Source organism: Mediterraneibacter glycyrrhizinilyticus, from assembly GCF_015560805.1.
Classification (GTDB): Bacteria; Bacillota; Clostridia; order Lachnospirales; family Lachnospiraceae; genus Schaedlerella; species Schaedlerella glycyrrhizinilytica_A.
On sequence record NZ_JADMSO010000001.1, the window covers coordinates 1 to 230,686 of the forward strand.

Genomic DNA, 230,686 nt, shown 5'->3' on the forward strand with positions numbered 1-230,686 from the left:
GGAAAGTAATGATTTTGATTCATTTATGAAATTCGCAGTGTAGTTTTGTGCAATTTTTTAAATTTGCTCATTTATAGATCATAGCATGTCTTGTCCGGAGGGTCAAAGACAAAATGACGAAAATTTCCACGGAATACGGTTATTTTTTTCACATATCGTCGTTGACATTTCGTGAAAAAGGTTTAGAATATTATCAGCGATTAAGGATTACAGGAGGAAAAAATATGGACTCTATTGTAAAGAAATTATCGGAAATAGAATCTGCCGCCGCAGCGATCGTGAGACATGCGGAGGAGCAGAAAGAAGTCCTGGATCATGAATTTCGTGAGAAACGGAATCAATTTGACGAAGAACTTGAAAAAAAGACGATGGAGAAGATCAATGAGATCCGTTCAGAACTGGAAAAGACAACTTCTTCACTTCTGGATGAACAGAGCGGAGAGAACAATGATTCGATCGCACTGTTGAAACAGCAATATGAGATAAATCACACAAAGTACGCGAAGGACATTTTAAAACGGATTACAGAGGTATAAGCCATGGGAAATCTACTTACTTACAGTGGAATCGTAACCAAGATCCGTGCGATGGAAGCAAGACTTTTAAGAGAAGAGAATTTCGTGGAGATTGCGAACCTGCACAGCGTACCGGAAGTCGTGAATTATCTGAGAGATAATTCTTCCTATGCGTTTGTGCTGGGAAATCTGGATGAAAGTCAGCTACACCGTGGAGATATCGAAAAGATTCTGATCGGGCAGCTTTATTATGACTATTCCAAGATTTATCGTTTCTGCAATCTGGAACAGAGGAAGTTCCTGAAATTGTATATCAAGCGATATGAGATCGATCTGATCAATTATTGTTTCCGGATCGTGATCAACCATTATGAACAGCCGTTTGACCTGAACTATAAGAAACAGTTTTTTGACCGCTATTCGCAGATTTCGATCGAGAAGCTGATCACGTCCAGAACGACCGATGAACTGGTTGAGAATCTGAAAGGTACGGAGTATTACGAACCACTCAGCAGACTCAGGGACAAACCGTCGATTACTTTGTTCGACTATGACCTGACGCTGGATCAATATTATTTTTCACAGGTCTGGAAAGACCGGAAGAAGGTACTGAAAAAGAAAGAATTGGAACTGTATACGCGTGACTGCGGCACGAAACTGGATCTTTTGAATCTGCAGTGGATCTACCGTGCGAAAAAGTATTACCATATGCAGGCGGCAGATATTTATTCGCTGCTTGTTCCGATTCACTACAAATTAAAAACAGAACAGGTAAAAGATCTGGTTGAATCTCCGTCATTGGACGAATTTGAAGTGCAGATCCAGAAGACATATTATGGAAAACGCTATCAGTTCAGCGGGGAACTTACGATCGAGCAGACCTATACGGAGTGTCTGCATAAGCTTTATGTATTAGACAAGCGCAGAAATCCGTATTCGATCGCGGCGATCAATACCTACCTGTTTTTGAAGGAAGAAGAACTCAGAAAGCTGACTACTGTCATCGAGTGTATCCGCTACAATCTTACACCGGGCGAGACGTTGGCCTACGTGGGAGGGAAAGCTATATGATCGTAAAAATGAAATTTATCAACATCTCCGGACCGCGGGATGACATTGACCGGGTAACGGATCAATACCTCTCCCGATATGAGATTCAGTTGGAGTCGGCGCTCTCTGAATTGAAATCGGTCCAGAATCTCCGTCCGTTTGTGGAACTGAATCCATACAGAGATTCGCTTGCGTTAGCCAATCAATTCGTAAGTCTTCTGGAAAATGCGGACGATGTGACGCCGGATGCTTCGATGGGACTGGATGATATGTTTGAACTCGTCCGGATGACCAACGACGATTATCTGGAGATTCAGGAAAAGAAAGAAAAATTAAAGCGCAGGATCGAAGAAAACCGCGGGAAACAGCAGATCATCGCACCGTTTCGACCGCTGGACTGCAATCTGCAGGATGTACTCGATTACAAGTATATCAACTTCCGTTTTGGTAAGATCCCGATCGAATACTATCATAAGATGCAGAAATATCTGATGGACGATCTGGGAGCGATCTTCGTGGAGGGAGAGCGGGATGAAAGTTCCGTATATGGCGCGTATTTCGTATCTCCCGGGGAATCACTGAAAGTCGATGCGGTATTCCGCTCTCTTCATTTTGAGCGGGTAGCGCTGCAGGGCGGATTTGACGGTACGCCGACGGAAGCATTTATGCGTCTCGACCGTGAGATCAGCAAGATGGAAGATCAGATTCGGGATCTGGATAAAGAAGCGGCAGAAATGCTGACAGAACGCGCTCCGCAGCTTGTCGCGGCGCAGAAACGTCTGGAAGAACTGACCAACAACTTTGACGTTCGTAAACTTGCGGCGCGCATGCAGGATAACGAGGAAGATTTCTACATTTTGTGCGGATGGATGGCAGAGGATGACGTCGCCAAATTCCTTGATGAGATCAAGAATGACGAGAAAGTCTTTGTTGTTGTGGAAGATGACAGGGACAGTTACTTTGGCGAGCCGCCAACCAAACTGAAGAACCCGAAACTGTTCAAACCATTTGAGATGTATGTACAGATGTACGGACTTCCGGCTCACAATGAGATGGATCCGACGGTCTTCGTCGGACTGACGTATTCCTTTATTTTCGGCGCGATGTTTGGAGATGTGGGACAGGGACTTCTGCTCGCGATCGGCGGCGGACTTCTCTACTGGCTGAAAAAGATCCCGTTGGCGGGAATCATCGGCTGCGCGGGAGTGTTCTCCACATTCTTCGGATTTATGTTTGGAAGTATCTTTGGATTTGAAGATATCATTGAACCGATGTGGCTTCGTCCAATCGACAGTATGATGACGCTTCCGTTTATCGGAAAGCTGAACACGGTGTTTATCGTGGCGGTCGCATTTGGTATGGGCGTGATCATCTTGGCGATGATCCTTCATATTATAAATGCGGCGCGCAGTAAAGACATCGAGGGAACATGGTTCGATGTCAACGGTGTGGCGGGATTGGTGTTCTATGCATCGGTTGTCGCAACGGTCGTACTGTTCATGACAGGACATAAGACTCCGGGAGCGGTCGTTCTTGCAGTGATGTTCGGTGTGCCGCTGCTTTTGATCTTGTTCAAAGAACCTTTGACAAAGAAGATCCAGAAGCGTGCGGACAAAATGGAAGAGAGTAAAGCGATGTTCCTTGTACAGGGATTCTTTGAATTGTTCGAGACATTGCTCAGCTACTTTTCTAATACACTTTCATTCGTCCGTATCGGAGCGTTTGCCGTCAGCCATGCGGCAATGATGGAAGTAGTACTGATGCTTGCAGGTGCAGAGGAGGGAAATCCGAACTGGATCATCATAATCCTCGGAAACTTGTTTGTCTGCGGTATGGAGGGACTGATCGTCGGTATCCAGGTACTTCGTCTGGAATACTATGAGATGTTCAGCCGGTTCTATCGCGGTTCCGGTCGGGAGTTCCATCCATATACAAAGACGGCTCCGAAGAAAAAGAAAAAAGGAGCTGCCAGATAACGGTATTTTGCGGTGAAAGCCGCTGAATCAAATCCTTGTATGCGTAAAAGCGTACAAAAAGATATATATTTCAGAAAGATACACATTTCAGAAAAGAACAGGAATCAAAGGAGGATTTCATTATGACTTTAGCAACAAAAATCATCTTAATCACAGCATTGATCTTAAGCATCATCATTCCTTTCGGATATTATCTGATTGGAGAGAAAAACAAGAAACGCTATAAAAGAACGATCGGCGTGAACGCATTCTTCTTCTTTGGCGCATTTGCGATCGCATCTGTAATGCTTCTCGGCGGACCGCAGGTAAACGCAGCCGCAGCAGCAGATACAAGCGCAGCATTGTCAACAGGTCTTGGCTATATCGCAGCCGCTCTGGTTACCGGTTTATCCTGTATCGGTGGTGGTATTGCCGTAGCGAGCGCAGCAAGCGCAGCCCTTGGCGCAATCAGCGAGGACTCCAGTGTGCTCGGTAAATCCTTGATCTTCGTAGGTCTTGCGGAAGGTGTATGTCTGTACGGACTGATCATCTCCTTCATGATCTTAGGTAAATTATAATATGAAAATGTATTTGATCAGTGATAATGTCGACACATACACAGGGATGCGGCTTGCAGGCGTGGACGGAGTTGTCGTGCATGAGCGTGACGAACTCCGCGAAGCGCTGGAGAAGGTACTGACCGACAAGACGGTAGGAGTTGTTCTTCTGACCGAGAAATTCGGACGGGAATTCCCGGACATTCTCGATCAGTTCCGCCTGGATAGAAAACTTCCCCTGCTGGTCGAGATTCCTGACCGACACGGAACCGGCCGTAAGAAAGACTTTATCACATCTTATGTTACAGAAGCGATTGGCTTGAAATTGTAGGAAAAGGAGGAAACCCTCTTGACGCTGGAAGAAAAAATCGCACATCTGCAGGCCACTTCGATGGAGGAGGCCCGCGCGGAGGGAAATGCAATCATTGATTCTTACCGCGAAGCGCTGCAGAAAGTGTTTGATGATCATAAAGAGGAAGCGATGCTTCAGTCTGAAACACGCATCAAAGCGGAGACTGTCAATGCAAGACAGCAAATCAATCAGGCATCCGCAAAGGCTCAGTTGGAGTTGAAACGCAGACAGAGTAAGATTCAGCTGGAACTGAAAGACAAGGTGTTTGAGGAAGCCTGTGCGCTTGTGCAGGACTATATGAAGACAGACGCATATGAAGATTATCTGCTTAAATGTATCCGCAAAGCGGTTGCATTTGCAGATGGAGATCAGATGACAATTTATATTAACCCATCCGATGAGAATTGCCGTTTTTCACTGGAAGACGCGAGCGGCGTTCAACTGACTGTCAGTTCGGAAGATTTTATCGGGGGGATCCGCGCGGTCATCCGCGAACGGAATATTCTGATCGACAATTCATTTAAGACACAGCTGCGCAATGAATACGACAGCTTTTTATTCTCGGGAGGTGACGGAATTGCTTAAAACTGGTACTATTTACGGAATCAACGGTCCCGTCATTTACCTGAAAGGAAATACCGGTTTCCGTATGTCGGAGATGGTTTATGTGGGACATGAGAAACTGGTCGGAGAAGTGATCTCTCTGGACAAGGATCTGACAACGATCCAGGTATATGAAGAGACGACGGGGCTTCGTCCGGGCGAGGAAGTGACCGCAACAGGAAGCGCGGTTTCTGTTACGCTTGCACCGGGAATCCTGAACAATATTTTTGATGGAATCGAGCGTCCGCTGGAAAAGATCGCAGAGACCGGCGGCGCGTTTATCACACGCGGTGTCAGTGTGGATAACCTGGACCGCACAAAGAAATGGTCGGCGCATCTGACCGTTTCTGTCGGAGACTATCTGCACGGCGGCGACATCATCGCCGAAGTGCCGGAGACACGCGCGATCGTGCACAAATGTATGGTTCCGCCGGATCTGGAGGGAACGGTTCTTTCGGTTGTCCCGGACGGCGAGTATACGATCGACGAGGTGCTCGTTGTGATCGAGACTTCGGAGGGTGTGAAAAAAGAGCTGACGATGACGCAGCGCTGGCCGATCCGTGTGGCTCGTCCGACGCATCACCGTTTCCCGGCATCCATCCCGCTTGTAACCGGACAGCGTATCATCGATACGATGTTCCCGATCGCAAAAGGCGGTACGGCTGCGATCCCGGGAGGGTTCGGAACAGGAAAGACAATGACGCAGCACCAGATCGCAAAATGGTCTGACGCTGATATCATCATTTATATCGGATGTGGAGAGCGTGGAAACGAGATGACACAGGTTCTCGAAGAGTTCAGTGAACTGACAGATCCGAAGAGCGGAAATCCGCTGATGGATCGGACGACACTGATCGCCAACACATCCAACATGCCGGTTGCTGCCCGTGAGGCAAGTATTTACACCGGACTGACATTGGCAGAATACTATCGTGATATGGGATATGACGTGGCGATCATGGCAGACTCCACATCCCGTTGGGCAGAGGCCTTGCGTGAGTTGTCCGGACGTCTGGAAGAGATGCCTGCGGAAGAGGGATTCCCGGCATATCTGGCATCCAAGCTGTCCGCGTTCTACGAGAGAGCCGGAATGATGCACAACTTAAACGGAACCGACGGTTCGGTTACGATCATCGGAGCGGTATCTCCGCAGGGCGGTGACTTCTCCGAGCCGGTGACACAGAACACGAAGCGTTTCGTGCGCTGCTTCTGGGGACTGGATAAGAGCCTTGCCTATGCGAGACATTTCCCGGCGATCCACTGGCTGACAAGTTACAGCGAGTATCTCGGCGATCTTGCGCCGTGGTATCAGGATCATGTATCTCCGAAGTTCGTTGATTACCGGAACCGCCTGATGGCGCTTCTGAACTCCGAGAGCAGTCTTTTAGAGATCGTAAAACTGATCGGAAGCGATGTGCTTCCGGATGATCAGAAGCTGATCCTTGAGATCGCCCGTGTGATCCGTCTTGGATTTTTGCAGCAGAATGCGTTCCACAAGGACGATACCTGCGTTTCTATGGAGAAGCAGTTCCTGATGATGGACACGATTTTGTATCTTTATAAACAATGCCGTGCACTTGTGACGATGGGACATCCGATGTCCGTACTGAAGTCGGAAAATATTTTCGAGAAAGTCATCGCGATCAAATATGACGTGCCGAATGACCGTCTGGAAATGTTCGCGCAGTACCACAAGGATATTGATGAATTCTATCAGCGTGTGCTGGAGAAAAATGCGTAAGGAGGGAATTTGCGATGTCAATTGAATATTTAGGACTGAGCAGTATCAATGGTCCTCTGATCGCGTTGGAGGGCGTGCAGGATGCTTTTTACGATGAGATCGTGGAATTTGTCGTAGACGGCACAGAGCGCAAGATCGGACGTATTGTCGAGATTTACGAGGACAAAGCCGTGATCCAGGTGTTCGAGGGATCCGAGAATATGTCTCTGAAAAATACACATACCCGTCTGACCGGACATCCGATGGAGATCGCACTCTCCCCGGATATGCTGGGACGGACGTTCAACGGAATCGGTCAGCCGATCGACGATCTGGGACCGATCACTTCCACATTGAAGCGGGACGTCAACGGTCTGCCGCTGAACCCGGTGGAACGTGAGTATCCGCGTAACTATATCCACACCGGAATTTCCGCGATCGACGGTCTGACAACACTGATCCGTGGTCAGAAGCTGCCGATCTTCTCCGGAAACGGTCTTCCGCATGACCAGCTTGCAGCGCAGATCGTAAAACAGGCTTCCCTCGGTGAAAATTCCGACGAGCAGTTCGCGATCGTATTTGCCGCGATGGGCGTCAAGCATGACGTTGCGGATTTCTTCCGCCGTACGTTTGAGGACAGCGGTGTTGCCGATCACGTTGCGATGTTTTTGAACCTTGCAAACGATCCGGTCGTAGAGCGTCTGATCACGCCGAAAGTGGCGCTTACCGTTGCGGAATATCTGGCGTTTGAACAGAACATGCACATTCTGGTCATTCTGACGGATATGACTTCTTTTGCGGAGGCGATGCGTGAGGTATCTTCTTCCAAGGGAGAGATTCCAAGCCGTAAAGGTTTCCCGGGATATCTGTACAGTGAACTGGCAACGATCTACGAGCGTGCCGGAATCGTGCAGGGCGTGAACGGATCTGTGACACAGCTTCCGATCCTGACCATGCCGAACGATGATATCACACATCCGATCCCTGACCTGACCGGATATATCACGGAGGGACAGATCGTACTGGATCGTGAGTTGAACGGACAGTCGATTTACCCGCCGATCAATATCCTGCCGTCACTGTCCCGTCTGATGAAAGACGGTATCGGAGCCGGATATACGAGAGAGGATCATCAGGATCTGGCGAACCAGTTGTTCTCCGCTTACGCAAAAGTAGGAGACGCAAGAAACCTTGCATCCGTTATCGGTGAGGACGAACTGTCTCCGATCGACAAGAAATATCTGGAGTTCGGAAAAGAATTTGAGACACGTTATATCGGACAGGGCATGAACGAGAACCGAAGCATGGAAGAGACTCTGGATCTTGGATGGGAGCTGCTGGGACTTCTTCCGAGAGAAGAACTTGACCGTGTGGATACGAAGATACTGGATAAGTATTATAAGGCAAAACCGGAAGACTGATCTTCCGGCGGCGCCTGATTTCACAACGATCACGAGAGGAGGCATTCTATGGATCCGCGTACGTTTCCCACAAAAGGAAATCTTATGCTTGCAAAGAATTCCCTGACGCTTGCGAAACAGGGATACGATCTGATGGATAAGAAACGTAATATTCTGATCCGGGAGCTGATGGATCTGATCGATGAAGCCCGGGACATTCAGAACGAGATTGACAGTACATTTACTCATGCGTATGAATGTCTGCAGCGTGCCAATATCGAGCATGGGATCAATATGGTCGCGCAGCTTGCTTATACGGTGCCGATCGAAAATTCCATCACGATCCAGACACGAAGCATCATGGGAACCGAGATTCCGCATGTGCGTTATACCCCGGCAAATGAGATGCCGACTTATTCGTTCAGCACAACGAGAGAATCGATTGACCAGGCGACAAAAGCATTTCAGAAAGTAAAAGACCTGACGGTGAAGCTTTCGATGGTGGAAAATGCCGCGTACCGTCTGGCTACGAATATCAAGAAGACACAGAAGCGTGCGAATGCGCTTCAGAATATTACCATTCCGATGTACACACAGCTTGTATACAACATTACCAATGCGCTGGAAGAAAAAGAGCGTGAAGAGTTTACGAGACTGAAAGTCATCAAACGAATGAAACAGAAGAAAGAGGCGAGAGCAGCCGGCTGAGATATAAAAACCCCTCACAGAGATCTGAAGGCAGAGGAAGCCGGATCTTCGGTGAGGGGCTTTGTTGTACCGGGGCAGATCACGTTTCTTTTGGTATGTCGATCAGGTTGCTTGTGTATGGGATCTTTCCGGACAGGACGTCGTCGTAAAATTGCTGTTTTCCGTCGATATAGTCAATACAGTTCTCAACTTCACGCAGTTTCCTTTCCAATAATTCTTTCTTTTTAGCCAAAATCTGTTTGCGTTCGGGAATGGAACGCTCGCCTTTGAAGCACAAGGCGACGTATTCTTTCATTTCCACGATTCCCATGCCGCATCGTTTCAGACAAGACAGGCTGTTGATCCATGCCACATCCCTGTCGTCGAAAACTCTGTAATTGTTTTCATTTCGTTTTACATTGGGAACCAAACCCTCATTGCAGTAATATTTTAATGTCTCATATTTCATACCGGTCAGATCACAGACTTCTTTCATCGAATACATCAAGCTAGTTTCCTCCTGTCAGTTTTTACACACGGATGTGATAGATTTTGGCAATGTGTTTTTGAAATAAAATTTTTGAAACAGATTCAAAAAAAGGTTGACCGGTAGTTACTACCGGGTATTACAATATCATTGTAATAAAAAAAGAGATCAATTGCAAGGAGTGACAGAGAATGGATCATGGTATGGAATATGTAACATTAAATAATAGAGTGAAAATGCCGAAATTAGGATTTGGCGTGTTTCAGATCGCAAAGGAGGACTGTGAACGCTGTGTGTTAGATGCGATCGAAGTCGGGTACAGACATATCGATACTGCGCAGTCTTACCGCAATGAAGAAGAAGTAGGAAATGCCATTATGAAATGTGGCGTTCCACGGGAAGAGCTTTTTATTACTACGAAAGTATGGATCGATAATTATGGTTATGAAAAAGCAAAGCATTCCGTATTGGATTCCATGAAAAAGTTAAAAACAGAATATCTGGATCTGGTATTGCTTCATCAGCCGTTTGGAGATTATTATGGGGCATACAGGGCTTTGCAGGAATTATATAAAGAGGGAAAAATCCGGGCGATTGGTGTCAGCAATTTTTATCCGGATCGGCTGGCGGATATGGTTGCGTTTAACGAGATCGTTCCGCAGGTAAACCAGGTGGAGACAAATCCGCTTCACCAGCAGATCGACGCGCAGGCGAATATGGTAAAAAGAAATGTACAGATGGAAGCTTGGGCGCCTTTTGGCGAGGGGCGGAATCATATGTTTTCCAATCCGGTTCTTTTGGCGATCGGAGAGAAATACGGAAAATCTGTCGCTCAGGTAATCCTGCGCTGGTTAATGCAGAGGAATATTGTCGCTTTGGCGAAATCAACGCATATAGAAAGAATGAAAGAGAATCTTGATATTTTTGATTTCAAATTGTCGGAGCAGGACATGGCATCGATCAGTAAATTGGATGCAAAAGAGAGCTTATTCTTTGATCATCAAACACCGGAGGCAGTGGATATGTTTGTCAGTATGATCGGTGAGAGACGGAAGACTGAAGAGAAGTAGATAAATTGATATAGATGAAAAAACAGGCATTTTGGCGAAAATCTCTGAAAAGATTTCAGGGGGAAAACGCGGAGATGTCTGTTTTTTATTGCTTAGAGACAAACTGTATATATAGTATATTGACAGATAGTACATGATAAGATATACTGTACTTGTAACTTAAGTACAGTATATACGTATATCATACTCAAAGTGAATTTTTCCTTTGAAATAATGAAAAAGGAAGACCGTATTATGGAAATTATTTTAAGTAATGTGAGCAGCAAGCCGATTTATGAACAGATCACAGTTCAGATCAAAGGGATGATCATGAGCGGGGAGCTGAAGCCGGGAGATGCGATGCCATCGATGAGAAAGCTGGCAAAGGAGCTGCATGTCAGCGTGATCACGACACAGCGGGCATATGACGATCTTGTAAAAGACGGCTTTATCGTGACGGTTCCGGCGAAAGGGACATTTGTTTCGGCTCAGAATCAGGATTTTATAAGGGAGGAAAATCTCCGGAAGATCGAAACGCTTCTGACGGAAACGGTTGAGATCGCAAAGCAGAATAACGTGTCGGAGGAGACATTGAAAAATACATTGGAATTGTTGTATCGGGAGGGATAAAGAGTGGAAAATGCAGTTCAGATTAAAAATTTGACAAAAGAATACAAAGATTTTTCTTTAAAACAGATCACAATGAATATTCCGAAAGGTTGTGTGATGGGATTGATCGGAGCAAACGGAGCGGGAAAGTCCACATTGATCCAGTCAATTCTCGGACTGCTCAAGGCGGATTACGATGAAATTTTTATACTTGGAAAGGATTTGAAGACGAAGGAGCGGGAGATCAAAGAGGATATTGCGGTGATCTTCGATGTAAGCCATTACAACTTGCAGTATACGCCGGCATTTATCGGGAAAATATTAAGCGGTGTGTACAAGAACTGGGATATGGGTCTGTATACACAATATTTGAAACGGTTTGATCTGCCGAAAGATAAAAAGATTAAAAAGTTCTCCAAAGGAATGAAGATGAAATTGGAGTTTGCGATCGCATTCAGTCATGCGCCGAAGTTATTGATTTTAGATGAGGCGACCAGCGGTCTGGATCCGATCTTCCGGGATGAGATACTGGAACTGATCCGGGAGTTTACGGAGGACGAAGACCATACGGTACTGTTGTCATCCCATATTACAAGTGATCTGGATAAGATTGCGGATTACATTGCATTTATCCATGAGGGTGAACTTCAGTTTGTAAAGACGTATGATGAACTGCGGGATCATTACGGGATTCTGCATTGTGGCAAAGATTTCTTTGAATCGATGCGGGAGGAAGATATCGTATCCTTTAAAAAGGAGCCGTATGAGTATAAAGTACTTGTAAAAAATAAGAGCGAGATTTTAAACGTATTTCCGGAACTGGAGATCGAGCGGGCGTCGATTGAAGACATCATGTTATTTTATGTAAAAGGAGAGATGTGAAATGCTGGGGATTTTGAGAAAAGATTTGTATGATACATTTTTGATTCCGAAAAATATACTGTCCAATGGATTCGGGTATTTATTTATGTTCTTGTTCGCCTATCTTTTAGGACCGAATTATTATATGATGATGGTGTTTATTATGCTTGCGATTCCGGCAACCTCGGTGATGGTTTTGCAGGCGGCGATCGAACAGGATGAAAGTGTGAGGTTTGACGATGTGCTGCTTACCTATCCGATCAGTAAAAAGCAGATCATCCTGACCCGATTCTGTGGCAATCTGATCGGGATCCTGCTGAACATGGCGCTTTCTTTTCTGCTGATGCTGGGCTATGTATATGGCGGAAAAACAACGGATATTCAGAACGGTATCTTTATCTGGCTGGCGGGCTGTGTGATCTCCTTATATGCGGTGGCTGTATTCAGCGTAGGTTTTTATCTGCTTGGAAATAAAAAAGGAACGATCGTGTATGTTGTTTCTATTTTAATCTGGGCATTTCTATATGTAATCCTACGTTTTGTAGCGCCGTGGGAGAAGATACTGGCATTTGGGCGGTGGAATCTGCTTGGAATTGCTTTTGCAGTCGCGATCCCTTTGCTGGCGCTTAGTTATTGGGGATGTCTGAAAATCTATGAGAAAAAGCATTCCTGAAAGGAGGCGAAAGGATATGTATCGGATCTTGATCGTGGAAGATGACAGAGGGATTGCGGAATCCATACGGGAACAGGCGAATATGTGGGGATTTACAGCGAAATGTGCGGCAAAATTCAGCAATATCATGGAAGAGTTTGCCGCATTTGATCCGCAGCTTGTACTTCTGGATATTTCGCTTCCTTTTTATAATGGTTATCATTGGTGCGCGGAAATCCGTAAGGTTTCAAAAGTTCCGGTGATCTTCATCTCTTCGGCGTCGGATAATATGAATATCGTAATGGCGATGAATATGGGCGCCGATGATTTTATTGCGAAGCCGTTTGATCTGAACGTGTTGATCGCGAAGATCCAGGCGCTTCTCCGACGAACCTATGATTTTGGAAATACGGTTCCGGTGCTGGAGCACCGCGGCGCGATCTTAAATACCGGAGACAATACGCTGACCTATCGGGAGGAGAAGATCTCACTGACCAAAAATGAATACCGGATCTTATTGGCGCTGATGGAGAATAAGGGGAAAGTAGTCAGCCGCGAACGATTGATGGAGCGTCTGTGGGAAACGGACTGTTTTGTAGATGACAATACGCTGACCGTGAATATCAACCGGCTTCGGAAGAAGCTGGATGGGGCGGGACTGGAAGAGTTTATCGTGACGAAATTCGGCAGGGGGTATTTGGTTGAGTAGAGAGAAGTTTGAATATTTGCATTTGAGTTTTCTAACCGTTTTTCTAACCAAAATTTGACAAGAATGGTTAGAAAGAATAGAATATGGGTAGAATATTTTGAGGGGGAGGCGATCAGATGAATTTTCAAGAAAGCGAAACCGTGGAATTGAAATCTATTGTAGTGGATGATATAAAGAAAGAGATTATAGCGTTTGCTAATTGTGAAGGTGGGATATTGTATATTGGGGTTCAGTATGACGGTATGGTGCTTGGCGTGGATGATCCGGATGAAACTGCTTTGCAGATCAGCAACATGGTTCGGGATGCGATCAAACCGGATCTCACGATGTTTCTGCATTATGAAACGATTGATGTAGATGAAAAAAAGATTGTCGCGGTTTCCGTACAACAGGGAACAGAGCGCCCCTATTATATTGCGAAAAAAGGACTTCGCCCCGAGGGTGTTTATGTTCGGCAAGGATATTCATCGGTGCCTGCAACGAATACGGTGATCCGATACATGATCAAAGAAACCGATGGAGATCATTTTGAGGAAAGGCGGTCTTTGGAACAGAATTTGACTTTTGAAGCGGCAGAAAAAGAGTTTTCCGAGCGGGATATTTTATTTGGAACGGCGCAGATGAAAACATTGGGAATCATGACACAAGATGGAGTTTATACCAATTTAGGACTTTTATTGTCGGATCAATGTGTGCATACAATCAAAGCGGCAGTTTTTGAGGGAACGACTCAAAATGAGTTTAAAGACCGAAAAGAATTTTCCGGTTCACTGTTTCGGCAAATGGAAGATGTATATGAATATATTGATTTTCGTAATCAAATGCATTCAACATTTCAAAAATTACGCCGGATCGATCAAAGGGATTATCCGGAAACCGCTGTCAGAGAAGCGCTGCTGAACTTGCTTGTACATCGTGAATATTCATTTCGGGCGAGCACATTTATCAGTATTTATACCGATCGGATTGAGTTTACATCAATCGGAGGTTTGGTAAATGGCGTGACATTAAAGGACGTATTGATGGGGATTTCCGTATGCAGGAATGTGAAATTAGCAAATGTATTTTATCGTTTGGAACTAATTGAAGCATATGGGACGGGAATGCGAAAAATCCAGGAATCTTATGCCGGAACCGGAAAGGAACCGAAGATCGAAGTCTCAGACAATGCGTTTAAGATTGTACTTCCTAATTTGAATTTATGTACGCAACAAAAGGATATGAATATGGAAAATACGACAGAAAGTCTGCGGGAGAATGTTGTGATCAATCTGGCAAAAGAGTTGGGAACTTTTACACGAAAAGATCTGGAAAAGCGATTAGATATCAGTCAGACATCGTGTGGACGGCTGATAAAACAGATGATAGAAAGCGGAGAGATCGTTCAGGTGGGAAAAGGAAGAAGTACACGTTATCAGCTTGTACGGCAGAATAAAATGTAACAGAGGGCGAAATCTTTTCATCGTGACGAAATTCGGCAGGGGGTATTTGGTTGAGTAGAGAGCAGTTTTTTAAGATTTATCTGCGGCAGAGCCGGAAAGGTATCGGGATCTTTTTCCTGTTTTGTGCCGTTTTTCTTTGTATTTTTCTTTTGTATGATTTGCCGGCAGGCGCGGTTGTATATCCGGCTTTGATCTGTTCGGTACTTGGCGCGGGTGTTTTGGTGCGTGGTTACTACAGTGCGTATCAAAAACATCGGGAACTGGACAGGATTGCACAACTGTCTTCTGAATTGATGGAACATTTTCCGGAAAAGAGAACGGCGGCGGATTGGGATTATCAGGAGGTGATCGGACACCTCCGTGAAGAGCAGAGCAGTCTGAAGAATCAGTTGGATATGCGTTATACCGACATGATGGAATATTATACGGTCTGGGTGCATCAGATCAAGACTCCGATCGCATCCATGCGTCTGATGCTACAGAATGAGGATTCCGATCAGGCGAGACGGCTTTCGGAGGAGCTGTCGAGGATCGAGCAGTATGTGGAAATGGTGCTTGTATATCTGCGTCTGGATTCCGAATCGAAAGATCATGTATTTCGTAAATGTGATCTGGATCAGATCGTGCGCGGAGAAGTGAAGAAATTTGCGGGACAGTTTATCCGGAGAAAGATCGGGCTGCGGTATGAACCGCTTGGCTGTGAAGTGTTGACGGATGAGAAATGGCTGGCGTTTGTCGTGGAGCAGGTGATCTCCAATGCGCTGAAATATACCGAAGAGGGGGAGATCACGATCACATTGGAGGAACCGAAGACGCTCTGTATCCGGGATACCGGGATCGGGATCGCTCCGGAAGATCTGCCGCGTATTTTTGAAAAGGGATATACCGGATACAATGGACGCGCCGATAAAAAAGCAAGCGGTATCGGCCTCTATCTTTGCCGGCGGATCTGCACACAGCTCGGACATCGGATCTGGGCGGAATCTGCGCCCGGCGTTGGAACTGTGATCAAGATCGATCTGGAACGGGAAGAATTACAGGTGGAATAGCATTGGCACGAAAAAGTTCTTACACAAATGTAAGAAATGAGATGGGAAATGTAAGCGGATTCGATGGAGCTGCATTTCCCGTTTCTGCTATACTGGGTAACGTAAGAAGAACAAGGATGACAGGAGGATGAAAAAAGAATGAGTATTCTGGAAGTAAATGGATTGAAGAAAGTATATACAACCCGGTTTGGCGGAAATAAAGTGGAAGCGCTCCGAAACGTGAATTTTTCCGTGGAGGAGGGAGAGTATGTCGCGATCATGGGGGAGTCGGGAAGCGGAAAGACAACGCTTTTAAACATTCTCGCGGCGCTTGACAGACCGACCGGGGGAACCGTGCAGTTGGACGGAAAGAATCTTGCGTCGATCAAAGATTCGGCGATCGCATCATTTCGGCGGGAACACCTTGGATTTGTATTTCAGGATTTTAATCTGTTAGATACATTTTCATTGGAGGACAATATTTATCTGCCGCTTGTACTGGCGGGAAAACAGTATCAGGAAATGCACTCCCGACTGGAACCGTTGGCGAAGAAACTGGGGATCATATCGCTTCTGAAGAAATATCCGTACGAGGTATCGGGAGGACAGAAGCAGCGCGCGGCAGTGGCGCGGGCGCTGATCACGGATCCGCGTCTGGTGCTGGCAGACGAACCGACCGGAGCGTTGGATTCCCGGGCAACCGACGAACTGCTCCGTCTGTTCAATACGATCAATGAGGACGGACAGACGATTTTGATGGTCACACATTCGGTGAAAGCGGCAAGCCATGCAGGACGGGTGTTATTCATCAAAGACGGAGAAGTGTATCATCAGATCTACCGTGGCGACAGTACGGAGGAACAGATGTACCAGAAAATCTCCGACACGCTGACCGTGCTGACGACCGGAGGTGAGAACCGATGAAAATGACATTTTATCCAAAGATGGCGTGGATGGGGATTCGGAAAAACAGCCGGATGTACGTTCCGTATCTGCTGACCTGCGCGGGAATGATCGCGATGTACTATATCATGGCATTTCTGGCATTCAGCAATGTGCTGTTAAAGGTAGAGGGCGGAGAAATTTTAAATTCGATCATGGGACTTGGCAGTATTGTGATCGGAGTGTTCGCACTGATCTTCTTATTTTACACAAACTCTTTTTTGATCCGGAGAAGAAAAAAGGAGTTCGGTCTTTATAACATTTTAGGCATGGGAAAAGCGAATCTGGCGCATGTACTGATCTGGGAAAATGTGATGAGTTTTCTGATCTCGCTTGGAGGCGGACTGACGGTCGGCATATTGCTGTCCAAATTTTCGGAACTTTGTCTTTTGAAGCTGGTGCATATGGAGACGGGATTTTCCATGCAGATTGACTGGGAAGCATTATGCAGGACAGTGACGTTGTTTGCGGTTATTTTCCTGCTGCTTTTACTCAATGCGCTGCGTCAGGTACGTCTGGCAAATCCGATCGAGCTTCTGCACAGCGAGCAGGTCGGTGAAAAACCGCCGAGGGCGAATTGGATCCTGGCGATCGCAGGGGCGGTGATTCTGGCAGGGGCGTATTACATCGCAGTTTCCATTGAGGATCCGATCACGGCGATGCTCTGGTTCTTCGTGGCGGTCGTAATGGTGATCATCGCAACGTATCTGCTGTTTATTGCCGGTTCGGTGACATTGTGCCGGATTCTGCAGAGAAAGAAGAAATATTATTATAAGACACAGCATTTTATTTCGGTATCTTCGATGATGTACCGGATGAAACGGAACGGAGCGGGACTTGCGTCAATCTGCATCCTCGGAACAATGGTGCTTGTTATGCTTTCCTCTACGATCTGTATGTATGTGGGAGCGGAGGACGCTCTCCGGGGACAGTATCCGAGAAATATCAATATTACAGTGGCAACTTATGATCAGGCAGGATTGGAGAGTGGGATCTGTGAAGACCTGACAGGGCAGGCCGAAGACGCGGCGAAAGCTTTGGGACAAAAACCGGAAAATGTGATCGATTACAAGACGGCAGCGATCGCAGGATCGATCAACGAGGGGCAGATCAGCCTTTCCAAGACAACATTGGAGCAGTATCAGGTAGATAGTTATTCCGATCTGTGGCAGTTCTTTGTTGTGTCACTGGATCAATATAACCGCGTGATGGGAACAAAAGAGACATTAAAAGAAGATGAGGCGATGATCTGCACGATAAAGGCGGACTACAAAGAAGATACGATCGCAGTGGAGGGCGGAAAGACTTACAAGATCAAAAAAGAAGTGGAGCAGTTTGTACCGCTTGCCAGCGATGCGATGTCGATCTTTGCGTCGATGTTTTTGATCGTGCCGGATTTTGACGCGTGGACACAGGAGACGGAAGCGCTGCTTGCGGCAATCCCGCCGGAAGAATTTTCGCTGATGCTGGATCGGAAAATCCAGTATTGCTGGATTTACGGTTATGATTTGGACTGTGAGGATGAAATACAGAATCAGATCATTGCCGGACTGAAAAATTCGATCGAGACGTATAAAGGACAACATCCGGGAACAAACGGGGAAGTATTCGAGATCTATTCCGGCGGTGTGGCGACGGCAAGGGAATCGTTTTACACATTGTACGGCGGAATCTTTTTCCTTGGCATCATGCTCGGAATCGTCTTTGTGTTTGCGGCTGTTTTGATCGTGTACTACAAGCAGATCTCGGAGGGATATGAAGATCAGTCCCGGTTTGAGATCATGCAGAAAGTCGGAATGACAAAACGGGAAATCCGAAAGAGTATCAATTCACAGATGCTGACGGTATTTTTCCTGCCGCTGGTGACGGCAGGCGTTCATCTGGCGTTTGCTTTCCCGCTGATCTACAAATTGATCCAGTTATTCGGGATCGACAATCTGCAGCTTTTGATCTGTGCGGCGGGCATCTGCTTCGTGATCTTCGGTCTGTTCTATGTCCTTGTATACCGGCTGACATCAGAGGCTTATTACTCGATCGTGAGCGGTGCGAGAGAGCGGTGATCTACTCGGTGACGGAAAAGAATAAAAGCAATGACGGCGCGCCAAATCCGTGATATAATTTTTCCGGATGGCGGGTTCGAGCGTATAAAACCACTTTGTGTCTGCACATAAGTGGTTTTATACGTTTGTGGACATACTGACTGAAAAGAGTCGGATCGGCACAGGAGGTGAGCGCGTGTTAAGTTCCAGAGACCACAGGATCCTGCGGTTATTATCGAAAAGAGAATATACGACAGCGGCGAGTCTGGCGGAAGAACTGGAGATCGGTGTGAAAACTGTGCGGACACGGATCAAGGAGATGAACCCGGAGATTCGCAAAAGCGGTGTGGAGATCCTCTCAAAGCCCCGGTATGGATATTATATCGTAAGCAGTACGCCCGGAGGGCTCGAGAGACTTTTAGAAGAGAACGGCGGCGAGGAAAAGAAGATTCCCGAGACCGGAGCAGAGCGCGTCAATTATCTTCTGGCATATCTGCTCAATCAAAAAGAATATGTGAAAGCGGAAAATTTGTGCGAATTTTTGTATATTTCCAGAGGAACTTTGACGGCGGCGCTGCGGGAAGTGGAAAAAACCTATCAGCAGTATGGTCTTGCGTTGGAAAAGAAACCGGGATATGGAATGAAAGTGACCGGAACGGAATTTCAGATCCGGCAGTGCATGACCGAACTTTTTGTGAAGCATGACGGATTGGAGGGAATCGGAAGTACGCGGCGGGCGGATAAAATGCGTCTGCTCGGACAGCTCGTATACGAATGCGTAAGAAGTTATGATGTGACGCTGTCGGAAAGCGGATATCATGATTTTGTGGAACATCTGTATGTGGCGCTCCGCAGGATCTGGAGAGGATGTCTGGTGGAGGAGCAGGAAGTGGATTTTCTCGGAAGCAGAGAGATCGGATTTGCGGAAGAGTTGTCGAAACGGATCGAAGAAGCGCTGGGAATCCGTATCCCAAGCTGTGAGCGGACGTATTTTGCTTTGCAGCTGGCCGGGAAAAGCGGAATCTCCGTCCCGGATTCCGGAAAGGAATGTGCGGAAAATGACAGAACGAACCGTGAGATGGAGCGGCTGATTGACCGGATGCTCGATATGGTGAATCAGGAATTCGGTGTGGATCTGCGTGGAAACCGGGAGCTTCGACGGGCGCTTTTGCGACATATGATCCCGTTTGCGATCCGGATGCGCTATCAGATCGGACAGCATAATCCCATGCTCTCAGAGATCAAAGAGCATTACATCTTTGCGTATACGATCGCGTCGCAGGCAGCGGGGATCTTGCGGGAATATTTTAAGGCGGAGATTTCCGATGATGAGATCGGAGAACTGGCAGAGATTTTTGAACTGGCATTGGAACAGCGGGAAGCGGCGAAACGGAAGTTTTCGATTTTGATCGTGTGCGCGTCGGGGGCGAGCAGTTCCCAGCTGTTAAAATATAAATACAGCCGGGAGTTCCGGGAGAATATCGATCAGATTTATGTGTGCAACCGGTATGAACTGGCAGGGTTCGATTTTGCAAAAGTAGATTATGTATTTACGACGGTCCCGCTGGAAATGCCTGTGCCTGTTCCGGTATTGGAAGTCAGTTCCTTTTTGAAAGAGGGGGATGTGGCTGCGGTTCGGGGATTGTTTGAGCGTGAGAGCAGGGATTGTCTGGACGAATATTATCAAAGAGAGTTGTTTTTCCCGGGCATTGCCGGAGAAAGCCGGGAGGAAGTGTTGAACAATCTGTGTGAATGTGTACGGGAGAAGCAGGGGCTTCCGGAAGATTTTTATGGATCGGTGATCCGGAGAGAGCAGATTTCACCGACAGATTACGGCGGTCTGGTGGCGATTCCCCATCCGGATCAGGTATACAGCGCGCGGACGTTCGCTGCGGTGGCAGTGCTTCAAAAACCGGTATGGTGGTCACGGAATGAAGTACAGGTTGTGATCCTGACCGTGGTCGGAAGCGAGGAAGATCCGAAACTGGAGAAATTCTATGAGGCGACGACAGATCTGATCCTGCGTCCGGGGGATATCAGGTATCTCGTGGAACATCCGGACTATGATACGTTTTTGCGGATGCTGAGGAAATGAGGAGTTATAATTTTTGCCAGATTGAATGTGCCCTTTTTTGGGCTGGAGATGCAGTGGGAAATATGTTACTATAAACCTAAGCTGCGAGGGCTTGGAAAGGGGCGGCAAGATGAAACGGATTGTACTGATCTGTATGAGCGGACTGTCGACGAATCTTCTTGTAAATAAGATGAAGCGGACGGCAAAGGAGCGCGGGATCGAAGCGGAGATCTGCGCGATGTCGGAACTTGCTTTTACACGTTATGAAAAACCGACGGACGTTTTGCTTCTCGGACCGCAGGTTTCGTTTCGGTTGGAAGAGATGAAGCAGAAGCTTTGTCCGGCAGGTGTACGGGTCGCGCTGATCGAACCGGAGACCTTTGCAAGGATGGATGCGGAAGCTGTATTGCAGCAGGCGATGGAAGCATAAACAGGATATTTTAAGATAATTAAAGGAGGAAAATCAAATGAAACAGTTTAAGTATGTGATCACAGACGAGGTAGGACTTCACGCAAGACCGGCAGGACTTCTTGCAAAGAAAGCAAAAGAGATGAAAGGCGCAGACGTGACAGTGACGGTATCCTGCAACGGAAAAAGCGCGGACGCTACAAAACTGATGGCGATCATGGGCATGGGCGTAAAGAAAGATATGGAAGTAGAAGTAACCGTAGAGGGCGGAGACGAGGAAGCTGCGGCAGCAGAGATGGAAGCATTCTTCAAAGAGAATTTATAATTTCGTTTTTATAATTTCATTTAGCAGAGGAACAGGAGAGAGGCAATGGAAGTCATTCAGGGAAAATCCATTTTCGGCGGAATTGCGATCGGACCGATTTACTTTTTTACAAAAGAACAGAAACAGGTAAAGCGTACAAAGATCGAGGATGCCGCGGCGGAGATCAAACGTTACGAAGATGCGTGCGAGGCGGCAAAAGAACAGTTGGGAGAGCTTTATGAGAAAGCGCTCAAAGAAGTTGGCGAATCCGGCGCGCAGATTTTTGAAGTACATCAGATGATGCTGGAAGATGATGATTACAATGATTCGGTAAAAAGTATCATTGAGACACAGATGGTAAATGCAGAATATGCCGTCGCAACAACGGGAGATAATTTTGCGGCGATGTTCGCGGCGATGGAAGATGAATATTTTCAGGCGAGAGCCGTTGACATGAAAGATATTTCCGAGCGGGTGATCGATGTCCTGATGGGAATCGGAGAGGCGAAGAGCTGGGACGAGCCGTCGATCATCGTGGCGGAAGATCTGGCGCCGAGCGAGACCGTTCAGTTTGATAAGAGTAAACTTCTTGGGTTTGTGACGAAGCTTGGCTCTTCCAATTCCCACACTGCGATCCTGGCAAGAACGATGAATATTCCGGCACTGATCCAGATAGACATTCAGGAAGAATGGAATGGGAAAATGGCAGTGATCGACGGATTCAGCGGAGAATTTTATATTGATCCGGAACCGGAGATTTTGGAAAAATATCAGGCAAAAAAAGAAGAGCAGGAGGCACACAGACGTCTTCTTGCAGAGCAAAAAGGAAAACCGACGGTCACAAAGGGCGGAAAGGCGATCAAATTGTTTGCCAATATCGGTTCTGTGTCCGATCTTCCGGCAGCGATGAGCAATGACGCCGGCGGAATCGGTCTGTTTCGGAGCGAATTTCTGTATTTGGAAAGCGAGACTTATCCGACAGAAGATGAACAGTTTAAGGCTTATAAGATGGTAGCGGAGACAATGGCGGGAAAAAAAGTCATTATCCGTACGCTTGACATCGGTGCAGATAAACAGGTTGATTATTTTGACCTGGATAAGGAAGAGAATCCGGCGATGGGACTTCGGGCGATCCGTATCTGCCTGACAAGACCGGAGATCTTTAAGACGCAGCTTCGGGCGCTTTTGCGTGCAAGCGCATATGGAAATATTGCCGTGATGTATCCGATGATCATTTCTGTCGAGGAAGTGCGGCAGATCAAAGCGATCATGGAGGATGTGAAGAAAGAACTCGACGACGCCGGCATCGCATACGGCAATGTGGAGCAGGGTATCATGATCGAGACGCCGGCAGCAGCCATAATCAGCGATCTGCTCGCGAAAGAAGTTGATTTCTTCAGTATCGGAACCAATGACCTGACACAGTATACATTGGCGATCGACCGTCAGAACGCAAAGCTGGACGAGTTCTATGATCCGCATCATGAGGCGGTACTGCGTATGATCGAGATGGTTGTAGATAACGCGCATAAGGCAGGGATCTGGGCAGGAATCTGCGGAGAACTGGGTGCAGATATGGAACTGACCGAGCGCTTTCTGGCAATGGGCGTAGACGAACTGTCCGTTTCACCGACATTTATCTATCCGGTGAGACAGATCATCCGTGAATACGATGGACCGACAAAATAAAGAAACTTAAGGCAGATCGTAAGATTTTGAGAAGATCAAAGTCTTACGGTCTGTTTTTGTTGTGCGTCTGCATGTATAGCGTCAGTGTACAAGGGGGACGTATTTTCCCTTGTACATTGACACTATGTTGGTGGAAAGAAGAACGGGAAGAAGAAAATGAATTTTATTATTGACATATGCTAATAACAGGAGTATTATAAAAATAAAGTTAGCATATGCCAATAACGATGTAGCTTTTTGATGCATTATTTGGTGGTTTATTTTCAGACAGGGAGGAGCAAGGATGCCGAGAGCCGAGAAGAAAAGACGGGTATGCCGTATGCCGAAGAGTATTCATTTTTATGCGGCAGGAGCGGAAAAAGAGCATGGAATTACGATGACCGTGGAAGAATATGAGACGATCCGTCTGATCGACCATCTGGCATTTACACAGGAAGCGTGTGCGGCGCGCATGCAGGTGAGCAGAGCGACGGTGCAGATGATCTACGCGGGAGCCAGAAAGAAGCTGGCGCGGTTTCTGATCGAGGGGATCCCCCTTCAGATCGACGGTGGAGATTACATTTTGTGTAGCACTCCCGGCAGTTGTGAAGACTGCAAAGAATATGGGAGAGAGCGTCAAAAAAGCATATGCGAGACAGAAAATAAGAAAAAGGAGAATCAGATCATGAAAATTGCGGTAACGTATGAAAACGGACAGATATTTCAGCATTTTGGACACACAAAACAGTTTAAAGTATACGAAGTGGAAGACGGAAAGATCGTAAAATCCGAGATCGTTGACACAGAGGGACAGGGACATGGCGCGTTGGCAGGATTCTTGTTCAATGGCGGTGTAGACGTACTGATCTGCGGAGGAATCGGCGGCGGTGCCAGAAATGCACTTGCAGAAGCGAACATCCGGCTTTACCCGGGCGCACAGGGAGACGCAGATGCACAGGTAGAATCTTTTATCGCCGGAACATTGAACTACGATCCGGATACCGTATGCAGCCATCATGAGCATCACGATCATGAGGGCGGAGACTGCGGTCATCATGGAGATGGATGCGGACATCACTGTGGAGAATAGGAAGAGAAAGAAATAATTTTTGCTGAGGAAAAATAATGGAAAGTAGGGTACAGCCGACGGGGTTCCGTAAGCTGTGCCCTTTCTCTCATACTCCAACAGGCGTATCTTGTCTTGTGGCAATTTCAAGCGCGGGAAAATGTAACTCTCCTGCTTCGGCTGATCCCGATCCAGAGCAGGATGCCCAGAACCGACAGTATCTTCCCGATTTTCAATCCGGGGGCATGATACACGATCCGAACGTCGTGCGTTTCGTTCTCCGACGGTGTTGGTTCTGGAGCGATTGTTTCAGATGATACTTTTTCCGACGATACTCTGTCCAATGACACCCCGAGAAACGCGGTGTTTACTTTTTCATTTTCTATAAGCTGCCCGTCGACGTACACTTCAAAGCTTTTATCATATGGAATGGAAGTGATCAAATATCCGCTGCTTTCTGTATTTATTGTACCGGCGATCACGTTTCCCGTTGTCTTTTCTTCATCCGGGAAAAATTCACCCTCACAAAGAATTTCTCTACCGATTTCATCTGTATTATTTCCGGGATGCCACATATAACTTTGCAGATCGGAAATCTTATAGGAGCCGCCGCCCCAGACGATCCGGATGGAATCCTGCCCCTCCTGTAATGGAACTGCGTAGGTAAACAGCTCGTTTTCATTGTAATAAATATGCTCTTCGGAAGTTAATTTATTGCGGATTCCCTCGACCCACACGGACACATCCCGGGATGGCTTCAGATTTTTTACGCGAAACTGCAGGAACAGGATATCCCCGTCTTGCGCTTGTGGAATGGAAATATTTTTCCGGATGTTTTTCTTTGTTTGGATCTTGGGCTCCAGTGGCAAAGCAAGAGTCTGTATATGTGCCGCCTGTTCCTGTATCAGATCTTCTGCAGTGACATCCGAATCGTTTTTGGTCACCGCGTAAGATAAAAATGCAGTCTGATTGTACGGGAACGGAAGCTTTTCATATTCTTTCTGTGAAATGGTCCGCCGAGTTGTGTAGACGATTGGAAGAGCCTCTTTGTTTTCGTAGATGCTCACTGCGTTTTTTTCCGCGTTGTAGGCTGTGACTTTTTCATATCCCGCAACCGGTTCAGCAGAGAGCACATATTTCACACCCATCAGATTTTGAAAAAAAGGATTTTTTGCCTGTGCCTGCATCAGGAGATTGCGGTAGGGCTGATCGACGCCGAATATATTTTGACGGAAATTCTGATAATCTTTGTTGTAGGCGGAGGAATAGAGCGAGGAACTATATTGATCCGTTGACCAGATACGGTTTAAATTGGCAGCATTTTCCGTATCCGTTCCAAGCTGTTCCGTCCGGTAAAATCCGTTTTCACTGTCTAACACCTGTTCCGCTGTCTTTTTGATGTTTTTATCTGTTACCTGATGATAAAAAGCCGCATCCAACATATGATCCGCTCGGATCTGATAGACAGTTCCGAACAAAATCAGAAAGCCGATCGGAATGATAACGATCAGTTTTTCTATGTGTTTCCAATAGAAAAAGAGGGCGCACAACAACATCACTATCGCATCCGCAATGAGAAAACAGCGAAGCGACTGCTTATTTTCGTTGAGCTGTCCAAACGATACGATTCCAAGCGTTATTACATAAGGAACGACCCCTTGAAAAAACGGGATCTCCAGATGTCTTTGTTTTTCCAGATAGATTGCGGTCAGGTAACAAAGAAGCGGAATCATCGGGATCAGTACTTTTCCGCGGATATAGAGACCGCCGTTCAATATATATAGAAAGAACGGGATCGAGATCACAAGGATACAGACAATATGGATGTATTTTTCCCGCCATGTACGGTAAGTAAGTCCGGTCAGAAGTACTGTGATCACAAGTGTGGTAAGCCCGATGCCGTACGGATGGTAGAGAACGCGCAGCAGGTCGGAGTCGGGAAGAAATAAAGACGCAAATGAGAGCGCCGTTTCTTCTGTCTGAGTCCCCTGTGACCGAGTTCCCTGTATCAGCGTCAGCGCCGTCGGTACGAGGAGAAATCCGCTCATCAGCACAGCGCTCAGAATCGGCAGACAGAACTTGATTCCGTCCGGTAAAAAACTGCGGCACGTCACTTTTTGAGAGGAATAAGCCTGTGATTGCGGTAGCGTTCTGTCTGCGGGAGACGCTTGCACCGTCAAATAACGGTAAATCCCATAAAGTATTAGGACGAGGATCCCGCCGATACTGAAATAAAAACTGGTCATGATCATAAGAAAAACACTGACCGTAAACAAACCGCTCTTTTTTCGGTAAAAATACCGGTCGACTCCGAGCAGTCCGAGAAGAAGAAACGGCATATAATTGACAAACATGGTCTGATTGTAGGAATGAAAGATCAAAGGTCCTGATAAAAGGAATAAAAGCGAAGTCAGGCAGGCATTGCCTTTCGAGACGTCATTTTGGCGGAGCCATTTAAAAAAAAGCAGGACGTCCGCGAGCAGGCAGAGGAGACTGACCGCGATCATATAGTCGCTCATTTTCAAAAAGGGCAGGAAGTAGGACGGCAGGATCAGCGGACTGTAAAGTCCGTAATAGGAAAAGTTGTAAATATTCTGTCCGCCGCCGATATTTGCCGCAAATTCAGGGAAGAGCTGCCCTGTGTCATAAAACTGCTGTCTGAAATATTCCGGCAGCACGCTATGCTGACTGATCCAGTCCACATTTGCTCCAAATACTTTCCCGAACATGCGCGGCTCCTTTCTCTTTTTCACTGCTGTCCTTTATAATATAGATCGGGCGGTGTTTCGTCTCCAGATAAGTTTTGGAGAGATATTGCCCGACGATCCCGGTGCAAAGAAGCTGGATCCCTCCGACAAAAAAGATGATGCATGCAAGAGACGGCCAGCCGGAAACCGGATCTCCCCAGATCAGCGTACGAAAAATGATCACGCCGATCATAAGAAAGGAGAGAATACAAAATGCAATTCCCATGACCGAGGCAAAGGAAAGCGGCGCCACGGAGAAACCGGTGATCCCCTCCAGAGAATAACAAAATAATTTCTTCATCGACCATTTTGTTTCTCCGGCGGAACGTTCATGGTTTTCAAATTCCAGCCATTTTGTGCGGAATCCGACCCATTCAAAAATACCTTTTGAAAAACGGTTGTATTCGCTCATAGAAAGCACGGCGTCCACCATGTTCCGTTTCATCAGACGGTAATCTCTCGCACCGTTTACGATCTCGGTTTTGGAGAGCCGGTTGATCACGTTATAGAAACTCTTCGACAAAAAGGAGCGGATTTTCGGCTCTCCGGTTCTCGTGGATCGCTTTGTGGCAACGCTGTCATAGCCTTCTTCTTCCAAAATGCGATACATTTTCGGCAGAAGCGCCGGGGGATCCTGCAGATCCACATCCATGATCGCCACATAATCTCCGTCGGCATTTTGAAGTCCGGCATAAATCGCCGCTTCTTTTCCGAAATTTCTTGAGAAAGACAGATAATGGCATCTTCCATCCAGCTCATGCAGATCTTTCATGACCGAAAGCGTCCGGTCTGTGGAACCGTCGTCGACGAATAACAATTCGATTTCAGTCTCTTTCATTTGTTTCATGATCTTTGACATTTCTTTATAATAAATGGGAAGCGCGTCTTCCTCATTCAGACATGGTATGATCACGGTTATTTTCTTCATTGAGATGTCCTCCTTTGAACACATAACATTTACTTATCACATAATTCATAGCGATGATCACAGCCTGCAGCAAAATCTTCGCCGCAATATCCGGGACAGACAACATGGTCAATATCTGCATTCCGAATACTTCCACGGCAAGAGAGACTCCGCGCATTCCTGTAAACCGCAGAAATTCTTTCCACACTGATCCGGAGTCGTCTGCGCGGAATACAAATTTTTTATTCACGATAAATGCGAATAAGATCGCGGTGATGATCGAGAGGATGTTCGCCGCCTGCATTCTCATGTCCAGACCATATCGCAGAATGCCGAATATAGAGAGATTGACAAGTGTTGTACCGATTCCGCCGATCAGGTAACGGATCATTTCATATTGCATTTTTCTCACCTCGCTTTGAGTAGTCTAACAAACATATCTTAAGTTTACCCAAAATGAAACTTTAAGAATCCTTAAGTTTGCGTTCAGCGGGCAGGATATTTGTTATAATAAAGAGCAGACAACGACGGAAGATGGCAGGAGGAAGTATGATGGAAAATTCGACAATTTTGATCGTGGACGACAATCAGGAGATCCGGGAGATCATAGAGATATTACTGACGGGCGAGGGATTTCAGGCGGTGCAGGCGAAAGACGGCATGACGGCGCTGGAACTGTTAAAAGAGCGGGAATTTGACCTGATCATTCTGGATATTATGATGCCGGGGATGAACGGCTATCAGACGTGTCTGGAAATCCGCAAAATGAGCAATGCGCCGATCTTGTTTTTGAGCGCCAGAACAAAGGACAGCGACAAGACGCTGGGATTTTCAAGCGGCGGAGACGATTATCTTCCGAAACCGTTTTCTTATAATGAATTGCTGAACCGTGTAAAAGCTTTGATCCGCCGTTATCATGTATATAAAGGAAAAGAAGAGACAGACGACAGATCCCGTACATTACAGTACCAGCAGTTAAAGATCGACGAATCGGTCGGACAGGTCACGAAAAACGGGATTTCCATCGAACTTACCGACACCGAATACCGGATCCTTTTACTTTTTCTGAAGAACCGGGGGCAGATTTTTTCAGCCGAACGACTCTATGAAGCAATCTGGGAAGAACCATATTATTACGGAGCCAACAATACCGTGATGGTGCATATCCGGAATCTGCGAAAGAAGATCGAGGACGACGCGAATAAGCCGGGGGTGATCAAAACAGTATGGGGAAAGGGGTACCGATGTGACTGAGAGACTGAAAAATGTAAAGATACGCACGAAGTTTGCGGGACTTTTGATCCTTACGGGGGTCGTCAGCGTTACGTTGTTTGAGTTTATGTGGTATAAGAAATGGAATGTATACGAATTTTTAAAACCGGTTTTTCATCTGGCTTCTCCACATGGCGATTATGATTTTTTTGATCTTCTCGTAGAGGAAGCGCCGAAATATGATGTTCCAAAATCGGAAGAGGATACTGAAGCCATTGAGAAGATCCAGCCGTTTTTAGAACTTGCCGATGATTATACAAGTCTCTATATCTATGGAAGCGATGGGACTTTTCGCGCAGGAAAATGGGCAAAGATCATGGATGACAGTCTTTTCCGGGCATTTTTTGATCTTGGTTATCAGCTTACAGGCGGTGTCGGAGAGGGATACAGAGAACTGAATCTGGAATTTCGTAACGGAAAAGCAAATGTTATGATCTTCTACTATCACAATATCGGATTCCTTTATCCGTATGCGGTTTTTTGTGTTCTGCTGTCGGGGCTGCTGTTTTTGATCGTGATCTTATATTTTATTTCCCGGAAAATGAAGCAGGTTTCACAGATCGAGACGAGTATCCTGCAGATGGCTTCCGGAGATCTGACAACGCCTACGCCGAAATACGGCGGAGATGAGATCGGAATTTTGTCGTCGGAACTGGACAAACTCCGGATCACATTGAACGATACGCTCAGGCAGGAGCAGGAGAGCCGGCAGGCGAATCAGGATCTGATCACCGCGATGTCCCACGACCTGCGGACGCCGCTTACGATCCTGAACGGGTATCTGGAAGTCTTAAAATTAGGGAAAATGCCGGATATGCAGGACGAGTATCTGGATCGGTGCCTGCAAAAGACAAAAGATATCAAAGAACTGACAGACCGGATGTTTGAATATGCGCTCGTATTTGAAGAAATAGAAATCCCAAAGACCGTTCCTGTTCCGTATACATTTTTCCGGGAATGTCTTTGGGAAAATTGCGATTTTATCCAGCTTGCCGGATTTCAGTGTTCCGTTGAAGAAAAATGTCCGGACTGCACGCTTTCGTTTGCCGGAGATGAGACGATGCTGAAACGGATCTTCAATAATTTATTCTCCAACATTTTAAAATATGGTGAAAAAGCAGTCCCAGTCTCACTTTCCCTTACGATCGAGGAGGGAGAACTGAAAATCCAGCTGAAAAATAAAGTGAAAAAAGTAAGCGCCGATATTGAAAGCAACCACATCGGATTAAAAAGTGTGGAAAAAATGATGGCGCTTCTCGGCGGCAGAATGCTTTGCTCGGAAAACGCTCAGGAGTTTACCGTGCGGCTTTCGTTTCTCTCATCACATTCCGAATGACTTCCTGCCGGATCGCTTCTTCCGGGCAGGATACACTCCGGTAGTCGCTGTACCGGGCCGCTACATACAGATAGTCGGACAGGCGGTTTAAATACTGCATCGCTTTATTGTCTGCGCCGTAGTACTGTGCCACTTTCCGGAAACGACGTTCGGCGCGTCTTGTAATGGCGCGCGCCATATCCAGTCGGGCGGAAAGTTCACATCCGCCGTACAGAACAAATTCTTTCGCGCGGGGGAACGAGGCTTCCATATGGTCGATCCCCTCTTCCAGTGCGAGGATCTCCTCTTTCGGGCATCGGTAGTCCAGATTCCGGGGATCGGCGATCCCTGCCATGATCTGCATGAGCTGTCTTTGGATCTGGGATAAATGTTCTTTGAGACTGTCTTCGCTGATGACTTTTGCAAGTCCGAGCGCGCTGTTCAATTCGTCGATCGTTCCCAGCAGTTCGATGCGGTCGTCGGATTTGGAAACGCTGATGCCGTTCATCAGCGACGTTGTTCCGCTGTCTCCACGTTTGGTATAAATACTCATTTTTGATTGACTCCCCTTATGAAATCGGTTGGTTTTTATGTTATATGAAACGTATACTATTTAAAAGGCATTTTTTTGATCGCCCGGGCGCTGTTGGCGCCAAGTTTCCGGCACTGCGCCTGAGTCGGTACATGATAGGATTCAACGCAGCGGTCGACGGAAAGTCCGCGCATCTGCAAGGCGGCGTCTCTTTGGCTGACGCCGATCCCGGAGCCGAGCATCGAATCCTGCGCTGCCTGCCAGGCAAAACGGGCGGCAGTACTGCGGGCATCCTTAGGAACAAGAGTTTGCTCTTTGATCTCATAGAAAACACCCTCTTCTTCTATTCCGGCACAGATTTCCCGGAGGATTTCTCTGTCCGGTTCCGATGTATAGATGAAAATGGCAGGTTTTTTGACGATCATTTCTGTTCTCCTATATATGAAAGTACGAGTCCGGTCGCAACGGCGTTGCGCGGTCCCTCGCTGCCCCGGACGTTTCCGCGTCCGCAGACGATCCGGTATCCGGCAAATTCTTCCATCAGCATTTCCGGGATCTCGAAATCTTCCGCCGATCCGCCCACGAGTACGACGTTGGAAATCTTGCGGAGATCGTGACCGGGCGCGACTTTTTTCAGTGCGCGGAATGCATTGGTCACAAATACTTTTCGTTTTGCTTCACGGCGCACTGCCGCGATTTTTTCCATCGGAATATCCTGCTCGATACGGATCAGCCCGTCTTCGGCGAGCAATACGACCCGTCCGTAGAACCGGGGATCGATGGAATCTTCCACAAATGTCATCTGTCCGTTTTCCATGCGCATATGGAACAGACTTTCCACTTTGGCGAGCGGATATTTTTTAATCTGCTCTGCCATATGGCGGTCGCCCAGTCCGAGTTCGGTCTCGATCAGCATGGAAACAAGTTCGCCCGCGCCTGCCTGATGGGTCATCGTGACTTCTCCGGTCTCGGAAATGACGGCGGCATCGGTAGAGCCTCCGCCCATATCGAGGATTGCCAGAGGAAGTTTGGTTCCCGGGGTTGTCAGCGCGCCAAGGCTTGCCATGACTGCTTCCACACCCGCAACCGTGACGGCGACTCCGAGTTCTGCGCGGAGCCGGTCCGCGATTTCCTGCATCGGAAGTTTTTGGGTTTTTACCATCGCTGCAATGCCGACGGCTTTTTCCAGACAGGTTTCCCCGGCCAGCGCACCGGAGATCAGAACCGGCGCAAGCGTGTCCACTGCCAGCAGATCGGTAATACGCACATCGGCATCCGCAGTCGGATCCAGTTCGCTCATTCCTTTGCGGATGCGGTTTAACATGTTTCCGACATTGGTATCGGGCTGTCCGCTGATGTCCTGAATATCTCCGGCATCTGCAAGCGCCTGCATGATCTTTTCCGCGCCCTCGTCCAGATTGACCGAGGTTACGGCTCCTGCATGGAAATAAAGTTCCCCGGCAGGGAGGATATTTTCATGGACGTCGCCGCCCGGCGTCTTCAACACAACGGCGCTTCGTTTTCCGATCAGGCTTTTGGCGATCGGTGTGACTGTGCGCGTCTCTTCGGCATTTAGCCCAAGCAGGGTCGCGATCCCGTATGGATTGGAGAGCATCCGGACCGTCTGTCCCGGCAACGCCACTTCGATGGCGGCGGATACGCCGTTCGGCAGTTTGTCGATCCGCGCCACCTCGTCGACGATCGGCAGTTTCTTGTTCAGACGGTTCTCAACAAGAACCGCTTCGTCCGCCTGGAGGATCACGCCGGTAATGGTGATTTCATCGGACACGGCGTTGATCTTTGCTGCGATTTCTTCATATGTATATGTAGCGGATGCGGCAACGATATATGGAACGCCGCGCTCGGCACGGGAGAGATCCTCCAGAAGAAGAATCTTTCCCACAGCCTGTCCGGCTCCGGCGGGGGTGGAGGGATTGTGCCCGATCATCGATGAATCGGTGATGATCGTCTCGGTCAGCGTCTCCATCGCGGTATCGCCGATGACCGGCGCGGCCTCGTTGAGACGGATGCAGGAAAGCGCGTCGATCTCCTGACCAATCTGTGCCATCGCCTGCTTCAGCGCGGCTTTGATCCCATGCACATTGGCAGGGGTTCCCTTTGTCCCGGTGGTCGGGCAGGAAGCGCTCGTCAGGAAATGAACGGTCCCGGCAGCGCCGACTTCTCCGACACATACTTCAGTTGTTGAATTTCCGATATCGATTCCGGCAATATAACTCAACGTAAGATCCCTCTCTTTTCATACACTTCGGCTGCTTCCATTACGAGTTTCGCACAGTTCTTTGCATTGTATTTTTCCAGAAGTTCCTGCGCCATCATGACCAGTTCCAGCTTGGTAGAACGGTTCGGGCGGAGTTTGTCGTACATTTTCAAAATGACTTCGTCGGGCACGTCGACTAACTCAGCGGCGCGCTCAAAATTCTTTTCCATCGGATCGTTTCCGGCTTCTTTGGCTACCTGACCCTGTGCCTTTAACATTTCCCGGGAAATCTTGATGTCATCGGCGGAAATGTGGTTCTTCATCACTTCATCGAGTGTGATATCGGTCAGTTTCATTCCGGTCTTGGAAGTGATCCGTTCTTTTTCGTGTTCGCCTAAAGGATACTGCATCTTATTTTCCCTCCCATTCGATATTGCCGTTTTCCGGATCCAATTGTTCCGTCTCCGCAATGTGCATCAGGGCGGCTTTGACCTGATATTTCGGACGGGACATCGGATCGTTCGTACAAGGGATCGGCACAACCTGTTCGCCTTTGACATATTTGGCGGCGTTCTGTCCGATCTTTCGGTAAGTAGCGAGGTCCATCAGCGGCGCCTGTGGAAACAATTCCAGATTGGAGAGCGGATAGAGATCTCTCTGGTGAATGACGGTCGTTCCTTTGGACTGGATGCCGATGCCGATTCCGGAACCGGACAGTTTGGCAGCTTCCAGCGCCATAAAGCAGACGTCCGAGGTGTCGAGGATCTTGACCACGCGGGCGTTCATCCCCTCTTCTTCGATGCCGGCTTTGACATTGGTAAGTACGTCGTCCAACGGGATCCCGCAGATGGTCTTTTTGATCTCACGCTGAAATGCGGCGCCGACTCCGATCACGACTTCTTTCGGATCGCTTCCCTGCGCGGCTTTTGGATATCCGGAGTAGTCGGTCTTTTCCGGGTTGATGCGGTCTCTTCCCGCCATGGACGGAACCGGGGCGGAAGCGGCAGTGGATGCACAGTCCGAAGAGCTGACGCATGGATCTTCACTGCGCCGCTGCATTTCGGTCATAACGGCATTGGTTATCTGTTTGATTAAATCTTCACTGATCTGCATAATCGGGCTCCTCCTATATATCCTGCGGGTTGATGATGTGCGGGATCCGCTTGATCTCTTCCCAGCGTTCTCCCTCTACACGATAGCCGGTTCCCGGTCCCATGTAGTCGTTCGGTGTGTTGACGCCGGAGAGAACGTGGAAATCGCGGTCCAGAATCGCGGAAGTCTGCATATAGTCGCCGACGACGCGCTGCTTTAACATGTTCAATACACTCTCGGCGAGGTCTTCGTATCCGGTCTCGGCAAGTGCTTTGACAATGTCCACGCCCGTGATGCCGCGTTTGAGTACGTCCTCCGCGGCCATCAGATCGGCGGTGACGTCGCGGGGCAGGGTGTCTTTGCTGCCGTGCGCGTAAGTCACGGCTTCCACCTGCTCGTCCGAGATCGGGGAAAGTCCCAGCTGACGGAAGACAGCCTGCACGGCTTTTCCGGCTTTGCGGCGGACGCGGATCACTTCCTCCTCCGTAACCGGACGGAGACCGCCGTCAACCTGCATATCTCTCTGCAATACATTGTAATCGTCAAAATCTTCCGCATCAAAGTTAGAACCCGCGAACATGTTGTCGTAGTTCGGCTCTGCGGCATATCCCGAGAAAATGAAATCCGTACCCGGCAAAAACTGCAGCATCGTGCGCGCAGTCCTGCGCATATCGGAATTGGAGAAGCTCTGGTCGTTGGAAGAAGCGCATTCCAATCCTAACAGTGCTGCGACGAGATTCTCTCCGATGACTTCGCGGATTCCGCCCGGTACTGCGCCCGGCACACCGATACAGCTTACGGAACCGTTCTGGATGCCCTGGCTTCCCGCGCCTTTTGTCGCATAGAGACAGCGGCATTCGAGATAGAGCATGGATTTCTTCTCGCTGTTGCCCATCAGAACTTCGGAACCGGAACCGGAGGTGAAACGGACCTTCAGACCTCTGGATGCATACGCGGAATTTAAAAATGCCTTGGAATACGGTGTGTCGTCTCCGTCGATGAATACTTTTTCCGTACCGTAGACAGAAAGGGTCTCGGCATAGGTCGTCAGACCGCGGATCCCGAGCTCCAATTCGGTCGCTTCCTCGGCGGAGCACTGGGTCAGCACGCCCGGACGTCCGGCTTGCGAACCGATCAGCAACGCGATCGAACTAAGCGGCGCATACCGTGCTACGCCCATGGTCGTCTCTTCCTCGGCAAATCCACGGAGCGCGCCCTCCGCCGCGTCGGCTGCGATCTGCACCGGATCGTCTTTTAAGTTGGTGATGTGCGCCTGATTTCCGGGCGTCTTTCTTGCACGCATTTTCTGCATCCCCATCATCAGTTCCACGACATTGAGATGATTGATCACTTCGGTCATGCGCGCCGGGGTGATACCGGAGATCAGGGTGAGGATTTCCTTTCTGGAAACGTGGATGTCCACGATCATCCGCGCAATGTCTAAAGCCGGGACGCTCATGGAACGTTCTGCCAGCTCGATGTTGATCGCGTAATCGGCGATAAACTGGTCGATAAAGTCAAAATCTTCTCTCTTTTTTCCGTCAAGTTCTACGATTTTTCCGTTTTCGACCCGCACGGACGGTTCCGGATCATAAGGACTGGACATGGCGGCAAACCCCATCTCCGGCCATTCATTGATGTAGCCGTCCAGATTGACAGGTCGCTTGTCCAGGGTCTCGATTCGTTTTGATCTTTTCATGCTTTTTACTCCCTCTTTGTTGGATTCTGCCGTATGTTCGATATAGGTCAGATGCCGGATTGCGGGAACGGAATGCGCGGAGCAGTCCGTCAGGCATCTCTTACTCCCTATTATATATTAAAACCAAGGAAATAGCAATGTTATGTTGGAAAAAATGAGCACGAAACCACAAAAGCGAAAGATAAAAACCACATAAAACCACATTTTTGAATGAAATACGGAAAATTTTGTTCCGGTCTTTCGGAAATGGGATGCGAAAAGGGCAGAAATCCGTCTCTCCGATTGAGAAATCCGGGGGATTGTGTTATAAAGATGTATAGAGATTGGAGGAATCATGATGGGAACACTTGCAGCAGAGATGATCGGAAAATGGATGAAAGAATATGAGGGAAAACTTCTGGACACGGCAGATTTTATTTTCTGTCATCCGGAAGTTTCTTTGAAAGAGAAAGCGTCATCCCGCGCTCTTGCCGGATGTCTGGAACAGATGGGATTCTCGGTACAGTGGGAGCTTGCCGGATTTGAGACGGCGTTTGCCGCACAATGGGGAAGCGGACATCCGGTGATCGGATTTCTTGCGGAATACGATGCGCTTCCGGGACTGGGACAGGAAGTAACTGCGACACATGCGCCGACCGGGGAGGCAGGTCACGGATGCGGGCACAATCTGCTCGGAACGGCTTGCGCCGGAGCGGCAGGAGCATTGAAAGCGTGGATGGAAAAAGAGCGGATTCCGGGAACGATCCGGGTTTACGGCTGTCCGGCGGAAGAGATCGTGGTCGGAAAGATCCGGATGAACGAAGCCGGAGTGTTTGATGATCTGGACGTGGCGGTGACGTGGCATCCGTTTGATCGGAACCGGGTCAGCTACGATATCTGGCAGGCGCAGGACATCAAGAACTATCGGTTCTACGGGACGGCGGCGCATGCGTCAAAGCATCCCGAGCTGGGGCGGAGCGCGCTGGATGCGGCGGAACTGATGAATGTGGGCGTGAATTATTTGCGGGAACATGTGGCGGACGATGTGCGGATGCATTATACTTATACGAATACAGACGGTCCGGCGAATATCGTGCCGGATCATGCGGCGACGAATTATTTTATCCGCTCTTCCAAATGGGAACGCACCGAAGATGCGTCGAGCCGTGTGGACGATTGTGCCCGCGGAGCGGCGATCATGACCGGAACCCGGGTGGAGATCGAGCGCGTGACGAAGAACAAGGAGATGAAAGTGAACCGGACGCTTGCCGAAACATTTTACCATGCAATGGAGGAAGTACCTGTTCCGGAATATACCGGAGAAGAACTGGAATTTGCGGCGAAGATCAGCAAGGAAGCCGGGCTTGCCAACGACGGTGTTTATTTTACCGGGCTGGAACCGCTGGAGGCGGAACCGGTACGGCTCGCGATCGGTACGGATGTGTCGGATGTCAGCCATACAGTGCCGACCGTGATGCTGAGCGCGGCGGCAATGTGTAAGGGGACGCCGCTGCATCATTGGGCGGCAACGGCGCAGGCAGGAATGAGTATCGGTACAAAGGGAATGCTTTATGCGGCGGAATGTATGGCGCTGGGATGCGCAAAATTACTGGAAGATCCGAAATGTCTGGAAAAAGTATGGGAGGAACACAGGAAATGAAATTTTACGATATTACAAGAGAATTGTTCAGTACGCCGGTGTACCCGGGAGATCCGGTGCCGGAGCATGAATGGCTGAAACAGATCAAGAACGGAGATTCGTCTAATTTAACGTATTTGAAGTTATGCGCACATAATGCGACACATATGGATGCGCCGAGGCACTTTGTGGAGGGAGGACGCACGATCGATGAGCTGGAACTCTCTCAGGTGATGGGAATGTGTAGCGTTGTGGAGTATGATGGAATGCTGGATGCAAATACTGCGCGGGCATTGATCTGCGGAAAAGAAAAAAAGATACTTCTCAAAGGAAATCGTTGTGTATTTCATGAGGAAACGGCACAGGTATTTGCCGACGCGGGAATCGAACTTCTAGGAGTGGAACGGCAGACCGTAGGTCCGGACGGGGATACAAAAGGCGTGCATGAGATTTTGCTCGGGGCGGATATGGCGCTGATCGAGGGACTTTGTCTCGACGGAGTCGAACCGGGGGATTATTTCCTGTGCGCACAGCCGCTCAAACTGGCAGGCGTGGAGGGATCGCCGTGCCGCGCGGTTCTGATAAAAGAAGTAGAATGATGCAGTGACGGGAGAAATCTATGAAAAAAATTATTTTAGGATCGGCGTCCCCGAGACGGCGGGAACTGCTGGAACAGATCGGGATAGAATTTGAGGTAAAAGTCAGCAGCAGGGAAGAGATTTACACGGCGACAGAGCCGGAAGCGATCGTTAAAGAGCTGGCATTGGAGAAAGCAAGCCATGTGTCGGAAGATATCCGGGAAAGCAAAGAAGCGCGGAAAAAGATGCTCGTCATCGGCGCAGATACGGTCGTGGTGCTGGATGGGAAAATACTCGGGAAGCCGAAAGACGAGGCGGATGCATTTCAGATGCTCTCAGCGCTTCAGGGGCGTGCGCATCAGGTGTACACCGGAGTGGCGATGCTGGATTATGATGAAAACGGGAACAGCAGGAGTATTTGTGACGCAAAAAGGACGGACGTATATGTCCATGCGATGACGGAAGCGGAAATCCGCTGTTACATTGACACAGGGGAACCGATGGACAAGGCGGGAAGCTACGGGATCCAAGGGAAATTTGCTCCGTTTATCGACCGGATCGAGGGAGACTATTATAATGTGGTCGGTCTGCCGGTTGCCTATGTATATCAGACGTTCAAGGAACTGGGGGTATTCGGGCAGGCAGACGAAAGTGAGAAGAGATGAAAAATCCGGAAAAGTCCGGAAAAATCGGAAAAGAGCACTTATTTTCGCAGCCAGAGCTGATGACCGTTTTCGCGGAGCCATTTTTGCGAAGAACGGTAGTCCGGAAGAACTTGTTCGACGATGGCATAAAAAGCGGCGGAGTGGTTCATCTCTTTGCGGTGAGCCAGTTCGTGTACGACGACATAATCGAGCACTGCAGGGGGTGCGAAGATCAGCCGCCAGTTAAAATTTAAGTTGCCGGCGCTGCTGCAGCTTCCCCAGCGTGTTTTCTGCTCGCGGATGGAGATACGACCGTAAGAGACGTTCATCCGGTCGGCATAGAAGCACACTTGTCTTGTGAAGATCTCGCGCGCCATGTGGATGTAACGGCGGCGTTCTGAATCGGAAAGCGGCGCAGATGCCGGATCGGAAGCGGAGGTGCCAGTCTGCGTCATGTTGCGCAGATGCTTCAATACCCAGGATTCTTTTTCCGTGAGAAAGGATTCGATCTCGGCGCGGGACATCTGCCGCGGGGCGCGTACACGCACCCGGCTGTCCGATGTGATCTGGATCGCCAGTGTTTTGCGGTTACTGTATATGATTTCGTAAGGAAATGGATGCTGATACATGAAATATTCTCCTGTCTGTGGGATGGAATCTTTAGGGATGACGGATCGTATGGGAATCCGATATCCCAGTGAGGAGTGTAGCAGGGAATATAAGGAAATGCAATGAGAAATCAAGTAGCAAAGTGTGAAAAAATAGTAAAAAAAGGAATAGACGGAAATGATAAAATTACTTGCAGTAGATATGGATGGAACCTGTCTGGATCCAAAGAGCCGGATGACGGATGCGACGCTCGGCGCGTTGTCTCTGGCGGCGAAAGCCGGAATCCGGGTTGTTCCGACAACCGGGCGTACATTGGGGTGTCTTCCCCACCGATTGGTCGGACGGAGTGATATATTCCGTTATGTGATCACGTCTAACGGTGCGAAAGTGACCGATCTTCAGACGAAACGGACGGTATTTCGGGCGGATATCAAAAAAGAGAGTGCGCTTTCTCTGTTGGAGGAAGTAAAAAATACGAAAGGGCTGCATGTTGGGATCACTTCCCATGTGCATCACGAGTATCTTTTACAGGGACAGATCCTCGTGCTTCTCGGGAGAGTGATTTACGGAAAAGATGCCCGTCAGGTGAGGCGGGTTACAGATATGATGAAAGAAATTGCCGGAACACGGCACGGTATTGAGGAGATCCAGTTTTATTTTCTCGGAAAAAATGCGCGGGAGATGACAAAGGGGATCTTGGCGCGTTATGCGGATCTGTCGGCGGCTTATACCGACCAATATGTGGAGATTTTTTCAAAACAGGCGTCCAAAGGAACGGCGCTGTGTGCATTGGCACAGGAGCTGGGCATAGAACGCTCGGAGATCGCATGTATCGGAGACGGAGAAAATGATCTGACGATGTTTCGGGCAGCAGGCATGAAGATGGCGATGGGAAACGCGGTTGAGGAATTAAAACGGGCGGCAGATATCGTGCTTCCGTCTAATGAAAAAGACGGCGCGGCGGAGGGGATTTTGCGATGTGTGAACGACAGATGATCCTTTTGGATGGAAGAAGATGCTTATTTGATGAAAATCGTTGCTTCTGAAACTATAAAATGTTAAAATACGATGAAATTCTTAATGGTGTATGTGATGAGTTGAATCTGTGGAAGAATCAAAGAGATGAGGGAGGACGTCCATATGGGGAAGCAGAAAAAAGGAACGAAACAAAATCGTTTCCGTACGATTTTAAAGGCGCTTAAAATGGAGCTTCGGGAGCACCGGAGTTCCTTTCTTGTGTATTTTGTACTGCGGATCCTGGTGATCGTGATGCTAGTTCTGCAAATTCTGAACCGGAATTATGAGAATGCTTTTTTGTGTATTTTGACGTTGATCCTTTTGATCATGCCAAGTCTTGTACAGGTGACATTTAAGATCGAATTGCCGTCGGCGCTGGAAATTACGATCCTGATCTTTATTTTTGCGGCGGAAATCTTAGGGGAGATCCAGGAGTTTTACCTCGCATTTCCGTTTTGGGATACGGTGCTGCATACGCTCAATGGATTTCTGGCTGCGGCGATCGGATTTTCGATGGTAGATCTGCTGAACCGGAGCGACCGGCTGAAATTTGAACTGTCGCCGCTCTTTATGGCGATCGTTGCGTTCTGTTTTTCGATGACGATCGGCGTGGTCTGGGAATTTTTTGAATTCGGGATGGATCAGATCCTCGGATTCGATATGCAGAAAGACACCGTGATCCAGACGATCCGTTCTGTCAGCCTGCATCCGGAGGGGCGAAACTCTGTCGTTGTTCTTGACGGGATCCGCAGTGTGACGGTGAATGGTCAGGAACTGGGATTGGGAGGTTATCTTGATATCGGGCTGATCGATACGATGAAAGATCTGATCGTTAATTTCATCGGTGCGGTCGTATTTTCTTGTATCGGATTCGTATATGTCAAGAACCGTGGAAAAGGAAGACTTGTTCGCGGATTTGTGCCGAGCAGGAAAAAAGCGGAACGGGATTTTCTGCGGATCGCGCAGGAGACGGAAGCGCAGACCAAAGTGCGGACACAAGCTCGGAAAGAGGAGTGGACGGAAGTTCGGACAGAGGAAAAAACAGCCGGAGAACGCGTGGAAAACAGGATGGAAAACAGAGAGGAAAACGGCGGAAAAACGGAATGAAAACGAAGGAAAGCCCGATTCTTTCTGGTTGCATTTTGAAAGGCTTTATACTACAATAAGTATGGTTAAGTGACTCAAAACAGATTTGTGTGGGAGAGGTTTTATGAGTGAAAAACAGAAGGTTCCGTCTTTGCTGGAGATCATGAATGATGTTCTCAGTACAGTCAGGGACTATTATGATTCAGAATATGTTTATTATATAGAGAGAGACGAGGACGAGATCCTGACGATCTATGAGTGGTGTGCGGAATTCATTCCGTGGCAGAGAGACCGCATCAAGATGATGGATCCGGAGCAGTGGCCAAAGTGGCTGAAGCAGGAACTTTTGAATACAACGGAGGAAAGTTACAGCGTGCACCGGCAGCTTGATGACGGTGTGACCGCTGTTCTTGCGGCTGTGAAAGTGCATCGCGGAGGCTGTGAATTATCGCTTCTTCATGCGGTCATCCCGTATGTGACGCAGGTGATCATCTCGCAGAAGATGCAGAAACAGCAGGAATATCTGTGCTACCATGACAGCCTGACAGGACTGATGAACCGCAACAGTTTTGTCGTGTATCTGTCAGAGGCGGAGGAGCGCGAACTGCAGTCGCTCGGCGCGCTTTCCGTGGACATTAACGGACTGAAGAATTTTAACAAAGAGTTCGGACGGGAATATGGCGACGAAGTGGTGAGTCGTGTCGGTGAAGTTCTGGAAGAATATTTCCGACCGGGATCGGTGTATCGGCTGACCGGCGACGAATATCTTGCGGTGGCGGAAGATATTTCTTATGAAAAGTTCATGAAGCTGGTTCATGGCGCGCATGATAAACTGGAGAATATCAGTCTTGGTCTCGCTACATTCGGGTATGCGTGGGAAAAAGTAGATATCGATGCAGGCAGTCTTGTTTCCGCTGCGGAAAATATGATGCGGGAGGAAAAGCAGAAGTATTACAAGAATCTGAAAAAAGGACATCATGAGCCGATCATCAAAGAAGATCTGCTCTCCGATATTGAGAACGAACGTTTTATCGTCTGCCTGCTTCCGATGCTGGATACGGCTACTGAGGAAGTCATCGGCGCGGAAGCGGTTGTGAGATACCATCATAAAGATCTCGGGATCATGAATCCGGGACGATATATCACACTTCTTGAAGAGACGAAGCTTTCTCATTATCTGGATTTATATGTATTTGAAGAAGTTTGCAGAACATTGGCCAGGTGGGAGGAAGAGGGGCTTCCAATGATCCCGGTTTCCGTGAATTTTGCGGGAGCGACTCTCCGTCAGGAAAGTATTGCGGAGAAGATGCTTGAGATCGTCAACAAATATCAGGTTCCTTGTGAATATCTGGAAGTGGAGGTTTCGGAATCCAGTCATGAGATGAATCAGGAGATGCTGGCAGAGACAAGCAACAAGATCCGCAAAGAAAATATCCGGGTTGTGCTGGATCATTTCGGTGCGAAAGATTCCAGTTTCGCAATCCTTGCATTGATGGAGTTTGACGGGCTCAAGATGGATTCCAGTCTGGTGACGAATATTGTAGGGAACAGCAGAAGCCAGATCGTAGCAAAAGCGGTGATCGATGTGTGCAGACGTCTCGGAGCGCGGGTATCGGCGGCAGGCGTTGAGACACAGGATCAGTTGAATGTGCTCAAAGAGCTTGGCTGCGAAAGTGTGCAGGGATCGCTGTTTAACAAGGCGATCACGATCGATACGTTTGAAGTGCGTTACATGAGGCGATAAGATGATACGGACATGGGTTGCGGATATCAGACCGCTGTTAGATGAGACGTGTTATCAGGAATATTATGAACATATGCCGAAGTTCCGTCAAAAAAAGGCGGATGCGCTGAAACTTGTACAGGGAAAAGCACAGAGTATCGGCGTATGGTATCTGTATGAACAGATGAAAAAAGAATATGGGATTCAAAAGGATGCAGCATATAATCTTTCACATTCGGGAGAATATGTGCTGTGTTCTGTTCATGAGGGAAAGGATCCGAAGATTCGTGTGGGATGCGATATTGAGGAGATCGGGATCTGCAACATGAAGATCGCGCGCCGATTTTTCTGCCGGTCGGAATATGAAAAGATCGATTCGGAGACGAATGAGGAGCGCAGGCGGGAGTTGTTCTTCCGGTATTGGGTATTGAAAGAGAGTTTTATCAAGGCGACCAGAGAGGGGATGGCGATGGGATTGGATACGTTTGAGATCGCATTGGGTGAGAACGGAAATCCGTCGGTGCTGTTGGAACGTCCGAGCCGCTACCGGGAGCCTTTTTATTATATGGAATCGGCAACAGAAGATCAAAAGTACCGGATCGCGGTCTGCTCGACGGACGAGGAGATCGATCCGAAGATAAGAGTGATGGAGTTTGTGTGATGGCATTGAATCATAAGATTGAATCGAGAATGAAAAAAATAATGGCAGCCGGGCTTGCAGGCGGGCTGATCGTCGGTGTGGCTGCTACCGGGATTTTTACAACGGTGACGGGAAATACGAAAGAAAAAGAGTATCAGGACAAGATCACATCGCTGGAAAAAGAGTTGAAAAATGCACAGAAAGAAGAGGAAGAAACCGGGACGGATCTGGAAGTGATGGCGCAGACTAGCGCACAGCAGCTTTCGGAGCAGGGGGATGCATGGCAGATGGTGCTTGTCAATGAATCCCATCCGCTGGATGCTTCCTACGTGCCGGAACTTGCGGAACTGGAACCGGATCGTCAGGTAGATGTGAGGATTTTAGAAGACGCGCAGCAGATGCTGGCGGACGCAAGGAATGCGGGATTGAACCCGTATGTTTGTTCGGCATACCGGAATTATGACTATCAGAGAAGCGTGTTCAACGATACGATGGTTGATTGGATCACGCAGGGATATACGCCGTTGGATGCTTATGATGAGACGAAGAAATCGGTGGCTGTTCCGGGAACAAGCGAACATGCAACCGGACTGGCGCTGGATATTACTTCCGCAGATTATGCACAGCTGGATGACGCGCAGGCAGACACCGCGGAGGCGAAATGGTTTGCCGAGAATTGCTGGAAGTATGGATTTATCCTCCGGTATCCCCCGGAGAAATCTGACGTGACCGGAATTATTTATGAGCCGTGGCATTACCGTTATGTCGGAAAAGAAGCGGCAAAAGAGATCACGGAAAGCGGGCTGACTCTGGAAGAATATCTGGAGCAGTCAGGTGTGAAGTGAGCGGGGATGAACCAGAAATCCGAGGAAACAGACCCGGGAGAAACAGGTTCGGGAGAATGGTTTCCGGCTTTACATTTAAAATGAGATTTGTTAAAATATAAAAGGAAAAACTTAAATTTATCAAGAAATAAAAAAATTTCTTTTATATTATGAACTTCAAGGAGGAAGACGATGGACGGGTTATCGTTTGGCGAACAGGTGAAGATCATTCTCAGCCGGAAAAATATGACGATCAAAGAATTGGCGGAATTGATCGAAGAAAAGACGGGAAAAGCAATGTCCAGACAGAATCTGACACAGCGGCTCGGACGGGATAATTTTCAGGAACAGGATATGCGTATGATCGCGACGATCTTAGGGTGTCCGTTCCGACTGAGTATTTTTCCGGAGGATGCCCAGGAAGATGCGCATATGATGCAGTATGCCAATCTGGTCGGCGGTCCGAAACGGAGCCGGAAACAGAAAGCGGAGAATGAGACGGAAGAGATGTACCAGCAGACATTGGTATTTGATGAAAAGCTGGAACCGGTGATCGAGCCGGAACCGATCGGGATGCAGCCGAAAGCGGATCTGTCAGACAAGGATCTCATGACAAAAGAGGACGAGATGCCGGCAGAAGAGCCGGAAGAACTGCCGGAAGAAGATGAACGCGACATGACGATCGGGGAGCTTTATGATATCCACGAAGAACTTTCTGAATTGGAAGAGCAGAAACCAAAAGCGGAGACAGAGAAGCGCGGCACGGACCGTTTCCGTACCGGAGGTCTTTTCTTCCGCAGAAAAGGAAAACATGGGGAAGACCGTGAGCGGGAAGAAGCGGAACGCTTAGAGCGGATCGCGAAAGAGCAGGCGGAAAAGAAAGAAGAGGAAGAACGGCTGGCAAAGCAGCGCGCCGAGGAAGAACGCCGGGAAGAAGAGCGATTGGTAGAGGAAGCAAAGCGTGCGGAAGCATTGCGGCGCGCCGAAGAAGAGCGCCGTATGGCAGCCAATAAAAAGCATGCGAGAACGGCACAGTCTTCGGCAGCGGAAGATTTTGAGCCGGTGATCAAGCATGAAGATGCAGAGGAAGACTTAAGTGTCGGGGAAGTGAATCCATATACCGGAAGAGAGTACCAGACAAACAGTGTGAGAATGCATCCGTCCAGAATCGGGTATGTTCAGGTATACGACCGGAGTCATCATCAGTGGACAGATATGACGGAGTGGGCATTTTTGGGATATCAGGAGAGGAAAAAAGCACTGCTTGGAAAGGATTACGAACCGCCGATCTATCTGGACTGAGATGCGGATGATTTTTCCGGATCTGTGACAGAGCGTGAAATAGAAACAAGAAGAGAAAGCGGATTTCGGAGCGGGAAATCCGCTTTCCTTTCTTAAACAGAAGAGGTAAAGCTGATTGGAGGGATGAAAATGGAATGGAACAGATTGCTTTCCAAAAGGAGAATGCGTGGGAATTACGGAAACACGGTCCACAGAAGCGCAGACTTGAGAAGTGAGTTTGAGAAAGACTATCACCGGATCATCGGCAGTGCGTCGTTTCGCAGACTTCAGGATAAGACGCAGGTATTTCCGCTGGATAAAAGTGATTTTATCCGCACAAGGCTGACCCATTCATTGGAAGTCTCTTCTTTCGGGAAATCATTGGGACAGAATATTGGTGAAAATATTTTGAAATACCGTAAAGATTCCGGGTTCACGATGCAGATGAAAGAAGATATCTGTCATATTCTGGAATGTGCGGGCTTGATCCATGATATTGGAAATCCGCCGTTCGGACATTTTGGGGAGACTGCGATCCGGGAATGGTTTAAACGGAATCTCAGTCAGATCCGATTTGAGGGAAGAGCGGTATCCGAGATCCTTACCGAACAGATGCGGGAAGACCTGTATCATTTTGAGGGAAATGCACAGGCGCTCCGTCTCGTGACAAAGCTTCATTATCTGGTTGATGAAAACGGGATGAACCTGACGTATGCGCTTTTAAATACGATCATCAAATATCCGGTATCTTCTATGGAGATACGAGAGGAGTCCGGCGATATCAAAGAGAAAAAGATGGGGTATTATCTGGCGGAGCAGAAGATTTTTGAAGACGTGTCAAAAGAGACCGGGACGAATGGAAAGCGGCATCCGTTGACGTATATCCTGGAGGCGGCAGATGATCTGGCATATAAGACGGCGGATATTGAAGACGCGTTTGTGAAAGGATATATTTCTTATCCGATGTTGGAATCCGAGTTAAAGAAACTAAAAAAACAGTGTCCGGACGCGGCGTTTGACGGACTGGAAAAATTGCAGAGTCTGTATACGCGCGGGAAAGAAAAGGGTGTGCGGAATCCGGAGAGTTATGCGCTCAAAAACTGGATCGTCCGGGTTCAGGGATTTTTGATCAACTGCGCCACGTTTGGATTTACGTCAAATTATGAGGCGATCATGAGCGGAACATATAAAAAGGACTTGTTTTATGGAACATTTGGCGAGCAGCTGATGGATCTGCTCGGAAGAATGGCATATGAAAATGTATTCTGTTCCCGGGACATTTACCGGATGGAAATCTCGGAATCGGTGATGCTGGATTTTCTGATGGATCAGTTTGTCGGAGCGGTTCTCTATTATGATACGAATCATCCGCTCGGAACAATTGACGAGAGACTTGTCTCGTTTATTTCCGATAATTACCGCAATGCCTACCGGCTTCAGACAGAGGGGAAGAATGAAGCGGAGAAGCTGTATCTCCGCCTGCTTCTTGTGACAGATTTTGTCTGCGGCATGACAGACGGCTATGCAAAACGGCTGTATCAGGAAATGAAAGCGATGCTGTAAATGTGAATCTTTTGGAGACGGATCGTTTGAAAGCGGATCGTTTGAAAGCAGATCGTTTCAGAAACAGAGCGGGGACGCGGCGTCGGGAAAGACAGCGCGGCACCAGTAGCCGAATGTTCCGTAGGAATTTTCTTCATCTTCGGTCCGGGGAATCTGGTCGTTGTATGAATCTGTGAATTTTGGGAAACCGAACATTTCCGCGGCGCGTGCTTCTTTCGGATCGTAGATGCCGGGAACGCCGAGCCAGTAGCGATCCTCTTCTTTGAACAGGATCAGGTGTCCGTAATTGTGGCAGCCGTGGAGCAGGAAACTATTGTTGGCGAGATACCATTGTTTCCGGGGAAGACCCGAGAGGTCGCAGCGGTGGAGTTTCCGCACATTGGAAGTGCTGTTCGGGGATGGTTTTGGATCGGGAGTTATCTCTTCCGCGGAAATTTCAGACGTGTGCGTGTCGATATCGCTCAGGATATTTCGTTCGTTCCGGTCATTCTGTTTGTCTTGTTCATGCGGCTCATTAGGGAGATCGTTGTCGTCGGCAATGTCTTCTGTGTCGGCAGCATCTGTACTTGTGACATCTGTGTCGGTGTTTTCCGGGCTCGTGTCACCGGTGTCGATGCTATTCGCATCAATACCGTCCATGCTCGTGTCCGCTTGTCCGGACTTTTGGATATTGCGGGTGTCGAAAGCGATGTCAGGAGCGACAGCAGCAAGTAGAGTCTGATCCGGGAGAACGAGGAAAAATCCGTCAATCTGCGAGAGTGAGGACGCGGTGAGAAACGGATATTCTGCCGAGGAAAGCCTGACGCAGAGATTTCCGGAAAGGGCGTTCATTTCTGTCAAAAATTCTGGTAAAATAACGGTGTCGTTTGTATGGAAAGAACATAATTTCAGAGATTCATTTCGTGTGGGGGGAAGCCCCCGTGCGTGAAGCTGAAGCTGTGAGCCGGCAGCGGCGCAGGTCAGTTTCAGAAATCCGGCGGTGCGAATCCGCCGGTCGTGTTTATATTCGTATAGATAGTAAGTTCCGCTGTTCATGATACCCTCCTTTTGTCTGTTCTGGTATTATTGTATTCGGACAGGTAGGGAAAAAGAACGGGAAAGCAGAAAGTGAAAAGAATAGAAGAAAATGCCGTGGAAGGAGAAAGCAATGGATCAAAAAACAGAAGATTTGAAGTGTGCCGATCAGGAAGCGATCGATCAGAAATATATGCGGGAAGCGATCAAACAGGCGAAAAAGGCGTATACGCTGGAAGAGGTTCCGATCGGCTGTGTCATTGTATATGACGGGAAGATCATCGGACGGGGATATAATCGTCGGACGATCGACAAAAATCCTCTGGCACATGCGGAGATCCAGGCAATCCGGAAAGCGAGCCGAAAGATGGGCGACTGGCGGCTGGAAGACTGCACATTGTATGTAACATTGGAACCGTGTCAAATGTGTTCCGGCGCGATTGTGCAGGCGCGGATCAAGCGGGTGGTCGTCGGCTGTATGAATCCGAAAGCGGGATGCGCCGGTTCGATTTTAAATTTGTTGGATGTAAAAGAATTTAATCATCAGGTGGAACTTACGACCGGAGTGCGGGAAGAGGAGTGCAGCCGGATGATGAAAGAGTTTTTCAGGGAGCTGAGAGAGAAGAGGAAGAATGGGGAGTTTTGAGAATGCAGTTAATCAGTTTGTTCAGCGGATGCGGAGGGCTCGATCTCGGTTTTGAGAGAGCCGGATTCGAGATTCCGGTTGCAAATGAGATCGATAAGAAAATATGGGCAACCTTTCGAGCGAATCATCCGAAGACACATTTGATCGAAGGGGACATTCGAAAAGTGAATAAAGAAGACCTCCAGGAATTTCTGAGCGGAGAAGTGGACGGGATCATCGGGGGACCGCCGTGTCAGTCATGGTCGGAGGCCGGCTCTCTCAAAGGAATCGAGGATGCAAGAGGACAGCTGTTTTTCGACTATATCCGGATCCTGAAAGAATTTCAGCCGAAATTTTTTCTCGCGGAAAATGTAAGCGGGATGTTGGCAAACCGCCATTCGGAAGCCGTCCAGAATATCTTCCGGCTGTTTGAGAGCGCGGGATATGACGTGACATTTACGATGGTAAATGCGAAAGACTACGGTGTGGCGGAAGAGCGGAAGCGTGTGTTCTATATTGGATTTCGACATGATCTCAATATCCGGTTTGGATTTCCGAAAGGATCAACGAAAGAGGATGAGAAAAAGCTGACGCTTCGGGATGTGATCTGGGATCTGCAGGAGAGTGCGGTTCCGGCGGGACCGAAGAACCACCACAATCCGGATGCGGTCAATAACAATGAATATTTTACCGGGGCGTATTCCCCGATCTTTATGAGTAGAAACCGGGTGAAATCATGGGATGAGCAGGCGTTTACCGTGCAGGCGTCCGGCAGACAGTGTCAGCTCCATCCGCAGGCGCCGAAAATGGAGAAACTCGGGAATAATGCGTGTCGGTTCGTCGAGGGAAAAGAACACCTTTACCGTCGCATGACGATCCGGGAAGTGGCGCGGGTGCAGGGATTTCCGGATGAATTCCAGTTCCTATATGAAGATACGAATACCGCGTATAAGATGATCGGCAACGCAGTTCCGGTGAATCTTGCATATGAAATTGCGGTGGCGATCCGGAAATATCTGGAGGGAAACGGAGAACATGTGGAGATCGACGCGGAGGCGATCGATGCAAAGGAAGTGACGAGCAAGAAGCTGAGTACACAAAAAAGGAGCGGAAAGAAAGCGACGAAAACCGCAATATTACAGAAAGTGTCGGCAAAGGATACGACGGTAAAGGACGCGGCAGATCGGGAAGCCGCGCCGGCAGTCCCCGGGGAGAAAACGCAAGTTCAGACGATAAAAGGAAAAACAACGAGCAACGGACAGGGACGCGCCTACGAATATGCATGGATGCAGGCATTATACGGCAAACTGCGGAAAGTCAGAAAGACCCGGATGACCGGCAATTCCAGTCTTGCGGTGAACAAAAAAGCGTGGTCGGAGATGGATGAAGCGATGCGGAAAAGTTTTCGGACTTCTGCGAATGCCGCGGTGGAAGCTGTTCTTGCGATGGAACCGAAACTTTCGGAAAACAGCGGAGACGAGCTGATCCTGGAGTTCCAGAAAGACGAGGCGGGCATGAAAGGCGATGTCCGGGATATTGTCGCGAAGCGCCCGAAGATCGGCTGGGAAGTCGGATTCAGCATCAAACATAATCACGATGCGGTGAAGCACAGCCGCCTCAGTTACAAGCTGGATTTCGGGGAAGAATGGTTTCAGATTCCTTGCAGCAGTCAATATTGGAATGTGGTGGATCCCATTTTCACGATGTTGAAAGAGGAAAAGAAAAATCAGGCAAAATGGTCTGAAATCGGAGACAAAGGTCTGAAAGTCTATCAGCCGCTTCTGCGTGCATTTATGGATGAAGTGGAACGGGCGTATGCGAAAGATGCGGACGTTCCGCGGAAGATGGTGGAGTATCTTGTGGGCGTAAAGGATTATTATAAGATCGTCAGTAAAGACAAGCAAAGGCTCACAGTTATCCATACGTTCAATATGCACAAAACATTGAATCAGGAGACTCCGGACTGTGCCAAGGTTCAGGTGGTTCCGGAGGTGGAATGGCCGACAAAGATGCTCGGTCTTCAATTCCGGAATGGCAGCAAGAACACGCTGGAAATGCATTTGGATAAAGGGTGGAAGCTGAGTTTCCGGATCCACAATGCCAGATCCGCGGTGGAACCGAGTCTGAAATTTGACGTACAGTTTCTCCAGATGCCGGAGTCGGTGCTGAATCTGGAATGTCGTTGGAAATGAAACCGTGTTAAAAAAAGCAGAAGACATATCATTTTATGGTTGTCATCTGCTTTTTCTTATGTTATCATAAATGAAAGTTAGCCAAGACTAACTTAGAAGCGATAAAGTAGGAGGAGAGAAATGGAAGAAATCTATATTATTTACTGGTCTCAGACAGGGAATACGCAGACGATGGCGGAGGCAATCGGAAAAGGTGTGGAAAAGGCAGGAAAGACGGCGCAAGTACTTTCGGTAGAGGATGCAGCGTTAGATGTTTTAAAACAGGCACCTTGCTTTGCGCTTGGATGCCCGGCGATGGGGGCAGAGGTTTTGGAAGAAGAGGAGATGGAACCATTTGTTTCGGAAGTAGAGAAGTTTGCCGAGGGTAAGACGATCGCACTTTTTGGTTCTTATGGATGGGGAGATGGAGAGTGGATGCGTGATTGGGAAGAAAGAATGGCAAATGTCGGAGCGGTTATCTGGCATGGAGAAGGGCTGATCTGTTGTGAAGAGCCGGATGAAGATATGTTGATGGAATGCGAAAAGCTTGGGGAAGAACTTGGCGGACTGTAACTATGAGAATCAAGAGTATGGAAGAAAAATTAATCGCACATTGTGCGCCTACATTAGCCGGAATGAAGAGCGCCGGGCTGTTCAGTTATTTCTATAAAGAGGAAGAAAAGGTAAGAGAAGAACTCGATCAGATCAATGCGCTTTTGAATCCGCGCGGTTTGTATGTGGACGCATTGGTATGGCGTGAAAAATCCGTGTTGATTTATGCGTATCGCCCTCTCATGCTGCGATATGACTGGGAAGATACGACAGCGAGGAAAATTTTAAAAGATTATGGATACCCATGCGGAGAAGCAACGGAGATTACAGACTGTATTCGATTTTTACGAAAACGTGTATGTGAATGCGCCTGCTTTCCGCATGAGATCGGAATTTTTCTCGGTTATCCGCCGGAAGATGTAAAAGGTTTTATAGAGAACGGCGGACAGAACTGCAAAAGCTGCGGTTTATGGAAAGTATATTGTGAGGAAGAAAAAAAGTCTGTAATGTTTCAGCGATTCCGAAAATGTACAGAAGTGTATCAAAAAGTGTTTCAGAACGGCAGAACCATTGCACAGATGACTGTTATGGGCGGCTCAGGCGGAAATTTCCGCCCGGCTTCCGCCACTTTTTTCTTTTGTGACTAAGATCTGTTTTTCGATGCGTGTTTTGAGTTCTCCCACATGGGAAATGATGCCGACAAGGCGGTTTCCGTCCGTGAGGTTGGAGAGCGCTTTCATCGCCTGCTCCAAGGATTCTTCGTCGAGGGAGCCGAAGCCCTCGTCTACGAACATCGTATCCAAGCGGATACCGCCGGCGGAGGACTGGATCTCATCGGACAGTCCAAGCGCCAGAGAAAGTGAGGCTTTGAACGATTCTCCGCCGGAAAGTGTGCGGACGCTCCGTTCCGTGCCGTTGTAGTGGTCGATGACGTTGAGATCCAGACCACTCTGGGTTTTATTGTTGCCCGCTTCCCGGCGGCGTTTCAATTCGTATTGCCCGTCGGACATGATCATGAGCCGCGTGTTGGCACGGGCGATGATCTTGTCGAAAAATGTCATCTGAATGTAAGTTTCCAGCATGATCTTTTCTTTTCCGGCAAGGGAACCGTTGGCGGTGTTGGAAAGCGCCTTGACCCATGTGTAATTTTCTTCCAGCTCGATCAGTTGCTTCGATTTCCGGGAAATGTTCTCCAGAATGGTGCCGTTCGTGGAAATACGTACATTTGCCTGATTGCGCTGTGCCTCAGTTTCTTCCTTTTGAGAATGGAGCGCGCGAAGTGTTTCGTTTTCCGATTCGGGATCGATCTCGGGCAGTTGTTCGTACTGTGCTTTTTGTTGATCCAGAATGGAATGGAGACGGACGATCGTTTTCGCCTGTTCATTCTCTTCGTTTTGTGCTTGTTCTAATCTCTTTTTCATAATGCTGCACTGTTCTTCGAGTTGCGACAGATGGAGAAGCGCGTCCTTTTTATTTTCAAAAGACAGTGTCTGAGACAGGTTTTGCGTCTGTTCTTCCAAGGCAGCATTTGCCGCTTTGGAGGCTGCGATCCGATTGTCCAGTCCGGTAAGTATATTCTGTACGGTCTGCACGGTTTCTTCCGCGTTGGGCAACAAACGATCGACTTCCTGTCTGCGGCGCTGTTTTTCTTTCAACTGATCCAGTTCGGACTGCAGTGCGGGGAGTTTTTCGTTCCAGTCGTTGTAGAACCGGTATGTTTTGGAATTGAAAGACGGATCATCGGATGCAAGATTTAAAATGGTCTGTACTTGTTCTTTTGTCCGTTCCCACGCTGCCCGCTCCTCGGTAAAAGTCTGTTCCAGCTCCCGGTAAGTACGCTCTGCCTGTTGGAGTCCGGTTTGTTTTTGCTGTAATGTTTGTTGTTTTTGGCGCAGCTCTTTGGCGGCAATGGATTCCGATGCAAAGGAAAGTGCGTTCTGTTGTTTTTGGATTTGCCCGGAAAGCGCCGAAAGTCCGGTCTCGGCGGAAGCTGTTCTTTGCTCCAGTTCGGTAAGTTCTGTACGGAGCCGGTCGAACTGTTCTTCTCTCTCTGGGAGGTTTTGCTCTAACTGCCGGAAGCGTTTGAACCGCTGTTCTTCGTCCGCAAGCAGGGCTTCCAGCTCAGATAAACGCTCGGTTTCTTCGGAAATCCATATGGACAGATGCGTTCTTGCGGATTCGATTGTTTCTTCGGGCAGAAGTTCCGAGAGAGAACGCTGGATCGCTGTTTCGGCGGAATCCACCTGCGCCTTGTGAGATGCGCATTGTTTGCTGAGCGACTGCATTGCGGTATTCGTTTCAGCTGCATAGGCGCGGGCTTCTTCGACGTCCTCTTTTGTCGGAGCCTGTGCGGATTTGCATGCAGGATGCGGATGTGTCAGCGAACCGCATACCGGGCAGGGCATGTTGTCTTTTAATGTTTCCGCAAGGATCCCGGCTTGTTCGTTGAGAAATGCCTGATGTTTCTGCTGATAGATTTTATCCGCGCAGGCGGCGGTTTCCGAAGCGCTGAGGTAGGAAGTCTGAAGTTTCTTCAAGGCGGCGGCAAGCGTATCATAATGTGATAATTCTTTCGATAATGCCTGCATGGAATGAATTCTTGTATTTTGCACCGCTTTTTGTGCCGCCAGCTTTTCTCTTTCGGCAGCGGCGGTAAGCAAACGTTCTTTTTCCTGTTTTTCATTTCTGATTTGTGTTTCCAGCCGCCGGAACAGCGCTTTTTTTTCTGCTCCTACATTTTGGAATCGGGTAAGTTCCTGCTCTTTTTCCGCGAATTGTTTTTGAAGTTCGGACAATTCTTTGTAATGTGGCAACTCGGCTTCCAGCAATGTGATCTCCTGTGTGAGACGATCCCGTTCCGATTTTTGAGCATCCAATGTTTCCCACGTTTGTTTGGCTTTCTCTTTGTCCGGATACAATGTTTTTAAATGGTTGTATTGGCGGAGGAAAGCGTATAAAAGGTCGCAGTTTGAACGGAGTTCTTTTTGTTCGTTGCTTTTCCGCTCCAGAAGTTCTCCGACCGGAGACAATTCGGTCTGTTCCGCTTTCAGGCAGTCCAGAACTTGCTTTGCCTGTTCAAATTGTCTGCAATGCTGTTTCTGTTCTGTGTTTAATTGTTCCAACTGGCGGATTTGTTCTTGAAGTAAATTCCGTTTTTGTTCCAGCTCGTCATATCTCGGCAGATCCGCGCGCAGCAGCGTTACCTTTTCTTCCAGTTGAAGCCGTTCGGGTTCTTGATCCTGTGCTTCTTTTAAACGATCGGCAGCTTCTTTTTGAAGAAGCTGATGCCGTTGTAATAACTGTTCGTTTTGTTCCAGTTGTTTGAAAATTTTCTGACGTTCTTCCCATTGTTCCAGCCGACGGTGAACGTCATTTTGTTTTTCATTTAATGCGGTCAATGTGCGGTTCAGAGTTTCTAATTGAGATCGGTCCTGCCCCAGAAGCTGTTCCAGCAGATCCATGACGTCGATCATAGGAAGTTCCCCCGACTTGGCAGCGTTGACTTTCTGTGTAAATGGGGAAGCAGCGTCGCAGAGGATCCCGCCGACATATTGTTCAAGACTGTTACGGGCGGCGGTACATTTGTCATGGAGTGTGCCGGAATGTTGCTTTAATTTTTCCTGCAGTTCATAAAAATGCTTCGTCTGAAACAATTGCCGGAAGATTTTTTTCCGTTCTTCGGTGGAGGCAAGCAAAAGTTTCAGAAAATCTCCCTGTGCGATCATCGCGATCTGGAGAAACTGGCTGCGGTCGATCCCGAGGATCTCTTTGATCTTAGCATCCACTTCTTTTGGCTTGGTGAGGATCGTCCCGTCCGGAAGTGTAAGTTCTGCATCGGCTTTCTGCGTAGTCATCCCCTCCCCGCGTGTTTTCGGGCGGAGATATTCGGGATTGCGCCGCACGGTGTATTGCCGGTCAAAGCAGGTGAAAGTAAGGATCACTTCGGTGGGGGTGTTTTCCGCGGCATATTTGGAGCGGAACATGGACGGCTGCCTCTGGCTTCCGCTTGCTTCCCCGTAAAGCGCATAGGTGATGGCGTCAAAAATTGTTGTCTTTCCGGCGCCGGTATCGCCGGTGATCAGATAAAGTCCGCTTGTTCCGAGCTGATCCAGATCCAGTATGATCCGGTCAGCGTAAGGTCCGAAAGCGGAGATAGTCAGTTGATTTGGTCTCATACGTCCTCCTCCCAGATTGTTTCGATCAGTCCATTCAAAAATGTAGCCTGTTCTTCGTTCAATGGCTGATTGTTTTGTAATTCGTAGAAATCGGAAAAGAGCTGGATTGGCGTCTTTTCTTCCACGGCAAGATCGGCTGTGATCTCAGACGAAGAGCGGGTCCGTTTGTTGTCGTAGTCGAGTTTCATCAGATGATGGTAGATCGCACGGAGTTTTCCGATCGCGTCGGGAATATCTTCCTCATCGGTCAGCGTAATATGGGTATAGTCCTCCTGCCAGGAAGTTCCCTCATAAAAAGAGCGGGCGGTGACAGTGTCATAAGTTCCTTTTAATTCTACAAGATCGTGCAGTGGTTTTAAAGGAACCGTGTGAATATGAAGATTTCCCTTTTCGTATAGTTCGATGACGGTCACCGATTTCTGGACTTTTGCTTCGGAAAAGGAATATTTCAGCGGCGTGCCGCAGTAGCGGATGCGCGGCGCATCCGCCTGTTCGTTCGCGGAAGATTCCGTGTCGTGCGGCGCGCCGATTTGGTCGACTGCAGAAAGTTCCGTATCGCGCGGAGAGCCTGCTTGTGCATCCGCGGAAGATTCTGCAGCGGTTGTCGGTGCAGTCTGCCTGCAGTTCTGCGGCGTGTGGAGATGTCCGAGAGCAACATAATCAAACGGTGCGAATACGGAAGCGTCGATGTTGTCGGAACCGCCGACGGAGATCTCTTCGGATTCGGCGCGGACGGATCCGGTCACAAATTGATGGGTGATCAGAACGTTCCGGTGTGTGTGATTCAGCGGCAGATGAGAGAGCGCGGTCTGCATGGCATCGGTGTAGGACTGGATCTGCTCCGTTTCCGTTTCATAAAAACGGCGGACATGCGCGGGTTTGATGAACGGCAGCATATAAACGTCGACAACCCCGTATGCATCGTGCAGAGAAACCGGCGTCACCGTACCGTCGTAAACCGGAGACAGATAGATTCCGCTTGCATCCATCAGACGGGAGCCGAAAGCGATCCGTTCCGGGGAGTCATGATTTCCACTGATCACAAATACTTTGAGTCCCAATCGGGAGAGCTGTACAAGAAAATCGTCAAACAGGCGGACGGCTTCCGCGGGCGGAACCGGTTTGTCGTAGACGTCTCCGGCGATCAGAACGGCGTCCGGCGCTTCCGCTGTGATGACCGCTTTGATCTCATTTAAAATATATTCCTGATCTTCCAGCATGGAATAGCCGTTGACACGTTTTCCGAGGTGAAGATCGGAGAGATGGATGAATTTCATATTCAGAAGTTTCCTTTCCGTTCTGCCGGTACAGCAGAGTATTTGCGTCGGTGTACAAGGGGAACGGTCGATGAAGAGGATTAGATTTGCTCTTCATCGACCGTTTTCCCCCTTGTACACCGACGCTACCAAAAGCATACAGCCAAATAATTCTTCACACAATACTTTTTGCGAAAATGTTTTTGTGAAAATCTCGTAAAAACTCTGGAACAAATAAAACAAATTCGGTAAAATAAAAAGATATGGAGGTTGATAAAATGAATAAGAAACAGAAAAAAATGCTTACGCGGATTCTGATCGCGGCAGTGATGATGGTGGTACTGGAATTGCTTCCGACAACGGGAATCCTGCGTTTTGTATTGTACATGATCCCATATCTGGTGATCGGATATGACATTTTACGAAAGGCATTCCGCGGGATTTTGAACCGTCGGATTTTCGATGAGAATTTCCTGATGGTTGTCGCAACGCTGGGGGCGATCGCCGTGGGGCTTGCGGGAACAGGTGATTATACCGAAGCGATCGCGGTGATGCTGTTCTATCAGATCGGAGAATTGTTCCAGAGTTATGCGGTCGGAAAGAGCCGGAAGAATATCAGCGAACTGATGGACATCCGACCGGATTATGCAAATGTGGAACAAGAGGGCGAACTGGTGAGAGTCGATCCCGATGAAGTGGCGGTCGGAACGGAGATCATCGTACAGCCGGGAGAGAAAGTGCCGATCGACGGTATCGTTGTGGAGGGATATTCGACGCTGAACACAAGTGCATTGACCGGGGAGTGCCTGCCGCGGGAGATCGTGGAGGGCGAGGAGATCATCAGCGGATGTATCAATATGACCCGTGTTTTGCGTGTGAAGACGACAAAGGAGTTTGGCGAATCTACGGTATCGAAGATTCTGGAACTGGTGGAGAATTCCACATCGCACAAATCCAGATCGGAAGCGTTTATCACGAAATTTGCCAAATATTATACGCCGGTCGTCTGTTACGGTGCATTGGCTTTGGCGCTTCTGCCGCCGCTTGCCAGAATGTTGTTTTTCGGGCTTCCGGCGGACTGGGGAACCTGGGTATACCGTGCCCTGACATTTCTTGTGATCAGCTGTCCGTGCGCGCTGGTCATCAGTATTCCGCTTAGTTTCTTTGCGGGGATTGGCGGCGCGAGCAATGCGGGAATTTTGATCAAAGGATCGAATTATCTGGAAACATTGGCGAAGACAAAGCTGGTTGTATTTGACAAGACAGGGACGCTCACCAAAGGCGTATTTGAAGTCAACGGGATCCACCACAGTGAGTTGGAGAATCAGAAGCTTCTGGAATATGCGGCACTGGCGGAGAGCGCGTCCTCGCACCCGATCAGCAAGAGCATTCGCCGGGCTTACGGACAGGAACTGGATCATTCCCGGGTGCGGGATATTGAGGAAATCAGCGGCAGCGGCGTGACCGCGGTCGTGGATGGGATGTCTGTAGCGGCGGGAAACGACAAGCTGATGAAAAAGCTGAATGTTCCTTATATTGAATGCCGTTCCATCGGAACGATCGTGCATATGGCGATCGACGGAAAATATGCGGGGCATATCGTGATCTCGGATATTGAAAAACCGCATGCGGTGGAAGCGGTTGCGGAATTGAGAAAGACCGGGATCGAGCGGACGGTGATGCTGACCGGAGACAAACAGCGCGTTGCCGAGCAGGTGGCGGCGCATCTTGGTATCGATCAGGTATTCAGTGAGATGCTTCCTGCGGATAAGGTGGAGAAGATCGAAGAAATGCTGGCGAAGAAACCGGAGAATCAGAAGCTTGCGTTTGTCGGCGACGGGATCAACGACGCGCCGGTGCTCCGCCGGGCCGATATCGGGATCGCAATGGGGGCGATGGGATCGGACGCGGCGATCGAGGCGGCGGATATAGTATTGATGGACGACGAGCCTTTGAAGATCGCGAAAGCGATCCGTATTTCCAGAAAATGTCTTCGCATCGTACACGAAAATATCGTGTTCGCACTTGGGGTAAAGATCCTTTGTCTGATCCTCGGTGCATTCGGCATCGCAAATATGTGGCTTGCGATCTTTGCCGACGTGGGCGTGATGATCCTGGCAGTTTTGAATGCGATCCGCGCATTGTTTGTGAAAAAATTATAAATCTCGCATTACCCAAAGCGAACACTTGGGTATTGAAAGTGTTCACTTTGGATATTTAAAGAAACAAAATTTTATTTCAGAGGGAATCCGGTTTCGGGACGGAGCCTGAAAAAGGAGGAAATATATGTTACAGATTCAGCATATATGCAAAGAGTACAGAACCGGGGATCTGGTGCAGAAAGCGCTGGATGACGTCAGTCTGAATCTGCGCGACAACGAGTTTGTGGCGATTCTGGGACCAAGCGGCTCGGGAAAGACGACGCTTTTGAATATCATCGGAGGATTGGATCGCTATGACAGCGGAGACCTGATCATCAACGGCATTTCGACAAAAAAATACAAAGACAGAGACTGGGATTCCTACCGGAACCATACGATTGGATTTGTCTTTCAAAGTTACAACCTGATCCCACACCAGACCGTTCTGGCAAATGTGGAACTGGCGCTGACGATCTCGGGCATCGGGAAAAGTGAGCGGCGGGAGCGCGCGGTCAAGGCGTTGGAAAAGGTAGGGCTCGGAAGCCAGCTCCACAAAAAACCGAACCAGATGTCCGGCGGACAGATGCAGAGGGTGGCGATCGCCCGGGCGCTTGTCAACGATCCGGATATTCTGCTTGCCGATGAGCCGACCGGGGCGTTGGACAGCGAGACGAGTATTCAGGTCATGGAACTTCTGCAGGAAGTGGCGCGAGACCGGCTCGTCGTGATGGTCACCCACAATCCGGAACTGGCGGAGGAATATGCTACCCGGATCGTCAACTTGAAAGACGGAAAGATCCGCTCGGATACGGATGAATTTATCGTGGATGAAACGACGCTTGCCGAGCCGGAACATCAGAACATGGGAAAATCGTCGATGTCATTTTTGACGGCGTTGTCCTTGAGCTTTAACAATCTGCGGACGAAGAAAGCACGGACGCTTCTGACTTCATTTGCGGGATCGATCGGAATCATCGGGATTGCGGCGATCCTGTCGCTGTCCGCGGGAGTAGACGGATACATTCAGTCGGTGGAGGAAGAGACGCTGTCGGAATATCCGCTCCAGATCCAGAGTACCGGAGTGGACATGACGGCGATGCTGGCGGTCGATCCGACGAACACGAAAGAAGAGGTGGGAGAACAAGACGTCCGTGTGATCGAGATGGTGACGGATATGTTTTCCACGATGGATTCCAATGATCTCGGTTCTCTGAAATCTTATCTGGAAAGCGGAAAAAGCGGGATCGAGTCATACACGAATGCGGTGGAATATTCTTACGGCGTGACGCCGCAGATCTTCCGTCAGGACGGAGACGGCATCCGGCAGGTACATCCGGACAAATCTTTTTCCGCAATGGGACTTGGCTCGTCTGCAAGTACCAACAGTATGATGTCGTCGATGATGAGCACCAATACCTTTTATGAAATGCCGGAAAACGAGAACCTGTATAAAGAACAATACGACGTGCGTGCGGGACGCTGGCCGGAAGCCTACAACGAATGCGTCGTCGTACTGACATCCGGCGGCAGTGTCAGCGATATGCTGCTTTATACGATGGGACTGCGGGATTCCAAAGAACTGGATACGATGGTACAGCAGTTCTTAAAGGAGGAGGACGTCGAGACGCCGGAGGAATTGGGCACTTATATATACGATGATTTCCTCGGAAAAGAATTTAAACTGGTCAACAGCTCCGATTATTATGAGTATGATCCGGAATATCAGGTATGGAAAGATAAATCGGACAATCAGACGTATATGAAACAGCTTGTTGCAGACGGCGAGGATATCCGGATCGTCGGCGTGGTACAGCCGGCGGAGGATGCCAACGCGTCCGCGCTGACACCGGGAATCGCATATCCGGCGTCGCTTACAAAGCATGTGGCGGAAAAAGCGGAGAAGAGCGAGATCGTAAAACAACAACTTGCCAATAAAAATACCGACGTCTTCACGAATGAAGAATTTGGAGCAGAGAACGGCAATAAAGCGCTGGATATGAATTCTTTATTTACCGTCAATGAAGATGCTTTGAAAAATGCATTTACATTTGATGAGAGCGCATTGGCAGGAGGGCTTGGAAATCCGGACTTCTCCGATGCATTTCAGACAGGGGCGGCGTCTCTGGATCTGTCCGGCGCGATCGATTTAAGCGCGGTGGAGATCGATCTTTCCAGCCTTCCGCCGTTTGATCTCGGAGAATTGATGTCGGGGATCCAGTTAAATGTATCTGCTGAGGGTATGGCGCAGACGGCGCAGAAGCTGATGGAGGGCTATCAGGCGTATGCGGCAGAGAATCCGCAGGCGGATTATTCGGGACTTGGCGAAGCGTTCCTGAATTATCTGACGACCGACGATGCGAAAGCGATCCTCTCCAAACATATCGGAGAGATCATCAAAAACAGTGGATCTGTCCATGTTTCGGTCGAAAATATGCAGGCGATGCAGCAGGAACTGATGAGCGGCTATCTGGAATATGTCGCCGGAAAAGAAGACGTGGAAAATCAGGCGGACAAATATATGATGGAATATCTGCAGACCGAGGGCGCTTTGCAGATCATGGCAAAATGGTCGGATCAGATTTTTGAGATCGAGGGAGATATTTCAATCCCGTTCGAGCAGTTGGAGATGCTTGCGGCAGATCTGGCAGCAGGCTATCAGGGATATGCGGAAGCGAACGGACTTCCGGATCCATTGAAGATGGATGATCATTTTACCGAATATCTGAACACGGAATCCGGCAAACAGATTTTGACGGAGGGGATCGCAGGGATCGTCGATATGCAGAGTGTGGAGGAACAAGTGACCGCCTCCCTGCAGAATTACATGGGAGAAGTGATGGGAACATTTTCGACGGAAGTCGGTCAGGCATTGCAGACACAGATCACCACCGCGATGCAGCAGATCGCCGCGCAGATCACCGGAAATCTGGAAAATGTGATGCGTCAGGCGATGACACAGGTCGGAAGCCAGCTGCAGAGCGCGATGGGAAATGCATTGTCGATCAATGCGGATGCATTTGCAGGCGCGTTTGAGATGGGCATGGATGAGGAAGAGTTAAAAGAACTTCTGATGTCCATGGGCACTGCGGAGGAAGCTTCTTATGACGGCAACCTGAAAAAACTGGGATATATCGATTTTGCGGTTCCGAGCGGCATCAACATTTACCCGAAAGATTTTGAGAGCAAGGAACAGGTCGTACAGATCCTTGATGATTACAATCAGAAGATGGAGAAAGCCGGAAAAGAGGAGCAGGTCATCACTTACACCGATACGGTCGGAACATTAATGTCTTCCGTTACCAATATCATCGATATCATCAGTTATGTGCTGATCGCATTTGTGGCAATCTCGCTGATCGTCTCGTCGATCATGATCGGAGTCATCACATATATCAGCGTGCTGGAGCGGAAAAAGGAAATCGGAATCCTGCGCGCGATCGGGGCATCCAAAGGAAATGTGTCTCAGGTATTTAATGCGGAGACATTTATCATCGGACTGTGCGCCGGAGTGATCGGGATCGTGGTGACGCTTCTGCTGTTGATTCCGGGAAATGCGCTGATCCATCATCTGGCAGGAAACAATGATGTGAGCGCGGTACTTCCGGTCGTTCCGGCGATCATTCTGATCTTACTCAGCGTCGTATTGACCCTTTTGGGCGGTTTGATCCCGTCGCGGACAGCGGCGAAGAGCGATCCGGTGACAGCGCTGCGGACAGAGTAAAACGCAGCGAGCGGTAATATGTTTTATACAGAGGAAAGAGGAGTGGGGAAAATGGAGGACTATGTTCCGGAAATCGTTAGACTGGTCAAGGAGTCGGCGGAGATCGAATTCCGTGAGTCCGGATTTTCATACGAACGTTTTGTGCAGCATATGCGGTGTCTGATTGCCCGCGCAGAGAAAAAAGAAGCATATCAGGGGGCGGGCGAGCGCTGGGCAAAGGAGATCAAAAAGGATTATCCGGAAGCATTTGAGGTCGCGCAGGAGGTGCGGAGCTATCTTAGAAAGAAAACGAACTATCGGATCTCCGATGAGGAAACGGCATACGTTGCGATCCATATCCAGCGGCTGATCGACAGAGGGGAAAAACGAAAATGAATTGGGATCCGTTGTAGGGGGGAAATCCCCGACATTTCCCGGGATGTTAAATTTCGTTGCTTGTAATTTTTCTCTTTTTTGTATACCATCAGTGTGCAAGGAGAGCGTAGCTTTCTTGGCTCACCGGTGGCAGGAACTGTGTATCGGAGCAGAAAGATACTTCCGGTACTGTATTTTTAAGTGAGAGGAAGAGAAGATATGATCAACGATAATATAAGAAAATACCGGAAAGAAAAAGGGATCAGTCAGGAAGAAATGGCGGTGCGGCTTCATGTGGTGCGCCAGACGGTCTCGAAGTGGGAAACTGGAGTTTCCCAAACAAAAGGATATTGAGAAATAACCTGTGTTTACCTGCTTGCAAATAGAAGAATATCGCTACTAAGTAAGCTAAGAGATACTACATAAACGTGTTGGTATCTCTTTTTCTATGTAGTGAAACAGCAGGCTATTTCATTTCTGCTTGATTGTCCTAAAACTTATTAGTCTGTGGGTTGTCAAGGGCTTGTTGCGTAAGCAATGCTTTAGCACCCTTTACAAATCATAGACGGATAAGTAGCTTTTCAAAAGCAGAAAAGAAATGACGATATTGAAGGGGTATGATATAATGTACATAAAGATAAATTGGAAGATGCGGAGGTGGTCGATTGTGGAAAAGACTAAAAAGAAAAATTGGATAATAGCAATCATTGTTGCTATCTTTTATTTAGCAGTAAGTATTCTCTTTGATTTATGGGCTTATTCTTGGATTATATGGATTGCCTATGCACTTTATAGATTTATCGTCAAATAGACAATTCCAGTTTATATAGAGAGCAATAAATTTGAAGTTGTGGAGGTACATAACGATGATGAAAAAAATGATTGCATATTGTGGACTAGATTGTGAAAAATGCGACGCATATATTGCAACAATCAATGACGATCAAAAATTGCGAAAAAAAACTGCAAAACTATGGGCTGAATTAAATAATGCTCCTATTCTTCCAGAGCACATTAACTGTCAAGGTTGTCGTGTGGACGGACTTAAAACCGTATTTTGTGATAGTATCTGTGGTATTCGCCAGTGTGCAATGAAAAAAGGTGTTACTAGTTGTGCCAACTGTTCAAATTTAGAAAATTGTCCTACTGTTAGGGCAATCCATGAGAATAATCCGTCTGCTTTGAAAAACTTGAAAGGATAAATTTGAAGTTGTCAAGTTTTTTCAAACAGCCTCATTGCATAGGAATGCCAAACAGATTATCCTTAAAGTAGGAGGTGGCAGAAATGGCAAACGAAGATAAAAAAGATTTTAATGCTATGTTGCACGATAATAAGGATATGCCAAAATTTCAAATCATTAAAGATCAGAAAAGCATTGAAAAATATGGTGGAAGTAAAATGTATTTTGCACCGCCAATCGACTATGACAAAGTAATGAAAAAAATTCCGTATGGTAAAGTGATTACCGTCGGGAAAATACGAGAATACTTTGCGGAGTTAAGTGGTGCAGATTTTACAGAACCGATTACAGCAGGAATTTTTGTTTCTATTGTGGCATGGGCGAGTTATCAGCGTTCAGAAGATGAAACGCCTTATTGGAGAACATTGAAAGCGAACGGAGAACTAAATGCTAAATATCCAAATGGTATTGAAGCACAAAAAGAAAAATTAGAAGCAGAAGGACACACCATTATTCAAAAAGGGCGGAAAAATGTACGGTACTATGTAAAGGACTATGAAAATTCTCTCTTTGATTTGAAATAGGTAAATCCCAGTTTGCAAAGAGGAAAAGAGTTTTATATAATTAGCAGTTAAAAAGGTGGAAAAATTATGGAAAAAGATAAAATTAGGTTTATATGTTTTTTATTTGCCTCAATATGTTTCTTTATAGTGTCAATAATGAAATTTATGGATAAGAATACTGCCTCAGCAATAATATTTTTATTATTAGGTATTTCTTTTTTACTTTTATCAACTACACATTTGAAAAATGATAAATAAGTACAACCCCAGTTTATGTGGAAGATGACCTAAAATCTCTTACAAAGACGGAGTGATCCAGACATGGTGGCGGGAAAATCCCCAAGATTTTTCCGCCATGCTTGCAAGTGGCTGGTTCACTTCATCTGTGAGCGAGCTTGCGAGCGAACATCAAGCCCCCGTTATCTAACAAGGGGGGCACAAAAAACAAGAGTCAATATACATTAACAAGCGGAAAACGCTGTATTTACAAGGCGAAACTGCATTTTACATGGTGTGATATAAATTATGCCATTATCACTTGGGAAAATAGAATATAACATTAAGAAAGACAGTTGATTTCAAATAAGAAATTGATTGTCTTTTTCTTTTGTAGAAATGTAGGCAATTATCAGTAAACGGTAGTTGCTTTTTTTTGATTGGAGGAATTAAAGAATGAATGATAAAGATTTTATTGAAGAATTAAAACGTAAACGTGACGAATACGGAGTTACACAAACAAGACTTGCCGTTGCCTGTGGTATCAGTCGAGAGCATTATAACCGCATTGAGAAAGAAAAACTTCCATTGACGGAAGAACTAAAAGAAACATTAGAAAAACAGATTGAGTGTTTTAATCCGCAAGAACCGTTGTTTTTGCTGATTGATTACTTCCGTGTCCGTTTTCCTACTACTACGGACGCATTAAAGATTATCCGTGATGTATTACAACTGAAAGCAGACTATATGCTTTATGAAGATTATGGAAAATACGGCTATGAAAGCAAATATGTGCTTGGCGACATCAACATCATGTGTTCCATGCAGGAGCATTTAGGGGTTCTGTTGGAACTGAAAGGCAGAGGTTGTCGGCAAATGGAAAGTTATCTGCTGGCACAGGAACGCTCATGGTATGACTTCATGCTGGATTGTATGACGGCTGGCGGTGTGATGAAACGGCTTGACTTGGCTATCAATGACCGAGTAGGGATATTAGATATTCCAAAATTAAAGGAAAAATACAAGGCAGGCGAATGTATTTCCTACTTCCGTATGCAGAAAGATTACAGCGGTACGGAGAAATGCGGTAATGATACACCGAAGAATACAGGCGAAACCTTATATTTAGGCTCAACAAGTAGCGAATTATATATGTGTGCTTATCAGAAGAATTATGAGCAGTATGTCAAGAATGGCACAGAGATTGAAGATACGGAGATTAAGAACCGTTTTGAAATACGTATGAAGAATGAACGAGCCTATTATGCGGTTGTAGATTTACTGACCTATCGGGACGCTGAACGTACCGCTTTTTCTATTATCAATCATTATGTACGCTTTGTTGATAGAGAGGACGATAAGCCAAAAAGTCAATATCTTTGAGGGAAAACCCGAAAGTAAACGTTATGAGTGGACGATTGCTCATGTCAAGGCAATATTGAAAAGTGAGGTTTATATCGGAAACAGTGTTCACAATATGCAGTCTACGGTATCGTTCAAGAGCAAAAAGAAAGTGCGTAAACCCGAAAGTGAATGGTTTCGAGTAGAAAACACTCACGAGCCGATTATTGACAAGGAAGTGTTCTATCGTGTGCAGGAGCAGATAAAATCAAGACGCAGACAGACAAAGGAAAAGGCAACGCCGATATTTGCAGGGCTTGTCAAGTGTGCGGATTGTGGCTGGTCTATGAGATTTGGAACGAATAAGGCAAATAAAACGCCATACAGTTATTATGCTTGCAGTTACTACGGACAGTTTGGCAAGGTAGATATGGTGTCGGTAGATTTGGAAATAGTTTTGCAGGTTTTTGAGAACCTGCTTTCTAATGCCATGCGATATGCGGATACTGCAGTTTCAGTTGCATGCCGTACAAAAGGCAAAAAACTTCTGATTACGGTCGCCGATGATGGTAAAGGATTTAATAGTAATGCCTTAAAGATTGCAACAGATCCATTCTATACCACTGAGAAAAAGTCTGAAGGAGAACATTTCGGATTGGGTCTTAATATCAGCAAGGTTTTGTGTCAGCGCCATGGTGGTGGCATTACCCTAAAGAACCAAAAAAATGGCGGAGCCTCCATTACGGTATGCTTTGGAATGAGAAGCCAAAAGTGAATGGGAAAGAAATATATTGAATTATTGCAATACTTTGACCTTTTTGTAAATATTTGTGGAGATTATTGCAATTAAAGGATAATGGGTGTATAATGTCAGCGACAATTATACAGACGGGAGCTTGTAAACAGGCTGAGAGGAAGGTGTGACCTTCGACCGAGAACCTGATTTGGATAATGCCAACGTAGGGATGCCTGATACAAGGATATTAGGAATAACAGAGTACGTTTTAGGAAGTTACCAAATCGGTAGCTTCCTTTTTTTATTGTCATGGAGGTGATTTGTATGGTGAAAATCAATGGTGAAAAGTTGGATGTTGCAGGCAAGACAATCGCAGAGTATCTTGCAACAACGAAATACGATCCCAAACGGATCGCTGTAGAACGAAACGGTGATATTGTTCCCAAGGCTCAGTATCCTGACACCGTTCTGGAGGATGGTGACAGTGTTGAGGTCGTTAGCTTTGTGGGAGGTGGTTAATCTGATACCGACAAAAGAAGCTTGGGACGTGGCACTAAAAGAACGACATGGCGAAGAGCTGCAGGAAAAGTTTTCGGCAGCGACAGTTGCTATATGTGGACTTGGTGGCCTTGGCTCCAATATTGCCGTTTCACTTGCCAGAGCCGGCATTGGAAAACTGATCCTCATTGACTTCGACCATGTGGACATTTCCAATTTGCACCGCCAGCAGTACAAAGCAGATCAGATTGGAATATATAAAACGGAAGCGTTGTGTGAGAACCTGAAAGAGGTTGCACCGTATGTTGTGATTGAAACACATACCGTTCGTATCACAGAGGATAGTGCTGTGGAGCTTCTCAAAGATGCCGATATCATCTGTGAGGCTTTTGATGGTGCTGAAGCCAAGGCAATGCTGACAAACCTTGTTCTTGAGGTGATGCCCAAGAAATATCTTGTAGCGGCATCAGGGATGGCGGGACTTGGCAGTGCCAATACGATCAAAACGCGAAAAGTGACCAACAAATTTTATTTGTGCGGTGATGAAGTCAGCGATGTGAAAGACGGGATAGGTCTTGTCTCTTCCCGTGTGATGCTTTGTGCCGCACATCAGGCACATATCGTTTTGCGAATCTTAGCAGAAGAATATGAAGTTTAACTGATATAAGGAGAATGAAAATCATGTCTTACAAGAAAATTTTAACGATTCAGGATATCTCATGTGTCGGTCAGTGTTCGCTGACCGTTGCGCTGCCAATCCTTTCTGCGTGCGGAATGGAAACCTGTATTTTGCCATCTGCGATCCTTTCTACCCATACTGCAGGATTTCAGGATTTTACTTTCCGTGATCTTACGGATGATATGCCGAATATCCAGAAGCATTGGCAGAAGGAAAATATTAAGTTCAGTGCCATTTACACCGGTTATCTTGGCAGCACAAAACAGATCGGCTATGTAAAGGATATTCTGAGTACAATGGGTACTTCCGATTGTGTTCGCGTGGTGGATCCTGCGATGGCTGATAACGGTAAGCTCTATCCGGCATTTGATGGTGAATACGTAGAAGCAATGAAGGAGTTGTGCGGTTCTGCAGATATTCTTCTTCCCAATATTACTGAAGCCTGCTTCCTGGCAGACATGGAATACCATGAAGTCTACGATGAAACGTATATCAAGGTACTACTTGAAAAACTCTCTCTGTTTGGAGCAAAATCGATTGTTCTGACCGGTGTGGGTTATGCTCCTGAAAAGACTGGTGTTGTCGTCTATGAAAACGGCGAGATGCGCTACTATGAGCATGACAAGATCTCAAAGGGCTGCCACGGAACCGGCGATATCTATGCGTCCGCATTCACCGGCGCACTGATGAACGACAAGAGTATGTTTGAAGCTGCAAAAATTGCTGCGGATTATACCGTGAAATGCATCATCAATACCCAGGGCGATGCAGATCATTGGTACGGGGCCAAATTTGAAACAGCGCTCCGGGACCTGATCGATATGCTTGATTAACAAAGAAAGAAGGAATAAAAAATGAACAACGATAAACTGATCATAGGCGGACACGAATTTAACTCCCGTTTTATTCTGGGATCCGGCAAATACTCCATGAAGCTCATTGAAGCAGCGGTGAAGGATGCTGGCGCAGAGATCATCACACTTGCCGTTCGCCGTGCAAACACCAAGGAACAGGAAAGCATCCTTGACTATATCCCCGAAGGAATTACCCTGCTCCCGAACACCAGTGGCGCGAGAAATGCAGAAGAAGCCGTGCGTATTGCGAGACTTGCCCGTGAGCTTGGCTGCGGTAATTTCGTAAAAATTGAAATTATGCGTGACTCTAAATACCTGCTTCCTGACAATCAGGAAACCATCAAGGCGACAGAGATCCTTGCAAACGAGGGATTTGTAGTTATGCCGTATATGTATCCTGACCTCAACGTGGCCCGTGACCTTGTAAATGCCGGTGCCGCAAGTGTTATGCCCCTGGCTTCTCCCATTGGTTCTAACAAAGGTCTTGCAACTAAAGAGTTTATTCAGATTCTTATTGACGAAATTGACCTGCCTATCATTGTAGATGCCGGTATCGGAAGACCGTCCCAAGCTTGCGAAGCAATGGAAATGGGCGCCGCCGCTATTATGGCGAACACCGCACTTGCAACCGCAGGAGATCTTCCTATGATGGCTTCTGCTTTCAAGAATGCCATTGAAGCCGGTCGTAAGGCATACCTTGCGGGCCTTGGCAGAGTGCTGACCCGTGGTGCATCCGCCTCCGATCCGCTGACCGGTTTCCTTCGTGATTAAGAGGTGGCCTATGGATAATCAATTTTTTGTGGATTCGGAGCATCTGTCTCCAGAAGCACTTGCAAAAAAGCATCGGCTGGAAAACAATCCGTCCTCACGTAAAAGCCACATGGAATATCTGCCGGGGATGGAAGTGATTGAGTCGGATGTGTGTGCAAGTGTAATGGCGCAGATGAACTCCTACGACTATTCAAAATATACTGCAGCCGATGTGAAAGCAGCTTTGGAACACGATACCTGTACGATAGAAGATTTCAAGGCACTCCTTTCTCCAGCAGCGGAACCGTTCCTTGAACAGATGGCGCAGCGTGCAAGACTGGAAACAAGTAAGCATTTTGGTAATACCGTGTATCTGTTCACTCCCCTGTACATAGCCAACTACTGCGAGAATTACTGTGTCTATTGTGGTTTTAACTGTTACAACCATATCAACCGCATGAAGCTCAGTATGGAGCAGATTGAAAAAGAGATGAAGGTCATCGCCGACAGCGGTATGGAGGAAATCCTGATCCTTACCGGTGAGAGCAGAGGCCAGAGCAACGTGGAATATATCGGTGAAGCCTGCAAGCTGGCAAGAAAGTATTTCCGTATGGTAGGACTTGAAATCTATCCTGTCAATACCGATGAATACAAGTACCTTCACGAATGCGGTGCAGACTACGTAACGGTGTTTCAGGAAACCTACGATGCGGATCGATATGAGCAGCTTCATCTGCTCGGTCACAAGCGTGTATGGCCTTACCGCTTCGATGCCCAGGAACGTGCGCTTCGTGGTGGTATGAGAGGGGTTGCATTTTCGGCTCTGCTTGGACTCTCTGACTTCCGTAAGGATGCTCTCGCAAGTGCATTGCACGTTTACTATTTGCAGAGAAAATATCCTCACGCTGAAATGTCGTTGTCCTGTCCAAGACTCAGACCGATCATCAATAACGACAAGATCAACCCTTTGGATGTTCACGAAAAACAGCTTTGTCAGGTGCTTTGTGCATACCGTATCTTCCTGCCGTATGTAGGTATTACCGTATCTTCCCGTGAGAGTGCTGAGTTTAGAAACGGTATTGTGAAGATTGCGGCAACGAAGGTTTCTGCGGGTGTTTCCACCGGTATTGGTGATCACGAAAGTAAATATACAGGAAAAGAAACGGATGAAGTACAGGGCGACGAGCAGTTTGAGATTGACGATAACCGCAGTCTTGACAAGATGTATAGGGACATTGCAGAGGAAGGTCTGCAGCCGGTTCTGAATGACTATCTGTATGTGTGAGGGAAAGAGAATGAAAAAGTTTGATCCAAGTTTATATTTTATCACTGACAGCACGAACTACACCGAGGAAGAATTTCTCTGCCGTGTGGAGCAGGCTCTGAAAGGCGGTGTAACCCTTCTTCAGCTCCGTGAGAAAAACAGAAGCACACGGGAGTATATCGAACTTGCCGAGAAGGTACACGCCATTGCCAAGCGTTACAATGTGCCGCTGATTATTGATGACCGTGTAGATGTAGCTCTTGCTATGGATGCCGAGGGGGTTCACGTGGGGGCCGAGGATATGCCTGTTGCAACCGCAAGACGCTTGATGGGTGACGATAAGATCGTAGGCGCAACCGCAAAAACCGTTCCTTGGGCAAAGGAAGCCTACGAGCAGGGTGCTGACTATCTTGGTGTAGGTGCAATCTATCCCACCACAACCAAGGTGAAGACAGTTCTGACATCTACGGATACCCTTCGTGATATTTGTAATGCGGTACCCATTCCTGCGAATGCCATTGGCGGACTCAATAAAGGTAACATTGATGTTCTCACCGGAATTCCTATTGCCGGAATTTGCGTGGTATCTGCCATTATGAAAGCAGATGATCCAAAGATGGCGACAGAAGAACTGAAAGCAAGAGCACATGAGCTTGCTCTGATTTAAGTGAAATAAGCGGCAGATTGGGGGCACCACCTTATGCCGCTATACAAAACGATGCTGAAAAACGAAAGGAGTATTTCTATGAAAATGAAAACAGCATTGACCATTGCAGGAAGCGACTGCAGTGGAGGCGCCGGTATTCAAGCAGATTTGAAAACAATGACGATGAATGGTGTTTATGCCATGAGTGCGATTACAGCACTGACAGCACAGAACACGACCGGCGTAAGAGCGATTCAGGAGTCCACACCTGAATTTTTAAAGCATCAACTTGATGCGATATTTGAGGACATATTCCCTGATGCAGTCAAGATCGGTATGGTATCTTCGGCGGAGCTTATCAAGGTTATCGCCGACAGACTGAAGATTTATAAGGCAAAGAGTATTGTAGTAGATCCTGTGATGGTGGCTACCAGCGGTTCATCACTTATGAAGACGGATGCGGTCTCTACGTTGATGGATGAACTACTCCCCATTGCCGATGTAGTCACGCCCAATATTCCGGAAGCGGAAATTCTTTCGGGAATGGCTGTTTCTGATAAGGAAGATATGATAAAAGCGGCAAAGAAAATCGGCGATACATACGGATGTGCCGTGCTTCTCAAGGGCGGTCATAACATCCATGATGCAAATGATCTGCTATACGCAAATGGAAATTTCAAATGGTTCTATGGCAAACGAATCGATAATCCCAACACCCATGGGACGGGGTGTACGCTGTCATCAGCCATAGCATCGAATCTTGCAAAGGGCTATGATCTCGAAACCTCCGTACAGAGAGCCAAGAATTATATTTCGGGCGCACTTTCCGATATGCTTGACTTAGGGCAAGGCTCAGGACCTATGAATCACGCTTTTCATCTAAATAGTGAGTTTACCAAATAAAATTGCTTGAAAGGAATCAAAACAATGAGAAATTACACAACACAAATGGACGCCGCAAGACAAGGCATTATTACACCTGAAATGAAGGCGGTTGCAAAGAAGGAATACAGAACAGAAGAAGAAATCAGAGAACTTGTTGCAAAAGGACAGGTTGCTATCTGTGCAAACAAGAACCACACCTGCATTGATCCAAACGGTGTAGGCTCCATGCTCCGCACTAAAATCAATGTTAATCTCGGTGTTTCCCGTGACTGTAAAGATTACGATATCGAAATGCAAAAGGTTATGGCAGCCGTAGGTATGGGTGCTGAAGCCATTATGGACCTTTCTTCCCATGGTAACACGCAGCCTTTCCGCAGAAAGCTCACAAGTGAGTGTCCCGCAATGATCGGTACTGTTCCAGTTTATGACAGTGTGATTCATTATCAGAGAGACCTTGCAACTCTTACAGCAAAAGATTTCATTGATGTGGTTCGTCTTCACGCAGAAGATGGTGTTGATTTTGTAACCCTTCACTGCGGTATTACCCGTAAGACCATTGAGCAGATCAAAAAGCACAAGAGAAAAATGAATATTGTTTCCCGCGGCGGCTCCCTGGTTTTTGCTTGGATGAGTATGACGGGCGAAGAAAATCCCTTTTACGAATACTTTGACGAGATCCTGGATATCTGCCGTGAGTATGATGTGACCATTTCGCTTGGTGACGCCTGCCGTCCCGGTTGTCTTGCCGACGGAAGTGATGTATGTCAGATTGAAGAGTTGGTTCGTCTTGGCGAGCTGACCAAGCGTGCATGGGAAAAAGATGTTCAGGTTATGGTGGAAGGTCCCGGACATATACCGATGGATCAGATTGAAGCCAATATGAAGATGCAGCAGACCATCTGTATGGGTGCGCCGTTCTATGTGCTCGGTCCTATTGTTACGGATATTGCACCCGGTTATGATCACATCACTTCAGCTATCGGTGGAGCGATTGCTGCAGCAAGCGGTGCTGCTTTCCTTTGCTATGTAACGCCCGCTGAACATCTTGCTCTGCCGAATGTAGAGGATGTAAAGCAAGGTATTATTGCATCGCGCATTGCAGCTCACGCTGCGGATATTGCAAAGAAGGTTCCTCACGCAAGAGACATTGACGATGCAATGGCAGATGCCAGAAGAACTTTTGATTGGGAAAAGCAGTGGGAATGCTCCATTGATCCTGAAACTGCGAAAGCCATCCGTGACAGCCGTGCTCCTGAACACGAGGACAGCTGCTCGATGTGTGGCAAATTCTGTGCAGTCAGAAGTATGAACAAGGCGTTGAGTGGAGAGTACATTGATATTCTGTAAGGTGAGAAAATGAAACGATGTGTGATTGTCGGTGGTGCTGACATAAACAACTATTCATATATCAGAAACTGTCTTCGTGAGGATGATTACATTATCTTCTGTGACAGCGGACTGAAACATATGGATGCCCTTCAGGTAATACCCGGACTTATCGTGGGAGATTTTGACTCCCACGATAATCCACATTTTGATATTGAGACCATTGTACTTCCCTGCGAGAAGGATGATACGGATACCGTTTTTGCAGTCAAGGAAGCTCTGAAACGTGGTTTTGATGATTTTCTGCTGATCGGTGTTGTAGGAGCAAGGCTCGACCACACACTTGGCAATGTGTCGATTTTGCTCTACCTGGATTCGCTTGGTAAGAAAGGAATCATTATTGACGATTATTCTGAAATGGAGATCATTTCAAATAAGCCTGCTTATATTGAGGATTCCTATGCGTTCTTTTCACTTTTGAATGTTACTGGCACTGCCAAGGGCATCACGATAGAGAATGCCAAGTATCCACTTGAAAATGCAGAGATTACCTGTGAATACCAGTATGGAATCAGCAATGAAGTGCTCCCGGGCAGAAGAGCAAAGGTTACTGTTTTGGAAGGAAAATTGTTGTTGATAAAAGATAGAGAGTAAGCAAAAGGCGTCGCTACCACAGCGGCGCCTTTTCGCTGTCCGTAGAAAAAGACATACTTTTCTGATATAATTTTCAAAAAGGATGAGATAAATGCTGCCGAATCCGTAGAATAAAGGTGAGGCAGAAAGGATGGTGAGCAGATTGGACGATAGTAAAATAATTGATTTGTTCTATGAGCGCTCAGAGCAGGCAATCATTGAACTATCGCAGAAATATGGCTCTGTATGCACAAAGGTTGCTAACAATATATTGAACGATGTACGGGATACCGAAGAATGCGTGAATGACGCATATCTCGGAGCGTGGAATACAATACCGCCTCAAAGACCAAATCCGCTTCTGAGTTATGTCTGCCGCATTGTTCGTAATCTTGCCATCAAGAAGTATCATGCAAATACTGCAGCGAAACGGAACAGTAGCTATGATGTTGCTCTGGACGAGCTAGAAAACTGTTTCCCTGCGTCCACCTCGGTTGAGGATGAATTTAACGCAGGCGAGATTGCAAGAAGTATTGACCGTTTTCTTGAAACTTTGGATAAGGAAAACAGAATTATGTTCGTCCGCCGGTACTGGCATTCGGATTCGATTGCGGATCTTAGGCAGTATGCCGCAGAGCATGGGCTGACCGTTGTAGACGAGTACATTGACGACGGATGGAGTGGGACAAATTTCGAGCGTCCAAGTTTCCAAAGGATGATTGATGACATCGAGGACGGGAAAATCAACTGCGTTGTCACAAAGGACTTATCCCGTCTGGGAAGAAACTATATCCTGACCGGTCAGTACACGGAAATCTATTTCCCCAGCAAGGGAGTACGCTACATTGCCATCAATGACAATGTGGACACCATCAACGGAGAAAGCGAGCTTGCACCGTTCTTAAACATCCTGAATGAAATGCACGCCCGACAGACCAGCAAAAAGGTCAAGGCTGCCATGCACACAAGATTTGCCAATGGCGCACACTATGGAGCGTATGCACCGCTGGGCTATGTAAAAGACCCGGACAAAAAAGGTCATCTTCTGATCGACCCGGAAACACGCTGGATTGTAGAAAAGATTTTTGACCTTGCCGTACACGGGAGGGGTGCCGCCAGCATTACACGGATTCTGGTGGAAGAAAAAGTACCTACCCCCGGCTGGCTGAACTATGAAAGATATGGGACTTTCCGCCAATATCTACGCCGGTGCGCCCGCAGAAAAAGCCTATGCGTGGACGATTGCACAGGTCAAGAGCATTTTGAAAGAGGAAACTTACATCGGTCACAGCGTTCACAACAAGCAGAGCAACATTTCATTCAAGAACAAGAAAAAAGTGCGGAAGCCGCAGGAAGAATGGTATCGTGTGGAAAATACCCACGAAGCCATCATTTCCGAAGAAGTGTTCCAAAAAGTTCAGGAGCTGATTGCAAGCAGACGCAGGAAACGCAGAAATGGTACAACACAGATTTTCGCAGGATTGATAAAATGTGCAGACTGCGGATGGTCTTTAGCCTATGGGGAAAACAAGCAGAATAAGAACCCATACGGGTACTACCATTGCAGCAAGAACGGACAGGGATTACGCCAGTGTTCCATGCACTATATCCGTTATGATGTACTGTATGCCTATGTGCTTGCAAGACTGCAATACTGGTCTATGTTGGCACAGAAAGACGAGGACAAGCTGCTGAAACGGCTGCTCAATGCCAGCGACAGAGAAAGAAACTCTGCGAAGAAAAAGCAGGCTGCGGAGCTGAAAAAGGCGGAAAAGCGTAAAGCCGAGGTTGACGGGCTGTTTGCTAAAATGTATGAGGACTGGTCTGCCGGACGCATAACCGAGTATAATTTCAATATGCTGTCCGAGAAGTACCAGAACGAGCAAAAGGAGCTTGAAACAAAAATAAGACAGCTTCACGAAATGATGGAAGCCGCCGTACAGACCGCAGCGGATGCTGAAAAGTGGATTGCCCTAATGAAACAGTATGTCAACCCTGTGGAGCTGACCGCCGAACTTCTGAACACTCTAATTGAAAAAATAACCGTCCACGAAGCTGTCAAGGGCGAGGACGGAAGTCGTGAGCAGGAAGTAGAAATCTACTACCGCTTCATCGGCAAAATCGACTGACCTTTCTTTTTTTACCCAACAATATCTTTAATTAAGGGAAACGGGAAAATCGGTGCCGGACGCGGAAGCATTGATCGGGATTTCCAAGCTTTTGGAAGTACCGGTCAGTAAATTGCTCGGTGCAGAGGTGGAGCAGACGGATATGGAAGATCTGACAGAAGAACTTGCCAGAGTAAATGAACAGCTTGCCGGGCTGCATCGCAAAGAAGACCGGATGAAACAGGCGGGGGAGAAGCGCGGCTTGATCTTGTTTTTATCATTTGCCGCGATGTTTCTTTCGCTTGCGATCAAGCAGGAGGCGGTATCACTTTTCTTATCCGGAGTATGTATTTTGACGGCTGTTGTGATCCTGTACCGTAATCTGACACTGCTGACCAGTGTGACGACAGAGGATATGCGGTTAAACGTGCTGCGTATCACAACCGTTTTTAATACGGTGGTGTTGGTTCTGGGAATCTTGCTGGCAGTGCTCACGGCTTCGGATGTGATAACTTTTTCGGAGCAGCATGAGCAGATGTTTGCAGTGTTTCTTGTCGCCTGTGTGATGATCTTTGCGGGCATGGTATCGCCGAAACTTCCGTTTACAAGGCATACGGGGTTAAGACTGCCTTGGACTGTCCGGGACGAGGAGACATGGAATCTGGCACATCGGATCCTTGGGATCCTGTCTTTGCCGCTGGCGCTTCTGTACGTTGTCTGTTCTCTGACAAGTGACCGAATGGAGGAGATCTCATTGATCGCGATGCTTTTATGGATCGGGATTCCGGGAGGGATCTCGTACCTGTTCTACTGGAAGAAAATGCATGGCGGATTGGGTGAAAAAACCAGTCAATCATCGAGTGGAAGATGATTGACTGGTTTTTTGTATAGGCGACGAGCCAAAGTCCGGGCTTGCCCGAGACCTTGGCGACTGCTTACAATCCCGGAATGTGCCTTTTGGCACTTCCGGTGATTAGATGGGGGGAGAAAATTCAGTTTCCCTTTTTCCCCTCCCCGGCAAAATATTCTTTCACCAGTTTTACAACCGTACCGGACAAGAGGAAGACTGCGATCAGGTTCGGGATTGCCATCAGTCCGTTGAACGTTTCCGCGATGCTCCAGAGAAGCCCTAAGTTGGCTGTCGCTCCGAGGATCGCAACAAGAGAATATACGACCATGAACGGCTTGATGACTTTTTCGGAGAACAGAAATTCAATGCACCGTGCACCGTACAGTCCCCAGCCAATGATCGTGGAAAAGGCGAAGCAGCACATGGCAACGGCTGTAAATAAAGAAACCCAGCTTCCGTATGTGGCGATGAATCCCTGGATCGTCAGTTCTGCTCCGGCATCCACGCCGTACTGGATCGGCACGCCGCTGCAAAGTACGACCAGCGCAGTCAGCGTACAGATGACGATGGTATCCATGAAGACTTCGAAGATCCCGAAGAATCCCTGTTTGACCGGTTTCTTTGTGTCGGCGCATGCATGGGCGATGGAACCGGTACCGAGTCCGGCCTCATTGGAGAAAATACCGCGGGACACTCCTTTTTTCATACTCAGGAACATACTGCCGACAACACCGCCGGTAACGGCGGACGGATGAAATGCTCCCGAAATGATGGAAGCAAATACGGCAGGGATGCTTTGATAATTCATAACGACTACGCCGAGAGCGAGTATAATATAGAAGAGCGCCATGAACGGAACGAGTTTTTCGGTCACGCTTCCGATCCGCTTGATCCCTCCAAGCAGGACAAGTCCCACCACGACCGCGATCAGGATGCCGAGGATCAGATTGCTCGTGGAGACCGAATCCTGATCGATGATATGGAAATTCAGGAGCGCGGAATTGATCGCAGTCGTGATCGTGTTGACCTGAGTGGCATTTCCGGTGCCGAATACGGTCAGGACGCCGAAGATGGAAAATAAAACGGCAAGCCAGTGCCATTTTTTTGACAAACCGTTTTTGATGTAATACATCGGTCCGCCGACAAGGTCGCCGTGTGTATTCCGCTCGCGGAAATGAACGGCAAGCGTGACTTCGGCAAATTTGGTGCACATTCCGAGCAACGCCGAAATCCACATCCAGAAGACCGCGCCGGGACCGCCGATCGCGATCGCTCCTGCGACTCCGGCGATGTTGCCGGTTCCGACGGTGGCTGCAAGCGCGGTGCAGACAGCCTGAAACGGCGTCAGAGCTCCGTCTGATGCTTCCCGTTTGCGGAAGACTCGTCCGAGGGTTGTCCGCATGGCGTAGGGAAATTTGCGGATCTGCAAAAATCCGGTGCGAATGCTCAGATAGAGACCGACGCCGAAGATACAGATCATTGCCGGAACGCCCCAGACAAAGTTATTGACTGCACTGTTGATTGTTTCGATGACATTTAGCATAAGATTGTTTTCCTCTCCTCTTTTTATAACAAGAATGTAGAAAGCATATCATATTTTCAGAAAAAAGTACATGATTTGGCACAGAATGTGTTATGCTTGTACCAGAAAAGTATCGGAGGTAACAAGGAATGAAATTTTTGAGTCTTTTTGACGTGATCGGTCCGAATATGATCGGTCCATCCAGTTCGCATACAGCCGGAGCGGCGTCGATCGGACTGTTTGTGTCGAAAATGTTTGCGCGGCCGATCAAGAAAGCTGTATTTACGTTGTATGGATCTTTTGCGCAGACGTATCAGGGACATGGAACAGACCGGGCTCTGCTCGGCGGCGTGCTCGGGTTTGAGACCGACGACCCGCGGATCCGGGATGCGTTTACCATTGCAGAAGAAAGAGGGATCGCATATGAGTTCATAGCGGATGAAAAGACGGCGACCGTACATCCGAATACCGCGGATATTTTGCTGGAGGATCCGGACGGATACACATTGCTGGTTCGCGGAGAATCGATCGGCGGCGGAAAAATGCAGATCGTGCGGATCAACCAGATCGAGGTAGCGTTTACCGGGGAATACAGTACGTTGATCTGCGCGCAGAGGGATGTGCCGGGCGTGATCACGCATATTTCTTCATGTCTGAGCGCATATAATGTGAACATTGCATTTATGAGATTATTCCGGGAGAAAAAGGGAACGACAGCGTATACCGTGATCGAGTCGGACGAGTGGATCCCGGATGAAATACTGGAAGATATCAAGTCCAGTCCGAATATACAGGATCTGATGTTGATCCAAATGTGAAAGGCAGGAAAAACAAATGGATTTTTTAACAGGGGAAGAATTACTTGCGAGATGTGAGGACTCCGGACTTCCGATTTCCGGAGTGATGAAAAGACGGGAAACAGACAATACGGAACAGAGCAAAGAGATCGTCGATGCACGATTGAAAAAAGCGTTGGAGATCATGAAAAATTCCGCTCACGGACCGCTTCTGCATCCACAAAAATCAATGGGCGGACTGATCGGAGGAGAAGCGAAACGTCTGGCGGCGCATGCGGAGAGCGCCGGATGCGCAGTGGATACGCTGCTCGGAAAGGCGATCCGTTACAGTATGGCAGTGTTGGAGGTCAATGCTTCGATGGGAACGATCGTAGCCGCTCCGACGGCCGGCTCTTCGGGGGTCGTTCCGGGGGTGTTGTTTGCGTTGCAGGAAGAACGGGGGCTGTCTGAGGCGGAATTGGAAAAAGGACTGCTCTGCGCCGGTGCGGTTGGATGTCTACTGATGCTGAACAGCTCCGTGTCCGGAGCGGAAGCCGGCTGTCAGGCGGAGATCGGTTCCGCGTCCGCGATGGCGGCAGCCGCGGCTGTGGAATTGATGGGAGGAAGTCCGAAGATGTGTCTGGAAGCGGCTTCTCTTGCACTTTCCAATCTTCTGGGGCTCGTCTGCGATCCGATCGCGGGACTGGTGGAATCTCCGTGTCAGAGCCGGAATGCAATGGGAGCGGCAAATGCGCTGACCTGTGCGGAATTGGCGCTTTCGGGAATCTGTCATCCGATCCCGTTTGATGAGATGGCGTCGATGATGCATCATGTCGGAAGAAGTCTGCCGATGGAACTTCGGGAGACGGCGCTCGGCGGATGCGCGGCGACGCCGACAGGGCAGAGGCTTGGTGAAACATTGAAGCGTCCGCAATGTGCAGGATGTAAATAGGTTCGGGACATATAGGAACACCGCACTAAGGTGATGAAAAGAACAGAGAGGGAAATATGGGGAAACGTGATCGATCAGGAGACAAACAGCTGAAAAATGTACCGTGGGAGATTGACCGGACTGAGAAGAAAAAGAAAGTCCTCCGGATTATTTTTTTGATCCTTGCCGTGGCAGCGGCAATTTATATGTGTATCGGGATTTATTTCGGCTTGACGGGGAAAAATGAATATTTTCAATACGAATTTTGGAGTGTGGCATTTCGGAAAGTGTGGGTGCATCCACGCTGGTTTCTGCACAGCGTAGCGGCAGGAATGGCATTGATCTTGTGCTTGTATGGATATTATCGGACAAAATCGGAGAAAAAGCATTATGTTGCGCTCGGATTTTGTATGCTGATCCCTTATTTCGGAATCGGACTTTTGACGACCGGTGCTCCTTTGCTGCTTCTTATGACGATATTTATAGGCGGAATGTTTGCTATGGCGAATTTGCCCGGAAAGATTGGCAGATCGCTTACATATAAGCTGCTCGCTGCTCAGGAACATTTAGAAGCAGATGCCGAAAAATTTGCAGAGAAGCAGCTGCGGACAATGGAGTGGATCCGATGTTTTCCATTGAAGAGAGTCCTGATCGCGGGAATGTGGATCTTCTGTCCGGTCATGGGGATTTTGGGGATCGTGTCATTTTTGAAAGTTCCGGATACCGATTCACTGTGGGTAATCCCGCTTTTGTTTGTGGTCGCAGCGCTGACGGCGAAGAAAGCGTGGCGATATATTTTAACGCCGTATCATTGCATGCCTGTGCTGAACCACATTTTATCTAAAGAGCAGATGAAGAAGCTGCTTGTCGGGGAACATTTCAGGGAAGTCTCTTTTGAAGATGAAGATTTAAAGAAATATGTTCCGGTTCTGGTCAGTGAAAATTGGGCGCTGATCGAGGGGATTTTGATTTCCAGAAAGCTGGCGATCAGTCTGTATATTGATGCTATTGTTTCCATATCGAGAAGAAGTTCGCGGATCAAAGGGATGTATTTGAACGGAGAGACGTTCTGCACGAGAACGACGGATCTTTATCTGGGAGGAAAATATTCCGGAGAGATGCCGGAAAACTTGGAAGAAATCTGTCAGATCCATTTTTTAAATCGGGCATGGATGACGCGGCAGGAACCGATCAGGGAAAAGTATCTTACGATTTTACCGGAGATTCCGGATGAAAGACAGAAAATGTGGCATCTTCTCACCGAAGACATATCGGATATCCAGCAGGACTATGCAAAAATGTTCGGGTCGGGAGAGAAAGTGAAAAAGCAGTAATGTCTAACGCTCCAACAACACATCCGAAGTCAGAAGATCGGTCAGCAGTCCGGAAGCTTCTTCCATGATCTCGCTGACGGAATCTGTCTCGGCATGGCTTTCGTTGATGAACCCGACCAGACCGTAACAGAGAAATCCGGCAGTTTTTTTAGGAGAATATTTGAGCTTGAGTTTCTGTTTGATCCCCTCTTTTGTCGTGTAGCTTTCGACTGTTTTCAGCACATAATTGTAGAATGAAAATGCCAGATAAGGACTTTTCCCGGGGATCGTCTGACTGAAAAAGGCATATTCCGTATAATAAAGCTCGACGATGGCATAAAGCACATTGCGGTAATTCTGTACGAGATCATGTTCCGGGTTATTTTCCGCCTGATGCTTCTGATACAGCTCATTTCCTTTTCGGATCATATCTTGAAAAATGTCGTCGACGAGTGCGTATTTGTCATTATAATGTGAATAAAATGTAATGCGGCTGATTTCAGCGCGGTCGCACAGCGCTGTGATCGAAATCTGTTCAAACGGTAGTTCAGTCATCATTTCGATCAGTGTGTTTTTTAAAGCTCGTTTTGTCTTTTTGATACGACGGTCTTCCATAATAATTTACAATTTCTCCATTCTGTATAAATAACTGACAAGTTTGAAATATTGTTCATTGTTATCATAGGGCTTGGTTGCTATAATTTTAACATCTGTTAAAGTAACGGTCAATGTGTTCAGAAGCGTAAGAGGAACGTTTGGGAACATAAAAGAACCTGAAAGGGGAAAGAGAAAAATGCAGAAGATTGCAGTTATGACAGACAGTAATTGTGGAATGTTACCGGATAAAGGAAAAAAGCTCGGGATTTCCATTGTCCCGATGCCGGTGATCATAGATGGTACGACTTATTATGAGGGCGTAGATATTACGGCGGAAGAATTTTACAAACGACAGGCAGCAGGGGCGGAGATCACCTCGTCGCTTCCGTCGCCGGGAGATGTGATGGATATGTGGGAAGCCCTTTTGAAAGAACATGATGAGGTTGTCTATATACCGATGACAAGCGGACTGAGTACATCCTGCCACAGCGCTGTGATGCTGGCGGAAGAATATGACGGACGGGTGCATGTTGTGGACAATAAACGGATTTCCGTAACGCAGATGCAGTCCGTATTTGACGCATGTAAGATGGCAGAGCAGGGGATGACAGGAAGCCAGATCAAACAGCGTCTGGAAGAGGAGGCGCTCGACGCGACGATCTATATCGCAGTGGATACGTTGGAATATCTGAAAAAAGGCGGACGTATCACACCGGCAGTGGCGGCGATCGGAAGTGTCTTGAATATCAAACCGGTCATGTGGATCGGAGGGGACAAGCTGGATGCACATGCGAAAGCGCGGGGCATGAAAGGCGCGTTCCGAAAGATGTGCAAAGCGCTGCATGAAGATCTTGACGGAAGACTGAAAGATCTGCATGACCGCGGGGAACTGGTTCTCGGAATCGCATATACATGGATGGAAGAGGAAGAGTTAAATGTTTGGAAAGAAGAGCTCGCCAAAGAATTTCCGGGGGAGATGATCGTTCCGGGAACTTTGATGCTGAGCATCGGATGCCATGTCGGACCGGGGGCGCTCGGAATCGGAGCAGTTCGTAAGATCAAAGAGTAAGAAATAAAGCAGAGACAGCAAGTAAAAAAGCCATATGGCTCTTTTGTGTCGGAGTATATCGCAGGATATACAGACAGATATCAAAGAGTCATATGGCTTTTATAATATTCTTTCGGCGTCATGCCGTATTCTTTTTTAAAGGCGCGGAAGAAATGATTGTATCCTCCGAATCCAGCCATTTTGTAAACTTCGGTGATCGGCATGCCCTCGATGATGTATTTCTTGCACATACGGAGCCGGTTTTTGGTGATGTAGCTGTGCAGCGTCTGTCCGGTCTGTTTCTTGAATTCCCGGCAAATATGGTAGCGGCTCACAAAAAAAACTTTTTCCAGACGTTCCAGAGTGAGTTCCTCGGAAATGTGCCGGTGGATATAGGCGAACAGATCGTCCAGTACAAACTGCCGGTGACCTTTCCTTGTCTTTTCAAATTCAGAACGGATGCAGGCTCTCAAAATGATGACGATCATAAGAGAGAGCATATTTTTTTCAAAAAGCCGCGCACCAAAATCGTCTTTTTCCTGTTCGGAACGTTCCAGACGGGTGAACAGATTTTTCAGGATCGCGGCAGTACCTCCGTCGGTCGGAACGCTGATGCAGGAGAAAGGAACGACTTCCATACTTTTCAGGAGATCCGTCCCCTCCTCGGAAAGTTCCGCCAACAGTTCTTCCGAATATTGGATCCAGAGAAGTTCCGCGGCATGCTGAGAATTCCGGGATTGGATCTGGATCGTCTCTTTCGGCTTGATCAGGATCAGATCGTTGGGACCGCAGTGCCAGACGACGGGCTGCCCCATTGGATTTTCGGGCTGTACGGCGTCATCGTCCGGAGGAACGGCAGAACCGACGACAGTATCAGCGTGGATAGAGGAAGTTTTATGTTTTTTTGCCGGCGTTTCATTGCAGAATGAGCAGTTGCCGACGCGTACGATCAGCACACTGTAATAATTTCCGGATGAAATCCGCTTCTTCTTTGTATTTTCCAGAATAATGCGGGAAAGCTGGTATCGTTTCTTTTCTGATGTTTTGTGTTCCATGAACCCTCCTTTTTGGCAAAAACAGCATGATTATTAAAAGTAGACAAAAATTTAACAAGCAAATTGTGCATGTTGCTGAATTGAATTTTCAGAAAGCGGCATCAATATAGATAAATATAATAATAAGTCAATTTACAATAGTTTTCAAGCAAGAAATGTATATGTTTTAAGAGACGCTTCTTCTATAATCGAGCATAAACATACAGTAGATAAAACTGTTCAGATGTAAGGAGGAAATTTCAGTGAAAGAAACAAGTACAAATGTAAGACCCTTTTCGATGAAAGACAAGATCGGAATCACACTGGGCGACCTGGGATGCTGCTGTACCGAGCAGTTCCGCGCGATGTTTTTGACCGTGTTCTACACACTGGTCCTGCAGGTAAATCCGTTCCATGTCGGAATTCTCATGCTTGTCACCAAAATATGGGATGCGGTGAACGACCCGATCATCGGTGCGCTTGTCGATATGCGGCGTGCGAAAAAAGGCGGAAAATTCATTCCATGGATCCGCGCATTTTCGTTCCCGATGGCAGTCCTCTGTATACTCGGATTTGTAAATGTGAGCAATCTCGATTACGGATTCCGTATCGGATATATGTTTGTGACTTATGTGCTTTATGAAGCGATGTATACATGTGTCAACGTACCGTTCGGAAGCTTATCCAGTGTTATGACAGACGATACACGTCAGAGAACCGCTCTGTCCCGTTACAGAAGCCTTGGCGGAACGATCTTCATGACAGTGATCGTAATGGTAGGACCGCTTGTATTGTATGACAACAACAACCAGCCGCTGCCGGGAAGATTTTTGATGATGGCGTCCGTTTGTGCCCTGGTAGGTCTGCTTTGCCTGCAGATCACCTGTGTATGGTGTAAAGAACGTGTGGTACTTCCGGTTCCGGAGAAAAAAGAAAAACTGCACTATCTTGATATCATCAAACATGTTGCAAAAAACCGTGCGTTCATGGGTGTTGTTCTGTTCAGCTTTATCGGAATGGTAGGAGCATCCATCGTAAACGGTCTGAATACCTACTTGTTCCGCGACTGGTTCGGCGATGTCAAAGTGATGGCAGCCTCCGGAGCGCTGAATACAGTATATGCGCTGATCGTATTTGCATTCACACAGCCGGTAGCCAACAAACTTGGTAAAAAAGAATGGTGTGTAGCCGGTGCAGGCGGCGCGGCGATCGTATTCGCATTTTTGTTCTTCTTCCCGATCCACAATCCGGTACTGTTCATCGTGATCAACGGACTGTGTTATCTCGGAGCAAGCGGAATGCAGGTGCTTGTATGGGCGCTTGTTAATGATGCGATCGACTATCAGGAACTGCAGACAGGAGAGCGAAACGAAGGAATCATGTATTCTGCATATTCATTCTTCCGTAAACTTGCAAATGCAGTATCCGGAAGCTTCTCCAGTTTTGCACTCGGGATCATCGGATATCAGGTATCGGAAGCGGTACAGACAACAGAAGTTGTAAACCGGATCTGGAAAACATACACAGGAAGCTATGTGATCGGATATGGTCTGGCAGCGTTGGTATTGTTCCTGCTTTACCCGCTTGGAAAGAAGAAAACACAGGAAATGCTGGAACAGCTGAAAGCAAAACGTGCGGCGAATGCGGCAAAATAATGACACAGATAAGAGGAATTACTTAAATGAAAACATTACCAATTGAATTTGTAAACCGAAATGGACTGACCCTGCGCGGGATCGCGACGATGCCGGATGGAGAGGGACATTTTCCAACGGTGATCAATCTTCACGGATTCGGCGGGATGAAAGCCGGCTACAAAGGACTCCATATAACAATGGCAAGAGCATTGGCAGAAGAAGGGATCGGCTGCATCCGTTTTGATTTTTCCTATAACGGCGAGAGCGACGGAGAATTTGAAGACATGACGTTCACGTCTCTTCTCAACGATACTGAGGATATGTGGAACTGGGCAAAGACACAGGATTTTGTGGATCCGGAAAAGATGATCCTTTCCGGTCACAGCATGGGCGGTTTTGTAGCCGCAAGCGCTGCGCCGGGAATAGATCCGGCAGCGCTGATACTGATGTGCCCGGGCAAACAGATGTGGGACGGCTGCGGAGAACGCTCCCGCGCAATGGAAGCAAAAGGAATCGCATTCGGCGATATCGAGGGACTGAAATTTTCACATGCATTTAATTACGATCTGGAAAAATATAATCCGTTCGAAGATGCGGCCGGATATGCGGGACCGACGCTGATTGTAAGAGGGACAAGAGACGAACTGGTGGATGAGGCGACTTGCGAGACATACCTCTCCCTTTATGAAAACAGCAAGAGCCGTCTTGTCCATGTGGAAAATGCAAATCATAATTTTGTCGGAATCCCATGCAGAACGGCATTGACAAACGAAGTATGTAAATTTGCAAAAGAAGTTACGAAATAGCAGCGATTACGCGATAGTAATGACTACAAAACAGCAATGATTTCAGAAAGAAGGATTTTTATGAGATTAACAGAAGCAATCACGATCCGAAATACGACATTTAAAAACCGTGTGATGTTCCCGCCGCTGACAACCGGCTACGAGGACAGAAACGGAACGATCACCGAGCAGGATATCGCATTCTATACAAGACTGGCAGAGGGCGGCGCCGGTTATATTGTGATCGGAGACGTGGCGCCGATCCAGAACTTCACCCCGACCCCGCGTTTGTTTGACGATGCGCAGATCGAGTCTTTCCGCAAGCTGGCGGACAGTGTGCACGTATATGGCGCAAAACTCGGAATCCAGATCTTCCATCCGGAATATGACTGCGAGACGATGATGCGTCTGTTCGCAGAGGGAAAGATGGACGAAGTCCGGACAAAGCTGCACCACGATATGATGCACTTTGTGGATGAAGTCAGCGAGGAAATGCTGCTTTCGATCATCGATAAAATGTGCGCATGTGCGGTGCGGGCAGAAAAAGCCGGCGTAGATGTGATCCAGATCCACGGCGACCGTCTCGTCGGAGCGCTGTGCAGTACGAAAATGAACCACCGTACCGATAAATTCGGCGGAAGCCTTGAGAACCGGACACGGTTTGCGCTTCTGCTCGTGGAAGCGCTCAGAAAAGCCGTGCCGGATATGATCATCGATTATAAATTCTCCGTTGTGACTCCTGAGAGAGGAAAAGGCGGGATCGATGAGGCGGACGCACCGGAATTTGCGAAAATGCTGGAGGCGGCAGGCGTAGATATGCTTCATGTGGCACAGGCAAACCATACCGGAAACATGGCGGATACGATCCCGCCGATGGGCGTACAGCCGTATGGATTCTTTGCGGATATTTCCGGAAAAGTAAAAGAAGCGGTTTCGATTCCGGTCAGCACAGTCGGACGGATCATTTCTCCGGCAATGGCAGAGCAGATCCTTGCATCAGGAAAAGCGGATATGGTCGGAATCGGACGTGGGCTTCTGGCAGATCCGGACTGGACGAACAAAGCGGCGGCAGGAAAAAGCTGTGACATCCGCGAATGTATTTCCTGTAACAAGGGATGTACCGATAAAATCCAGCACCGTGAATTTTTGTCCTGTATCCTGAATGCGGAAAACGGATATGAGGGAACAAGAAAGATCACTCCTGCAGAGTCACCGAAGCATATCGTGATCGTAGGAGGTGGCGTTGCCGGAATGGAAGCGGCGCGTGTCGCTGTGAAAAAGGGTCATAAAGTTACCTTGTTTGAGCAGAAGACAAGCCTTGGCGGTCAGCTGGAGATCGCAAGCGTACCGCCGCGCAAAGAAGAGATGCGCCGGTTTACAAACTACCTGTCCCATTGTATGAAACAGGAGGGGATCACCCTGCGTCTCGGCGAAGCTGCGACGCCGGAAAAAATCCTGGATCTGAAACCGGATCATGTGATCGTGGCGGCAGGTGCAAATAGCGCCCGTTTCCCGATCAACGGAATGGATCGTGCCTGCGTATGCGATGCATGGGATGTGCTGAGCGGCAAGACGGAAGTATACGGAAGAACCGCGGTGATCGGCGGCGGAATGGTAGGATGCGAGACCGCAGAATATTTGGCGGAACGCGGATGCAGCGTATCGGTGATCGAGATGCTCGATAAGATCGCGGCAGGCGAAAGCGAGACGATCCTCCCGACTTTGAAAGAGAATTATGAACGGTTCGGCGTGAAAGAATATCCATCTCATAAAGTAGAAAAAATTCAGGAAAGCTCTGTGATCTGCAAGAACAAAGAGGATGAAAAAGTTGTCATCGACTGCGATTTCGTTGTTCTTGCGATGGGTGCGAGACCGGTTGCATTTGACACCGCATTTTTGGATGAAGCGGGAATCCCGTTTGCGAAAATCGGAGACTGCGGCGAGCGTGCGTCAGACATTTCCAACGCGGTAAGAACCGCATATGATACGGTAAATGCGATCCGGTAAATGTCGTCTGGCAAGCGGATCGGAAAAGAATTGATATAGAAAAAGCTCATAAGTCATGACTGTGTAAGCAGATCTTGATTTGTGAGCTTTTTTCGCGTTTATATATAGGAATAAAAAAATCCGAGAGGAAATCCCGTGAAAATATGTGGGCTCCTTTCGGATTCTGATCGTCTTTTTTCGTGCATTGCGCTTCGAATGTATCTCCACAAACGTTACCTTGACAGCCAACTCGACCCAGGCACCCTCACAACACCCGGGAGGTTCTGCTTAGTGCTGCTTCGTTCCCGACCTGACACGGTTCACAGATTCCCGTCGCATGAGACCCAGATTTTCAACGTCACTTATCAAGGGCAGCTTTGCAGATCAACACCCTCGGCGCAATATCACCCCTGCTATAGCGGATTGCAGGTACAAGGTACCGCTAGCACCCCGGCTGCACGAGCTTTAATTTTACAATGTTTTTTGCAAAAAGTCAATGGATTGGCAGGAAGTCTTGATTTTTTATCGGCAATGCGGCTTTCGGCGGTTGTGTAATATCGAGAAATTGTCTATAATGGTAGGAGTTTATGATGAAAACAGTGACGTAAAACAGTGATGTAAAATGGGAGGCGGACGATGAACGTATTGCTGGCGGCGATCAACGCGAAATATATCCATTCCAATCTGGCTGTGTACAGCTTAAAGGCGTATGCGGAGGAAAAATGGGATTCCGAGGCAGGACAAAAGGAAATACAGGAAGATACAAAGCCGATCATTGCGATCGCGGAATATACGATCAATCAGACCGTAGATCAGATTCTGATGGATCTGTACCGCAGAAAGCCGGATATGCTCTGCTTTTCCTGTTATCTCTGGAATATCGAATATGTAGAACATTTACTGCGGGAGATCCCGAAGATCCTGCCGAAGACGGAAATCTGGCTCGGCGGACCGGAAGTTTCGTGGAATGCCAAAGAGGTGCTTCTGCGATTCCCACAGGTGCGCGGCGTGATGCGCGGTGAGGGTGAGGAGACATTTTATCAGCTTTTGCGGGCGCGGAATGAAGATCTGTATAAGATCGACGGGATCACGTTCCGGAACAAAGAGGTCTGGAACAATGAAGCACGGAACAATGACACCCGGAACGATGATGACAGGGAGCAGGAGACGATTCTGGCGACGGATGAGAGAAAACCGATGGATTTAAGCAAAATTCCGTTCGTCTACAAGGATATGGATCCGTTTGAGCATAAGATCATCTATTATGAATCCAGCCGGGGATGCCCGTTTTCCTGCAGTTACTGTCTCTCTTCGATCGACAAATGTCTGCGGTTCCGTGATTCGGAGCTTGTGAAGCGGGAATTGCAGTTTTTTATTGACAGAAAAGTACCGCAGGTGAAGTTTGTGGACCGGACGTTCAACTGCCGCCACGATCATGCGATGACGATCTGGAAATATCTCGCGGAACATGACAACGGAACGACGAATTTTCATTTTGAGGTGGCGGCGGATCTTCTCAATGAAGAAGAGATCCGTCTGATCCGCTCTATGCGCCCGGGACTGATCCAGCTCGAGATCGGCGTGCAGTCGACGAATGAACGGACGATCAAGGAAATCCGGAGAACGATGAAATTTTCCGAAGTTGCACGGATTGTAAGCGAAGTCCGCTCCGGCGGAAATATCCATCAGCATCTGGATCTGATCGCAGGGCTTCCGTATGAAGATATGGAGAGTTTTCACCGTTCGTTTAACGATGTGTATGCATTGCGTCCGCAGCAGCTCCAGCTTGGATTCCTGAAAGTGCTGAAAGGCTCTTATATGGAAGAAAAGGCAGTGGAGTATCAGCTCGTATTTCAGGAACGCCCGCCATTTGAAGTCTTGTCTACGAAATGGCTTTCATATGAGGATGTGATCCGGCTAAAAGGCATCGAGGAGATGGTGGAAGTCCATTACAACAGTGGGCAGTTTGTGCATACGATGGAACGGCTGGAACCGATATTCGGCGACGCGTTTTCGATGTATGATGCGCTCCGGGCATATTATGAAGCGCACGGACTGGATCAGGTCAATCACAGCCGGATCGGTCGATATGAGATTTTGTGGGCATTTCTTACGGAATATCTTGAAAAGTATCTTAGAGAATCTAAGAAATCTTCTTTGGAATCGTTTGGGGAATCGCTCGTGGGATCGGCAGACGGTTGGCAGGAGGAATTTCGGGAGGCGCTCACTTATGATCTGTATCTGCGGGAAAATGTAAAGAACCGTCCGGCATTTGCAGGGGAAGAGACCGTGGAAAAACGGATCGCCGCGGCATTTTATGAACGGGAAGAGAGCGAACATCAATATCTGAAGAGCGGATACGAGGGAAGAGACAGGCGGCAGATGCGGAAGATGACACATTTGGAGAGAATCGGCGGAAAGCTGCTGCTGTTTGATTATCAGAACAGGGACGCGCTCTGTAATCAGGCGAGAGTGACCGCAGTGGAGGGATTATGAAAAAAAGGACGAAAGAAATTCTTGATATATTAGACGCGCAGTACGGGACGGAATATGTATGTTATCTCAATTACGAGACTCCGTGGCAGCTTTTGATCGCGACAATGCTGAGCGCGCAGTGCACCGACGCCAGAGTGAACATCGTGACAAAAGATCTGTTTCGGAAATATCAAACGGTCGATGCATTTGCGGACGCAGATTTGCGGGAACTGGAACAGGACATTAAGCCCACCGGTTTCTACCATAATAAAGCGAAAAATATCATTTCCTGTATGCGGGATGTGCGGGACAGATTCGGCGGCGAAGTTCCGCGCAGTCTGGAAGATCTGACAAGTCTTGCGGGAGTCGGACGGAAGACCGCAAATGTGATCCGCGGCAATATTTACCATGATGCGAGCGTGGTGGTGGATACACATGTTAAACGGATTTCCAACCGGCTGGGTCTGACGAAGAATCAGGATCCGGAGAAGATCGAGCAGGATCTGATGAAAGAACTGCCGAAAGATCACTGGATCCTGTATAATATCCAGATCATTACGTTTGGGCGGAGCATTTGTACGGCACGAAGCCCGAAATGTGAAGAATGTTTTCTGCGTGCATATTGCAAAACAATTTCAAAAAGTATAAAATAATTACCAAATTTTAATTTGTATCGAATAGATGGAGGCAATTCGTGATGTATAATAAGAAATTTCGCAAACTGGTATCGATCATCGTGCTTGTCGTGATATTGGCGATGGTATTGACAATGGTGATCCCGTATCTGATGGGTTAGACGCTGCGGAGAGGTTTGAACAAAAACATGACAGGAACGAAAAAGAGACGGAGAAGAGGGCGGAGACGGCATCGGCGGAACCGGCGCAGTCTGTATCTGTGTCTGACGGTCGTAGTGATCGCGGCGGTCAGCATCGGGGCAGTACAGCTCTTTCTCGGAAATTATGTAAAAAAACAGAATGACGGAACGATCCTGAACGGCGTGAAGATCGGAACGACCGACGTATCCGGGATGACGAAAAAAGAAGCGACAAAAGCCGTGGAAAAAACGTTGTCGGGATATGGCGGTGTGAAAGTGACGTTTGAACTGGAATCGGGCGGGACGTTTGAGGCAACACTGGCGGAAATGGGACTTGATGCGCCGGATCTGAAAGAGACGGTCGCGCAGGCGGCGAAGTATGGATACAGCGGCAATGCAGTCAGCGCGTATAAGACGTTGAAAAAGGCGGAGAAAGGAAAACTCCGGCATACGATCCCTTTGAAGTATGCGGTTTCGGAGAAAGAGACCGGAGAGATCCTCGATACCAGAAGCAGCGAGCTTTTGGCACAGCCGCAGAATGCTTATGTGACTCAGCAGGACGGCAGCGTACAAGTCGTGAAAGAAAAGCAGGGAGAGCTTCCGGATCATGCAAAGACGATCCAGGCGCTCAACAACTGGCTGAATGAGGACTGGAACGGGAAAAACGGAACGATCCGGGCGGCAGTGAAGAAGACAGATCCTGAGATCACCGAGAAAGATCTGAAAGGCGTGACGGATCTGCTCGGAACGTATACGACATTTTATGGAAGCGACGGAAGCGGACGGGCGCAGAATATTGAGACCGGGGCTTCTCATATCGGCGGAACACTGCTCGCTCCGGGCGAAGAATTGTCGGCGAATGCGGCGATGGAACCTTATACCTATGAAAACGGCTACGCAGAGGCGGCGTCCTATGAGAGCAATACCGTTGTGCAGACAATGGGCGGCGGAATCTGTCAGGTTTCGACAACATTGTACAATGCGATCCTGTATGCGGAGTTGGAAATTGTCGAACGCTATCCACATTCGATGCTGGTCGGCTATGTAGAGCCGTCGATGGATGCCGCGATCGCGGACGACGTGCTGGATCTTGTGTTTAAAAATAATCAGAAGACGCCGGTTTATATTGAAAGCGTGCTGTCGGGAGGCAATCTGACATTTAATATTTACGGAAAGGAAACCCGGGATCCGGGGCGGACGCTGGAGTTTGTCAGCGAGACGACGGAAAGCAAAGAGACCGAGGGAAAACGTTTTGTCGCAACAGAAGACTATATTGGCTATATGGGTCTTCAAAGCGCCGCACATCCGGAGATTTCCGCACAGCTCTGGAAAGTGGTTTACGAGAACGGTGTGGAAGTGAGCCGGGACGTGATCAATTACAGTACCTATGTTGCGGCGCCGGAGACATACGGTGTTGGAACCGTATCGGACGATCCGGCGGCGACGGAGAAGATGAATCAGGCAATCCTGACGCAGGATGAAGCGCAGATCCAGGCGGCGATCCAGGAAATCCTTTATGGAGTTCCGGCGGAGAACACTGCATCGGGAACGGGAACGCCGGATGGAGCATCGGCAGAAGCCGCAGGCGATGCCGCAAATGCGACAGCGGCAAATGGCGCGGTGCCGGCGGACGGTACGCAGACAGCGCCTGCGGCGCAGTGAGACGGATACAGAATCGACAGGAGAGATTATGAGAATTGGAAATTTGACACAGACCGTCTGGAAACGTTCTGTGAAGAAGCAGCTTCATAAGAGGAGGGAAGCATTTCTGACGGAACCTTTGAACGGGGAGCGCTGCAGTGCGATGAAAGTCGATGCACAGACTTCCGTGGTGGTGACGGCAAATGCATCTGCCAACGGGAATACAGCGAAGACAGCGACGTATGCCGCGATCCGCGCGGTCAACGATCTGGCGTGCCGGGGAGCAGATCCGGCGGGGATCCGGCTGCAGTGTTTTCTGCCGAAATCGATGACGGAGGAACAATTCCGGGATCTGATCGGCGAAGCGGAAGCATTTTGTGAGGAGCATGATCTGGAACTGATCAATGTGGCAGCGGAGACAAGTCCGGCGGTCCGGCAGATTTTTGTGCAGGCAGGAGCGGTCGGAATCGGAAAGAACGGTGTGCTTCCACTTGGCGGGGCATCAAAAGGAGACGAGATCGTGCTGTGCGGTTCGGTTGGACTGGAGGGCGCGCTTCGGATCTTAGAGGAACAGGAAGCGGAATTGTCGCAGCGATTTGTTCCGGCATTTCTGCGGCAGACAAAGGCGCTGAAACGAGAGCTTTGCCCGCTCACGGCGCTGAAAGCGGCGGTTCCGCATGTGCGCGCGATGCAGCAGATCGGAAGCGGCGGGATCCTGGCGGCGCTCTGGGAACTGTCCGAGGCGGCAGGAGCAGGATTTCAGGTTGCGATGGAACAGATGACGATCTGTCAGGAGACGGTGGAGATCTGTGAATATTACCGCTTGAATCCGTATCAGATGACGTCGGCAGGCGCGGTTCTGATCGTGACGAACGAAGCGCAGCAGCTGTTACATTTGCTGGAAAAGGAGGGCGTGCGAGCCGCCAGGCTTGGGATGATCCACGACGGAAACGCGCGGGTGATCACAAGCGGAGAAGAGGTACGGTATCTGGATCGTCCGGCGGCAGATGAACTGGCGCGCTGGATGGCAGAACATGTGACGGATCGATAAAACGAAACGGATGACAGAACTATATAGAAGATTTAGAAAACGGGAGGGAATTAAGATGGATATGCATCAGGAAATGCGGCATGAAATATTGCGTTATCTGGAGAAAAACAGTCGGGTGAATTTGCAGGAATTGGCAGTGCTTCTCGGAGTCGACGAGACGTTGGTGGCAAATGAGATCGCAGATATGGAAAAGGAAAAGATCATCTGCGGATACCACACTCTGATCGACTGGGACAAGACCGGAGAGGAGAAAGTGACTGCGCTGATCGAAGTGCGCGTGACGCCGCAGAGAAATCAGGGATTTGACCGGATCGCGGAGCGGATCTACAATTATCCGGAAGTGTTTGCGGTGTATCTGATCTCCGGTGGATATGACCTGCTCGTTACATTGGACGGAAAATCACTGAAAGAAGTATCGCGGTTCGTATCGGAGAAATTGTCGCCGATCGATTCCGTGATCAGTACGGCAACGTATTTCATTTTGAAAAAATACAAAGATCACGGGACGATCATGGTTCCGAAAAAAGAATCGGAAAGGATGTTGATGACGCCGTGATGAGAGATCCATTATCGAAAAAAATCGTACAGGTACAGCCGTCGGGAATCCGGAAATTTTTTGACGTGGCAGCGGAGATGGACGATGTGATCTCGCTTGGCGTTGGGGAACCGGATTTTGATACGCCGTGGCGGATCCGGGAAGAGGGAATCTTCTCTCTGGAACGGGGGCGGACGTTCTATACGTCCAATGCCGGACTGCAGGAACTGCGGGACGAGATCTGCAAATACTTGGAGAGAAAGATACATGTTTCTTATGACCCGAAAAAAGAAACGATGGTGACGGTCGGCGGAAGCGAAGCGATCGACGTGGCGCTGCGTTGTATGCTCGATCCGGGAGATGAAGTACTGATCCCCCAGCCGAGTTATGTTTCCTATCTGCCGTGCACGGTCATGGCGGACGGAGTTCCGGTGATCGTGGAATTAAAGCATGAGAATGAATTTAAACTGACGGTGGAAGATCTGGAATCGAAGATCAGTGAACGGACAAAGATCCTTGTCATGCCGTTTCCGAACAATCCGACCGGTTCGATCATGACAAAGGAGGATCTGGAACCGATCGCAGAGTTTGTAAAAACGCACGATCTCTATGTACTTTCCGATGAAATTTATTCCGAATTGAGTTATAAAGGCGAGCATGTGTCGATCGCAAGCCTGCCGGGGATGCGCGATCGCACGATCGTGATCAACGGTTTCTCCAAGGGATTTGCGATGACCGGATGGAGACTCGGATACTGCTGCGGACCGGAAGTGATCTTAAAGCAGATGATCAAACTGCATCAGTTTGCGATCATGTGCGCGCCGACCAACAGTCAGTATGCGGCGGTGGAGGGACTTAGAAGCTGTGAGGATGAAGTGGCGGAAATGCGGAAATCCTATAATCAGCGGCGCCGTTTTCTGATGCACGAGTTTGCGCGGATGGGATTGGAATGTTTTGAGCCGTTCGGGGCGTTTTATGTATTCCCGAGTATCCGGGAGTTTGGGATGTCCTCGGAAGAATTTGCGGAGCGTCTTTTGATGGAAGAAAAGGTAGCGGTCGTGCCGGGAACGGCATTTGGCGCGTGCGGCGAGGGATTTTTAAGGATCTCCTATGCGTATTCGCTGGAGGATCTGAAAGTGGCGCTTGGAAGACTGGGACATTTTATCGAGCGGCTGCGGAACGAGCGGTAGCAAAAATGAAAACAGAAGCAGATAAAAGGAGGAAGCGATGCTCAATATTGTATTGCTTGAGCCGGAGATTCCGGCAAATACGGGAAATATCGGAAGAACCTGCGTGGCGGCGGGCGTAAGACTCCATCTGATCGAGCCGCTGGGATTCCGGCTGGATGAAAAATCATTGAAGCGTGCCGGGATGGATTACTGGAAAGATCTGGATGTGACAACCTATATCGATTATGCGGATTTTCTCAAGAAAAATCCGGGGGTAAAGATTTACATGGCAACAACAAAGGCACAGCATGTCTACACGGACGTCGCATATGAGCCGGACTGTTATATTATGTTCGGAAAGGAAAGCGCGGGGATCCCGGAGGAACTTCTCGTGCAAAATAAAGAAAATTGTATCCGTATCCCAATGGGCGGCGGGATCCGTTCACTGAACCTCGGAAATTCGGTGGCGATCGTCCTGTATGAAGCGCTGCGGCAGAATGCGTTTGCAGGTTTGGAGCAGGAGGGAAAACTGCATGAACTGCAGTGGTAAAAAAGGGAAAAATGGTTATAATAAAGAGAGGGGCATCTGTAAAAAAAGAAGACAGATGCTCTTGCTTTATTAGAAAATCTTATAGATATAAAAAATTAACTGACAATAGCTTGGATACTTATAAGAATGACAAAAAATATCATAAAATAAATCGGATTGTACAGCAATAGGATGAAAAAATTGCAGATAATTATGGACTTTTCATAACGAGTGTGCTAAGGTGAACGTTATAAGCGAAGTGTGACTTCAGAAAGGTGGTGACAGAATCATGGTAGAAGAGACCATCCGGGTGATCCGAGAGACCGAGTCACAGGCTGATCAGATTGTGAAACATGCACAGGATCAGTATAATAAGCTTCTGGAAGAAGCCAGAAAAGAGGCGGATAAGATCAGAACAGAGCAGCTTCAGAGTGCGAAGCAAAAAGCCGAGCAGGAGATGGAAGCTGCGAGATCCCGCGGAGATGGAGAAACGGCCGCAGCCAATATAGCGATCGAGCAGGAGATCAAAGCGTTGAAAGAAAACGCGCTGAAAAAAGAAGCGGAGGCGGTTGAACTGGTTATTTCCAAATTGGTCTGAATGAAGACCGGAGGGGGAACAACCGGGGGGATATAGAAAAGAAAAAGGAGGGATGATGTTATGGCGGTATTGCAGATGCAGCGGATCAGTATTTGCGCATTGAAGAAAAACCGAAAGGCGATCCTCGAAAAGCTGCAGGCAATGGGAGTCATGGAAATCAACCATATTCTTGAGGACGATGAAGATTTTCATAGGATGGATACCGCGAATGCCAGGATCAGTTTTGACAAGGCGGCGTCATCAGCAGACAAGGCGCTTGATATTCTGCAGGAGTATGCACCGAAGAAGCAGTCGATGTTTTCGGCTCTCGAGGGAAAAGACCTGGTAGAACAGGAAGTGTACGAACAGATCATCCGGGATAAGGAACGGCTTTTAAAGACTGCATCGAAGATCCAGGCTCTGGATCGGGAGCAGGCGGAAGAAAAGGCAGAGATCCTGAAACTGGAAAATACGATCGAGGGATTAAATCCATGGCTGAATCTGGACGCGCCGATGAATTACGGCGGAACTGCCCACACCGTGATGCTTCCGGGAACGATGCCCGGCGGCACGACGATGGAACAGGTCTACGATCTGGTGGCGGAGCAGGCACCGGAAGTAGACGGTGTGGAGGTACATGAGATTTCCGTGGAACAGGACAGCACCTATCTGGCGGTGTTCTGTTTGAGAAAAGATGCGGAAAAAGTGGAGGAAGCGCTGCGAAGCGGCGGATTTGCCAAACCGGCACAGATCTGCGGAGACGTTCCGGCACAGGCTGTGGAAGCGATGAAAGAACAGATCGCGGCGCATTACGCGAAGATCGAGCAGATCAGAAGCGATGTGGCAGGATTGGCGTCTGAGCGGGAGAATCTGCAGCTTTTGGCAGATTATTACCGTGTCCGTTCGGAGAAATATGCCGTGCTCGGAGAACTTCCGCAGTCGGACCGCACCTTTGTGATCAGCGGTTATGTTCCGAAGAAGTGCGTTGCCGATATGGAACGCGCCTTAAAAGACAAGTATGACTGCGTCATTGACGTGGAGGACTTAAAAGAGGATGAGGAAGCGCCGGTGCTTTTGAAGAACAATTCATTTGCATCGGGAGCGGAGAGCGTCCTGACGGCATTCGGTCTTCCTGGAAAAGGAGAGATCGATCCGACGTCGATCATGGCGGTATTCTATGTATTTTTATTTGGTATGATGCTTTCCGATGCGGCATACGGTGCGATCGTATCGATCGCGTGCGGTGTGCTGCTGCTGAAATTCCCGCGTATGAGCGAGAGTATGAAAAAGGCGTTCCAGTTATTTTTCTGGTGTGGATTATCCACATTGTTCTGGGGAATTTTGTTCGGCGGATATTTCGGAGACGCGATCAACGTCATATCCAGAGTATTTTTCGGACATGAGGTCGGAATCAAACCATTGTGGTTTGCACCCCTTGACGATCCGATGAAACTGCTGGTATTTTCGATGCTGTTCGGTGTGATTCATTTGTTCACCGGCCTCGGCATCAAAGGCTATATGTGCCTGCGGGATAAAAAATATATGGACTTTTTGTGCGACGTCGTATTGTGGTATGCACTTTTGATCGGACTTCTGATCATGCTGATCCCAAGCGAACTGTTTGCATCCATCGCACAGATGACGATCGTATTCCCGCCGTTTGTGAACACACTCGGCAAAGTGCTGGCGATCGTCGGCGCAGTCGGAATCGTATTGATGTCCGGACGGAGCAACAAGAACTTTGCGCTTCGTCTCGCGCTGGGAGCATATGACCTGTACAATGTGAGCGGATGGCTCAGCGACGTACTTTCATATTCCAGACTTTTGGCGCTGGGACTGGCGACAGGGGTGATCGCTTCCGTTATCAACCAGATGGGAAGTATGTTCGGAAATAGTATACCCGGAACAATCGCATTTACGGTTGTATTTATCGGCGGTCATATTTTTAATCTGGCGATCAATTTACTGGGAGCCTATGTGCACACGAACCGTCTTCAGTTCGTAGAATTCTTCGGAAAATTCTATGAGGGCGGAGGAAGAGAATTTAATCCATTTAAAGCAAATACAAAATATGCAGATGTTAAGGAGGAAACAAAGTTATGAGTCAGTTAGGTATTGTTTATGCACTTCTTGGTGCGGCAGTTGCGGTATTTTTAGCAGGAGCAGGTTCTGCACTCGGAGTAGGTATTGCAGGTCAGGCAGCGTCAGGCGTTATGGCGGAGGATCCGAGCAAATTTGCGAAAGTATTGATCCTGCAGCTTCTTCCGGGTACACAGGGATTGTACGGACTGATCATCGGTTTCGTAACACTTTCTAAAATCGGTCTTCTCGGCGGCGGTCCGGTGGACGTTTCCGTACAGACAGGTCTTCTGATCCTTGCAGCATGTCTGCCGATCGGTATCGTTGGTCTGATCTCCGGAAAATCTCAGGGAAAAACAGCGGCTGCTGCGATCGGTATCGTTGCAAAGAAACCGGATCAGTTCGGTAAAGCAATGCTGTTCCCGGCAATGGTTGAGACATATGCGATCCTTGCACTTCTGATCTCATTCCTTGCAGTGAGCGCAATTCAGGTATAATAGGAGGAATGATTTTAAGATGAGTGGATTAGATAAAATGAAAAATCAGATTCTGGATGAAGCGAACCACTCAGCGGAAGCCAAGATTGCGGAAGCGAAAGCGAAAGCCGAAGAGATCATTCAGGCGGCTAAGGCCAAAGCAGAAGAAGAGGCTGGAAAAATCTCTCAGAAATCCGGAGAAGCAGTTGCTATTTATGGGGAACGCGTGAAATCTTCCTGCGATATGCAGCGGAAAAAAGCGCTGCTTCAGGCAAAACAGGAACTGATCCGCGGCGTGCTGGAAAAAGCGCAGGCGCAGATCCTGTCTCTGGAGACACCGGCATATTTTGATATGATCCGTGAAATGCTGAAAAAGTATGCGCAGCCGGAAGCGGGCACGATCCGTTTCTCTAAAAAGGATCTGGAACGGATGCCGGAGGGATTTGAGTCGGAGATTCAGAACATAGCCGGAGAAAAGGGCGGAAGCCTTACACTGGAAAAAGATCCGGCAGATCTGGACGGCGGGTTCATCCTTGTATATGGAGGAATTGAAGAAAACTGTACGATCGGCGCGATGTTTGAGGCAAAGAGAGATGAGCTGTCCGATTGTGTTCACAAAGTCATGTTCGCATAATGGAGGGATAGAGATTTGAATGAATTAGAGTATACGTTTGCGGTCGCGCGGATCCGCGCGCTGGAAGCGTCTCTTCTGACAGATCAGGTTATCGACCAGCTTGTGAACAGTCCGGGAGAAAAACAGTGCCTGGAACTTCTGCGTGAGCGCGGATGGGGCGACGGCGGAAATGATCTGGATGCAGAGGAGATGCTGAAAACAGAAGAAAAGAAGACTTGGGAAGTGATTCGCGAGGCGGCGCCGGATCTGAACGTATTCGATGTGTTTTCCTATACGAAACTGTACCATAATCTGAAAGCGGCGATCAAAGAAGTCTGCACGGAAGTGCGCAATGAAAATATTTTCTATGACGACTGCGAGATTTCCGGTGAGGAAATGCTTCGGATCGTGGAGAACAAAGAATTTTCCCGGCTTCCGGGAAAGATGCCGGAGGCGGCGCAGGATGCTTACGATACGCTGCTCCATACGAGAGACGGACAGCTTTGCGATGTGATCATCGATAAGGCGGCTTTGGAAGCGATTTATGCGGTGGGACAGGAGTCGGAAGACGAGATCATCCGGAATTATGCGGAATCTACGGTTGCGATCGCGGATATCAAGATCGCGGTACGTTCCCAGAAGACCGGGAAATCAATAGAATTCATGCGGCGCGCGATGGCAGAATGTGAAAGTATCAGTATCGAACAGCTGATGAAAGCGGCATTGTCCGGTATGGATGCGATCAGCGAATATCTGTCGGGGACTTCGTATTCGGAGGGCGCGCAGGCGCTTGGCGACTCACCGTCGGCGTTTGAGCGGTGGTGCGACAACCGGATGATCCAGACGATCCGTCCGCAGAAATACAACAGTTTTTCCGTAGGACCGCTGGTGGCGTATCTGATCGCGAGAGAAAATGAGATCAAAACGGTTCGGATCATCCTGACCGGAAAGCAGAACGGCTTTTCGGATGAGGCGATCCGGGAAAGGGTAAGGGAGATGTATGTATAAAATTGCAGTGATCGGCGATTACGGAAGCATTTACGGCTTCGCAACGCTGGGACTGAGCATCTGCCCGGTCAAGACCCGCGAGGAAGCGAAGAATAAATTAAAACAGCTTGCAGAGGGAAAATATGGGATCATCTATATTACAGAAGCTGTGGCTGCCGAGATCAAAGAAGAAATCGAAAAATATCAGGAGCAGACATTGCCGGCGATCATTCAGATCCCGGGCGTGTCGGGCAACACAGGCGCAGGAGTAGACGGCGTCAAAAAGACTGTGGAGCAGGCGGTCGGTTCCGATATTCTGTTTTCACAGGAATAAGAAAGGTAGGTAATTCGTCAAAATGAGCACAGGCGTAATTAAAAAAGTCGCAGGACCGCTTGTCATTGCATCGGGAATGCGCGACGCGAACATGTTTGACGTGGTTCGTGTCAGTAAACAGAGACTGATTGGCGAAATCATTGAGATACACGGAGACGAGGCGTCTATTCAGGTTTATGAGGAGACTTCCGGACTCGGACCGGGAGAACCGGTGGAGTCTATGGGCGTACCGATGTCCGTTGAACTGGGACCCGGACTGATCACGAGTATTTACGACGGAATTCAGAGACCGCTGGACGATATCATGAAAGTTTCGGGAAACAGCCTGAAACGTGGTGTGGAAGTTCCGTCCCTGAAACGGGATCTGAAATGGGAATTTGTCCCGACCGTACAGGTTGGCGACGAAGTCGCGGAGGGCGACGTGTTCGGAACCGTGCAGGAGACGATCGTTGTTCAGCAGAAGATCATGGTTCCGTACGGAGTCAAAGGTAAGGTCAAAGAGATCAAATCCGGTGAGTTTACCGTGGAGGATGTTGTCTGCGTTGTCGAGACGGAGAACGGAGACAAAGAACTGACAATGATGCAGAAATGGCCGGTTCGCCGCGGACGTCCGTACCAGAAGAAACTGCCGCCGAAGATGCCGCTTGTCACGGGACAGCGTGTCATCGATACATTTTTCCCAATCGCAAAGGGCGGTGTGGCAGCGGTTCCGGGACCGTTCGGAAGCGGAAAGACCGTGATCCAGCATCAGCTTGCGAAATGGGCGGAAGCGGACATTGTCGTGTACATTGGATGCGGAGAGCGTGGAAATGAGATGACGGACGTTCTGAATGAATTTCCGGAATTGAAAGACCCGAAGACAGGACAGTCTCTGATGCAGAGAACGGTTCTGATCGCAAATACATCGGATATGCCGGTTGCGGCGCGTGAAGCATCGATCTATACCGGAATCACGATCGCAGAATATTTCCGTGATATGGGATTCTCGGTTGCATTGATGGCAGATTCCACATCCCGCTGGGCAGAGGCGCTCCGTGAGATGTCCGGACGTCTGGAAGAGATGCCGGGTGAAGAGGGATATCCGGCATATTTGGGAAGCCGTCTGGCGCAGTTCTATGAGAGAGCCGGACATGTGATCTCCCTCGGAAAAGACGGACGAGAGGGCGCGCTGTCAGTGATCGGTGCGGTATCCCCTCCGGGAGGAGATATTTCCGAGCCGGTATCCCAGGCGACGCTCCGTATTGTTAAAGTATTCTGGGGACTGGATTCCGCACTTGCGTATAAGAGACATTTCCCGGCGATCAACTGGCTGAACAGTTACTCGCTGTATCTGGATGATATGGAAAAATGGTTCAATGAGCAGGTGGAATCTGACTGGATGGCGAACCGCCAGAAGATGATGACGCTTCTTCAGGAAGAGGCGGAACTGGAAGAAATCGTTAAGATGGTAGGTATGGATGCACTTTCACCGGGAGACCGTCTGAAAATGGAAGCTGCGCGCTCGATCCGTGAGGACTTCCTGCATCAGAACTCGTTCCATGAGATCGACACCTATACATCATTGAAGAAACAGTATATGATGATGAAACTCGTGATCGCATATTATGAGAACGCGGTTGAGGCTCTGAAAGAGGGCGCGGGACTGAATGCATTGATCTCGCTTCCGGTTCGTGAGCAGATCGGTCGTTTCAAATATGTGACCGAAGAAAATCTGGATGTGGAGTATAAAAAAGTCAAGGAACAGCTTCACGTTGAGATTGCCAATGCATTGGGAAAGGAGATGATGTAAATGCCGAAAGAGTATCGTACTATACAGGAAGTTGCCGGACCGCTGATGCTGGTACGGGGCGTGGAACATGTCTCCTATGATGAATTGGGGGAGATCGAGCTTGCCAGCGGTGAGGTACGCCGCTGTAAAGTTCTGGAAGTAAACGGAAGCGATGCACTTGTACAGTTGTTTGAAAGCTCTACCGGTATCAATTTGTCCAACAGTAAGGTGCGTTTCCTTGGACGCAGTATGGAGCTTGGCGTGTCGGAAGATATGCTGGGACGTGTCTTTGACGGTCTTGGCCGTCCGATCGACGACGGTCCGGAGATCCTGCCGGACGCCCGTATGGACATCAACGGTCTGCCGATGAACCCGGCAGCCAGAAGTTATCCGGAGGAATTTATCCAGACAGGTGTATCTGCGATCGATGGTCTGAACACTCTGGTCCGCGGACAGAAGCTCCCGATCTTCTCGGCATCCGGTATGCCGCATGCGCAGTTGGCGGCACAGATCGCAAGACAGGCAAAAGTACGCGGAACCGATGAGAACTTTGCCGTTGTATTTGCTGCGATGGGTATCACATTTGAGGAATCCAACTTCTTCGTGGAAAGTTTTAAAGAAACAGGTGCGATCGACCGTACGGTTCTGTTCGTCAATCTGGCAAACGACCCGGCGATCGAGCGTATCGCAACGCCGCGTATGGCGCTGACAGCAGCAGAATATCTGGCATTTGAAAAAGATATGCATGTACTGGTTATCCTGACGGATATTACAAACTATGCAGATGCGCTGCGTGAAGTATCAGCAGCACGAAAAGAAGTTCCGGGACGACGCGGATATCCGGGATATATGTATACAGACCTGGCGTCTCTGTATGAGAGAGCAGGACGTCAGAACGGAAAATCGGGAAGTATCACGATGATCCCGATCCTGACGATGCCGGAGGATGACAAGACCCATCCGATCCCGGACTTGACTGGATATATCACCGAGGGGCAGATCATCCTGAGTCGTGATCTGTATCGAAAAGGCGTGACGCCGCCGATCGACGTACTGCCGTCTCTTTCCCGTCTGAAAGATAAGGGAATCGGCGAGGGCAAGACCCGTGCGGATCACTCCAATACGATGAACCAGCTCTTCTCCGCATATGCCCGTGGTAAAGATGCGAAAGAGCTGATGGTGATCCTTGGAGAAGCTGCGCTGACGGAGATCGACCTGATGTATGCGAAGTTTGCGGATGCATTTGAAGAGCAGTATGTATCGCAGGGATATAATACAGACCGAAGCATTGAAGAGACTTTGGATATCGGATGGAAGCTGCTGTCCATGCTGCCGAGAACCGAACTGAAACGAATCGATGAGAAATTCCTGGATGAATATTACGGAAAGTAGGTTTATGTTTTTAGCCTAAGATTTTCGGACTATTGTGAAAAAATTCAGGACTCAGATTGGAAAGGGAGGTGACGGCAGTTGGCATCGACACAGGTAAATCCAACCCGTATGGAATTGACCAGATTGAAAAAGAAGCGGATCACTGCGATCCGCGGTCATAAGCTTTTGAAAGATAAGCGGGATGAGCTGATGCGCCAGTATCTTGATCTGGTACGGGAAAATATGGAAGTACGGCTGCGGGTGGAGAAAGGGATCCTTTCTGCCAACAAGAACTTTGTCATTGCGAAAGCCGGCATGTCAGAGGCGGCGCTGAATACAGCGCTGATGGCTCCGAAACAGGAGATCAATCTGGAGGCGGGTGAGAAGAATGTCATGAGTGTAAACATTCCGACATTTGAATACAAGACAAGGACAGCCGATGAAAACGATATCTATTCTTATGGTTTCGCATTCACATCCAGTGATCTGGATGGTGCGGTGAAGTCGCTGGCAGATATTCTGCCGGATATGATACGGCTTGCAGAATGCGAGAAAGCGTGTCAGCTGATGGCGGCGGAGATCGAGAAGACGAGACGCCGTGTAAATGCGCTGGAACATGTCATTATTCCGGAGACTGAAAAGAATATCAAGTATATTACGATGAAGCTGGATGAGAATGAACGAAGTACCCAGATTCGTTTGATGAAAGTAAAGGATATGATGCTTGAGGAAGCGCATGGATACAGCCAGAAAGCAGAAGAATACGAAGCAGTATAATTAATAAAAAAGCAGCCGGGACAAAAATTGCAGGAGTGCGGAGCACGAAACAATTTTTGTCCCGGCTGCTTTTGATTAACGATTTTGAAGCTCTTCTGTGAGACGCTGGAGCTTTTGGGTGAGTTCATCGATGAGATGATCTTTTTCGGAAATAGCGTTGTCCTTTTCGGAGAGTTTGGTTCGAATTTCGGAAATGGCGTTGTCCTTTTCGGAAATCTGGATTTTCATTTCAGCTAGTATATCGTTTTTCTCATCTAATTCATCCTGCATCTCATCGATCATCAGCTGAACGGTGTTTTTGTCTAATTCGGCAAGTTCTTTAGAAAACATTCTCATAACCTCCTCGATATTGAGACACAGCCTGTATCCATCTTCGTAAAGCGCCTTGAATTCCGGATATGTTTCGATAAGCTTTAGAATGATTTCGGGGTCATCTTCCGATAGAAAAGTCAGCCATGCCTCCAGTTTATTTTCGAATTTACAGGTGATTTTATTTTGGATGTTTTTCTGAAAGATGTCAAGAGCAACGAAGACATATTTTTGCAGAAGTTCTAATTTTAAACCGGTATTAAATGTCTGTTCCGCATAATGACAATACACATCTGTGAATTTGTTGATAGTTACAGTTCGATCCGCATCGCACCAAATGGAAAAAATTACATATAATAAAGAAAGGAAAACGTGCTGTAAATCAGAGGGAGTTTATAGCCGAAAGGATTGTGAAAATGATGCAGAAACTGCCGTATTATATGGTGTATCCGATGCCGTTTGTGTATGATGACGAGCGAATCGAGGAGCGGGATATGGAGTATATGAAGAGTTTGTATCCGGATGCGGCAAAACGAATTTTACCATATATTGAAGAAGAATGTGACCGATTGGAATATCAGTGCAGTATGATCTACGATGAGTATCCGGATCAGCTGCAGCTGCGGATGATGTGTAAAAGAATTTGTGAAAATGTGAAAAAACATGAAAAATTTTGGATGGAATGTGAATATCCTGAAATATCCTCACATTCAGAGAGAGAGTTGGAAGAGAACAGCGCTGTGAAAGATACAGGAAAAATCCGAGGGCAGGAACGACCGCTTGGCCCGATGCGGCAGGACTGGCTGCAAAATCTGGTGGAAGTCATGCTTTATCAGGAATTGTTAAGACGAAGACGGGAGGGCAGGAGACGGGGACGAAGAATTTACTAATGAAAAAATGTATGTTATAATGACGACTGTAACAAATGAATTTACGGAGCAAAATACATATGAAAAAAAATAATTTGATCTTTATCGGTATGCCGGCAGTCGGTAAAAGTACGGTCGGTGTTGTAGTGGCAAAACGGTTGGGAAAGAACTTTATCGATACCGATCTTTTGATTCAGGAGCAGGAGAAAAAACTGTTGCGTGAGATCATCGCGGAAGTGGGAGAAGACGGATTTTTGGAGATCGAGAATCAGGTCAACCGGGATCTGGAAACGGAAAATGCAGTGATCTCGCCGGGGGGAAGCGTTGTCTATTGTGAGGAAGCGATGCAGCATTATAAAGAGATCGGAACGGTGGTATATTTACAGGCATCTTATCAGACAATAAAGCGTAGGATAAAAAGTCCGAAAAAACGTGGTGTTGTCCTGCGAGAGGGACAGACGTTTCAGGATCTGTATAATGAACGCGTCCGGCTGTTTGAAAGATACGCGGATGTTACGATCTGTGAAGATGGATGCCAGATCGAGGAAACGATAGAAAAAGTGCTGGAAGAAATCGAAAAAATGGCGTAAAAAGTGACCGAAGAAACAAAATTGTGAAAAAGATTTTACATTTTTGTAAATTGTGGTATAATATCCGCGGATATTATAAGACGAACTTAGTTTTGACATTTTTATATATCGTCGGTGCGGCGTCGGTGTACGAGGGGAGTATACTTGCTGCATACCGGCGCAGATACAGCAGAAGAGTGAAGTCGGCAATGAAAATGACGATATCGGATAATTGAGGTGCAATATGGAGCAGTATATTATTAAGGGCGGAAATCCGCTGGTAGGGGAAGTAGAAATTGGCGGTGCAAAGAATGCGGCGCTTGCGATTCTGGCAGCAGCGATCATGACAGACGAGACCGTTCAGATTGAGAATCTTCCGGATGTCAACGACATCAATGTGATGCTGGAGGCGATCGCGGGAATCGGTGCGATGGTTCAGCGTATCGATCGGCATACAGTGAAGATCAACGGAAGCACGATCGGGGATTTCAATATTGAGTATGATTATATCAAGAAGATCCGGGCATCGTACTATTTGCTGGGTGCTCTCCTTGGAAAATATAAACGTGCGGAGGTGGCGCTTCCGGGCGGATGCAATATCGGAAGCCGTCCGATCGACCAGCATTTGAAAGGATTCCGCGCATTGGGTGCCGATGTGGATATCGAGCATGGAAAGATCGTTGCGGAGGCGGAACAGCTTCGCGGCACACATTTGTATTTTGACGTGGTCAGTGTCGGCGCGACGATCAACGTGATGATGGCTGCGGCAATGGCAGACGGTGTGACGATCATGGAAAATGTGGCGAAAGAGCCGCATGTCGTGGATGTGGCGAACTTTTTGAACAGTATGGGAGCGAATATCCGCGGAGCCGGAACCGATGTGATCAAGATCCGCGGAGTGAAAACACTCCATAAGAGTGAGTATTCGATCATTCCGGATCAGATCGAAGCCGGAACCTTTATGTTTGCGGCGGCAGCGACAAAGGGAGACGTTACCGTACTGAATGTGATCCCGAAGCATTTGGATGCAACGATCTCCAAACTGATCGACATCGGATGTGAAGTGGAAGAATTTGACGATGCGGTTCGTGTTGTGGCGAAAGGACGTCTGCGCAGCACACAGGTGAAGACGCTTCCGTATCCGGGATACCCGACCGATATGCAGCCGCAGATCGGCGTTGTACTTGCTTTGGCTCATGGAACGAGCACGATCACCGAAAGTATTTTTGAAAATCGTTTCAAATATTTGGATGAGCTTGCAAGAATGGGCGCGAATATTAAGATCGAGGGGAATTCCGCAACGATCGAGGGCGTGGAGAAGTTCTCGGGTGCGAGAGTCAGCGCACCGGATCTCCGTGCAGGAGCGGCGCTCTGTATCGCGGGACTGGCAACAGACGGCATTACGATCATCGACGATATTGTGTATATCCAGCGCGGATATGAGCGGTTTGAAGAGAAGCTGCGTGGTCTGGGCGGTATGATCGAAAAAGTGGCAAGCGAAAAGGAAATCCAGAAATTCACCTTAAAGGTGAGCTGAAAGAGGTTGACATTTCACCGGGGACGGTGTAAAGTAGCTAATGTATTACAAGATAACTGAACAATGAAACTTTCTCTTATTCAGAGCAGTGGAGGTACAAAGGACCTGCGAAGCTGCGGCAACCCCTGAGAACAGGAAGGTGCCAACCTGAGCGAGTAATCGAACAATAAGAGGATTGTTATGAAGAATCCAACAGTCCACTTTGCGTGGGCTGTTTTCTTTTCCTTAAGAGAAAGGTTCATGAACCAGACAAGAAAAGGAGAACAAGAGATGGAAAAATTATTATTTACTTCAGAGTCGGTAACCGAGGGACATCCGGATAAGATGTGCGATCAGATTTCCGATGCGATCCTGGACGCATTGATGGAGCAGGATCCGATGAGCCGCGTTGCATGCGAGACGTGTGTGACGACAGGAATCGTCATGGTCATGGGAGAGATCACGACAAAGGCATATGTGGATATTCAGAAGATCGTGCGCGATACGGTGCGCGAGATCGGTTACACACGAGGAAAATACGGATTTGATGCGGACACCTGCGGCGTCATGACTTCCATTGACGAGCAGTCGGCGGATATTGCGCTCGGAGTCGATAAAGCGCTGGAGGCAAAAGAAAATAAAATGTCCGAGGACGATATCGAAGCGATCGGAGCCGGAGATCAGGGAATGATGTTCGGATATGCTTCCGACGAGACGGAGGAATATATGCCGTACCCGATCGCGATGGCGCATAAACTGGCGCTTCAGTTGACCAAGGTGAGAAAAGACGGTACACTTTCTTACTTAAGACCGGACGGAAAGACACAGGTTACCGTGGAATATGATGAAACCGGCGTGCCGAAACGTCTGGACGCGGTCGTACTTTCCACACAGCATGATCCGGAAGTGACGCAGGAACAGATCCATGCGGACATCAAAAAATATGTGTTTGACGAGATTCTTCCGGCAGAGATGGTGGATGAGGAGACGAAATTCTTTATCAATCCGACCGGACGTTTCGTGATCGGCGGACCTCACGGAGACAGCGGACTGACCGGACGGAAGATCATCGTAGATACTTACGGCGGAATGGCAAGCCACGGCGGCGGTGCGTTCTCCGGAAAAGACTGCACGAAAGTGGATCGTTCGGCAGCTTATGCGGCGCGGTATGCGGCGAAAAATATCGTGGCGGCAGGACTTGCGAAGAAATGCGAGATCCAGCTGTCTTATGCGATCGGCGTTGCACAGCCGACTTCGGTCATGGTCAATACATACGGAACCGGAAAAGTCAGTGATGAAAAACTGGTGGAGATCGTCCGGAACGAATTTGATCTGCGTCCGGCGGGCATTATCAAGATGCTGGATCTGCGCCGTCCGATCTACAAACAGACTGCGGCGTACGGACATTTCGGAAGAAACGATCTGGATCTCCCGTGGGAGAAGCTGGATCGCGTTGATGCACTGATGAAATATTTATAAACTCCAGGCGGATATCTTGCGGTATCCGCCTGATTTATGTTACTGTAAGATAGTTAGATGAATCGGTCGGACGGGAGGGCAGGACAATGAAATTAAAGACAAAATTGGTCGTCGCATTTATGGCGGTGATGATTCTGCCGACGATATTTACGATGGTGGCGATGTATGCGATCGCGCCGCGCAAGGTAGGGGAGATCCAGCAGTTGTATCTGCTGATCGTATTTATGACGGCGGCGCTTCTTGTGTATTGGATCTATCGGACGGTTTCCATACCGCTTGCAAAGCTGCAGAAAGCCGCTCGGAATATCAAAGAGGGCAATCTGGATTTTGAGATCAAGGCGGATGCGGACGACGAGATCGGGCAGCTCTGTCAGGATTTCGAGGAGATGCGGCTTCGCCTGAAAGCAAATGCAGAGGAAAAGGTTGCCTTTGACAAGGAAAATAAAGAACTGATCAGTAACATTTCCCACGATCTGAAGACGCCGATCACAGCGATCAAAGGGTATGTGGAGGGGATCATGGACGGTGTGGCGGATACGCCGGAGAAGATGGACAGATACATCAAAACGATTTATAATAAAGCGAATGAGATGGATCTTCTGATCAATGAACTGACGCTGTATTCCAAGATCGATACGAACCGGATCCCGTACAATTTTACGACGATCTCGGCGCAGCAGTATTTTATCGACTGCGCGGAAGATCTGTATATGGAACTGGACTCCAAGGGCGTACGGTTTGAATTCCGCAATTATATGGAGGAAGACTCCAAGGTGATCGTAGATCCGGAGCAGCTTCGGCGCGTGATCAACAATATCATTTCCAATTCGCTGAAATATATGGATAAAGAGCAGGGGATCATCACGATGAACGTCCGGGATGTGGGAGACTTTATCCAGGTAGAACTGGGAGACAACGGAAAAGGGATCGCGGCAAAAGATCTGCCGAATATTTTTGACCGCTTTTACCGCACGGACGCTTCCAGAAACTCATCGAAAGGCGGCAGCGGGATCGGTCTGTCGATTGTGAAGAAGATCGTCGAGGAGCACGGCGGCAAGATCTGGGCGACAAGCACGGAGGGGAAAGGAACCGTGATGTATTTTGTAGTAAGAAAGTATCAGGAGGTACCGATGAATGAATAAACGGATTTTGATCATTGAGGACGAAGAGAGTATTGCGGATCTGGAAAAAGATTATCTGGAACTGAGTAATTTTGAAGTGGAAGTTGCCAATGACGGCGAGCAGGGACTTGCCCAGGCGATGGAGCAGGATTTTGATCTGATCATTTTGGATCTGATGCTGCCGGGCGTGGACGGATTTGAGATCTGCCGTCAGGTGCGCGACAGCAAGAATACGCCGATCATCATGGTATCGGCGAAGAAAGACGATATTGACAAGATCCGGGGACTGGGACTCGGTGCGGATGATTATATGACGAAGCCGTTCAGCCCGAGCGAACTGGTTGCAAGAGTAAAGGCACATCTGGCAAGATATGAGCGGCTGATCGGAAGCAATGTGGAGGAAAATGAGATCATCGAGATCCGCGGGCTGAAGATCGATACGACGGCGAGACGGGTGTGGGTCAACGGGGAGGAACGTTCGTTTACGACGAAAGAGTTCGATCTTCTGACATTTCTGGCGGGACATCCGAACCATGTCTACACAAAAGAAGAGCTGTTCCGGGAAATCTGGGATATGGAGTCGATCGGGGATATCGCGACGGTTACGGTACATATCAAAAAGATCCGCGAGAAGATCGAGTACGATACGTCGCATCCGCAGTATATCGAGACAATATGGGGAGTGGGATACCGGTTTAAGGTATGATGAGAATTTATGAGTAAGGAAAAGAAAAGTGACGGAAGACTTAGTTTGAACACGATGCAGATGATCGCCCTAGGCTTTCTGGGCGTTATCCTGCTGGGAGGCGTTCTGCTCTGGCTTCCTTTTTCCAATCAGGAGCCCATCGCATTTGCCGACGCACTGTTTACGTCCGTGTCGGCGGTCTGTGTGACCGGGCTTTTGACGATTGTTCCGGCGACACAGTTTACGGTCGCGGGAAAAGTGATCCTGTTGCTTTTGATTCAGATCGGCGGTCTGGGTGTGATCGCGTGCACGGTCGCATTTTTCCTGATCCTCCGGAAAAAGATCACGATGAAAGAGCGGGTGATCATCCAGCAGACTTACGGACTGGATACATTGTCGGGGCTTGTAAAATATATGCTTTTGATCCTAAAGGGAACCTTTCTTGTGGAGGGGATCGGCGCATGCTGTTATGCATTCCGGTTTGTTCTGGAATTCGGCGTCGTAAAAGGGATCGCATACAGTATTTTCCAGGCGATCTCGGCATTTTGCAATGCGGGGATCGATATTCTCGGAGATCAGAGTTACAAAGGCTATGCGACGTCGCCGATCGTGAACTTCACAACGATGGCGCTGATCGTTCTGAGCGGTCTCGGATTTCTTGTGTGGCATGATATCGGGAAAAATGTTTTTCGTGTGTGGAAGCAGAAACTTCCGAAAAAACGGATGTGGACCCGGTTGAGAGTGCAGAGCAAGATCGTACTTGTGATGACCGGATTTCTGATCTTTTTCGGGATGATCGGATTTTTCTTTTTGGAATATCACAATCCGGAGACGATGGGAACGATGAGTGCCGGAGAAAAACTGATGGCATCGGCGTTCCAGTCGGTGACGTCGAGAACCGCGGGATTTGCGGCGGTGTCTCAGGGAGATCTGACTTCCGCGTCCAAACTTCTGGGCTGTATTTTGATGTTTATCGGCGGATCGCCGGGCGGAACTGCGGGCGGTGTGAAGACAACGACGGTCGCGCTGCTTTTGCTTGTGTGTATCAGTGTGCTCCGCGGATCTAAAGATGCGGAGTGCTTCGGCAGAAAGATCGCTTCGGCAGTCGTGAGATCCGCAGTCACGATCATTCTGGTGACGTTTCTGATCTGGGTCGGCGGAATCGCAGTGATCACGATCTTAGAACCAAATGTAGACTTTCTGGACATTATGTACGAGGCAACGTCGGCGATCGCGACGGTGGGACTGTCTGCGGATCTGACGCCGCTGCTCGGAAGAGGAAGTCAGGCGGTACTGATGTTTTTGATGTATGCGGGCAGGATCGGTCCGGTGACGATGGCGCTTGTATTTGCCGGAAAGGCGAGAAAATCGAGTCAGCTCCGGGAACTTCCGGAGAAGCATATCATGATCGGATAGAACAGACCGGAGATCCGGCTGAAAAAGAGAATGAAAAAAGAGGATGTGAAATATGAAAAAGCAGTTTGCGGTATTGGGACTTGGAACTTTCGGGAAAAGCGTGGCGCTGACATTGGAAGGTCTCGGGTGCGACGTGGTCGCAGTGGATAATTCGCTGGAAAAGGTGCAGGATATTTCCGACAGTGTGGCGTATGCGATGCGGGCGGATGTGGCGGATCCGGAAGCTTTGCAGGAGTTAGGGGCGCGGAATCTGGACGCGGTCGTCGTCGCTGTATCGGATAGTCTGGAGGCGAGCATCATGGCGACGATCATTTCCAAAGAAATGGGGATCCCGTATGTGATGGCAAAAGCAAAAGATGAACGGCACGGCGCGGTGCTGGAGAAAGTCGGCGCGGACTGTATCGTATATCCGGAGCGGGATACCGGAACCCGTGTGGCGAAAAGTCTGGTCTCCTCGACATTTACGGACTGGATCGAGCTTTCTTCGGAGTACAGTTTGACGGAGGCACAGATGCCGGAACAATGGATCGGAAGATCGTTGTCAGAGTTGCGGGTGCGGGAGAAATACGGCGTCAATGTAGTCGGCGTCCGTCAGGGCGAAGAAGTCAATGTGACATGGGATCCGCACGAACCGCTTCCGGCGGAGGGGGTTCTGATCATCATCGGATCCAATGAAGTGCTGGAACGATTTGAAGCAAAGAGATAGGAAAATATTATGATCACAAGTACAGGAAATCAAAAAGTAAAAGAAATCATACAGCTCCAGAAAAAAAGCAGGGCAAGAAATCAGGCGGGGATCTTTTTAGTGGAGGGACTTCGGATGATACAGGAAGTGCCGAAAGACCGTCTGGAAAAGCTGTATGTGTCAGAGGGATTTTATCAAAAATATTGGGCGGAACTCGAAGCGGAGGGATTCACGGAACGAACGGGGATAGAACTTGTTTCAGATCATGTCTTCGCGGCAATGTCCGACACGAAAACACCGCAGGGAGTTCTGGGGATCGTTCGCAGGGCAGAATATACGGCTGAGACGCTTATGGGGCAGGCGGCGCCGTTTCTGATGGTGCTCGACAACCTGCAGGATCCGGGAAATCTCGGCACGATCTTCCGGACGGCGGAAGCGGCGGGCGTGACCGGGATCGTGATGAGCAGAGACTGTGTGGATATTTACAATCCGAAGACGATCCGCTCGACGATGGGTGCGATCTACCGGATGCCGTTCCTGATCGCAGAAGATCTGCCGGGGATGATCAGGCAGTTAAAGAAAAAAAAGATCGGCGTGTATGCCGCACATTTGGACGGAAAGAACACTTACGATCAGGAAGATTACGCAGGCGGTTGCGCGTTTCTGATCGGAAACGAGGGCAACGGACTGCGGCAGGAAGTGGCGGACTGTGCAGACACCTGGATCCGGATCCCGATGGCGGGGCAGGTGGAATCGCTGAACGCCGCGGTGGCGTCGGCAGTTCTGATGTTCGAGGTGAGCAGACAGCGCAGATAGAAAGCGGCGGTCGCCGTATTGTAGAGCGGATGGCTGAATGGAGGAGATACATGGAACCGGTATTGGATTTGACGAAAGAATATGGTATTGTATTAGATGGCGGAGGCGCAAGGGGCGCATATCAGATCGGTGCATGGAAAGCTCTGAAAGAAGCCGGCGTGAAGATCAACGCGGTGGCAGGAACTTCGGTGGGAGCGCTGAACGGTGCGCTGATCTGTATGGACGACGTGGAGAATGCGGTCAGGATCTGGAGTGAGCTGACATTTTCCAGAGTGATGGATGTGGACGATGCGTGGATGACCCGGTTGTTTGACGGGGAGATCCCACTTGGCGAAGCATTTGGAGAAGTGTGGAAAGTGCTCGGGGAGGGCGGAGTTGATATTACGCCGCTCAAAAATCTGATCCATGAAATGATCGACGAGAAGAAGATCCGATCTTCGGGCAAAGAATTTTGCATTCTGACCTTTTCGTTGTCGGAGATGGAGGAGAAAGACTTAAGCCTCGAGGAGATTCCGGAGGGGCTTCTGGAAGATTTTCTGCTCGCCAGCGCGTATCTGTTTGGATTTAAAAATGAAAAGCTGCATGGGAAACGTTACATCGACGGCGGCGTAGTCAACAATGTGCCGGTGAATTCGCTGATCGAGAGAGGATATAAAGATCTGATCGAGATCCGTATTTACGGACCGGGGAGAGAGCCGTCTTTTGAATTGCCGGAGGACGGGGAACTCTATCGGATCGGCGCGCGGGTGGATCTGGGAAATATCATCGAGTTTGACGGAAAGCGAAGCCGTCAGAATTTAAAAATCGGATATTTCGACGCGAAACGGCTGATCTATGGGCTGGACGGATATATGTATTATCTGGAACAGACGCATGAGGAAGCATGGTACGAGCGGCGGATGCGGGTGCTCGGCGAGCTTGAGAAAGCGGAGATCCGGTTCGTGCTGAAGCTCAGACCGGGATGCAGCGACAAAGAGTTATTGATTGCGATGCTGGAGGCAAGCGCAAAATTACTGCGTGTGCCGAAGTATCAAATATATACGGTGGATGAATTTTGGAGACAGGTATACCGACGTTATGAAAGTCTGGAGGATCCGAAGCATCTGCCGAAATTTACACATACTTTAATGAAGATGGGAAGGGAGAACACGATGGATTTAAAAGGAAGAAATTTTTTGACACTGAAAGATTTTACACCGGAGGAGATCTTGTATCTGCTTGATCTGGCAGCAGATCTCAAGGAAAAGAAGAAAAACGGGATTCCGGTGGATCATTACAAAGGAAAAAATATCGCGCTTATCTTTGAAAAGACAAGCACAAGAACACGCTGTGCGTTTGAAGTGGCAGCGCATGATCTCGGAATGGGATCGACTTATCTGGATCCGAAGAGTTCTCAGATCGGCAAAAAAGAAAGTATCAAAGATACGGCGCGGGTACTCGGACGGATGTATGACGGGATCGAATACCGCGGATTCGGACAGGCGATCGTGGAAGAACTGGCAAAATACGCGGGCGTCCCGGTATGGAACGGTCTGACGAATGAATATCATCCGACGCAGATGCTGGCGGATATGCTGACGATCCGTGAGAACTTCGGTAAACTCGAGGGGATCAAGCTGGTGTACATGGGAGATGCAAGATACAACATGGGTAATTCTCTGATGATCGCATGTGCGAAGCTGGGAATGCATTTTGTGGCATGTACAACAAAAGAATATTTCCCGAATGAAGAACTGGTGGAGATCTGCCGCGGTTATGCAAAAGAGTCCGGTGCGACGATCACATTGACAGAAGATGTGAAAGCCGGCACGAAAGACGCAGACGTTATTTACACGGACGTATGGGTATCCATGGGTGAGCCGGATGAAGTATGGGAGGAGCGGATCAAGACACTTTCCCCATATAAGGTGACAAAAGAAGTGATGGAAAATGCAAAAGAAAGCGCAATTTTCCTGCATTGTCTGCCGGCATTTCATGATCTGGAGACAATGATCGGAAAAGAGATGGGCGAACGTTTTGGAATCACCGATATGGAAGTGACGGACGAAGTGTTTGAATCGGAGCAGTCGAAAGTATTTGACGAGGCGGAGAACCGGATGCATACGATCAAAGCGGTCATGGTAGCTACGCTGGGAGAAGTTGAATAAGGACAAGAGGTAGTAGTTTGAAAGCGGAAATTTTGAAAATGCTGAAAGAAGCGGATGATCATATTTCCGGGCAGCAGTTGTGTGAACAATTTCAAGTATCCAGGACCGCAGTGTGGAAAGTGATCAATCAGCTGAAAGAAGAGGGCTATCAGGTGGAAGCGGTGCGGAACAAAGGCTACCGGATCATAGAAAGCCCGGACGTACTGACAAGAGAAGAGCTGTCGGTGCAGATCGGCGATGCGACCCGTTGGGCGGGGCAGGAGATCGTCTGTTTTACGGAAACGGATTCGACCAATGTCCGGGCAAGGAAGCTGGGAGAAAACGGCGCGGCGCACGGAACGCTTGTCGTTGCGGAACAGCAGACTGCCGGGAGAGGACGCCGGGGCAGAGGATGGGAATCGCCGGCGGGAAGCAGCATTTATATGTCGCTTCTTCTGCGCCCGGAATTTCTGCCGAACAAAGCGCCGATGCTGACGATCGTGATGGCTTATAGTGTGGCAACCGCGCTGCGGGAGCAGACCGGGCTGGATTTCCGGATCAAATGGCCCAACGACATTGTGCTGAACGGGAAAAAAGTGGTCGGGATCCTGACGGAAATGAGCACGGAGATCGAGTATATCAATCATGTGGTGATCGGCGTCGGGATCAACGTCAATACGGAAGCTTTTCCGGAGGAAATCTGTGCGACGGCGACTTCGATCCGACTGGAATCCGGAAAGACATGGAGACGCGCGGAGCTGATCGCGGCGATCCTCCGGCAGTTTGAAGTGCAGTATGAACGGTTTGTGAAAGAGGAGGATCTCGCTTATCTGCGGGAAGCATACGATGCGGTTCTTGTGAACTGCAACCGGGAAGTACGGATCCTCGGAGAGAAAGACGGTTATCGGGCGGTGGCGCTCGGGATCGACGATCAGGGAGAGCTTCTGGTCCGAAAAGAAGACGGGACTGTGACGTCTGTGTATGCGGGAGAAGTATCTGTCCGCGGTATTTATGGATATGTATAAGAAAAGGAAAAAGGTGTAGTATGGAAGAAACAGTATTATGTGTGGCAAATTCCTATGAAAGAAAATTCTATCTGAATCCGGAATTTGCTTCTCTTCCGGAAAGTATCCGTCAGGAACTTCAGATCATGTGCGTACTTTACACGGAAGATGTAGGCGGAATCTTTATGGTCGTATATAATGAAGACGGGGAACTGGAATTAAAAGTAGAACATGCAAGCGACGATTTTGCATTTGACGAGATCGGAAGCGTACTGAAGATTAAGGAACTGCAGCGTACAAAAGAAGAGTTGTTTGAATCTCTGGAATTGTACTACAAAGTGTTCTTTCTCGGAGAGGAGCTGAAAAAAGATGCTGTTGACGATTGATGTGGGAAATACCAATATTACATTGGGCGTGTTTGAAAATGAGACGTTAAAGGGCACATTCCGTATGACGACGAAGCGTTCCAGAACTTCCGATGAATATGGATTCAATATTTGTGGCATACTGGAACACAGGAATATTATGCCGCAGGACATTAAGGATGTGATCATCGCGTCTGTTGTGCCGGATATTATGCATTCGCTCACAAGCGGGATCATCAAATATCTGAACATCAAACCGATCATCGTCTCGGCCGGGATCAAGACCGGCATCCGGATCGTCACAGAGAATCCGAAAGAGATCGGACCGGACCGGATCGTCGATGCGGTGGCAGGGTATGAACAATATGGCGGACCGATCATTGTCGTCGATTTCGGAACGGCGACGACTTACGACCTGATCGGGGAAAAAGGAACGTTTGAAGCCGGGATCACGGCGCCGGGCATTGAGACGGCAGGGCGCTCCCTCTGGGGCGGCGCGGCGATGCTTCCTGCGATCGAGATCCGAAAGCCAAAGTCCATTCTGGCGCAGGAGACGATTTCCAGTATGCAGGCAGGACTTGTGTATGGTGCGATCGGACAGACCGAATATATTGTGCAGAAGATCAAAGAAGAATGTGGGTATGACAACATCAAAGTCGTGGCGACAGGCGGACTCGGAAAGATCATCGCAGACGAGACAGACTGCATTGACATTTATGATCCGGATCTGACGCTGACCGGACTTCGGCTGATCTACAATAAGAACCGGAAAGTGAAATAAACGATGAGACAGTTAAAAATAGGAAATGTGGTACTTGAAAATTCCTACGTATTAGGACCGATGGCAGGCGTAACAGACCTGCCATTCCGTTTGCTTTGCAAAGAGCAGGGGGTCGGGCTGATCTGCATGGAAATGGTCAGCGCGAAAGGGATTTTATATAACAATAAAAATACGGAGAGTCTGCTTCAGATCCATCCGGATGAGACGCCGGTGTCACTGCAGTTGTTCGGCTCCGATCCGAAGATCGTCAGCGAGATGGCAAAACGGATCGAGGAGCGACCGTTTACATTTCTGGATATTAATATGGGATGTCCGGTGCCGAAAGTCGTGAAGAACAAAGAGGGATCCGCACTGATGAAAAATCCGCGGCTTGTCTACGAGCTTGTGAGCGCGGTCGTGAAAGCGATCGAGAAACCGGTGACCGTCAAGATCCGGAAAGGATTTGATGACGAGCATGTCAATGCGGTGGAGATCGCGAAGATAATCGAGGAAGCCGGAGCATCCGCGGTGGCAGTCCATGGACGGACGCGGGAACAGTATTATTCCGGAAAAGCAGACTGGGAGATCATCCGTCAGGTCAAAGAGGCGGTTCACATCCCGGTCATCGGCAACGGAGACGTGACGTCGGGAGAACAGGCGGAAGCGATGCGAAAGCAGACCGGATGCGACGGCATTATGATCGCCCGCGCGGCAGAGGGGAATCCGTGGATCTTCTCGGAGCTGATCGCGTATGAAAAGGACGGCACGGTCCCGGAGCGCCCATCCGTCGATGAAATCCGTGAAACGATGCTCAGACATGCCAGACTGCAGCTGGAATATAAAGGCGAATATCAGGGAATCCGGGAAATGCGGAAGCATGTGGCGTGGTATACGAAAGGGCTGCACGGATCGGCACGTTTGAGAGAGCAGATCAATGCGGTTCAAACCTATCAAGAGCTGGAAAAAATCTTGACATCATTATAGCCATTGGTTATAATATTGAAATTGTGAAATATAATTGAAAATGGGCTAAGACTACGTTGTTAAGGCAGCGAGATTATAAGAATGACAGCATGAAATAAAGAAAGGAAGACATGTAACTATGGCAGAGTCAAAGAAAAGATTACTTACTTATGCAGGCTTAAAAGCATTGGAGGACGAGCTTGAGAATCTGAAAGTAGTCAAGCGTAAAGAAGTCGCTGCTAAGATCAAAGAGGCGAGAGAACAGGGCGATCTTTCCGAGAACGCAGAGTACGATGCAGCAAAAGACGAACAGCGCGATATTGAGGCAAGAATTGAGGAGTTAGAGGGAATCCTTAAGAATGCGGAAGTCGTAGTTGAAGATGAAGTAGATCTGGATAAGATCAATGTGGGATGCACGATCAAAGTATTTGACGTGACATTTGACGAGGAGATGGAATTTAAGATCGTCGGATCCACAGAGGCAAACAGTCTGGAGGGAAAGATTTCCAATGAATCACCGGTCGGACAGGCTCTGATGGGCAAGAAGATCGGCGATGTGGTAGATGTAGAGACGCAGGCAGGCGTGATCCAGTACAAAGTATTGGACATCAGCCGTTCCCTGTGATCAATAGAGTAGGAAGGGAGAACCAACCGATGGGTGAACAGCAGAAAAATGCGCAGGAACCAGATCTGAACCAGCTGCGGAAAGTACGTCGTGAGAAGCTGGCAGATCTTCAGGCAAACGGAAAAGATCCGTTCGTCATCACAAAGTATGAGCAGTCACATCACAGCCAGGAGATCAAAGAACATTTTGAGGAACTGGAGGGAAAACAGGTATCCATCGCAGGACGTATGATGTCCAAGCGTGTGATGGGAAAAGCCTCTTTCTGTAATGTGCAGGATCTTCAGGGGAATATCCAGTCTTACGTTGCAAGAGACAGCGTGGGCGAGGAAGCATATAAAGATTTCAAGAAATTTGACGTGGGCGATGTGATCGGAATCAAGGGAGAAGTATTCCGTACAAAGACCGGCGAGATGTCGATCCATGCGGCAGAAATCACGTTGCTTTCTAAGAGTCTGCAGATCCTCCCGGAGAAGTTCCACGGGCTGACGAATACCGATCTGCGTTACCGTCAGAGATATGTGGATCTGATCATGAATCCGGACGTAAAAGATACATTTATCAAGCGTTCCAAAATCTTGCGTGCGATCCGGAAATATCTGGACGGAGAGGGATTTATGGAAGTGGAGACTCCGATGCTCGTGGCAAATGCGGGCGGAGCCGCTGCAAGACCATTCGAGACACATTTTAATGCGCTCGATGAGGATCTGAAGCTTCGTATTTCTCTGGAACTGTATCTGAAGAGACTGATCGTCGGCGGAATGGAGCGCGTCTATGAGATCGGACGTGTGTTCCGTAATGAGGGTCTGGATACAAGACACAATCCGGAATTCACACTGATGGAACTGTATCAGGCATATACCGATTATCACGGCATGATGGATCTGACAGAGAACCTGTACCGCTATGTGGCGCAGGAAGTGCTCGGAACGACACACATTGTATACAAAGGAATCGAGATCGATCTCGGAAAACCGTTCGAGCGTATCACAATGGTCGATGCAGTCAAGAAATATGCCGGTGTGGACTGGAATGAAGTAGAGACATTAAAGCAGGCAAGAGAGCTTGCGAAAGAGCATCATGTGGAATATGAAGAACGCCATAAAAAAGGTGATATCCTGGCGTTGTTCTTTGAAGAATTTGCAGAGGAACACCTGATCCAGCCGACCTTTGTCATGGATCATCCGATCGAGATCTCTCCGCTTACGAAGAAGAAACCGGAGAATCCGGAATATGTAGAGCGTTTTGAGTTCTTTATGAATGGCTGGGAGATGGCGAACGCGTACTCCGAGCTGAACGATCCGATCGACCAGAGAGAGCGTTTCCGTGCACAGGAAGAATTGCTGGCGCAGGGAGACGATGAAGCGAATACAACCGACGAAGATTTCATGAATGCACTGGAGATCGGTATGCCGCCGACAGGTGGAATCGGATTCGGAATCGACCGTATGTGTATGCTTCTGACCGGCGCGGAAGCGATCCGTGATGTACTGCTCTTCCCAACAATGAAGTCACAGGGCGCTGCTAAGAATGAAGCTAACAATGCTGCACAGTCTGCTCCGGTGGCTGCAAAAGTAGTTGTTCCAGTAGAAGAATCAGCTGCACCGGCGAAGGTTGAGATTGATTTCTCTAATGTAGAAGTAGAACCATTATTCGAAGATATGGTTGATTTCGATACATTTAGCAAGTCAGATTTCCGTGCTGTAAAGGTTAAAGAATGTGAGGCAGTTCCAAAATCCAAGAAGCTTCTGAAGTTCGTATTAGACGACGGAAGTGGCGTAGATCGTGTGATTTTAAGCGGTATTCACGATTATTACGAGCCAGAATTCTTAGTAGGAAAGACATTGCTTGCAATCACAAACCTTCCACCACGTAAGATGATGGGAATTGATTCTTGCGGTATGATTATCTCCGCTACACACCTTGTAGAAGGAAGAGAAGGACTCAATGTTCTGATCCTTGATGATCACATTCCAGCAGGAGCAAAACTGTACTAAGAGCAAGAAATTTTCACAATTTGACAACAAATTTGTATTCAAACATGAATCATCATGAAGAAAGGTGATTAGTTGTCAGTAAAATCACTCCAACAAGGATTGAGTGTTGCGGGCACTTTTTGAAAGAAAAATCTTTCAGAGAGTGCCCTTTTTGGATTCATTGACAATGTTCGTTGTGGTCGAATAAAAGATGAAAGGGGAAACGAGGTATGTGGAAATGCATTATGTAACATCAAAGGGGATTCTGTCTGCATCTAATGGAATGAATTTATATCGGGGATGCACGCATGGCTGCATTTATTGTGATTCAAGAAGTAATTGCTATCATATAGACCATGCATTTGAAGATATTGAAGTAAAACAGAATGCACTTGAGTTATTGGAGGATGCGCTGAAACGAAAACGAAAACGATGTATGATAGGTACCGGAGCAATGACTGATCCATATGTCCCGTTGGAAAATGACTTGCAGTATGTGAGAAAATCATTGTTACTTGCGGAACGATATGGTTTTGGGTTTACCTTGATCACAAAATCAACCCAAGTGCTTCGCGATTTAGATATTTTGAAAAGGATCAATGAAAAAACAAAATGTGTCGTACAAATGACATTGACTACTTACAATGAACAGTTGTGTCGGGAATTGGAGCCTAATGTCAGCACAACAAAAGAACGGTATGAAGCGTTAAAGATTCTGCATCAGGAGGGGATTCCCACTGTGGTGTGGTTGTGTCCTATATTACCGTTTATTAATGACACAGAGGAAAATCTGTATGGGATACTAAATTACTGTATTGAAGCGAAAGTGTATGGGATCATTAATTTTGGTATGGGTATGACTTTGCGGGATGGCAACCGTGAATATTTCTATAAACAACTGGAGCGTCTGTTTCCCGGATTGAAAGAAAAATATATTGCCTGTTATGGGAATCAATATATTTTACCAAGTCCAAATGAAAAACGATTGTTAGAGATATTCAGCCAAACATGTGATAAACACCATATTGTTCATGACAGTGATAAAATATTTGAGTATCTGCGGACATATGAAGAAAAAGATAAGTGTGAGCAGCTATCACTTTTTGATTTTATATAGATGGAATTTCCATAGCGCTTGGAATAGCAGGAATGACGATCATGCTGGTTGGAGCGTTTGTGGAATTATGCCGATTGATACAAACAATGAATTCAATGGGAATTTTACGTGGTGCGGGTGATGTAAAATTTGCAATGCTGAATGATATTTTGTTTTTGTGGGGGCACAATCCCATGCGGCATCATAGCGGGGCTTGTATTTAAATGACCAGTAATTTGTGTGTATATAGAATTCCCATTCCATGTACTGCCGATTCAAATGACCAAGGAACCGGATTGGATTTTTTCCACCAGTGAACTGAGCTTTTCGGGAGGATCCTGAAATCCGTTTTTGCACCATAATTCGACTAAACGGGCACTGCCGTAACTCATAAATTCAAGAAACCATTCTTTTTTATCGATCTGATCTCCGAGCGCTTTTTCCCAGTCGTGCGGGTAAAGCAAGTCTTCGTATTGTCTCATCGTTCTTTGGGTAACGTCGTACCATAGATCATTCTTCAAAAGTAATCGAACGGAATTCTGCATATGATAGAAGAAATTAAAATAGTGATAATGCCCGGAGCGATCGTCTGTTCTGCTGTAACATAGACAAATAATCTGGGCAAGATAATCCAGCAGATCATCTTTGTGCTTAAAATAATGATAAAATGTTTTGCGGGACAATTCTGCTTCTTTACAAATGTCTACAATGGATATTTCATGGTATTCCTTGTGTTCCATCAATAAAAATAATGCAGATAAAAAACGATCTTGTGTTGTATGATTTGGCAGTAAAGGAATATCCGGCACGAAAGAAACCTCCTTTGGATTCAGCAAAAAATATATGTAAAAATAGAAATTATTTTCATTCTTTTTTATTATAACATTTTCTAACTTGTTTCAACACCCTAAATGTGTGTAAAAATGCTACCCTCAAAAATGATGACTAAAAATGACACCAAATATTTTCAAAGGAAAGTAACAGTTTTGCATTTCTGTAAATTGAATAGACGCACTTTCACATGTATAATGAATACTTGATTTAATGAATGATAAATCAATACGAAGGAGAGGAAGATTATGAAGGAAAGTGGAACAAATGTAAGAAAATTCGGAATACGTGATAAGTTTTCGTATATGCTTGGAGATGTAGGCTGCAACCTCGTATTGACATTGGCAAACAGCTATCTTCTTGTATTTTATACAAAGGTTATGGGTGTGTCCGGAGCAATTGTAGGTACGATTTTTATGCTGGCACGTTTTGTAGACGCATTTACGGACGTGGCAGTCGGAAGAATGGTTGATTTACATTCCGATAAGCATGGAGATCGTTTCAGACCGTGGATGGTATATGGATCTGTGCCGCTGGTGATCAGCAGTTGTATGATGTACAATTATTTTCTTGCAGATGCGGCAATGGGGATAAAAATTGCATGGCTTGTTGTGACGTATTTGTTATTTGGATCGGTTTGTTATACAGCAGTGAATATCCCGTATGGCGCAATGTCTAACGTTATTACGGCAGACAGCGGAGAACGTGCGAGTTTATCTACATGGAGAAATGTGGGCGCCCAGGTCGGCGGAGTGGTTTTGGGTGTTTTGATCCCGATGCTGATCTACGTCAAAGATGAGGATGGTAACAGTGTTGCCAGCGGAGAAAGATTTTTCTGGGCATCGGTTGTATTGGGAATCGCGGCGCTGATCACGATTCTGATCTGCTGGAAATGGAGTGTTGAAAGAGTTCGTCTTGCAGACAAAGACAAATCGGAAGTAAAGAAAAGTTCAAATACAAAAGCGGTTATTTTAGATTGTTTTAAAGACAAAGCGTTGTTGTCAAGTTTTGGATTCCAGATTTTTATGTACGCGGCGATTCAGATTTTCTTTGCATTTAACCAGTATATGTTCCTGGATTATTTCCAGAGCACGGCATTATCCGGTCTGGCAAGTGTTGTTATGTTCTTTGGAATGATCTTAACGGCTCCGATCACGGTTCCTCTTGCCAAGAAATTTGGTAAGAAAGAAGTAAGTATTGTAGGATTGGCAATTTCAGTTGTTTCCTATATCGTTATTTTCGTAATGCGTGTTACAAATCCGTATGTATATTTGGTATTGATTTTCTTTGCATTCTTTGGTATCGGAATTATGGGTATGGTAAGTTATGCTATGACAAACGACTGTGTAGACAATCATTATCTGGAAACAGGAGACCGTGTAGAGGGAACCGTTTATGCTATGGCAAGTTTCGTGCGTAAGATGGCAGGCGCAGTTTGTACCGGTATCGGCGGATGGGCTTTGACATGGATCGGATACAACGAACTGGCAGTTACACAGACAGAAGAAGTACGGCAGGCATTGTTTAATATTATTGTAGGACTTCCGTTGCTGTGCTTTGCATTGACGCTTATTTTCATGCTGTTCTATCCATTGAATAAAAAGCGTGTTGAAGAAAATGAAAAGAAAATGGAAGCATTGCGTTCAAAAGATCAATAGTAGTTGTGCGATAGAAGAACAAAATTATTTCATTACAAGCAATTTAACTACAACTAATTTAACTACAAGCAAGGAGTGACAAGCAGTATGAGTATAGAATTGACCTTGAATCCTGAAAAGTTAGAAGTCATTCGGGAGATGGATCCGCGCGTACAAAGTTACAATATTGAGATGACAGAACTGACCGGAGGTACATTCTGGGTACCTTACACACCGGAACAGATTTCCGGTGAGGAAGCATTTCCGACATGTGATAAGATGGAGGATATGATGAAAATGCTTGCCGGTATGCAGACAAAAGTTCCGGCGATCAATTTGTATGATGAGAGAATCCGTTCTTTTGCAAAAGCATTTGGACCGGTAGTCATCAGATTTAGCGGAAGCTGGGCAACGCGTACCTATTATGATTTTGACGGACATACAGGCGGAAAAGCGCCGGAGGGATTCGAGTTTGTATTGACAAAAGAACAGTGGCAGGGAGCGCTTGATTTTGTAAAAGCGGTGAACGGACAGATCCTTGTCAGCGTTGCGAACAGCTTTGGAGTACATGAGGATCATACGGGCGCCTGGATGCCTGAGCAGGCTGAACTTTTGTGGAAATATACAGAAGAGCAGGGAATGAAGATCGAGTATGCCGAGTTCATGAATGAACCGAACATGTTAAATGGAATGTGTCTGCCGGACGGATATACGTTGGATGATTATGGTCGAGATTATGATCTGTTCGCAAAATGGCTGCGTGAAAATCATCCGGAGACCAAACTGGTCGGACCTTGTTCCGCTGAAAATGAGCGCGGCGCTGCAGCGGGCGGAATGGCAGCTCTGCTGCTTGGAACCGAGGATATTATGAAACGCTGCAAAGAGGCTCCGGATTATTATAGCTATCATAGCTATAACGGAATCAGTGAACGGGGGCAGATGTTTGGCGCACATTTTGATTTTGATGCAGTTACATCGGAGTATTATCTTGGTGCTACAATGGAGGATCTTCATTATAATGAAGTGATCCGGGATAAATATGCGCCGGGTGCGGAAATGTGGGTGACGGAAAGTGCAGACGCCGCGTGCGGCGGAAACACATGGGGACCGACATTTGTCGAAACCATTCGCTATGTAGATGAATTAGCCAGATTTAATGTGAATACAAGAGGGATCATTTTTCATAATACACTGGCAAGCAGCGCTTATGGTTTATTGGATGCCGACACACATATGCCGAGACCGCAGTACTGGGGTGCATTGCTTTACAGCAGATTGGCAGGAACAACGGTGTATGATACAAAAGAGGAGATCCGCGAGGGCGCGCATGTGTATGCACAGAGCAGAAAAGACGGAGAAAAAGGTTTCTGCTATGTGATCATCAATAACAGCAGAGAAGAAGAAACTCTCGTTCATGTTCCGGCATGTGTACAGTACACATTAAGCGCGGATTCGCTTCGCAGCCAGGAAATCAAATTAAATGGCAATGTGATCGCCTCCGGAGAGGATGGAACAATTCCGGAGTTAAAGGGAGAAGAAAAAGAAGCTGGAACAATTACTCTTGCGCCATGTACCGTGACATATCTTGTTGTCGGGGATGAAAGATAAGGGAAGCTGTTTTGGTGTAAATGATCAGAAAATGTCGGAGACTGCAGACAGAAATGCGGCCTCCGGCATTTTTAGTTTATTGTGGGGAAAGATAGGAATGTTATAGGTGGGGTTTTTATACCCCACCTATTATTATATACTGTAACCATCAAAGCAGAACCAAGATGATTTTTTAAAGAAATGGAGGAACTGGCAATGAAAGGGTTTAATACTGGTGATGGTTACATGGGATTGGTCGAGGGCAGATATATCTTGTTTGCCAGCGAATCCGATTACTATGAGTACATGAATGATTGAAAAGGAAGCTGCAGGGAAGGAGTAATTATGATGAAAAAAGTATTTATCACATTAACAGGAACAAAGTATTATTTTGGAGATGATTTTCTGGAAAAAGGTATGAAGATCCGGTTGGAGAAAGAGCCGGATAATGAGTATGACAAAGAGGCGATCAAAGTGATATATGAAGGGCTGGGGAAAGTAGGATATGTGGCTAACAGCTCTTATACTGTGATCAGAGAGGCGATGAGCGCCGGACGTTTGTATGACAAGATAGGAGATATTGCATATGCGAAGGTTGTACTGGTTACACAGAGGGGAACGATTTGCAAAAAAAGTTTAAAGAACGAGGCGGAGAAAAAGCCGGAGGAAAAGAATAAAGATAACATCTGAATTTGCATTTGATATATGAAAAGATGACTTCGATGCCTTTCATTTGTGATATACTGGTTATATTGATGGATGAAAGGGGATGAAATGCGTGCCAAAAGGAAGTAATCAGAAATTCAAATTATACCGGCTTGCTCAGATCATGCAGGAGCAGACGGATGATGAACATTATATTACTATGCCGGAGATTATGGATGAATTGGCAAAATATAATATCACAGCGGACCGGAAGAGTTTGTATAATGATCTGAGAGATTTGAGCGTTCTGGGAATTGACGTAGAGGGAGAGCCGATTGGAAACAGATATCATTATCATGTGGTCAACCGCGCATTTGAGCTTCCGGAGTTAAAACTTCTGGTAGATGCAATCCAGTCCTCCAAATTTATTACGGAAAAGAAAACGAATGCATTGATTAAAAAGCTGGAGACCCTGGTCAGTAAATATGATGCGCAGAAATTACAGCGGCAGGTTTATGTATCCGGCAGGATCAAAACGATGAATGAAAGTATTTACTATACGGTGGATGCGATTCATAATGCGATTTCCGAGAATAAAAAGATAAAATTTCAGTATTATCAGTGGAATGTAAAAAAGGAAATGGAACTGCGGCATAACGGTGTATGGTATCATATCAGCCCCTGGGGATTGTCCTGGTATAATGAGAACTATTATCTGGTAGGGTATGATTCAGAGGCGGGAAAGATCAAGCATTATCGGGTAGACAAAATGCTTCATATCAGGTTGTCTGCGGAAAGCAGAGAGGGAAAAGAATATTTTAAAAAGCTGGATATGGCGGATTATGCGAAGAAAAGTTTTGGAATGTTCAGGGGAAACGAGCGGACAGTAAGATTATTGGTAAAAAATAATCTGGTGGGAGTGATCATAGACCGGTTTGGGAAAGATGTGAGGATGATTCCTGCGGATGAACAACATTTTACCGTAAATGTAGACATTCATGTCAGCAAACAGTTTTTCGGATGGATCTTTTCGCTTGGCGAGGGAATTAAGATTATCGGACCGGGAGAAGTGGAGGAACAGATGAAAGAAGAAGCGCGAAGATTATTGGAACAATACGAAAATAAAGGAGATGCCAGAGACTTTAATGAATATTATGAATTGCGTCAGGTTTGTCCGGATGATGCGGAAGAGGCAACGGGAATTGAAGCGATTTGTTTTCTGCCGAGCGAGGCATGTACATTACCGATCATGAAAGAACGCATCCAATATGCAGCCCGGTCATTTTTAGTGGCAATGGATCGCGAGACAGGGAAGATGGTTGGTTTCATAAATGCCCTTTGCACGGATGAAGAGTCATTGAGGGATGAACTTTTTACAGATATAAGTCTTCATAATCCGAATGGTAAAAATGTGATGATCTGCAGCGTGGCTGTTCTTCCTCAATATCAAGGTCGGGGGATTGCCAGAGAAATGGTGAGGGAATTGCTGTTGGAACAGCGGAAATTAGGAAAAAAATGTGCGATACTGACCTGTGTGCCGGGTAAAGTGAAGATGTATAAAAAGTTTGGTTTTATGGATCGGGGAGAATCACAATCTACTTGGGGCGGAGAAAAATGGCATGAAATGTGGTGTACATTAAATAGTTAGGAGGAAGTGCTGCGTGGGCGGTTGATCTTTTCTCAATTCTTATATTATCTCCCCGGTCGGTTTTGGTACGCCAACATGATTTCTTCAAAAAGATCGACCGGATCTTCTTCCAAAGCGATGGCAAGGGCAAATAATTTTTCTATACTGATCCAATTTTTCCCCGATTCGATATTGGCAAGATGGCGAATGGAAATCCAAGGTTCTCCATCAAATAGCTCTACACTTCGCAGATCTATAAAAGCTTCTCTGGTCTGATAAGGTTCGCCAAGAGACTTTCGTTTATTTGCTAAAAGAAGACCGACGCGAACAAGACCATCATCGTATTGTTTTCGTTCTGACATAATAATCCTCACAATATGTACTATGGTGCATTGATCTTAAAAGTATTGTAGAGTATATTTTATTTAAGATCAAGATCAAATTTATGATATTAATAAATTCAGGAGGAGTTTATGGTTATGACAAATCAAATTAAATTCAAGATTCATTCGATGAGAACACTGGCTTCACCGTATAAGAGAACGGAAAAGGACGAATCTGCAGAAGAAACGATCTATTATTTGCTGGTGAATATGAAAGATCTTCCGGAAGATATACCGCTGGATGTAAACCCACGAGTGCCGAAAATGGGAACAAATGTTGCAAAAAGACTGGTAAAGGCCGTGACCGAACCGGAAACAGACTTTTACATTAATAACAGAGGAATTATTATTGCTGCAAAATCGCTGAGTTTTAACAGTATTGAATCTGAAGTTACAATCGATATTGGCAATCAGGAGGATGAAAATGATAAGTATAGTTATGGGATTCTCGATGGCGGCCATACGTATACGGCGATCATACAGAACAGAGATAAGATCCCAAGTGATATTGAAAAATATGTCCGTATGGAAGTCATTACAAATGTTGTAAATATAACAAGACTGTCGGATGCAAGAAATACATCTGTTCAGGTTTCGGACATTGCATTGTTTAACTTGGAAGATAGTTTTGAAGATATTAAACTGTCTATTCAGGATCAACCATATGCGTCCAAAATTGCATATAAAGATAATGAAACGAAACCGATCGGCATTTCGGAATTACTGCGTTTGATGTATGCTTTTGATATTGAGAAATATCCGGATGACAAGATGGCGCCGATCCAAAGTTATTCCGGGAAAGCGCAGGTGTTTAAACGATATAAAGATGCATTCAACGGTAAATTTTATAAATCACTCACAAAGCAACTACCCAAATTAACAGAGCTTTATGACATTATAGAGAGAGAAATGTCTGATAAATACGGAGAATATAAGAGAGCGCTGGGAGTCGCCATTCCAAGATTCGGAGGAGTCAAAGGCGTTGAGTATGTTGAAAGCGGAGTTAAGACAGAATTTTTTGAAAACAAGATTAAATATTCAATCTCAAGCGGATACATTTATCCAGTTTACGGTGCCTTTCGTTCTCTTTTAAAAATGAATGACGAAACAGGGGAAGTAGAATGGGTATTTGATCCGATTGAAATTTGGAACGAGGTCGGAGTCAGCATTATTCAAAATGTGTTCGAGACAGGATCCAACCCGCAGCTTGTAGGAAAAGATAAACAGTTGTGGCTGTCAAATTATCGGATTGTAGAGACACAGAGTCTGAGAAAGCTTTTAAGTGAAAGAAGATGATCGGATAAAGAACCATTGTAAATTTAATCCACAGGAGGTATCTACATGAGAATCGAAATACCGGAGTACAAGACATTAAATATCGATACAATTTTTGCGGATTTCAACGGGACGCTTGCGATTGATGGTGTGATCCCGCCAAGTGTGCGCCAGCGTATCCTGACGCTGGCTGGGAATTTCCAGATTTATGTGCTGACGGCAGACACGAACGGAACCGCAAAAGAGCAGTGCGAGGGACTTCCGGTCTGCCTGCAGACGTTTCCGGCCGGAAATGTGCGGGAATATAAAAAGGAATTGTTAAAATCCATCGGTTCCAGACATTGTGCGGCTATCGGCAATGGGCGCAACGACGAACTGATGCTGCGGGAAGCAGCGCTTTCCATCGCGGTCATGGATCAGGAGGGGGCATATGGAAAAGTGATGAGAGAGGCGGATCTTTGCACGGGATGTATAGAAGATGCGTTGGATCTTCTGATCTATCCAAAACGGATCATTGCCGGACTGCGCGGGTGACATGGCTGACAGGATGAGGCGTGCCGGGATGTGTATTCAGATCAAAGCAAAGAAAAAAGCGAAGAGGGAAAACAAAGATGGTGGTAAAACGAAAATTGGAAATTCCGGTCTTTCAGGAGTGGAGAATGAAAAAGCTTGAACCGTTTGTGGGAATTTTTACGATGGTCGGCATACTATGTCTGATCCAGATCATGATCGGAAACAGATGGAACGGTGCGCACATTTTTTTTATTTCACTGTCGGCACTTCTGATCGGCGGGGGATTGTTAAAAAGACCGCTGAGGAAATGTATCTGGCGTTTTACAGAGACAGAGGCAGAACGGATAATGTTTGGGCATTGCACGAAGATTTCCTATCAGGAGATCGCAGATGCACTTCGAACAAAAAACATCAAAGTTACGATGACGTCTTTTAAAGTGCCGAAAAGTCGGGGATATATCGCGTTTCATTATGAGGTAGGGGACGCGGCGGCGCAGGAACGAGTTCTGGAGAGTTATCAGTTTTTGTGTAAGAAAATGGAAGCTCTCGGTGTCGGGGAAGAAAAATCTTTCCCGGAACTGACAAAGCGTCTGGTCGGACAGATGGATCGAAGCTGGTTCTACAAAAAAGGACGGAGGAACAGCAGTATCTGGATGCTGATTTCTACGTTGCTGTGTGCAGCTCTCGGCGGAGAAATGGAATTCGGGCTGTTCTGTATTGTTGCGGTTCTTGCAGCCGTGCAGTATACGCAGATCCGAACGTTGTTTAAGAGCATCTATTTCGGTAAAACGATTGAAGAAAAGATACAGGCGGTATTTTCGGGCTGTCCGAAAGTGGACTTAAGAAACACACACATTACATATTTACAATTATTCGGAATGACCATTGTGATGGTATTGGGGAATTTGTTCTGGTTTGTGGTCAGCATCAGCGCGTAAAGAGGACGCATAAAGTGAGTAGTGTATAAAGAGAGCGCATAAAGAGGAATGCCGTTTGTTGACTGACGCGGTGGCGGAGACTTTAAACGCGGTTGAAATAAGAGAAAAGGAGAAATCATGTTTCGGGAAAAGTGGTATGAATGGAAAAACTGGCGGGAGATGGTACATACGACATGGAATCCAAAAGATCCGGGAGCAGTCAGGATCCACCTGATTCCGCCGAAATTTCAGTTGTTTCGGTTCGTTCCGTCTGTGGCAATTTTAAATGGAAACCAGATCATTCCGGTCAATGAGTCGTGGGCGATCCTCTTGACGGAATTCATCCGACAACTCAATACATTTGGGGACGGAGAGATGCCGGAGGAAGCGTTGGAAAAGATTCTGGAAAATACATGCCGGAATGTGAAAAAGGTTTACCCGGATGTGGATCCGGAAGAACTGTTGGAAGATCTGGAGACGATCACCGGGGTATTTGAAGATGTGGCGCGCGGTCGGGAGCCGGAGATCGAGATCGGTCAGATGGATATCGGGACTTATGCCCCTTATATGACGGCACCGCATCGGATGGATCTGATGGTCAGTTCGATGGAAAAGGATGGGAGATGGAACTGTAACCAGCATTGCGTACATTGTTATGCGGCAGGGCAGACTTATGCAAATGACGGAGAACTTGGAACCGATGAATGGAAGCAGATTTTAAAGCGATGCAGAAAAGCGCAGATCCCACAGGTGACATTTACCGGAGGAGAACCGACGATGCGGGAGGATCTGTGTGAGCTGATTAAGGCGGCGCGTTGGTTTATTACCAGACTGAATACGAACGGCGTACGACTCACGAAAGAATATTGCAAGGCGCTTGCGGAGGCAGAATTGGATAATGTACAGATCACATTTTATTCATCGGATCGTAATATTCATAACCGCCTGACCGGATCGGACTATTTAAAAAAAACAGTGGAGGGTATCCAAAATGCGTTGGAAGCAGGTCTGTCGGTGAACGTCAACACGCCGCTTTGTCGTGACAATAAAAATTATCGTGAGACGGCGGAGTTTTTGAAATCACTTGGCGTGACCTATGTAACCTGTTCGGGATTGATCCCGGCTGGAAATGCAGCGAAAGACGCACAAGTATCGATGCGGCTTTCGGAGGCGGAGATTACAGAGGTCGTCCGCGAGACTGTAGAGTATTGTGCAAAGAATGGGATGGAACTGAGCTTTACGTCTCCGGGATGGATCCGGGAAGAAGCACTCCGTGAAATGGGACTGGACGTACCGTCTTGCGGCGCGGCTCTCAGCAATATGGCAGTGACGCCGTCGGGAGATGTGGTGGCATGTCAGAGTTGTCTGGATCGGGAGACATTCGGAAATATACTGCGCACAGACTGGAAACAGATATGGAATCATCCGGTATGTAAGAAATATCGGGAGTATTCCAGACAGATGCAGCAAAAATGTCCTCTTGGAAAGGAGGTTTCGGATGCGGAAAAATAAAACAAAACGAGGAATAGTGTTGTCTGCCGTTGTACTGTTTGGGGCAGTCTGGATTCCGGAGATCCGGGGGAATGCATCGGCATATCTGGATCAGATTGAGCAGGAGACGATCGAGGTGGATGTACAGGAGGACGGCTCGGCGATCCTGACGTACGATCTGGATTGGAGAGTACTGGACAGTACGAGCGAGGGAGCGCTCAGTTGGGTGAAAATCGGCATTCCGAATGAATATGCTGAGGAGCTGACAGCGCTTAGCGACAGTATCGATGAGATCAGTTATTATGGGGACGGCGGAGACTATGTGCGGCTGGATCTGGATCGGGAATATGAAGAGGGGGAAGTGGTAGATTTAAAATTTTCCATCCACCAGCATTGTCTGTATGAAGAAAATGCTGACGAATATTTGTATGAGTTTACGCCGGGGTGGTTTGATGACATTCCGGTAGATGAGTTGACGATCCGATGGGAGTATGATGAAAATACAGTATCGGATATGCAGAAAGCATCGGAAGCGGCGTATCAGGTCGTATTTCGGGATCTGCATCCGGGAGAAAAAGTGAGAGTCCGGGTTGTTTATCCGAAATCAGACTTCCTGTTTCAGGATGAGTATGAGAAAAGTGCAGACAGTTCTTCTGTTTGGTTTGTCGTGTTTGTAGTTCTTGTCGTAGTCTGCGGTCCGGCAGCGTATGCATTTCTTTTGTATGCACGAAAAAATTCCGGAAAGCCGAAAGATCATTATGAGCGGAATCGGGGAATGGGAAGCGTTTATGTGGGAAGCGGACGACACCATAGTCACAGCAGCGGGTGCGCCTGTGCATGTGCCTGCGCATGTGCCTGTGCAGGAGGCGGGCGCGCCGGATGTTCCAGGAAGAATTTCTTTCATATGAGGATGAAGAAAAACAGGATGCCGAAAAGATAGTATGAAGAAAATAATACTTGACAAAGCAGCTTAAATGATGTTAGTCTAGTGTCCGAAGAGCGAAAGCGTATTATATTTATATATAATGCGTTTTCGCTCTTTTTGTATAGGGTGTGTCCAGTGAAACTGGACCACACTTGCCAAAGTCCGGGCTTGCCCGAGACCTTGGTGATTGCTTGGATGAAATGGAGGTATAAAAGATATGAAAGCACAATGTTCGCTGAGAAAAGTAAAAACATTCGCAGTTCAATTCATATGGGAATTTATAGGGAGCGTATTTATTGCAGCCGGAATTTATAATTTTGCTGTGCAGGCAAAGTTTCCGATGACAGGATTTTCCGGGATTTCTATTATTTTATATCGATTGCTGAATGTACCGATCGGATTATCAACGATTCTGCTGAATATTCCGCTGGCTATTATTTGCTATCGGCTTCTCGGAAAGAAATTTTTTGTCAGTTCCTTGCGCTGTATGATACTTTCTTCTATTATGATCGATTATGTAGCGCCCCTGTTTCCGGTATACACAGGAGATCGGCTGTTGGCGGCTCTTTGTACGGGAGTATTTGGCGGTATTGGGTATGCGTTGATTTATTCTAAAAATTCTTCGACGGGCGGATCCGATTTTATCATTATGGCGGTGAAAGCGATCAAACCACATTTATCTCTTGGGAAAATCGCGTTTTGGTCAGATGTCGGAATCATTCTGGTTGGCGGAATTTTATTTCGGGACATTGACGGTATCATTTATGGGATGGTTGTCAATTTTATTTTTGCTGTCGCAGTCGATAAGCTGATGTATGGAATTAATTCGGGGAAACTTACATTGATCGTTACAGAACATGGTCCTAAGATCTGTGAAGTGATAGACGAATGCTGTCAGCGGGGAACTACCATCTTAAAAGGTCAAGGCGGTTATAATGGAGAAGAAAAACAAGTGGTCATGTGTGCTTGCAGCAATAAAGAAATGTTCCATGTACAGCAAGCGGTAAAGAAAGCAGATCCGGCATCTTTTCTGATCGTACTTGAATCCAATGAAGTTCATGGAGAGGGATTTAAGATGGTACAGATCGGAGAAGAAGCGCATGAATAGGAAGAATGAAGAAAAATTTTGAGCAACGGGCAGTCAATTTGATTGCCTGTTGTTTATAATCTTTAGCGTCGGTGTACAAGGGGGAAAACGGTCGATGAAGAGCAAATCTAAGCCTCTTTGTTGTTACTTTCACTCCGCGTACGTCTCTGTACGCGTCGTTCAAGTGCCTAAAAGAGGCTTAGATTTGTCTCTTCTCGACTCACCGACCTCAACCGCAGATAATTCCGATGATTTTCAAGGCAGACGATTGAAGCGTACTGGGCGTACGCTGATTGAGGATAACGCTGAAAATCATCGGAATTACGCGGCTTGAGGCGTGTTTCCCCTTGTATATCGACGCTAACTTCGATTAAAAAAAACTTTGTGAAAAGCATACAAAAAATAAATGCAAAAATTGTATAAGTACACAAAATATATAAAAAATATTGACATCGTAATAATCGGCTGTTATTATCAATACATAACTTGGTGTTTTACCAAAAAAATGAACCGGTTCATTTTTGAAAAAGATTACGCACGAAGAAGGAGAAAAATGTATGAAAGCAAAAAAGGTAGCGGTTATTTGTTTAACATTAGCAATGACAATTGGTATGCTTGGTGGGTGTGGATCATCAGAAAAAAGTGAGGGTGAAACAACCGGAGAACAGATCACATTAAATTATTGGACATGGTTTCCGAGTAAAGATCAGATTCAGGAAACAGTCGATGCATTTGAGAAAGAAAATCCTGACATTAAAATCAATATGACGGTTATGGAAAGTAAGGCATTCCAGGAGAAAGTTCCTCTGGCATTAAGCACAGAAGAAGATATTGATGTCATCGGCGTGCAACCATCTGCGTTTGCAGAAGAAGTACAGGATTATCTGGCGGATCTGGACGAACTGATGCCGGAAGCAGCAGGTGAAGATTGGAAAGAGTTATATTCAGAAAAATGTCTGGAACAAGGAAACCAGCTTACAGGCGGTGATACAAAAATGCTCGTGCTGACAAACTCAGGTTCTATGGTTGGATTTTATAATGCGGCTTTGTTAAAAGAGATTGGATGTGAAGTGCCGAAAACATTTGAAGAATATAAAGCGGTGGCTGAAGCGTTTAAAGCCAAATATCCGGATAAATATGTAAGTGTATTTGCAGGAAAAGACGCATGGGTAGTAGATGAGATGATGTTAACCGTACTTGGACAGCAAGGAGATTACTATAACAAATGGAGATATGAAGAGGCTCCGGTGGATAGTCCGGAATACAAACAGGCAATTGACGGATTAAAGAAATATTTTGATGAAGGAATCTTTTCCCCGGATGTTCTTGATTTAGATTACGCAAGCGCAACCGAAGAATTTACAAATGGAAATGCATTGATTTATTATATGGGATCCTGGGAAGCTCCATTATTGTCAAATAAGTTGCGTGAGGGCAATGGAATTGAATTGGAAAATGTAGGAGCAATGGCGCTTCCGGTGGCGGAAGAAGGCGGACAGCTTACAGTTCGTTCTTACATAGATTCTGGTATTGGAGTAGTTGACTATTCTGAGAAAAAAGAAGCGGCTGCAAAATTTGTTGCATACCTGACAGTTGGAGAGGGAGCAGACATTTTCGGAAAACAGTTGACAGGTACATCTGCAAAGAAAGATTTTGTAGTAGACGAAACATTGTTTGATACAGAGGAATCTAAAGCAGGTTGGGATACAGTGAACGAGTTGATCAATACAGCAACTGCTGATAGAAATAATGTGTCCGGATATTCAGATGTTGAGGGCGCCGCTGTTCAAAGTGTATTGAACGGGTCGTCAACAACGGAAGATGTATTGAAAGATCTTCAGAAAGAATGGACGAGTGGAAAATACTGATAGTCTTAAATAAGTATACGATTGCGACAGCATAACGTCAGTGTGTACAAGGGGATCATTTGTACAACGACTCTAAAGGTGAAATAGACTTCTGGCTGCGAACTTATGAAAATACAAAGTAAAGCGGTTAGAAGTCTATCTTTATATAGTAGGTTATGGAATTGAGGTTACTGATATGGTAAAGAAAAAAAGAAAATTAAGTATCGATAAAAGAAATAACAAGGCAGGATATCTGTTTTTACTTCCACTGATTGTTATTTTTATTGGATTATTAGGATATAGTTTTTACTTTTTGATCACGAACAGTTTTCGGGATGTAACAATCACTTTTCGCAGATCTGAATTTACGGGATTGTTAAATTATAAGACTATCTTCGCAGACAAATCATTTTGGAGATCTTTGTTAAACACATTTATTTTATCTTTTGCAAATATTTTTTGTGGATTGACGTTTGGATTTATCATCTCTATTATCTTGAATTTTAAAATTAAGGGAAAACGGTTTTTCCATGCATTATTTTTTATTCCATCCATGCTGCCTATCGCATTGATGGCCACGGTTTTTGGCTCTATGTTGGAGTATAAGAACGGTATCGTAAATCAATTGTTAAGAGGTGTTGGATTGGGACAACTTGCACAGCGATGGCTGGCGGATCCAAGACTGGCGATGTGGGCAGTATGTTCCGTGTCTATTTTTATGATTGGTATTCCGATCATGTACTATACGGCAGATTTAACTACTATCAGCAGAAGTATTATGGAGGCTGCCACGATTGACGGAGCCGGTATGAAAGACCAGATAATGCTGATCATTTTCCCGGTATTAAAAAATACGCATAAAACAATTATACTTTCAATGCTTTTAGGTGGATTCCGTGAAATGGAACGTGTATTTCTGATGACGGACGGCGGTCCGGGAGGAAGTACGGAAATTGTGGGAACTTACATCTATCGGGCGACAAGATCAGCAGGATCTAATATAGGACTTGTTTGTGCAGCGGCAGTAATTATTTTGATTGTTGCATTTGTGATTTCATTTATTCAATTGAAAATGACAGCAAAGAATGGGCAGGTGTGAGAGATGAAAAAAAGAAAAGAAAAAGAATTAGAACAAGATTTATTTTCGATTTCAAAAGCAAACAGAAGAGTAATGGTGGGCTTTCTCATCATTATGCTGGCATTGTGGTGTATACCGATTTATTCTTTACTAAAAGATTCCTTGAAAGTACATGGTATTGAAAATTACTGGTATGTTTTGACAAATCAGGTAAACGGAGTTCCGTTTTATCAGTATTTTATTAATTCGATCATTAATGCAGTCTGCGCGTCTGCATTATTGGTATTGATCTGTTCATTTGCAGGTTTTGCTTTTTCCAAGATTGAATTTGCAGGAAGAAAATTGATTTATAATTTTGTATTGATGTGTCTTGCAATTTCAGGACCTATTTTAATCATTCCTTTATTTTATATTTTTAAAACCGCGCATTTATATAATACACATATGGCGATCATACTTTCAGAGTGTCTGATCACAATTCCGTTTGGTGTATTAATGATGAAGAACTTTTTTGACGGATTGCCTATGGAGTTGATGGAATCTGCAAATGTAGACGGAGCATCGATCCAGCGGTGTTTCTTTAATATTTATCTGCCACTGGCGAAACCGGCGATCATTAACTTGGCGGTATTGCAGATCATGTGGTCTTTCCAGGACTTTCTGTTCCCATTGATGTTCTTGACGAAAGACAGTGCTTATACGACAACGGTTGCAGTGAATGCTTTTAAAGGTGCATATGGAATGACGCCGCAAAATCTGGGAAGATATAATGCTGCGTTGGTATTGATATCAATTCCGAGTATTTTGATATTTGTATTTGCACAGAAATTTATTGTGAACGGAATTACTTCTGGCGCTGTAAAAGAGTAATAAAGGAAGGGCTGGCAATATGAACACAAAATTGAAGTATATTACTCCGGCGAAATCATTTACCGAGGCTTTGCCTCTGGGAAATGGAAGTTTGGGAGCCATGGTTTATGGCGGTGTTCCGGAAGAACATATTACATTGAATCATGATACTTTTTGGTCAGGAACAGGGAGACGACCGGAAAAAGAAATAGATGCGAAGATATTGGGGCATGCAAGAGAATTACTTTTTGAAGAAAAGTTTTGGGAAGCGGAACAATTTATAAAAGAACATATGCTTGGATTCTATAATGAATCCTATATGCCTTTGGGAGAATTGAATTACCGGTTTGAAGAAATCGGAGAGATTGAACAATATTCTCGAAATCTTGATTTGGAAAATGCAATTTTTTCTTCGGAGTTTTGTTCGAAAAATACGTTATATCAGACGGAAGTATTTATATCATATCCGGCAAAGGCATTGATATTGAGAATGAAAGTATCCGGATCTGAGAAGCTGAATCTTTCTGTAAATCTGAATAGTAAAGTAAGGCATGATATGAAGGCAGAAGTTTCACAGGATCTGTATATTTTTGGAAATGCACCGTCCAATGTTCAACCGAATTATTTAACTTGCGACCATCCCATTACATATGATGAACAAAATCCGGGAATGGCGTTTGGATGTTATTTGCATATTGAGAATACAGGAGGAGAAGTTACTGCATTAAAAGATGAATTAAAAGTGAAGAATGCAGATGAAGTTCTTTTCTATTTGACGGCGGAAGATGGATATCGGGGATATAAAAAGAGGATTGAAAAAGATCCGGAAGTATGCATTGCCCAATGTAGGAAATCTTTGGAGATTTTGAAAAACAGAGATTATGAGTCATTAAAACAGGAACATATTATTGATTATAAATCAGTTTATAAAGATGTAAGACTGGAATTGGAAAAAGAAGAAAGTGATATGCCGTTGGATCAGCGGCTGGCTGAATTTCGGAACGGAAAACAAGATCTGGGATTATTGTGTTTATTTTTTCATTATAATCGATATTTAATGGTTGCATCTTCAAGAAAAGGAAGCCAGCCGGCTAATCTGCAAGGGATTTGGAATGAAAGCATTCGTCCTGTATGGAGTAGTAACTGGACGGTTAACATTAATACAGAAATGAATTATTGGATGAATGGCTCCTGTAATTTGTTGGATAGTTATCTGCCGTTTGTTGAATTTGTAAGTGAATTAAGTGATGCAGGAAAAGAAACAGCCAGAAAACAATACCACTGCTCCGGATGGACGGCAAATCATAATGTAGATATATGGAGACAAACAGGTCCTGTAGCCGGTGAGCCTAAATATGCATATTGGCCGATGGGCGGAATCTGGTTATGTGCGCAGAGCTATGAATATTTTAAATATTCCAAAGATATAGAATATTTAAAAACAAAAATTTTCCCTGCGATGAAAGGCGCGGTAGAATTTTGTCTTGATTGGTTACAGTTGCGGGAAGATGGAAAATATTATACGGCGCCGTCAACATCTCCGGAAAACACATTTGCTGATAAAGAAGGGCGGGCTTGTGGAGTCAGTTACATGACAACATCGGATCTGGCAATTATAAAAGAAATGTTTTTGAATTATGCAGAGGCTGTAAAAGTTCTTGAAGTAAAGGATGATTTGACAAATAAAATTGAGGAGTATCAAAAAAGATTGCCCGAATATCAGATAAGCAAAACAGGAAAAATTCAAGAATGGATTCAAGACTTTGATGAGATCGATGCAGGACATCGACATTTTTCCCCCGTTTTTGGGTTTCATCCGGGACACTCTATTAAAAAGACGGATACGGAATTAGTTGAAGCCTGTAAAAAATTTATAGAAGAAAAAGTGAAAAATTATTCTCAACAAATCGGATGGAGCTGTGCCTGGCTGATCAATCTGTGGGCAAGATTAGGAGATGGAACGAAAGCAAACTATTATTATGAAGAACTGCTTCGTGAATCTGTCTACGATAATTTATTTGATCTGCATCCGCCTTTAGGTGAAACGGATGGAGAAAGAGAAGTATTTCAGATTGATGGAAATTTCGGAAGTGCAAGTGCTGTTGCGGAAATGTTGTTGGAAAGTGAAGAAGGAAAAATTACGATTTTGCCGGCAGTGCCGGAAAGCTGGAAAACAGGTTCTATAAAAGGGCTTTTAGCAGTGGGGAATATCAGGGTAGATCTTTCATGGAAAGATGGTAAACCGGAAAGAATCTCATTATTCAGTGAAAATTCCCAGAATGTTGAGATCGTTTATAAAGGAAAACGGATTGGAGGATTTGTTGAATTAAAGAAAGAGGAGCAGCAAATTTTAGATTTGTGCTCCATGGTAATTCAATAACTAATTTATTTTTCGGATACTTTCCTTGTAGTACATAGTCGGCTTATGCATGATTGTTTGCGGATAATCCGAATAATCGCCGCAAATCCGCTTGTAAAGTAACTTTCCGGCTTCAGTTCCCATTTCGTTTGTTGGTTGTTCAGCAAAAGAGAGCGGCGGATTTACGACATTGGCAAGAGGAAAGTTGTCGAATCCAATAACAGAGATATCATCCGGGATTTTTAAATTTAAATAGTTAATAGCAAGATAAGCGCCAATGGTCATATCATAGTTACTGATGAATATGGCTGTTGGTCTTTTTTTTGTATCCCAGATACGAAGCATTGCTTCATATCCGCCATCAATACTATAATCCCCACATTGGATGTGCTCATCAACAGGTATTAAATCTGCTTCTTTCATAGCGTCAAGAAATCCTTTTAAACGACCTCTGGAAGTGTAGTGCTCAAAATTACCGGTAATGATGGCGATATCTTTGTGACCTAATTCGATCAAACGATGAGTAGATTCGTATCCGGCTAATTCGTTATCTAATACAATGCAGTCTGCTTTATGCTTCTTTATTTCCTGATCAAGGAGAACTAAAGGGATATTGTTTTTCTGGATCAGTTCTATTTGTTTCCCGTCCAGTCCGTAAGGAATCAAAACGATCCCATCAACCATGCGATCGATCAGATACTGTGTTTTGCGCAGTTCCATTTCCGCGTCGTTATGACATTCACATACGATCACACTATATCCAAGAGGTAATAATGTAGATTCGATCGATGAAATCATGGAAGTACAGAATGTAGAATCAAGCATTGGCAGTAAAATAGCAACAGAAAATGATTTTGCATTTCTCAGCCCCTTTGCAATATTGTTCGGATGAAAATCTAAAACCTTGATTGCATCTTCAATAGCTGACCGAGTAGATTCCTTGACTGGTTTTCCGTTAATATATTTTGAAACTGTGCCGACAGAAAGTCCGGCATAAGCTGCAACATCTCGAATAGTAGAAGCCAATAGAAGTTCCTCCTCATAAAGTCTATCATTAGCGTCAATGTGCAAGGGAGCCGTTCATTCCCCTCTTACATTGACATTAATGAAAGTGTAACATAAATACAGTGAATAAGCAATGAAGAGGCGGCGGTATGATCGGCAAATACAGAGAGAAAAAATAATATGCTTGCTTGTAATTTCCAGCGTTTCAGTAATATAATAATAGACAGGGTTTTCCGGGGGGACAGATAAAAGAAAATTTATGAAAGGAATCGCAGACATTTGAAACAATTGAAAATTGATCGGGAAGATATGCTCACTCTTACAAGGCGCATGACACTTTCGAGAAATTCATTTACACGAGTAGCGGGCTGTTATGTGGATCGTGATGGAGAGTTTGACGGAAGCTTTAATACGAATTTTTTAAAACTATCTTCTGCAGACCGCGCAAAAAACCTAAAGCTGGCTAAGGCAGTACCGTTTGCCGAAACAAATACGCATTTGAAAAAATATGAATATCAAAGGGAGATGCAGAAGAATGGCAGTATGTGGCAGCTTTTGATGGCGGTGCGGGAATGTGGTCTGAAAAATGATGCTCTGATGGACGTGTTTTATGATAAAGTGATGGAATCTTGGAATTTAGAATCCGATCAAGACGGCTGTGGGCAGAAAAAAGAAGAATATGCGGTATTTGTATTTCACGACCGCTATGATATTCCGGCAAAAGCGGCGGATCAGGAACGATTGGGCGAGTCGGAGGAAATGTTTGAATATCTGATCGGGGTTGTATGTCCTCTCGTCGGAGATTATGAGCCGGGAGAACCGCAATGGGGATTTTTGTTTCCAATGTTTACCGACGGAGGCGGTGATCTGAATCATGTCGGCGTGTATCAGGCGGATGCGGAACGCGAGTATCCGCATATGCTGAAAAATGTACTGGGAATATCTTAGCGACAGCGTACAAGGGAAAATACGTCTTAAAGCCGTGATTTCGGTGCTTTCAGTGTTTTTTCCTTGCAGGATGATGTCTGAATATGAAAAATAAAAATCCACTGTATCGACTTTGTTCGTTACAGTGGATTTTTAAGATATCGTATCCATTGGATTGTACCTCTCTTCATTAAATTTTGTCCGTTTTAAAAGATTAAGTTTCTGGTGGTCCGTCCTCCTTTTCTTTTGTTGACTTTATAATATCTCTTAATAAGAAGAATGTCAATAATAAAATAAGAAAAATATCGAAAAATATATAAATTAACAGAAAATATGAAGCTTACATGTTAAAAAACAAATAATGTGTTTCAGGTTAAGATTAAAATCATGAAAGTACAATATATAAAGAGAAGAAAGGGAGAGGCATACAGTGTTGGAAAAACAATTTGCAACGTCAGAAAATTTCCGGCGGAGCGGCAGCTCCTTTTCTATGTGGATTTTTCTGTAAATATAGTAAGAACAAGAGAAAAGAAAGTTAATTGCGCCCGCCCGAATATGATATGATGATAGCGTCGGTGTACAAAAATCGTTGTACAAAAGAAAATAAAAAGAGAAAAGAGGGTACGGATCATGGCGAATGTAGTAGATTATCTGGAAAAATATTATAAAGATACGAATTATAACTGTGCGGAGGCAGTGTTCAGCGCGGCAATGGAAGCTTGGGGACTGGATATGCCGAAAGAGACGGTCAAGGCGATGGCAGGATTTGGCGGCGGTATGGGCTGCGGTAATGTCTGCGGCGCAGTGACAGGCGGCGTTGCGGCATTGAGCTGTAAATATGTAGAGGGAGACGGAGGACACACCAGCCCGACATTGATGCAGAAAGTGAAGACTTACATCCGTCTTGTAAAGACGGAATACGGCTCGGAACAGTGCAAGATGCTGAAACCACAGTTTTTCTCAAAAGAAGAGCGGTGTTATCAGACGATTCTCCGGATTGCGGAAGTGTTGGACCGGGTGGATCAGATGGAGGCTTAATAAGAATGAGCGATATTGTAAAAAATGATCGTCCGGAATCAGAAGACGGTCGTCTTGAAAAAGAACTACGCTGTTATGATTTTCTGGATCGGTTGAAAATCCCATACCGGCGGATCGACCATGAAATGGCGATGACGATGGAGGCATGTGAGGAAATCGAACAAGTATTGGAATGCAGTATTTGTAAGAATCTGATGCTGACAAACCGTCAGGAGACGGATTTTTATTTGCTTCTGATGCCGGGAGACAAACCGTTCAAGACGAAAAATCTTTCGGCGCAGATCGGCTCGGCGCGATTATCTTTTGCAAAACCGGAATATATGGAAAAATATCTGGATATTACACCGGGGTCGCTGAGTATATTAGGATTAATGAATGACCGGGAAAAGAAAGTCCGTCTTTTGATCGATGCGGATGTGTTAAAAGAAGAATGGTTCGGATGCCATCCGTGTATCAATACTTCCAGCTTGAAAATGCGGATGCAGGATGTGGAGAATATATTGATCCCGGCGTTAGGTCATGAACCACAGATTGTAGAATTGCATGTATAAGGCGAGAATAGGATGAGTGTATAGAACAAGGGCAGAAATGATATATAAATTGGGCAGGATACGCGTATTTCATTTTGAATATGGAAGATATAATCAAACAAAAATAAATACGCGGAGGACAGAGAATAATGAGAGTAAAACAGATTGTGAATGTAGACGGATTTTATAAAGCACTGGCAAAATGTCAGGGAAGAGTGGAATTGATCACGGACGATCGGGATGTGCTGAACTTAGCATCTACATTGACACAGTTTATAGGGCTGACAACGGTATTCAGCAATCCAAATATCGAGGCATATGAGATCGTATGTTATAACCCGGATGATTTTCAGTATATCAAGGAATTTCTTGTTCCGGCAGAAAAATAAAATGAATAGTAGAAAGACTTTTATTATGGTAAATATCACCAAAATAGAAGTCTTTTTTTGTATATATTTACGGGAGAAATTCACAATGTCATTAAACATAAGTAAAAATGTGACCTGAAAAAACAAAAGCGATTTGATAAGGTCATTTTTAAGACAAAATAAGTAATAAAAGTGAATAGCGGGAGAGAGTAGGGACTGATAAACTAAGTGCAAATAAAAGAGGCACATCAACAAGGAGGAAAATTATGAAAGTAAAAAAGGTTATGGCAATGGCTATGGCAAGCGCAATGATTCTCTCGCTGACAGCATGTGGAGGCGGAAATTCATCTGACGATGCAGCAAAAGGAGGAGAAACACAGTCAGAAGAAAAAGTGACGGTAAATGTTGTGGAGCCGAACAAAGACGCGGCAAATACGGAGAAGACAGACGAGACATTAACTGTGGGGCTTGCATCTGAACCGTCCAGTTTGTATGGAGCATCTGTTGGTAAGACAGAGAATGAGGAGCAGATCATCGGAAATGCAATGTTAGATTCTCTCGTAAAATTTAACTATTCTACAAATGAGATCGAACCAAGTCTTGCAACGGAATGGGAATGGGTTGATGACACACATCTGAAATTCAAACTTCGTGATGATGTGACAATGAGCGACGGAACACCGCTTGTCGCAGATGACGTCGTTTATACATGTAATAAGATCTGGATCGAAAAGAATACAACAAATGATACCGGTAAATATCTTGTGGGAGCAACCGCTGAGGACGAGCATACGGTTGTGATCGAGTTCAACACGGTAGCGCCGGACTTCCTGAAGATGATGAGCTGGACAAACTTCGGAATCGTGTCGGAAGATGAAGTGAATGCAGCCGGAGGTCTTGAACAGATTTCAACAAATCCGTTAGCCGGAAGCGGTCCATACAAATTCAAAGAGTGGAAAAACGGACAGTCCGTTACATTGGAAAGAAATGAAAACTACTGGGATAAAGATTATGCCGGATATTACAAAGAAATCGTATTTACATTCACAAGTGATGCGGCGGCAAGAGAGATGGCAGTAGAATCAGGGGATGCTGATATTGCGTATGATATACCGGTAAGTCAGGCTTCTACATATGCAGAAAATGATTCTGTAAATACAACAATCTATGAGTTTGGTCAGACAACACATCTGTGGTACAACCAGGGCGAAAATGCCGGTGTAACAAAGGATGAAAAAGTTCGTGAAGCAATTGACAAAGCGTTAGACTTTGATGCGATCGCACAGGTCGGAACAGCAGGATTTGCGGATGCTTCTCTTTCTTACTGGGATCCAAGCTGCGACTACTATACAGAAAACTATACAGTAGAAGAGAGAGCTGTTGATGTAGAGGGCGCGAAAGCGCTTCTTGAGGAAGCGGGATATGCAGACGGACTGGAAGTGACAGCATTAGGACTTCAGGATATCACTCCGGTATTGACAGTTATGCAGGCAAACCTTGCGGAAGCAGGAATCACATTAAAGATCGATACACCGGATACGGCACAGTTTGTAGAGGGCGCATTTGGCGGAAACTACGATCTGATCTGTGTTGGAGATACACCAGCGATCAGAACACCTGCAAGTGTTATGCCGTTCCTTCAGAAGTTAAATGTTGAGGGACCGGGCATGGTCATCGGCGGAGCAAAATGGACGAATGATGAATTTGATTCTACGATCACAGAATTGATCAGCGAAGCTGACACAGAGAAAGCGGCAGAGCTTGCTACGACATTGGATGAAATGGTGAAAGACCAGACTGTTTGCTCGAATCTTTATCCAGAGATGAAATCAAGCGTATATGCAAAAGATCTGAAAGGATTTAATACGATCGAAAGAGGTTTCGTTGATGTAACTGGATTCTATGAATAAGTGAGAAACGGCCAGATTCTTAAGTTGCCCGGTGATGAAAATCTCCGGGCAATATTTGAAATAAGAGGAGAATGATATATGTTAAAGTATATAGTAAAAAGAATCTTATATCTGATTCCGATCTTGTTTGGTGTATCAATCATTATTTTTGGATTAAAAACATTTACGCCAGGAGATCCGGCAAGACAGATATTGGGAAACAGTGCGTCGGAAGCACAGGTTCAGGAAAAGAGAGAAGAACTTGGGTTAAATGATCCGGTTCCCGTACAGTATTTTAATTATGTGAAAGGAATTGTAACCGAGGGAGATTTCGGAGTTTCTTACAGAACCGGCAAACCGGTATTGGAAGAGATCGCACCGAGACTTTTGACCTCTGCGAAGATCACACTGGGAGCAGTCCTGATCGGAGCGGTGATCGGCGTCCTGCTCGGTATCATATCGGCGTTGAAAAAATATACATGGGTGGATTCGGGAGTTCTGGTCATATCCATGTTCTTCCAATCGGTTCCCGAATTTGTCGTAGCGCTTGTACTGATCATGATCTTTGCGGTAAATCTGCATATCTTACCGGCAAACGGTATTGAGTCATGGACCGGATATATTATGCCGATGCTGTGTATAGGATTGTCTTCGGTAGCGAGTTACACCCGTATCACAAGATCTTCGATGCTGGAAGTTTTGGGGGAAGATTATATCAGGACGGCACGGGCAAAAGGACAGTCAGAAAAGAACATTACATATCACCACGCACTTCGGAATGCAATGATCCCGGTTGCACAGTCTGTTGGAACCAGTCTTGGAAATACGATCGGCGGAGGAATGGTACTGGAGACCGTATTCGGTGTTCCGGGCGTCGGAAAATATATCGTAGATTCCATTGCACAGCGTAACTATCCATCCGTTCTCGGCGGCGCATTGATCATTGCGATCGTATTGACACTTATCAATCTTTTAGTAGATGTCAGCTTTGTTTTGATCGATCCGCGTTTGAAGACGACGATCATATCCGGCGGAAAAACGAAGAAAAAAAAGATGAAAAAGATAAATGCAGCAGCGTAGGAGGAATGAGAGATGTCGAAAATGAGAACTCCTGCAATGGAGAAAATAGAAAAGAAAAATGCGAAAAGAAAGAAACCGGTGAAATCGACGCCGATGCGTGAATCATGGAAACGGTTCAAACGTAATCCGACCGCATTGATCGGCTTGGGCGTAGTCTGTATTTTGATCCTCGTTGCGATTTTTGCACCGCTGATCGCTCCATATGATTATAAGGTGCAGGATTACAGCGCGATGATGCAGGCGCCGAGCAGCGCGCACCTCTTTGGAACCGATCAGTTCGGACGTGATATTTTCAGCCGTGTTATTTATGGTACGAGATATTCGCTGATCATTGCCTTGTTCTGTACGATCGCCGCACTGTTCAGCGGCGGACTTCTCGGAATCATCGCAGGATATTTCGGTGGAACGGTTGATACGATCATCATGCGTGTCATGGATATTTTCCAGTCGATTCCGATGATCATGATGGCAATGTGTATCGTTGCGGTACTTGGAAACGGTATTCCGCAGCTTGTCGCGGCGATCATGTTTGCATCCATGCCGACGATGGCAAGAAATAACCGGGCCGCGATACTTCGGGTCCGCGGAAGTGATTACATTGAGTCATCCGAAGCGATCGGCGTGAGCCAGATCCAGATGATCTTGAAACATATGATTCCGAATGCGGCGGGAATTATGATCATTTATTTTGTCGGATTTTTAGCGGTATCGATTATGATGATGTCCTCTATGAGTTACATCGGCGTAGGTCTTACAGCGCCGACTCCGGAATGGGGACTGATCCTGAACGACGGAAAAGCATACCTGACATCCGCACCATATATGATGCTGTTCCCGGCATTGATGATCATGATCACCTGTTTTGCATTCAACCTGATGGGCGACGGCTTGCGTGATGCATTCGATCCGAAAATGAAATAAGGAGCGGGATAAAGTATGAGTGAAAATATGTTAAATGTAGAAAATCTTGTCATCCATTACGAGACGGATGAAGAAGTGGTGGAAGCGGTGAATAATATCAGCTTCCGGCTGAAAAAAGGAGAGGTTCTCGGACTGGTGGGAGAGACCGGCGCAGGAAAGACAACGACTGCGCTGGGGATCATGGGATTGCTGCCGCCTAAGGTGGGACATGTGATCCAGGGAAAGATTGAACTGGACGGCGAAAATTTATTTGATAAGTCAGAGCGCGAGATGCGCAACATCCGCGGCAAAAAGATTTCGATGATCTTTCAGGATCCGATGACGGCGCTGAATCCGGTAAAAACAGTAGGAGAACAGATTGCGGAAGTAGTTCTTCTACATAGCCGCTGTTCAAAAGTGGAGGCATTGAAGCGTGCGCAGGACATGCTTGCCATGGTAGGAATTGTCCCGGAACGTTATAAAGACTATCCGCATCAGTTTTCAGGAGGGATGAAACAACGTATCGTGATCGCGATCGCGTTGGCCTGCGAACCGGAACTTCTGATCGCGGATGAGCCGACAACAGCGCTTGACGTTACGATCCAGGCGCAGATTTTGGATATGATGAGATCGCTGCAAAAGAAACAAGGTACATCCATGATCCTGATCACGCATGACCTCGGCGTTGTAGCGGAAATGTGCGATCACTGTGCGGTGATGTATGCGGGCGAACTGGTGGAATACGGAACAGTTGAAGAAATTTTTGACAATCCGAAACATCCATATACAAAAGCATTGTACCAGTCTATTCCGTCATTGGATAAAGATGTGGACAGACTTCATGTTGTTCCGGGGATGGTAACAGACCCATCAAATCTGCCGGAATACTGCAGTTTTGCAGATCGCTGCGAAGCAAAATGCGACCTGTGTGAGAAAGCGGATCCCAAAATGATCCGATTGAATGAAGAGCATTGTGTGAAATGTCTGCAGTACACAAAAGAATGGGAGGGAAAAATAAATGAGTAACTTGCTTGAAATCAAAAATCTGAAGAAATATTTTTCCACTCCCCGCGGAGAATTACACGCGGTCGATAATGTTAATCTGAATATTGAAAAAGGAAAAACGATCGGGGTTGTAGGTGAATCCGGTTGTGGAAAATCTACGCTTGGAAAAACATTGATGAGACTGCATACGCCGACGTCCGGCGAAGTGTTATACAATGGAGAAGATATTGCGGGTATGCCGATGAAAGAGTTCAAACAAAAATATCGGACCAATATCCAGATGATCTTTCAAGACCCGTATGCATCGTTGGATCCGCGTATGAATGTATTGCAGCTGATCGAAGAACCGATCAAAGTCAATCATAAAGATATGTCGAAAGCGGATGTGACGGCGAGAGCAAAAGAGATGATGGAACTGGTAGGACTGGCGAAACGTCTGGAGGGCTCTTATCCGCATGAGCTGGACGGAGGACGGCGCCAGCGTATCGGAATTGCAAGAGCATTGTCATTGAATCCGGACTTCATCGTATGTGATGAGCCGGTTTCCGCGCTGGATGTGTCGATTCAGGCTCAGATTTTGAACCTGCTTCAGGATCTGCAGGAGGAGCGGGGACTGACTTATATGTTCATCACGCACGATATGTCTGTTGTAAAGCATATTTCCGATGATATTGCGGTGATGTATCTTGGACAGTTGATCGAAAAATGTCCTGCCAACGAAATCTTTAAAAATACGATCCATCCATATTCGCAGGCGCTGCTTTCGGCGATCCCGATTCCGAACGTGCATGTGAAAAAAGAGCGGATGATCTTGAAAGGCGAGCTGACATCTCCGATCGATCCGAAACCGTGCTGCCGTTTTGCGGCACGTTGCCCATATGCAAGCGAGGGATGTATGGAGAAAGAACCGGAACTGCGCGAAGTAAAACCAAATCATTTTGTTGCATGTCATTATGCGGAAAAATTTATGAAATAGAGAGAATAAAAATATGAAGAAAGTGATACGAACTCCGGATTTTCCGATCGTAAGGACAAAGCAGGGAAAACTTCATGGATATCAGGAAGATGATGTATTTCACTTTTACGGGATCCGATACGGAAGAGCAGAACGATTTCAGTTACCCGAGCCGGAACCGAAATGGGACGGGATCCGGGATGCCAAATCCTATGGTTATATCTGTCCGTTGATGCCGGAGGAAGAACAGCAGGAAGACAGTCCGATGTCTGCGCCGGGAAATTCTTTCGAGATGCAGCATGTATACTGGCCGATGAAAGAACAATGTCTGTATTTAAATGTCTGGACAAAACATTTAGAAAAGTCTGCAAAAAAACCAGTCATGGTATGGCTGCATGGCGGCGGATTCTCGTGTGGTTCTTCAATCGAAATTCCGGCATATAACGGTCATAATCTATGCGATTATGGAGATGTGGTGATCGTAAATCTGAATCACAGGCTGAATTGTCTCGGTTTTCTGGATCTGAGTTCTTTTGGAGAAAACTATAAATATTCCGGATGCGCAGGCATGGCGGATATTGTACTTGCACTTCAGTGGGTAAAAGAGAATATTGAAGTATTTGGCGGAGATTCGGACAATGTGACTGTGGCCGGGCAGTCCGGGGGCGGCGGAAAGGCAGCGATCTTAATGCAGATGCCTCTGGCAGACGGGCTTTACCATAAAGTGATCTCACAAAGCGGAGCATTACGGGATCGTTCGGGTACAAATATTACAGATGAAAAAAGACATTGGCAGAGTTTAGGAGAAAAAACAGCGGAAATACTTGGCTTAACGAAAGAGAATATTGAGACGATCGACGGCATTCCTTATGAAGAACTGGCAAAAGCGGCGGTGCAGGCAGGAAAGGAGCTGGGACTTCCGGGAGGGATGCTGCTCTTTGAACCATCGCCGACAGAGGGATTCTATGAGGGGCTTGCCAGTATCGTGGGATTCCGGGAAGAAACAAAACATATACCGGTTATGGCGGGGACAGTGCTCGGAGAATTTGCATTTATGCATTATCTTGGCGATAAGACACGCTATACGGAAGTGGATAAATATAATATTCTGGAGCAGAACTATGGAAAAAATACAATGAGTATCATCAAACAGTTCCGCAAGTTGTATCCGGGAATGGATATTTTGTATGCATTGAGTGTCGATACATTGTTTCGCCCGCAGACAACCGCATTTCTGGATCGACGATCCGAGTTTACAAAAGCAAAATGCTACAGTTATATGATGAACGTTATTATTCCATATCTGGGTGGGCTTGCTCCGTGGCATTGTGCGGATATACCGTATGTATTCCGTAATGTAGAGATGGAACCGGCTCATTGTACCGGATATCAATATGCGGAAAAACTGCAGGATCAGATCAGCAAGGCCTGGATCGCCTTTATGAAAAAAGGGAATCCGTCAACAAGATCTTTGAAATGGAGCCCTTACACGAAAGAGCATCCGGACAGGATGATATTTGCGGAAGAATGTGGTATGGAAGAGCGAGATGATTCTCGATTGTTGAAGTTGATAAGTGAAAGTTGTAAAAAGAAATATTAGCGTTTTGGTTTTTGAACGTCGGCGCTGAATTTAAGTGAAGTATATTTTAAACGGGGAAACTGCCGTCTCGCAGTCTCCCCGTTTCTTTTTAAGTCCCTATGCTATGTTTTTGTGATTACCGTTTGATGTCGTAATTCATGTTCATCAGATTGCGGATCGTGTCCGCGTCGTCCGTGATGTTGCCGTCGCCCCGGATCGTGTGCTTGATGACGCTACTTGCCACGGCGAAGTTGACCATATCCATCGGCGGATATTCATGCATCATCGCGTAGATCAGACCGCTTGCGAAAGCGTCTCCGCCGCCTACCCGGTCAAGGATCGTGAACGTAAATAACTTGCTTTCAAACGTATGTCCGTCATACCACATGAATGCTTTCAGGCTGTTTTCACTTCCGCTGTGCGCATAACGCACATGTCTGGCGATGCACTTGATGTTCGGAAAACGCTCTACAAACCGGCGGAAGATCTCGTCCTGCTGTTCGTAGCTTGGCTGGAGCGGTACGCCGTCCTTGATGTCTCCTTTTGCGTGGTCATTTTCGTCATTCCAGAGGTGATACGGTTCGATGCCGAAGAGCACGTCCACATAAGGAAGACAGGCGGTACAGAAATCGCGCGCCTCGTCCCAGCTCCACAAGGTACTGCGGAAGTTGCCGTCAAAGCTGACGGTAAGTCCCAGCTCTTTTGCGGTTTTGAGGCAGTCCATGACAAATGCGGCACAGCTTTTTGCAAGCGCCGGAGTGATGCCGCTCAAATGAAGCCATGTGTAGTCTTTCAGCAGGTTTTTGATGTCGAATCCATTGAAATCATATTCGCTGAAAGCGCTGTGCTTCCGGTCGTAAGTGACTTTGCTGGCGCGGATCCCGTATCCGGTTTCCAGATAGTACGTTCCGAGCCGGTGCGTCGGCGTCTCTTCCGGTGTGCTCAAGATGATCGGCGTGCAGTGGACGTCGTTGCTGCGGAGCATCCGGACCGCGCTTTTTCCGAGACTGTTGTTCGGCACAACCGTAAAAAAAGTGCTGTCCACGCCGAGGTTGGCGAGCGCCAGAGCGATGTTGGCTTCGCTTCCGCCGTAACTTGCTTCAAAATTGGTCGTCACGCGGATCTTCTCGTAGTTCGGCGGAGTCAGACGAAGCAGGATCTCGCCGATCGTGATAAACTTTTCGTCGCTGGCAGGTACCAGCAGAGGATTGATATGTTGCATAGGTCCCTCCTAAACATAAATAGATTGACAGCCCCGGAAACATACCGGACTGTCAATCTTATTTTAGTCGATTTGATTTTGAATTACAATGCAATGATAGAAGTCTTTTCAATCTTTTAAATTTTAATGGATGTTCAGTTCTTCTTTCACTTTTCTGACCGTCAGGCGATACACCGTGTAGATCACGAGCGATACGATCAGCAGAGAGCCGGCGCAGGCGAACAGCCCGATGATCTCGCTGTATGTGAGCGCTCCGTCGTTTCCGAACATGATCAGGGAATAGAGCAAAAACATCAGAGAGATGCCGATGATCGACGGAGTCCGGAATACCTTTTTGCATTGGCTTTTTACTTCGCGGGTCAGAAATGCCGAGGAAGCGCCAAGCTTTTTCAGATCGTCAAACAGGTAGCGGTTGTTTAACGCGATCGTCTGGCAGCGGGTGTAACCGATGACCATCGCCGCGAGGATACAGATGATCGCGATGAAAAGGAACATCATCAGATAAACGGCGTAAGTCCTCATATAGTCGTTCTGATCCAGAATGCGGATCTTCGGCATGTATGTCCAGTACATCCGGAAATCGGAGGAATCCGGATCGTCAAAAGAAACCTGCGCCATCTCATCGGTGTCGCCCCAGTAGGTTTCGCCTCGCTGTTCACAGGCATATTTTTCTACCGGATCGTAGTAGATCGGCAGTTCGCAGTCCTCTGTGAACGACCCCATAAATGCAAGGAATAATTCATAGGCGAAATCATAGGAATCTTCTCCGTTGATGTTGAATGCGAACATATTTCCGCGGTACTCGTCGGAAATCCCCTCTTTTATTGCCGCATAGTCGGCGTCATCCAGCACATAATATCCTCGCTGGTCAACGAGCAGACCGTAGTGGATAAAACCGTCGAACTTCGTATCACAGGTTGACATTGTGGAAAGATTGGTCAACAGTTCACTTTCCAGCTTCATAAAATAAGTTCCGGTCTCTTCGTCGTTGGAGATTCCTTTGTAAGTTCCCGGTTTTACATCCACATCCATACCGGTCAGTTCGGAGAAACTGCTCTCGGACAGGAACTTTCCGCCTTGCAGAAGCGGCGTATATTCGTAGTGGTAAGATCTTCCGTCCTCAAACATTTCCTGACCGTCCATCGCAAGATAAAGATATTCGCCGCTGCTCCAGTCTTTGAGATCCAGATCGTATTGCCCGGCAAGTTCTTCGACCGCTGTCTGCGTCGGTACGTTCTGATCGGCGCGGTATTGGAACAAATAGTCGAACGGGCGGTTTTTTGTATCAAGAAGCTGACTGGATCCCATCATCGGCAGGAAAAACAGTCCGAAACAGCCGCCGGCGATCAAGACGGTGCTGACCAGAAGATTGTTGACGGTCTGGCGTCCCTGAAATTTCATCATGCTTCGGGAGATCAGCGTTTTGTAAGGGGTCTTTTTATTTTGTACCCAACCGTGTACAACGGTGTGCAGGATGATCATGTAAAGTCCGACAAAGACCGGTGCATAGAGAACGTTGATCCATATCGGCGGGAACGCGCTGAACAAATGCTGATAAACGGCAGAAGCATTGTATCCTGCAACGGCGCCGATCAGGAGGACGATGATACCGACGGGACCGCACCATCTGCCCAGTTCGCGGACCGGTTCGTTCTTATGTTCTTCCCGGATCGTATCCATGATGTTTGTCCGTTTCAGATAACGGAATGCCGTGATACAGGAGAAGAGTACAACGATCAGGAAAAACGGGATCGAGACGAACAGGCAGCGGAAATCGAGGACGAGATCCATCTGCGCGCTGTCCACGATCAGCATACGGAACAGGCTCCATAAGATCCAGACAAACGGGAAGCCCGTCAGGAGTCCGGCAAGTGCGGAGACCGTGCTTAGCGTAAAGACTTCACGGAACAAGCCCGGAGCCAGCCTGCGTCGGGAAGCGCCGAGCGCCATCAGCGTTCCGATCTGGCGGGATTTCTTGCGGAAGAACAGGCTTGCCGCATAGACGGTAAAAACGGTGCATCCGAATAAGGCGAGTACGAAGATCGCGATCATCTGTTTCCGGCTGTCGCCGCCCTCCGGGAGCACGGTCAGGACCGTCGGCGAAAAGATCATGGCAGAATATGCCGAGATCAGCATCAGGGAAATGAAATTGCAGAACAGGTAAAGCGCTGCCTGCTTCCGGTCTGCCCTCTGTAATTTTTGTTCTAATTTCTGCATTGTCATCATGATTCGTCACCACTCATTTCTTTGATCGTTTCCAGGAGCTGATCGTGAAATTCGCTCCGTTTTCCATGTTTTACAAGTTGACGGAAAATCTGTCCGTCTTTTAATAAGATCACCCGGTCGCAGAACGAAGCGGAAAAGCTGTCGTGTGTGACCATGAAGATCGTCGCGTCCATCTGTGATTTTGCATTTTCAAATGCTTCGATCACGGTGCGGCTTGATTTGCTGTCCAGGTTTCCGGTCGGTTCGTCGGCAAGGATCATCAGCGGCTGGTTGATTAGGCTTCGCGCGACTGCGGTTCTCTGCCGCTCGCCGCCGGAGACGTCCGCCGGATATTTGTTCCGGATGTGGTCGATGCCGAAAAGCTCCAGCAGACGGTCGGCAAGCTGTTCGCCCTCTTTTCCGACCGTGCCGTGGATGATGCGCGGGACGAGAATATTCTCCCGGATCGTCAGTCCGTCGAGCAGCATGAAATCCTGAAAGACAAAACCGAGTTTTTCATTGCGGATCTTGGAAAGCTCATCGTCGTTCAAGTTGGCAAGTGTCTGTCCGCCGAGTTTGATATTTCCTTTTTCAAATGGAATGTAGCAGGAAATACAATTTAAAAGTGTGCTCTTTCCGGACCCGGACGGTCCCATCACAGCGACAAATTCGCCTTTTGCTACCTGAAAGCTGACGCCTTTTAATACCGGATATGTCTTGCTGCCGGTCTGATAAGATTTGTGCAGATTATTTACATATAACATTACATTCACCTCGTTTGGATTCTTTTTTCTTGTTGAGGTGATCATAACAAAAAAACGGAAGAAAAAAATCCGGGCTGTAAAGTTTGGCGGCGCTGTTGTAACGTTTGACATGGTTCTGCGGACGTTGTAAAATTTAGCACATATAATGTAATATTTGGGAGGAAGACGGGATGCTTAGGATAGCGATGTGTGATGACGAGACAGAGGCGAGAGAAGCGCTCTATTTACTTTTGGATCAGGAACTTCACGAGGAGAGTGAACAGATCGTGTACGAATTTTCGACGGGAACGGCTGCGGCGAACTGGCTTCAAAAGCATCCCGGCGAGATCGACCTTCTGTTTCTGGATGTGGAAATGGACGGAATGAACGGGATGGAGACCGCGAAAAAGATCCGTACGTTTGATCAAAACCTGCTGATCGTATTTGTGACCGGATTTGCGGATTATGTATTCGACGGGTACAGCGTCGGCGCGATGGATTATCTGATGAAGCCGGTGTGCAAGGAAAAACTGCAGGCGCTCCTTACGCGGGTGCGGGAGAAGCTCGGGCAGGAGGAAGCGGAAGAATTTATCGTGAAAAATACCGATGGAACGTACCGTTTTCTAAAGAAAGAGATCCGGTGGTTTTACAGCGACAAAAGGAAAGTGATGCTTGTGACAGACCGGGGCGAGTATGGATTTTACGCCAAATTAGACGAAGTGGAAAAGCAGCTTAAGGACGGAGGAGAAGCGGGGCAGTTTGTGCGGATCCATCAGCGGTATCTGGTGAATACAAAATGGGTAGATCAGATCGGAAGCGCTTCGGTACAGATCGGCGGGGAAGAACTGCCGATCAGCCGCGCTTATAAAGAAGCGGCAGTCAAAAAGCTGGCGGAAGCGATGCTTGGCGGAATGCGCTGATACCGCGAAACGATAACCGATCGGGGGAAGGAATGGAAAAGACTTGGAGGGAACGGGATGGATTTTATACAATTTTGGGTACGCTTGTTCTGGATGATACTGGCGATGTTTTTGAATTTAAAAGCACTGGAACGGTATGTGACGTTCCGGAAAGCATGGTGGGCAAAACCGCTTGCGTTTCTGGCATACTGGGGCGTTGCGGGCACGATCATTTTTGTGGGAGACTGGGGAAATCTGCCCTATTCCATTGCGGCTTTTTTTATCGGGATGCTTCTGGCAGGCGGTGACGGCGTTTTAAAAACCGTGACGGTCTGCGTGATGTTTTCCAGTCTGACGTTTGCGTACAATGCCTGGATCGACAGTTTTTTCGGAGCGGTGCTTGAGGAATTGCCGTTTGATTTCTATGCACCGAGCCGGCTGTTTTTCGCAGCGGTATTGTTTCTTGTCACAAAATATTTCGCACCGGAAAAAGACTACGAGCTTTCCCCGGCGCTGTGGAAATTACTGTTGGAAGTGTCGCTGATCCCGCTAGGGATCGTTGTCGTGGTTGTGCTGGGATCGCCGGTCGATACGAATCGGATCCCGAATCCGACGATGTATGTGATCCTGCTTTTCCTTGCGATGGCAGCATTTTTAGGACTGCTTGGAATGGTGTCTGCGCTGGCACGTCAGCGGAAACTGGAACAGCAGAGTATGTTTGCGGAGATGAATCAGGCATACTACGAGGCGATGGAACAACAGCATTTCGAGATCCGGAGACTCCGGCACGACATGGCGAATCATCTGCAGGCGCTTGCGGGACTTTCGGACGGACAGCGGGATGCCTATATCCGGGAAATGCTCGAGGGCAATGCGATGGCGCATACATTGAATTACTGCGGAGACGCGACGGTCAATGCGGTTTTGACATCCAAAGAAGCGATGATGCGTCAAAAAGGGATATGCCCGGACTGGAAACTGGATATACCGGACACATTGCCGTATCAGAAAGCGGATGTCTGCGCATTATTTGCAAATGCTCTGGACAACGCGGCAGAGGCATGCGAAGCATACCGAAAAAATGTGAAATATCCGGACGGGAAATGTGCGGATGGAGAATGTGCGGACGGAAAACTGACGGTGACGCTGGATGCCAGATTCCGAAAAGGAATGCTTGTAGTTTCGGTAAAAAATCCGATGGAAGAAACGGAAAGTTCTAAGGGGATCTTTCAGCCGGGGATGCTTCCGAAGACGACGAAGCAGGATAAGAAAAATCACGGTCTGGGACTTCGCAGTATCCGCGAGATCGTGGAGAGGTATCATGGGACGATGGAGATCCGGACGGGGGAGAGACAGTTCGAGTTGTTTTTCTATCTGATGGGCGAAAGCGTTTCCTAAAAAAAATACCAATTATCAAAGAAATTGTTCTAACGAATTTATCGGATTTTCCGTTAAGATGAAAGAGAAATCGGGTATACTGGACAGTAGGGAAGAAGATGCCCGCAGGAAAGAAAAAGGAGGGAGTAGAACGTGGAAAATCTGGAACAGTTTACAAGAAAAAAAGATTTTCTGATCTGTGTGGATTCCGATGGGTGTGCGATGGACACGATGGATATCAAGCATTTCCGATGCTTTGGTCCGTGTCTGGTGGAAGAGTGGAATCTGAAAGATTGGGAGACACCGATCCTCGCCAGATGGAACGAGATGAATCTGTATACGATGACCCGCGGGATCAACCGTTTTAAGGGACTTGTGAAGATGCTCAGAGAGGTACATGAGACGTATACGGAGATCGAGGAGATCGAGATCCTGGAAGACTGGGTGGAAAAAAGTGACGAGCTTTCCAACGCAGCACTGCAGCGTGCGATCGGGAAAAGCGGAAGTACGATCCTGAAAAAAGCGCTTTCCTGGTCGGAGAGTGTGAATGCGAAGATCAACGAGCTTTCTTTTGAAGATAAAAAACCGTTTGAGGGAGTAAAAGAGGGGCTGGCATTTGCACATGAGTATGCGGATGTGGCGATCGTGTCCTCCGCGAATCTGCAGGCGGTTCTGGAAGAATGGGAAAGGTACGGTCTGCTGGATCATGTGGATATCGTGCTGGCGCAGGACACCGGAAGTAAGGCGTTCTGCATTCAGGAACTGGCGAAAAAAGGGTATGAGAAAGTAAAGATCCTGATGACCGGAGACGCGCTGGGAGATTACGAGGCAGCGAAGAAAAACGACGTATTTTACTTCCCGATCTGTGTGCGCCATGAAAAAGATTCCTGGGAAGAGTTTAAAGAGACCGCGGTCGGCAGACTTTTGGACGGCACATACGGCGGCGCTTATCAAGAGAAAAAGATCGAAGAATTTAAAGCGAACTTAGAGAAAAAATAGAAAAGGGGTAATCAAGATATGGTAGATTTGAAAGCAAATCCGTATTATCTGTCGGATGAGGACTGCAAATGGGTGGAGGAAACGATCGCATCCATGACGCCGGAAGAGAAAGTCGGACAGCTTTTCTTCCAGCTGACTTCTTCACAGGAAGAAGAGTATCTGAAAGAATTGATGGAGAAATATCATCTGGGAGGATGCCGTTACAATCCGATGCCGGGAAAGAAAGTGCAGGAGCAGAACCGTATTTTGCAGAAATATGCGAAAGTTCCGGTATTTATCGCATGTAATACCGAAGCAGGCGGAGACGGAGCCTGCGCGGACGGAACGCCGATCGGAGCGGGCGTGAAGATCGCGGCGACGGACAACGAGGATTATGCGTATGCGCTCGGAAAAATGTCCAACGCAGAGGCGGCAGCGATCGGCTGTAACATGGCGTTTGCGCCGGTCTGTGATATCGCATATAACTGGCAGAATACCGAGATCATCACGAGAGCGTTCGGAAATGATCCAAAGCGTGTTGCGAAGATGAGCGCGGCTTATTTGAACGGCGCTCATGAGAACGAGGGATTTGCCTGTGCGGCAAAACATTTCCCGGGGAACGGACAGGATTTCCGAGACGCGCATCTTTCCAACAATGTGAACTATTTTGATGTGGACGAGTGGGACGCGACTTACGGAATGGTATATAAGACGTTGATCGACAACGGTCTGGACGCGATCATGGGCGGACATATCATGATGCCGAAGTATGCGAAAGCGATCAACCCGGAGCTGAAAGACGAGGATATGATGCCGGCGACACTTTCCCCGGAGATCATGACGACGCTGCTTCGCGACCGTCTCGGATTTAACGGAATGGTCGTGACGGACGCTTCTCATATGGTAGGGATGACGGACCGGATGAAACGTGCGGAAATGCTACCGCTTTCGATCAATGCCGGATGTGATATGTTCCTGTTCTTCAACGATCCGGACGAAGATTTCGAGACGATGCTGAACGCATACAAAGACGGCGTGATCAGCGAGGAGAGAATGACAGAGGCGCTGACAAGAATCCTCGGACTGAAAGCGCACATGGGACTGAACAAGAAAGCAAAAGAAGAGATCGTTCCTGCGCCGGAGAATGTGGATGAGGTACTCGGAAGCGAAGAATTTAAAGAGATGCACAAGGAGATCTGCCGGGATTCCCTGACACTTGTAAAATACAAAGACAAAGACGTGCTTCCGGTCGTTCCCGAGCGTTATAAGAGAATCATGATCGTCCATGTAAAAGCCGCAGAGAGCGGAATGGGCGCTCTGATGAAAATGATGGGAATGGGCGGCGGAAAAAATCCGGCAGAAAGACTGAAAGAGACGCTCTGTGAAAAAGGATTTGACGCATTTGTCTATGAGAGTCCGCTGGATCAGATGAAGAAACAGATCGAGGCAGGAGAGAAGCCAAGCATCAATCTGTATTTTGCAGGAAAAAATGCGATCGCAGATTTCGTGAAAGACATGGATCTTGTGATCACACTGTGTGATGTTCCGAGCGGAAGACCGAGCTTCGGACTTTCCAAGGGCGGCGGAGAGATCCCGTGGTATGTATTTGAAGTGCCGGTTGTCGTCGTAGGATGCGGACAGCCGACGATGCTTGCGGATATTCCGCAGGCACGGACGTATATCAACACATATGATTCAAAAGACACGACATTTGACGCGCTCGTAGACGCATTGATGCGCGGAGAAGACGCATTTAAAGGAAACGACCCGATCGACAGCTTCTGCGGTTTGTTTGACGCGCGTCTGTAAACTGTATTTGAGAAAATGTGCTTGAAAGAGTTGAAAGATGTGCGTGCGCCAAAAGAAGAAAAAGCAGGGGCGCGCACATTTTAAAAAGATAAAAAGCATGGGAAAGGCATGCGGAAAGAGAAAAGGAGATAAGAACATGGGTGAATTTGTAAAACTGGATCCGGACGGATTAAAAGCGCTTCGCGAGATCAATCCGATGATGATGTCCTACAATGTGGAGTTTGCGGAAGTAACAGGAGGAACATTCTGGAAAGCTTACACACCGGAACAGGTAGCAGGAACGGAAGAATTTTATGTGGAGCCGACAACAGAGGGGATTGCGGCAATGTATAAAGATCTGATGCAGATCTACGCTCCGATCGATCTGTACAATGAAAAACTGCGCAGTCTGGCAAAAGAACTGGGACCGGTATGGGTTCGTGTTTCCGGAACATGGGCGACAAAGACTTATTATGATTTTGACGGAAAAATGAACGGACAGGTTCCGGAGGGATATCTGAACGTGCTGACAAAAGAGCAGTGGATCGGTGTGCTTGATTTTGTAAAAGAGATCGGCGCGAAATTGATCGTATCTGTTGCAAACTGTCCGGGGCTTCATACGGCAGAAGAGCCGTGGAACCCATCTGAGGCAGAGAAACTCTTCTCACTGAGTAAAGAATACGGCGTGCCGATCGATGCGGCGGAGTTTGCAAACGAGCCGAATATGATGGAAGAAACCGGATTCCCGAAAGGATATACGCCGGCACATTATCGCAGAGATCAGGATTTGTTCTTTAAGTGGCTTCGTGAAAATTATCCGGAATGTTTGTGCGTAGGACCAAGTACAACAGGTGGAGACAATATCAAATTTGGAAAAGGTGATTCGGAAGATGCTGGAGTAGGCGGAATCGAGCAGCTTGCGGCAGAAACCTGTAACTGTTCAGATCTTTTGGACGGAACAACAGAGCCATTGGATGTATTCAGCTACCATTACTATAATGGAGTATCCGAGCGTCTTGCATCCGTAATGCCGAATGCACACTGGTCCGCAGAAGAAGCAAACTCCGAAGCTTATCTGGAAACAGCGCTGAATTTCGCTCATACATATGTACCGCTTCGAGATAAATATGTTCCGGGCGGAGAAATGTGGGTGACAGAATCCGGAGATGCAGGCGGCGGCGGAGACACCTGGGCGTCTACTTACCTTGATGTATTCCGCACGCTAAATGAGCTGGGTGGATTTGCTACGGTTACAAACGGTGTGATCTTCCACAATACATTGGCTTCTTCCGACTATGGATTTTTAGCAAGAGAAGTTTTCGATCCGCGCCCGAACTATTTCGCAGTACTTCTGTGGAACCGTCTGATGGGAACGACTGTTTTTGATACAAAAGAAGAAATCAGAGAAGGCGCACATGTCTTCGCACATTCCCGCAAAGACGGAAAAGACGGCGTTGTATATCTTGTGATCAACAACTCATTTACAGAGACAACAACCGTGGAACTTCCGAAAAACGCAGTGCGTTATACACTGGCAGGTGAAAACGGAAATATGCGCGCAACGGTTATGACTCTGAACGGAAGACCGCTCGTACTGGGCGAGGGCAACGCACTTCCGTCACTGGAGGGAGCAGAGCAGGCAGCAGGAGAAGTGGAACTTGCTCCGGGAACCTGTACATTCTTTGTAATGTAATTTATGACAACAGTTCAGTCATAGGGCTGAACGAGAGAGAAAATCATGCTTGCATGATTTTTCGAGCAGGATGACCTATGAGTTGAGCGCCCGCTTATGAGTAAAACGGCGGCGAGAGCCGCAAGAAGCACGGAGTGCGGTTTTACGAATGGCGCGGACTGAACTGTTGACAATTTCTACGCTTATAATTTATGTATATAAGACTGTCAAAATCACGGCGGCTGTGCTATGATGAAATGACAGGGACAATAGCATATCCATTGATTTTTGCGGCGGCTCTGTAAGGAGCCGCCGTAAGTATTTTGTGGGCGGGCGGCGAGACGCCGCCCGGAACTTCTAACCGAATGCAGGAAACTGACGCCGTTTCCGAGGCACTACTGCACACTGCGTGTGCTGGATCGGCTTGCGCCTATGGTGCATCGGAACCGGCTTACAGAATCTCCTTATTGTATTGTCCCTGTGATAAGATGATTTCACGAGGAAGTGTTATTGGAAAAACTTTTGAAATATTTTTTATACCCAAAGCGAACACTTTCAATACTGGTTTAAAAGTGTTCGCTTTGGGTATAAAATGGTTTTGAAACAGCCAGGAGGCAATCGGAAAGTGCTGTTCTCAAGGCAAGTGTGGAGGTGTGCGTTTGGCAGGGCAGGATTTTTGGAAATATTGTACAACGGAAGAAATCGGGAGAACCCTGCGCACGTTTGATCTTCTCAAGGGACTGGATGTGCCGGAGGAAGCATATCTTCCGTGTCTGTATACAGTAAGTAATCAGATCGAGACGCATTATCATCCGGTGGTGATTTCGAAGAAAAGCGGCGGCAGGAGAAAATTACTCGTGCCGGATGCGCTTCTTAGGACGATCCAACGGAATCTTCTGCATCATGTGTTGGAAGAATTTCAGATTTCGGAATTCGCCTGTGCATATAAAAAAGGAACCTCGATCGTGGATAATGCACGTCCGCATGTCGGAGCAAAGTTGGTATTAAAACTGGATATTCAGGATTTTTTCGATCAGATCACATGGATTCTGGTCTATCAAAATGCATTTCCGGGAACACATTTTCCTCCGGCGATCCGGAAAATGCTGACAGAGTTCTGTTGTGTGAGAGACCGGCTTCCGCAGGGTGCGCCGACTTCCCCGACCGTGTCCAATCTGGTCATGCGCCCGTTTGATGTGCATATGGGGGAATGGTGCAGAGAACGGGAGATACGATATACAAGATACTGTGATGATCTGACTTTCTCCGGAGCGTTTGCGCCGGAAGAAGTGATCCGAAAAGTCAGAGGATTTCTGCAAGTATATGGATTTGAACTGAATCGAAAGAAGACGCGCGTGCTTGGCAGAGGGAACGCGCAGAGTGTGACCGGGATCGTTGTCAACGAAAAAGCGCAGGTGAGCCGCGCGTATCGGAGAAAACTGCGGCAGGAAGTGTATTTGTTCGACCGTTACGGAATAAAAACGGAGGAAGGACCGAAGAATGACGAAAAAGAGCGGATGCGTCTGCTTGGCAAGATGCGGTATGTGCTTTCGGTAAATCCGGAAGATGTGTGGTTTGGAAACATGTATAAAAAATGGAAAGTCGGGGCAGACTCTCGGAAGAGAACAGAGGAAATGCAAAGCATTTCCGAAGAAGGAGGAGTTGCAATGAAAGCAAGAGTGAACGAAGGCTGTATTTCCTGCGGAGCCTGTGTGGCAACCTGCCCGGAGGTGTTCCGATTTGATGAGAATGACCTCGCCGTTGCTTATGCCGATGTGACAGACGAGACGGAAGCACAGGCAAAAGAAGCCAGAGATGGCTGTCCGGTGGATGTGATCGATCTGGAAGCGTAGGGGATTTTCAAACTGGGTTTTGCCGTCCGGGAAGAGGGAAGCGATGGCAGAATCCGGTTTGATTTGAGGAGGTTTTGTGATGAGTGAGCAAAAAGGACGGGAAACTGCGAGAGACAACGATTTATTTTTTACATGCAGTTTGATCGATTATATTGCGAGGAAAACAAAGAATAAAAGAGCAGACGTTGTAAACACATTGGGGGTAGAGCGGATCAGAAAAATTTATGATCTGGCGGACGTATATCACTGTGATAGTATAGAACGTGTCAGTGATGATTTCATTTGCGAGTCTGGAATGAAAGACGGCACATTTGACAACGTGAAAATGTGTGGATATGCGATACCATCTCATTGGGATATTGGGAAAGTGTATAAACGGCTGATAAAAAGTGTATCCGAATATGAAAAGATCGATGTGATCGATGCGCTGATGAAGATTTATAATTCTTTTATCAGTGAAAAAATCGATGATTATAACAGTAGTATGTATTATGAAAATCCGTCATATTTGCTGGAATGTTATCTGGAAAACAAGGTTCTTTGATGAGGCGTTGGGGGCGGGCGCGGAAATTTATAGGTTGAAAGCAGGGAGAATATGACTTTAGAGAATAAACTTAATTTATAGAATATCGCTTGTATTTATGGCATAAGAGAGGGGTATCGGTTAATGAATCGACGACCTCTTTTCTTTTTGCTGTCATATATTAAACTAATTATAAAATTACTAAGTTTAGAATTAGTAATTTATAAATTAGTAAATTAAAATTAGAGACAGAGAGGGAGTCAAAGCATGCTATGGCAATTGTGGGAAGAATTTACTCCGGAAGAGCAGGCAGTATCTGTATCGTTCGGAAATCTACCGGACGCTTCCGTTCTTATTTGGAAAGCTAGGGAGATTGTGGGGAACCAATCCGAAAGAGAAACGAGAGGAAGCAGCACAGCAGTACGGGATTCGGATCGTGGCGTTTGAGGAAATGGTATAAAAAGGTGATTTCATTTCAATTCTTCAAAAATCTCCTCATATTCTTTTGAAAAAATACTATTTTTATTCCAAAGAAATGTGAAATCATGTTTTACCATAAAATCGGAAAGCGGAATCTGCCGCAGCACACCGGATCGGATCTCTTCTTCCACTGCGGCTTTATAAAGAAATGCAATGCCGCAGTCGTGGCGCAGGAGAGAAACGATCGTATGGATATTTTCCACTTCAATAATATGGGCAAAATCCCGGATCGACATATTTTTCAGCGCCAGTGTTTTTGCGAGGACGGCGCGGGTACCGGAGCCGGGTTCGCGCACGAGGAGCCGTTCGCTTGTCAGATCGGAAAGTGTGCGAACCGACTTTGTAAAATGATGGTTGCCGGAAGCGACGGCAATATATTCTTCGGTACGATATACCCGGGTTTCATACATTTCCTTCTGAAAATATCCCTCCACGATCGCGAAATCGATCGTTCCCTCATGGAGAGCGGAAAGCAGGGTTTGCGTATTTCCATAGCGGATATGAAAATCCGTATCCGGATGCAGCTTCACAAATTTTGAAAGTGCAGGAACGATGGCATATTCGCCGATCGTCATTGTGACGCCGAAGGTCAGAACTTTTTTGGCGGAAAGACTTTCTTTCATCCGTTCTTCGATCGTTGTCTCATCATTTCTCATAGTCTCAAGCGCTGAACGCAGGATTTCTCCTGCCGGGGTCAGCGTCAGCTTTTTATTTTCCCTCAGAAATAAAGGTGCATGATAACGGTTTTCCAAATATTTGATATGTTGGGAAACCGCCGGCTGGGTAAGGTTCAGCGCATCTGCCGCGTGTGTGAAATTCATATATTTGCAGACGGCAAGAAACGTTTCGGCACGAAAATCTAACATAGTGGTCACCTCCGGTTTGTTTTGGTTTTATCATAACAAATATTTATGATTCTATCAATTATTATAATTTTACAAAATGATAAACCTGGATTATAGTAAAGAAGAACAAGAGAAAATGAATGATAGGAAGCGTAAGCGGAAGTCAGATCAGGCAGGAGGAGAAGAATATGTATGATATCGTAATTATCGGGGCAGGTCCGGCAGGAGTCAGCGCGGCAGTTTATGCGGCGAGCAGAGGGAAAAATACACTTGTGATCGAGAAAAACAGAGTGGGCGGTTTGATCGGAAAGGTATCGACTGTGACGCATTATGCGGCGGTCATGGAAGCGGAAACCGGAGAGACATTTGCCGCACGGCTGAACCGCCAATTGGAGAATACCGGTGTGGATATCATGTATGCGGAAGTGAAAGGGGTAGAACTACAAGGGGAGATCAAACTCATTTATACCGACTGTGGGCTGGTGCAGGGGAAGAAAGTGATCCTTGCAAATGGAACGTCGCCGCGCCGTCTCGGTATTCCGGGAGAAACGGAATTGACAGGAAAAGGAATGGCGATGAATGCGGCACGGGATAAAGATGCATATCAGGGACGCCATGTTTATGTGGTGGGCGGCGCTGACGGTGCGGTGAAAGAAGCATTGTATCTGGCAAAATACGCTTCTAAAGTGACGATCATACATTTTGAAGAAAAATTAGGCTGTATTGCGGAATTTCAGGAGAAAGTCAGCCGGATGCCTAACATAGAACTTCGGCTGAGATCGAGACTCCATGCAGTTTACGGAGTGGATCAAGTGGAATCACTGGAGATTTCGGATGAAAAGACAGGCGCGATCGAAATGATCGAGGATCCAGGATGCGGCATTTTTGTTTATGCAGGAACAGTTCCAAATACAGAACTGTATCAGGCGCTGGAATTGCAGGATGGATTTATACCGGCGGACGAACATATGGAAACGAAAATCAGGGGTGTCTATGCGGCGGGAGACATCCGGGTGAAAGAAGTACGTCAGGTGGCGACCGCGGTCGCGGACGGAACAATCGCTGCAGTCCATGCGGCACAGCAGATAAAATAGCAGATAAAGCAACAGATAAAACAGTGATGAAAATCAGCAGATCGATCGGTAAAACAATCAGTAAATCGATCAGAGGATAAAAGGAGAATGAGGATGAAGTTTATCAAGGAAAATTGGAAAGGTATTTTATTATGTATCGGGCTGGCTGTGCCGGCTAGTTTGCTGGGCGGTCAGTTTCCGGTCATCGGAGGACCTGTGTTTGCGATCCTCGCGGGAATGATCCTGGCGCCGCTAGTGAAACGATATGAACCGTTTGGAGCCGGAATCAAATTTACGTCTAAAAAGATTTTGCAGTATGCGGTTGTGCTCTTGGGATTCGGGATGAATCTGGAAGTCGTGATGCAGACCGGAAAGCAGTCTCTTCCTATTATAATCTGTACGATCACAACTTCACTTGTGATCGCCTACATTTTGCATCGGGCATTGGATATTCCGGGAAACATATCCACACTGGTCGGTGTGGGATCTTCGATCTGCGGCGGTTCGGCAATTGCGGCAACCGCTCCGGTCATCGATGCGGATGAAGAAGAAGTGGCGCAGGCAATCTCAGTGATCTTTCTGTTTAATATTCTGGCGGCATTGACGTTTCCGGCGCTGGGAGCGGCGATCGGATTTTCTACGACTTCGGGAGAGGCGTTCGGGATTTTTGCGGGAACAGCGGTGAACGATACGTCGTCCGTGACCGCCGCTGCGTCGACATGGGACAGTATTTACCATCTTGGAACACAGACGTTGGACAAGGCGGTGACGGTAAAACTGACAAGAACGCTGGCGATCATCCCGATCACACTTGTATTGGCAGTTCGGAGGGCGAGAAAAGCGGAGTCGGAAAACGGCGGGAAGATATCGCTGCGTCAGGTCTTTCCGTTCTTCATCCTGTTTTTTATCGGAGCAAGCGTGATCACAACGGTGGCAGTGGCTGCAGGCGTTCCGGCAGAAGTATTTCTTCCGATGAAAGATCTGTCCAAGTTCTTTATCGTGATGGCGATGGGAGCGATCGGTCTTCAGACAGATGTAGTAAAACTGATCAAAAGCGGTGCGAAACCAATTTTGATGGGATTGTCCTGCTGGATCGGGATTACATTGGTGTCGTTGGGACTGCAGCATGTTATGAATATCTGGTAAATGATTTTTTGAGGGGATCAAGAGATTCGATGATCGTATAAAGAGGCACACGGAATTGACGTGTGTCTTTTTCTTTTTTTGACTCTTGCGTGAGACAAGGAAAGGGGGGTATAATGCAGAAAGAGACGCAAAAACAGAGGCGAAAAGAGACAGAAAAAGAGAGGAGCCGGAATGAAAAAATATAAGAGAATATTTACGATCGTGATAGATTCTTTGGGCGCAGGAGCATTGCCGGACGCGGCTGAATACGGAGATGAGGGCGCGGATACACTGGGACATATTTCCGAGAACATGGAAGAATTTCATATACCGAATCTGCAGAAGCTGGGAATCGCCAATCTTCATCCGCTGAAACAGGTGGAGCCGATGGTGAGACCGCTTGGTTATTACGCGAATCTGCGAGAGGCGAGTACCGGAAAAGATACGATGACCGGACATTGGGAGATGATGGGGCTTCATATCACAAAGCCGTTCAAGACATTTTCCGAGCACGGATTTCCGCCGGAACTGATCGAGGAATTGTCAAGGAGAACCGGACATGTGATCATCGGAAATAAGAGCGCAAGCGGGACAGAGATCTTAGACGAACTTGCGGAGGAGGAGATCGCAACGGGACATATGATCGTCTATACATCGGCGGATTCTGTGCTGCAGATCTGTGGAAATGAGGAGACGTTCGGACTTGACGAGTTATATCGATGCTGTGAGATCGCGCGGGAGATCACGCTGAAAGATGAATGGAAAGTCGGACGGGTGATCGCGCGTCCGTATGTGGGACGAAAAAAAGGTGAGTTCAAACGTACGAGCAACCGGCATGACTATGCGCTGAAACCGTATGGAAGAACTGCGTTGAATGCGCTGAAAGACGCGGGATATGATGTGATCTCCGTGGGAAAGATTTTTGATATCTTTGATGGGGAGGGCTTGACCGAGTCTAACAAATCCAAGAGTTCTGTGCATGGAATGGAGCAGACGATCGAGATCGCGGATCGGGAGTTTACCGGACTTTGTTTTACAAATCTGGTAGATTTTGACGCACTGTGGGGACATCGCCGGAATGTGGCAGGTTATGCTCATGAATTGGAGAAATTCGATGAAAAGCTAGGCATTCTGATGGAAAAACTGCGGGAAGACGATCTTCTGATCATCACAGCGGATCATGGCAATGACCCGACCCATATGGGAACCGATCACACGAGAGAGCAAGTGCCGTTTTTGCTGTATTCTCCGTCGATGAAAGAATCCGGAAAACTGGAAGACGGAGAGACGTTTGCGAGAGTTGGAGCGACGATCGCGGACAATTTTGAGGTGGAAATGCCGGAGGGGACGATCGGAACATCTGTATTGGAAAATCTGCGGTAAGGACGGCGTCCGTGTACATGGCGCTTACATTATATAAATACAAATGAGGGTAAAAATAGGAGAAGAGGGGCATGAAGTTTCATCCAAATGCATCTATATTGTTTATTTTGGCGGGGGCGATCATCGTGTTTGTGATCGCACAGTCATTGTTTTTCCTGATCCGCGCGTACCGGCGCGGAAAAGAGCTGGGGATCGATACGGCGCAGATGCGCCGCACAATGGTCTCCACGGCGATCTTTACGATCGCGCCGGCGGTTTCGATCCTGTTGGGCGTGATCACATTATCGAAGTTTCTTGGGCTGCCGCTTCCGTGGCTGCGTCTGAGCGTCATCGGCGCGATCACCTATGAGCTTCCGGCGGCGACGTCCACGGCGAATGCGCTTGGGATCTCCCTTTCGGAGACAATTACCGATCCGCAGGTGTACACGGCGATCGCGTGGGTTATGACACTGGGGATCTTTCCGGGACTGTTGTGGGTTCCGCTGTTTATCAAGAAGATCCAGGGCGGTCTGATGAAGATCAAGAATAAGGACGGTAAGTGGGGCGACATCCTGATGACGGCGATGTTCCTCGGTATGATCTCCGCATTTTTAGGAATGGTGTTCTCTGATATCCGTTCCGGTCTGAAAGGATGGATCCCGATCTTTGTTTTATTGTTCTCCGCATTGTTGATGGGAATCTGCGGTATTTTGATCAAGAAATGCAACATGAAGTGGCTGGAAAATTATGCATTGCCGATCAGTATGCTTGGAGCGATGGTATTTGCGGTAGTGATCACACCGATGATCGGATAGGAGGCGAGGACAATGAAGAAAAGAAGCTATGAGGAAATGACACATATATATGGAAGAATCTGGATCTTAAGCGCGCTTGGCATGATCTTTTCTTACCCGATCATCACCTGTATCTATTATGGGGCATGGCCGGGATGGAAACCGGTTCTTCAAGGACTTCTCGGGGTGGCGCCGATCTTCTGGACGGTGGGTCTGATCGAAGTACTGACGTTTGTACCGATGCTTGGAACGGCAAGCTCTTATCTGGCGTTTGTCACCGGCAACCTGACGAACTTAAAAGTTCCGGCGGCGCTGACTGCGATGGAAAATGCAGGAACGAAACCGGGAACGGATGAGGGCGAAGTGATCTCGACGATCGCGGTGGCGACATCTTCGATCGTGACGACTGCGGTGATCGCACTTGGCGTGGCGCTTCTCGTGCCGCTGACTCCGCTTTTGGAAAATCCGGCGATCAAACCGGCATTCGACAATATACTGCCGGCGCTGTTCGGCGGACTTGCGGTTGTCTATGTGAGCAAAAATTGGAAGATTGCGATTGCGCCGCTTGTATTTATGGTCGTATTATTTTTACTTGTACCGTCACTGTCCGGTTCTGTCGGCGTGCTTGTTCCGGTAGGAGCATTGATCGCGATCGGCTCTGCGCGTGTACTTTATAAAAAAGGAAAATTATAAAATGTGACAGAAAGGAAGTTGGGATAGTATGACAACAGTTTTTATGATCATAGGGGCGGCAGTGCTGATCTTTCTGGCGGTACTTTTGATCCGCGCGGCGATGTTTACGCCGAAGCCGGAACGGGAACGTTCTCAGGAAACCGTCGAATTAAATGAAGAGAAGATCGTGAAAGATATGCAGGAGATGATCCGGTGTAAGACGATTTCTTACAATGATGATTCTCTGATCGACAAAAGGGAGTTTTTAAAGTTCAGAGAATTGCTTCCGGAGATGTATCCGAAAATCCATGAGACGTGTGAACGCACCTTTCATGGTGTGAACGGGATTCTGTATTGCTGGAGAGGAAAACACGAGGGAGATCCGATCGTGCTGATGTCTCATTACGATGTTGTTCCGGTGGAAGAAAGCCAGTGGGAGAAACCGGCATTTGACGGGATCGTGGAAGACGGCGTGCTTTGGGGAAGAGGAACGCTGGACACGAAAGGAACGCTGTGCGGAATCATGGAAGCGGCAGAGAAACTGATCTCGGAGGGCTTCGTACCGGAGCATGATATTTACTTTGCATTTTCCGGTCAGGAAGAAGTCAACGGCGAGAGCTGTCCGGCGATCGTGGACTGGTTTGAAGAAAAAGGGATCCATCCGGCAATGGTCGTCGACGAGGGCGGAGCCGTTGTGGACAATGTATTCCCGGGCGTGGATCGGGAATGCGCGCTGATCGGTATTGCGGAAAAAGGTCTGACCAATATTGAATTTCACGCAAAGAGCGGCGGCGGACATGCGTCGATGCCTCCGGTACATACGATCGTGGGAGAACTGGCGCAGGCTGTGACCGATGTGGAGAAGCATCCGTTCCCAAGACAGATGACAAAACCGGTGCGGGAGATGCTGGACACATTGGGGCGGCACTCGACATTCCTGTATAAGATCTTGTTTGCAAATCTCTGGTGTTTTGAGGGCTTGTTCGATAAAGTCTGCAAAAAAGCGGGCGGAGAACTGAACGCGATGCTCCGTACAACCTGTGCGGTCACAAAAATGGAGGGCGGAAAGGCATTCAACGTGATCCCGCCGAAAGCTTCCGTCGGAATGAACCTGCGGCTGATCGGAAATGATACCGTAGAATCGGCGCGGGATTATCTGGAAAAAGTGATCCACAATCCGAAGATCGAAGTATCTGTATATGAGGGAAGAAATCCGTCCATCGAATCAGACACATCCTGCCCGGAGTGGGAGACACTCTGTCAGGCGGTTGCGGACACATGGAAAGAAGCGCTTGTCTCGCCGTATCTGATGATGGCGTGCAGCGATTCGTGGCATTACTGCCGGATCACGGATCGGGTATATAAATTTTCCGCGATGAAGCTCTCCAAGGAAGAGCGCGGTATGATCCACGGAAACAACGAACGTGTTCCGGTCAGTACATTGGTGAAAACGGTGGAATTTTATGTACGTCTGATGAAAAAATGCTGATGGAAAAATATCGGTAGAAAAATAGCGGTGAAAAAATACGAATGAAAAAATAGCAATGAAACAGGTGGAAACAGCAGGACGGAGGGGAGCGTGAGAGTCTCCCCTCCGTTTGACGCTGGAAGATGAGAGGGAAATTATGGAGTGGTTAAAGAAATTATTTGCGCCGGTCGATATGACCGTGGGGCGTCCGTGGGAGGACATCCTGATTTTTACGGTTCCGATGCTGATCGGAAATATCGCACAGCAGTTATATAACACTGTGGACAGTGTGGTCGTTGGAAAATATGTGGGAGACAACGCGCTTGCGGCAGTCGGAAGCGCCGGACCGATTTTAAATCTTTTGATCGTATTATTTATCGGGATCAGTGTGGGCGCGAGCATTATGGTGTCCCAGTATTTCGGGGCGAGAAACCGGGAGGATCTGTCCCGCACGATCGGAAGCTGTATCGTGCTGACTGGATTGGCGTCCCTGTTTGTGATGGTGGTTGCGACGATGCTGTCCCGTCCGCTGCTCGTTCTGCTCGGGACGCCGGACAGTATTCTGGACTGGTGTACGTCTTATCTGCATATTTTATTTTTAGGTGCGGCAGGAATGGCATATTACAATATTTTGAGCGGTGTGCTCCGCGGACTGGGGGATTCGATCTCCGCGCTTGTCTATCTGATCGTGGCAAGTGTGACCAATATCGTGCTGGATCTGGTGTTTGTCGCACAGTTTAAGATGGGCGTTGCGGGAGTGGCGCTGGCAACCGTGATCGCACAGGCAGTCTCGGCGATCCTCTGCCTGTGGAAACTGGCGCGTATGCGGGATTTATTTGATATGAAATGGTCTTACATGCGTCTGAGTAAAATGCATACGATGAATATCATCAAACTCGGCGTACCGTCGGGGGTGACGCAGGCGATCATGTCCATGGCGATGCTGGTCGTACAGTCGCTGACCAACAGTTTTGGAGAACAGTTTATTGCGGCAAATGTGATCGTGATGCGTGTGGATGGATTTGCGATGCTTCCGAACTTCTCATTCGGAACGGCGATGACAACGTATGCGGGACAGAACATCGGCGCGCGCGCCCATGACCGTGTCACCCAAGGCGCGAAACAGGGAACTCTGATGGGGCTTGGCGTGTCGGCGGCGATCACGGCTGGGATCTTGTTGTTCGGAAGAAGTCTGATGAGCATTTTCACGAATACGGAAGCGTTGGTGGAAATGAGTATGAATATGATGCGCATCCTTGCGGTCGGCTACATTGCGATGGCAGTGATCCAGTGCCTGTCCGGTGTGATGCGCGGCGCGGGCGACACGATGACGCCGATGTGGATCTCACTGGTCATGACGATCATCATCCGTGTACCGCTGGCGTACGGTTTGGTGTATCTGACAAGAAGCACACAGTTCCCGCAGGGCAGAAAAGAATGTATCTTTGTTTCACTTCTGATCTCATGGCTGATCGGCGCGGTGATGACGGCAGTCTGCTATAAAAGAGGAAAATGGAAAGAAAAGGCGGTATCGTGATGGCAAAACAAATAAAAAAAGAAATGCTTTATCAGACAGGAGATAAAAAGAAGCAGAAGCTGGCGGCGGAGGTGATCGAACGGCTCCGCCGGGAATACCCGGACGCCGCGTGTACGCTGGATTATGACAATGCATGGAAGCTGCTTGTCGGCGTGCGGCTTGCGGCACAGTGTACGGATGAGCGGGTCAATGTGGTCGTGGAAGAGCTCTATGCAAAATATCCGACGATGGAGGCGCTTGCAGCCGCAGAGGCGGAAGAGATCGAGGCTATCGTGCGCCCCTGCGGTCTTGGGAAAAGCAAGGCGCGGGACATCAGCGCCTGCATGCGGATGATCCGGGACGTATACGGCGGACAGGTTCCGGACGATTTTGACGAGTTGTTAAAACTTCCGGGCGTCGGAAGAAAAAGCGCCAATCTGATCGTGGGCGACGTGTTCGGCAAACCGGCGATCGTGACAGACACACATTGTATCCGTCTTGTGAACCGGATCGGGCTTGTGGATGGGATCAAAGAACCGAAAAAAGTGGAGATGGAACTTTGGAAACTGATTCCGCCTAAGGAGGGGAGCGATTTCTGCCACCGGCTTGTCTATCATGGGCGGGAAGTGTGTACGGCGCGGACAACGCCGCACTGTGAACGGTGTTGCCTAAGCGATATTTGTGCATCGGCAAACACCGAAAATAACGAGAAAAGCAGGGAAAAGAATGAAAAATGATTATCTGATCCAAAAGAAACCTCTGTCTGCGCTCGTGTTGTTCTCTGTCCCGATCATCGTCGGAAATCTGTTCCAGCAGTTTTATACGATGGCAGATTCCGCGATCGTCGGGCGTTTTGTCAGTGAACAGGCATTGGCGGCGGTGGGCGCGTCCTATGCGCTGACGAATATATTTATCTGTGTGGCGATCGGCGGCGGGATCGGTGCGTCGGTGATCGTCAGCCGCTATTTTGGCGCGAAAGAATATGAAAATATGAAGTCTGCGGTCTTTACCGCACTGCTTTCCTTTCTGGCAGTCAGTATCGTGTTGGGCGGGATCGGTCTTCTGCTCGGCAGACAGATCATGGTCGTTTTAAATACTCCCGCGGACGTACTGGATCTTTCGGTGCAGTATCTGAATATTTATTTTCTGGGGCTTCCTTTTTTATTTATGTATAATGTCCTTTCGGCGATGTTCAACGCCCTCGGGAAATCGCGGATCCCTCTGTATTTTCTGATTTTTTCCTCGGTGTTCAATGTGATACTGGACGTGGTATTTGTCACACAGTTCGGAATGGGCGTTGCGGGTGTTGCATGGGCGACGTTGATCGCGCAGGGAATCTCGGCCGTTCTCTCATTTTTTGTATTTTTAAAAGAACTGCGCAAAATGTGCGGTCAGGAGCAGACAAACGAACACGGTCAGGATGAAAAATCTTGCAGGAAAGCAAAATACAGCGGAAAGATTTTTGATAAAGAGGAAATGTGGGCGATGATGCGCGTGGCAGTCCCGTCTATTTTCCAGCAGTCCACCGTTTCGATCGGCATGATGCTTGTACAGTCCGTAGTCAACAGCTTCGGTTCGGAAGCGTTGGCGGGATTTTCGGCGGCAATGCGGATCGAATCTATCTGCGTGGTTCCGATGGCAGGGATCGGAAATGCTGTTTCCTCTTACACGGCACAGAATCTGGGTGCGGGAAAACAGGAGCGTGTAGTGGAGGGATATCATGCGGCGAACCGGATGGTGATCGCCTGCGCGGTTCTGATCGCGGTTGTATTGGAGACGGCGCATCGTCCGATCATCACATTGTTTTTGGGCGGCGGAGGAACAGAGACCGCGCTTGCGACCGGAGTCGGTTATCTGAAATTCATGGGATGGTTCTTCTGTCTGATCGGATTTAAAATGGCGGTGGACGGATTGCTCCGCGGCGCCGGCGATATGAAAATGTTCACGATCGCCAATCTGGTCAATCTGTCTGTGCGGGTGATCGTTGCTGTGACGATGGCGCCGCGTTTCGGGATCGCGATGGTATGGATCGCCGTTCCGATCGGATGGTTCTTAAACTGGGCGATCTCGTTTATGGAATACCGGACCGGGAAATGGCGGAAAACGATGGAGCAGAAAGAATAGAATGCGGAGAGGAAAGAAATGGAAAGTAAAACAGCAGAAGAGTTACTTCAATTTATCGGGGAAAGCCCGAGTGCATTCCACGCGGTCGATACGATGAAACGGATGTTGGATGCAAGACAATACGAACAGCTTTTGGAGGGGGATACATGGGAACTTTCCCCCGGAGGAAAATATTATGTGATCCGGGGAGGCACATCGCTGATCGCATTTCGGATCCCGTCTGCGAAAATCAAGAGTCGTGTCCACGGCGGGTTTCGCGGATTTCAGATTATGGCGAGCCACAGTGATTCGCCGACATTTAAGGTGAAAGAGAATCCGGAGATGGAAGCGGAAAAAGCATATGTGAAATTGAACGTGGAGAAATACGGCGGCATGTTGATCGCGCCGTGGTTCGACCGTCCGCTTTCGGTAGCGGGACGTCTGATCGTGCGTGAAAACGGAAGAATCGTATCAAAGCTTGTGAACGTGGACAAAGATCTGCTTCTGATCCCGAGTCTTGCTGTCCATATGGATCGGCAGGCGAACGAGGGGCACAAATATAATGTGCAGAAAGAACTGCTTCCGCTCTACGGGATGATCGGCGCAAAAGGAACATTTCTCCGGGCAGTGGCGGAGTCGGCGGGCGTTTCCGAAGAAGATATTTTAGGACACGATCTGTTTTTATATAACCGGGTCGGAGGAACGATCTGGGGAGCGGAGGATGCGTTTCTTTCTTCTGCACGGCTGGATGATCTGCAGTGCGCATTTGCATCCTTGAAAGGATTTCTCGCCGCGGAGGCTGCGGCAGAAGAGTGCGAGAGTATTCCGGTGCACTGTGTGTTTGACAATGAGGAAGTGGGAAGCAGTACGAAACAGGGAGCGGCGTCCACATTTCTTGCGGATACGCTTGTACGGATCAATGAGTTGCTCGGCAGAACGCCGGGAGAATACCGGCAGGCGATCGCGTCGAGCTTTATGGTGTCGGCGGATAATGCCCACGCCGTGCATCCGAATTTTGCGGAGGCGGCATGTCCGACGAACCGTCCGGTGCTGAATGAGGGAATCGTGCTGAAATACAGCGCCAACCAGAAATATACGACCGATGGTGTGTCTGCGGCATTGTGGAAACAATTGTGCGAAAATGCAAATGTTCTGTATCAGACCTTTTTGAACCGGGCGGATATGATCGGCGGATCGACGCTTGGCAATCTGTCGGGAAATCAGGTTGCGGTCTGCTGTGTGGATATCGGACTACCTCAGCTTGCCATGCATTCGCCGTATGAGACCGCCGGTGTGAAAGATACGGAAGCACTTGTGCGGGCGGCGAAAGCGTTGTTTGAAAGTTCGGTGGAAGAGAGCGGGTACGGCAGTTACAGGCTGATCAAGTCAGGATGTTAAGCCTGACGGAAGATTTGTCAGAGTGAAGAGGAGGAACGAAAGATGCTTTATACAATACCGGATTATTACGAAGCGTTTTCCTGTACGGCGGATGCGTGTGAAGATACTTGCTGCGCAGGCTGGCAGATCGTTGTCGATGAGGAAGCACTGGAACGGTATCGGGCGGAGAAAGGACCTTATCGGAAAAAATTAAGAGAGGCGATCTGCTGGCGCGACGGAACGTTCCGGCAGGATCCGCTTCGCAGATGCAAGTTTCTGAAAGAAGATAATTTGTGCGAAATGTATCAGCAGCTCGGAGCGGACAGCCTTTGTAAGACTTGCAGGACGTATCCGCGTCATACGGAAGAGTTTGAGGGCGTCCGGGAAATCTCTCTTTCGTTGTCCTGTCCGGAAGTGACAAGAATGTTGGTCGGCAGACAGGAACCGGTGGAATTTCTGAATTACGAAAAAGAGGGAGAGGAAGAATTTGACGGATTCGATCCGTTTTTATACTCCTATCTTGTGGATACGCGTGATCTGATGTTGATAACTTTAAAAAATCGGCGGCTTCCTGTGGAAAACCGGATGATGCTGATGCTCGGAATGGCGCATGATCTGGAGGAACGTGTGAAAAAAGGCGCGTTGTTCTCCTGCGGCGATGTGTTGGATACTTACCGGAAAGAAACATATTTCTCCGCGGCGGCAAGAAAAGCGGAGCGATATAAAATGGACTGGAAACGGCGGTACACATTTTCACGCCGGACATTTGCGATGATCCGTAAACTGGAACTTCTGCAGCCGGAGTGGAAACAGATGCGTACGGAAACGAGCCGGATCTTATTTTCGGGCGGCTGGAGAGGGTATCGGAATCTCCATAAGGAATTTGCCCGGGCGGAAGTGACGGGATTCGACCGGGAAATCCTGACGGAGCAGCTGCTTGTCTATTTCATTTTTACTTATTTCTGCGGCGCGGTCTACGATGAGAAGATTTTCGTAAACGCGCAGGTGGCGGCGGGAAGCGTTGCGCTGATCTGGGATTTTCTGGCGGCGCGCTGGCTGAAAAACGGGAAGACATTGGATCAGGATGATGTGATCGAAGTGATCTACCGCTATTCCCGTGAGCTGGAACATTCCGATAAAAATTTGAAAAAGATATGGAAACTGTTGGAGAAGCAAGCGGAATTGTATCGCTAGTGTATAAGGGGAAATTTTACCCTTGTACACGGATGCTGCCGGTGACTTATGAGAATTTATAATTTAAAGTAATAAGAAAAATCAAGAGGAACCATTTTTTTTGTCGGCGGTTCGTGGTAAACTATCATCGATGGGCAAGGGGACGGGAAGTCATCTTGTCTTTTGACGGTAAGACAGAAGAAAGGGAGAATAAAACATGGGTGGATTTTTTGGGGTAGCATCAAAGAAAAACTGCACATTGGAATTGTTTTACGGAGTAGATTATCATTCTCATCTCGGAACGAGACGAGGCGGAATGGCGATGTACGGAGAACAGGGATTTCAGAGAGCGATCCATAATATCGAGAACTCTCCGTTCCGTACAAAATTTGAGAAAGATGTGGAGGAACTGGAGGGAAATCTCGGGATCGGGTGTATTTCGGATTATGAGCCGCAGCCGCTGCTCGTCCAGTCTCATCTCGGAAGCTTTGCGATCGCAACGGTTGGAAAGATCAACAATCAGGATGAACTTCTGAAAAAAGTATATCAGGAGGGGCGGTCTCATTTCCAGGAAATGAGCGGCGGCATGATCAACGCGACAGAGCTGATCGCGGCGCTGATCTGCAAGGCGGACAGCATTGTGGAGGGAATCCGTTATGTGCAGGGGCTTGTGGACGGCTCGATGACGATCCTTTTGATGACCAAAGACGGGCTTTATGCCGCGCGGGACAAATACGGAAGAACTCCGCTCGTTGTCGGAAAGCGGGAAGACGGCTACTGTGTTTCGTTTGAAAATTTTGCGTATATCAATCTGGGATTTTCCGATTATAAAGAACTGGGACCGGCGGAAATCGTCCATATCACGCCGGAGAGCGTGGAGACGGTAAGTCCGGCAGGCGAGGAGATGCGGATCTGCTCATTTCTCTGGGTATATTACGGATATCCGACGTCTTCTTATGAGGGCGTAAATGTAGAAGAAATGCGTTACAAATGCGGAAGTATGCTGGCGAAGCGCGACGGAGACAGCGTGCAGCCGGATATTGTGGCAGGTGTACCGGATTCCGGGATCGCGCATGCGATCGGATACGCCAATGAGTCGGGGATCCCGTATGCGAGACCGTTTATCAAATATACGCCGACCTGGCCGCGTTCGTTTATGCCGACAAACCAGAGCCAGCGGGAGCTGATCGCGCGGATGAAACTGATCCCGGTGCAGGCATTGATCGAGAATAAGAAGCTGCTTCTGATCGACGATTCCATCGTGCGCGGAACACAGCTTCGAGAGACGACGGAATTTCTGTATCAGAGCGGAGCAAAAGAAGTGCATGTCCGCCCGGCATGTCCGCCGCTTCTGTATGGATGTAAATATTTAAATTTCTCCCGCTCCAAATCCGAGCTGGATCTGATCACACGACGGATCATTGAGGAGCGTGAGGAAGAAGTGACGCCGGAGATCCTGGCGGAGTATGCGGATCCGACGACAGAGCGCTATGACGAGATGGTGGAGGAGATCAGAAAGAGACAGAACTTTACGAGTCTTCGGTATCACCGTCTGGACGATCTGGTGGAGGCGATCGGACTTCCGGCATGTAAACTGTGTACGTATTGCTTTGACGGCAAAGAGTGTCACGGACACTGCAGCGGAGATAAATAATAGAAAATAGAATGAACTATAATGGCGGTGAGAATCGAGATGATGGAGGTTCTTACCGCTATTTTTCTTATTACAGGGTGACCGGTTCTATGACTGGATCAAAAAATTTAAAAAAATTAAAAAAAGTACTTGCTTTTTAAAAATAGCTATGGTATTATAACACTCGTGTTAAGGATAAGACATCAGAAACACGACAAACGCGGGTGTAGTTCAATGGTAGAACACCAGCCTTCCAAGCTGGATACGTGGGTTCGATTCCCATCACCCGCTTTTTTCATGCCCAATTTTAAACGATGGGCAGAAAGGTTAGAAGAGAGGATCAGAGACTGACTTATTCGAGAGCAGATTTAGAAGATTTTGCTGAATGTTCTCGAACGGGACAGTCTCTTTTTCATTTGTGGGACGATAGAAAAATAGCAAATTTAATTGTCAGAAAACAGAGGGATTATTTTATAAAAGTTATGCTTCCATTTTGAGAGGAAATGAGTTATCATAAGGGGGTAACACAAGATATAGTACAGAGATTTTTATAGAGAACAATATATATTGATGAATGAGGAGGTATAAAGAAGTGGCGGTTAAGACGAGGATTATCAAAAGAAATGGTAAAGAAGTGGATTTTGATGTAGAAAAGATCACGAATGCGATCAGCAAAGCCAATGACGAGATGGATCGGATCCATCAGTTGAGCGAGTATCAGATCGAGGCGATCGCAGATACGATCGCGCAGGAAGTTGAGAAGTCAACACATGCAGTGCATGTGGAAGACATACAAGATATGGTAGAGACAGGGATCATGGAGATGCGCGGATACGAAGTGGCACAGAAGTATGTCCGCTATCGTTATAAGAGAGAGCTCAAGAGAAAGTCGAACACGACAGACAACGGAATCCTTGCATTATTGGAGCATATCAATGAGGAAGTAAAGCAGGAGAATTCCAACAAGAACCCGATCATCAACTCGACACAGAGAGATTATATGGCGGGAGAAGTCAGCAAAGACCTTTCTAAGCGGGTATTGCTTCCCGAGGAGATCGTGCAGGCGCATGAGGCGGGGATCATCCACTTCCACGACACCGATTATTTTGCGCAGAAAGAGCACAACTGTGACCTGATCAATCTGGAAGATATGCTGCAGAACGGTACGGTGATCAGTGAGACGATGATCGAAAAGCCGCACAGCTTTTTTACCGCATGTAACGTAACGACACAGATCGTGGCACAGGTAGCCAGCAACCAGTACGGCGGACAGTCTTTTACACTTGCCCATCTGGCGCCGTTTGTGGATATCAGCAGAAAGAAGATCCGTAAAAATGTCATCGAAGAGCGGAAAGAGTGCGGAGAAAGCCTGGATGAAGCGATCATCTCCAAGGTGACAGAGCGCCGACTGAAAGATGAGATCAAGAGCGGTATCCAGACGATCCAGTATCAGCTGATCACATTGATGACTTGTAACGGACAGGCTCCGTTTGTTACGATGTTCATGTATCTGGATGAAGTTCCGGAGGGACAGACAAGAGACGACCTTGCGCTGATCATCGAAGAAGTTCTGATCCAGAGAATGCAGGGCGTGAAGAATGAGAAAGGCGTATGGATCACACCGGCATTTCCGAAGCTGATCTATGTGCTGGATGAAGATAATATTACAGAAGATTCCAAATATTGGTATCTGACGGAATTGGCGGCAAAATGTACCGCAAAACGTTTGGTTCCGGATTATATTTCCGCAAAGATCATGCGTCAGCTGAAAAAAGGCTGTGTATATACCTGTATGGGATGCCGTTCTTTCCTTACTGTGGAAGAGTCACAGAAGAATCCGGACGGAAGCTACAAGTTCTACGGTCGTTTTAATCAGGGCGTTGTGACGATCAACCTTGTAGACGTGGCTTGTTCTTCCGAGGGAGATATGGAGAAGTTCTGGGAGATCCTGGATGAGCGTCTGGAACTTTGCCATCGTGCGCTGAGATGCAGACATGAGCGTCTGCTCGGAACCGTTTCGGATGTGGCGCCGATCCTCTGGCAGAACGGAGCGCTTGCCCGCCTGAAAAAAGGTGAGACGATCGATAAGCTTCTTTACGGCGGATATTCGACGATCTCCCTCGGATATGCAGGACTGAACGAGATGTGCGTGCGGATGTACGGAGAATCCCATACCCATCCGGAAGCAAAGGAATTTGCGCTGAAAGTTATGCAGCGTCTGAACGACAAGTGTAATGAATGGAAAGCGGCGGAGAATATCAGCTATTCCGTATACGGAACACCGATGGAATCCACAACTTACAAGTTCTCCAAATGCTTACAGAAGCGTTTTGGTATCATCAAAGGCGTTACCGATAAGAACTACATCACCAACAGCTATCATGTACATGTGTCGGAAGAGATTGATGCGTTCAGCAAGCTGAAATTTGAGTCGGAATTCCAGAAATTATCTCCGGGAGGCGCGATCAGTTATGTGGAAGTGCCGAACATGCAGAATAATATTCCGGCGGTACTGACTGTTATGAAGTTTATTTATGACAATATCATGTACGCAGAACTGAATACAAAGAGCGATTACTGTGAATGCTGCGGATACGATGGGGAGATCAAGATCGTAGAGGAAGAGTCCGGCAAACTCGTATGGGAATGCCCGAACTGCGGAAACCGTGACCAGAGTAAGATGTCCGTAGCGAGAAGAACGTGCGGATATATCGGAACACAGTTCTGGAATCAGGGACGTACACAGGAGATCAAGGACAGAGTTCTTCATTTGTAAAATATAGTGTCGGTATATGTGGGGGAAAACGGTCGTATTTCCCCTTGTACACTGACGCTGGAATCAAATAAAGCACGCGGGAGCAGGGAACATCCCTTATTTCCGGAAATACGGGCAGAATGATGGCGGACATCAGACTGCCCGTGTGCTGTATCATAAGGAGGTTGTGTCATGAATTATGCTAATATAAAAAACTGCGATATTGCCAATGGTCCCGGCGTCCGGGTGAGCCTGTTCGTCTCCGGCTGCCGGCATCACTGCAAAGGATGTTTCAATGCGGAGACGTGGGATTTCAAATTCGGTCAGCCGTATACAAAAGCGACGGAAGCGGAAATTTTAGAGCTTCTGAAACCGGATTATATCCAGGGATTTACGTTGCTTGGCGGAGAGCCGTTTGAGCCGGAGAATCAGGTGGAACTGGTACATTTGCTGAAAAAGATCCGTGAGACGTATCCTAAGAAAAGCATCTGGTGCTATACAGGATATTTGTATGACGTGGATCTGATTCCGGACGGAAAAGTTTTCACCGATGCGACGGAGGAAATGCTTTCCTATATTGATATACTGGTGGACGGAGAATTTGTGCAGGCGGAGAAAGATCTGTCGCTCCAGTTTCGCGGAAGCAGAAATCAGAGGATCTTAAAAATCGGAGATCATGCGGATTTTGAACCGCAATAAGCAGAGAAGACACAGTGGAAAAAATAGAGAAAGAAACAGGAAGAAAGAAACAGGTGCTTTTTTCATCCGGACTTGTTATAATAGAAATACTTGAGACGTAAAGCGTGAGCAGAAAGGAGAACGAGAATGGATAAAAAAGCAATGTATAAGTTGACGTATGGTCTGTTTGTACTGACTGCACGGGATGGGGAGAAAGACAACGGCTGCATCATCAACACGGCGATGCAGGTGACGACAACCCCGAACCGCATGATCGTAGTCGTGAACAAGCAGAACTATACACATGATATGATCCAGAGGACGAAGAAGTTCAATGTATCTTGTCTGAGTGAGGAAGCGACATTTGACGTATTCCGGCATTTTGGCTTTCAGAGTGGGAAAGACACAGACAAGATGCCGGACGGATCCTATCCGCGTGCGGAAAACGGGATTATGTACCTGAAAGAGAAAGCGTGTGCGTATATTTCCGGAAATGTCGTTGCAGAGACGGATCTCGGAACACATACGATGTTTTTGGCAGACGTCACAGATGCGGAAGTATTAAGCGATGCGGCTCCGGTTTCTTACAGTTTTTATCAGAAGCATATCAAACCGGCTCCGAAACCGGCAGAAAAGACAGGATGGATCTGCAAGATCTGCGGATATGTTTACGAGGGAGAAGAGCTTCCGGAAGATTATATCTGTCCGATCTGCAAGCATCCGGCATCGGATTTTGAACGATTGAGTTAGAAAAGGAATGGAACGCTGTTTTCAAGGCGGCGATTTAAAAGTGAAGTTTTTAAGCCAAAGCTTTACAAGGGAAGAAATAGACGAAGGACGAAAGGGTAACTGACATGAATTTTTTGGAAGAGAGAATTAAAAAAGACGGAATCGTAAAAGAGGGAAATGTATTAAAAGTAGACAGTTTTCTGAACCATCAGATGGATATCGAATTGTTTGATCAGATGGGTGCGGAATATAAAAAGCGTTTTGCCGACAAGCCGATCAATAAGATCCTGACGATCGAGGCTTCCGGGATCGGTATCGCCTGTATCGCAGCGCAGCATTTCCATGTTCCGGTTGTATTTGCAAAGAAGTCACAGAGCATTAACTTAGATGGTGAGATGTATGTGGCAGAAGTGGAGTCTTTCACACATAAGTGCAAAAACCATGTGATCGTTTCGCAGAAATTCCTCGGACCGGAAGATCATGTGCTGATCATCGATGATTTCCTGGCCAACGGGTGCGCGCTCCAGGGTCTGATCCAGATCGTACAGTCTGCGGGGGCGACCGTAGAGGGAATCGGTATTGCGGTGGAAAAAGGATTCCAGTCCGGTGGACGGATCATCCGCAACTTGGGATTCCAACTGGAATCACTGGCGATCGTGGAGAGTATGGACGCATCGACCGGAGAGGTTGTATTCCGTGAACAATAAAAGAGTCGGTGTACACGGAGGGATTTCCTTGTACACCGATGTTATCAAAGGACTTGTATTTGACATGGACGGACTGCTGTTCGACTCGGAGCGGGTTGTGCAGCAGTCTTGGAATTATGCGGGAAATCTGCTGGGTTTTGGGAATCTGGGCGAACATATTTACCACACGATCGGAATGAACCGTGGGGGAAGAGAAATTTATTTCAGGGAACATGTCGACGCGGATTTTCCGATGGAACGTTTTAATGAGGTGACAAGAGCACGCTATTATGAAATATTGGAACAGACGGGAATTCCGATGAAGCCCGGCGCAAAAGAACTGCTTCGGGCGGCTAAGGAAAAGGGGCTTCGGATCGCATTGGCGACCTCTTCCAGTCGGGATCACGCGGAAGCGATGCTGGCGCGTTACGATCTTGCGCAGTTTTTTGACGGATGTGTGTGCGGCGATATGGTGACGAGAAGTAAGCCGGATCCGGAGATTTACGAAAAAGCATGCCGGTTGATCGACGTTCCGTCTCAATATGCGGTCGCGCTGGAAGATGCGCCGTCAGGCGTGCGCTCGGCAGCGGCGGCAGGGATGCGTGTGATCGTCGTGCCCGATCTGGTGGAGCCGTCGGAAGAGATACTGGCGCTTGCATGGAAGCGGTGCGACAGTCTGACGGATGTGATCGGGATGATATAAGAAAAAGGAGAATGCAGACTGTTTTACAGTCAGAAATGCATTCTCCTTTTTCGAGAACTGGAGTATACGGGATTCGAACCCGTGGCCTCAACAATGCGAATGTTGCGCGCTCCCAACTGCGCTAATACCCCAAAGACATATAAAGATTATAGCACTAAAAAGACAAGAAGGGAAGTATAGAATATGAAAAAACGCAAAAGACGTAAAAAAAATAAAAAAGGGTTTGTGGCAGCCGTCGCAGTCATATTGATTTCCGGCGGCGGTCTTTACGGCGTTATGGATTATCTGGATTCGCAGGGGATTCCGGCAAAAGAAGCGGTCGGGAAGATTACAGATCTGTTTCAGAAGAAAAAGGATGTGGCTTCATCGACTGTCGCGGAGGGGGAGATGTACGTCACCTTTCTGGATGTGGGACAGGGAGACTGCACGATCATCCAGACGAAAGACGGAAATATGATGATCGATGCGGGAAACAACTCCTGGGGAGAGACTGTTGTGGCTGCGCTTGATGAGCGTGGGATCGAAGAACTGGACTATCTGATTCTGACCCATCCGGATGCGGATCATATCGGGGGAGCCGATAATGTACTCCGGGAAATTACGGTAGAAAAGGTATTGATGCCGGATGTGGAAAATGACACTGTGACTTATACGGAAGTGGAAAATCTGATCTCAGAAAAGCAGATCCCGGTCGATCATCCTTATGCGGGTGCTGAATATGCGCTGGGGGATGCGGCGTTTACGGTGCTTTGTCCTCAGGCGGACGGAGTCAGTGAAAATGATCTGAATTCTTCTTCGGTCGGGATCAAGCTTGTGCATGGTGAAAATTCTTTTGTGATGTGCGGGGATGCGGAAGCAGAGGCGGAACAGGAGATGACCGCGCAGTTTGGAACTGCGCTGGAATGCGACGTGCTCAAATGCGGACATCACGGCAGCAGTACGGCAACCACACCGGAATTTCTGGCGGCGACCGATCCGACATGGGCGCTCATCAGCTGCGGAAAAGACAATTCCTACGGACATCCGCATGCGGAAGTAATGGCTGCGCTGGAAGATGCGGACGTGCAGGTATACCGCACCGACCAGCAGGGAACGATCACCTGTGTAAGCGACGGAAAAGAATTACATTGGAGGACAGAACATGAATGAGCGATACAAGATTTTCGTTTCCGAAGGCGGTGAGGCTTTTGGATTCGCTGCAGATCAAGATAGATTGACGACGCATTCACAATTTCTTTAAACTTCTTAAGATTTTCTTTTGATTCTTCTAACGGTCTCCTTTAGAACTGTCCGATATGATAAAGACAGTTCTAAAGGAGGCTGTTTTTTATGAGTATTCAGGTATTGACCAATTATTTTATAGAATACGGAGCATTTTTTATCTTCCTGATCGTACTGCTGGAATATTTGAATTTACCGGGATTTCCGGCGGGCGTGATCATGCCGCTGGCGGGGATCTGGGCGGCAAAAGGGGAGATCGGATTTCCGATGGTGATGCTTTTGTCCGTTGCGGCAGGGCTTGTCGGAAGCTGGGCGTTGTATCTGTTGGGGCGGCTTGGAGGAACGAAAGTGATGGAATTCTATTTCCGGAAGTTTCCGAAGCAGCAGCCGGTCATTGAGGACAAGATGCAGATGCTCCGGGAAAAAGGCTGTATCGGTGTGTTCGTGAGCAAACTGCTCCCGATGGTGCGGACGATCATCTCGATCCCGGCGGGAATGGTGCGCATGGACTTTCTCAAATATACGGTCAGTTCTGTATGCGGAATTTTTATCTGGAATCTTGTGTTCGTCGGAGCCGGATATTTTTTCGGCGAGACGGCGATCCGGATTCTGGGATAGCGGGGAGGAATGAGAATGAAGATCGCAATGCTTACGAATAATTACAAACCATTTTTAGGAGGAGTTCCGATCTCGGCGGAACGGCAGGCGAAAGAACTGGTGAAACTGGGACATGAAGTAACGGTGTTTGCGCCGGAATATGACGGAGAACTTCCGGAGGGAGAGGATCATTTTGACGAAAACGGGATCCGGATCTTTCGCTATGAGACATCGGCGAGATGTATGGAGAACGGGATGGTCTATCCGAGACTGATCTTAAAAGAGATCACAAAAGTGTTTGAAGAGGAGTCGTTTGATCTGATCCACACGCATCATCCGATGTTTGTCGGGATGACGGCATTATATCTGGGGCGGAAATATCAGCTTCCGGTGATCTATACCTATCATACAAGATATGAAGATTATCTGCATTATATCGGATTTTTGAAGCCCGAGGGAAAGGGGAGGATCTTGAAGCAGCAGCTTTTGAAATTGGGGCAGAATGTAGTGGTTCCGGAATTTATGAGATGGTTTACGAACCAATGCGATCTGGTGCTGGCGCCGACGGCGGGGATGCAGAAACGGATCCGTGAAAACGGAACGAGAATGCCGATGGCAGTTTTCCCGACAGGACTGGAAGAGACATTTTATCAGGAACATCCAAAAGAAGCCGGAGAAATCCGCCGGAAATATATGGGAGGACAACAGAACGTATCCGGAAGAACAGACGGGTACATGTTCTGCACGGCGGGACGTCTGGAAGAGGAGAAAAATCCCCATTTCCTGTTGAACGGGATCCGGAAACTGAAAGAAAAAATGGACGGAACATTTTTCAGGGTGCTCCTGATCGGAAACGGAAGCATGACGGAAGAACTGAAAGCGGAAGCGAAAAAACTCGGGATCGAAGAAGAGATCGTGTTTGTCGGAAAAGTTCCGAATGAAAAGCTGAACTGCTATCTTCAGGCATGCGACGCATTTTTATTTACGTCAAAATCCGAGACACAGGGGATCGTGCTTGCGGAAGCATTTGCGGCGGGACTTCCGGTTGTGGCTGTGGAGGCGTCCGGCGTGGAGGACATTGTGGAAAACGGAGTGAATGGATTCCGTACAGCGGAAGACGTCGAGATCTGGACAGACAAGATCTTGGAAATGTTAGATAAAAGGGAAGAGATGAGCGAACGTGCAAAAGTGACGGCGGCAGGATACCGGTCCGCGCGGCTGGCGATGTATGAGGAACTGCTGTATCGGCAGTGCATTGTGGCGAAAGAAATTGCCGGAGAATATGAGGAGGAAATGGATTATGAGTATAAAGAAGATCGGACAGAACATACTGCAGGCGGTGTTTTCCGGATATTTAAAGCTTCTTGAAAAGACCGTACATATGGAATGGGATGAAGACCGGCTTTACGGGAACAGTCAGATCTTCGGGTTCTGGCATGAAGACAGTTTTATCATGAATCTGGTTTTGAAAAATCTGCGCGGAAAGACAGCGCCGGTGGATGTGATCGTGACCGCAGATACAAGAGGAAATTATATTGAGCATATGATCAAAAAGTGTGGAGGAAATGCGCTGCGGATCCCGGACGGTTATGCGGCGTTTGGCGCATTGAAAAAATTAATGCAGTCGTCCTATGAGCAGACCCGTTCGCTGGCGATCGCATTGGACGGTCCGCTGGGACCGCGTCACGAGCCGAAAAAGCTGGCATTCTATCTTTCGGAACAAAGCGGCGACGATTTTGTCGGGATCAGCGTGCACTATTCTTCCTGTTTCCGGATGTTCTGGAGATGGGATCACTATGCGGTACCGCTTCCGTTTTCCACAGTGACCGTGGCGATCCGGGATTACGGGGAAGTCAGCAAGCGCACGATCCCGGAGCTTCCGGTCACGGCGGTAGTTTCCGGTGTCCCGGCTCCGGCTATGGCTCGGGAATCCCATCCTCCGGTACATCGCGCCGGACAAATGATCAAAGATACACTCCGCTATCAGAAAATTGTGTGATATACTATAAAAAGACGCCGGAATTGTGGGAGTGCACAGCACAAAACAATTCGTAGCGTCAGTGTACAAGGGGGAAAACGGTCGATGAAGCGCAAATCTCAGCCTCTTTGTTGTTACTTTCGCTCCGCGTACGTCTCTGTACGCGTCGTTCAAGTGCCTAAAAGAGGCTGAGATTTGTCTCTTCTCGACTCGCAGACCTCAACCGCGGATATTTCGGTGCTTTTCAAGGCAGACGATTGAAGCGTACTGGATGTACGCCGATTGAGGATAACGCTGAAAATCACCGGAATTACGCGGTTTGAGGCGTATTTCCCCTTGTACATTGACGCTTAGGTATCTTTTTCCCCCGGTATCCCGGGGTGGTATGAAGAACAGCAAGGAGGGACAGCATCATATGGAAATGAATCATGTGTTGGTAGTGGAAGACGATAAAGAGATCAGAGAGGGAGTCCGGATCTATCTGCAAAGTCAGGGATATGAAGTCTTTGAGGCGGCAGACGGGATCGAGGGATTGGAAGTGATAGAAAAAGAGGAGATCCATTTGGCGATCGTGGACATTATGATGCCACGGATGGACGGGATCCATATGACGATGAAGCTGCGGGAAAAGCATGATTTTCCGGTGATCATGCTCTCGGCGAAATCAGAAGAAGTCGATAAAGTCATGGGATTGAACATCGGGGCGGACGACTATGTGACGAAACCGTTTACGCCGATGGAACTGATGGCGCGGGTCAATTCCCAGCTTCGCAGATACCGGAGATTTATGGAAAAACTGGAGCCAAAAGAAAATGTGCATGTCATCGGCGGTCTTGAGATCAACGAAGATACGGTACAGGTCACAATGGACGGAAGCCCGGTGAAGCTGACGCCGATCGAGTACAAGATCTTATTGCTGCTGGCAAAAAATCCGGGGCATGTATTTTCGGCGGAAGAAATTTACGAGCGGGTCTGGCAGGAACGTGCGATCAATACGGATACGATCATGGTACATGTCCGCAACATTCGTGAGAAGATCGAGATCGATCCGAAAAATCCAAAATATTTAAAGGTGGTGTGGGGTGTTGGATACAAAATTGAAAAACAATCATAAATTCGCAGGTATTTTGATCGTCGTGTTTCTTCTGATCTGTTCGATCAGTATGACAGCCTCGTATCCGATGTATAAAAATCGGATCAGTGAAGCCGGAGACCGGGCAGAACTGGAAGATGCGATCGAGAACATTTGGGATAATCTGGTCCCGGGAATCCATTTCCTGTATAACGAAGTGTATCAGGAGACGGATCAGTCATACGTCATGGAGAATTATGGCGGGCAAGAGTTTTTCTTACTCCGGAAATATATCGAGTGTGAATTGTATGATGCAGACGGCAATGCGCTGACCGGAAACAATGATGAGAAATTTGCAAAGAAACTGAAAGATGAAGACAGTAACTATGCATTTCGGGCAACATTTGATGTTGATGCAGGCGGAGAATTGACCGAGGTCACGGTTGACGGAAGCGCGCAGAAAGCGCAGGAACAGTATCAGATCGAAAAGGCTCTGTATAATGCGTTTGAATACGACGATAATTGGGATTATGTTTCGGAACCGTCAGATGTGACGGCAGTTTTTGCGATCACGCAGGAAAATCTGGACGCGTATATGACGGATAATTCCTATGATACATGGATGTATGCGGTCGCTCTTTCGGATGACAGTACCTATATCATGTTGGAATGGGGACTGGTGCTTCTCGTCGGAGCGGCGGCATTTGTGATCGCACTGAATAAAGGCTTGCGGATCTGGGATTGGAAGATCTTCCGGGCGCCGCTTGGTCTGGTGCTGCTTGTGTGGGCATATTTTGCCGGAAACCGGCTGAGCCGCGCGCAGGCTGCATGGAGTGCGATCAGCGGACGTTTCGCATCGGATTCTTCGCTCGGCGGGATCCAGCGTGACTTTGCGGCGATGACAGAGCAGCTGCTCAATGTGGGAATGTGGTTTCTTGTATTTGCAGGTGTGTACTGGGGCGTGACCTGTCTGTCCGCGATCCTGTTTATGAAGAAAGAATATTGGAGAAAACGGACGATCTGCGGTTTCGTGTATACATGGTATAAACAAAGCGGAGAGGACTCGGATGATAAGATCCGCAAGGGAATGAATGGGATCACCGGCTTTGTAAAACATTGCTGGCAGACGTTTAGAGGGTGGATCCACCGGATTTATGACGGTCTGCTCCATATGGATATTCAGGAGAAGACAAATAAAAATATCTTGCGTATCGTGATCCTCAATTTTATCGTACTTGTGATCATCACCTGTTTCTGGTTTTTCGGAATTTTTGCTTTGATCATCTATTCTGTATTGCTGTTTTTGTTCCTGCGGAAATATTTTCGGGATATCCAGAACAAATATCAGCTGCTTCTGGAATCGACCAATCTGTTGGCGGACGGGAATTTAGACGCGCCGATCGACGGCGATCTCGGAATCTTTAATCCGATGAAAGAAGAGATCCAGAAGATCCAGAAAGGATTTAAGAAAGCGGTCGAGGAAGAAGTGAAAAGCGAGCGGATGAAGACGGAACTGATCACCAATGTTTCCCACGATCTGAAGACGCCGCTGACCGCGATCATCACATATGTGGATCTTTTGAAATCCGAGGAAGATCCGGAGAAACGTAAGGAATATCTGGAAGTTCTGGAACGGAAATCACTGCGGTTGAAAGTGTTGATCGAAGATCTGTTTGAGATCAGCAAAGCCACAAGCAAAAATGTGACGATGAATTTTATGAAAGTGGACATTGTGGGACTCTTAAAACAGGTCGGACTGGAATGCGATCGGAAGATCAAAGAGGCGGATCTGGATTTCCGGTGGAATCTTCCGGAAGAGAAAGTGGTACTCTTACTGGACAGCCAGAAAACCTATCGTGTCTTTGAAAACCTGATTGTGAACATCACGAAATACGGTATGCCGCATACGCGCGTCTATATCGATCTTATCGAGCAGGAGAATGGTGTGACGGTCACCATGAAAAATGTGTCCGCGGCGGAGCTGAACTTTAATCCGGACGAGATCACGGCACGGTTTGTGCGCGGAGATTCTTCCAGAAATACGGAGGGGTCCGGGCTGGGACTGGCGATCGCCCAGAGCTTTACAGAGTTACAATACGGAACATTGAAAGTTTCGACAGACGCGGATCTGTTCAAGGTGGAGATTGATTTCCCGAAGAGAACGGAGACTGCAAAGTGAGCGAAAGGATGAAAGAAACTATAAGAGAATGATGAAAACAGAGACCTTATCGGCATGTTACAAGCGAAATTTCACAAGTGGAATTTCACGTGCAGAATGTCGGTAAGGTTTTTCTTTTGAATGGAAATGTGATAAGATGGTGATACCAAAAGCGAACACTTTGTATTGAAAGTGTTCGTTTTGGGTAGTGCCGCGATGTATTGACACCGGCTTTTTATAGGATCGGGCAGAGAAGAATCTGTTGAAAATGAGTCCGACAGGAAAGGATGTGACAGGGATGGATACAGAGGTGAAGAGAAGTTTGAAACTGTGGCATGGGATTGTGGCGTTGATCGTAAGTGCTGTTCTTATATTTATTGCAGCGCCTTATATATTCGCTCCGCTTGGAATCTGGGGAAGCCTGTTGGGAGAATGGGTGCTTGTTGTAGTCTGTATCGCGGTGATCCGGTTCGCAAAGGCGGATGTGCGCGACATATTTCCGCTGAAAACGCCCCGGGTTGTCAATTCCATCGGTGTTGTAATGATGTGGATCGGCGTGATGCTTCTGGAAATGGCGTTGCTCTGTGTGATCGCTGTCTTTTTTCCGGAACAGTTTTTTGGTGTGCAGAGCGGAATGCAGGATCAGTTTATGGGCATACCGCTGGGGATGTTGGTTCTGGTCGTTGCGGTCACACCGGCAATCTGTGAGGAAGTGTTGTTCCGCGGCGTATTTTTAAATAGTCTGGAGCGCGGCGGATGGTGGAAGAACCGTTGGATTTCCGTTGTCATCTGCGGGCTGGTGTTCGGGATGTTCCATGGGGACTGGATCCGGATGATCCCGACCGCAATCGCGGGAATCGTCATGAGTTACCTGCTTTTGGAGACCGGGAATCTGTTCTATAACTGTTTGTTTCATTTTGTAAACAATCTCTTTTCGGTGCTGTCGGTTTATTTTGTGCAGCAGATTTTTTCACAGCTTCCGCCGGAACTGAATCAGGGGACGGAATTGCTGGAAAGTACGCAGATGCCTTTGGCGACCGTTGGGCTTTATGTGTTTTTGAGCGCGGCGGCGCCGGCATGTATTTATATCGGCAATTATTTGATGCACAGTAAGGCTGCCGGCTACCGGAAGAAACTTTTCCCGAGCAAAAGAGCGGATATTGTGATCACGCTCATCGCCGTGTCGGGAATCCTGTTTCTGTCCGGTCTTGTCATAATGATCTACGGAATGTTCGTTTCGCCGCCGATACTTTCGTTGTGACGGAATATTTCGGTACTGCGCTTCAGGATCCCTTTCATATGGGCGATCGCAGTTCCGTAGTTGGTGATCGGAATACCCGCATCATTCGCACAGCTCAAACGATATTTCATTTCCCGCTCGTTTAACATACAGCCGCCGCAGTGGATGATCATCCGGTAAGGCGACAGATCGGCTGGGAATTCAGCTCCGCTCGTGAATTCGAAACGGAGCTCTTTTTGTATAGGCGACGAGCCAAAGTCCGGGCTTGCCTGAGACCTTGGCGACTGCTTACAATCCCGGAATGTGCCTTTTGGTACTTCCGGTGATTTTTCGGAATTCGTTTCGGAACTTTTCTTCGCGTGTTCCTGAATCCAACGGGGAAGCTTTACCGTCCCGATGTCTTCGCATTGGCGATGGTGGGTGCAGCCCTCCGAGATCAGGATCGTGTCTCCGTCCTGCAGATCGTCAAGCGCCTGTGCGCCGCGGACGACCGTTTCCAGATTTCCTTTGTACCGCGCAAACAGGATCGAGAAAGAGGTCAGCGGAATTTCCGGCGGAACGATCGCTGCCACTTTCGGGAAGATCTGGCTGTCGGTCACGACGAGGGAAATCTGGGAGCCAAGCCGCCAAAGTGTATCGGAAAGCTCGGTGTCCCGGACGACAACGGCGGCGACTCCGGCGTCGAGAAGATCCCGGATCGTCTGCTGTTGGGGCAGGATCAGTCTGCCTTTCGGGGCGGCGGAATCGATCGGAACGACGAGCAGGACGAGACTTCCCGGTGCGACCAGATCGCCGATGATGCGCCGGGAGTGGGATTCTTTTGGAACGATCGCCGCAATCCGTTCTTTTAATTTCTCGATATGAAATCCGGTCTTCGCGCTGACTGTGATCTGATGTTCCTCTGAAACTGCCATAAAGTCGGAAGCGCGGCTGGCGTCGGGAGTTTCTTCCGGAGAGCGCGGCATTTGCGGAAAATCATGCGACTCCATCTTCAGGTCGCACTTGTTGCGGATAAGAAGATAGGGGATTTCTTTCTTTTGTATCAGCGCGAGGATTTCCCAATCCACGTCGGTCAGTCCGAGCGTGTTATCGATCACAAGCAGTGCAATGTCCGTTTTGTTCAACATCTGCTTTGCTTTTTGGATCCGCAGTTGTCCGAGTGCGCCCTCGTCGTCCAATCCGGGGGTATCGATCAGGACGACTGGACCTAACGGAAGCAGTTCCATTGCTTTTAAGACCGGATCGGTAGTCGTTCCCTTTACGTCGGAAACGATCGCAAGATCTTGTCCGGTGATCGCATTGATGATGCTTGATTTACCGGCGTTGCGCCGACCGAAGATCCCGATGTGGATCCGGTCGGCAGATGGTGTGGAATTTAAACTCATAAAATGCATCCTTTCTTGAAATGCGTTGTCAGAAGCGGATCAGAAACGGAAATCTCTCCGGTTGTTCTGCTCGATCAGGCGCAGATTTTCCAGGACAACGGCGCGGGCTTTTTCGTTCGGGACATTTAAGACTTCCCGTTCGATCAGTTTGTCGCCGATCGCTTTTGTTGCAGGGGAAGCATAGTCCATCAAATATTCTTTCAATGTCATCAGTGCATTCGGATGGCAGCAGTTCTGGATCTGTCCGCTCTTACAGAGGGACATGAAACGGTCGCCGGTACGTCCCTCCCGGTAGCAGGCGGTACAGAAACTCGGGATATAGTCCATTTCCATGAGCCAGCGCACGACTTCGTCGAGAGAACGTGTGTCGCTGACATCGAATTGCTCGGAGCGCGCATCCTCCGGTTCCGGTTCGTAGTAACCGCCCACGCTTGTGCGGGAGCCGCCACTGATCTGGGAAATGCCGAGGTGCAGGACGCGTTCTCTTGTCTTCTGATTTTCCCGGGTGGAAATGATCATGCCGGTGTACGGCACGGCGATGCGGATGCAGGCAACGATCTTGGCGAAAATGTCATCGTCGATTCCGTTGTCGAACTGATCCGGGTCGATGTCGTCGGCATGTTTCAGACGCGGAACGCTGATCGTGTGCGGTCCGACGCCGAACGCCGCCTCCAGATGTTCGGCATGCATCAGAAGTCCGGCAAACTCATAACGGTATTTGTCCAGTCCGAATAAAACACCCAGTCCGACGTCATCGATCCCGCCCTCCATGGCGCGGTCCATTGCCTCCGTATGGTAGTTGTAGTCGTGCTTTGGTCCGGTCGGATGAAGTTCGAGATAGCTTTCTTTGTGGTAAGTCTCCTGGAACAAAATGTAGGTTCCGATGCCGGCTTCCTTGAGCAGGCGGTAATCGTCCACGGTCGTTGCGGCGATATTGATGTTGACGCGGCGGATCGCGCCGTTTTTATGCTTGATGCTGTAAATGGTGTTGATCGAATCCAGATAATAATCCATCGTATTGTGCACCGGATCTTCGCCGGCTTCCAGTGCAAGACGTTTGTGTCCCATATCCTGCAAGGCAATGACTTCTCTGCGGATTTCTTCCTGTGTCAGTTTCTTTCTTGCAATATGTTTATTTTTCAGATGGTACGGACAGTAAGTGCAGCCGTTGATGCAGTAGTTGGACAGGTAAAGCGGCGCGAACATCACGATCCGATTTCCATAGAAATCTTTTTTGATCTGTTCCGCAAGTTTGAAGATTTCCTGATTCTTTTCCTCGTCGGAACAGGCGAGGAGAACGGAAGCTTCACGGTGAGACAGTCCTTTCCGTTTTTTTGCTTTTTCGATCAGAGAATCGATCAATGCGAGATTGTCTTTGTTTTCGTCGGCGTAGGCGAGTGTTTCCAGAATTTCCTCGTGGTTGATAAAATCATCGGCACATTTTGAAGTTACGTCATACATTGTAGTTTCCCTCCTGAGATTATATTTTTGAAACGCCGAAATTGCGGGGGTGCGAAGCACAAAGCAATTTGCCGGTCGGCGCCTGTTGATACTGTTTTTTATATGTTACCTGTTTTTTCAATACGCTACATGTTCAGTGAATCGCCCCGATCCACAACGACGTCATAGCCGATCGCCTGCATGGAGCGTTTCAGCCTGGCTACGGATTCGGCGGCTTCGTCGCCGGTACAGATTTTATTGTCGTAGAGCAGATAATCGCCGCGGACATCTTTCGGGGACAGATTGGGCATGACGACATTTGCCCCGGCGAGAACCCCCTGTTCTCTTCCGTTCGGCGCGATCGTTCCGAGAGCGGTCGTAGCCGGGAGCAGAACTTTCGGAAGCATCAGCCGGATGGCGCTGAGCAGGAATAAAGTCAGCTCCGGACTTCCAGCCCGTTCTTTGGCGAACGGCGTGTCATGATGCGGAATAAACGGTCCGATCCCGACCATCTGCGGATTCAATTTTTTGAGAAAAAGCAGGTCGTCGGCAAGGTTTTCCGTTGTCTGCCCGGGAGAACCGACCATAAATCCGCTTCCGACCTGATAGCCGATCTCCTTTAGATCCCAAAGACATTTCTGCCGGGAAGCGGCGGTCAGTCCGGCGGGATGGAGCGACGCGTAATGGGTGCTGTCAAATGTCTCATGTCGGAGAAGAAAACGGTTGGCTCCGGCGTCAAACAGTTGCTGATAGCTGTCGCGGGAACGTTCTCCGATGGAAAGCGTGATCGCACAGTCCGGAAATTCCGTGCGGATCGCATGAACGATATCGGTAAGAACAGCATCGGTAAAATGTCCGTCTTCTCCGCCCTGGAGGACAAATGTACGGAAGCCGAGTTCATATCCGCTGCGGCAGCAGTCCAGGATGACCGGTTTTGGCAGACGGTAGCGGTGGGCGTTGGAATTGCTTCTGCGGATCCCACAATAGAAGCAGTCGTTTTTACAGTAGTTTGTAAATTCGATCAGTCCGCGGATAAAGATGCGGTTTTGATAATGCATTTGCCGGACATGACGCGCACGTTCACTGAGATACGCGGCGTCTTCGGGTGTAAAATCTTCGAGAAGCCGGATCCAGTCTTCGCGGGGAAGCGCCTGTTCATTTTCAAGGCGGTCGATGAGCTGTTTCATATCTTTCATAAACGTGACGTGTCCTCCTTTGCCTGTGTTTTTTCGGAAGCTTTTGTCAGCGTCTTATCCGCAGCCGGCTCCGTAGTCTTTGCGTAAATGGTTTTTGTGCTGACGCCGGGCAGCATGCCGAGTTTTCCGGAAAGCGCACTGATGATATTACCCGGTGCATCGATGGCAATGCTGATAATGGAAATGCCTTTTTCGCGATACGGAAGTCCCATCCGTCCGATGATGTATTCTCCGTACCGGCTCAACAGGTGATTGAGTTCTTCGACGGAATCATTGCTTATGAGCACGATCCCGATCAAAGCGATCCGTGTGTCCATGAAACTCTCCTTTCTTATGTCTAGGGTCAAAGTGACGTTTGCTTTTTGGGCCGGAGATCCGGCAAGGTTCAAGGCTCCGGTTTCGGGATGGATGTTCACGTAGCATAAAAAATACCCGTGCCATTCCGAAATCAAAGGCGCGGGTATCAGAAGTAAGAGGGCGCTGCCCTCTTGTATGATTTGAAAATATGCGCGCCTTTCTGCGCAGGTACGGTTCGTATGGTTCGGAAAAGAACAGTCCTTTGCAGTCAGAACGATTTAAGATGATTTTAGCATGGAGGGGGAGAAAAAGGAAGCGGAGTTTGGTAAAGAAAAATTTATTTCAGATCAGCAAATCCCCTTTTTTATACGGCAATTCCCAGAAATGTTGGAATTGGTTGAAGTCCATAATATCCTGATGGAGTAATTCTTTGCGGGGAAGTGTTCCGGCGGTTTTTTTGCGGTACTTGTTTGGGGCGATTCCATTGATGAGATGAAATACATGGTAAAAATTACTCAAACTTGTAAAACCGCACCGTTCCGCGATCTCTGTGACCGGGAGCGTGGTGTTTTCCAGATAACCGCAGGCGATGTTGACACGGAGGGTGTTCAGATAATTGATAAGGCTGATACCGAGCCGCTGGTGGAACATCCGGTATATCGTCGGTTCGCTGACATGGACGCGTTTTGCCAGGATCTCTGCGTTGAGGGGGCGGTTATATTCCTCATGGACGATCTGAATACATTTGGAAAATAATTCTCTGGATACAGAACGTGTACTTTCTTCTTTTTTTATTTGCTTATGACGGGACAGGATGCGGAGAACATTGTAAAGCTCCATATGGAATGCATTCCATTCTTCCTCGGTCTGCAGGACAGGCGGCGTACAGGATGGGTGGGAAGTATGCTCATAAGGGGGAAGCGTCGGAAGATCCTGAAAATCCGGTGTTAGAAGCCAGGTCATTTTTCCGAGGCTGTGCCGGAGACTTTGGATATCCGGATCGGTTGGCGGAAGTGCGCATTCTCCGATGGTCGAACAGGAATAAACTTCTGTGGAAAGATTACGTAAATATTGCGGATCGACAGAAATGATGAGCTGCAGTCCATCGGGAGTGCCGTTTGAGATCTCGTGATCCAGTCCGCTGTTGATCGTTATAAGATCACCTGCCTGCAGTGTCAGAAGTGTGCCGTCGATCCGGATCTGGAAACTTCCGGCGATGCAGCAGAGGATCTCCAAATGCTCGTGCCAATGCAGACGGTTAAATCTTACGTTTCCGGCAAAAGCTTCTACGTTCAGATCCGGGATGAGCCTGTTCATTTTCTTGATTTCATAATAGCCTTTGGATTTCATTTTCAATTCCTCCGAGTTAAAAACAATGTTGTTTTGATCGAATATTGGAAAAAATATTTCCGATGTTATAAGAAGAAAATCGGATTCTATGATAATTTTAATTGTATCATGAGAGTGGAAAGGAGCCAATTATGAATTGTAGACAGATCACAACTTTTACAGTAAATGGGAATGCTTATCCGAAGACGTGCAAGATCCCGGTCACAAAAGAGGCGGATGAGCCAAGACATTTGGAATCGGGGGTATTGAATCTGTATCCGCAGACCACATTTCAGGAGATCGAGGGATTTGGCGGAGCGATGACGGAGTCCTCGGCATATTTATTTTTGAAAATGGATGAGGCGGTGAGAAAGGCGGCTCTCGAAGAATATTTCGGGAAAAACGGAAATCACACGCGTTTTGTCCGCGTACATATGGACAGCTGTGATTTCTCTTTGGAAGAATATGCCGCGGTGGAAGACCCGATCGCGGATCCGGAGCTTGCGACATTTTCAATCAAACGGGATCAGAAGTATATCATTCCGATGCTGAAAGAGGCAATGGCAATTTCTAAGGAGCCGCTGGAGGTGCTTTTGAGTCCTTGGTCTCCTCCGGCAGCATGGAAAACTCCGCCGAAAAAGCAGCAAAATGATCTTGCCGTTTACGGAGCATTGTTCGGATTTGAAGTGGAACCGGTCGATTACACAAAACCATCAAGGTGCAACGGTGGCAGTCTGAAACCGGAGTATTATGGCGCATGGGCAAAATATCTTGTGAAATTTGTGCAGGCGTATTTGGATGAGGGGATCCCGGTGACAATGATGTCGATCCAGAACGAATCGATCGCGGCAACGAATTGGGACAGCTGTGTGTGGACGGCAGGAGAGCAGAAGACATTTTTACGCGACTATTTATACCCGGAATTTGAGAAAGCGGGCTTGACGAAACAAGTAGGCATTTATATCTGGGACCATAATAAAGAGCGGGTTTTGGAATATGCACAGGAGATCCTTGACGAGGAAACGATGTCGATGGTCGAGGGAATCGCATTTCACTGGTATTCCGGTGATCATTTTGAAGCGGTGGATCTGACGAAGAAATGTTATCCGGATAAGATTCTGATGTCCAGCGAATGTTGTGCGCTGCATGAACCCGGAAAAGCAGGAATTACAGGACTGTTCGGAGATCCGAAACTGCCGGAGACTGTGGAGACAGAAGATGCATTTGCCTATGCGCATGATTTGATCGGTAATCTGAATGCGGGAATGAACCGTTGGATCGATTGGAATCTGATTGTGGACAAAAACGGAGGTCCGAGACATGTGCCGAGTGGATTTGCGGCACCGATGATCGCAAATGAGGATGGCACCTATCGGAAAAATCTTACGTTTGATTTTATTGCGCATTTTTCACGGTATATTTTGCCGGGGGCGAAACGGATCGGATTTTCTAAATGCGATGCAGAAATTGAAATGACGGCGGCGCAAAATGTGGATGGATCTATTGTGGCGGTGATCTTAAATAAGACGAGAACAGACTGTCAGTATGCGATCCGTCTGGAGGGAAATGTAATCCGGATCCGGATTCCGGCGTATACGTTGAGTACGATTGTGATCGAACCGCAGCAGGAAGAAAAAAAGAAATAATGAATGGCGCGAGAATCGTGAGATGTAGGAAAAAGGAAGTGACATTGCTTCCTTTTTCTTATATAATAAAATAATCCGGAAATAGATACAGGAGAAGAGGATGAACAGCTTGAATGAAAAAAATTTACGCGTTTTAAATCGTGACGTGATCAAATATATCGCAACTTTTACAATGGTCCTGAATCATATCGGGATCGTGTTTCTTATGCCGGGGACGTTCCTTAGGGAACTGTTGGTTGACATCGGTTATTTTACCGCGCCGGTCATGTGTTATTTTCTTGTGGAGGGATATTATCACACACATTCCCGGATACGTTATGCGGGCAGACTGCTTTTGTTTGCAGTTTTGGCGCAGATACCGTATACATTGGTGTTTCAGACGACGGTACTGAACATGTTGTTTACGTTATTTTTCTGCTTTTTGCTTCTGGAGGTAAAGGCACGGATTCAGAGTCCGTTCTTTCGGTGGACAGGCTATCTGATCCTGATCTTTCTGACCGGATTTTGTGACTGGCCGACGATGGCGGCAGCTTACACGTTATTGTTTGCGTATGCATACGGTTCCGAAAAGAAAATGTGGCGCGCCTTTCTGATCAGTTGGGCATTGTTTGCATTTATGATGTTTACCGGAAATATGCTGTACTACTCTCCGGGGATGACAGTTCTTGTCACAGCGGGAAGCGTGCTCGGAGCGGTTCCGGCGGCGGTCGTGCTGATGTGTTTTTACAACGGAAAGCGTGCTGTGCGTGGGAAAACATTTTCAAAATGGTTTTTCTATTTATTTTATCCACTTCATCTGTTGGCGATCTGGGGAATTGCCGTGTGTTTCTTTTTATAGCATACATCGGAAAAAGGAGAAAGATTATGTCGGAAGTACGAAAACATATTATATTTCATGGGCGTGTACAGGGCGTGGGATTCCGTTACACTGCAAAATATCTGGCGCAGTCGCTTGGGCTGACCGGCTGGGTGGCAAATGAGTGGGATGGCACGGTTTCCATGGAGATCCAAGGTCGCGAAGCGTTGATCAACAAGCTTTTGGTGGGATTGAACCACGGGCAGTTCATCACGATCGAATGGATGGACACAAAAGAAGTCCCGCTCAAGGAAGAGCATGGTTTTAAAGTAAGAGGATAAAAAATCCGAAATGGATTTTAAAATATAAGAACATAAGAGATAAGAACAAACAGGAGGACAAGCACAAATGAAATTAGGATTTATCGGAACAGGAAATATGGCGGGAGCGATCATGGGAGGCATCATCGGACAGGGACTTATCCCGGCATCGGAGATCATCGGATCGGATGTTTTTGCAGCGGGAAGAGAAAAAGTAAAAGATCAGTATGGAATCCATGTGACCGAGAACAATAAGGAAGTAGTAGAAAAAGCGGATAAATTCATTTTGTCGGTGAAACCGCAGTTTTATGCATCTGTGATCGAAGAGATCAAGGACGTTGTCCGGGAAGACCAGATCATCATCACGATCGCGCCGGGAAAAACATTAAAGTGGCTGGAAGAGCAATTTGGCAGACCGTTAAAGATCGTTCGCACAATGCCGAATACGCCGGCGATGGTCGGAGAGGGGATGACTGCCGTCTGCGCAAACGAGCGAGTGACGGAAGAAGAACTGGGAGAGGTTCTTACAATGTTGAATGCATTCGGAAAAACAGAGGTGGTGCCGGAGCATTTGATCGACGTAGTCGTATCCACAAGCGGAAGTTCTCCGGCATATGTATTTATGATGATCGAAGCGATGGCAGACGCAGCGGTTGCCGACGGAATGGCACGTCCGCAGGCTTATAAATTTGCGGCGCAGGCAGTACTCGGAAGTGCGAAAATGGTTCTGGAAACCGGCAGGCATCCGGGCGAACTGAAAGATATGGTATGCTCTCCGGGCGGAACGACGATCGAGGCGGTTCGTGTGCTGGAAGCAAAAGGGTTCCGAAGCGCACTGATCGAAGCAATGAAAGCCTGTGCGGAAGTTTCTAGAAATATGTAAAATCAGTGAAGAGCAGAACAAGGAAGGAGGTTTTTACGATGTATGATATTGGGATTATCGGCGGCGGAACAGCCGGACTGACCGCGGCAATTTACGGGCAGCGGGCAGGAAAGAAGACGATCGTATTTGAGGGGACGAATTTCGGCGGCCAGATCGCATCCTCTCCGGAAGTGGAAAATTATCCGGGGATCGCGAAGATCAGCGGCGCAGAATTTTCCATGAAGCTGATGGAACAAGCAGTAAATCTCGGAGCGGAGACGGTGATGGAGCAGGTGACCGGCGTGCGTGATTCAAACGGGATGAAAGTCATCGAGACGGCGGGAACGGACTATGCATGCAAGTCGCTGATCCTTGCGGCAGGCGTGACGCACCGGCATCTCGGACTGGAACGCGAAGAACAGCTTGTCGGTTCCGGGATTTCTTACTGTGCGACTTGTGACGGAATGTTTTTCCGCGGAAGAGATGTGGCAGTGATCGGCGGCGGAAATACTGCGCTTCAGGATGCGGCATTTCTGGCAAATTATTGTAATAAAGTATATCTTGTGCATCGGCGGGATGAATTCCGCGGGGAAGCAGGGCTGGTGGAAATGCTCAGAAAACGTGAAAATGTAGAGTTTGTTCTGAGTGCAGTCCCGAAAGCGATCGTCGGAGAACATATGGTGACCGGACTGATCCTGACAAATCAGAAGACAAAAGAAGATTTTCAGCTTGATGTGAACGGTATTTTTGTGGCGATCGGTCATGCGCCGAAAAATGAATTGTTTGCGGAGCTGGTGGAATTGGATGAAGCCGGATTTATTAAGGCAGGGGAAGACTGTCTGACAAAAACACCGGGCGTATTCGCGGCCGGAGACTGCCGGACAAAAGAAGTGCGTCAGCTGACGACCGCGGCGGCAGATGGAGCTGTGGCGGCGCTTGCGGCGGTGAAATATTTGCAGAAATAAACCATGCAGAGCAGAGGGGGCGATAGTCCCCCTTTTGTTGCAAGGGAGGAAGAGTCAGAGTACAAGGAAAATTACGTGCTAAACCGCGTAATTGCGGTGCTTTTTAATTATCAGCTTTGAAAAGCACCGAAATATCCGCGGCGGATGATCCGGGAGGCGCGATGGAAACTTTTATTAAAATCACAAAAAAGTTATACTGGTTAGGCGGGATAGGGATCATAGGGATTCTTTTTGATCTTTCATCGCTAAAGTGGTTTGCGTTATTTTTTCTATTGGGAATCGTGGATTTTATTTTATCGTTTTTTATTGTTCTGCGAACGAAGTCAGAAGATGAAACGATCAATGATTTAAAGTTCCTGTTTCAGAATTTGGGCATGTTATTGGGAATCCCGATTATCTATTTGCGAAATTTATTTCACTTGCCTGATATCAAAAATTATAAGCCGGAAGTGCGATACGGTTTACCGTTTGAGGGACGGTGGATCGTTGCAAATGGAGGAATCACAAAAGACGATTCGCATTCATGGAATATTTGCAATCAAAGATATGCGTATGACTTTTATATTCAAGAGCATGGGAAAACTTTTTGCAATAGTGGAAAAAATGTGACGGATTATTTTTGTTATGGTAAGCCTGTTTTGGCAGCTGAAAGTGGAACCGTTGTGGAAATCAAAGATGCGTTTGATGACACACCTATTCCGGAGAAAATAGAAGCAGTATGCAGCGCTTCTGATCTGAGAGGGAATTATGTGATCATCCGGCACTCAAAACATGAATACAGTATGATCGCTCATATAAAGAAAGGAAGCTTTTGTGTCAAGGCAGGCGACAAAGTTTGCAGAGGGCAGCAGATTGCATGTTGCGGAAACAGCGGGAATACGAGTGAGCCACATATACATTTTCAAATACAACAAGGGAAAAGTTTTTTGTTATCAGCAAGTTTACCGATTTTGTTTGATAAAATAAAAAATCATACGGAAAATGACCGGTCATATATTAGAGCCGGAGATATAGTAGAAAATGGGAAGTAGGAGTTGACGTTTTGGAAGAATGTGTCAGCTCTTATTTGTATAGACGACGAGCCAAAGTCCGGGCTTACCCGGGACCTTGGCGACTGCTTACAATCCCGGAATGAGCCTTTTGCACTTCCGGTGATTTTGATCCGGTTTTATATCTGTAAAATTTCCGGAATTTTGTGAAAAATGTCATCTTGTATCTTTTCAAATCTCATGATAAATTAAATACACTCACGGAAGTTCTGTCCGTGGAAACTGCGAATCGGCGGGAACGCCATCCGGGGGATTCCCCCCAAGTAACCGATTTTGAAAACAAAAAAGTGTACAAAAGAATCGTGTGGATTCTGTTGGGGAGGACTTGAACGGTACAGAAATTTTTCGTATACTGAAAAAAAGATTCTGAGAAAATCTGAGAGGTGTCATAAGTCTGAACCGGAGAAAGAGAAAGGAGACTTATGGCAGAAAAAGCAAACAAAAAGTACAAAGATAGTGTATTTGTAGATTTATTTTATGCGGATGAATCTGCGGAGGCAAATGAAATCTCGTTATATAATGCATTGCATGAAGAACCTCTTCCGGAGGGAACGGAAATCCGAAAAATCCGGGTGGAGAATGTGCTGTATATGAATTTTAAGAACGATATTTCTTTCGATGCAGGCGGAAAGCTGATCGTATTTGGAGAACATCAGTCCACAATCAACGAGAATATGCCGCTTCGAAATCTTTTGTATGTCGGGCGGGCATATGAGCAATTAGTTCCGGTGGAAGACCGATACAAAAAGAAGCAGGTGAAACTTCCGAAACCCGAGTTTTATACGTTTTACAATGGGGAAGAAGCGTGGGCAAAGGAAGAGGTGCTGAAGCTGTCGGATGCCTATTTGGAACAGGGCGGCGAAAAGACCTTAGACTTGAAAGTGAAGATGATTAATATCAATCCCGATCAGCATCATGAGATACTTGAAAAATGCCCTGTGCTCGGAGAGTACAGTCAGTTTGTAGAAGCAGTGCGAGCTCATCAGAGGACAGGAGAAGAAAATGCATTGCAGAATGCGGTGGACGAATGTATCAGGCGTGGAATCCTCTCAGAATATCTGCGGAAAAAAGGAAGCGAGGCGGTCAATATGCTAATAGCTGAGTATGATTACGACATGGATATTAAAGTGCAGAGGGAAGAAGCGAAAGAAGAGGGAATTGAACAGGGCATTGCAAGGGGAAAGGAACTTGGTAAGGTTGAGGGAATCCGATTGGGAACTGTGAATAATATCATGGAATTCCTGGAAGATCTGGGGGAAATCCCGGAGACTTTAAAAAGCAAGATCATGCAAGAAGAAAAGCCGGATGTTTTGAGAAGATGGCTGAAACTGGCGGCAAAAGCGGAGACGATTGAGCAATTTGAGAAAAGTGTAGAGAAATAACATCTTGTGGTACTTTGAAACTTGAAAGTAAAAATGATTAATATCAATCCCGATCAGCATCATGAGATACTTGAAAAATGCCCTGTGCTCGGAGAGTACAGCCAGTTTGTAGAAGCAGTGCGAGCCCATCAGCGGACAGGAGAAGAAAATGCATTGCAGAACGCGGTGGACGAATGTATCAGGCGAGGAATCCTCTCAGAATATCTGCGGAAAAAGGGAAGCGAGGCGGTCAATATGCTAATAGCTGAGTATGATTATGATATGGATATTAAAGTGCAGAGGGAAGAAGCAAAAGAAGAGGGAATCCGGTTGGGAACTGTGAATAATATCCTGGAATTCCTGGAAGATCTGGGAGAAATCCCGGAGACTTTGAAAAGCAAGATTATGCAAGAAGAAAAACCGGATATTTTGAAAAAATGGCTGAAACTGGCGGCAAAAGCGGAGACGGTTGAAGAATTTGAGAAAAAGATAGAAAAATAAAATGCTGCTGCGCTTGGAAAATACATCCTTGCGCAGCGACACAGCAACTGTCTTTCAGTCGTCTTATTTCCGCACCCATCGTCCGGAGGCGCCGCACGGCAGTACCAGTCCGGTATTTCGTACCGGAAGTCCGATCTCCTGGGATTCTACATGTCCGTTCCAGTCTTTTAATTCTGTTGCGATCAGGTAGGTGAGCACTGCCGGGGCCAGCCCAGTCGTGTAGGAGTTTACAAGGAAGAACAGCGCGTCTTTGGACAGGATTTTCGTACAAAGATGGATCAGCGGGTGGATCATATCTTCGATCTTCCAGATTTCTCCTTTTGGTCCGCGCCCGTAAGACGGCGGATCCATGATGATCGCATCGTAAGTATTGCCGCGGCGGATTTCCCGTTCTACAAATTTGACACAGTCATCCACAAGCCAGCGGATCGGCGCATCTTTCAAACCGGAAGAGACCGCGTTTTCTTTCGCCCATGTGACCATTCCTTTGGAAGCGTCCACATGAGTGACTTGTGCGCCGGCAGCTGCAGCTGCGAGTGTGGCGCCGCCTGTGTAGGCGAACAGATTCAGGACTTTGACCGGGCGGTCGGCATTTTGGATCAGGTCAGAAAACCAGTCCCAGTTTGTCGCCTGCTCCGGAAACAGTCCGGTATGTTTGAAACTGAATGGCTTCAGGTTGAAAGTCAGCGATTTATAATGAATCTGCCACTGCTGCGGGAGATCGAAAAATTCCCACTCGCCGCCGCCTTTTTTACTGCGGTGATAATGTCCGTTTTTGTGCTTCCAGCCCGGATCGTTCTTCGGGGTGTTCCAGATGACCTGAGGGTCCGGACGAACGAGCGTATAATTTCCCCAGCGCTCTAATTTTTCACCGGAGGAACAATCTATTACTTCATAATCTTTCCATTGATCTGCAATCCACATGATTTGATCTATCCTTTCTCTTACAAACTATTCTAATCGATTCTCTTTGTTACTTTACCAGAAATGGAGCAAATAATCTATACATTAATTCATACATCTTTAAAAATCGTTCTTTTATTTTTAAAGAATTTTTAGCGTCAGTGTGCAAAGGGCGTTTATCCCCTTGTACACTTATGCTACCGAAAGAAAATGGCGGGAAAAATCAGGCGAACAGGCAGAAGAGAAAACTAAAAAAGTCAATATAGGTTGAAAAATATAAATATTCAACCGTTTTTATGAGACTTATGAATGAATATTGATATTTGAAAAAAGCTTTGATAGAATGTGTACAGAAAAAAGAAGGAATTCCGAAAAAAATTGTTGAAAAAGGAGAGATGGTTATGAAAAGGAAAAAAATTGTTTGTTTACTTTTATCGGGCTTACTGACAATGGGACTGGTAAGCGGATGCGGAAGCAGTTCATCCGATGAAGGCGGCGACGCAAAGAACGAGACAAAGACAGAAGACACGAAAAAAGACGATGCGGCAAAAGAGGAAGCTTCCGGAGACAAGATCACTCTTCGTATGGCGTGGTGGGGATCACAGACAAGACATGATGCGACAAACAAAGTGATCGAGATGTACGAGGAACAGAATCCGAATGTAGATATCGAAGCGGAATTTTATGACTTTGACAGCTATTTTACAAAATTGGATACATTGGTAGCGGCAGAAGATCCATGGGATATTATCCAGATGGGCGGAAACTTCCCGAAATATGAAAACAGTATTGAATATCTGGACAGCTATATCGAAGATGGAACGATCGACGTCAGTGATACAACAGATGCGTTTTTGAAAACAACACAGAATAACAATGGCGATCAGGTTGGTATTTCCGTTGGAACTAATACATATGGAATCGCTTACGACCCGGCAATGTTTGAAGAAGCCGGCGTGCCGGAACCGACGGACGACTGGACATGGGATGAGTGGAAAGATGCCTGCTTAAAGATCACAGAAGAACTTGGTGTGTACGGAAGTTCCAAGATGGACAACTTCATCGCAGGTGTGACACAGAGAGTATCTCAGGCAGAGAAAGATGCGAACTTCTTTAATATGGAGGGAACAGGACTCGCTTGGGATGATCCGGAGCCGATCGCAGACTATTTTGCAATGATCCAGGAACTGACGGAAGCAGGAGCTTATCCGGATGCTGGAGCGATCAAGGAGATCAAAGATATTGAAAACGACTACCTTGTAACAGGCGACGCGGCAATGACATGGGTAGCTTCCAACCAGATCAACTCCATCGTAAACGCAGCGGGAAGAGAGATCAAGGTTGCACCGGTTCCGAGAATGGAGAAAGACGGCGCTTACGGAATGATCGTACAGTCATCCCAGATGCTCTGCGTATCCAAAACTTCCGAATACAAACAGGAAGCTGCAAAATTCATCAACTACTTTGTAAACGACATCGAAGCAAATAAAGTGCTCAACGGAGAACGTGGCGTTCCGATCATGACTGAAGTTCGCGAGACGGTAAAAGCGCAGGCGGATGATTCCAGCAAGATGATCTATGACTTTGTAGACAAGATCGGTAACTTCCCTGTGGAAAACAGCAACGTGATCAGTCCGGAACCGAAGACAGAGATCGAAGACTATGACAAACTGCTGATCGAAAAAGTACAGTACGGCGAGATGACGCCGGAAGAAGCTGCAGACGATCTGCTCGAATTTGCAAAAGGAAAATTCTAACCAGGACATAGAAAAGGGCAGAAATATTTGGATTTCAGATGTTTCTGCCCGCTTCTTTTACTCTGGGCGAATCTATGAAGGATGGAAATGATATGGAAAAACAACGAAATTTCAAGAAATTTTTATACAGCAACAATACGGCGGGATATGTTTTTTCGTTGCCCTTTATTGTCGGATTCCTCGGATTTACTTTGATTCCGATCCTTGTATCCATGTACTATTCGGTTACGGATTACAAACTGGGGCAAGAGGCAAATTTTATCGGTTTACAGAACTATCTCGATCTTTTTGCGGATGAACGTTTTATGAATTCCATGAAGGTGACGGTGATCTATGTTGTGATCTCGGTACCCGTGAAACTGGCGTTTGCCCTGCTTGTGGCATATTTTTTGACCAAACAGAGAAGAGGCGTTACGTTCTATCGTTCTTTGTATTATGTGCCGTCTCTGATCGGCGGAAGTGTTGCGGTAGCGCTTGTCTGGAAAACGATCTTTTCCAGAAGAGGTCTTGCAAATGCGATACTCGCCGGGCTTGGTCTGGACAAAATCTCATGGCTCGGTGATCCGAAAACGGCAATGGGAATTTTGATCGCGATGTCGGCATGGCAGTTCGGATCTTCGATGATCATTTTCGCGGCGGGATTGAAAGAGATTCCGACAACATATTACGAAGCGGCGGACATTGACGGGGCAAATAAATTCCAGCGTTTTGTGAAGATCACACTGCCGTGTCTTTCCCCGATCATTTTGTACAACCTTGTCATGCAGACGATCTCGGCGTTTATGTCATTTACGCAGGCGTTTGTCATCACACAGGGAGGACCGAACGATTCGACGAACTTCTATGCACTGTACGTCTATAATCATGCGTTCAAGTGGTCGAACATGGGATATGCGAGCGCAATGTCATGGATCATGCTGATCATTATCAGCGCACTGACATTGATCATCTTTAAAACATCAAAATTCTGGGTATTTTCAGAATCTGACAGCTAGGAGGAGAAAGCGTTATGAGAACAAAACATCGTATAGAAAGTGTATTATATCATGTTCTGATCTGCGGTTTCGGGTTCATTATGATATATCCGGTATTATGGATGATCAGCGGTGCATTTAAAAACAATACGGAAATATTGAACGGCGGTCTGAGCCTGATCCCGGAGGTATGGCGTTGGGAAAACTTCGTCAACGGCTGGTCCGGTTTCGGAGGCATTTCGTTCGGGACATTCTTCAAAAATTCGCTGATCGTGGCAGGCGTTTCCACATTCGGAACCGTGATCAGTTCCGCGTGTGTTGCGTATGCATTTTCAAGGATCAAATTCAAAGGAAGCAAGATCTGGTTTACGGCAATGCTCTGTACCATGATGCTTCCGGCGCAGATCATTTTGGTGCCGCAGTATATTATTTACAATAAACTGGGATGGGTCGGAACATATCTTCCGCTGATCCTGCCGCATTTCTTTGGTCAGGCATTTTTTATCTATCAGATGATGCAGTTTATCAAAGGAATCCCGCGGGAACTTGACGAGGCGGCGACCATTGACGGATGCAGCAGATATTCGATATTTACAAGGATCATCCTGCCGCTTCTGAAACCGTCGATCGTGACGACGATCATCATCCAGTTCTATTGGAAGTGGGACGATTTTATGGGGCCGATGATCTATCTGAACAAACCGGAGATGTACACAGCGTCGCTGGCGATCAAACAGTTCGCGGATTCGTCTTCGACAACCGATTACGGCGCGATGTTCGCGATGTCGGCATTGTCTCTGATCCCGGTATTTTTGATCTTTTTGTTCTTCAATAAATATCTGGTTGAGGGAATCAGCAGCAGCGGACTGAAAGGATAACAGCAGATCATGCAAGAATGACGACAAAGGAGAATGACGATGATTCAAAATCCGATTTTAAAAGGGTTCTGCCCGGACCCGAGTATTGTCCGGGCAGGGGATGATTACTATATTGCGGTCTCGACGTTTGAGTGGTGGCCGGGAGTGAAGCTGTTTCTCTCGAAAGATCTGCAGAATTGGATGCAGATCGGGGCGGCGCTTACGAGAAAAAGCCAGCTGGACATGATCGGGGACCCGACGTCCGGCGGGGTATGGGCGCCGTGCCTGAGTTATGATAACGGGCGGTTTTATCTCGTGTTCACCGATGTGAAGACGAAAAAAGGCAGGTTTTATAATACGCATAATTATCTGGTTTGGACAGACGACATCCGGGGGGAGTGGTCCGAACCGGTTTATTTGAACAGTATTGGATTTGATCCGTCTTTGTTCCATGACAATGACGGAAAAAAATATCTGATCAATATGGTCAACGGATTTAAAGGCGTGCTTGTTCAGGAGATCGATCCGCAGACATGGGAGCTGATCGGCGAGCGGAAAAAAGTCTATGCGGGCTCCGGTATCGGCTGTACCGAGGGACCGCATATGTACCACATCGGAGAATGGTATTATCTTCTGACGGCGGAGGGAGGAACCGGTTACGATCACTGTGTTACGGTCGCACGATCCAGGAGCGTGTGGGGACCTTTTGAGACCGATCCGCACAATCCGCTTCTGACTTCCGAGCGGGGACGGGATGATGCCTTGCAGAAATGCGGGCACGGAGATCTGGTGCAGACCCAGAGCGGCGAGTGGTATCTGGCACATCTGTGCGCACGACCGAAGAATGGAGACGATCTCTGTGTGCTCGGTCGGGAAACTGCCATTCAAAAACTGGTGCTGGATGCGGACGGATGGTTCCGTTTGAAATGTGGCGGACGGTATGCCAAAAATCAGACGGAAAGTCCGGAAGAGATCGTGCCGGGAAATGCGGAAGTAGTTCCGGCGCTTGATCGATTTGTGCCGGAGAATCTGACAGAAAACGGATGGAACCGATGGCAGAACGGTTATTGTTCCCCGAGAAGACCGCTGGGAAGCGACGCAAGCCTGACTGCGCGAAACGGGTATCTCAGGCTGATCGGAAGAGAATCTCTCAATTCCCTGCATCGGGTGACGCTGGCGGCAAAGCGTCAGACGGCGCTTTGTATGGAAGCGTGCACGCGGATGGAATTTCATCCGGAATACGAGGAACAACTGGCTGGGCTCGCTTATATGTATGACGCGATGAATTTCTATCTGTTCGGAAAGACCGTGGATGCGGAGGGAGATCCGGTTCTGGTACTGTTAAAAAGCGACGGTGGTGTGATCACGGATGAAACGGAACCGATCCGGCTGGAGACAGACGATGCGGTGGCTTTCCGTGCGCGTACCGGTCAGGACGGAGCGAAAGTAACGTTTTCCTATCGGCAGAACGGTGTGTGGAATACGGTGAAAGAAGACTGCACGACGGAGATTTTGACAGATGAACATTGCCGCGGGTTTACAGGGGCACATTTCGGAATGTATGTCCATGATATGACAGGGCTTGCCCTGCATGCGGATTTTGAATGGTTTTATCTTGGAGAACCACAGGAGGATGAAACATGAGCAGAGTGACATTTCAGAGCAGCGACAGCCTTGTGCAGAAGCTGTTCGATACGGCGGAAGAAAAATTAAAGCAGAATCTGAAAGATTTTGCGGGCAGAACGGTGCTGATCGAGGGCGGCGGATATGAAAAGATATGGCTGGAAACACAGCCAATGGGCGGGGAGATGTATGCGAAACGTGATATGGTTCCGGCGCTGAACAATCAGCTTTTATTTATGGAATGTCAGCGTGCGGACGGTCGGATTCCGGGCAGTATCGCGCTGATCGACGGAAAGATCACGCCGCAGTTCAACAAGTTTCAGGGATTCTGTTTTCCGGAACCGGCGCTGAACATGTACTATCTGATGGGAAAAGATGCGGATTACCTGGAGCTGCTCCACCGGACGCTTCGGCGGTTTGACGAATATTTGTGGAAGACGCGGGATTCCGACGGGGACGGATGTCTGGAGACATGGTGCAAATATGATACCGGAGAGGATCATGCGATGCGGTATGGGGATGCGCCGGATGCATGGGAGGAGGAGACGCCGCCCGAGGGCTGCGAGGCAGTGCCGATCGCGTCCATGGATGTGATGAGCTATTCCTATTCCTGCCGCAGTGTTCTTGCGGAAATCTGCCGGATCGCCGGAAAAGAGGACGAGGCGGAGCAATGGGAAGAGAAAAGCAGTCAGGTGCTTCAGAAGATGAAAGATTACCTTTGGGACGAAGAAAAAGGCGCGTACTTTGACCGGGACAAACATCACAAGCAGATGCCGGTGCTCATCCATAATACATTGCGGACGATGTACTGGGGCAGCATCACGCAGGAGATGGCAGATCGATTTGTGAAAGAACATCTGCTCAATCCGAACGAGTTTTGGACAAAACTGCCGCTTCCGTCTGTGGCGGTCAATGATCCGCTCTTCCGGAATGTGACGACGAATAACTGGAGCGGTCAGGTGGAGGCTCTGACGTATCAGCGGGCGATCCGCGCGCTGGAAAAATACGGATATGACGAACTGATCCCGGTGTTGGGGCGGAAATTGTTTGAGGCGATCGGAGAGCGGTGCGTGTTTGTACAGCAGTACGATCCGTTTACATCGGTTCCGTCCGCGGTCGCTTTGGAGGGAGAGCAGGACGCCTATGGTCCGGCAATGCTCTCGGTATTGGAATATATTTCCAGAATGCACGGCGTCCACATTGAGAAAGAAACCGTGTGTTTTGGAAGCTGGGGCAAAGAACAGACCGAATATGAGCAGGAGTGGAACGGCGTGCGCTACCGGATCGTAAATGACGGCAGTCAGGCAGAGGGATTCCGAAATGGGGAAAAACTCTTTACGGTTCCGTCGGGGACGCGTGTGATCACGGACTATGCCGGCAATATTTTGCAGACACACCGTTGAGGTGCTGTCCGGAAATAGCGTTTGGCGTTGTGAACATGGTTAGGAGTGTGAAAGCTCATCCGGGGACAAACGTTCTCCGGCGTAGGATTTGGGGCGTTCGGTTTCTTTGAGAAAACGCTTGCGGTATTTCAGCGGAGAAGTCTCGGTATATTTTCGGAAAATCTTCTCAAAATAGGTGATGCTTTCGTAACCGAGACAGGCGGCGATCTCGGTGATGTTCATGTCGCTTTCGATCAGCAGCTTCTGAGCCTGCAGGATCCGGTTGACATTGATATATTCGTTGACCGTATATCCGGTGATCTCCTTAAAAATCCGGCTGAGGTAACTTTTGCTGATATAAAAGTGACGGGCAACATCATCGAGAGAGCAGGCTTCGTCATAATGATCCGTGATATAAGAGGCAACTTCGGAGACTTTCTGGTGTGTTGCAGTGGTAGAGATCGAAGTTGTCCCGGCATTCAGGCGGTTGTTGTTCCAAAACCGCTGTGCAAAGAACAAAAGCCGTGCAAGCTTGGTCATCGCCATCATTCGGTAACCGGGATCTTTTGTGCGGATCTCGGCGGCGATCCCGTTTAAAAGAGAGAGAACATATTCCTGATTTTTCGGGCAGAGTTCGAGTACCCCTTGATTTCTGCGGAAGAAATCGGAAAGAACCAGTTCGCCGGTGCTGGCGAGAAAAGAAGAAAATGGTTCTTCCTTTAATTCAATGGCAATCCGTTCGTGGTGCGAGTCGCCGTATTGTCCCGTCTTATGGATCTGATTCCGGTCGATGAAAACGAGAGTTCCCTTTTTGACATGATAAATCTGATTCTCGATGAAGTAGTAGCGTTCACCGTCTACGAGATAGTAGATTTCATATTCTTCATGGACATGTTTGTGCGGCATGTCAAAATCATAATTCCGGACAATGCGGTCGATCGTTAGACCGACGTCGGATTCTTTGTAAACAATATTACGCATAGGCGACCTCCTTACCATCCTAAAACAGATTCGGCATGTGCCGGGAATAAGGAAAATACACGGCGCCGATTCGTTTTAAGAAAAAATCAAAAAGATAATATAGTTGGAAAAATGATAAAAAAGAGTGAAATTTTATAAGAATATTATACTATATATCAGTATAATGTCCAGTAGATATAAAGAATTTACGATAAATAAATGGAAGGGGATACGAGTATGAAGTATCAAAATGGAAAAATGTCAGATGTGCAGATCGCGTATATCGGAGGAGGATCCCGCGGTTGGGCGTGGACTTTTATGACAGACCTTGCGCTGGAGCCGGACATGAGCGGAACGATCCGCCTGTACGACATTGATAAAAAGGCGGCGGAAGCGAACAAGATCATCGGAAATCAGGTGACGGCAAGAGAAGATGCTGTCGGAAAATGGGAGTACGAAGCGTACGACAGTATTCAGACGGCGCTGGAGGGCGCGGATTTTGTCGTCCTTTCGATCTTGCCGGGAACATTTGACGAAATGGCTGTGGACGTACATATGCCGGAACGTCTCGGTATTTACCAGTCGGTCGGAGACACCGCAGGTCCGGGCGGGATCATGCGTGCGCTCCGTACGATCCCGATGTATGTGGAGATCGCCGAGGCGATCCGCGATCATGCGCCGAATGCATGGGTCATCAACTACACCAATCCGATGAGCCTTTGTGTGAAAACATTGTATCATGTATTTCCGCAGATCAAAGCTTTCGGATGTTGCCATGAAGTGTTCGGCACACAAAAAGTATTAAAAGAGATCGTGGAGCAGAAATTCGGCGTCGAAGAGATCGACCGTTCCGAGATCCAGGTCAATGTACTCGGAATCAATCACTTTACGTGGTTTGATTATGCATCCTACAAAGGGATCGACCTGTTCCCGGTTTACAAAGAATATATCGACGCACATTACGAGGAGGGACACCATGAGCGCGACAAGCATTGGATGAATTCCAGTTTTGAGTGCGCGCACCGCGTGAAATTCGATCTGTTCCGTCGTTACGGCATGATCGCTGCGGCGGGAGACCGTCATCTGGCAGAATTTATGCCGGGAAATAAATATTTGAACGATCCGGAGACTGTGACCGGATGGAAGTTCGGGCTGACAACGGTTGACTGGAGAAAAGAAGATCTGAAAAACAGACTGGAGAAGAGCCGTAAATTAGTAGCGGGAGAAGAGCAGGTAGAATTGAAGCCGACCGGCGAGGAGGGCATTCAGCTGATCAAAGCGCTCTGCGGACTGCGAAGAATGGTAAGTAACGTCAACATTCCGAACACGAGTTTACAAATCAAAAATCTTCCGGCAGATGCGATCGTGGAGACAAACGCGGTATTTGAGCGGGATGCGATCCGTCCGGTTGTGGCAGGGGAAATCCCGGAAAATGTAAAGACGCTGATCATGCCGCATGTTGAAAATCATGCATACACCTTGCAGGCGGCGCTTACATGCGATAAAGAACTGGTAGTCAAAGCATTTTTGAACGATCCGATCGTCAAAGGAAAGAATTGTAAAGAGGAAGATATCAGACAGCTTGTGGATGATATGATCGCGGCAACGGCGAAGTATCTTCCGGATGGATGGAAGTAGGAAACGAAAAGAGAAGAACAGAGGGCTGATGCGCAATGAGAATGAGTCGAGGCGTGTCAGTCCTCTTTACTCTTTTGGGATTCAGTGATAGAATACATCTATAAGTGCGAAAAACAGGAAAGGGGATGAGGTTTATGATTACAGTAGACGCGATGGGGGATGCCTGCCCAATCCCGGTGATCAAGACGAAAAAAGCGTTGGCAGAGCTGAACGGAAGCGGAGAATTGGAAGTCTTTGTGGACAATGAGATCGCAGTGCAGAATGTATCCAAGATGGCGGCAAATGCGGGCGGCGATGTGGCGAGCGAACAGATTTCCGAGGGAAAGTACCGCGTGGCAATCCGTCTGGCGGGGGATGGTACGGCCGGAGAAAGGGATACGGAAGAAGCGGAAGAAAAAGCAGAAGAAAAACAGGCAGAGAAGACTGCCGGAAAAGAGAAGAAACATACGATCGTCGTTGTGTCTTCCGACCGGATGGGAAGCGGAAATGATGAACTGGGAAAAGTGCTGATCAAAGGATTTATTTTTGCAGTGACCCAGTTGGACGAACTGCCGGAGCAGATGTTATTCTACAACGGCGGCGCAGTGCTGACATGCGAGGGGGCAGATACGCTGGAAGATCTGAAGAATCTGGAGGCGCAGGGCGTGGAGATCTTAACTTGCGGAACTTGTCTGGATTATTACGGTCTGAAAGAAAAATTGCAGGTCGGAAGCGTGACGAATATGTATGCGATCGTGGAAGCGATGAACCGGGCAGATAAGATCATCCGCCCGTAAGCAGAGAATGACGCCGGAAAATGACGTCGACAGGGTGTTTGGAGAAAGGAGAAATTCACAGATGAAGACAAGAGAAGAGATCCGTCTGACTCAGATGAGCAGTACCGCCGGATGAGCGGCCAAAATCGGTCCTGAGACCCTTGCCCAGGTTCTGGGCAAGCTGCCGAAATTCCAGGATGAAAACCTCCTGGTGGGACTGGAGACGTCGGATGACGCCGCAGTCTATCGGATCACGGAAGAAATCGCAATGATCCAGACGGTGGATTTTTTCACGCCGGTAGTGGACGATCCGTATACATTCGGACAGATTGCGGCGGCGAATTCGTTGAGCGACGTCTACGCGATGGGCGGAGAACCGAAGATCGCGCTGAATATCGCGGCGTTTCCGAACTGTTTGGATGTTGAGATATTGGGAGAGATCCTGCGCGGAGGCGCAGAGAAAGTAAAAGAAGCAGGAGCCGTTCTTGTGGGCGGACATACGATCCAGGATAACGAGCCGAAGTACGGGTTGTGTGTTTCCGGATTTGTACATCCCGAAAAAGTGTGGAAGAATTACGGGTGCAGACCGGGAGACGTTCTGATTCTGACGAAACCGATCGGAAGCGGCGTCGTCAACACTGCGGTGAAAGCGCAAATGGCGTCGGAGGAAGCCGCCAATGATGCGATCCGCGTGATGGCGTCGTTAAATAAGTATGCAAAAGAAGTATTCGAGCGATATGAGATCTCGGCGTGTACCGATGTGACCGGATTTGGTCTGCTCGGACATTGCGCGGAGATGGCGTCGGCAAGTGATGTGACGCTGGAATTATATCCGGAACAGATCCCGCTGATCAAAGAAGCGAAATCTTACGCAAGTATGGGATTGGTTCCGGCAGGAGCATACCGCAACCGGGAACATACGGAGGCGATGGTCGACGCCGGAACGACGGAGGAGGCGCTTTTGGATCTGATGTATGATCCACAGACATCCGGAGGTCTTCTGGCAAGTGTACCGCCTCAGGATGCAGACGCGATTGTCGTAGAATTGAGAGCGCGGGATCCGGAAACGGAAGTGTCAGTCATCGGGACGGTCAAAGCCCGCAGTGAGAAATGGATCCGGCTTCTGTAAACAGACAGGAGAAAACAGATGGAAAAACAGGAATGGTACCGCAGGATCCCGAAAGTGGACGTGTTGTTGGAAACGGACGGAATCCGGCAGTATATACCCGCATACGGATATGAGTGTGTGCGGGAAGCCGTGCGCGCAGAACTTTCGGATCTGCGCGCACAGATCGCGCAGTTTGCGGAGGGGGCGGCAGACGAAGACGTACTTCTAAATGAGATTTGCGTGCAGGATGACGCAGAGTCCGGTCAGTCTGCGGATTTTCGGATATTACTGACAGATCGGATTGGAGCGCGGCTTCGGCGGATGCAGTCGCCCGGTCTGAAAAAGGTATTGAACGGAACCGGGACGATCCTGCATACGAACTTCGGCAGAGCGCCCATCGGAAAGGAAGCGGCGTCCCGCGTGCTGGAGACGGTGAGCGGCTACTGCAATCTGGAATACGATCTGGAAAAAGGACGCCGGGGGGAACGGTGCGGACAGATTGAGAACATATTGTGCGAGATCACGGGGGCGGAGGCTGCTGTTGCGGTGAACAATAATGCGGCGGCTCTGCTCCTGATTTTGTGTACGCTTGCGCAGGGCGGAGAGGTGATCGTCTCCCGCGGCGAGCTGGTGGAGATCGGTGGTCAGTTCCGGATTCCGGATGTGATGAAACAAAGCGGAGCCGGGCTTGTGGAAGTGGGGACGACGAACCGGACAAGGCTTTCAGATTATGAGACTGCGGTGACGGAAACGACAAAAGCAATTCTGAAAGTTCACACGAGTAATTACCGGATCATCGGGTTTACCGAGGAGACAAGTATCGAACAATTGGCACCGCTGCGGGAGAAATACGGGATCACTCTGGTCGAGGATCTGGGGAGCGGCGCGCTTCTCGACCTGACAAAGTACGGACTGCCGGGCGAGCCGAACGTACAGGATGCGCTGCGCCGCGGGGCGGACATTGTCTGCTTCAGCGGAGATAAGCTGCTTGGCGGTCCGCAGGCAGGGATCATCGCAGGAAAAAAGGAATATATTGAGAAAATGCGTTCCAATCCTTTGTTCCGCGCACTTCGCATCGACAAGATCACGGCGGCGTTTCTGGAAACGATCCTGTTAGAGTACCGCTCTATGGAACGGGCTCTCGTGCGGATACCGACCTTGCGGATGCTGACGCAAAATGAAAAAGAGATTGCCGAAGATGCGGCGGAATTGAAGATTTTGCTGGAACAGGCTGCATTTGACGCGGAGATCGCCTTATATCCATGCAGATCCAAGGTGGGCGGCGGCGCGCTTCCGGTGACGGAACTTCCGAGCATGGCGGTGGGGATCCGTCCGTCAAAGATCAGCGCGGAGACATTGAGCAGGCGGCTTCGCAGACTTCCGATCCCGGTCGTGACGCGCATAGAAGATGAAAATGTACTCGTGGATGCGCGCACATTTGAAATGGAGTATGCGTCGGAGTTTGTGCGGATGCTGAAAGAGGCGGAAATATTTTCCGGGAAAATGTGTGCGGAGGAGGAGCGATGAGACCGATCATCATCGGGATGGCAGGGCATATCGACCACGGAAAAACGGCGCTGATCCGCGCACTGACCGGACGGGAGACGGATCGGCTGGAAGAAGAACGGCGCAGAGGGATCACGATCGATCTGGGATTTACCTGGATGGATCTGGAAAATGGGATGCGCGCCGGGGTCATCGATGTCCCCGGACATGAGAAATTTATCCGGAACATGGCGGCGGGAGCACCGGGAATGGATCTGGTGTTGTTAGTGATCGCAGCCGATGAGGGGATCATGCCGCAGACCCGGGAGCATATCGATATTCTCTCGGAACTGGGGATCCGAAAAGGGATCATTGTGCTGAACAAATGCGACCTTGTGGATGCGGAATGGTTGGAATTTGCGGAGCAGGAGATCCGGGAGGAATTGGATGAGATGGACGGATGCTGTTTTGCGGACGCACCTCTTTTACGAGTGTCGGCAGTGACCGGGGAGGGTATCGAAAGACTGATCGAGACGATCACGCGGACCGCGATACAGATCGCAGGAGAAAACGGAACGGCGTTCGGAACGCGGGGATTCCGGTTGTTTGTAGATCGGGTGTTTTCCAAAGACGGATTCGGCACGGTCGTGACCGGTACGGTGATGGACGGCAGCCTGAAAAAGGGCGATGAGCTGGAACTTTATCCGCGCGGGGAAATCTGCCGTGTGCGGAACTTGCAGGTATATGAAGAAGAAACCGATTTTTGCAGAGCAGGGGAACGGGCGGCGTGCAATCTTTCCGGTGTGAAAAAGGAACTTCTGCACCGAGGATGCGTGCTGGCGACGCCGGGGACGTTGGAAGTGAGTCGGCTGTTTGCTGTGAAACTGCATTTGCTTCCGGGGGCGGAACGGCTTTTGGAAAACCGGAGCAGACTGCATCTGTACTGCGGAACAACGGAAGTGCTCTGTCGCGCGGTGCTTTTGGATCGGGATGTCCTGGCACCCGGGGAATCAGCCTATGTTCAGCTTCAGCTGGAGGCGGATGCGGCGTTTGTCCGGGGAGACCGGTTTGTCGTGCGGTACTATTCGCCACTTGAGACGATCGGCGGCGGAGAAATCCTGCATGTGGATCAAAAGAAACGGAGACGTTTCCGACCGGATGTGTTGGAAGAACTGAACATATGGGAAAACGGATCGGAAGCGGAACGATTGGAGCAGGCGATTTTTTCAGACAGAGGCATATTCTGTACGGAGAAAAGACTGGCAGATCGGCTCCGTATCGAAGAGAAATATTTGCAGGCGCTTCTTGCGGCGCTTATCGAGACGGGAAACGTTTTACAGTTCGGAAATCTGTTCTGTCATCGGAAAAAAGAAGCATGGCTTCGCCGGACAATTTCGGGACTTTTGGAAGCAAGTTACAGGACGCGCCCGTTCCGAAGAGGCATGAGCCTTTCGGAAGCAAGAAATGTATTTCTTCAGGAAGCGGAAAATGCCGGGATTTCCGAGGGAGAACGGAAGCAGGCATGGGATTCCTATCTTGCATATCTGGAAAACGAGTCGGATTTTCTGGCAGAGCGTGGATATCTTGTCGAAAGAACATATAAAATGCAACAAAATGTTGCTTTTCGGAAATGCAGAGAAGCGTTTGAAAAGGAACTTGAACAAGCGGGATTTCAGTTTACAAAAGCGGCGGTGGAATCTTTGCGGGAAAAATTGAAACAGGAAATAAAAAAGAATAAAATGTCAGATGTATTGCCGGAAAACGCGACGGAAGATTTCCTTACTTATCTGGAAGAGGAAGAGGAGATCGTCCGTCTGGATGACGGGATTTATGCAGGAAAGCGGGATCTGGATGAGGCGGTGTCATGGATCAAAGCGCAGCTTTCCGAACGGGAAAAGATCACAGTTTCCGAATTGCGGGATCATTTGGCATGCGGACGCAAACAGGGGAAGCTGATCTTGGATCACACGGATCGGATCCGGGTGACGAGAAAAGACGGGGCGGAAAGTGAGAGGGTACGAGGAAGATGAATTTGAAACAGTTGGAAGCTTTTGTGGAGGTGGCGGAGAAAAATAGTTTCTCCAAAGCGGCGAAGGCGTTGTATTTGACACAGCCGACCGTGAGCGCACATATTTCGGCGCTTGAGAAAGAATTGGGCAGCAGGCTTTTGATCCGCAACACAAAAGAAGTGGAACTTTCCGAGTCGGGGAAGCGTCTGTATGAATATGCAAAACAGATTGTACTTTTGACGGCGCAGATCGAGCAGGAATTCGGAAAAAAAGAAAAACGCGGCGAGAAACCATATTTTACGATCGCGGCGTCGACGGTTCCGGCGCAGTATCTTCTTCCGAATATCCTGATGCGTTTCCGAAGCCTGTATCCGATGGAGCAGTTCCGCATTCTTGAGAGCGACAGCGCGAGGGTTGTCGAGAAAGTGGCGGCGCGCAGGGCGGATATCGGACTGACGGGAACGGATGCAGCAGGGAAATATTGCGAATTTGTTCCGTTTTATGAGGACGAACTGATCGTGATCACACCGAATTCCGTGAAATATCAGAACCGGAAACAGAGCGGCAGCGCGCTGGAATGGATCGCAGGTGAGCCGATGCTTTTACGGGAAGAGGGGTCAGGCACGAGAAAGGAAGCGATGAAACTTTTGCAGAGAGCCGGGATTGAGGAATCGAAACTTCAGGTGATCGCCAGCATCGAAAATCCGGAGACGATCAAACGGTCGGTCGCAAGCGGAATGGGGATTTCGATCTTATCCGCATTGTCGGCACAGGATGCGGTGAGCAGCGGACAGGTGCTTGCATTTTCTTTGGGAGAAGAGAGAAGCACACGGGAGATTTATGCCGTCTATAACAAAAATTTTCAGCTTTCTGCCGGAGCAAGCCGCTTTTTAAAGCTGATCCGTAAAATGTATCCGGTTTCGGAGCAGAAATAAGGAAGATTTCCTGAAAAAAAGAATGAAGTGCGACAGACTGCTTATAGATTTTATCAATAAGTAGTCTGTTTTATTATACCTTTCGATTAGACGAACGGAGAGGAATTTCGTATACTAAAGAAAGGGAAGATGCAGAGGACAGACGAGGTGAGAGAATGATTTATATGGATAATGCGGCGACGACGATGCAGAAACCGCCGCAGGTGGCGGAAGCGGTCGTCCGTGCGATGGGCACGCTTGGAAACGCCGGACGTGGGGCGAGCGAAGCGTCTCTTGGCGCGGCGCGTGTGATCTATGAGACGCGGGAGCAGTTGTGCCGGCTGTTTCACGGCGAAGATCCGCGGCAGATCGTATTTACGTCGAATGCGACGGAAAGTCTGAATACGGTGATCGGGGGATTGATCGATCCGGAAGATCATGTCATCACAACGGCGATGGAACATAATTCGGTGCTTCGCCCGCTGTATGCGTGTGGACAGACGGGGACAGAAGTGACGATCCTGGGATGTGATGAAAAAGGAAATATTTCTTATGAGAAACTGGAAGCGGCGATCCGGGAAAATACAAAAGCGATCATCTGTACCCACGGATCCAATCTGACGGGAAATCTGAACGATGCGAAAAAAATCGGCGCGATCGCAAAAAAGCACGGAGTATTGTTTGTACTGGATGCGTCGCAGACAGCGGGGCATGTGCCGGTCGACGTACAGGAAATGCAGATTGACGTGTTATGCTTCACCGGACATAAAGGATTGCTCGGACCGCAGGGAACCGGTGGGATGTATGTGCGTCCGGGAGTGCAGATCCGTCCGCTGAAACGGGGCGGAAGCGGGATCGATACATACAATAAAGATCATCCGCCGCAGATGCCGACCGCGTTGGAGGCAGGCACGCTCAACGGTCATGGGATCGCAGGACTCAACGCCGCACTCTATTATATAGAAGAAACAGGTTTGGAAACGATTGGCAATCTTGCTCTGGAACGAATGAGGAGATTCTATGACGGTGTGTCGCGGATTCCGGGCGTGACGGTGTACGGCGATTTTTCTCAAAAAGACCGCTGTCCGATCGTCTCGTTGAATGTGAGGGACTATGATTCTGCGGAGGTCAGCGATGAATTGCTTATGACCTATGGGATCACGACCAGACCCGGCGGACATTGCGCGCCGCTGATGCACGAAGCGCTCGGAAATGTAGAACAAGGCGCGGTGCGATTCAGTTTTTCCCATTACAATACGGAGGCGGAAGTGGAGGACGCCATCCGGGCGATCCGGGAGATCGCCGAATAACAGTCTGCTGTGCCGACAGTTTGGCACAGGCATTCTACAAAAAGGAAAAGGAGAGTAATAGGCTATGAATTTATCAGACTCAAAGAAAAAACTTGCGTTGGCGGGCATCGTATGCGGACTTGTGGCGGTATGTCTTGCCATCTATGGAAATCCGGCGAATATGGCATTTTGTATCGCGTGCTTCATCCGTGATATGGCAGGTGCGCTTGGGATGCATCAGGCGGAGGTCGTTCAGTATGCGAGACCGGAGATCATCGGACTGGTGCTCGGTGCGTTTATCATTTCATTTGCAACAAAAGAATATCGTTCCACCGGGGGTTCATCTCCGATGATCCGTTTTGTGCTTGGGATGATCATTATGATCGGATCGCTTGTATTCTTAGGCTGTCCGCTGCGTATGGTCCTCAGAATGTCCGCGGGCGACGGAAATGCGTGGGTGGCGCTGATCGGATTTATCCTCGGCGTGGGAACCGGAGCGTTTGCATTGAAGAAAGGGTTCAGTCTGGGACGCGCCTATGTGACGAATAAAACAGGCGGCATGGTACTGCCGGCGCTGATGGTGGGCGTGCTGCTGCTGAGTGTGTTTACGTCGCTTCTGAAATCCAGTGAATCCGGTCCGGGAAGCATGCATGCGCCGCTGATCCTTTCTCTGATCGGCGGGCTGATCTTCGGAGCGTTTGCACAGAAATCCAGAATGTGCTTTGCAGGCGGTATCCGCGACGTGATCCTGATGAAAAATTTTGATCTGCTGACCGTGATCGTCGGATTATTTGCGGTGATGCTTGTGTACAATCTTGTGAGCGGCAATTTCGTGTTGGGATTCAACACACCGGGTGTGATCGCCCATTCCGAACATCTGTGGAATATTCTTGGAATGTATGCGGTCGGATTTGCGGCAGTGTTGGCAGGGGGATGTCCGCTGCGCCAGCTGATCTTGGCAGGACAGGGATCTTCCGATTCCGCAGTGACGGTTCTCGGAATGTTTGTCGGGGCGGCGCTCTGCCACAATTTCGGACTGGCTTCCAGCGGAACGTCCCTGAATCCGGAGACGAAAGAACTGGTGGCGGGAGCAGTGACGACCAACGGAAAGATCGCGCTTGTGATCTGCATCGTCGTTTGTTTTGTGATCGCATTTACGAATAAAAGAAAAGAAGCGTAGGAGGGAATCAGCCATGAAAATAGTAGACGCAAGAGGACTTTCCTGTCCGGAACCGTTGATGCTGACGGCGGAGGCATTGAAAAATTCCGATGAATCTGTTAAAATTCTTGTGACAGAACCGCATCAGAAAATGAATGTGGAAAAATATGCAAAGGATCACGGCAGAAAGGCAGTTTCCACGGAAAGTGGAGATGGATTTGAAATCGTGATAGAGTAGAGGATGAGACAGAAAGAATTAAAACTGGTCGTGACATTTCATACAACGGCAGATGCGATGGCGATGGAAAAAGCGTGTAAAAACGCAGCGGTTCCGGGGAGATTGATCCCGGTTCCGAGGATGATCTCTGCCGGCTGCGGACTGGCATGGTGCGCCGGACTTGAGAACAGGGCGCAGAT

Annotated in this window: 208 protein-coding genes, 2 tRNA genes, 1 other RNA gene, 6 pseudogenes and 2 riboswitches (1 of these 219 cut by a window edge); of the genes and pseudogenes, 183 read left to right on the forward strand and 34 right to left on the reverse strand. The window is 47.7% G+C overall.

The annotated features are described in order from the left end of the window. Window positions 1-224 precede the first annotated feature (224 nt). The 9 genes from I2H87_RS00005 (at window position 225) to I2H87_RS00045 (ending at window position 8,860) form a co-directional block, all read left to right on the forward strand. Window positions 225-536: a hypothetical protein gene (locus tag I2H87_RS00005; protein WP_044954804.1), complete on the forward strand. Its 312-nt coding sequence runs from the start codon at window positions 225-227 to the stop codon at window positions 534-536. Window positions 537-539: 3 nt separating this feature from the next. Beyond that, on the forward strand, window positions 540-1,586 hold the full coding sequence (locus I2H87_RS00010) for a V0D/AC39 family V-type ATPase subunit (protein WP_117550518.1): 1,047 nt from the start codon (window positions 540-542) through the stop codon (window positions 1,584-1,586). Next, window positions 1,583-3,541, forward strand: coding sequence for a V-type ATP synthase subunit I (locus I2H87_RS00015; RefSeq protein ID WP_054704083.1), 1,959 nt, complete (start codon window positions 1,583-1,585; stop codon window positions 3,539-3,541). The genes I2H87_RS00010 and I2H87_RS00015 overlap by 4 nt, the downstream gene beginning before the upstream one ends. 122 nt (window positions 3,542-3,663) lie before the next feature. Then, on the forward strand, window positions 3,664-4,098 hold the full coding sequence (locus tag I2H87_RS00020) for an ATP synthase subunit C (protein WP_009267525.1): 435 nt from the start codon (window positions 3,664-3,666) through the stop codon (window positions 4,096-4,098). A gap of 1 nt (window position 4,099) precedes the next feature. Continuing rightward, entirely contained in the window at window positions 4,100-4,408 is a 309-nt protein-coding gene (locus I2H87_RS00025; RefSeq protein WP_022152055.1) for a V-type ATP synthase subunit F, read from the forward strand. 18 nt (window positions 4,409-4,426) lie between these two features. Further along, the gene (locus tag I2H87_RS00030; RefSeq protein ID WP_195609050.1) at window positions 4,427-5,014 is read left to right on the forward strand and encodes a V-type ATP synthase subunit E; all 588 of its coding nucleotides are present in this window, start codon (window positions 4,427-4,429) and stop codon (window positions 5,012-5,014) included. Further along, on the forward strand, window positions 5,007-6,773 hold the full coding sequence (locus I2H87_RS00035; protein WP_009267522.1) for a V-type ATP synthase subunit A: 1,767 nt from the start codon (window positions 5,007-5,009) through the stop codon (window positions 6,771-6,773). The genes I2H87_RS00030 and I2H87_RS00035 overlap by 8 nt, the downstream gene beginning before the upstream one ends. A 14-nt stretch (window positions 6,774-6,787) precedes the next feature. Continuing rightward, complete coding sequence (locus I2H87_RS00040; protein WP_009267521.1) at window positions 6,788-8,173, forward strand: V-type ATP synthase subunit B; 1,386 nt, start codon at window positions 6,788-6,790, stop codon at window positions 8,171-8,173. A 48-nt stretch (window positions 8,174-8,221) separates the two neighbouring features. After that, on the forward strand, window positions 8,222-8,860 hold the full coding sequence (locus tag I2H87_RS00045) for a V-type ATP synthase subunit D (protein ID WP_009267520.1): 639 nt from the start codon (window positions 8,222-8,224) through the stop codon (window positions 8,858-8,860). A 79-nt stretch (window positions 8,861-8,939) separates the two neighbouring features. Here I2H87_RS00045 and I2H87_RS00050 read toward each other — a convergent pair whose 3' ends face one another. Then, window positions 8,940-9,344, reverse strand: coding sequence for a MerR family transcriptional regulator (locus I2H87_RS00050; protein WP_009267519.1), 405 nt, complete (start codon window positions 9,342-9,344; stop codon window positions 8,940-8,942). A gap of 173 nt (window positions 9,345-9,517) precedes the next feature. Here I2H87_RS00050 and I2H87_RS00055 point away from each other — a divergent pair, with 173 nt between their 5' ends. From I2H87_RS00055 to I2H87_RS00120, 14 genes are all read left to right on the forward strand, one after another. Next, window positions 9,518-10,396: an aldo/keto reductase gene (locus tag I2H87_RS00055; protein ID WP_330611382.1), complete on the forward strand. Its 879-nt coding sequence runs from the start codon at window positions 9,518-9,520 to the stop codon at window positions 10,394-10,396. A 234-nt stretch (window positions 10,397-10,630) separates the two neighbouring features. After that, complete coding sequence (locus I2H87_RS00060; protein WP_009267517.1) at window positions 10,631-11,005, forward strand: GntR family transcriptional regulator; 375 nt, start codon at window positions 10,631-10,633, stop codon at window positions 11,003-11,005. Between the two features lie 3 nt (window positions 11,006-11,008). Then, window positions 11,009-11,866 carry an ABC transporter ATP-binding protein gene (locus I2H87_RS00065; RefSeq protein WP_054704035.1) on the forward strand — a complete coding sequence of 286 codons (858 nt, stop codon included), beginning with the start codon at window positions 11,009-11,011 and terminating at the stop codon, window positions 11,864-11,866. 1 nt (window position 11,867) lies between these two features. Then, window positions 11,868-12,518 carry an ABC-2 transporter permease gene (locus tag I2H87_RS00070; protein WP_054704037.1) on the forward strand — a complete coding sequence of 217 codons (651 nt, stop codon included), beginning with the start codon at window positions 11,868-11,870 and terminating at the stop codon, window positions 12,516-12,518. 16 nt (window positions 12,519-12,534) lie between these two features. Next, window positions 12,535-13,206, forward strand: coding sequence for a response regulator transcription factor (locus I2H87_RS00075; RefSeq protein ID WP_195609051.1), 672 nt, complete (start codon window positions 12,535-12,537; stop codon window positions 13,204-13,206). A 116-nt stretch (window positions 13,207-13,322) separates the two neighbouring features. Continuing rightward, window positions 13,323-14,648, forward strand: a complete 1,326-nt coding sequence (locus I2H87_RS00080) for an RNA-binding domain-containing protein (RefSeq protein WP_195609052.1) — start codon at window positions 13,323-13,325, stop codon at window positions 14,646-14,648. A 50-nt stretch (window positions 14,649-14,698) separates the two neighbouring features. Beyond that, window positions 14,699-15,697 (forward strand): sensor histidine kinase, encoded by a 999-nt coding sequence (locus tag I2H87_RS00085; RefSeq protein WP_195609053.1) that lies wholly within the window; start codon window positions 14,699-14,701, stop codon window positions 15,695-15,697. A gap of 138 nt (window positions 15,698-15,835) precedes the next feature. Next, a complete protein-coding gene (locus I2H87_RS00090; RefSeq protein ID WP_195609054.1) occupies window positions 15,836-16,600 on the forward strand; it encodes an ABC transporter ATP-binding protein in 765 nt (254 codons plus the stop codon). Beyond that, entirely contained in the window at window positions 16,597-18,678 is a 2,082-nt protein-coding gene (locus I2H87_RS00095) for an ABC transporter permease (RefSeq protein WP_195609055.1), read from the forward strand. The genes I2H87_RS00090 and I2H87_RS00095 overlap by 4 nt, the downstream gene beginning before the upstream one ends. A gap of 175 nt (window positions 18,679-18,853) precedes the next feature. After that, window positions 18,854-20,752, forward strand: a complete 1,899-nt coding sequence (locus tag I2H87_RS00100) for a BglG family transcription antiterminator (protein ID WP_195609056.1) — start codon at window positions 18,854-18,856, stop codon at window positions 20,750-20,752. A 109-nt stretch (window positions 20,753-20,861) separates the two neighbouring features. Continuing rightward, window positions 20,862-21,161 carry a PTS sugar transporter subunit IIB gene (locus I2H87_RS00105; RefSeq protein WP_022152063.1) on the forward strand — a complete coding sequence of 100 codons (300 nt, stop codon included), beginning with the start codon at window positions 20,862-20,864 and terminating at the stop codon, window positions 21,159-21,161. 37 nt (window positions 21,162-21,198) lie between these two features. Next, window positions 21,199-21,465 (forward strand): HPr family phosphocarrier protein, encoded by a 267-nt coding sequence (locus I2H87_RS00110; RefSeq protein WP_054704045.1) that lies wholly within the window; start codon window positions 21,199-21,201, stop codon window positions 21,463-21,465. A 45-nt stretch (window positions 21,466-21,510) separates the two neighbouring features. Next, complete coding sequence (gene ptsP / locus I2H87_RS00115; RefSeq protein WP_120170986.1) at window positions 21,511-23,133, forward strand: phosphoenolpyruvate--protein phosphotransferase; 1,623 nt, start codon at window positions 21,511-21,513, stop codon at window positions 23,131-23,133. A gap of 283 nt (window positions 23,134-23,416) precedes the next feature. Then, on the forward strand, window positions 23,417-24,202 hold the full coding sequence (locus I2H87_RS00120; protein WP_009267504.1) for a NifB/NifX family molybdenum-iron cluster-binding protein: 786 nt from the start codon (window positions 23,417-23,419) through the stop codon (window positions 24,200-24,202). 122 nt (window positions 24,203-24,324) lie between these two features. Here the strand turns inward: I2H87_RS00120 and I2H87_RS00125 are convergent, their stop codons facing one another. The 3 genes from I2H87_RS00125 to I2H87_RS00135 are packed head-to-tail and all read right to left on the reverse strand — an operon-like array spanning window position 24,325 to window position 28,235. Then, on the reverse strand, window positions 24,325-26,907 hold the full coding sequence (locus I2H87_RS00125; protein WP_195609057.1) for a YfhO family protein: 2,583 nt from the start codon (window positions 26,905-26,907) through the stop codon (window positions 24,325-24,327). Continuing rightward, the gene (locus I2H87_RS00130) at window positions 26,858-27,853 is read right to left on the reverse strand and encodes a glycosyltransferase family 2 protein (RefSeq protein WP_120170988.1); all 996 of its coding nucleotides are present in this window, start codon (window positions 27,851-27,853) and stop codon (window positions 26,858-26,860) included. The genes I2H87_RS00125 and I2H87_RS00130 overlap by 50 nt, the downstream gene beginning before the upstream one ends. After that, the gene (locus tag I2H87_RS00135) at window positions 27,816-28,235 is read right to left on the reverse strand and encodes a GtrA family protein (RefSeq protein WP_009267501.1); all 420 of its coding nucleotides are present in this window, start codon (window positions 28,233-28,235) and stop codon (window positions 27,816-27,818) included. Before I2H87_RS00135 ends, I2H87_RS00130 begins: the two co-directional genes overlap by 38 nt. A gap of 149 nt (window positions 28,236-28,384) precedes the next feature. Between I2H87_RS00135 and I2H87_RS00140 the strand changes: the two genes are divergently transcribed. Both I2H87_RS00140 and I2H87_RS00145 read left to right on the forward strand, forming a co-directional pair. Further along, window positions 28,385-29,086 (forward strand): response regulator transcription factor, encoded by a 702-nt coding sequence (locus I2H87_RS00140; RefSeq protein WP_117550541.1) that lies wholly within the window; start codon window positions 28,385-28,387, stop codon window positions 29,084-29,086. Next, on the forward strand, window positions 29,079-30,440 hold the full coding sequence (locus I2H87_RS00145) for a sensor histidine kinase (RefSeq protein ID WP_195609058.1): 1,362 nt from the start codon (window positions 29,079-29,081) through the stop codon (window positions 30,438-30,440). The genes I2H87_RS00140 and I2H87_RS00145 overlap by 8 nt, the downstream gene beginning before the upstream one ends. Here I2H87_RS00145 and I2H87_RS00150 read toward each other — a convergent pair. Genes I2H87_RS00150 through I2H87_RS00175 form a run of 6 tightly spaced genes read right to left on the reverse strand, consistent with a single transcriptional unit; the run spans window position 30,400 to window position 35,960 of the window. Continuing rightward, entirely contained in the window at window positions 30,400-30,972 is a 573-nt protein-coding gene (locus I2H87_RS00150; RefSeq protein ID WP_195609059.1) for a cob(I)yrinic acid a,c-diamide adenosyltransferase, read from the reverse strand. The genes I2H87_RS00145 and I2H87_RS00150 overlap by 41 nt on opposite strands. Window positions 30,973-31,028: 56 nt before the next feature. Beyond that, window positions 31,029-31,376, reverse strand: coding sequence for a glycerol dehydratase reactivase beta/small subunit family protein (locus tag I2H87_RS00155; protein WP_009267497.1), 348 nt, complete (start codon window positions 31,374-31,376; stop codon window positions 31,029-31,031). Further along, window positions 31,373-33,190 carry a diol dehydratase reactivase subunit alpha gene (locus tag I2H87_RS00160; RefSeq protein WP_009267496.1) on the reverse strand — a complete coding sequence of 606 codons (1,818 nt, stop codon included), beginning with the start codon at window positions 33,188-33,190 and terminating at the stop codon, window positions 31,373-31,375. The genes I2H87_RS00155 and I2H87_RS00160 overlap by 4 nt, the downstream gene beginning before the upstream one ends. Then, window positions 33,187-33,579, reverse strand: coding sequence for a diol dehydratase small subunit (locus tag I2H87_RS00165; RefSeq protein ID WP_009267495.1), 393 nt, complete (start codon window positions 33,577-33,579; stop codon window positions 33,187-33,189). The genes I2H87_RS00160 and I2H87_RS00165 overlap by 4 nt, the downstream gene beginning before the upstream one ends. A gap of 1 nt (window position 33,580) precedes the next feature. Further along, complete coding sequence (locus I2H87_RS00170) at window positions 33,581-34,282, reverse strand: propanediol/glycerol family dehydratase medium subunit (protein WP_009267494.1); 702 nt, start codon at window positions 34,280-34,282, stop codon at window positions 33,581-33,583. Between the two features lie 13 nt (window positions 34,283-34,295). After that, window positions 34,296-35,960, reverse strand: coding sequence for a propanediol/glycerol family dehydratase large subunit (locus I2H87_RS00175; protein WP_009267493.1), 1,665 nt, complete (start codon window positions 35,958-35,960; stop codon window positions 34,296-34,298). 334 nt (window positions 35,961-36,294) lie between these two features. Here I2H87_RS00175 and I2H87_RS00180 point away from each other — a divergent pair, with 334 nt between their 5' ends. From I2H87_RS00180 to I2H87_RS00190, 3 genes are read left to right on the forward strand one after another with little or no spacing between them, the layout of a single operon-like run. Then, window positions 36,295-37,599: an amidohydrolase gene (locus I2H87_RS00180; protein WP_147623708.1), complete on the forward strand. Its 1,305-nt coding sequence runs from the start codon at window positions 36,295-36,297 to the stop codon at window positions 37,597-37,599. Then, window positions 37,596-38,177, forward strand: a complete 582-nt coding sequence (locus I2H87_RS00185; RefSeq protein WP_117550728.1) for a cyclase family protein — start codon at window positions 37,596-37,598, stop codon at window positions 38,175-38,177. The genes I2H87_RS00180 and I2H87_RS00185 overlap by 4 nt, the downstream gene beginning before the upstream one ends. A gap of 20 nt (window positions 38,178-38,197) precedes the next feature. Then, entirely contained in the window at window positions 38,198-38,821 is a 624-nt protein-coding gene (locus tag I2H87_RS00190; protein WP_195609060.1) for a Maf family protein, read from the forward strand. A 38-nt stretch (window positions 38,822-38,859) separates the two neighbouring features. Here I2H87_RS00190 and I2H87_RS00195 read toward each other — a convergent pair whose 3' ends face one another. Beyond that, complete coding sequence (locus I2H87_RS00195) at window positions 38,860-39,429, reverse strand: M48 family metallopeptidase (RefSeq protein WP_009267488.1); 570 nt, start codon at window positions 39,427-39,429, stop codon at window positions 38,860-38,862. Between the two features lie 157 nt (window positions 39,430-39,586). Here I2H87_RS00195 and I2H87_RS00200 point away from each other — a divergent pair, with 157 nt between their 5' ends. The 7 genes from I2H87_RS00200 (at window position 39,587) to I2H87_RS00230 (ending at window position 47,543) form a co-directional block, all read left to right on the forward strand. Further along, window positions 39,587-40,405 carry an HAD family hydrolase gene (locus I2H87_RS00200; protein WP_009267487.1) on the forward strand — a complete coding sequence of 273 codons (819 nt, stop codon included), beginning with the start codon at window positions 39,587-39,589 and terminating at the stop codon, window positions 40,403-40,405. Window positions 40,406-40,549: 144 nt separating this feature from the next. Then, a complete protein-coding gene (locus I2H87_RS00205) occupies window positions 40,550-41,533 on the forward strand; it encodes a hypothetical protein (protein WP_009267486.1) in 984 nt (327 codons plus the stop codon). Between the two features lie 103 nt (window positions 41,534-41,636). Beyond that, window positions 41,637-43,256: an EAL domain-containing protein gene (locus I2H87_RS00210; RefSeq protein ID WP_009267485.1), complete on the forward strand. Its 1,620-nt coding sequence runs from the start codon at window positions 41,637-41,639 to the stop codon at window positions 43,254-43,256. A 1-nt stretch (window position 43,257) separates the two neighbouring features. After that, window positions 43,258-43,896, forward strand: coding sequence for a 4'-phosphopantetheinyl transferase family protein (locus I2H87_RS00215; protein ID WP_009267484.1), 639 nt, complete (start codon window positions 43,258-43,260; stop codon window positions 43,894-43,896). After that, entirely contained in the window at window positions 43,896-44,720 is an 825-nt protein-coding gene (locus tag I2H87_RS00220) for a M15 family metallopeptidase (protein ID WP_009267483.1), read from the forward strand. The genes I2H87_RS00215 and I2H87_RS00220 overlap by 1 nt, the downstream gene beginning before the upstream one ends. A gap of 171 nt (window positions 44,721-44,891) precedes the next feature. Continuing rightward, window positions 44,892-46,001, forward strand: coding sequence for a hypothetical protein (locus tag I2H87_RS00225; RefSeq protein WP_009267482.1), 1,110 nt, complete (start codon window positions 44,892-44,894; stop codon window positions 45,999-46,001). A 129-nt stretch (window positions 46,002-46,130) separates the two neighbouring features. Then, window positions 46,131-47,543 (forward strand): deoxyguanosinetriphosphate triphosphohydrolase, encoded by a 1,413-nt coding sequence (locus I2H87_RS00230; protein ID WP_117550553.1) that lies wholly within the window; start codon window positions 46,131-46,133, stop codon window positions 47,541-47,543. 57 nt (window positions 47,544-47,600) lie between these two features. Here the strand turns inward: I2H87_RS00230 and I2H87_RS00235 are convergent, their stop codons facing one another. After that, the gene (locus I2H87_RS00235; protein ID WP_195609061.1) at window positions 47,601-48,578 is read right to left on the reverse strand and encodes a DUF6128 domain-containing protein; all 978 of its coding nucleotides are present in this window, start codon (window positions 48,576-48,578) and stop codon (window positions 47,601-47,603) included. Between the two features lie 112 nt (window positions 48,579-48,690). Here I2H87_RS00235 and tadA point away from each other — a divergent pair, with 112 nt between their 5' ends. The 4 genes from tadA (at window position 48,691) to I2H87_RS00255 (ending at window position 52,552) form a co-directional block, all read left to right on the forward strand. After that, entirely contained in the window at window positions 48,691-49,203 is a 513-nt protein-coding gene (gene tadA / locus I2H87_RS00240) for a tRNA adenosine(34) deaminase TadA (RefSeq protein WP_054704069.1), read from the forward strand. A gap of 2 nt (window positions 49,204-49,205) precedes the next feature. Continuing rightward, window positions 49,206-51,374, forward strand: coding sequence for a HaeIII family restriction endonuclease (locus tag I2H87_RS00245; protein WP_195609062.1), 2,169 nt, complete (start codon window positions 49,206-49,208; stop codon window positions 51,372-51,374). 120 nt (window positions 51,375-51,494) lie between these two features. After that, a complete protein-coding gene (locus I2H87_RS00250; protein WP_022152086.1) occupies window positions 51,495-51,926 on the forward strand; it encodes a flavodoxin in 432 nt (143 codons plus the stop codon). Between the two features lie 17 nt (window positions 51,927-51,943). Then, complete coding sequence (locus I2H87_RS00255; protein WP_195609063.1) at window positions 51,944-52,552, forward strand: DUF3793 family protein; 609 nt, start codon at window positions 51,944-51,946, stop codon at window positions 52,550-52,552. Here the strand turns inward: I2H87_RS00255 and I2H87_RS00260 are convergent. Together I2H87_RS00260 and I2H87_RS00265 are read right to left on the reverse strand one after the other, a co-directional pair. Next, window positions 52,502-56,080 carry an AAA family ATPase gene (locus I2H87_RS00260; protein ID WP_195609064.1) on the reverse strand — a complete coding sequence of 1,193 codons (3,579 nt, stop codon included), beginning with the start codon at window positions 56,078-56,080 and terminating at the stop codon, window positions 52,502-52,504. The genes I2H87_RS00255 and I2H87_RS00260 overlap by 51 nt on opposite strands. Further along, complete coding sequence (locus tag I2H87_RS00265; protein ID WP_195609065.1) at window positions 56,077-57,357, reverse strand: exonuclease SbcCD subunit D; 1,281 nt, start codon at window positions 57,355-57,357, stop codon at window positions 56,077-56,079. Before I2H87_RS00265 ends, I2H87_RS00260 begins: the two co-directional genes overlap by 4 nt. A 257-nt stretch (window positions 57,358-57,614) precedes the next feature. Here I2H87_RS00265 and I2H87_RS00270 point away from each other — a divergent pair, with 257 nt between their 5' ends. From I2H87_RS00270 to I2H87_RS00370, 20 genes and pseudogenes are all read left to right on the forward strand, one after another. After that, window positions 57,615-59,498, forward strand: a complete 1,884-nt coding sequence (locus tag I2H87_RS00270; RefSeq protein ID WP_195609066.1) for a heavy metal translocating P-type ATPase — start codon at window positions 57,615-57,617, stop codon at window positions 59,496-59,498. Between the two features lie 124 nt (window positions 59,499-59,622). Continuing rightward, entirely contained in the window at window positions 59,623-63,198 is a 3,576-nt protein-coding gene (locus I2H87_RS00275) for an ABC transporter ATP-binding protein/permease (protein ID WP_195609067.1), read from the forward strand. 51 nt (window positions 63,199-63,249) lie between these two features. Next, window positions 63,250-63,573, forward strand: coding sequence for a PRD domain-containing protein (locus I2H87_RS00280; RefSeq protein ID WP_009267468.1), 324 nt, complete (start codon window positions 63,250-63,252; stop codon window positions 63,571-63,573). Between the two features lie 198 nt (window positions 63,574-63,771). Next, window positions 63,772-63,906: a helix-turn-helix transcriptional regulator gene (locus I2H87_RS00285; protein ID WP_009267467.1), complete on the forward strand. Its 135-nt coding sequence runs from the start codon at window positions 63,772-63,774 to the stop codon at window positions 63,904-63,906. A gap of 313 nt (window positions 63,907-64,219) precedes the next feature. Next, a complete protein-coding gene (locus I2H87_RS00290; protein ID WP_195609068.1) occupies window positions 64,220-64,363 on the forward strand; it encodes a WxxxWxxW domain-containing protein in 144 nt (47 codons plus the stop codon). A 58-nt stretch (window positions 64,364-64,421) separates the two neighbouring features. Continuing rightward, the gene (locus I2H87_RS00295; protein ID WP_044954798.1) at window positions 64,422-64,754 is read left to right on the forward strand and encodes a DUF3795 domain-containing protein; all 333 of its coding nucleotides are present in this window, start codon (window positions 64,422-64,424) and stop codon (window positions 64,752-64,754) included. A gap of 83 nt (window positions 64,755-64,837) precedes the next feature. After that, window positions 64,838-65,317 carry an MGMT family protein gene (locus tag I2H87_RS00300; protein ID WP_009267465.1) on the forward strand — a complete coding sequence of 160 codons (480 nt, stop codon included), beginning with the start codon at window positions 64,838-64,840 and terminating at the stop codon, window positions 65,315-65,317. Between the two features lie 651 nt (window positions 65,318-65,968). Beyond that, window positions 65,969-66,892: pseudogene (locus I2H87_RS00305) on the forward strand (replication initiation factor domain-containing protein); the annotation flags it as partial. Further along, a pseudogene (locus I2H87_RS13915) lies at window positions 66,885-67,628 on the forward strand (ATP-binding protein); the annotation flags it as partial. The pseudogenes I2H87_RS00305 and I2H87_RS13915, both read left to right, overlap by 8 nt. A 105-nt stretch (window positions 67,629-67,733) precedes the next feature. Then, window positions 67,734-67,837: riboswitch (TPP riboswitch) on the forward strand. A gap of 76 nt (window positions 67,838-67,913) precedes the next feature. Further along, the gene (thiS, locus tag I2H87_RS00315; RefSeq protein ID WP_009267462.1) at window positions 67,914-68,108 is read left to right on the forward strand and encodes a sulfur carrier protein ThiS; all 195 of its coding nucleotides are present in this window, start codon (window positions 67,914-67,916) and stop codon (window positions 68,106-68,108) included. Continuing rightward, window positions 68,101-68,745, forward strand: a complete 645-nt coding sequence (thiF, locus tag I2H87_RS00320) for a thiamine biosynthesis protein ThiF (protein WP_330611421.1) — start codon at window positions 68,101-68,103, stop codon at window positions 68,743-68,745. Before thiS ends, thiF begins: the two co-directional genes overlap by 8 nt. Window positions 68,746-68,768: 23 nt before the next feature. Further along, window positions 68,769-69,599, forward strand: coding sequence for a pyridoxamine kinase (locus I2H87_RS00325; RefSeq protein ID WP_117550572.1), 831 nt, complete (start codon window positions 68,769-68,771; stop codon window positions 69,597-69,599). 21 nt (window positions 69,600-69,620) lie between these two features. Beyond that, window positions 69,621-70,391, forward strand: a complete 771-nt coding sequence (locus I2H87_RS00330; RefSeq protein WP_022036980.1) for a thiazole synthase — start codon at window positions 69,621-69,623, stop codon at window positions 70,389-70,391. A 10-nt stretch (window positions 70,392-70,401) separates the two neighbouring features. Beyond that, the gene (gene thiH, locus I2H87_RS00335) at window positions 70,402-71,655 is read left to right on the forward strand and encodes a 2-iminoacetate synthase ThiH (protein WP_022036981.1); all 1,254 of its coding nucleotides are present in this window, start codon (window positions 70,402-70,404) and stop codon (window positions 71,653-71,655) included. Between the two features lie 10 nt (window positions 71,656-71,665). Beyond that, window positions 71,666-72,301, forward strand: a complete 636-nt coding sequence (gene thiE, locus I2H87_RS00340; protein WP_009267457.1) for a thiamine phosphate synthase — start codon at window positions 71,666-71,668, stop codon at window positions 72,299-72,301. Between the two features lie 84 nt (window positions 72,302-72,385). Beyond that, the gene (thiD, locus tag I2H87_RS00345) at window positions 72,386-73,183 is read left to right on the forward strand and encodes a bifunctional hydroxymethylpyrimidine kinase/phosphomethylpyrimidine kinase (protein WP_044954796.1); all 798 of its coding nucleotides are present in this window, start codon (window positions 72,386-72,388) and stop codon (window positions 73,181-73,183) included. Between the two features lie 24 nt (window positions 73,184-73,207). Then, window positions 73,208-74,512 (forward strand): phosphomethylpyrimidine synthase ThiC, encoded by a 1,305-nt coding sequence (gene thiC / locus I2H87_RS00350; protein ID WP_009267455.1) that lies wholly within the window; start codon window positions 73,208-73,210, stop codon window positions 74,510-74,512. A gap of 9 nt (window positions 74,513-74,521) precedes the next feature. Then, the gene (locus tag I2H87_RS00355; protein WP_009267454.1) at window positions 74,522-75,145 is read left to right on the forward strand and encodes a thiamine diphosphokinase; all 624 of its coding nucleotides are present in this window, start codon (window positions 74,522-74,524) and stop codon (window positions 75,143-75,145) included. Between the two features lie 130 nt (window positions 75,146-75,275). Beyond that, window positions 75,276-77,253: pseudogene (locus I2H87_RS00365) on the forward strand (recombinase family protein). 52 nt (window positions 77,254-77,305) lie between these two features. Next, the gene (locus I2H87_RS00370) at window positions 77,306-78,103 is read left to right on the forward strand and encodes an SdpI family protein (protein ID WP_022152474.1); all 798 of its coding nucleotides are present in this window, start codon (window positions 77,306-77,308) and stop codon (window positions 78,101-78,103) included. 121 nt (window positions 78,104-78,224) lie between these two features. Here I2H87_RS00370 and I2H87_RS00375 read toward each other — a convergent pair whose 3' ends face one another. Further along, window positions 78,225-79,625 (reverse strand): alanine/glycine:cation symporter family protein, encoded by a 1,401-nt coding sequence (locus tag I2H87_RS00375; protein ID WP_195609069.1) that lies wholly within the window; start codon window positions 79,623-79,625, stop codon window positions 78,225-78,227. 128 nt (window positions 79,626-79,753) lie between these two features. Here I2H87_RS00375 and sdaAB point away from each other — a divergent pair, with 128 nt between their 5' ends. From sdaAB to I2H87_RS00390, 3 genes are read left to right on the forward strand one after another with little or no spacing between them, the layout of a single operon-like run. After that, complete coding sequence (gene sdaAB / locus I2H87_RS00380) at window positions 79,754-80,422, forward strand: L-serine ammonia-lyase, iron-sulfur-dependent subunit beta (RefSeq protein WP_022152476.1); 669 nt, start codon at window positions 79,754-79,756, stop codon at window positions 80,420-80,422. A 16-nt stretch (window positions 80,423-80,438) separates the two neighbouring features. Further along, a complete protein-coding gene (sdaAA, locus tag I2H87_RS00385) occupies window positions 80,439-81,332 on the forward strand; it encodes an L-serine ammonia-lyase, iron-sulfur-dependent, subunit alpha (protein ID WP_009267449.1) in 894 nt (297 codons plus the stop codon). Between the two features lie 56 nt (window positions 81,333-81,388). Continuing rightward, a complete protein-coding gene (locus tag I2H87_RS00390) occupies window positions 81,389-82,645 on the forward strand; it encodes a hypothetical protein (RefSeq protein ID WP_117550576.1) in 1,257 nt (418 codons plus the stop codon). A 3-nt stretch (window positions 82,646-82,648) separates the two neighbouring features. Here I2H87_RS00390 and I2H87_RS00395 read toward each other — a convergent pair whose 3' ends face one another. Continuing rightward, window positions 82,649-83,239 carry a TetR/AcrR family transcriptional regulator gene (locus I2H87_RS00395; protein ID WP_009267447.1) on the reverse strand — a complete coding sequence of 197 codons (591 nt, stop codon included), beginning with the start codon at window positions 83,237-83,239 and terminating at the stop codon, window positions 82,649-82,651. Window positions 83,240-83,417: 178 nt separating this feature from the next. Between I2H87_RS00395 and I2H87_RS00400 the strand changes: the two genes are divergently transcribed. Next, window positions 83,418-84,290, forward strand: coding sequence for a DegV family protein (locus I2H87_RS00400; RefSeq protein WP_022152480.1), 873 nt, complete (start codon window positions 83,418-83,420; stop codon window positions 84,288-84,290). 80 nt (window positions 84,291-84,370) lie between these two features. Here the strand turns inward: I2H87_RS00400 and I2H87_RS00405 are convergent, their stop codons facing one another. After that, window positions 84,371-85,324 carry a helix-turn-helix domain-containing protein gene (locus I2H87_RS00405; protein ID WP_009267445.1) on the reverse strand — a complete coding sequence of 318 codons (954 nt, stop codon included), beginning with the start codon at window positions 85,322-85,324 and terminating at the stop codon, window positions 84,371-84,373. A gap of 242 nt (window positions 85,325-85,566) precedes the next feature. On the opposite strand from I2H87_RS00405, the gene I2H87_RS00410 reads away from it, so the two are divergent. From I2H87_RS00410 to bilR, 3 genes are read left to right on the forward strand one after another with little or no spacing between them, the layout of a single operon-like run. Beyond that, window positions 85,567-86,958, forward strand: a complete 1,392-nt coding sequence (locus I2H87_RS00410; protein ID WP_009267444.1) for an MFS transporter — start codon at window positions 85,567-85,569, stop codon at window positions 86,956-86,958. 26 nt (window positions 86,959-86,984) lie between these two features. Next, complete coding sequence (locus tag I2H87_RS00415; protein WP_009267443.1) at window positions 86,985-87,746, forward strand: alpha/beta hydrolase; 762 nt, start codon at window positions 86,985-86,987, stop codon at window positions 87,744-87,746. Between the two features lie 60 nt (window positions 87,747-87,806). Next, entirely contained in the window at window positions 87,807-89,732 is a 1,926-nt protein-coding gene (gene bilR, locus I2H87_RS00420) for a bilirubin reductase, long form (RefSeq protein ID WP_195609070.1), read from the forward strand. A gap of 177 nt (window positions 89,733-89,909) precedes the next feature. On the opposite strand, the gene ffs is transcribed toward bilR, so the two are convergent. Next, window positions 89,910-90,173: signal recognition particle sRNA large type (ffs, locus tag I2H87_RS00425), an RNA gene on the reverse strand. 174 nt (window positions 90,174-90,347) lie between these two features. Between ffs and I2H87_RS00430 the strand changes: the two genes are divergently transcribed. The 16 genes from I2H87_RS00430 (at window position 90,348) to I2H87_RS00505 (ending at window position 106,907) form a co-directional block, all read left to right on the forward strand. Continuing rightward, window positions 90,348-92,207, forward strand: a complete 1,860-nt coding sequence (locus I2H87_RS00430; RefSeq protein ID WP_195609071.1) for a B12-binding domain-containing radical SAM protein — start codon at window positions 90,348-90,350, stop codon at window positions 92,205-92,207. Beyond that, window positions 92,204-92,839: an endonuclease III gene (gene nth, locus I2H87_RS00435; RefSeq protein ID WP_009267440.1), complete on the forward strand. Its 636-nt coding sequence runs from the start codon at window positions 92,204-92,206 to the stop codon at window positions 92,837-92,839. Before I2H87_RS00430 ends, nth begins: the two co-directional genes overlap by 4 nt. A gap of 170 nt (window positions 92,840-93,009) precedes the next feature. Continuing rightward, the gene (locus tag I2H87_RS00440) at window positions 93,010-94,662 is read left to right on the forward strand and encodes a VanW family protein (protein WP_009267438.1); all 1,653 of its coding nucleotides are present in this window, start codon (window positions 93,010-93,012) and stop codon (window positions 94,660-94,662) included. 28 nt (window positions 94,663-94,690) lie between these two features. Next, entirely contained in the window at window positions 94,691-95,692 is a 1,002-nt protein-coding gene (locus I2H87_RS00445; protein ID WP_009267437.1) for an AIR synthase-related protein, read from the forward strand. Window positions 95,693-95,765: 73 nt separating this feature from the next. Then, a complete protein-coding gene (locus tag I2H87_RS00450; RefSeq protein ID WP_117550732.1) occupies window positions 95,766-96,248 on the forward strand; it encodes an Lrp/AsnC family transcriptional regulator in 483 nt (160 codons plus the stop codon). After that, window positions 96,248-97,417: an aminotransferase class I/II-fold pyridoxal phosphate-dependent enzyme gene (locus I2H87_RS00455; protein WP_009267435.1), complete on the forward strand. Its 1,170-nt coding sequence runs from the start codon at window positions 96,248-96,250 to the stop codon at window positions 97,415-97,417. The genes I2H87_RS00450 and I2H87_RS00455 overlap by 1 nt, the downstream gene beginning before the upstream one ends. A gap of 37 nt (window positions 97,418-97,454) precedes the next feature. Continuing rightward, window positions 97,455-97,946, forward strand: a complete 492-nt coding sequence (locus I2H87_RS00460) for a tRNA (cytidine(34)-2'-O)-methyltransferase (protein ID WP_009267434.1) — start codon at window positions 97,455-97,457, stop codon at window positions 97,944-97,946. Window positions 97,947-98,214: 268 nt separating this feature from the next. Continuing rightward, on the forward strand, window positions 98,215-98,523 hold the full coding sequence (locus tag I2H87_RS00465; RefSeq protein ID WP_195609072.1) for an ATPase: 309 nt from the start codon (window positions 98,215-98,217) through the stop codon (window positions 98,521-98,523). A 60-nt stretch (window positions 98,524-98,583) separates the two neighbouring features. After that, on the forward strand, window positions 98,584-100,605 hold the full coding sequence (locus I2H87_RS00470) for a V-type ATP synthase subunit I (RefSeq protein WP_195609073.1): 2,022 nt from the start codon (window positions 98,584-98,586) through the stop codon (window positions 100,603-100,605). Further along, on the forward strand, window positions 100,602-101,078 hold the full coding sequence (locus I2H87_RS00475; RefSeq protein WP_009267429.1) for a V-type ATP synthase subunit K: 477 nt from the start codon (window positions 100,602-100,604) through the stop codon (window positions 101,076-101,078). The genes I2H87_RS00470 and I2H87_RS00475 overlap by 4 nt, the downstream gene beginning before the upstream one ends. Window positions 101,079-101,097: 19 nt before the next feature. Continuing rightward, window positions 101,098-101,691: a V-type ATP synthase subunit E gene (locus tag I2H87_RS00480; protein WP_009267428.1), complete on the forward strand. Its 594-nt coding sequence runs from the start codon at window positions 101,098-101,100 to the stop codon at window positions 101,689-101,691. Between the two features lie 15 nt (window positions 101,692-101,706). Next, the gene (locus tag I2H87_RS00485; RefSeq protein ID WP_009267427.1) at window positions 101,707-102,678 is read left to right on the forward strand and encodes a V0D/AC39 family V-type ATPase subunit; all 972 of its coding nucleotides are present in this window, start codon (window positions 101,707-101,709) and stop codon (window positions 102,676-102,678) included. Beyond that, the gene (locus tag I2H87_RS00490) at window positions 102,671-102,991 is read left to right on the forward strand and encodes a V-type ATP synthase subunit F (protein WP_009267426.1); all 321 of its coding nucleotides are present in this window, start codon (window positions 102,671-102,673) and stop codon (window positions 102,989-102,991) included. The genes I2H87_RS00485 and I2H87_RS00490 overlap by 8 nt, the downstream gene beginning before the upstream one ends. A 22-nt stretch (window positions 102,992-103,013) precedes the next feature. Next, window positions 103,014-104,780: a V-type ATP synthase subunit A gene (locus tag I2H87_RS00495; protein ID WP_009267425.1), complete on the forward strand. Its 1,767-nt coding sequence runs from the start codon at window positions 103,014-103,016 to the stop codon at window positions 104,778-104,780. Then, on the forward strand, window positions 104,781-106,151 hold the full coding sequence (locus I2H87_RS00500; RefSeq protein WP_009267424.1) for a V-type ATP synthase subunit B: 1,371 nt from the start codon (window positions 104,781-104,783) through the stop codon (window positions 106,149-106,151). Between the two features lie 78 nt (window positions 106,152-106,229). After that, window positions 106,230-106,907, forward strand: a complete 678-nt coding sequence (locus I2H87_RS00505) for a V-type ATP synthase subunit D (protein WP_009267423.1) — start codon at window positions 106,230-106,232, stop codon at window positions 106,905-106,907. 75 nt (window positions 106,908-106,982) lie between these two features. On the opposite strand, the gene I2H87_RS00510 is transcribed toward I2H87_RS00505, so the two are convergent. Then, window positions 106,983-107,237 (reverse strand): hypothetical protein, encoded by a 255-nt coding sequence (locus I2H87_RS00510; protein WP_147322379.1) that lies wholly within the window; start codon window positions 107,235-107,237, stop codon window positions 106,983-106,985. 395 nt (window positions 107,238-107,632) lie between these two features. Between I2H87_RS00510 and I2H87_RS00515 the strand changes: the two genes are divergently transcribed. The 19 genes from I2H87_RS00515 (at window position 107,633) to I2H87_RS00605 (ending at window position 125,508) form a co-directional block, all read left to right on the forward strand. After that, window positions 107,633-108,106, forward strand: coding sequence for a hypothetical protein (locus tag I2H87_RS00515; RefSeq protein ID WP_009267421.1), 474 nt, complete (start codon window positions 107,633-107,635; stop codon window positions 108,104-108,106). A 59-nt stretch (window positions 108,107-108,165) separates the two neighbouring features. Further along, complete coding sequence (locus I2H87_RS00520; protein WP_054704897.1) at window positions 108,166-108,675, forward strand: shikimate kinase; 510 nt, start codon at window positions 108,166-108,168, stop codon at window positions 108,673-108,675. A 23-nt stretch (window positions 108,676-108,698) separates the two neighbouring features. After that, a complete protein-coding gene (locus tag I2H87_RS00525) occupies window positions 108,699-108,890 on the forward strand; it encodes a hypothetical protein (RefSeq protein ID WP_044954733.1) in 192 nt (63 codons plus the stop codon). A gap of 8 nt (window positions 108,891-108,898) precedes the next feature. Continuing rightward, complete coding sequence (locus I2H87_RS00530; protein WP_009267419.1) at window positions 108,899-110,191, forward strand: UDP-N-acetylglucosamine 1-carboxyvinyltransferase; 1,293 nt, start codon at window positions 108,899-108,901, stop codon at window positions 110,189-110,191. Window positions 110,192-110,264: 73 nt separating this feature from the next. Beyond that, a riboswitch (SAM riboswitch) is annotated at window positions 110,265-110,364 on the forward strand. Window positions 110,365-110,461: 97 nt separating this feature from the next. Beyond that, complete coding sequence (gene metK / locus I2H87_RS00535) at window positions 110,462-111,649, forward strand: methionine adenosyltransferase (RefSeq protein ID WP_195609074.1); 1,188 nt, start codon at window positions 110,462-110,464, stop codon at window positions 111,647-111,649. An 86-nt stretch (window positions 111,650-111,735) separates the two neighbouring features. Continuing rightward, window positions 111,736-112,791, forward strand: coding sequence for a sensor histidine kinase (locus tag I2H87_RS00540; RefSeq protein ID WP_009267417.1), 1,056 nt, complete (start codon window positions 111,736-111,738; stop codon window positions 112,789-112,791). Next, complete coding sequence (locus I2H87_RS00545) at window positions 112,784-113,476, forward strand: response regulator transcription factor (protein ID WP_009267416.1); 693 nt, start codon at window positions 112,784-112,786, stop codon at window positions 113,474-113,476. The genes I2H87_RS00540 and I2H87_RS00545 overlap by 8 nt, the downstream gene beginning before the upstream one ends. Window positions 113,477-113,485: 9 nt before the next feature. Next, window positions 113,486-114,871, forward strand: a complete 1,386-nt coding sequence (locus tag I2H87_RS00550) for a TrkH family potassium uptake protein (protein ID WP_195609075.1) — start codon at window positions 113,486-113,488, stop codon at window positions 114,869-114,871. Window positions 114,872-114,923: 52 nt separating this feature from the next. Further along, window positions 114,924-115,577 (forward strand): potassium channel family protein, encoded by a 654-nt coding sequence (locus tag I2H87_RS00555; protein ID WP_195609076.1) that lies wholly within the window; start codon window positions 114,924-114,926, stop codon window positions 115,575-115,577. 9 nt (window positions 115,578-115,586) lie between these two features. Further along, a complete protein-coding gene (locus I2H87_RS00560; protein WP_195609077.1) occupies window positions 115,587-116,372 on the forward strand; it encodes a TrmH family RNA methyltransferase in 786 nt (261 codons plus the stop codon). Between the two features lie 50 nt (window positions 116,373-116,422). Continuing rightward, entirely contained in the window at window positions 116,423-118,519 is a 2,097-nt protein-coding gene (gene argF, locus I2H87_RS14035; protein ID WP_195609078.1) for an ornithine carbamoyltransferase, read from the forward strand. A 17-nt stretch (window positions 118,520-118,536) separates the two neighbouring features. Further along, window positions 118,537-119,523: a biotin--[acetyl-CoA-carboxylase] ligase gene (locus tag I2H87_RS00570; RefSeq protein WP_195609079.1), complete on the forward strand. Its 987-nt coding sequence runs from the start codon at window positions 118,537-118,539 to the stop codon at window positions 119,521-119,523. Between the two features lie 20 nt (window positions 119,524-119,543). Beyond that, window positions 119,544-119,888 carry a DUF6145 family protein gene (locus tag I2H87_RS00575; RefSeq protein WP_009267409.1) on the forward strand — a complete coding sequence of 115 codons (345 nt, stop codon included), beginning with the start codon at window positions 119,544-119,546 and terminating at the stop codon, window positions 119,886-119,888. Continuing rightward, the gene (locus I2H87_RS00580; RefSeq protein ID WP_009267408.1) at window positions 119,872-120,648 is read left to right on the forward strand and encodes a type III pantothenate kinase; all 777 of its coding nucleotides are present in this window, start codon (window positions 119,872-119,874) and stop codon (window positions 120,646-120,648) included. The genes I2H87_RS00575 and I2H87_RS00580 overlap by 17 nt, the downstream gene beginning before the upstream one ends. Before the next feature lie 3 nt (window positions 120,649-120,651). After that, window positions 120,652-121,611 (forward strand): tRNA dihydrouridine synthase DusB, encoded by a 960-nt coding sequence (dusB, locus tag I2H87_RS00585; protein ID WP_009267407.1) that lies wholly within the window; start codon window positions 120,652-120,654, stop codon window positions 121,609-121,611. A gap of 118 nt (window positions 121,612-121,729) precedes the next feature. After that, window positions 121,730-122,215 (forward strand): transcription elongation factor GreA, encoded by a 486-nt coding sequence (gene greA / locus I2H87_RS00590; protein WP_009267406.1) that lies wholly within the window; start codon window positions 121,730-121,732, stop codon window positions 122,213-122,215. A gap of 29 nt (window positions 122,216-122,244) precedes the next feature. Beyond that, window positions 122,245-124,209, forward strand: a complete 1,965-nt coding sequence (lysS, locus tag I2H87_RS00595) for a lysine--tRNA ligase (RefSeq protein ID WP_195609080.1) — start codon at window positions 122,245-122,247, stop codon at window positions 124,207-124,209. A 217-nt stretch (window positions 124,210-124,426) separates the two neighbouring features. After that, entirely contained in the window at window positions 124,427-125,305 is an 879-nt protein-coding gene (locus tag I2H87_RS00600; protein ID WP_054703391.1) for an SPL family radical SAM protein, read from the forward strand. Between the two features lie 41 nt (window positions 125,306-125,346). Continuing rightward, window positions 125,347-125,508, forward strand: a complete 162-nt coding sequence (locus I2H87_RS00605; protein WP_009267403.1) for a hypothetical protein — start codon at window positions 125,347-125,349, stop codon at window positions 125,506-125,508. Window positions 125,509-125,559: 51 nt separating this feature from the next. Here the strand turns inward: I2H87_RS00605 and I2H87_RS00610 are convergent, their stop codons facing one another. Next, window positions 125,560-126,093: a TetR/AcrR family transcriptional regulator gene (locus I2H87_RS00610; protein WP_022152257.1), complete on the reverse strand. Its 534-nt coding sequence runs from the start codon at window positions 126,091-126,093 to the stop codon at window positions 125,560-125,562. Between the two features lie 270 nt (window positions 126,094-126,363). On the opposite strand from I2H87_RS00610, the gene I2H87_RS00615 reads away from it, so the two are divergent. From I2H87_RS00615 to I2H87_RS14045, 5 genes and pseudogenes are all read left to right on the forward strand, one after another. Next, complete coding sequence (locus tag I2H87_RS00615; protein WP_195609081.1) at window positions 126,364-127,773, forward strand: MFS transporter; 1,410 nt, start codon at window positions 126,364-126,366, stop codon at window positions 127,771-127,773. Window positions 127,774-127,860: 87 nt separating this feature from the next. Next, the gene (locus I2H87_RS00620) at window positions 127,861-129,360 is read left to right on the forward strand and encodes a beta-glucuronidase (protein ID WP_195609082.1); all 1,500 of its coding nucleotides are present in this window, start codon (window positions 127,861-127,863) and stop codon (window positions 129,358-129,360) included. Between the two features lie 327 nt (window positions 129,361-129,687). After that, the gene (locus I2H87_RS00625) at window positions 129,688-130,029 is read left to right on the forward strand and encodes an HIRAN domain-containing protein (protein WP_117550594.1); all 342 of its coding nucleotides are present in this window, start codon (window positions 129,688-129,690) and stop codon (window positions 130,027-130,029) included. A gap of 88 nt (window positions 130,030-130,117) precedes the next feature. Beyond that, window positions 130,118-131,101: pseudogene (locus I2H87_RS14040) on the forward strand (helix-turn-helix transcriptional regulator); the annotation flags it as partial. A 147-nt stretch (window positions 131,102-131,248) separates the two neighbouring features. Beyond that, window positions 131,249-131,632, forward strand: a pseudogene (locus I2H87_RS14045) (GNAT family N-acetyltransferase); the annotation flags it as partial. A 44-nt stretch (window positions 131,633-131,676) separates the two neighbouring features. On the opposite strand, the gene I2H87_RS00635 reads toward I2H87_RS14045, so the two are convergent. Beyond that, window positions 131,677-131,973, reverse strand: a complete 297-nt coding sequence (locus I2H87_RS00635) for a helix-turn-helix domain-containing protein (RefSeq protein ID WP_009267396.1) — start codon at window positions 131,971-131,973, stop codon at window positions 131,677-131,679. 117 nt (window positions 131,974-132,090) lie between these two features. On the opposite strand from I2H87_RS00635, the gene I2H87_RS00640 reads away from it, so the two are divergent. From I2H87_RS00640 to I2H87_RS00685, 10 genes are all read left to right on the forward strand, one after another. Continuing rightward, window positions 132,091-133,290, forward strand: a complete 1,200-nt coding sequence (locus tag I2H87_RS00640; protein ID WP_049890216.1) for an AIPR family protein — start codon at window positions 132,091-132,093, stop codon at window positions 133,288-133,290. Window positions 133,291-133,335: 45 nt separating this feature from the next. Further along, window positions 133,336-133,803: an HAD family hydrolase gene (locus I2H87_RS00645; RefSeq protein WP_195609084.1), complete on the forward strand. Its 468-nt coding sequence runs from the start codon at window positions 133,336-133,338 to the stop codon at window positions 133,801-133,803. Window positions 133,804-133,880: 77 nt separating this feature from the next. Beyond that, complete coding sequence (locus I2H87_RS00650; RefSeq protein ID WP_009267392.1) at window positions 133,881-134,720, forward strand: hypothetical protein; 840 nt, start codon at window positions 133,881-133,883, stop codon at window positions 134,718-134,720. Window positions 134,721-134,837: 117 nt separating this feature from the next. Next, the gene (locus I2H87_RS00655; protein WP_195609085.1) at window positions 134,838-136,211 is read left to right on the forward strand and encodes a radical SAM protein; all 1,374 of its coding nucleotides are present in this window, start codon (window positions 134,838-134,840) and stop codon (window positions 136,209-136,211) included. Beyond that, entirely contained in the window at window positions 136,198-137,130 is a 933-nt protein-coding gene (locus I2H87_RS00660) for a DUF2207 domain-containing protein (RefSeq protein WP_009267390.1), read from the forward strand. The genes I2H87_RS00655 and I2H87_RS00660 overlap by 14 nt, the downstream gene beginning before the upstream one ends. A 202-nt stretch (window positions 137,131-137,332) precedes the next feature. Further along, the gene (locus tag I2H87_RS00665; protein WP_117550599.1) at window positions 137,333-138,223 is read left to right on the forward strand and encodes a YitT family protein; all 891 of its coding nucleotides are present in this window, start codon (window positions 137,333-137,335) and stop codon (window positions 138,221-138,223) included. 536 nt (window positions 138,224-138,759) lie between these two features. Continuing rightward, window positions 138,760-140,070 carry an ABC transporter substrate-binding protein gene (locus tag I2H87_RS00670; RefSeq protein ID WP_054703399.1) on the forward strand — a complete coding sequence of 437 codons (1,311 nt, stop codon included), beginning with the start codon at window positions 138,760-138,762 and terminating at the stop codon, window positions 140,068-140,070. A gap of 175 nt (window positions 140,071-140,245) precedes the next feature. Beyond that, entirely contained in the window at window positions 140,246-141,148 is a 903-nt protein-coding gene (locus I2H87_RS00675) for a carbohydrate ABC transporter permease (RefSeq protein WP_022152264.1), read from the forward strand. A 3-nt stretch (window positions 141,149-141,151) separates the two neighbouring features. Next, window positions 141,152-141,997, forward strand: a complete 846-nt coding sequence (locus I2H87_RS00680) for a carbohydrate ABC transporter permease (RefSeq protein ID WP_009267386.1) — start codon at window positions 141,152-141,154, stop codon at window positions 141,995-141,997. A 19-nt stretch (window positions 141,998-142,016) separates the two neighbouring features. After that, window positions 142,017-144,356: a glycoside hydrolase family 95 protein gene (locus I2H87_RS00685; protein ID WP_022152265.1), complete on the forward strand. Its 2,340-nt coding sequence runs from the start codon at window positions 142,017-142,019 to the stop codon at window positions 144,354-144,356. Here the strand turns inward: I2H87_RS00685 and I2H87_RS00690 are convergent, their stop codons facing one another. Beyond that, window positions 144,357-145,361 (reverse strand): LacI family DNA-binding transcriptional regulator, encoded by a 1,005-nt coding sequence (locus I2H87_RS00690; protein WP_054703401.1) that lies wholly within the window; start codon window positions 145,359-145,361, stop codon window positions 144,357-144,359. A gap of 288 nt (window positions 145,362-145,649) precedes the next feature. Here I2H87_RS00690 and I2H87_RS00695 point away from each other — a divergent pair, with 288 nt between their 5' ends. From I2H87_RS00695 to I2H87_RS00740, 10 genes are all read left to right on the forward strand, one after another. After that, window positions 145,650-146,288, forward strand: a complete 639-nt coding sequence (locus I2H87_RS00695; RefSeq protein ID WP_117550734.1) for a DUF4317 family protein — start codon at window positions 145,650-145,652, stop codon at window positions 146,286-146,288. A gap of 609 nt (window positions 146,289-146,897) precedes the next feature. After that, window positions 146,898-147,305, forward strand: a complete 408-nt coding sequence (locus I2H87_RS00700) for a C-GCAxxG-C-C family (seleno)protein (RefSeq protein WP_009267379.1) — start codon at window positions 146,898-146,900, stop codon at window positions 147,303-147,305. 5 nt (window positions 147,306-147,310) lie between these two features. Further along, a complete protein-coding gene (locus I2H87_RS00705) occupies window positions 147,311-147,856 on the forward strand; it encodes a prolyl-tRNA synthetase associated domain-containing protein (protein WP_195609086.1) in 546 nt (181 codons plus the stop codon). Window positions 147,857-147,984: 128 nt separating this feature from the next. Further along, window positions 147,985-148,224 (forward strand): hypothetical protein, encoded by a 240-nt coding sequence (locus tag I2H87_RS00710; RefSeq protein WP_009267377.1) that lies wholly within the window; start codon window positions 147,985-147,987, stop codon window positions 148,222-148,224. A gap of 245 nt (window positions 148,225-148,469) precedes the next feature. Next, window positions 148,470-150,113, forward strand: coding sequence for an ABC transporter substrate-binding protein (locus tag I2H87_RS00715; protein ID WP_120171021.1), 1,644 nt, complete (start codon window positions 148,470-148,472; stop codon window positions 150,111-150,113). 78 nt (window positions 150,114-150,191) lie between these two features. Then, window positions 150,192-151,172 carry an ABC transporter permease gene (locus tag I2H87_RS00720; RefSeq protein WP_120171022.1) on the forward strand — a complete coding sequence of 327 codons (981 nt, stop codon included), beginning with the start codon at window positions 150,192-150,194 and terminating at the stop codon, window positions 151,170-151,172. 12 nt (window positions 151,173-151,184) lie between these two features. Continuing rightward, window positions 151,185-152,093 (forward strand): ABC transporter permease, encoded by a 909-nt coding sequence (locus I2H87_RS00725; RefSeq protein ID WP_022152270.1) that lies wholly within the window; start codon window positions 151,185-151,187, stop codon window positions 152,091-152,093. A 15-nt stretch (window positions 152,094-152,108) separates the two neighbouring features. Further along, on the forward strand, window positions 152,109-153,098 hold the full coding sequence (locus I2H87_RS00730; RefSeq protein WP_195609087.1) for an ABC transporter ATP-binding protein: 990 nt from the start codon (window positions 152,109-152,111) through the stop codon (window positions 153,096-153,098). After that, window positions 153,091-154,053 carry an ABC transporter ATP-binding protein gene (locus tag I2H87_RS00735; RefSeq protein ID WP_009267372.1) on the forward strand — a complete coding sequence of 321 codons (963 nt, stop codon included), beginning with the start codon at window positions 153,091-153,093 and terminating at the stop codon, window positions 154,051-154,053. Before I2H87_RS00730 ends, I2H87_RS00735 begins: the two co-directional genes overlap by 8 nt. A gap of 13 nt (window positions 154,054-154,066) precedes the next feature. After that, window positions 154,067-155,632: a carboxylesterase/lipase family protein gene (locus I2H87_RS00740; protein WP_195609088.1), complete on the forward strand. Its 1,566-nt coding sequence runs from the start codon at window positions 154,067-154,069 to the stop codon at window positions 155,630-155,632. Between the two features lie 115 nt (window positions 155,633-155,747). Here I2H87_RS00740 and I2H87_RS00745 read toward each other — a convergent pair whose 3' ends face one another. From I2H87_RS00745 to I2H87_RS00755, 3 genes are all read right to left on the reverse strand, one after another. Beyond that, window positions 155,748-156,833 carry a sugar kinase gene (locus I2H87_RS00745; protein WP_195609089.1) on the reverse strand — a complete coding sequence of 362 codons (1,086 nt, stop codon included), beginning with the start codon at window positions 156,831-156,833 and terminating at the stop codon, window positions 155,748-155,750. Window positions 156,834-156,956: 123 nt separating this feature from the next. Continuing rightward, window positions 156,957-159,059 carry an ABC transporter permease gene (locus tag I2H87_RS00750; RefSeq protein ID WP_195609090.1) on the reverse strand — a complete coding sequence of 701 codons (2,103 nt, stop codon included), beginning with the start codon at window positions 159,057-159,059 and terminating at the stop codon, window positions 156,957-156,959. Continuing rightward, the gene (locus I2H87_RS00755) at window positions 159,056-159,802 is read right to left on the reverse strand and encodes an ABC transporter ATP-binding protein (protein WP_009267368.1); all 747 of its coding nucleotides are present in this window, start codon (window positions 159,800-159,802) and stop codon (window positions 159,056-159,058) included. Before I2H87_RS00755 ends, I2H87_RS00750 begins: the two co-directional genes overlap by 4 nt. A 170-nt stretch (window positions 159,803-159,972) precedes the next feature. On the opposite strand from I2H87_RS00755, the gene I2H87_RS00760 reads away from it, so the two are divergent. The 9 genes and pseudogenes from I2H87_RS00760 (at window position 159,973) to I2H87_RS00795 (ending at window position 169,318) form a co-directional block, all read left to right on the forward strand. Beyond that, the gene (locus I2H87_RS00760) at window positions 159,973-160,701 is read left to right on the forward strand and encodes a LytR/AlgR family response regulator transcription factor (RefSeq protein ID WP_009267367.1); all 729 of its coding nucleotides are present in this window, start codon (window positions 159,973-159,975) and stop codon (window positions 160,699-160,701) included. Between the two features lie 57 nt (window positions 160,702-160,758). Further along, window positions 160,759-162,078: a sensor histidine kinase gene (locus I2H87_RS00765; RefSeq protein ID WP_195609091.1), complete on the forward strand. Its 1,320-nt coding sequence runs from the start codon at window positions 160,759-160,761 to the stop codon at window positions 162,076-162,078. A 132-nt stretch (window positions 162,079-162,210) separates the two neighbouring features. Next, a complete protein-coding gene (locus I2H87_RS00770) occupies window positions 162,211-163,056 on the forward strand; it encodes an HAD family hydrolase (protein ID WP_009267365.1) in 846 nt (281 codons plus the stop codon). Window positions 163,057-163,074: 18 nt separating this feature from the next. Further along, a complete protein-coding gene (locus I2H87_RS00775; protein WP_195609092.1) occupies window positions 163,075-164,844 on the forward strand; it encodes a glycoside hydrolase family 3 protein in 1,770 nt (589 codons plus the stop codon). Window positions 164,845-164,980: 136 nt separating this feature from the next. After that, entirely contained in the window at window positions 164,981-166,516 is a 1,536-nt protein-coding gene (locus I2H87_RS00780; RefSeq protein WP_195609093.1) for a beta-glucuronidase, read from the forward strand. Window positions 166,517-167,313: 797 nt separating this feature from the next. Next, window positions 167,314-167,844 (forward strand): annotated as a pseudogene (locus I2H87_RS14050) (reverse transcriptase family protein); the annotation flags it as partial. A 318-nt stretch (window positions 167,845-168,162) separates the two neighbouring features. After that, window positions 168,163-168,348: a ferredoxin gene (locus I2H87_RS14055; RefSeq protein ID WP_227183019.1), complete on the forward strand. Its 186-nt coding sequence runs from the start codon at window positions 168,163-168,165 to the stop codon at window positions 168,346-168,348. Window positions 168,349-168,427: 79 nt separating this feature from the next. After that, window positions 168,428-168,892, forward strand: coding sequence for a hypothetical protein (locus I2H87_RS00790; RefSeq protein ID WP_009267361.1), 465 nt, complete (start codon window positions 168,428-168,430; stop codon window positions 168,890-168,892). Between the two features lie 246 nt (window positions 168,893-169,138). Continuing rightward, window positions 169,139-169,318: a hypothetical protein gene (locus tag I2H87_RS00795; protein WP_009267360.1), complete on the forward strand. Its 180-nt coding sequence runs from the start codon at window positions 169,139-169,141 to the stop codon at window positions 169,316-169,318. Between the two features lie 23 nt (window positions 169,319-169,341). Here the strand turns inward: I2H87_RS00795 and I2H87_RS00800 are convergent, their stop codons facing one another. Continuing rightward, entirely contained in the window at window positions 169,342-170,217 is an 876-nt protein-coding gene (locus I2H87_RS00800; RefSeq protein ID WP_195609095.1) for a LysR family transcriptional regulator, read from the reverse strand. A gap of 167 nt (window positions 170,218-170,384) precedes the next feature. On the opposite strand from I2H87_RS00800, the gene I2H87_RS00805 reads away from it, so the two are divergent. From I2H87_RS00805 to I2H87_RS00890, 18 genes are all read left to right on the forward strand, one after another. After that, entirely contained in the window at window positions 170,385-171,290 is a 906-nt protein-coding gene (locus I2H87_RS00805; protein WP_195609215.1) for an NAD(P)/FAD-dependent oxidoreductase, read from the forward strand. Window positions 171,291-171,383: 93 nt separating this feature from the next. After that, entirely contained in the window at window positions 171,384-172,415 is a 1,032-nt protein-coding gene (locus I2H87_RS00810) for a YeiH family protein (RefSeq protein WP_195609096.1), read from the forward strand. 171 nt (window positions 172,416-172,586) lie between these two features. Further along, a complete protein-coding gene (locus I2H87_RS00815; RefSeq protein WP_195609097.1) occupies window positions 172,587-173,777 on the forward strand; it encodes a phosphopentomutase in 1,191 nt (396 codons plus the stop codon). 71 nt (window positions 173,778-173,848) lie between these two features. After that, the gene (locus I2H87_RS00820; RefSeq protein ID WP_022151580.1) at window positions 173,849-174,571 is read left to right on the forward strand and encodes a DUF5058 family protein; all 723 of its coding nucleotides are present in this window, start codon (window positions 173,849-173,851) and stop codon (window positions 174,569-174,571) included. A 12-nt stretch (window positions 174,572-174,583) separates the two neighbouring features. After that, window positions 174,584-175,243, forward strand: a complete 660-nt coding sequence (locus I2H87_RS00825; protein ID WP_009267354.1) for a membrane protein — start codon at window positions 174,584-174,586, stop codon at window positions 175,241-175,243. A 28-nt stretch (window positions 175,244-175,271) separates the two neighbouring features. Continuing rightward, window positions 175,272-176,711, forward strand: a complete 1,440-nt coding sequence (locus I2H87_RS00830; protein ID WP_009267353.1) for a M20 family peptidase — start codon at window positions 175,272-175,274, stop codon at window positions 176,709-176,711. Between the two features lie 136 nt (window positions 176,712-176,847). Then, window positions 176,848-178,227, forward strand: a complete 1,380-nt coding sequence (locus tag I2H87_RS00835; protein ID WP_195609098.1) for an MATE family efflux transporter — start codon at window positions 176,848-176,850, stop codon at window positions 178,225-178,227. Window positions 178,228-178,250: 23 nt separating this feature from the next. Then, the gene (locus I2H87_RS00840; protein ID WP_117550740.1) at window positions 178,251-178,943 is read left to right on the forward strand and encodes an endonuclease III domain-containing protein; all 693 of its coding nucleotides are present in this window, start codon (window positions 178,251-178,253) and stop codon (window positions 178,941-178,943) included. Next, the gene (locus tag I2H87_RS00845) at window positions 178,933-180,330 is read left to right on the forward strand and encodes an MATE family efflux transporter (protein WP_054703413.1); all 1,398 of its coding nucleotides are present in this window, start codon (window positions 178,933-178,935) and stop codon (window positions 180,328-180,330) included. The genes I2H87_RS00840 and I2H87_RS00845 overlap by 11 nt, the downstream gene beginning before the upstream one ends. An 18-nt stretch (window positions 180,331-180,348) precedes the next feature. After that, entirely contained in the window at window positions 180,349-181,707 is a 1,359-nt protein-coding gene (locus I2H87_RS00850) for a M18 family aminopeptidase (protein ID WP_195609099.1), read from the forward strand. 42 nt (window positions 181,708-181,749) lie between these two features. After that, window positions 181,750-182,880: a flagellin lysine-N-methylase gene (fliB, locus tag I2H87_RS00855; protein ID WP_195609100.1), complete on the forward strand. Its 1,131-nt coding sequence runs from the start codon at window positions 181,750-181,752 to the stop codon at window positions 182,878-182,880. 196 nt (window positions 182,881-183,076) lie between these two features. Beyond that, a complete protein-coding gene (locus I2H87_RS00860; RefSeq protein ID WP_195609101.1) occupies window positions 183,077-184,513 on the forward strand; it encodes an amidophosphoribosyltransferase in 1,437 nt (478 codons plus the stop codon). 199 nt (window positions 184,514-184,712) lie between these two features. After that, window positions 184,713-184,783: transfer RNA gene (locus I2H87_RS00865), tRNA-Gly, on the forward strand. Between the two features lie 283 nt (window positions 184,784-185,066). Continuing rightward, window positions 185,067-187,268 carry an anaerobic ribonucleoside-triphosphate reductase gene (gene nrdD, locus I2H87_RS00870; RefSeq protein ID WP_117550632.1) on the forward strand — a complete coding sequence of 734 codons (2,202 nt, stop codon included), beginning with the start codon at window positions 185,067-185,069 and terminating at the stop codon, window positions 187,266-187,268. 171 nt (window positions 187,269-187,439) lie between these two features. Further along, complete coding sequence (nrdG, locus tag I2H87_RS00875; protein ID WP_117550634.1) at window positions 187,440-187,946, forward strand: anaerobic ribonucleoside-triphosphate reductase activating protein; 507 nt, start codon at window positions 187,440-187,442, stop codon at window positions 187,944-187,946. 126 nt (window positions 187,947-188,072) lie between these two features. Continuing rightward, entirely contained in the window at window positions 188,073-188,675 is a 603-nt protein-coding gene (locus I2H87_RS00880) for a flavin reductase (RefSeq protein ID WP_054703424.1), read from the forward strand. Window positions 188,676-188,779: 104 nt separating this feature from the next. After that, window positions 188,780-189,361 carry a xanthine phosphoribosyltransferase gene (locus tag I2H87_RS00885; protein WP_009267343.1) on the forward strand — a complete coding sequence of 194 codons (582 nt, stop codon included), beginning with the start codon at window positions 188,780-188,782 and terminating at the stop codon, window positions 189,359-189,361. Window positions 189,362-189,389: 28 nt separating this feature from the next. After that, complete coding sequence (locus I2H87_RS00890) at window positions 189,390-190,043, forward strand: HAD family hydrolase (RefSeq protein ID WP_009267342.1); 654 nt, start codon at window positions 189,390-189,392, stop codon at window positions 190,041-190,043. Window positions 190,044-190,101: 58 nt separating this feature from the next. On the opposite strand, the gene I2H87_RS00895 is transcribed toward I2H87_RS00890, so the two are convergent. Beyond that, a tRNA-Ala gene (locus I2H87_RS00895) sits at window positions 190,102-190,174 on the reverse strand. Window positions 190,175-190,226: 52 nt separating this feature from the next. Here I2H87_RS00895 and I2H87_RS00900 point away from each other — a divergent pair. From I2H87_RS00900 to I2H87_RS00930, 7 genes are all read left to right on the forward strand, one after another. Continuing rightward, window positions 190,227-191,192, forward strand: a complete 966-nt coding sequence (locus I2H87_RS00900) for a ComEC/Rec2 family competence protein (RefSeq protein ID WP_054703426.1) — start codon at window positions 190,227-190,229, stop codon at window positions 191,190-191,192. A gap of 180 nt (window positions 191,193-191,372) precedes the next feature. Beyond that, the gene (locus tag I2H87_RS00905; protein ID WP_009267340.1) at window positions 191,373-191,882 is read left to right on the forward strand and encodes a DedA family protein; all 510 of its coding nucleotides are present in this window, start codon (window positions 191,373-191,375) and stop codon (window positions 191,880-191,882) included. Between the two features lie 15 nt (window positions 191,883-191,897). Then, window positions 191,898-193,229 carry a glycosyltransferase gene (locus I2H87_RS00910; protein ID WP_195609102.1) on the forward strand — a complete coding sequence of 444 codons (1,332 nt, stop codon included), beginning with the start codon at window positions 191,898-191,900 and terminating at the stop codon, window positions 193,227-193,229. After that, entirely contained in the window at window positions 193,162-193,860 is a 699-nt protein-coding gene (locus I2H87_RS00915; RefSeq protein WP_054703428.1) for a lysophospholipid acyltransferase family protein, read from the forward strand. Before I2H87_RS00910 ends, I2H87_RS00915 begins: the two co-directional genes overlap by 68 nt. Before the next feature lie 394 nt (window positions 193,861-194,254). Next, window positions 194,255-194,953 carry a response regulator transcription factor gene (locus I2H87_RS00920; protein ID WP_054703430.1) on the forward strand — a complete coding sequence of 233 codons (699 nt, stop codon included), beginning with the start codon at window positions 194,255-194,257 and terminating at the stop codon, window positions 194,951-194,953. Continuing rightward, window positions 194,922-197,090, forward strand: coding sequence for a sensor histidine kinase (locus I2H87_RS00925; protein ID WP_195609103.1), 2,169 nt, complete (start codon window positions 194,922-194,924; stop codon window positions 197,088-197,090). Before I2H87_RS00920 ends, I2H87_RS00925 begins: the two co-directional genes overlap by 32 nt. Window positions 197,091-197,367: 277 nt before the next feature. Further along, window positions 197,368-198,330 (forward strand): type II CAAX endopeptidase family protein, encoded by a 963-nt coding sequence (locus tag I2H87_RS00930; protein ID WP_195609104.1) that lies wholly within the window; start codon window positions 197,368-197,370, stop codon window positions 198,328-198,330. On the opposite strand, the gene hydF is transcribed toward I2H87_RS00930, so the two are convergent. The 5 genes from hydF to I2H87_RS00955 form a co-directional block, all read right to left on the reverse strand. Beyond that, a complete protein-coding gene (hydF, locus tag I2H87_RS00935) occupies window positions 198,291-199,694 on the reverse strand; it encodes a [FeFe] hydrogenase H-cluster maturation GTPase HydF (protein WP_195609105.1) in 1,404 nt (467 codons plus the stop codon). The genes I2H87_RS00930 and hydF overlap by 40 nt on opposite strands. A 39-nt stretch (window positions 199,695-199,733) precedes the next feature. Further along, entirely contained in the window at window positions 199,734-201,155 is a 1,422-nt protein-coding gene (hydG, locus tag I2H87_RS00940; protein WP_195609106.1) for a [FeFe] hydrogenase H-cluster radical SAM maturase HydG, read from the reverse strand. 125 nt (window positions 201,156-201,280) lie between these two features. Continuing rightward, a complete protein-coding gene (gene hydE, locus I2H87_RS00945; RefSeq protein ID WP_330611391.1) occupies window positions 201,281-202,330 on the reverse strand; it encodes a [FeFe] hydrogenase H-cluster radical SAM maturase HydE in 1,050 nt (349 codons plus the stop codon). Then, on the reverse strand, window positions 202,327-202,647 hold the full coding sequence (locus tag I2H87_RS00950) for a TM1266 family iron-only hydrogenase system putative regulator (protein ID WP_195609107.1): 321 nt from the start codon (window positions 202,645-202,647) through the stop codon (window positions 202,327-202,329). Before I2H87_RS00950 ends, hydE begins: the two co-directional genes overlap by 4 nt. Before the next feature lie 322 nt (window positions 202,648-202,969). Next, window positions 202,970-203,977, reverse strand: coding sequence for an AraC family transcriptional regulator (locus tag I2H87_RS00955; protein ID WP_195609108.1), 1,008 nt, complete (start codon window positions 203,975-203,977; stop codon window positions 202,970-202,972). 131 nt (window positions 203,978-204,108) lie between these two features. Between I2H87_RS00955 and I2H87_RS00960 the strand changes: the two genes are divergently transcribed. From I2H87_RS00960 to I2H87_RS00995, 8 genes are all read left to right on the forward strand, one after another. Continuing rightward, window positions 204,109-205,602: a glycoside hydrolase family 30 protein gene (locus I2H87_RS00960; RefSeq protein WP_009267329.1), complete on the forward strand. Its 1,494-nt coding sequence runs from the start codon at window positions 204,109-204,111 to the stop codon at window positions 205,600-205,602. 100 nt (window positions 205,603-205,702) lie between these two features. Beyond that, on the forward strand, window positions 205,703-206,440 hold the full coding sequence (locus tag I2H87_RS00965) for a TraX family protein (RefSeq protein ID WP_195609109.1): 738 nt from the start codon (window positions 205,703-205,705) through the stop codon (window positions 206,438-206,440). A gap of 26 nt (window positions 206,441-206,466) precedes the next feature. Then, on the forward strand, window positions 206,467-206,739 hold the full coding sequence (locus I2H87_RS00970) for an acylphosphatase (RefSeq protein WP_195609110.1): 273 nt from the start codon (window positions 206,467-206,469) through the stop codon (window positions 206,737-206,739). 67 nt (window positions 206,740-206,806) lie between these two features. Next, on the forward strand, window positions 206,807-207,601 hold the full coding sequence (proC, locus tag I2H87_RS00975) for a pyrroline-5-carboxylate reductase (protein WP_195609111.1): 795 nt from the start codon (window positions 206,807-206,809) through the stop codon (window positions 207,599-207,601). Between the two features lie 38 nt (window positions 207,602-207,639). After that, window positions 207,640-208,545 (forward strand): thioredoxin-disulfide reductase, encoded by a 906-nt coding sequence (trxB, locus tag I2H87_RS00980; RefSeq protein WP_195609112.1) that lies wholly within the window; start codon window positions 207,640-207,642, stop codon window positions 208,543-208,545. 161 nt (window positions 208,546-208,706) lie between these two features. Next, on the forward strand, window positions 208,707-209,576 hold the full coding sequence (locus I2H87_RS00985; protein WP_195609113.1) for a M23 family metallopeptidase: 870 nt from the start codon (window positions 208,707-208,709) through the stop codon (window positions 209,574-209,576). 440 nt (window positions 209,577-210,016) lie between these two features. Further along, a complete protein-coding gene (locus tag I2H87_RS13755) occupies window positions 210,017-210,976 on the forward strand; it encodes an RpnC/YadD family protein (RefSeq protein ID WP_117550669.1) in 960 nt (319 codons plus the stop codon). A 33-nt stretch (window positions 210,977-211,009) separates the two neighbouring features. Beyond that, window positions 211,010-211,456 carry a hypothetical protein gene (locus tag I2H87_RS00995; RefSeq protein ID WP_195609114.1) on the forward strand — a complete coding sequence of 149 codons (447 nt, stop codon included), beginning with the start codon at window positions 211,010-211,012 and terminating at the stop codon, window positions 211,454-211,456. Between the two features lie 63 nt (window positions 211,457-211,519). On the opposite strand, the gene I2H87_RS01000 is transcribed toward I2H87_RS00995, so the two are convergent. Beyond that, entirely contained in the window at window positions 211,520-212,380 is an 861-nt protein-coding gene (locus I2H87_RS01000) for a class I SAM-dependent methyltransferase (protein WP_195609115.1), read from the reverse strand. A gap of 380 nt (window positions 212,381-212,760) precedes the next feature. Here I2H87_RS01000 and I2H87_RS01005 point away from each other — a divergent pair, with 380 nt between their 5' ends. The 5 genes from I2H87_RS01005 (at window position 212,761) to I2H87_RS01025 (ending at window position 218,973) form a co-directional block, all read left to right on the forward strand. Then, on the forward strand, window positions 212,761-214,116 hold the full coding sequence (locus I2H87_RS01005) for an ABC transporter substrate-binding protein (protein ID WP_009267307.1): 1,356 nt from the start codon (window positions 212,761-212,763) through the stop codon (window positions 214,114-214,116). A gap of 92 nt (window positions 214,117-214,208) precedes the next feature. Next, entirely contained in the window at window positions 214,209-215,111 is a 903-nt protein-coding gene (locus I2H87_RS01010) for a carbohydrate ABC transporter permease (protein ID WP_044954770.1), read from the forward strand. A 14-nt stretch (window positions 215,112-215,125) separates the two neighbouring features. Next, complete coding sequence (locus tag I2H87_RS01015) at window positions 215,126-215,968, forward strand: carbohydrate ABC transporter permease (protein WP_009267305.1); 843 nt, start codon at window positions 215,126-215,128, stop codon at window positions 215,966-215,968. A 39-nt stretch (window positions 215,969-216,007) separates the two neighbouring features. After that, window positions 216,008-217,591 (forward strand): glycoside hydrolase family 43 protein, encoded by a 1,584-nt coding sequence (locus I2H87_RS01020; protein ID WP_207745956.1) that lies wholly within the window; start codon window positions 216,008-216,010, stop codon window positions 217,589-217,591. After that, window positions 217,588-218,973 (forward strand): MGH1-like glycoside hydrolase domain-containing protein, encoded by a 1,386-nt coding sequence (locus tag I2H87_RS01025; protein ID WP_195609117.1) that lies wholly within the window; start codon window positions 217,588-217,590, stop codon window positions 218,971-218,973. The genes I2H87_RS01020 and I2H87_RS01025 overlap by 4 nt, the downstream gene beginning before the upstream one ends. Before the next feature lie 39 nt (window positions 218,974-219,012). On the opposite strand, the gene I2H87_RS01030 is transcribed toward I2H87_RS01025, so the two are convergent. Further along, window positions 219,013-219,933 (reverse strand): AraC family transcriptional regulator, encoded by a 921-nt coding sequence (locus I2H87_RS01030; RefSeq protein ID WP_195609118.1) that lies wholly within the window; start codon window positions 219,931-219,933, stop codon window positions 219,013-219,015. A gap of 216 nt (window positions 219,934-220,149) precedes the next feature. On the opposite strand from I2H87_RS01030, the gene I2H87_RS01035 reads away from it, so the two are divergent. The 10 genes from I2H87_RS01035 to I2H87_RS01080 form a co-directional block, all read left to right on the forward strand. After that, complete coding sequence (locus tag I2H87_RS01035; RefSeq protein ID WP_009267300.1) at window positions 220,150-221,550, forward strand: alpha-glucosidase/alpha-galactosidase; 1,401 nt, start codon at window positions 220,150-220,152, stop codon at window positions 221,548-221,550. Between the two features lie 134 nt (window positions 221,551-221,684). After that, window positions 221,685-222,326: a sulfurtransferase-like selenium metabolism protein YedF gene (gene yedF, locus I2H87_RS01040; RefSeq protein WP_054703456.1), complete on the forward strand. Its 642-nt coding sequence runs from the start codon at window positions 221,685-221,687 to the stop codon at window positions 222,324-222,326. 61 nt (window positions 222,327-222,387) lie between these two features. Further along, on the forward strand, window positions 222,388-223,434 hold the full coding sequence (gene selD / locus I2H87_RS01045; protein ID WP_083825028.1) for a selenide, water dikinase SelD: 1,047 nt from the start codon (window positions 222,388-222,390) through the stop codon (window positions 223,432-223,434). Between the two features lie 18 nt (window positions 223,435-223,452). Further along, a complete protein-coding gene (gene selA / locus I2H87_RS01050) occupies window positions 223,453-224,940 on the forward strand; it encodes an L-seryl-tRNA(Sec) selenium transferase (protein ID WP_195609119.1) in 1,488 nt (495 codons plus the stop codon). Further along, window positions 224,937-226,928, forward strand: coding sequence for a selenocysteine-specific translation elongation factor (gene selB / locus I2H87_RS01055; RefSeq protein WP_009267296.1), 1,992 nt, complete (start codon window positions 224,937-224,939; stop codon window positions 226,926-226,928). Before selA ends, selB begins: the two co-directional genes overlap by 4 nt. After that, window positions 226,925-227,842 (forward strand): selenium metabolism-associated LysR family transcriptional regulator, encoded by a 918-nt coding sequence (locus tag I2H87_RS01060; RefSeq protein ID WP_195609120.1) that lies wholly within the window; start codon window positions 226,925-226,927, stop codon window positions 227,840-227,842. The genes selB and I2H87_RS01060 overlap by 4 nt, the downstream gene beginning before the upstream one ends. A gap of 155 nt (window positions 227,843-227,997) precedes the next feature. Next, window positions 227,998-229,131: an aminotransferase class V-fold PLP-dependent enzyme gene (locus I2H87_RS01065; protein ID WP_022151875.1), complete on the forward strand. Its 1,134-nt coding sequence runs from the start codon at window positions 227,998-228,000 to the stop codon at window positions 229,129-229,131. 64 nt (window positions 229,132-229,195) lie between these two features. Further along, a complete protein-coding gene (gene yedE, locus I2H87_RS01070) occupies window positions 229,196-230,290 on the forward strand; it encodes a YedE family putative selenium transporter (protein ID WP_195609121.1) in 1,095 nt (364 codons plus the stop codon). 13 nt (window positions 230,291-230,303) lie between these two features. Beyond that, on the forward strand, window positions 230,304-230,507 hold the full coding sequence (locus I2H87_RS01075) for a sulfurtransferase TusA family protein (RefSeq protein WP_009267291.1): 204 nt from the start codon (window positions 230,304-230,306) through the stop codon (window positions 230,505-230,507). A gap of 3 nt (window positions 230,508-230,510) precedes the next feature. Beyond that, window positions 230,511-230,686: the 5' portion of a DUF3343 domain-containing protein gene (locus I2H87_RS01080; RefSeq protein ID WP_022151873.1), read on the forward strand. Its footprint extends 61 nt past the window's final position; only the first 176 of its 237 coding nucleotides appear in the window; the start codon lies at window positions 230,511-230,513; its stop codon lies off the right edge, out of view.

Coding starts and splice junctions, on each gene's coding strand:
- I2H87_RS00375 (WP_195609069.1), bottom strand. CDS start 79,625: ATGCTAAATGTCATCGAAACAATCAACAGTGCAGTCAATAACTTTGTC.
- I2H87_RS00255 (WP_195609063.1), top strand. CDS start 51,944: ATGGAAGAAAAATTAATCGCACATTGTGCGCCTACATTAGCCGGAATG.
- tadA (WP_054704069.1), top strand. CDS start 48,691: ATGGATCAAAAAACAGAAGATTTGAAGTGTGCCGATCAGGAAGCGATC.
- I2H87_RS00495 (WP_009267425.1), top strand. CDS start 103,014: ATGAGCACAGGCGTAATTAAAAAAGTCGCAGGACCGCTTGTCATTGCA.
- I2H87_RS00685 (WP_022152265.1), top strand. CDS start 142,017: ATGAACACAAAATTGAAGTATATTACTCCGGCGAAATCATTTACCGAG.
- I2H87_RS00880 (WP_054703424.1), top strand. CDS start 188,073: ATGGATAAAAAAGCAATGTATAAGTTGACGTATGGTCTGTTTGTACTG.
- I2H87_RS00080 (WP_195609052.1), top strand. CDS start 13,323: ATGAATTTTCAAGAAAGCGAAACCGTGGAATTGAAATCTATTGTAGTG.
- I2H87_RS00850 (WP_195609099.1), top strand. CDS start 180,349: ATGGAAAGTAAAACAGCAGAAGAGTTACTTCAATTTATCGGGGAAAGC.
- I2H87_RS00985 (WP_195609113.1), top strand. CDS start 208,707: ATGGAAACTTTTATTAAAATCACAAAAAAGTTATACTGGTTAGGCGGG.
- I2H87_RS00625 (WP_117550594.1), top strand. CDS start 129,688: ATGAAAAAAGTATTTATCACATTAACAGGAACAAAGTATTATTTTGGA.
- I2H87_RS00710 (WP_009267377.1), top strand. CDS start 147,985: ATGAGAGTAAAACAGATTGTGAATGTAGACGGATTTTATAAAGCACTG.
- I2H87_RS00265 (WP_195609065.1), bottom strand. CDS start 57,357: ATGAAATTCATCCATCTCTCCGATCTTCACCTCGGAAAACGTGTCAAC.
- I2H87_RS00020 (WP_009267525.1), top strand. CDS start 3,664: ATGACTTTAGCAACAAAAATCATCTTAATCACAGCATTGATCTTAAGC.
- I2H87_RS00930 (WP_195609104.1), top strand. CDS start 197,368: ATGGATACAGAGGTGAAGAGAAGTTTGAAACTGTGGCATGGGATTGTG.
- I2H87_RS00815 (WP_195609097.1), top strand. CDS start 172,587: ATGAAAAAATATAAGAGAATATTTACGATCGTGATAGATTCTTTGGGC.
- I2H87_RS00765 (WP_195609091.1), top strand. CDS start 160,759: ATGGATTTTATACAATTTTGGGTACGCTTGTTCTGGATGATACTGGCG.
- I2H87_RS00720 (WP_120171022.1), top strand. CDS start 150,192: ATGTTAAAGTATATAGTAAAAAGAATCTTATATCTGATTCCGATCTTG.
- I2H87_RS00175 (WP_009267493.1), bottom strand. CDS start 35,960: ATGAAAAGATCAAAACGAATCGAGACCCTGGACAAGCGACCTGTCAAT.
- I2H87_RS00150 (WP_195609059.1), bottom strand. CDS start 30,972: ATGAGTATTTATACCAAACGTGGAGACAGCGGAACAACGTCGCTGATG.
- I2H87_RS00465 (WP_195609072.1), top strand. CDS start 98,215: ATGGTAGAAGAGACCATCCGGGTGATCCGAGAGACCGAGTCACAGGCT.
- I2H87_RS00705 (WP_195609086.1), top strand. CDS start 147,311: ATGAGCGATATTGTAAAAAATGATCGTCCGGAATCAGAAGACGGTCGT.
- hydG (WP_195609106.1), bottom strand. CDS start 201,155: ATGTATGACGTAACTTCAAAATGTGCCGATGATTTTATCAACCACGAG.
- I2H87_RS00580 (WP_009267408.1), top strand. CDS start 119,872: ATGCTGTTGACGATTGATGTGGGAAATACCAATATTACATTGGGCGTG.
- hydF (WP_195609105.1), bottom strand. CDS start 199,694: ATGAGTTTAAATTCCACACCATCTGCCGACCGGATCCACATCGGGATC.
- I2H87_RS00460 (WP_009267434.1), top strand. CDS start 97,455: ATGCTCAATATTGTATTGCTTGAGCCGGAGATTCCGGCAAATACGGGA.
- I2H87_RS00540 (WP_009267417.1), top strand. CDS start 111,736: ATGAAATTAAAGACAAAATTGGTCGTCGCATTTATGGCGGTGATGATT.
- I2H87_RS00200 (WP_009267487.1), top strand. CDS start 39,587: ATGATAAAATTACTTGCAGTAGATATGGATGGAACCTGTCTGGATCCA.
- selB (WP_009267296.1), top strand. CDS start 224,937: ATGAGACCGATCATCATCGGGATGGCAGGGCATATCGACCACGGAAAA.
- I2H87_RS00545 (WP_009267416.1), top strand. CDS start 112,784: ATGAATAAACGGATTTTGATCATTGAGGACGAAGAGAGTATTGCGGAT.
- I2H87_RS00555 (WP_195609076.1), top strand. CDS start 114,924: ATGAAAAAGCAGTTTGCGGTATTGGGACTTGGAACTTTCGGGAAAAGC.
- I2H87_RS00180 (WP_147623708.1), top strand. CDS start 36,295: ATGATGGGAACACTTGCAGCAGAGATGATCGGAAAATGGATGAAAGAA.
- I2H87_RS00600 (WP_054703391.1), top strand. CDS start 124,427: ATGCATTATGTAACATCAAAGGGGATTCTGTCTGCATCTAATGGAATG.
- I2H87_RS00280 (WP_009267468.1), top strand. CDS start 63,250: ATGGAGGACTATGTTCCGGAAATCGTTAGACTGGTCAAGGAGTCGGCG.
- I2H87_RS00530 (WP_009267419.1), top strand. CDS start 108,899: ATGGAGCAGTATATTATTAAGGGCGGAAATCCGCTGGTAGGGGAAGTA.
- ptsP (WP_120170986.1), top strand. CDS start 21,511: ATGGAAGTCATTCAGGGAAAATCCATTTTCGGCGGAATTGCGATCGGA.
- I2H87_RS00960 (WP_009267329.1), top strand. CDS start 204,109: ATGAATTGTAGACAGATCACAACTTTTACAGTAAATGGGAATGCTTAT.
- I2H87_RS00355 (WP_009267454.1), top strand. CDS start 74,522: ATGAAACGATGTGTGATTGTCGGTGGTGCTGACATAAACAACTATTCA.
- I2H87_RS00325 (WP_117550572.1), top strand. CDS start 68,769: ATGTCTTACAAGAAAATTTTAACGATTCAGGATATCTCATGTGTCGGT.
- I2H87_RS00700 (WP_009267379.1), top strand. CDS start 146,898: ATGGCGAATGTAGTAGATTATCTGGAAAAATATTATAAAGATACGAAT.
- I2H87_RS01000 (WP_195609115.1), bottom strand. CDS start 212,380: ATGTGGATTGCAGATCAATGGAAAGATTATGAAGTAATAGATTGTTCC.
- I2H87_RS00905 (WP_009267340.1), top strand. CDS start 191,373: ATGAGTATTCAGGTATTGACCAATTATTTTATAGAATACGGAGCATTT.
- I2H87_RS00195 (WP_009267488.1), bottom strand. CDS start 39,429: ATGTATCAGCATCCATTTCCTTACGAAATCATATACAGTAACCGCAAA.
- I2H87_RS00470 (WP_195609073.1), top strand. CDS start 98,584: ATGGCGGTATTGCAGATGCAGCGGATCAGTATTTGCGCATTGAAGAAA.
- nrdD (WP_117550632.1), top strand. CDS start 185,067: ATGAGGAGGTATAAAGAAGTGGCGGTTAAGACGAGGATTATCAAAAGA.
- I2H87_RS00040 (WP_009267521.1), top strand. CDS start 6,788: ATGTCAATTGAATATTTAGGACTGAGCAGTATCAATGGTCCTCTGATC.
- I2H87_RS00970 (WP_195609110.1), top strand. CDS start 206,467: ATGTCGGAAGTACGAAAACATATTATATTTCATGGGCGTGTACAGGGC.
- I2H87_RS00075 (WP_195609051.1), top strand. CDS start 12,535: ATGTATCGGATCTTGATCGTGGAAGATGACAGAGGGATTGCGGAATCC.
- I2H87_RS00165 (WP_009267495.1), bottom strand. CDS start 33,579: ATGCAGTATCCTTTAGGCGAACACGAAAAAGAACGGATCACTTCCAAG.
- I2H87_RS01020 (WP_207745956.1), top strand. CDS start 216,008: ATGATTCAAAATCCGATTTTAAAAGGGTTCTGCCCGGACCCGAGTATT.
- I2H87_RS00650 (WP_009267392.1), top strand. CDS start 133,881: ATGGTGGTAAAACGAAAATTGGAAATTCCGGTCTTTCAGGAGTGGAGA.
- I2H87_RS00210 (WP_009267485.1), top strand. CDS start 41,637: ATGAGTGAAAAACAGAAGGTTCCGTCTTTGCTGGAGATCATGAATGAT.
- I2H87_RS00155 (WP_009267497.1), bottom strand. CDS start 31,376: ATGATCGTCAAAAAACCTGCCATTTTCATCTATACATCGGAACCGGAC.
- I2H87_RS00820 (WP_022151580.1), top strand. CDS start 173,849: ATGAAGTTTCATCCAAATGCATCTATATTGTTTATTTTGGCGGGGGCG.
- I2H87_RS01035 (WP_009267300.1), top strand. CDS start 220,150: ATGAAGTATCAAAATGGAAAAATGTCAGATGTGCAGATCGCGTATATC.
- I2H87_RS00230 (WP_117550553.1), top strand. CDS start 46,131: ATGGAATGGAACAGATTGCTTTCCAAAAGGAGAATGCGTGGGAATTAC.
- sdaAA (WP_009267449.1), top strand. CDS start 80,439: ATGGATTTTTTAACAGGGGAAGAATTACTTGCGAGATGTGAGGACTCC.
- I2H87_RS00395 (WP_009267447.1), bottom strand. CDS start 83,239: ATGGAAGACCGTCGTATCAAAAAGACAAAACGAGCTTTAAAAAACACA.
- I2H87_RS00010 (WP_117550518.1), top strand. CDS start 540: ATGGGAAATCTACTTACTTACAGTGGAATCGTAACCAAGATCCGTGCG.
- nth (WP_009267440.1), top strand. CDS start 92,204: ATGAAAAAAAGGACGAAAGAAATTCTTGATATATTAGACGCGCAGTAC.
- I2H87_RS00910 (WP_195609102.1), top strand. CDS start 191,898: ATGAAGATCGCAATGCTTACGAATAATTACAAACCATTTTTAGGAGGA.
- I2H87_RS00170 (WP_009267494.1), bottom strand. CDS start 34,282: ATGCAGATCAGTGAAGATTTAATCAAACAGATAACCAATGCCGTTATG.
- I2H87_RS00215 (WP_009267484.1), top strand. CDS start 43,258: ATGATACGGACATGGGTTGCGGATATCAGACCGCTGTTAGATGAGACG.
- I2H87_RS00805 (WP_195609215.1), top strand. CDS start 170,385: ATGTATGATATCGTAATTATCGGGGCAGGTCCGGCAGGAGTCAGCGCG.
- fliB (WP_195609100.1), top strand. CDS start 181,750: ATGCTTTATACAATACCGGATTATTACGAAGCGTTTTCCTGTACGGCG.
- bilR (WP_195609070.1), top strand. CDS start 87,807: ATGAGATTAACAGAAGCAATCACGATCCGAAATACGACATTTAAAAAC.
- nrdG (WP_117550634.1), top strand. CDS start 187,440: ATGAATTATGCTAATATAAAAAACTGCGATATTGCCAATGGTCCCGGC.
- I2H87_RS00725 (WP_022152270.1), top strand. CDS start 151,185: ATGTCGAAAATGAGAACTCCTGCAATGGAGAAAATAGAAAAGAAAAAT.
- I2H87_RS00090 (WP_195609054.1), top strand. CDS start 15,836: ATGAGTATTCTGGAAGTAAATGGATTGAAGAAAGTATATACAACCCGG.
- I2H87_RS00560 (WP_195609077.1), top strand. CDS start 115,587: ATGATCACAAGTACAGGAAATCAAAAAGTAAAAGAAATCATACAGCTC.
- I2H87_RS01060 (WP_195609120.1), top strand. CDS start 226,925: ATGAATTTGAAACAGTTGGAAGCTTTTGTGGAGGTGGCGGAGAAAAAT.
- I2H87_RS00220 (WP_009267483.1), top strand. CDS start 43,896: ATGGCATTGAATCATAAGATTGAATCGAGAATGAAAAAAATAATGGCA.
- I2H87_RS01065 (WP_022151875.1), top strand. CDS start 227,998: ATGATTTATATGGATAATGCGGCGACGACGATGCAGAAACCGCCGCAG.
- I2H87_RS00300 (WP_009267465.1), top strand. CDS start 64,838: ATGGCAAACGAAGATAAAAAAGATTTTAATGCTATGTTGCACGATAAT.
- I2H87_RS00955 (WP_195609108.1), bottom strand. CDS start 203,977: ATGAAATCCAAAGGCTATTATGAAATCAAGAAAATGAACAGGCTCATC.
- I2H87_RS00515 (WP_009267421.1), top strand. CDS start 107,633: ATGATGCAGAAACTGCCGTATTATATGGTGTATCCGATGCCGTTTGTG.
- I2H87_RS00755 (WP_009267368.1), bottom strand. CDS start 159,802: ATGTTATATGTAAATAATCTGCACAAATCTTATCAGACCGGCAGCAAG.
- trxB (WP_195609112.1), top strand. CDS start 207,640: ATGTATGATATTGGGATTATCGGCGGCGGAACAGCCGGACTGACCGCG.
- I2H87_RS00235 (WP_195609061.1), bottom strand. CDS start 48,578: ATGAACAGCGGAACTTACTATCTATACGAATATAAACACGACCGGCGG.
- I2H87_RS00045 (WP_009267520.1), top strand. CDS start 8,222: ATGGATCCGCGTACGTTTCCCACAAAAGGAAATCTTATGCTTGCAAAG.
- I2H87_RS00285 (WP_009267467.1), top strand. CDS start 63,772: ATGATCAACGATAATATAAGAAAATACCGGAAAGAAAAAGGGATCAGT.
- dusB (WP_009267407.1), top strand. CDS start 120,652: ATGAGACAGTTAAAAATAGGAAATGTGGTACTTGAAAATTCCTACGTA.
- I2H87_RS00415 (WP_009267443.1), top strand. CDS start 86,985: ATGAAAACATTACCAATTGAATTTGTAAACCGAAATGGACTGACCCTG.
- I2H87_RS00840 (WP_117550740.1), top strand. CDS start 178,251: ATGCTTTATCAGACAGGAGATAAAAAGAAGCAGAAGCTGGCGGCGGAG.
- I2H87_RS00510 (WP_147322379.1), bottom strand. CDS start 107,237: ATGTTTTCTAAAGAACTTGCCGAATTAGACAAAAACACCGTTCAGCTG.
- I2H87_RS00135 (WP_009267501.1), bottom strand. CDS start 28,235: ATGCAATATGAAATGATCCGTTACCTGATCGGCGGAATCGGTACAACA.
- I2H87_RS00455 (WP_009267435.1), top strand. CDS start 96,248: ATGAGAGATCCATTATCGAAAAAAATCGTACAGGTACAGCCGTCGGGA.
- I2H87_RS13755 (WP_117550669.1), top strand. CDS start 210,017: ATGGCAGAAAAAGCAAACAAAAAGTACAAAGATAGTGTATTTGTAGAT.
- I2H87_RS00900 (WP_054703426.1), top strand. CDS start 190,227: ATGAAAAAACGCAAAAGACGTAAAAAAAATAAAAAAGGGTTTGTGGCA.
- I2H87_RS00205 (WP_009267486.1), top strand. CDS start 40,550: ATGGGGAAGCAGAAAAAAGGAACGAAACAAAATCGTTTCCGTACGATT.
- I2H87_RS00695 (WP_117550734.1), top strand. CDS start 145,650: ATGCTCACTCTTACAAGGCGCATGACACTTTCGAGAAATTCATTTACA.
- selA (WP_195609119.1), top strand. CDS start 223,453: ATGGAAAAACAGGAATGGTACCGCAGGATCCCGAAAGTGGACGTGTTG.
- I2H87_RS00915 (WP_054703428.1), top strand. CDS start 193,162: ATGAGTATAAAGAAGATCGGACAGAACATACTGCAGGCGGTGTTTTCC.
- I2H87_RS00730 (WP_195609087.1), top strand. CDS start 152,109: ATGAGTGAAAATATGTTAAATGTAGAAAATCTTGTCATCCATTACGAG.
- I2H87_RS00475 (WP_009267429.1), top strand. CDS start 100,602: ATGAGTCAGTTAGGTATTGTTTATGCACTTCTTGGTGCGGCAGTTGCG.
- I2H87_RS00715 (WP_120171021.1), top strand. CDS start 148,470: ATGAAAGTAAAAAAGGTTATGGCAATGGCTATGGCAAGCGCAATGATT.
- I2H87_RS01005 (WP_009267307.1), top strand. CDS start 212,761: ATGAAAAGGAAAAAAATTGTTTGTTTACTTTTATCGGGCTTACTGACA.
- I2H87_RS00665 (WP_117550599.1), top strand. CDS start 137,333: ATGAAAGCACAATGTTCGCTGAGAAAAGTAAAAACATTCGCAGTTCAA.
- I2H87_RS00920 (WP_054703430.1), top strand. CDS start 194,255: ATGGAAATGAATCATGTGTTGGTAGTGGAAGACGATAAAGAGATCAGA.
- I2H87_RS00050 (WP_009267519.1), bottom strand. CDS start 9,344: ATGTATTCGATGAAAGAAGTCTGTGATCTGACCGGTATGAAATATGAG.
- I2H87_RS01030 (WP_195609118.1), bottom strand. CDS start 219,933: ATGCGTAATATTGTTTACAAAGAATCCGACGTCGGTCTAACGATCGAC.
- I2H87_RS00405 (WP_009267445.1), bottom strand. CDS start 85,324: ATGGAACACAAAACATCAGAAAAGAAACGATACCAGCTTTCCCGCATT.
- I2H87_RS00670 (WP_054703399.1), top strand. CDS start 138,760: ATGAAAGCAAAAAAGGTAGCGGTTATTTGTTTAACATTAGCAATGACA.
- I2H87_RS00780 (WP_195609093.1), top strand. CDS start 164,981: ATGGGTGAATTTGTAAAACTGGATCCGGACGGATTAAAAGCGCTTCGC.
- I2H87_RS00885 (WP_009267343.1), top strand. CDS start 188,780: ATGAATTTTTTGGAAGAGAGAATTAAAAAAGACGGAATCGTAAAAGAG.
- I2H87_RS00005 (WP_044954804.1), top strand. CDS start 225: ATGGACTCTATTGTAAAGAAATTATCGGAAATAGAATCTGCCGCCGCA.
- lysS (WP_195609080.1), top strand. CDS start 122,245: ATGGGTGAACAGCAGAAAAATGCGCAGGAACCAGATCTGAACCAGCTG.
- yedE (WP_195609121.1), top strand. CDS start 229,196: ATGAATTTATCAGACTCAAAGAAAAAACTTGCGTTGGCGGGCATCGTA.
- thiD (WP_044954796.1), top strand. CDS start 72,386: ATGAAAACAGCATTGACCATTGCAGGAAGCGACTGCAGTGGAGGCGCC.
- I2H87_RS00995 (WP_195609114.1), top strand. CDS start 211,010: ATGATTAATATCAATCCCGATCAGCATCATGAGATACTTGAAAAATGC.
- I2H87_RS00490 (WP_009267426.1), top strand. CDS start 102,671: ATGTATAAAATTGCAGTGATCGGCGATTACGGAAGCATTTACGGCTTC.
- I2H87_RS00775 (WP_195609092.1), top strand. CDS start 163,075: ATGGTAGATTTGAAAGCAAATCCGTATTATCTGTCGGATGAGGACTGC.
- I2H87_RS00810 (WP_195609096.1), top strand. CDS start 171,384: ATGAAGTTTATCAAGGAAAATTGGAAAGGTATTTTATTATGTATCGGG.
- I2H87_RS00185 (WP_117550728.1), top strand. CDS start 37,596: ATGAAATTTTACGATATTACAAGAGAATTGTTCAGTACGCCGGTGTAC.
- I2H87_RS00660 (WP_009267390.1), top strand. CDS start 136,198: ATGCGGAAAAATAAAACAAAACGAGGAATAGTGTTGTCTGCCGTTGTA.
- I2H87_RS01010 (WP_044954770.1), top strand. CDS start 214,209: ATGGAAAAACAACGAAATTTCAAGAAATTTTTATACAGCAACAATACG.
- I2H87_RS00275 (WP_195609067.1), top strand. CDS start 59,623: ATGTTACAGATTCAGCATATATGCAAAGAGTACAGAACCGGGGATCTG.
- I2H87_RS00055 (WP_330611382.1), top strand. CDS start 9,518: ATGGATCATGGTATGGAATATGTAACATTAAATAATAGAGTGAAAATG.
- yedF (WP_054703456.1), top strand. CDS start 221,685: ATGATTACAGTAGACGCGATGGGGGATGCCTGCCCAATCCCGGTGATC.
- I2H87_RS00400 (WP_022152480.1), top strand. CDS start 83,418: ATGCAGAAGATTGCAGTTATGACAGACAGTAATTGTGGAATGTTACCG.
- I2H87_RS00260 (WP_195609064.1), bottom strand. CDS start 56,080: ATGAGACCAAATCAACTGACTATCTCCGCTTTCGGACCTTACGCTGAC.
- I2H87_RS00250 (WP_022152086.1), top strand. CDS start 51,495: ATGGAAGAAATCTATATTATTTACTGGTCTCAGACAGGGAATACGCAG.
- I2H87_RS00130 (WP_120170988.1), bottom strand. CDS start 27,853: ATGAAGAAAATAACCGTGATCATACCATGTCTGAATGAGGAAGACGCG.
- I2H87_RS00225 (WP_009267482.1), top strand. CDS start 44,892: ATGGACGGGTTATCGTTTGGCGAACAGGTGAAGATCATTCTCAGCCGG.
- I2H87_RS00480 (WP_009267428.1), top strand. CDS start 101,098: ATGAGTGGATTAGATAAAATGAAAAATCAGATTCTGGATGAAGCGAAC.
- metK (WP_195609074.1), top strand. CDS start 110,462: ATGGAAAAATTATTATTTACTTCAGAGTCGGTAACCGAGGGACATCCG.
- I2H87_RS00795 (WP_009267360.1), top strand. CDS start 169,139: ATGCTATGGCAATTGTGGGAAGAATTTACTCCGGAAGAGCAGGCAGTA.
- I2H87_RS00965 (WP_195609109.1), top strand. CDS start 205,703: ATGAACAGCTTGAATGAAAAAAATTTACGCGTTTTAAATCGTGACGTG.
- I2H87_RS01015 (WP_009267305.1), top strand. CDS start 215,126: ATGAGAACAAAACATCGTATAGAAAGTGTATTATATCATGTTCTGATC.
- sdaAB (WP_022152476.1), top strand. CDS start 79,754: ATGAAATTTTTGAGTCTTTTTGACGTGATCGGTCCGAATATGATCGGT.
- I2H87_RS00110 (WP_054704045.1), top strand. CDS start 21,199: ATGAAACAGTTTAAGTATGTGATCACAGACGAGGTAGGACTTCACGCA.
- thiH (WP_022036981.1), top strand. CDS start 70,402: ATGGATAATCAATTTTTTGTGGATTCGGAGCATCTGTCTCCAGAAGCA.
- greA (WP_009267406.1), top strand. CDS start 121,730: ATGGCAGAGTCAAAGAAAAGATTACTTACTTATGCAGGCTTAAAAGCA.
- I2H87_RS00190 (WP_195609060.1), top strand. CDS start 38,198: ATGAAAAAAATTATTTTAGGATCGGCGTCCCCGAGACGGCGGGAACTG.
- I2H87_RS14055 (WP_227183019.1), top strand. CDS start 168,163: ATGAAAGCAAGAGTGAACGAAGGCTGTATTTCCTGCGGAGCCTGTGTG.
- I2H87_RS00025 (WP_022152055.1), top strand. CDS start 4,100: ATGAAAATGTATTTGATCAGTGATAATGTCGACACATACACAGGGATG.
- argF (WP_195609078.1), top strand. CDS start 116,423: ATGGAACCGGTATTGGATTTGACGAAAGAATATGGTATTGTATTAGAT.
- I2H87_RS00440 (WP_009267438.1), top strand. CDS start 93,010: ATGACAGGAACGAAAAAGAGACGGAGAAGAGGGCGGAGACGGCATCGG.
- I2H87_RS00245 (WP_195609062.1), top strand. CDS start 49,206: ATGCAGTTAATCAGTTTGTTCAGCGGATGCGGAGGGCTCGATCTCGGT.
- I2H87_RS00295 (WP_044954798.1), top strand. CDS start 64,422: ATGAAAAAAATGATTGCATATTGTGGACTAGATTGTGAAAAATGCGAC.
- I2H87_RS00520 (WP_054704897.1), top strand. CDS start 108,166: ATGAAAAAAAATAATTTGATCTTTATCGGTATGCCGGCAGTCGGTAAA.
- thiS (WP_009267462.1), top strand. CDS start 67,914: ATGGTGAAAATCAATGGTGAAAAGTTGGATGTTGCAGGCAAGACAATC.
- I2H87_RS00105 (WP_022152063.1), top strand. CDS start 20,862: ATGAAACGGATTGTACTGATCTGTATGAGCGGACTGTCGACGAATCTT.
- thiE (WP_009267457.1), top strand. CDS start 71,666: ATGAAAAAGTTTGATCCAAGTTTATATTTTATCACTGACAGCACGAAC.
- I2H87_RS00620 (WP_195609082.1), top strand. CDS start 127,861: ATGAGTATAGAATTGACCTTGAATCCTGAAAAGTTAGAAGTCATTCGG.
- I2H87_RS00015 (WP_054704083.1), top strand. CDS start 1,583: ATGATCGTAAAAATGAAATTTATCAACATCTCCGGACCGCGGGATGAC.
- I2H87_RS00750 (WP_195609090.1), bottom strand. CDS start 159,059: ATGATGACAATGCAGAAATTAGAACAAAAATTACAGAGGGCAGACCGG.
- I2H87_RS00745 (WP_195609089.1), bottom strand. CDS start 156,833: ATGCAACATATCAATCCTCTGCTGGTACCTGCCAGCGACGAAAAGTTT.
- thiC (WP_009267455.1), top strand. CDS start 73,208: ATGAGAAATTACACAACACAAATGGACGCCGCAAGACAAGGCATTATT.
- I2H87_RS00830 (WP_009267353.1), top strand. CDS start 175,272: ATGACAACAGTTTTTATGATCATAGGGGCGGCAGTGCTGATCTTTCTG.
- I2H87_RS00680 (WP_009267386.1), top strand. CDS start 141,152: ATGAAAAAAAGAAAAGAAAAAGAATTAGAACAAGATTTATTTTCGATT.
- I2H87_RS00835 (WP_195609098.1), top strand. CDS start 176,848: ATGGAGTGGTTAAAGAAATTATTTGCGCCGGTCGATATGACCGTGGGG.
- I2H87_RS00645 (WP_195609084.1), top strand. CDS start 133,336: ATGAGAATCGAAATACCGGAGTACAAGACATTAAATATCGATACAATT.
- I2H87_RS00790 (WP_009267361.1), top strand. CDS start 168,428: ATGAGTGAGCAAAAAGGACGGGAAACTGCGAGAGACAACGATTTATTT.
- I2H87_RS00605 (WP_009267403.1), top strand. CDS start 125,347: ATGCTGGTTGGAGCGTTTGTGGAATTATGCCGATTGATACAAACAATG.
- I2H87_RS00450 (WP_117550732.1), top strand. CDS start 95,766: ATGCGGCATGAAATATTGCGTTATCTGGAGAAAAACAGTCGGGTGAAT.
- I2H87_RS00800 (WP_195609095.1), bottom strand. CDS start 170,217: ATGTTAGATTTTCGTGCCGAAACGTTTCTTGCCGTCTGCAAATATATG.
- I2H87_RS00330 (WP_022036980.1), top strand. CDS start 69,621: ATGAACAACGATAAACTGATCATAGGCGGACACGAATTTAACTCCCGT.
- I2H87_RS01075 (WP_009267291.1), top strand. CDS start 230,304: ATGAAAATAGTAGACGCAAGAGGACTTTCCTGTCCGGAACCGTTGATG.
- I2H87_RS00735 (WP_009267372.1), top strand. CDS start 153,091: ATGAGTAACTTGCTTGAAATCAAAAATCTGAAGAAATATTTTTCCACT.
- I2H87_RS00270 (WP_195609066.1), top strand. CDS start 57,615: ATGAATAAGAAACAGAAAAAAATGCTTACGCGGATTCTGATCGCGGCA.
- proC (WP_195609111.1), top strand. CDS start 206,807: ATGAAATTAGGATTTATCGGAACAGGAAATATGGCGGGAGCGATCATG.
- I2H87_RS00390 (WP_117550576.1), top strand. CDS start 81,389: ATGGGGAAACGTGATCGATCAGGAGACAAACAGCTGAAAAATGTACCG.
- I2H87_RS00070 (WP_054704037.1), top strand. CDS start 11,868: ATGCTGGGGATTTTGAGAAAAGATTTGTATGATACATTTTTGATTCCG.
- I2H87_RS00445 (WP_009267437.1), top strand. CDS start 94,691: ATGAGAATTGGAAATTTGACACAGACCGTCTGGAAACGTTCTGTGAAG.
- I2H87_RS00635 (WP_009267396.1), bottom strand. CDS start 131,973: ATGTCAGAACGAAAACAATACGATGATGGTCTTGTTCGCGTCGGTCTT.
- I2H87_RS00655 (WP_195609085.1), top strand. CDS start 134,838: ATGTTTCGGGAAAAGTGGTATGAATGGAAAAACTGGCGGGAGATGGTA.
- I2H87_RS00950 (WP_195609107.1), bottom strand. CDS start 202,647: ATGGACACACGGATCGCTTTGATCGGGATCGTGCTCATAAGCAATGAT.
- I2H87_RS00125 (WP_195609057.1), bottom strand. CDS start 26,907: ATGTTCGGGAAAGTATTTGGAGCAAATGTGGACTGGATCAGTCAGCAT.
- I2H87_RS00760 (WP_009267367.1), top strand. CDS start 159,973: ATGCTTAGGATAGCGATGTGTGATGACGAGACAGAGGCGAGAGAAGCG.
- I2H87_RS00740 (WP_195609088.1), top strand. CDS start 154,067: ATGAAGAAAGTGATACGAACTCCGGATTTTCCGATCGTAAGGACAAAG.
- I2H87_RS00060 (WP_009267517.1), top strand. CDS start 10,631: ATGGAAATTATTTTAAGTAATGTGAGCAGCAAGCCGATTTATGAACAG.
- I2H87_RS00615 (WP_195609081.1), top strand. CDS start 126,364: ATGAAGGAAAGTGGAACAAATGTAAGAAAATTCGGAATACGTGATAAG.
- I2H87_RS00500 (WP_009267424.1), top strand. CDS start 104,781: ATGCCGAAAGAGTATCGTACTATACAGGAAGTTGCCGGACCGCTGATG.
- I2H87_RS00575 (WP_009267409.1), top strand. CDS start 119,544: ATGGAAGAAACAGTATTATGTGTGGCAAATTCCTATGAAAGAAAATTC.
- I2H87_RS00095 (WP_195609055.1), top strand. CDS start 16,597: ATGAAAATGACATTTTATCCAAAGATGGCGTGGATGGGGATTCGGAAA.
- I2H87_RS01025 (WP_195609117.1), top strand. CDS start 217,588: ATGAGCAGAGTGACATTTCAGAGCAGCGACAGCCTTGTGCAGAAGCTG.
- I2H87_RS00675 (WP_022152264.1), top strand. CDS start 140,246: ATGGTAAAGAAAAAAAGAAAATTAAGTATCGATAAAAGAAATAACAAG.
- I2H87_RS00825 (WP_009267354.1), top strand. CDS start 174,584: ATGAAGAAAAGAAGCTATGAGGAAATGACACATATATATGGAAGAATC.
- I2H87_RS00430 (WP_195609071.1), top strand. CDS start 90,348: ATGAACGTATTGCTGGCGGCGATCAACGCGAAATATATCCATTCCAAT.
- I2H87_RS00845 (WP_054703413.1), top strand. CDS start 178,933: ATGAAAAATGATTATCTGATCCAAAAGAAACCTCTGTCTGCGCTCGTG.
- I2H87_RS00550 (WP_195609075.1), top strand. CDS start 113,486: ATGAGTAAGGAAAAGAAAAGTGACGGAAGACTTAGTTTGAACACGATG.
- I2H87_RS00860 (WP_195609101.1), top strand. CDS start 183,077: ATGGGTGGATTTTTTGGGGTAGCATCAAAGAAAAACTGCACATTGGAA.
- I2H87_RS00640 (WP_049890216.1), top strand. CDS start 132,091: ATGACAAATCAAATTAAATTCAAGATTCATTCGATGAGAACACTGGCT.
- I2H87_RS00120 (WP_009267504.1), top strand. CDS start 23,417: ATGCCGAGAGCCGAGAAGAAAAGACGGGTATGCCGTATGCCGAAGAGT.
- hydE (WP_330611391.1), bottom strand. CDS start 202,330: ATGAAAGATATGAAACAGCTCATCGACCGCCTTGAAAATGAACAGGCG.
- I2H87_RS00140 (WP_117550541.1), top strand. CDS start 28,385: ATGGAAAATTCGACAATTTTGATCGTGGACGACAATCAGGAGATCCGG.